155 protein-coding genes and 1 other annotated feature (1 of these 156 running past the window's edge) are annotated in these 166,940 nt (G+C 41.1%); of the genes, 49 read left to right on the top strand and 106 right to left on the bottom strand.

The genetic code is table 11. From position 1 onward, the window contains the following. Positions 1–310, top strand: a 310-nt coding sequence (locus EBQ12_RS07520) for a transposase (RefSeq protein ID WP_164511639.1), incomplete at its 5' end; no start/stop codon positions are given. Positions 311–441: 131 nt separating this feature from the next. On the opposite strand, the gene hisIE is transcribed toward EBQ12_RS07520, so the two are convergent. The 8 genes from hisIE to EBQ12_RS07480 are packed head-to-tail and all read right to left on the bottom strand — an operon-like array spanning position 442 to position 6,877. Next, positions 442–1,071 carry a bifunctional phosphoribosyl-AMP cyclohydrolase/phosphoribosyl-ATP diphosphatase HisIE gene (gene hisIE, locus EBQ12_RS07515; protein ID WP_125589560.1) on the bottom strand — a complete coding sequence of 210 codons (630 nt, stop codon included), beginning with the start codon at positions 1,069–1,071 and terminating at the stop codon, positions 442–444. Beyond that, positions 1,068–1,826 carry an imidazole glycerol phosphate synthase subunit HisF gene (hisF, locus tag EBQ12_RS07510; protein WP_035389615.1) on the bottom strand — a complete coding sequence of 253 codons (759 nt, stop codon included), beginning with the start codon at positions 1,824–1,826 and terminating at the stop codon, positions 1,068–1,070. Before hisF ends, hisIE begins: the two co-directional genes overlap by 4 nt. Then, positions 1,823–2,560 carry a 1-(5-phosphoribosyl)-5-[(5-phosphoribosylamino)methylideneamino]imidazole-4-carboxamide isomerase gene (gene hisA, locus EBQ12_RS07505; protein ID WP_039169085.1) on the bottom strand — a complete coding sequence of 246 codons (738 nt, stop codon included), beginning with the start codon at positions 2,558–2,560 and terminating at the stop codon, positions 1,823–1,825. The genes hisF and hisA overlap by 4 nt, the downstream gene beginning before the upstream one ends. Further along, the gene (gene hisH, locus EBQ12_RS07500) at positions 2,557–3,195 is read right to left on the bottom strand and encodes an imidazole glycerol phosphate synthase subunit HisH (RefSeq protein WP_125589558.1); all 639 of its coding nucleotides are present in this window, start codon (positions 3,193–3,195) and stop codon (positions 2,557–2,559) included. The genes hisA and hisH overlap by 4 nt, the downstream gene beginning before the upstream one ends. Then, positions 3,195–3,779 (bottom strand): imidazoleglycerol-phosphate dehydratase HisB, encoded by a 585-nt coding sequence (hisB, locus tag EBQ12_RS07495; RefSeq protein ID WP_073412797.1) that lies wholly within the window; start codon positions 3,777–3,779, stop codon positions 3,195–3,197. The genes hisH and hisB overlap by 1 nt, the downstream gene beginning before the upstream one ends. Next, the gene (gene hisD, locus EBQ12_RS07490) at positions 3,776–5,065 is read right to left on the bottom strand and encodes a histidinol dehydrogenase (RefSeq protein WP_125589556.1); all 1,290 of its coding nucleotides are present in this window, start codon (positions 5,063–5,065) and stop codon (positions 3,776–3,778) included. The genes hisB and hisD overlap by 4 nt, the downstream gene beginning before the upstream one ends. Beyond that, positions 5,062–5,709: an ATP phosphoribosyltransferase gene (gene hisG / locus EBQ12_RS07485; protein ID WP_007500071.1), complete on the bottom strand. Its 648-nt coding sequence runs from the start codon at positions 5,707–5,709 to the stop codon at positions 5,062–5,064. Before hisG ends, hisD begins: the two co-directional genes overlap by 4 nt. Further along, positions 5,702–6,877, bottom strand: coding sequence for an ATP phosphoribosyltransferase regulatory subunit (locus EBQ12_RS07480; RefSeq protein ID WP_017368113.1), 1,176 nt, complete (start codon positions 6,875–6,877; stop codon positions 5,702–5,704). Before EBQ12_RS07480 ends, hisG begins: the two co-directional genes overlap by 8 nt. A 233-nt stretch (positions 6,878–7,110) precedes the next feature. On the opposite strand from EBQ12_RS07480, the gene EBQ12_RS07475 reads away from it, so the two are divergent. Next, positions 7,111–7,902, top strand: coding sequence for a C39 family peptidase (locus tag EBQ12_RS07475; RefSeq protein WP_046344544.1), 792 nt, complete (start codon positions 7,111–7,113; stop codon positions 7,900–7,902). 31 nt (positions 7,903–7,933) lie between these two features. On the opposite strand, the gene EBQ12_RS07470 is transcribed toward EBQ12_RS07475, so the two are convergent. The 7 genes from EBQ12_RS07470 to hprK all read right to left on the bottom strand — a co-directional run bounded on the left by EBQ12_RS07470 (position 7,934) and on the right by hprK (position 13,057). After that, entirely contained in the window at positions 7,934–8,575 is a 642-nt protein-coding gene (locus tag EBQ12_RS07470) for an NAD(P)-dependent oxidoreductase (RefSeq protein WP_125589554.1), read from the bottom strand. 87 nt (positions 8,576–8,662) lie between these two features. Continuing rightward, positions 8,663–9,091, bottom strand: coding sequence for an Rrf2 family transcriptional regulator (locus tag EBQ12_RS07465; RefSeq protein WP_024719891.1), 429 nt, complete (start codon positions 9,089–9,091; stop codon positions 8,663–8,665). A 69-nt stretch (positions 9,092–9,160) separates the two neighbouring features. Continuing rightward, positions 9,161–9,679: an acyltransferase gene (locus tag EBQ12_RS07460; protein ID WP_035701530.1), complete on the bottom strand. Its 519-nt coding sequence runs from the start codon at positions 9,677–9,679 to the stop codon at positions 9,161–9,163. A 1-nt stretch (position 9,680) separates the two neighbouring features. Then, on the bottom strand, positions 9,681–10,331 hold the full coding sequence (gene ppaX / locus EBQ12_RS07455) for a pyrophosphatase PpaX (protein ID WP_125589552.1): 651 nt from the start codon (positions 10,329–10,331) through the stop codon (positions 9,681–9,683). Next, the gene (locus EBQ12_RS07450; protein WP_125589549.1) at positions 10,328–11,272 is read right to left on the bottom strand and encodes a nucleoside recognition domain-containing protein; all 945 of its coding nucleotides are present in this window, start codon (positions 11,270–11,272) and stop codon (positions 10,328–10,330) included. The genes ppaX and EBQ12_RS07450 overlap by 4 nt, the downstream gene beginning before the upstream one ends. 16 nt (positions 11,273–11,288) lie before the next feature. Next, positions 11,289–12,113, bottom strand: coding sequence for a prolipoprotein diacylglyceryl transferase (lgt, locus tag EBQ12_RS07445; protein ID WP_007500053.1), 825 nt, complete (start codon positions 12,111–12,113; stop codon positions 11,289–11,291). Positions 12,114–12,124: 11 nt separating this feature from the next. Next, positions 12,125–13,057: an HPr(Ser) kinase/phosphatase gene (gene hprK, locus EBQ12_RS07440; protein WP_125589547.1), complete on the bottom strand. Its 933-nt coding sequence runs from the start codon at positions 13,055–13,057 to the stop codon at positions 12,125–12,127. Positions 13,058–13,233: 176 nt separating this feature from the next. Between hprK and nagA the strand changes: the two genes are divergently transcribed. Genes nagA through EBQ12_RS07425 form a run of 3 tightly spaced genes read left to right on the top strand, consistent with a single transcriptional unit; the run spans position 13,234 to position 15,893 of the window. Further along, a complete protein-coding gene (nagA, locus tag EBQ12_RS07435; RefSeq protein ID WP_125589545.1) occupies positions 13,234–14,424 on the top strand; it encodes an N-acetylglucosamine-6-phosphate deacetylase in 1,191 nt (396 codons plus the stop codon). Further along, on the top strand, positions 14,424–15,149 hold the full coding sequence (gene nagB / locus EBQ12_RS07430) for a glucosamine-6-phosphate deaminase (RefSeq protein ID WP_008348174.1): 726 nt from the start codon (positions 14,424–14,426) through the stop codon (positions 15,147–15,149). Before nagA ends, nagB begins: the two co-directional genes overlap by 1 nt. 18 nt (positions 15,150–15,167) lie before the next feature. After that, positions 15,168–15,893, top strand: coding sequence for a GntR family transcriptional regulator (locus EBQ12_RS07425; RefSeq protein ID WP_125589543.1), 726 nt, complete (start codon positions 15,168–15,170; stop codon positions 15,891–15,893). 26 nt (positions 15,894–15,919) lie between these two features. On the opposite strand, the gene EBQ12_RS07420 is transcribed toward EBQ12_RS07425, so the two are convergent. The 5 genes from EBQ12_RS07420 to EBQ12_RS07400 all read right to left on the bottom strand — a co-directional run bounded on the left by EBQ12_RS07420 (position 15,920) and on the right by EBQ12_RS07400 (position 21,895). Next, complete coding sequence (locus EBQ12_RS07420) at positions 15,920–19,774, bottom strand: lamin tail domain-containing metallophosphoesterase family protein (protein WP_125589541.1); 3,855 nt, start codon at positions 19,772–19,774, stop codon at positions 15,920–15,922. A 94-nt stretch (positions 19,775–19,868) separates the two neighbouring features. Further along, positions 19,869–20,255 (bottom strand): phage holin family protein, encoded by a 387-nt coding sequence (locus tag EBQ12_RS07415; RefSeq protein ID WP_007500042.1) that lies wholly within the window; start codon positions 20,253–20,255, stop codon positions 19,869–19,871. Further along, a complete protein-coding gene (locus tag EBQ12_RS07410) occupies positions 20,256–20,450 on the bottom strand; it encodes a PspC domain-containing protein (protein WP_008348183.1) in 195 nt (64 codons plus the stop codon). A gap of 6 nt (positions 20,451–20,456) precedes the next feature. After that, the gene (locus EBQ12_RS07405) at positions 20,457–21,548 is read right to left on the bottom strand and encodes a DUF4097 family beta strand repeat-containing protein (protein WP_007500040.1); all 1,092 of its coding nucleotides are present in this window, start codon (positions 21,546–21,548) and stop codon (positions 20,457–20,459) included. A gap of 11 nt (positions 21,549–21,559) precedes the next feature. Further along, positions 21,560–21,895: a hypothetical protein gene (locus EBQ12_RS07400; protein WP_008348186.1), complete on the bottom strand. Its 336-nt coding sequence runs from the start codon at positions 21,893–21,895 to the stop codon at positions 21,560–21,562. A gap of 197 nt (positions 21,896–22,092) precedes the next feature. Between EBQ12_RS07400 and EBQ12_RS07395 the strand changes: the two genes are divergently transcribed. Continuing rightward, positions 22,093–22,323 (top strand): hypothetical protein, encoded by a 231-nt coding sequence (locus tag EBQ12_RS07395; RefSeq protein ID WP_008348188.1) that lies wholly within the window; start codon positions 22,093–22,095, stop codon positions 22,321–22,323. Positions 22,324–22,553: 230 nt separating this feature from the next. On the opposite strand, the gene uvrA is transcribed toward EBQ12_RS07395, so the two are convergent. From uvrA to EBQ12_RS07380, 3 genes are all read right to left on the bottom strand, one after another. Next, positions 22,554–25,430 carry an excinuclease ABC subunit UvrA gene (uvrA, locus tag EBQ12_RS07390; protein ID WP_125589539.1) on the bottom strand — a complete coding sequence of 959 codons (2,877 nt, stop codon included), beginning with the start codon at positions 25,428–25,430 and terminating at the stop codon, positions 22,554–22,556. 7 nt (positions 25,431–25,437) lie between these two features. Beyond that, complete coding sequence (gene uvrB / locus EBQ12_RS07385) at positions 25,438–27,423, bottom strand: excinuclease ABC subunit UvrB (RefSeq protein ID WP_017368122.1); 1,986 nt, start codon at positions 27,421–27,423, stop codon at positions 25,438–25,440. A gap of 290 nt (positions 27,424–27,713) precedes the next feature. Next, on the bottom strand, positions 27,714–27,959 hold the full coding sequence (locus EBQ12_RS07380; protein ID WP_008348197.1) for a CsbA family protein: 246 nt from the start codon (positions 27,957–27,959) through the stop codon (positions 27,714–27,716). A gap of 284 nt (positions 27,960–28,243) precedes the next feature. Here EBQ12_RS07380 and EBQ12_RS07375 point away from each other — a divergent pair, with 284 nt between their 5' ends. From EBQ12_RS07375 to EBQ12_RS07340, 8 genes are all read left to right on the top strand, one after another. After that, entirely contained in the window at positions 28,244–30,769 is a 2,526-nt protein-coding gene (locus tag EBQ12_RS07375; protein WP_125589537.1) for a PEP/pyruvate-binding domain-containing protein, read from the top strand. Between the two features lie 90 nt (positions 30,770–30,859). Further along, the gene (locus EBQ12_RS07370; protein WP_125589536.1) at positions 30,860–31,432 is read left to right on the top strand and encodes a TetR/AcrR family transcriptional regulator; all 573 of its coding nucleotides are present in this window, start codon (positions 30,860–30,862) and stop codon (positions 31,430–31,432) included. Between the two features lie 40 nt (positions 31,433–31,472). After that, positions 31,473–32,807, top strand: coding sequence for an MFS transporter (locus EBQ12_RS07365; protein WP_125589534.1), 1,335 nt, complete (start codon positions 31,473–31,475; stop codon positions 32,805–32,807). Between the two features lie 268 nt (positions 32,808–33,075). Next, on the top strand, positions 33,076–34,059 hold the full coding sequence (locus EBQ12_RS07360) for a YncE family protein (RefSeq protein WP_125589532.1): 984 nt from the start codon (positions 33,076–33,078) through the stop codon (positions 34,057–34,059). Beyond that, a complete protein-coding gene (locus tag EBQ12_RS07355; protein WP_125589530.1) occupies positions 34,056–34,742 on the top strand; it encodes a response regulator transcription factor in 687 nt (228 codons plus the stop codon). Before EBQ12_RS07360 ends, EBQ12_RS07355 begins: the two co-directional genes overlap by 4 nt. After that, the gene (locus EBQ12_RS07350; protein ID WP_125589528.1) at positions 34,739–36,157 is read left to right on the top strand and encodes a HAMP domain-containing sensor histidine kinase; all 1,419 of its coding nucleotides are present in this window, start codon (positions 34,739–34,741) and stop codon (positions 36,155–36,157) included. Before EBQ12_RS07355 ends, EBQ12_RS07350 begins: the two co-directional genes overlap by 4 nt. A 150-nt stretch (positions 36,158–36,307) precedes the next feature. Beyond that, a complete protein-coding gene (locus EBQ12_RS07345; RefSeq protein ID WP_125589526.1) occupies positions 36,308–38,431 on the top strand; it encodes an ArnT family glycosyltransferase in 2,124 nt (707 codons plus the stop codon). Between the two features lie 31 nt (positions 38,432–38,462). After that, positions 38,463–39,455 (top strand): glycosyltransferase family 2 protein, encoded by a 993-nt coding sequence (locus EBQ12_RS07340; protein WP_025208052.1) that lies wholly within the window; start codon positions 38,463–38,465, stop codon positions 39,453–39,455. A 48-nt stretch (positions 39,456–39,503) separates the two neighbouring features. On the opposite strand, the gene EBQ12_RS07335 is transcribed toward EBQ12_RS07340, so the two are convergent. Together EBQ12_RS07335 and EBQ12_RS07330 are read right to left on the bottom strand one after the other, a co-directional pair. Beyond that, positions 39,504–40,853, bottom strand: a complete 1,350-nt coding sequence (locus EBQ12_RS07335) for an amino acid permease (protein ID WP_008348215.1) — start codon at positions 40,851–40,853, stop codon at positions 39,504–39,506. Between the two features lie 75 nt (positions 40,854–40,928). Next, positions 40,929–41,153 (bottom strand) — a binding site (T-box leader). Positions 41,154–41,244: 91 nt separating this feature from the next. Next, entirely contained in the window at positions 41,245–41,919 is a 675-nt protein-coding gene (locus tag EBQ12_RS07330) for an NAD(P)H-dependent oxidoreductase (RefSeq protein WP_125589524.1), read from the bottom strand. A gap of 220 nt (positions 41,920–42,139) precedes the next feature. Between EBQ12_RS07330 and EBQ12_RS07325 the strand changes: the two genes are divergently transcribed. Next, positions 42,140–42,505 carry a winged helix-turn-helix transcriptional regulator gene (locus tag EBQ12_RS07325; protein WP_017357877.1) on the top strand — a complete coding sequence of 122 codons (366 nt, stop codon included), beginning with the start codon at positions 42,140–42,142 and terminating at the stop codon, positions 42,503–42,505. Between the two features lie 9 nt (positions 42,506–42,514). On the opposite strand, the gene EBQ12_RS07320 is transcribed toward EBQ12_RS07325, so the two are convergent. The 3 genes from EBQ12_RS07320 to ctpB form a co-directional block, all read right to left on the bottom strand. Then, on the bottom strand, positions 42,515–43,702 hold the full coding sequence (locus tag EBQ12_RS07320; RefSeq protein WP_041091483.1) for a PDZ domain-containing protein: 1,188 nt from the start codon (positions 43,700–43,702) through the stop codon (positions 42,515–42,517). Positions 43,703–43,771: 69 nt separating this feature from the next. Further along, positions 43,772–44,125, bottom strand: a complete 354-nt coding sequence (locus EBQ12_RS07315) for a swarming motility protein SwrAA (protein ID WP_007500014.1) — start codon at positions 44,123–44,125, stop codon at positions 43,772–43,774. Between the two features lie 344 nt (positions 44,126–44,469). Beyond that, complete coding sequence (gene ctpB, locus EBQ12_RS07310; RefSeq protein WP_072367409.1) at positions 44,470–45,918, bottom strand: carboxy-terminal processing protease CtpB; 1,449 nt, start codon at positions 45,916–45,918, stop codon at positions 44,470–44,472. Between the two features lie 153 nt (positions 45,919–46,071). On the opposite strand from ctpB, the gene EBQ12_RS07305 reads away from it, so the two are divergent. Continuing rightward, positions 46,072–46,812, top strand: coding sequence for a sulfite exporter TauE/SafE family protein (locus EBQ12_RS07305; protein WP_008348223.1), 741 nt, complete (start codon positions 46,072–46,074; stop codon positions 46,810–46,812). 48 nt (positions 46,813–46,860) lie between these two features. Here EBQ12_RS07305 and EBQ12_RS07300 read toward each other — a convergent pair whose 3' ends face one another. From EBQ12_RS07300 to EBQ12_RS07280, 5 genes are all read right to left on the bottom strand, one after another. Next, positions 46,861–48,123 (bottom strand): murein hydrolase activator EnvC family protein, encoded by a 1,263-nt coding sequence (locus tag EBQ12_RS07300; protein ID WP_125589522.1) that lies wholly within the window; start codon positions 48,121–48,123, stop codon positions 46,861–46,863. Positions 48,124–48,237: 114 nt separating this feature from the next. Next, complete coding sequence (ftsX, locus tag EBQ12_RS07295) at positions 48,238–49,128, bottom strand: permease-like cell division protein FtsX (RefSeq protein ID WP_024719915.1); 891 nt, start codon at positions 49,126–49,128, stop codon at positions 48,238–48,240. Next, positions 49,121–49,807 (bottom strand): cell division ATP-binding protein FtsE, encoded by a 687-nt coding sequence (gene ftsE, locus EBQ12_RS07290; RefSeq protein WP_008348229.1) that lies wholly within the window; start codon positions 49,805–49,807, stop codon positions 49,121–49,123. Before ftsE ends, ftsX begins: the two co-directional genes overlap by 8 nt. Positions 49,808–50,189: 382 nt before the next feature. Beyond that, positions 50,190–50,519 carry a cytochrome c551 gene (cccB, locus tag EBQ12_RS07285; protein ID WP_008348231.1) on the bottom strand — a complete coding sequence of 110 codons (330 nt, stop codon included), beginning with the start codon at positions 50,517–50,519 and terminating at the stop codon, positions 50,190–50,192. Between the two features lie 48 nt (positions 50,520–50,567). Then, positions 50,568–51,416, bottom strand: a complete 849-nt coding sequence (locus EBQ12_RS07280; protein ID WP_079919134.1) for a YitT family protein — start codon at positions 51,414–51,416, stop codon at positions 50,568–50,570. A 189-nt stretch (positions 51,417–51,605) separates the two neighbouring features. Here EBQ12_RS07280 and EBQ12_RS07275 point away from each other — a divergent pair, with 189 nt between their 5' ends. Beyond that, complete coding sequence (locus EBQ12_RS07275; protein WP_079919133.1) at positions 51,606–52,340, top strand: alpha/beta family hydrolase; 735 nt, start codon at positions 51,606–51,608, stop codon at positions 52,338–52,340. Between the two features lie 215 nt (positions 52,341–52,555). Here EBQ12_RS07275 and EBQ12_RS07270 read toward each other — a convergent pair whose 3' ends face one another. From EBQ12_RS07270 to degS, 24 genes are all read right to left on the bottom strand, one after another. After that, entirely contained in the window at positions 52,556–54,349 is a 1,794-nt protein-coding gene (locus EBQ12_RS07270) for a M3 family oligoendopeptidase (RefSeq protein WP_079920549.1), read from the bottom strand. A gap of 124 nt (positions 54,350–54,473) precedes the next feature. Beyond that, positions 54,474–55,575, bottom strand: a protein-coding gene (gene prfB / locus EBQ12_RS07265) for a peptide chain release factor 2 (protein WP_096881918.1) whose coding sequence is annotated in 2 segments (ribosomal slippage) — positions 54,474–55,502 and positions 55,504–55,575 — 1,101 coding nt in all. Because the reading frame shifts where the segments join, the coding sequence is not laid out codon by codon here. Between the two features lie 67 nt (positions 55,576–55,642). Continuing rightward, complete coding sequence (secA, locus tag EBQ12_RS07260) at positions 55,643–58,168, bottom strand: preprotein translocase subunit SecA (RefSeq protein WP_125589520.1); 2,526 nt, start codon at positions 58,166–58,168, stop codon at positions 55,643–55,645. Positions 58,169–58,366: 198 nt separating this feature from the next. After that, entirely contained in the window at positions 58,367–58,930 is a 564-nt protein-coding gene (gene hpf / locus EBQ12_RS07255; protein ID WP_007499992.1) for a ribosome hibernation-promoting factor, HPF/YfiA family, read from the bottom strand. Positions 58,931–59,119: 189 nt separating this feature from the next. Beyond that, positions 59,120–60,805 carry a methyl-accepting chemotaxis protein gene (locus tag EBQ12_RS07250; protein WP_125589518.1) on the bottom strand — a complete coding sequence of 562 codons (1,686 nt, stop codon included), beginning with the start codon at positions 60,803–60,805 and terminating at the stop codon, positions 59,120–59,122. Between the two features lie 33 nt (positions 60,806–60,838). Continuing rightward, positions 60,839–61,219: a DUF8042 domain-containing protein gene (locus EBQ12_RS07245; protein WP_008348244.1), complete on the bottom strand. Its 381-nt coding sequence runs from the start codon at positions 61,217–61,219 to the stop codon at positions 60,839–60,841. A 13-nt stretch (positions 61,220–61,232) separates the two neighbouring features. Next, complete coding sequence (gene fliT, locus EBQ12_RS07240) at positions 61,233–61,574, bottom strand: flagellar protein FliT (protein WP_008348246.1); 342 nt, start codon at positions 61,572–61,574, stop codon at positions 61,233–61,235. After that, positions 61,571–61,975 (bottom strand): flagellar export chaperone FliS, encoded by a 405-nt coding sequence (gene fliS, locus EBQ12_RS07235; protein WP_008348247.1) that lies wholly within the window; start codon positions 61,973–61,975, stop codon positions 61,571–61,573. Before fliS ends, fliT begins: the two co-directional genes overlap by 4 nt. Positions 61,976–61,992: 17 nt before the next feature. Further along, positions 61,993–63,519, bottom strand: a complete 1,527-nt coding sequence (locus EBQ12_RS07230; RefSeq protein WP_125589516.1) for a flagellar hook-associated protein 2 — start codon at positions 63,517–63,519, stop codon at positions 61,993–61,995. Between the two features lie 16 nt (positions 63,520–63,535). After that, positions 63,536–63,877, bottom strand: coding sequence for a flagellar protein FlaG (gene flaG / locus EBQ12_RS07225; RefSeq protein ID WP_007499987.1), 342 nt, complete (start codon positions 63,875–63,877; stop codon positions 63,536–63,538). 153 nt (positions 63,878–64,030) lie between these two features. Then, the gene (csrA, locus tag EBQ12_RS07220; RefSeq protein ID WP_008348252.1) at positions 64,031–64,255 is read right to left on the bottom strand and encodes a carbon storage regulator CsrA; all 225 of its coding nucleotides are present in this window, start codon (positions 64,253–64,255) and stop codon (positions 64,031–64,033) included. After that, positions 64,249–64,683 carry a flagellar assembly protein FliW gene (gene fliW / locus EBQ12_RS07215; protein ID WP_025208061.1) on the bottom strand — a complete coding sequence of 145 codons (435 nt, stop codon included), beginning with the start codon at positions 64,681–64,683 and terminating at the stop codon, positions 64,249–64,251. The genes csrA and fliW overlap by 7 nt, the downstream gene beginning before the upstream one ends. Positions 64,684–64,711: 28 nt before the next feature. After that, complete coding sequence (locus EBQ12_RS07210; protein WP_125589514.1) at positions 64,712–65,290, bottom strand: DUF6470 family protein; 579 nt, start codon at positions 65,288–65,290, stop codon at positions 64,712–64,714. A 46-nt stretch (positions 65,291–65,336) separates the two neighbouring features. After that, entirely contained in the window at positions 65,337–66,248 is a 912-nt protein-coding gene (gene flgL / locus EBQ12_RS07205; protein WP_039169789.1) for a flagellar hook-associated protein FlgL, read from the bottom strand. 8 nt (positions 66,249–66,256) lie between these two features. After that, positions 66,257–67,777 (bottom strand): flagellar hook-associated protein FlgK, encoded by a 1,521-nt coding sequence (gene flgK / locus EBQ12_RS07200; RefSeq protein WP_058336981.1) that lies wholly within the window; start codon positions 67,775–67,777, stop codon positions 66,257–66,259. A 15-nt stretch (positions 67,778–67,792) separates the two neighbouring features. After that, positions 67,793–68,275, bottom strand: a complete 483-nt coding sequence (locus EBQ12_RS07195; RefSeq protein ID WP_039169793.1) for a flagellar protein FlgN — start codon at positions 68,273–68,275, stop codon at positions 67,793–67,795. 18 nt (positions 68,276–68,293) lie between these two features. Continuing rightward, positions 68,294–68,557 carry a flagellar biosynthesis anti-sigma factor FlgM gene (gene flgM / locus EBQ12_RS07190; protein WP_003213252.1) on the bottom strand — a complete coding sequence of 88 codons (264 nt, stop codon included), beginning with the start codon at positions 68,555–68,557 and terminating at the stop codon, positions 68,294–68,296. Between the two features lie 79 nt (positions 68,558–68,636). Next, a complete protein-coding gene (locus EBQ12_RS07185; RefSeq protein ID WP_017357864.1) occupies positions 68,637–69,056 on the bottom strand; it encodes a TIGR03826 family flagellar region protein in 420 nt (139 codons plus the stop codon). 56 nt (positions 69,057–69,112) lie between these two features. After that, the gene (locus tag EBQ12_RS07180) at positions 69,113–69,799 is read right to left on the bottom strand and encodes a ComF family protein (protein WP_206428014.1); all 687 of its coding nucleotides are present in this window, start codon (positions 69,797–69,799) and stop codon (positions 69,113–69,115) included. Then, positions 69,796–70,089, bottom strand: a complete 294-nt coding sequence (gene comFB, locus EBQ12_RS07175; RefSeq protein ID WP_008348267.1) for a late competence protein ComFB — start codon at positions 70,087–70,089, stop codon at positions 69,796–69,798. Before comFB ends, EBQ12_RS07180 begins: the two co-directional genes overlap by 4 nt. Positions 70,090–70,153: 64 nt before the next feature. Beyond that, complete coding sequence (locus EBQ12_RS07170; protein ID WP_164511641.1) at positions 70,154–71,533, bottom strand: ATP-dependent helicase ComFA; 1,380 nt, start codon at positions 71,531–71,533, stop codon at positions 70,154–70,156. Positions 71,534–71,652: 119 nt separating this feature from the next. Then, positions 71,653–72,495, bottom strand: coding sequence for a DegV family protein (locus EBQ12_RS07165; protein ID WP_125589510.1), 843 nt, complete (start codon positions 72,493–72,495; stop codon positions 71,653–71,655). Between the two features lie 211 nt (positions 72,496–72,706). Beyond that, on the bottom strand, positions 72,707–73,396 hold the full coding sequence (gene degU / locus EBQ12_RS07160) for a two-component system response regulator DegU (RefSeq protein WP_125589508.1): 690 nt from the start codon (positions 73,394–73,396) through the stop codon (positions 72,707–72,709). A gap of 64 nt (positions 73,397–73,460) precedes the next feature. Further along, a complete protein-coding gene (gene degS / locus EBQ12_RS07155; RefSeq protein WP_024719243.1) occupies positions 73,461–74,636 on the bottom strand; it encodes a two-component sensor histidine kinase DegS in 1,176 nt (391 codons plus the stop codon). Between the two features lie 221 nt (positions 74,637–74,857). Here degS and EBQ12_RS07150 point away from each other — a divergent pair, with 221 nt between their 5' ends. After that, a complete protein-coding gene (locus EBQ12_RS07150) occupies positions 74,858–75,526 on the top strand; it encodes a YigZ family protein (RefSeq protein ID WP_017357860.1) in 669 nt (222 codons plus the stop codon). Then, positions 75,511–76,608, top strand: coding sequence for an LCP family protein (locus tag EBQ12_RS07145; RefSeq protein ID WP_007499958.1), 1,098 nt, complete (start codon positions 75,511–75,513; stop codon positions 76,606–76,608). The genes EBQ12_RS07150 and EBQ12_RS07145 overlap by 16 nt, the downstream gene beginning before the upstream one ends. Positions 76,609–76,646: 38 nt before the next feature. Here EBQ12_RS07145 and EBQ12_RS07140 read toward each other — a convergent pair whose 3' ends face one another. The 15 genes from EBQ12_RS07140 to EBQ12_RS07070 form a co-directional block, all read right to left on the bottom strand. After that, positions 76,647–77,714 (bottom strand): glycosyltransferase family 4 protein, encoded by a 1,068-nt coding sequence (locus EBQ12_RS07140; RefSeq protein WP_007499956.1) that lies wholly within the window; start codon positions 77,712–77,714, stop codon positions 76,647–76,649. A gap of 134 nt (positions 77,715–77,848) precedes the next feature. After that, on the bottom strand, positions 77,849–79,096 hold the full coding sequence (gene tuaH / locus EBQ12_RS07135) for a teichuronic acid biosynthesis protein TuaH (protein ID WP_125589506.1): 1,248 nt from the start codon (positions 79,094–79,096) through the stop codon (positions 77,849–77,851). After that, on the bottom strand, positions 79,065–79,820 hold the full coding sequence (gene tuaG, locus EBQ12_RS07130; protein ID WP_024719247.1) for a teichuronic acid biosynthesis protein TuaG: 756 nt from the start codon (positions 79,818–79,820) through the stop codon (positions 79,065–79,067). The genes tuaH and tuaG overlap by 32 nt, the downstream gene beginning before the upstream one ends. 24 nt (positions 79,821–79,844) lie before the next feature. Then, complete coding sequence (tuaF, locus tag EBQ12_RS07125) at positions 79,845–80,522, bottom strand: teichuronic acid biosynthesis protein TuaF (RefSeq protein WP_125589504.1); 678 nt, start codon at positions 80,520–80,522, stop codon at positions 79,845–79,847. A 61-nt stretch (positions 80,523–80,583) separates the two neighbouring features. After that, positions 80,584–82,050 carry a teichuronic acid biosynthesis protein TuaE gene (gene tuaE / locus EBQ12_RS07120; protein WP_125589502.1) on the bottom strand — a complete coding sequence of 489 codons (1,467 nt, stop codon included), beginning with the start codon at positions 82,048–82,050 and terminating at the stop codon, positions 80,584–80,586. A 39-nt stretch (positions 82,051–82,089) separates the two neighbouring features. Beyond that, positions 82,090–83,019 carry an NAD-dependent epimerase/dehydratase family protein gene (locus EBQ12_RS07115; RefSeq protein ID WP_125589500.1) on the bottom strand — a complete coding sequence of 310 codons (930 nt, stop codon included), beginning with the start codon at positions 83,017–83,019 and terminating at the stop codon, positions 82,090–82,092. Between the two features lie 14 nt (positions 83,020–83,033). Beyond that, a complete protein-coding gene (gene tuaD, locus EBQ12_RS07110; protein WP_008348289.1) occupies positions 83,034–84,371 on the bottom strand; it encodes a UDP-glucose 6-dehydrogenase TuaD in 1,338 nt (445 codons plus the stop codon). Between the two features lie 75 nt (positions 84,372–84,446). Continuing rightward, positions 84,447–85,631, bottom strand: coding sequence for a teichuronic acid biosynthesis protein TuaC (tuaC, locus tag EBQ12_RS07105; protein ID WP_125589498.1), 1,185 nt, complete (start codon positions 85,629–85,631; stop codon positions 84,447–84,449). Beyond that, entirely contained in the window at positions 85,628–87,079 is a 1,452-nt protein-coding gene (tuaB, locus tag EBQ12_RS07100; RefSeq protein ID WP_125589496.1) for a teichuronic acid biosynthesis protein TuaB, read from the bottom strand. The genes tuaC and tuaB overlap by 4 nt, the downstream gene beginning before the upstream one ends. Positions 87,080–87,097: 18 nt before the next feature. Next, on the bottom strand, positions 87,098–87,757 hold the full coding sequence (locus tag EBQ12_RS07095) for a sugar transferase (protein WP_008348294.1): 660 nt from the start codon (positions 87,755–87,757) through the stop codon (positions 87,098–87,100). Positions 87,758–87,956: 199 nt separating this feature from the next. Then, complete coding sequence (locus EBQ12_RS07090; protein WP_019743577.1) at positions 87,957–88,526, bottom strand: hypothetical protein; 570 nt, start codon at positions 88,524–88,526, stop codon at positions 87,957–87,959. Between the two features lie 144 nt (positions 88,527–88,670). Continuing rightward, positions 88,671–90,161, bottom strand: coding sequence for an N-acetylmuramoyl-L-alanine amidase (locus EBQ12_RS07085; protein ID WP_125589494.1), 1,491 nt, complete (start codon positions 90,159–90,161; stop codon positions 88,671–88,673). 140 nt (positions 90,162–90,301) lie between these two features. Then, on the bottom strand, positions 90,302–91,792 hold the full coding sequence (locus EBQ12_RS07080; RefSeq protein WP_024719256.1) for an N-acetylmuramoyl-L-alanine amidase: 1,491 nt from the start codon (positions 91,790–91,792) through the stop codon (positions 90,302–90,304). Between the two features lie 22 nt (positions 91,793–91,814). Then, on the bottom strand, positions 91,815–93,923 hold the full coding sequence (locus EBQ12_RS07075; RefSeq protein WP_125589492.1) for a SpoIID/LytB domain-containing protein: 2,109 nt from the start codon (positions 93,921–93,923) through the stop codon (positions 91,815–91,817). Between the two features lie 25 nt (positions 93,924–93,948). Further along, positions 93,949–94,272 carry a hypothetical protein gene (locus tag EBQ12_RS07070; RefSeq protein WP_024719258.1) on the bottom strand — a complete coding sequence of 108 codons (324 nt, stop codon included), beginning with the start codon at positions 94,270–94,272 and terminating at the stop codon, positions 93,949–93,951. Between the two features lie 182 nt (positions 94,273–94,454). Between EBQ12_RS07070 and tagU the strand changes: the two genes are divergently transcribed. Then, the gene (tagU, locus tag EBQ12_RS07065) at positions 94,455–95,375 is read left to right on the top strand and encodes a polyisoprenyl-teichoic acid--peptidoglycan teichoic acid transferase TagU (RefSeq protein ID WP_008348305.1); all 921 of its coding nucleotides are present in this window, start codon (positions 94,455–94,457) and stop codon (positions 95,373–95,375) included. A gap of 33 nt (positions 95,376–95,408) precedes the next feature. On the opposite strand, the gene wecB is transcribed toward tagU, so the two are convergent. Then, entirely contained in the window at positions 95,409–96,548 is a 1,140-nt protein-coding gene (wecB, locus tag EBQ12_RS07060; protein ID WP_125589490.1) for a non-hydrolyzing UDP-N-acetylglucosamine 2-epimerase, read from the bottom strand. 268 nt (positions 96,549–96,816) lie between these two features. On the opposite strand from wecB, the gene galU reads away from it, so the two are divergent. Continuing rightward, positions 96,817–97,698, top strand: a complete 882-nt coding sequence (gene galU / locus EBQ12_RS07055; RefSeq protein ID WP_008343198.1) for a UTP--glucose-1-phosphate uridylyltransferase GalU — start codon at positions 96,817–96,819, stop codon at positions 97,696–97,698. Positions 97,699–97,724: 26 nt separating this feature from the next. On the opposite strand, the gene tagH is transcribed toward galU, so the two are convergent. Then, positions 97,725–99,329: a teichoic acids export ABC transporter ATP-binding subunit TagH gene (gene tagH / locus EBQ12_RS07050; RefSeq protein ID WP_125589488.1), complete on the bottom strand. Its 1,605-nt coding sequence runs from the start codon at positions 99,327–99,329 to the stop codon at positions 97,725–97,727. 19 nt (positions 99,330–99,348) lie between these two features. Next, positions 99,349–100,176, bottom strand: coding sequence for an ABC transporter permease (locus EBQ12_RS07045; RefSeq protein WP_024719261.1), 828 nt, complete (start codon positions 100,174–100,176; stop codon positions 99,349–99,351). Between the two features lie 291 nt (positions 100,177–100,467). On the opposite strand from EBQ12_RS07045, the gene EBQ12_RS07040 reads away from it, so the two are divergent. Continuing rightward, on the top strand, positions 100,468–103,008 hold the full coding sequence (locus EBQ12_RS07040) for a glycosyltransferase (protein ID WP_034647589.1): 2,541 nt from the start codon (positions 100,468–100,470) through the stop codon (positions 103,006–103,008). A 109-nt stretch (positions 103,009–103,117) separates the two neighbouring features. Here EBQ12_RS07040 and EBQ12_RS07035 read toward each other — a convergent pair whose 3' ends face one another. From EBQ12_RS07035 to tagD, 3 genes are all read right to left on the bottom strand, one after another. Further along, positions 103,118–105,394: a CDP-glycerol glycerophosphotransferase family protein gene (locus EBQ12_RS07035; RefSeq protein ID WP_125589486.1), complete on the bottom strand. Its 2,277-nt coding sequence runs from the start codon at positions 105,392–105,394 to the stop codon at positions 103,118–103,120. A gap of 47 nt (positions 105,395–105,441) precedes the next feature. Continuing rightward, positions 105,442–106,911, bottom strand: a complete 1,470-nt coding sequence (locus EBQ12_RS07030) for an alpha-glucosyltransferase N-terminal domain-containing protein (RefSeq protein WP_125589476.1) — start codon at positions 106,909–106,911, stop codon at positions 105,442–105,444. Positions 106,912–107,006: 95 nt separating this feature from the next. Further along, a complete protein-coding gene (tagD, locus tag EBQ12_RS07025; RefSeq protein ID WP_008343212.1) occupies positions 107,007–107,396 on the bottom strand; it encodes a glycerol-3-phosphate cytidylyltransferase in 390 nt (129 codons plus the stop codon). 368 nt (positions 107,397–107,764) lie between these two features. Here tagD and EBQ12_RS07020 point away from each other — a divergent pair, with 368 nt between their 5' ends. Together EBQ12_RS07020 and EBQ12_RS07015 are read left to right on the top strand one after the other, a co-directional pair. Then, positions 107,765–108,535 carry a WecB/TagA/CpsF family glycosyltransferase gene (locus EBQ12_RS07020; protein ID WP_007499915.1) on the top strand — a complete coding sequence of 257 codons (771 nt, stop codon included), beginning with the start codon at positions 107,765–107,767 and terminating at the stop codon, positions 108,533–108,535. Positions 108,536–108,546: 11 nt separating this feature from the next. Continuing rightward, positions 108,547–109,734 carry a CDP-glycerol glycerophosphotransferase family protein gene (locus EBQ12_RS07015; protein WP_125589474.1) on the top strand — a complete coding sequence of 396 codons (1,188 nt, stop codon included), beginning with the start codon at positions 108,547–108,549 and terminating at the stop codon, positions 109,732–109,734. Between the two features lie 17 nt (positions 109,735–109,751). Here EBQ12_RS07015 and EBQ12_RS07010 read toward each other — a convergent pair whose 3' ends face one another. The 12 genes from EBQ12_RS07010 to EBQ12_RS06955 all read right to left on the bottom strand — a co-directional run bounded on the left by EBQ12_RS07010 (position 109,752) and on the right by EBQ12_RS06955 (position 124,198). Further along, positions 109,752–112,382 (bottom strand): glucosaminidase domain-containing protein, encoded by a 2,631-nt coding sequence (locus tag EBQ12_RS07010; RefSeq protein WP_125589472.1) that lies wholly within the window; start codon positions 112,380–112,382, stop codon positions 109,752–109,754. A 318-nt stretch (positions 112,383–112,700) separates the two neighbouring features. After that, positions 112,701–113,651, bottom strand: coding sequence for a mannose-6-phosphate isomerase, class I (manA, locus tag EBQ12_RS07005; protein ID WP_007499909.1), 951 nt, complete (start codon positions 113,649–113,651; stop codon positions 112,701–112,703). A 147-nt stretch (positions 113,652–113,798) separates the two neighbouring features. Next, positions 113,799–114,620, bottom strand: coding sequence for a carbohydrate ABC transporter permease (locus EBQ12_RS07000; protein ID WP_008343219.1), 822 nt, complete (start codon positions 114,618–114,620; stop codon positions 113,799–113,801). Further along, positions 114,617–115,588 (bottom strand): carbohydrate ABC transporter permease, encoded by a 972-nt coding sequence (locus tag EBQ12_RS06995; protein WP_024719268.1) that lies wholly within the window; start codon positions 115,586–115,588, stop codon positions 114,617–114,619. The genes EBQ12_RS07000 and EBQ12_RS06995 overlap by 4 nt, the downstream gene beginning before the upstream one ends. 57 nt (positions 115,589–115,645) lie before the next feature. Then, the gene (locus EBQ12_RS06990) at positions 115,646–116,914 is read right to left on the bottom strand and encodes an ABC transporter substrate-binding protein (RefSeq protein ID WP_125589470.1); all 1,269 of its coding nucleotides are present in this window, start codon (positions 116,912–116,914) and stop codon (positions 115,646–115,648) included. Between the two features lie 99 nt (positions 116,915–117,013). Next, complete coding sequence (locus EBQ12_RS06985; protein WP_125589468.1) at positions 117,014–118,435, bottom strand: response regulator transcription factor; 1,422 nt, start codon at positions 118,433–118,435, stop codon at positions 117,014–117,016. Then, on the bottom strand, positions 118,429–119,871 hold the full coding sequence (locus tag EBQ12_RS06980; protein WP_125589466.1) for a sensor histidine kinase: 1,443 nt from the start codon (positions 119,869–119,871) through the stop codon (positions 118,429–118,431). The genes EBQ12_RS06985 and EBQ12_RS06980 overlap by 7 nt, the downstream gene beginning before the upstream one ends. Then, positions 119,868–120,869, bottom strand: a complete 1,002-nt coding sequence (locus EBQ12_RS06975) for a sugar-binding protein (protein WP_072367381.1) — start codon at positions 120,867–120,869, stop codon at positions 119,868–119,870. Before EBQ12_RS06975 ends, EBQ12_RS06980 begins: the two co-directional genes overlap by 4 nt. A 70-nt stretch (positions 120,870–120,939) precedes the next feature. Next, entirely contained in the window at positions 120,940–121,395 is a 456-nt protein-coding gene (locus tag EBQ12_RS06970) for a GNAT family N-acetyltransferase (protein ID WP_125589464.1), read from the bottom strand. 109 nt (positions 121,396–121,504) lie between these two features. Continuing rightward, a complete protein-coding gene (locus tag EBQ12_RS06965; protein ID WP_096881944.1) occupies positions 121,505–122,113 on the bottom strand; it encodes a bifunctional 4-hydroxy-2-oxoglutarate aldolase/2-dehydro-3-deoxy-phosphogluconate aldolase in 609 nt (202 codons plus the stop codon). Further along, positions 122,085–123,101, bottom strand: a complete 1,017-nt coding sequence (locus EBQ12_RS06960; RefSeq protein WP_125589462.1) for a sugar kinase — start codon at positions 123,099–123,101, stop codon at positions 122,085–122,087. The genes EBQ12_RS06965 and EBQ12_RS06960 overlap by 29 nt, the downstream gene beginning before the upstream one ends. Positions 123,102–123,187: 86 nt before the next feature. Further along, entirely contained in the window at positions 123,188–124,198 is a 1,011-nt protein-coding gene (locus tag EBQ12_RS06955; RefSeq protein ID WP_125589459.1) for a LacI family DNA-binding transcriptional regulator, read from the bottom strand. 257 nt (positions 124,199–124,455) lie between these two features. Here EBQ12_RS06955 and kduI point away from each other — a divergent pair, with 257 nt between their 5' ends. The 5 genes from kduI (at position 124,456) to EBQ12_RS06930 (ending at position 129,878) form a co-directional block, all read left to right on the top strand. Further along, on the top strand, positions 124,456–125,283 hold the full coding sequence (kduI, locus tag EBQ12_RS06950) for a 5-dehydro-4-deoxy-D-glucuronate isomerase (RefSeq protein WP_017368169.1): 828 nt from the start codon (positions 124,456–124,458) through the stop codon (positions 125,281–125,283). Positions 125,284–125,287: 4 nt separating this feature from the next. Then, positions 125,288–126,061 (top strand): 2-dehydro-3-deoxy-D-gluconate 5-dehydrogenase KduD, encoded by a 774-nt coding sequence (gene kduD / locus EBQ12_RS06945; protein ID WP_125589457.1) that lies wholly within the window; start codon positions 125,288–125,290, stop codon positions 126,059–126,061. 104 nt (positions 126,062–126,165) lie between these two features. Then, complete coding sequence (locus EBQ12_RS06940) at positions 126,166–127,632, top strand: spore germination protein (protein WP_125589455.1); 1,467 nt, start codon at positions 126,166–126,168, stop codon at positions 127,630–127,632. A 3-nt stretch (positions 127,633–127,635) separates the two neighbouring features. Continuing rightward, positions 127,636–128,736 carry a GerAB/ArcD/ProY family transporter gene (locus tag EBQ12_RS06935; protein WP_072367375.1) on the top strand — a complete coding sequence of 367 codons (1,101 nt, stop codon included), beginning with the start codon at positions 127,636–127,638 and terminating at the stop codon, positions 128,734–128,736. Continuing rightward, positions 128,733–129,878 (top strand): Ger(x)C family spore germination protein, encoded by a 1,146-nt coding sequence (locus EBQ12_RS06930; RefSeq protein ID WP_125589453.1) that lies wholly within the window; start codon positions 128,733–128,735, stop codon positions 129,876–129,878. Before EBQ12_RS06935 ends, EBQ12_RS06930 begins: the two co-directional genes overlap by 4 nt. 204 nt (positions 129,879–130,082) lie before the next feature. Here the strand turns inward: EBQ12_RS06930 and EBQ12_RS06920 are convergent, their stop codons facing one another. Both EBQ12_RS06920 and EBQ12_RS06915 read right to left on the bottom strand, forming a co-directional pair. Beyond that, entirely contained in the window at positions 130,083–131,480 is a 1,398-nt protein-coding gene (locus EBQ12_RS06920) for a bifunctional glycosyltransferase family 2 protein/class I SAM-dependent methyltransferase (protein ID WP_125589449.1), read from the bottom strand. A 136-nt stretch (positions 131,481–131,616) separates the two neighbouring features. Then, entirely contained in the window at positions 131,617–132,981 is a 1,365-nt protein-coding gene (locus tag EBQ12_RS06915) for a sugar porter family MFS transporter (protein ID WP_089374136.1), read from the bottom strand. Between the two features lie 271 nt (positions 132,982–133,252). On the opposite strand from EBQ12_RS06915, the gene EBQ12_RS06910 reads away from it, so the two are divergent. Then, positions 133,253–134,218 (top strand): LCP family protein, encoded by a 966-nt coding sequence (locus EBQ12_RS06910; protein ID WP_035389731.1) that lies wholly within the window; start codon positions 133,253–133,255, stop codon positions 134,216–134,218. Positions 134,219–134,566: 348 nt separating this feature from the next. After that, complete coding sequence (locus EBQ12_RS06905) at positions 134,567–135,448, top strand: Cof-type HAD-IIB family hydrolase (RefSeq protein ID WP_181362752.1); 882 nt, start codon at positions 134,567–134,569, stop codon at positions 135,446–135,448. Positions 135,449–135,504: 56 nt separating this feature from the next. On the opposite strand, the gene EBQ12_RS06900 is transcribed toward EBQ12_RS06905, so the two are convergent. From EBQ12_RS06900 to pgsB, 5 genes are all read right to left on the bottom strand, one after another. Then, complete coding sequence (locus EBQ12_RS06900; protein ID WP_125589447.1) at positions 135,505–136,728, bottom strand: C40 family peptidase; 1,224 nt, start codon at positions 136,726–136,728, stop codon at positions 135,505–135,507. 106 nt (positions 136,729–136,834) lie between these two features. After that, entirely contained in the window at positions 136,835–137,005 is a 171-nt protein-coding gene (edmS, locus tag EBQ12_RS19330) for an extrachromosomal elements maintenance protein EdmS (protein ID WP_008343253.1), read from the bottom strand. Then, positions 137,002–138,168 carry a CapA family protein gene (locus EBQ12_RS06895; RefSeq protein WP_017360004.1) on the bottom strand — a complete coding sequence of 389 codons (1,167 nt, stop codon included), beginning with the start codon at positions 138,166–138,168 and terminating at the stop codon, positions 137,002–137,004. Before EBQ12_RS06895 ends, edmS begins: the two co-directional genes overlap by 4 nt. An 18-nt stretch (positions 138,169–138,186) precedes the next feature. Continuing rightward, entirely contained in the window at positions 138,187–138,636 is a 450-nt protein-coding gene (gene pgsC, locus EBQ12_RS06890) for a poly-gamma-glutamate biosynthesis protein PgsC (protein ID WP_007497520.1), read from the bottom strand. Positions 138,637–138,651: 15 nt separating this feature from the next. Further along, positions 138,652–139,833 (bottom strand): poly-gamma-glutamate synthase PgsB, encoded by a 1,182-nt coding sequence (gene pgsB, locus EBQ12_RS06885; protein WP_007497522.1) that lies wholly within the window; start codon positions 139,831–139,833, stop codon positions 138,652–138,654. A gap of 747 nt (positions 139,834–140,580) precedes the next feature. Between pgsB and EBQ12_RS06880 the strand changes: the two genes are divergently transcribed. The 9 genes from EBQ12_RS06880 to rbsB all read left to right on the top strand — a co-directional run bounded on the left by EBQ12_RS06880 (position 140,581) and on the right by rbsB (position 150,032). After that, entirely contained in the window at positions 140,581–142,062 is a 1,482-nt protein-coding gene (locus tag EBQ12_RS06880) for a spore germination protein (protein WP_125589445.1), read from the top strand. Beyond that, entirely contained in the window at positions 142,052–143,149 is a 1,098-nt protein-coding gene (locus EBQ12_RS06875) for a GerAB/ArcD/ProY family transporter (RefSeq protein WP_125589443.1), read from the top strand. Before EBQ12_RS06880 ends, EBQ12_RS06875 begins: the two co-directional genes overlap by 11 nt. Beyond that, positions 143,139–144,281 carry a Ger(x)C family spore germination protein gene (locus tag EBQ12_RS06870; RefSeq protein ID WP_017368178.1) on the top strand — a complete coding sequence of 381 codons (1,143 nt, stop codon included), beginning with the start codon at positions 143,139–143,141 and terminating at the stop codon, positions 144,279–144,281. Before EBQ12_RS06875 ends, EBQ12_RS06870 begins: the two co-directional genes overlap by 11 nt. Before the next feature lie 117 nt (positions 144,282–144,398). After that, the gene (locus EBQ12_RS06865) at positions 144,399–145,385 is read left to right on the top strand and encodes a LacI family DNA-binding transcriptional regulator (RefSeq protein ID WP_008343265.1); all 987 of its coding nucleotides are present in this window, start codon (positions 144,399–144,401) and stop codon (positions 145,383–145,385) included. Further along, positions 145,382–146,260 carry a ribokinase gene (gene rbsK, locus EBQ12_RS06860; RefSeq protein WP_125589441.1) on the top strand — a complete coding sequence of 293 codons (879 nt, stop codon included), beginning with the start codon at positions 145,382–145,384 and terminating at the stop codon, positions 146,258–146,260. The genes EBQ12_RS06865 and rbsK overlap by 4 nt, the downstream gene beginning before the upstream one ends. Beyond that, positions 146,257–146,649: a D-ribose pyranase gene (gene rbsD, locus EBQ12_RS06855; RefSeq protein WP_017360008.1), complete on the top strand. Its 393-nt coding sequence runs from the start codon at positions 146,257–146,259 to the stop codon at positions 146,647–146,649. The genes rbsK and rbsD overlap by 4 nt, the downstream gene beginning before the upstream one ends. A gap of 15 nt (positions 146,650–146,664) precedes the next feature. Beyond that, positions 146,665–148,146 (top strand): sugar ABC transporter ATP-binding protein, encoded by a 1,482-nt coding sequence (locus tag EBQ12_RS06850; protein ID WP_125589439.1) that lies wholly within the window; start codon positions 146,665–146,667, stop codon positions 148,144–148,146. 1 nt (position 148,147) lies between these two features. Next, entirely contained in the window at positions 148,148–149,101 is a 954-nt protein-coding gene (gene rbsC / locus EBQ12_RS06845; protein WP_007497532.1) for a ribose ABC transporter permease RbsC, read from the top strand. Between the two features lie 13 nt (positions 149,102–149,114). Then, a complete protein-coding gene (gene rbsB / locus EBQ12_RS06840) occupies positions 149,115–150,032 on the top strand; it encodes a ribose ABC transporter substrate-binding protein RbsB (RefSeq protein ID WP_125589437.1) in 918 nt (305 codons plus the stop codon). 232 nt (positions 150,033–150,264) lie between these two features. On the opposite strand, the gene EBQ12_RS06835 is transcribed toward rbsB, so the two are convergent. Together EBQ12_RS06835 and alsR are read right to left on the bottom strand one after the other, a co-directional pair. Next, positions 150,265–150,882 carry a flavin reductase family protein gene (locus tag EBQ12_RS06835; RefSeq protein WP_024718717.1) on the bottom strand — a complete coding sequence of 206 codons (618 nt, stop codon included), beginning with the start codon at positions 150,880–150,882 and terminating at the stop codon, positions 150,265–150,267. A 59-nt stretch (positions 150,883–150,941) separates the two neighbouring features. After that, positions 150,942–151,829 carry an acetoin biosynthesis transcriptional regulator AlsR gene (gene alsR / locus EBQ12_RS06830; RefSeq protein ID WP_045033949.1) on the bottom strand — a complete coding sequence of 296 codons (888 nt, stop codon included), beginning with the start codon at positions 151,827–151,829 and terminating at the stop codon, positions 150,942–150,944. Between the two features lie 150 nt (positions 151,830–151,979). Here alsR and alsS point away from each other — a divergent pair, with 150 nt between their 5' ends. The 5 genes from alsS to chrA all read left to right on the top strand — a co-directional run bounded on the left by alsS (position 151,980) and on the right by chrA (position 156,247). Then, positions 151,980–153,680: an acetolactate synthase AlsS gene (alsS, locus tag EBQ12_RS06825; RefSeq protein ID WP_039165330.1), complete on the top strand. Its 1,701-nt coding sequence runs from the start codon at positions 151,980–151,982 to the stop codon at positions 153,678–153,680. Between the two features lie 44 nt (positions 153,681–153,724). Next, positions 153,725–154,486 (top strand): acetolactate decarboxylase, encoded by a 762-nt coding sequence (gene budA, locus EBQ12_RS06820; protein WP_370529243.1) that lies wholly within the window; start codon positions 153,725–153,727, stop codon positions 154,484–154,486. A 153-nt stretch (positions 154,487–154,639) separates the two neighbouring features. Then, on the top strand, positions 154,640–155,116 hold the full coding sequence (chrS, locus tag EBQ12_RS06815) for a chromate efflux transcriptional regulator ChrS (RefSeq protein WP_017360010.1): 477 nt from the start codon (positions 154,640–154,642) through the stop codon (positions 155,114–155,116). A 37-nt stretch (positions 155,117–155,153) separates the two neighbouring features. Beyond that, positions 155,154–155,714, top strand: a complete 561-nt coding sequence (chrB, locus tag EBQ12_RS06810) for a chromate efflux transporter ChrB (RefSeq protein ID WP_430384045.1) — start codon at positions 155,154–155,156, stop codon at positions 155,712–155,714. After that, positions 155,714–156,247: a chromate efflux transporter ChrA gene (gene chrA, locus EBQ12_RS06805; protein ID WP_007497548.1), complete on the top strand. Its 534-nt coding sequence runs from the start codon at positions 155,714–155,716 to the stop codon at positions 156,245–156,247. Before chrB ends, chrA begins: the two co-directional genes overlap by 1 nt. 40 nt (positions 156,248–156,287) lie before the next feature. On the opposite strand, the gene EBQ12_RS06800 is transcribed toward chrA, so the two are convergent. After that, a complete protein-coding gene (locus tag EBQ12_RS06800) occupies positions 156,288–157,607 on the bottom strand; it encodes a UDP-glucose dehydrogenase family protein (RefSeq protein WP_125589433.1) in 1,320 nt (439 codons plus the stop codon). Between the two features lie 114 nt (positions 157,608–157,721). Further along, complete coding sequence (locus tag EBQ12_RS19325; protein ID WP_003214884.1) at positions 157,722–157,865, bottom strand: YwzD family small protein; 144 nt, start codon at positions 157,863–157,865, stop codon at positions 157,722–157,724. A 186-nt stretch (positions 157,866–158,051) separates the two neighbouring features. On the opposite strand from EBQ12_RS19325, the gene EBQ12_RS06795 reads away from it, so the two are divergent. Together EBQ12_RS06795 and EBQ12_RS06790 are read left to right on the top strand one after the other, a co-directional pair. Then, positions 158,052–159,659: an SWIM zinc finger family protein gene (locus EBQ12_RS06795; RefSeq protein WP_017368188.1), complete on the top strand. Its 1,608-nt coding sequence runs from the start codon at positions 158,052–158,054 to the stop codon at positions 159,657–159,659. Further along, positions 159,646–162,423: a DEAD/DEAH box helicase gene (locus tag EBQ12_RS06790; RefSeq protein WP_017360014.1), complete on the top strand. Its 2,778-nt coding sequence runs from the start codon at positions 159,646–159,648 to the stop codon at positions 162,421–162,423. The genes EBQ12_RS06795 and EBQ12_RS06790 overlap by 14 nt, the downstream gene beginning before the upstream one ends. 73 nt (positions 162,424–162,496) lie before the next feature. Here EBQ12_RS06790 and ytvA read toward each other — a convergent pair whose 3' ends face one another. From ytvA to EBQ12_RS06775, 3 genes are all read right to left on the bottom strand, one after another. Continuing rightward, positions 162,497–163,285, bottom strand: a complete 789-nt coding sequence (ytvA, locus tag EBQ12_RS06785) for a YtvA family blue-light photoreceptor (RefSeq protein ID WP_017360015.1) — start codon at positions 163,283–163,285, stop codon at positions 162,497–162,499. Positions 163,286–163,438: 153 nt separating this feature from the next. After that, a complete protein-coding gene (locus EBQ12_RS06780; protein ID WP_241215622.1) occupies positions 163,439–164,299 on the bottom strand; it encodes a Cof-type HAD-IIB family hydrolase in 861 nt (286 codons plus the stop codon). Between the two features lie 391 nt (positions 164,300–164,690). Continuing rightward, positions 164,691–165,047 carry a hypothetical protein gene (locus EBQ12_RS06775; protein WP_125589429.1) on the bottom strand — a complete coding sequence of 119 codons (357 nt, stop codon included), beginning with the start codon at positions 165,045–165,047 and terminating at the stop codon, positions 164,691–164,693. Positions 165,048–165,164: 117 nt separating this feature from the next. On the opposite strand from EBQ12_RS06775, the gene EBQ12_RS06770 reads away from it, so the two are divergent. Then, entirely contained in the window at positions 165,165–165,575 is a 411-nt protein-coding gene (locus EBQ12_RS06770) for a YwpF-like family protein (protein WP_003215215.1), read from the top strand. Between the two features lie 27 nt (positions 165,576–165,602). Here the strand turns inward: EBQ12_RS06770 and mscL are convergent, their stop codons facing one another. Both mscL and fabZ read right to left on the bottom strand, forming a co-directional pair. Continuing rightward, a complete protein-coding gene (gene mscL, locus EBQ12_RS06765) occupies positions 165,603–165,998 on the bottom strand; it encodes a large conductance mechanosensitive channel protein MscL (protein WP_008343317.1) in 396 nt (131 codons plus the stop codon). 126 nt (positions 165,999–166,124) lie between these two features. After that, the gene (fabZ, locus tag EBQ12_RS06760) at positions 166,125–166,559 is read right to left on the bottom strand and encodes a 3-hydroxyacyl-ACP dehydratase FabZ (protein WP_007497564.1); all 435 of its coding nucleotides are present in this window, start codon (positions 166,557–166,559) and stop codon (positions 166,125–166,127) included. Positions 166,560–166,778: 219 nt separating this feature from the next. Between fabZ and EBQ12_RS06755 the strand changes: the two genes are divergently transcribed. Further along, positions 166,779–166,940 carry the start of a tetratricopeptide repeat protein gene (locus tag EBQ12_RS06755; protein ID WP_045033942.1) on the top strand. Its footprint extends 894 nt past the window's final position, so only the first 162 of its 1,056 coding nucleotides appear in the window; its start codon is at positions 166,779–166,781; its stop codon lies off the right edge, out of view.

The following is a 166,940-nucleotide window of genomic DNA, read 5'->3' as shown; positions in this document are numbered from 1 at the left end:
TCCTAAAAAATGCACATCGTGTCCTTTCCTTGAAAACTGCACAAGATCTAAAAATCATCAAAAGGTCATCTCAAGACATGTGTGGGAGGAACATAAAGAAAAGATCAGGCAAAATCGTCTGTCTGCCACTGGAAAAGAGCTATATAAAAAAAGAAAAGAAAAAATAGAGCGAAGCTTTGCAGATTCAAAACAACTGCATGGGCTTCGCTACTGCCGGTTAAGGGGAAAACAAAATGTAAGTGAGCAAGTGCTTCTCACAGCTGCCTGCCAGAACATGAAGAAGATTGCCACACACCTAGCAAAGCTATAGGATAGGTGTGTGGGAGGCCTTTTTCATGTTTTTCCTTCAATCTCATCTATCATAATGATGGTGAAAATAAAAAAGATTGTAGAAAAACATGAGTTTCTCTACAATCTGAAGCTGGGGGTACCCCCAGCTTTTCATTCCCCTTGATGGCGCTTTTTCAATACCTTTAATACATCATCAAGAGGCAGCTGCTGTTCACGTAATAACACAAGAAGGTGATACAGGAGATCTGCTGTTTCCCATTTCAATTCTTCTTGATCACGGTTCTTCGCCGCAATGATCACTTCAGAAGCTTCTTCCCCTACCTTTTTCAGGATTTTGTCGACTCCTTTTTCAAAAAGATAGGTCGTATAAGCTCCTTCTGGCATTTCCATCTGCCGTTTCGCAATGACCTGTTCCAGTTCATTTAAAATGGCAAAGCGGTCTTGTTCTCCCCTTGGCTGTTTCACGCCATCTTCTGAAAAACAGCTATAGCTGCCTGTATGGCAGGCTGGGCCGCTTGGTGTCACTAGAACAAGCAGGGCATCTTGATCACAGTCATAGCGAATAGATGTAACACGCTGGGTGTGTCTAGATGTAGCTCCTTTGTGCCAAAGCTCATTTCTCGATCTGCTAAAAAACCATGTTTCCCCTGTCTCTAATGTTTTTTCATAGGATTCTTGATTCATATACGCCAAAGTAAGAACTTCCTTGCTTTGAGCATCCTGTACAATGGCAGGAATGAGACCTGCATCATTAAAGATTAATTCGTTTGCCTGTTTCATCTTACCTTCACCCCGTGTTCTCTCAAATATGTCTTCACCTCTTGAATAGAGGTTTCTTTATAATGGAAAATAGAGGCTGCGAGTGCGGCATCAGCTTCACCTTTTGTAAAAGCCTCCAGCATATGCTGCGCATTGCCAGCACCTCCTGAAGCAATAACTGGCACTGTGACTGCTTCTGATACAAGCCTCGTCAAACGATGCTCAAATCCCGTTTTCTCACCATCGGCATCCATGCTAGTCAGCAAGATCTCGCCTGCTCCTCTTCGCACGGCTTCTTTCGCCCAGTCACTCACTTCTAAATCCGTTTGACGGCGTCCTCCGTGCGTATAGACCATGTATGCTTGTTTCTCTTCATCGTATTTCGCGTCAATCGCAACAACTATGCACTGTGAACCAAAAAAGTCGGCTCCTTCTGTTATTAGCTCCGGTCTTAAAACAGCCGCTGTGTTCACAGACACCTTGTCTGCCCCCGCTCTTAATATACGCTTCATGTCATCAAGGTGGTTAATCCCGCCACCCACCGTGAATGGGATAGCGAGAGTGGATGCAACTTGTTTGACCACATCCACCATTGTTTTTCGGCCTTCATGAGAGGCAGATATATCAAGAAAGACGAGTTCATCCGCACCTTCCTCGTCATAGATCTGCGCTAATTCGACCGGATCACCAGCATCCTTCAACCCTAGAAATTGGATCCCTTTGACCACACGCCCTTCCTTTACATCAAGACATGGAATGATTCGTTTTGTCATCATATGCTGTCAAGCCCTTCAAACGCTTCTGCTAAAGTAAATTGCTTTGTGTACAGCGCCTTGCCAATGATTGCACCAGACACACCTGTCTGCTTTTGTGCTGATAGCTTTTGCAGATCACCTACTGCACTGACACCACCTGAGGCAATGACTTGTTTGCCAGTTGCTTCTGCTAATCGAACCGTACTTTCCACATTTGGACCAGACAGCATGCCATCCATTTGAATATCAGTGAAAATGAAGACCTCTGCGCCTTCCTTTGCCAGTTCCTTACCGAGTTCCTCCGCCTTCACTTCCGACGTTTCAAGCCACCCTTCAGTCGATACAAAACCGTTTCGTGCATCAATGCCAATGGCAATTTTCTCTCCATATTGCGCCAGCATTTTTTTCACAAAAATCGGGTTTGACACCGCTGAACTGCCAAGAATGACTCTCGATACGCCATTGTTTAGATAGAATGCAACATCTTCTTCTGTCCGAATGCCGCCGCCAATTTGGACATTCACATCTAATGAGGAAGCAATCGCCAGCACATGCTCGTGATTCACGCGTTTTCCTGCTTTTGCGCCATCTAAATCAACAAGATGTATCCATTTCGCTCCTTCATTTGCAAACCGTCTCGCCATGTCTAACGGTGAATCTCCATAAATGGTTTCTTGGTCATAGTCTCCTTGCACAAGTCGTACACATTTGCCATTTCTCATATCAATTGCTGGATATAATGTAAAATCACTCATTTGCTCACCCTCTGTTCGTTTGCTAATTGAATAAACTGTTTCAGCAGTGTCATTCCTGTTGTACTGCTTTTTTCAGGGTGAAACTGCGTTCCAAACACATTCCCCTTCCCAACAACGGCAGGTACTTGAACGCCATAGGGCGCACTTGCCAATAGATCTTCTGGATTCATGCCGCTCACATAATAAGAGTGAACAAAGTATGCAAATCCTTCCGGCACACCGTCAAATAATGGTGACGGCTGATGAAATGTGAGCTCATTCCAGCCCATATGAGGCACCTTCAGCCTTTGTCCATCCTGATCACGATCCTTCAAAAGAACGACACGTCCTTTTAAAAAGCCTAACCCTTTTGTTTTTCCTGCTTCTTCACTTTCTTCAAACAACAGCTGCATACCAAGGCAAATGCCAAATAACAGCTTTCCTTCCTGCACGACTTGGTGGATAAACGCCTCAAGTCCTGTCTGTCTTAACAGCTGCATCGCATCACGAAACGAACCGACTCCTGGCAAAATGTACGCATCTGCCTTTTTCAGCTCCTCTACTTCAGAAGACACGATATAAGACGCTCCTGCTCGTTCCAGTGCTTTTGATACGCTAAACAAATTTCCCATTCCATAGTCAATGACGCCAATCATTAGAGCATCCCCTTTGTCGACGGAATCCCTTTCACACGCGGATCAATGGTTGTTGCTTCATCTAAGGCGCGTGCCATCGCTTTAAAAATGGCTTCAATCATATGGTGGGTATTGGATCCGTAGTGAACGATCACATGAAGATTGATTCGTGCTTCAAGGGCAAATTTCCAAAGAAACTCATGAACCAGCTCCGTATCAAAGGTGCCGACCTTCTGACTCGGGAAATCAGCTCTCATTTCCAAATGAGGACGATTGCTTAAATCCACGACGACTTGGGCAAGTGTTTCATCCATTGGAACAAAACTAGAGCCGTAGCGCTTAATTCCTTTTTTATCCCCGAGCGCTTCTTTCAACATCTGCCCAAGCACAATGCCAATATCTTCTGTTGTGTGGTGATCATCGACATCTGTGTCTCCTTTTGCATCTACAGTTAAGTTAAAGTGTCCGTGCTTCGTGAATAAGTCGAGCATGTGCGTCATAAAAGGGACATCTGTCTGAATATCCGCTTTTCCTTCACCATCAATCTCTAGCGCTAACGAAATGTTCGTTTCATTTGTCTGTCTCGCTGTTTCCGCCTGTCTCATTTTGATTCCTCCCGCTTTCTCGCTTCAATCGATCTGGCATGTGCTTCAAGCCCTTCTAATCTTGCAAAAGCCGCAATGCTTTCCCTATGTGTTTCGAAGGCTTCTTTGCTATATGAAATGATACTCGTTTTCTTTTGGAAATCCGTGACACCAAGCGGACTGGAGAATCTTGCCGTCCCGTTTGTTGGCAACACATGGTTCGGTCCTGCGAAGTAATCCCCTACCGGCTCTGGGCTGTAACGCCCTAAGAAAATCGCTCCAGCATGCTTGATTTGACCAAGTAGTGATTCTGGATACGCCGTCAGCACTTCTAAATGCTCTGGGGCTAACTGGTTCACGATATCAACTGCACGATCCAAGGATTCTGTCACGTAAATATAACCATGGTCTTGAATAGATTGTGCTGCGATTGATTTCCTTGGCAAAGTGTCCAGCTGCGCTTGCACCTCTGCTTGCACTGCTTCAGCCAATCCTTTAGATGGTGTCACCAAAATACTAGATGCCAATGCATCATGCTCTGCCTGTGAAAGCAAATCAGCTGCCACCTCATGTGCGGTTGCCGTTTCATCTGCTAAGACAGCAATTTCACTTGGGCCCGCAATCATATCAATGTCTACTTGACCAAATACTTCCCGTTTGGCAAGTGCTACATAAATGTTTCCTGGACCGGTGATTTTATCAACAGGCTGGATACTGTCCGTTCCATACGCAAGAGCGGCTATAGCCTGAGCACCACCCATTTTGTACATTTCTGAAATGCCCAGCTCCTTCGCTGCTACTAGTACAGCGTCAGACAGACGACCGTCTTTTCCTGGCGGTGTCACAAGGACAATTCGCTCAACGCCGGCAACAAGTGCCGGGATCACATTCATTAAAACAGATGATGGATAGGCGGCTGTTCCGCCTGGGACATATACACCGACCGCATCGAGCGGCGTTACTTTCTGACCTAGCATTGAGCCGTCTTTTTGGTGATAAAACCAAGAGGAGGTTAGCTGACGCTCGTGGTATGTTCGAATATTCCGGATCGCCGTTTGGATGATTTGGATCATCTCCGGGTCCAAACGTTCGTAGGCTTTTGTCTTTTCATCCTCCGTCACAAGTGGCTGTTCAATAGAGACACCGTCAAATTGCTTCGTGAAAGACCGTACCGCTTCGTCACCATTTTTTCTCACTTCTTCGATTATTCGCTGAACAGCCAATCGCTGCTCTTCCGTTCCTGTATCTAGAGAACGCTTGAGTGAGAGAGTGTCTGTCTCACCTTCTTGTATGTAGGTGATGTTCATGATGTTTCCTCCCCTTCTCCTTCGATGATTCTTGCCAGACGCTGCGCCATTTCATCGATTACCGCATCCTTCATTCGATAGCTCACAGGATTGACAATAAAACGTGACGTAATGTCACAAATATGTTCCGTTTCGACAAGTCCATTTTCCTTAAGTGTTTGACCGGTGGAGACAATGTCAACAATTCGATCGGCAAGTCCGATGAGCGGTGCTAATTCAATGGAACCATTTAGCTTAATGATCTCCACCTGCTCACCTTGTTCCCTAAAATAAGAAGAAGCGACATTTGGGTACTTTGTGGCCACACGCGGTGCGACACCGCCCCAGCTGGCTCCCGGCAAGCCCGCTACAGCTAAATGACATTTGCTAATGTTTAAATCGAGCACTTCGTACACATCCCGTGCTTCTTCAAGCATGACGTCTTTCCCTGCAATGCCCACATCCGCTACACCGTGCTCTACATATGTCGTCACATCCATTGGCTTCGCTAAAATAAAGCGGAGATTTTCTTCCGGTACATCAATGATTAATTTTCTTGAATCTTCGAATTCCTCCGGCAGCTGATATCCAGCCTGTCTTAATAGCCCTGCTGCTTCTTCAAATATCCGCCCCTTTGGCATTGCCATTGTCAACACTTTACCCATTTTGCTCTTCCTTTCTAGCGCCGATAAAATAAGTCACTTGCTCAAATGCCTTGGTCATGGCATCGATATTTTCAATACCTGCTAAGTCTTGGAGAACAATCCTTTTGCCCTTTGTCCGCTCTTTTTCTGCAAAATCAAATGCTTCAAGCCGCTGTTCTTTACTAAAAATCACAGCCTCTTGGGGCTCATTTATTTCTTTTGCGTCGAGCGCCTCAAGAAGACGGTCTAATCGAAGTCCGAAGCCTGTAGCGGGTGCGGGTGCATCAAAGTGAGCAAGCAATTGATCATACCTTCCTCCACTTCCGATCACAGACCCAACATGATCTGCAAATACTTCAAACAAAATCCCAGTATAGTAGCTCATATGACTAACCATGCTTAAATCCAAACGGATATATTCTGTACAGCCGTAATCTTCAAGTGTCTCCCACAGCGCCTTTAACTCCGCAAGCACTTCTTTGCCCTCTTGTGACACCACAATTTCTTCAGCCTGCTGGGTCACTTCTTGACCGCCGCGCAGCTCTAAAAGCTGGAGCAGCCTTGTTTTATCGATGGATGAGAGCGGCAATTGTTTGACATGCTGCCTGTATCCCACATAATTCTTTTCATATAAAAATCGGCGCAATACGTTCGCCCGCTCTGTATTCCCTAGTACATCTAAAAACAAGGTCTCAGCCAAAGCCACATGCCCGATCGCAATTTTGAAGGATTGAAGTCCAGCATTTTTTAATGCAAACACGACAAGCGCTATGACTTCAGCATCTGCACTAATCGAACCATCACCGATCAATTCAATACCGACCTGCTCAAATTCAGAAGGTCTTCCGCCTTCTCTTTCCTGTGCTCGAAACACGTTGGCTGCATAACCGACTCGAAGCGGATACGCCTGTTCATGAAGCTTTGAAGCCGCCACTCTCGCAATTGGTCCCGTCATATCAGGTCTAAGCACAAGGGTTTGACCATTTTGATCAAGAAGCTTAAACAGCTGCGTATCTGTAATCGCCGATTGAACACCGACTGTATCGTAAAATTCAAGCGTTGGCGTTTCCATTAAACGATAACCCCAACCATTCATGACCTCTGTTAAAGAATGCCTAACTCTTTTCTTCGTCTCATACAATCCTGGTAATGAATCTCGCATACCATATGGTTTTTCAAACATGAACATGTTCTTCCGCACCTCCAACACATTAAAACAAAAAATTCCGAATCCTTTAGTTCGCTAATATGATAATATGCTAACAAAATAAAGTAATTAAATCAATCATTTTTATTTTCCCCTTTTTTTCCTTAATCATTTGTTCATATATTACATTAAAATGACACCTAATCCTTTTTGATCTCTTTGCTTTAGGAACATGCTATAATACTTTAAAATATTGAATAACACAGGAGATTACAGTGAAATTCATCCAGACATTAATCTTAACTTTGTTGTGCGCATGTCTTGTTTATTTCGGCTTTATTTACGTTTCACAATTCGACCAAGTCAAGAAAACAACGTCACCACAAGAAGCCAAAGAAAAAGAAAATGATACCGCACTAGCAGCAGAAGAAACACGTTCTACGAAAAAAACAGAAACGACACACTCTAGTTTAAAAGGAAATAAAAAAGCCATGGACGTCATCCTCTTTAATCAAATGGATGCACCAAAGCTTTATAACGGATGCGAAGTCACGAGCTTAGCCATGCTTCTTCATTACAGCGGCTATGAGCATATAACGAAAAACGCATTGGCAAACGAGATTAAGCGTGTCCCGCTCAATTATGAGAATGGCTTAAAAGGAGACCCTCATGACGGGTTTGTAGGCGATATGGAGAATGGGCCAGGTCTTGGTGTGTACCACGAACCCATTTATCAGCTTGCGAAAAAATATGTAGGTAATCAAGCCGTTGACTTAACCGGCAAGCCAGTCAAAAAGGCCATCTATCAATCACTTGAAAAAGGTTATCCTGTCTGGGTCATTACCACTTCGACCTTTGCCAAAACAGATAACATTGAAACATGGAATACACCAAATGGGAAAATAGATATCAGCTTTAATATGCACAGCGTCGTCATCACAGGCTATGACAAAGATCATGTCTACTTAAATAACCCTTACGGAGAGAAGAATCAAAAAGTAGATCGTGAACAGTTTGAGGATTCTTGGAAACAGATGGGCAGCCAGGCGATTATCATTAAAGCATAAAACCCCGCTAAATAGCGGGGTTTTTATTTTCTTATTCTGCTTCAGAAACCACAGTAAAACGTTCTCCAACATGAGCAGCTTGTTCTATCTCATCGACAAGTGCAACGGCGTAGTCAGCATAACTCACATAGCTGTCACCCTTCGAATTAACGATAAGATGGTCTTTGCCTTTCACATAAGCACCTGTCCGTTTGCCTGCTGGATCAAAGAATGCAGCTGGACTAAGAAATGTCCATTTTACTCCTTCGGTCTTTTGAAGATCTATTAAATTTTCTCCTTGGTGTGAAGCAGTAGCAAAGTATTCCTTTGGAAACTCCGGTGTGTCCATCAGTCTAGTTGTTTTGGCCTCATCTACAAATAAACTTCCAGCACCTCCCACAACGATTAAACGCGTTTCTGGTGTCTCTTTCAAGAGATGAATGAGTTTTTTCCCTGCTTCTACATGAAGGTGCTCTTGTCCTGCTGGCGCACCAAATGCGTTTACGATCACATCAAAATCTTTGACGTCTCCTGCCTCTAAGTGAAAAACATCCTTTTCTAAAACAGCTGCTGATGAATTGGTCACTTTTTGTGCATCTCGAACGATTGCCGTTACTTCGTGCCCTCTCGATTGAGCTTCTTTTAAAATGTGTTGTCCTGCTTTACCTGTTGCGCCAATGATTCCAATGTTCATGTAAATTCCTCCTACAATATATTGTTATTTTGATCACTTAAGATGTAACCATGATAGTTACAACAGAGGTAAAAAAAATTGAATAGATCATCCAATTTTTTTGATTAAAACCTGCGTTAGTTCACTTAATTTGATCTCAGCAAGCACTTGCTCCATCGCACTTTGAGCACGGCACAAAATTAATTCTAGTACAGCTTGAATATTTGCACCGATCGGACAGTCAGGATTTGGGCTTTCATGAATTTGAAACAACTCTCCCTCATCCACAACTTCAACCGCCTTATACACATCGAGCAGTGTCATGTCATCTTCACTGCGATTCAATTGAGAACCACCTTTGCCAAGACTCGTTGAGATTAGGCCTGCTTTTTTGAGCTTACTCATGATACGGCGAATCACCACTGGATTTGTATTGACACTTCCTGCGATATCCTCCGATGTCTGTAATGATCCTTTTTCAAGTGATAGCAAGGCCAGAATATGGACAGCGACAGTAAATCTGCTGCTGATTTTCATGTTTTCTCACCTCTGTTGTAATCATTATAGTTACACCATGTTAGAATGTCAACAAAAAAGTCTGCCGAGCTACTCAGCAGACGAAGATTGACGTGCTTCCATTTCCTCTTTCGTATAAATCATCCGCATTGGATTTCCTCCAACAAAGGAGCCTGCCGGAACATCTTTGTTCACAAGAGTTCCCGCCGATACAATCGCACCATCACCAATTGTCACTCCAGGTAGAATCGTTGAATTTGCTCCAATTAACACTTCATCACCAATATAGACTTCCCCAAGCCTATACTCTTTAATCAAATACTCATGGGACAGAATGGTTGTGTTATAGCCAATCACACTATTTCGACCGACAGTGATTTTCTCAGGAAACATGAGATCGACCATCACCATTAAAGCAAACGCCGTATCCTCCCCGACTTTCATTCGAAGGAAGGTGCGATAAATCCAATTTTTCATTCCCATAAAAGGCGTATAACGCGCCAGTTGAATAAAGATAAAATTTTTCACAACCTTGAGAAAGGGGACTGTCCGATAGACTTGTCTAAGCGAATTGACCCCTTTGACAGGATAACGATCTGTTTTTCTCAACTTAATCAGCTCCAACAATCGCCAAGAGATCACTCATTTTCTGCAGCATATAATCAGGGCGATGCTTTAACAGGGCTTCTTCTCCCTTAATAGACCAAGCAACACCTGCTGTTTTCGTCCCTGCCGCTTGACCAGATAAAATGTCGTGATAATTATCACCAACCATAATCGCCTCATGCGGATCACTGCCGAGCTTGGATAATGCCAGTTGAACTGGTTCTGGATGCGGCTTTTCATTTTGTACATCATCAAGTGTGACAATGACCTCAAAAAATGGCTCCAATCCAGTCAGCTTTAATCCCATTAAAACCGTATCACGGATTTTTGTTGTCACAATTCCGAGCTTAAACCCCTGATCCTGAAGAATTTTCAACGTGTCTAACACCGTCTCATACTCCGTCACAAGCAGATCATGCTGTTCATGATTAAACGTTCGATACATCTGGATCATATCATTTGTCAGATTCGGATCCATTGCAGAGAATGTATCAAATAATGATGGACCAATGAAATGAAGGATATCCTCACGGCTGTATTGACCAGGGTAATAATGATCAAGCGTATGATGAAATGAAGCAATAATTAATTCATTTGTATTGATTAATGTGCCATCTAAATCAAATAGCACTGTGTTAATAGTTGATTGGTTCATATAGCTTCCTTTCTAACAGCTGCATGTTCCCGCCTCCGCCAAATATAGCTGATGGCAGCTGTCAATAAAATAGCAGAAATAAGGCGAATAAGAAGAAGCGGCCATACTGGAATACCTAATGGAATGAAAATGAGTGTATCTTCGACCACCGCATGACACGCCACAAGGAAAATGAAAGCAAGCGTTAAATCCTTTTTGCTGACACCGTCCTCTTCCACTGCCTTCATCATGACGCCTGCCCCGTAGGCAAGACCAATGGTTAAACCTGCCACCATCGTCATAGACGTATTTTCTTTCATTCCAAGCATTCTCGTAAAAGGAGACAGCCACTTAGACAGCGTATGGAGCCACCCTAAGTCTCTCATGAATTGAATGATGATCATGAGAGGAATGACAATACAAGCCAGCTGCAGCACACCAAGAACAGCTTTCTGTAAAGCAAGAAGTACGATCATATACCAGCTAGAAGGCACATCAGCCGACTGAGCAGCTGTCAGCAAACCATATTGCGCCGGCTCCTCGCCTCCCTGCCAAACGAGGTGAATGACAATTGCTGACACGACGGCAAGACTGATTCTGACTAGCAAAATGACAGACACCCGCAGCCCAACCTTCGCCGCCACTGTTGATTCGATGATCAAGTTGTGACAAAAAGAGAGCATGACCGCTAAAATGAACACTTCCTTCACAGGCAGCTCTAATGTCAAAATGGCTGCAATACCCGCATACAAGTTCAGCATATTTCCTAAAACAAGCGGAATGGCCGCTTCCCCTGAAAGACCAAACAGACCCATAAATGGACGGATGAATTGTATCATCCAATCCATCACAGGTGTATGCTGCAAGATACTAACGAGAATGGTAACCGGAAAAATGACTTTTCCAAGTGTCCAAGTTGTCGATAACCCTGCTTTCAAGCCGTTTTTCCATGTCTCCCTCATCTTTTATCCCCCTTGCTTAATTTGATGAGTTGTTCTCTTTATACGGTATAGATGCATATCCTTTGATTCTTCTAAACACAATCAACAAGATAGCTACTGCAAATATAGCAATTGAAATCATCTGTGCAATTCGAAGATGCTCAGTCAGCATTAAGCTGTCTGTTCTCATTCCCTCAATGAAGAAACGGCCGATTGAATACCAGATTAAATAAGACAAGAACATTTCGCCTCGACGCAATGATGTTCTACGTAATAAGATTAATATCAAAACGCCAGCGATATTCCATAATGATTCATATAAGAACGTAGGGTGATAGTAGGTCCCGTCAATGTACATCTGATTAATAATAAACTCAGGCAGGTGCAAATTTTCTAAAAAGGCTCTTGAAACAGCCTCACCATGCGCTTCCTGATTAATAAAGTTCCCCCAGCGCCCGATGGCTTGCCCTAGTAAAATACTAGGCGCTGCGACATCGGCGATTTTCCAAAAGGACACCTTTCTCACTTTAGTAAAGACAATCGCTGTCAGCACCGCCCCTATCAGTCCACCATGTATGGCAATTCCGCCATTCCAAATCTTGATGATTTCATTTGGGTGCTGCTGATAATAATCCCATTCAAAGGATACATAATAAATTCGTGCACAAATAATGGCGATAGGAATGGCAAATAAGATGAGATCAATAAACATATCTTTATTGATGCCTCTTTTTTCACACTCCCTTAATGCGAGCCAGAGTCCAAGCAGCGCTCCGACCCCAATAATCACACCATACCAATGAACCGAAATAGGTCCGAGCTGAAAAGCAATCGGATCAATTGGTTGAATTGCTTCATTCATATAGACAGCTCCTATTCATCCTGGCCATTGTCTTCAATGACATCGGCAAGTTTACTTGTAAATTGTTCCGCTGCATTATGTCCCATTCGTTTCAATCTGAAATTCATTGCAGCTACCTCGATGATGACCGCTAAATTTCGTCCCGGACGTACAGGGATGGTCAGCTTTGGTACATCTGTATCGATGATCCGCATTTTTTCTTCCTCAAGTCCTAAACGGTCATACTGTTTGCCTTGTTCCCAAAGCTCAAGGTTCATAACAATCGTAATTCTCTTATAGCTTCTGACAGCGCCCGCTCCAAATAAGGTCATCACATTAATAATGCCTAGTCCACGGATTTCTAGAAGGTGCTCAATCAGCTCTGGTGCGCTTCCAACTAACGTATCCTGATCCTCTTGCCTAATTTCCACGCAATCGTCTGCAACCAGCCTGTGTCCTCTCTTCACTAATTCTAAAGCCGTTTCACTTTTACCTACGCCACTTTTTCCAATTAACAGCACACCTACACCATATACATCCACGAGTACGCCATGAATCGCAGTCGTTGGTGCAAGTTTGCTTTCTAAGAAGTTCGTTAATCGACTCGAAAGTCTTGTCGTCTTTAAGCTTGAGCGTAAAACCGGCACTCCATTTTCATTTGAAGCTTCGATCAATTCCTTTGGTACTACACGATCTCGTGACAAAATGATGGCAGGGGTAATATCTGTACAAAGAGACATCATTCTCTGCTTTCGTTCGCGTTCTGGGAGCTGTTCAAAAAAAGAAAGCTCTGTCTTCCCTAAAAGTTGAACTCTTTCTTTTGGGTAATATGTAAAATATCCAGCCATTTCAATACCTGGTCTGGAAAGATCACTGATTGTAATGGGACGATTAATCCCTTCCTCCCCACTTACCAGTTCAAGATGAAATTGTTCCATTATGTCCTTCGTACGAACTTTCGGCACGCTTCTTCCTCCTTTTATCGCAGGCGTTTCAGAAATACAGCTCTATTTTATCACTTTCAATGATGAACCCAAAATAGTATTTTATCCTGATCCTGTTTCACCACATTTACTGGTATAGACAACTATACTTAAAAAAGGTAAACTGAATCTAACGACGAGAATAAGGGGGCACAATCATGAGCAGTTCTTTATTGCTCTCCAATATTCATATTGTGACAAAGACAGAAATCATTGAAAACGGTTTTGTCGGTTTACGCGATGGCAAGATCGACTATATTTCAACATCACCGCCGACAGGAAATTATGAAAAAGTATATATTTCCCGGGAAAACTTTTATTTACTCCCCGGAATGATTGATATTCACATCCATGGGGGATATGGTGCAGATATGATGGATGCGACACCAGAAGCCATGAATACACTTGCTGATCACTTACCCGCAGAAGGAACGACAAGCTTTTTAGCAACAACCATTACACAAAATCACCAAGAGATTGAGCAAGCACTTAAAAATGTCGCACAGTGGAGACCCTATAATAAAAAGCAAGCTGGAAGTCATGCACAATGTTTAGGCATTCATCTAGAAGGTCCTTTTATTTCTAAAGATAAAGCTGGAGCGCAGCCAGCTCAATGGATTACACAAGCTAACCTTCCTCTTTTTGAGAAATGGCTGAGTGCATCAGATCAGCTGATTCGAATTGTCACTTTTGCTCCTGAGGAAGATACTGATTTTGCATTTCTTTCCCTGCTAAAAGAAAAAAATATCATTCCTTCTATTGGACATACAAATGCTCCTCATGACATGATTGAACTAGCAGCAAAGCACGGTGCGCGTCATGTCACGCATCTTTATAATGCGATGAGTTCATTTCAGCATCGTGAGCCAAATGTTGCAGGAGCTGCGCTTACAAACGAAAAGCTTTTGACTGAGCTAATTACAGATGGCATTCATTCACATCCTCTTTCCGTAAAGCTTGCGTATTTGGCTAAGGGAAGTGAACGTTTGATCATGATTACAGACTCAATGCGCGCAAAAGGACTTGGAGAGGGAACCTACGAATTTGGCGGACAGACTGTGACAGTCAGCGGTGAAAAAGCATTGCTGGCAGATGGAACACTTGCAGGATCGATTTTACAAATGAAAGATGGGGTCAAACGTATGAGACAGATCACACAATGTGGATGGATAGAAATTGCTCAAATGACCTCAACAAATGCAGCTACTCAGCTCGGGATCGATCATCAGCTCGGTTCGATCGAAGTTGGAAAACTAGCAGACTTGGTCATTTGGGATGAAGCTGGCGAACTCATGATGACGATCTGCCATGGACAAATCGTTTATGAAAAAAAGGAGGCCACACACTGATGAACATCATCGAATTTGCAGATAAAGATCAATTAGGGAAAGCAGCAGCTGCTTTCATTGCACGTACCATTGAATCAAAAACAGATGCGGTTCTCGGTCTGGCAACTGGCGGTACACCAATTGACACTTATAAAGAGTTAATTCAGTTGCATCAAACAGAACAATTGTCTTTCAAACAAGCAAGAACAGTGAATCTGGATGAGTACGTGGGAATTGATCCAAATCATGAAAATAGTTATATGACTTACATGAAGCGTCATTTATTCGACCATATTGATCTCCCATCAGATCAATATTTCCTCCCCAATGGTGCTGCTGCTCACTTGGAAGAAGAGTGCTTAAGGTATGATCAGCTCATTGAAGATTTAGGGGGTATTGATCTTCAGCTACTTGGTATCGGACAAAATGGACATATCGGGTTTAATGAACCTGGTACTCCTTTTGACTCAAAGACGCATGTCGTCCAATTAGATGAACACACTCGCCAAGCCAATGCAAGGTACTTTTCTTCTATAGATGAGGTACCTACACATGCCATTACAATGGGAATTGCAAGCATTCTTTCAAGTAAAAAAATTCTCCTTCTCGCATCAGGAAAATCAAAAGCGGACGTGATACAATATTTAGAACGAACTGAAATTCACCCAGACTTCCCTGCATCTGCTCTGAAACTTCATGAAGATGTGACGATTTTTATTGATCGAGAAGCTGGTTCACTACGCTAAACACGAGAGGATTTTCACATGTTTATTGATAAGCAGTCACCTATCCCCATGTACCATCAGATTATGGAGAACTTGAAAAAGCAGATTGAGGATGGAACGTTAGCACCTGATACACTCATTCCTTCTGAAAGAGAATATGCCGAACGCTTTGGTATTAGCCGAATGACTGTCAGACAAGCCTTATCGAACCTTGTGAACGAAGGATATTTATACCGGCAAAAAGGAAAAGGAACATTTGTTAGCCGAAAGAAATTTGAACAACCGCTTCAGGGCTTAACAAGCTTTACAGAAGATATGCGTCAACGTGGGCTTAAAGCTTCAAGTCAGTTGATTGATTTCAAAAAAGTCGCATGCCCAGAGCACTTGCTGCAATCATTACAGCTGTCGAACAGTGAAGATGTCTATGAATTAAAACGAATCCGCCTTGCAAACGATGAACCAATGGCTATTGAAACGAGTTATATTCCTGAAAAATTTGCTGGCGAGCTCACAAAGGAACATTTAACTGGATCTTTATATGAATATATAGAAGCGAACACAGGTCTAACCATCGCCCATGCCAAGCAGGAGCTTGAAGCCAATGTTGCATCAAAGGAAGAAGCTAACGTGCTGTCTATTTCATTAGGGGACCCTGTTCTCTCCATTGCAAGAACAACTTATTTTCAAAATGACATTCCATTCGAGTATGTCATGTCCATTTATAGAGGGGATCGATACAAGCTCACTCACACAATGGAAAGATAAAACTGTGCTCTTGAAAGCACAGTTTTTTATTTCCTAAGAAATGTTGATTGATCATCATTTTTTGTATGAATTTTCCATATAGGAGAAATCGCTTTCCCTTCGAAACGGTCTTTTGCGACAGTGTACCAATAATATTCTTGATTTGGCTTTAACCCTTTCCATTCAAAGGTTGCTTTTTTACCACTTTTCACACCTTTGACTTCTCCAAGAAGAACGTTTGTGTAGACATTCAATTCAAAATAATTGGTTTTAACGGATTTCATTTTTGGTGTTAAATCGACATCAATTGAAAATTCATCTTGATCTCCATACGTTTTTGGATCATAAAAATGTTCTTGATTCAAGTAGGGTGAGTATGTGGTGAAATGAAGTTTATTTTTTTCTTGATCTGCAGTGATCAGCCGCATAAAACCTTGACCGCCTTCAGGACCTGACTGGTAATCTGCAAGGATTTGATATACTTTTCTGTCCACTTTTCCATCATGATCATCGTCAATCTCATCTACTTTTCGACTGGCTCCGTGGTAGTGGCCACTAAATACTGCGACAATATTCGGGTGACGTTTTACCACTTGATGGAAGATCAAATCTCCAATTGGGCTTCGATTGCCGCTCACTAACAAATACTCATGGAAATTTAAAATGACAATTCGATCTGGATGTTCAGAAATGACTCGATTTAACCAGTCAATCTCATTTTGCTTGATCCCCCAGCCCATATACACCATCATATAATCATTGCCACCAGCAGAGATAAGATCATAATGACCTCGATTGTTTTGATAGGATTCACCGTAATACGGCTTGTCTTCAAAGCGTTTCGCTCCAAAATATCTCCCATATTCCCTATAATGGCCGTCTTTGTGCCTGACATCATGATTACCAGCTAATACACCGTAAGGAATATGATGCTTATCTAACACACGCATAAATGTATCGGCACGATTCCACTGCTTATCCTTTGAATCATCCACAATATCACCTGTATGGAACACATATTGAATATTTAATGGGTCCCTTTGATCTCTGATCCACTCGACCATTTTTTTGAAGATATGAGGATAACTTCTGGCATAATATTGAGTATCAGACATCCACACCATCTTATAAGGCTTTAACGTCTTACTGATCTCATCTTGTACAAGCAAATCAAACGTTTGATTTTTCATATACTGTCTGACTGACAGCAGCCCTTTCAGGTAAAATTCCTTTTCATCCTTGGCAAAGTGATGAGTGATTTTATCCCACTTTTCTTGCTGATGATTCCAAGCGTACATCGTTACCTTTCTCCCTGATAATGAGCTTCCTTTCCATACAGCCTCGACAACATCCTTTTCACGTACATCGTGATGAACCTTGATTTGAAAGCGATGATAAGGAAAATGCTGTAGATCTTTCGTTTCCACTGATTTACCATCAGCAAATGCAATGCGATTTCTTTCTCGATTAGAAAAAATCATTTCACCTGTTTCATTTAAATGTTTTGGCGGCTCTGTTTCCGCTGCATATTTGAAAATCTTCATGGACGGATGCAGCGATGTATATTGATAGGCACGGTAAAAGGAGTAATCTAACTGATCATTAGTAGGATCATTGGTTAGCACTGTTTGCTTAGATGATTCCTTTTTTGTCCTATCTGACACTCTCTCTGGCGTTTCAGGGTGTTCATGTACCGTCTTAAAAACCTTTCTCAAAGTTGATTTGTTTCCAGCGGCATCTTTTGCTTTTATCTTCAACGTGTGCTCCCCAGGTTCTAATTCGCTAGAGGACGTTTGATAAGGCAAAGAGATCGGTTTTCCATCTAAATATGCCTTCATCTCCGCTATATCACTCCAACGATCCGTCACCTTTGCCTTTAACGTAAAGACGCCTTTATATTGGTCATTTGCTTGTATATTACTCTTGATTTTCGGACCCGTGTTATCGACTTTCACACGTACAGATTGAGATTCGTCTGCGGTTTTAGCCTGAACAACATGTACTCCTTCTTTCAGCCTTCTTGTATCCCACTGAATATAGCTTGAAGCATATGCTTGCTTCGGGATTTGAAACTGAAATGCTCTTACCTTCTTAGCGCTGCCACCGTCACCCATTTTCCATTCCTCATGCTGGCTCGCATTTAGAGGCAGAATTTGAGTTCCATTCGATAAAATCATCTGGACATTTTTCAATTCAAAATCATCGTGATTTTCTCCAGGAAATCGGTCAAACGGCGATGACTTCGTCCCAGCATGGAATGATATTGTTTGTGGACCTGCCTTTTCTAAGTGTTTTTCTGGTATTGGTATCGTATAGGTGCGATACACTTTTGTCGAATCATCAAAAATGGAAAGTAAGTGCTTACCTATAGACACACCATTCTTAAAATATAAATTTGTCCCTTTGACATCAAATGCAAGATATGGATCTGCTTCAAGTGCAGGGAATACTTGTCGAATCGGTTTCCCATCTATCATTAATTGTATGCTTTTTTTCTGATCTGCTGTTGCTTTTAAGTGAAATACGCCAGAAACCGTATCTCCTTCTTCTACATTCAATCGAAGGCCGTGAGCTTTGCTTACTTGTTCCACATCAATTGTTTTTTTCATTGTCATTGCTTGATTTTCGCCGTCTGACGCTTCAATCTGATATTCCAATCGTTCTTTACCGATGAGCTCAGGTGAATAAATAATATGGTGAAACAGCCGATCATTATGATCCTTTTGAAGCAGCACCTCTTTAAAATCTTCATGACGATTGGTTCGATATCGCAATTTGACCGTTTTGACGGACTGATCATCCTGCACATCTGCTCTCATTTCAATGCCTTCAGTTGGTTTTATCGGTTGATTGTCTGTCATATCTTCAATCACAGGTTTATGAACATCTTGTGATATTTCTTTTTTTTCAGTTGGAACTTGTGCTTTTAACACTTTTCCGGGTGTCGGCTCTTCCTCCACTTTCGAGATCAGCTTCATTTGTGTCGTACCATCCATTGGATACTTGAACAGTAACGATCTGTGCTCGCTAAACAATGAAGGCTTTAAACGATAGGATGCCGACGATACCTCTTCTCCTATATTTGTTGTGATAGAAACAAGGCGGGATTTAGAATTGGACAATCCTTTACTCTCAATGATCGATAGATGCTCGCCCTCTTTTAAATGGCTTTTGTACATCGCATTAAAGTCCGCTACCGTTAAATGCTCCTGCCCTTTTTTTCTAAGCCAAAATACGTACGGTTTTCCAGGAGAAATGGTGATAGGACTTGTGTGGAATGAATATATATCATCCATCTCCACGCCTTGCGCTGGATTGCGATAGCGAAGCTGGTAATGTCGAAGTGAAATGGGTGCATGAGTTGTGTTATACACCTCGATGAATTCAAAAGCATCCTTGCCTTTGCGGTTTTTTGAATTCACGACGATTTCTGTCATCAATAGCTCAGGAATTTGTGAGAGATCCTCTTCAAATCCGTTTAAGTGAACTGCTTGTTCGGTTGTTTTGATGACAGACTTCTGCGTCAGGAATTCTGTATAGTAATGAACTGTTGAATTCCACAATTGATCTGTCGGGATTTTCGCTGTGAATTCTGGTTTCATCCCCGGCAATCGTTCCATTGGGATCAATCGATATCCTAGCTCATCACTCTGTTTATAGTACAAGTTTGCAGACAAAATTTGCTCTGACTGACTAATAGATGCCCGAAATTGAAGATCACGTTTTTTTCCTTGAACCGGACGGACATCTACTTGAAATTGATCAAAGATAAAAGGTGAAAAGGGCTTATTTCGTATGTTCACTTGTGTTTGTGTCAAAGATCCTGCTGAAGCAGGCTGACTGAAACAAAAAAGAATGCTCAAAAAAAGCAAAAGAATGATTTGTCTGCTCACATTCACCATCGTGCACCGCCTCCCTTCGGATATTGTGTCTCCTGAAGACGGTTTTTATGACAGATGGAACGGGGAAACGATATAAATTCACACAAAAAAACCGTTAGCTTTTTTTCGCTAACGGTTCCACGATTCCTTTCTGTATGAGCAGATGGAAAATGGATAAAATGACAGCCATCCAAATGGCCGTTCCAAACCCATCAATGTTAAAACTATCTCCCATAAAGCTTGAGGTCATCATCAGTGTGATGGCATTAATGACAAAGAGGAACAATCCTAGTGAAAGTACTGTCACTGGCAGCGTTAAAATGATCAAAAACGGCTTCACTAAAATATTGAGCAAGGACAAAATAATACTTGCTACAATCGCTGCGCCAAAGCCTTCAATATACACACTACCAAGGCCTGGCAGAATGCCTGAATCAAAATATCCAGCAATGACGATTAAAAGTAATGCATTGACGAAAATACTAACGATCCATCTAAGCATTTAGTTAGTGCCTTCTTCCGGAACAACAAAATACCAGATGAAGTAGATCAAGAATATCGGCATAAATGCTGTCATAAATCCGATGATCACCGTTAAAATACGAAGCAGGGATGCATCGACACTTAAGTATTCAGCAAGTCCACCGACAACACCCGCTATTTTTTTATCTGTCGCTGAACGATAAAGCTTCTTCATGTAGAATCACTCCTTGTCTGATTGGTGCTTTACTTGGATTGAGCCTGTTTTTGTTTCTGCAAAAATGGATATATTGTGCTCCGCCTGTTGATTGGCTTTGATCATTTTCTCTTTTTGCAGCGTTTCATTTTTCTCTTTAATCATATTTGCATCAAGCAGTTCATGAGAGATCGATCCGAGATTGCTTTTCAGCTCCGCAGTCACTGCACAAGCACGCGGAATCTGAACGTCCACACTGCCTGTTGTCGTTTTTGCATAGATCGAACGGCATTTCTCATCTGACAGCTGAACAGCAATGTTCCCATTGAAGCTCTGTGCATCAATTGATTCACTTTTCCCGCGCAGGTCAATGAGCCCATTAATGGTTTCTACTTCAATCATACCACACTCGTGATCAGCCAGTTTGATTTGTCCATTTGCTGTTTCAATCCCGACTTTTTCTGCTTGTAAAGAGGCAAAAGAGACGACGCCATTTGTTGTTTTTGCAGCCAGTTCTTTTGTCTTTAGTTTTTCCCCGCGAATCGGTCCATTAAACAGTTTGACTTTGATTTTATCGTATTGGATACGTGGTACATACAGGGTGACATTGACCTTCATGGTCTTCTTTTCAGTTCGGATAAAAAATTTGTCCCCTTCAAGCCCGCAATCCAGATGTTGAAGAAATTGCTGTCTGGCCTGCTCTCCATCCTCTGCACGGTAAATTTTCGCATGACACTCTGCCCGAACATCCCCATCATCCCAAGGCATCAAATTGAGACTGCCGTTTGCCAATTGAATATCTAAATGAGAAAGTGCCGCGTCTTTGAATTGAAAAATGTGTTCAACGTCGACGGACTGTCCAAAGTTCAAATCAAGATCTACATCTTTGACCTTTTTCACCGCCGAATCTAACCATCCAAACAGCTTTGCACCGAGGTTTTCAGTACCAGTTCCTTTATTCTCTGTGCCAGCTTTTTCTTCATGAAAGGTATGATCAGCCGTTGATTTTTCTAGTGAAATGGACTGATTTTCTTCTAATTTTTCAAGTAGCGTAATTGCTTCTTTTGCAGATAATGTCCCGTCTTCTACTAATTTTAAAATGCGTTCTTTTTCATTCATACAAAGCCCTCCTACGATTTGATGGATTGAAGCACTTTAATACCTTGAATGATATTCCAAATGACAGAGATCAAAAAGCCAATGGCGACTAAAAAGGACAAGATAAGTACGGTGAACACTGGAACGAGTGAGTCGCTTGCCTGTGTCGTCAATAAAAAGGGGATAGCTCCAAAAACCAGCAGCACACACGCTGCGACTGGCAAAACATGTGACCACAATGCACGCAGCGAATGCCGTTTCGTTTCCTTTTGATCCACTACAAAATATGCCACGATCGGTACAATAAACGGCATGAAAAATACACTAAAATAACAAATAGATGCAATGATCGACTGATCTCTGTTCATATATATTCGCTCCTTCATGATGAAAATTCCTTTCTAACTCATACGTTTATGGCGTATAAAAAGTTTCAAACTCATTCGATTTACATATGTCCTTAGACACAAATTATTTCTTTTTGCACCTAAGTGTAGATTCTTCATGGATTACCCTTTAAAATATGTTGAAAAGATGGTGATTATCATTATAGGGGGTAATTATTTTGACAGATCATCATAATGCTAACCACACGGCACAAACGCTTTTAGACCTTATACAGAAACAGAAAAGCATGAACAGCGATATGATCAAGGAGCTAGAGGCCATTCATCCGTCTCATCCGAAGTATGGTGATATCCGTTATTTAAAAGTACTGCTCGATAGTAGCAGCACTCATATTTTAAAGGATTTAACGCACCTCAGTAACTTAATGCCAAAGGAAGATGTGCAATAAAAGGAAAACCCCTCTTTCGGAGGGGTTTCAGATTGTTGACAAAGGGCTAAAATGAACTTGATTTTAGCCCTTTGTCTTCTTTTCAGCGTGATAGAAAACCTTTGCAGTCTAGGAAGGACGAGTACTGGCGCGGAGCGAATTTGACATTCGTGAGCACCGGCACGCAGGACTGACAAAGAATGCGAGGGTTTGGCTACACGCTGAAACCCCTCTTTCGGAGGGGTTTTTCTTTATGAGGATGTCACACTTTCTGTTTCTTTGACTAACTGTTTCATTCGCTCACGATCACGATCTAAAATCGGTTTTAAGTATCGACCGGTGTAAGAAGCTTCTTCTTTAGCAATGTGTTCAGGTGTTCCTGAAGCAATAATCGTTCCTCCACCAGCACCGCCTTCTGGTCCTAGATCAACAAGGTAATCGGCAGCCTTAATAATATCAAGGTTGTGCTCAATGACCAATACCGTATCCCCGTTTTCGACCAAGCGCTGGAGCACTTTTAACAACCTAGCAATATCATCCACATGAAGACCGGTTGTCGGTTCATCTAAAATATACAAGGATCTTCCGTTTGAACGGCGATGAAGCTCAGATGCCAATTTCACGCGCTGCGCCTCTCCACCAGACAATGTCGTGGCAGGTTGCCCAAGTGTAATGTATCCTAATCCAACATCAAAGATCGTTTGCAGCTTCCGCTTAATTTTCGGGATATTCTCGAAAAATTGAAGTGCGTCCTCTACCGTCATTTCAAGAACATCGGAAATATTTTTCCCTTTATACGTGACCTCTAGCGTCTCACGGTTATAACGTTTCCCGTGACACACTTCACAAGGCACGTATACATCAGGTAAAAAGTGCATTTCAATTTTAATAATGCCATCTCCACGACATGCTTCGCAGCGTCCACCTTTCACGTTAAAGCTGAATCGCCCTTTTTTATAGCCTCGTACCTTCGCTTCATTGGTTTGCGCAAACACATCCCGCACATCATCAAATACACCTGTATACGTAGCAGGGTTGGATCTTGGTGTACGGCCAATTGGAGATTGATCAATATCAATGACTTTGTCTAAGTGATCCATTCCTTTGATTTCTTTGTGCTGTCCTGGCTTCGCTTTTGCTCTGTGCAGTTTTTGGGCAAGGGATTTCAATAAAATTTCATTCACAAGTGTACTTTTCCCTGATCCTGACACACCCGTCACAGCGGTAAAGACACCTAAAGGAAACTTCGCATTCACGTTTTTAAGATTGTTTTCTTTTGCCCCTTTAATTTCAATGAATCGGCCGTCAGGCTTTCTTCTCTCAATCGGAAGCGGGATGAATTTCTCACCAGATAAATATTGTCCAGTCAACGATTTTGGGTCTTTCATGACTTCTTCTGGCGTTCCAGCTGAAATCACTTCTCCTCCATGAACCCCTGCACCTGGTCCAATATCAATGAGATAATCAGCGGCAAGCATCGTATCTTCATCATGTTCTACGACAATCAGTGTGTTTCCGATATCACGCATGTTTTTCAATGTCCCAATCAACCGGTCATTATCCCGTTGATGCAGACCAATCGATGGTTCATCTAAAATATAAAGAACGCCTGTCAGTCTTGATCCGATTTGTGTCGCCAAACGAATCCGCTGCGCCTCCCCGCCTGATAATGTGCCAGCAGACCGGCTTAATGTCAGATAATCTAATCCGACATTATTTAAGAAGGATAAGCGCTCTTTGATTTCACGTAAAATGAGCTGGGCAATCTGCAAATCTTTCTCAGACAACTCAATTTTCTCATAGAAATCAAGGGCATCAGATACAGACAAATCGGTCATTTCTCCGATATGTTTGCCATTGATGAGAACCGCAAGCGTTTCTTTTTTCAGGCGATATCCTTTACAGGTCGGGCATGGCTGATTGGCCATATATTTTTCCATTTGCTCCCGAATATAATCGGAGCTCGTTTCCTTGTAGCGTCGTTCAATGTTACGAAGCACACCTTCAAACTCGATTTCATTTTCACGGACCTGGCCAAAATCATTTTCATATTTAAAATAAATCAGCTCAGAGCCGCTACCATATAAAATTTTATCAAATAAATGCGGCGGGATATCTTTTACCGGAATATCCATGTCAATTCCATAATGTGTACATACCGCCTCAAGAAGCTGCGGGTAATATTGTGAGCTTTGAGGCTCCCATGGGGCAATGGCATGCTGACGTAAAGTCAAATCCTTATTCGGAATCACAAGCTCTGGATCTACTTCTAGTTTAGAACCAAGCCCATCACAGCTTGGACAGGCACCGAAAGGGCTATTAAACGAGAACATTCTTGGCTCAAGTTCCCCAATAGAGAATCCGCAGTGCGGACAAGCATGATGCTCACTAAATAACAGCTCCTCTTGTCCAATCACATCAATCATCACACGACCTTCACCAAGTCGGAGTGCCGTTTCAAGAGAATCAGACAACCGTGCAGCCACGCCTTCTTTCACGACAATTCGATCAATCACCACTTCAATGGAATGCTTTTTATTCTTTTCAAGCTCGATCTCTTCTGACAGGTCCTCCATCTCGCCATCAACTCTGACTCGAACGTAGCCCTGCTTCCGAATTTGATCAAGTACTTTCACGTGAGTTCCCTTACGTCCAGATACAACCGGAGCAAGCACTTGTAGTTTCGTTCGTTCTGGATACTCTAAAATGCGGTCTGTCATTTGCTCAATCGTCTGTGATGTAATTTCGATCCCATGAATAGGACAAATCGGTTTTCCGACTCGAGCATATAATAGACGCAAGTAATCATAAATTTCTGTAACAGTCCCAACGGTTGATCGAGGGTTCCTGCTTGTCGTTTTCTGGTCAATACTAATCGCTGGAGAAAGCCCTTCAATCGCATCTACATCTGGTTTGTCCATTTGACCGAGAAATTGACGTGCATAGGCTGACAGTGATTCAACATACCTACGCTGACCTTCTGCATAAATGGTATCGAAGGCAAGCGACGATTTTCCCGAACCAGATAAACCCGTAATGACCACTAGCTGATCGCGCGGGATATTGACATCAATATTTTTAAGGTTGTGGGCTCTTGCCCCTTTCACCTCTATTCGTTCCATAGCCATCAGGCATTCATCCTTCCGCTTTTAGCTCTAGCAATAGATCTCTTAATTCTGCTGCTTTTTCAAAATCAAGCGCTTTTGCTGCATCTTTCATTTCCATCTCGACGTTTTCGATCACTTTTTCTCGTTCTTTTTTGCTCATTTTTGACAACTTTGGTGCTGCTTTTGTTTCGTATTCTTCTGAATCCTCATGTACTTTTGTTGCCTTGATCACATCTCGAATCTTCTTATGGATCGTTTGCGGAGTGATACCAAATTTCTCATTATACGCTTCTTGCTGCTCACGTCTCCGCTTGGTTTCTTGTATGGCAATGTCCATTGATTTCGTCATATTGTCTGCATACATAATAACCCGGCCTTCTGCATTCCTTGCAGCACGGCCAATCGTCTGGATGAGGGATCTTTCTGAACGTAAAAAGCCTTCTTTATCCGCATCTAAAATCGCCACGAGCGACACCTCTGGAATATCCAAGCCTTCTCGAAGAAGGTTGATCCCTACAAGCACATCATATTTTCCGAGACGTAAATCACGAATAATCTCAATCCGTTCGAGTGTCTTAATTTCTGAGTGCAGATAATTGACCTTGATTCCGATTTCTTTCAGATAATCTGTCAGATCCTCAGACATTTTCTTCGTTAAAGTCGTCACAAGCACACGCTCATTTTTCTCAACCCTTGCATGAATTTCCCCAATTAAGTCATCGATTTGTCCTTCAATCGGACGAACTTCAATGATTGGATCAAGCAAACCGGTTGGACGAATAATTTGTTCCACGACCTCTGGCGTTTTATCAAGCTCGTATGGGCCCGGTGTTGCGGATACATGCACAATATGGTTAATGTGCTTTTCAAACTCATCAAATGTGAGTGGTCTATTATCAAGTGCTGACGGCAGACGGAATCCGTGATCAACAAGCACTTGTTTTCTTGCCTGGTCCCCATTGTACATGGCGCGAATTTGCGGGATGGTCACGTGTGACTCATCGACAACAATCATAAAATCATCCGGAAAATAATCAAGCAATGTGTAAGGTGTAGAACCAGGCGGACGTAAGGTGAGATGTCTTGAGTAGTTCTCAATCCCTGAACAAAAGCCCATCTCTCTCATCATCTCTAGGTCATACCTTGTCCGCTGCTCAAGACGCTGTGCTTCAAGCAATTTTCCGTTTTCACGAAGCTTTTCCAACTGTTCCTCAAGCTCTTTTTCAATATTAATAATCGCTTTTTCCATCTTTTCTTCTCTTGTGACGAAGTGAGATGCTGGGAAAATAGCAACGTGGTCACGATCACCGAGAATTTCTCCAGTGAGAGCATCTACTTCACGAATACGTTCAATTTCATCACCGAAAAACTCCACTCTGATACAATGCTCATCTCGTGAAGCAGGAAAAATTTCAACGACGTCTCCTCGAACTCTGAAGGTTCCGCGCTGAAAATCTATATCATTACGAGAATACTGAATATCCACAAGCTTACGCAGCAGCTGATTGCGTTCAATTTCCATTTCAGTTCGTAAAGACAGCACAAGCTCTCTGTATTCTTCAGGAGAACCTAAGCCATAAATACAGGACACACTGGCAATGATGATGACATCTCTCCGCTCAAATAATGAGGATGTGGCGGAGTGCCTTAGCTTATCGATCTCATCATTAATGCTGGCATCCTTTTCAATAAATGTATCAGTTTGAGGCACATACGCCTCAGGCTGGTAATAATCATAATAACTCACAAAATATTCAACAGCATTATTTGGAAAAAATTCCTTGAACTCGCTGTATAATTGTCCGGCAAGTGTCTTGTTATGCGCAATGACAAGTGTTGGTTTGTTCACTTCTTTGATCAGGTTGGATACAGTAAAGGTCTTTCCCGTACCTGTAGCACCTAACAGCGTTTGATGCTGTTTCCCCTGATGGATGCCCTCCACAAGCTTTTCAATGGCTTTTGGCTGATCTCCTTGGGGCTGATAGTTAGAAACTAATTCAAAGCGGTCACTCACATCAAAGCCTCCGTTTCGTTACGAAATCTATCTAATGAATATATTATCATAAAAGAACACAAAAATACGAACTAAAGTTCGTGTCTGACTTGATTTTTATTTCCAATACAACCATACCCTCTCTGCCGTGGCTCATAACCCTCTAAAGAAACCTTCCTTTCAGTATGGAACATTTTGGAGCGAGATATTCGATCAGCAGAAAAACCACAAAAAAGAAAGCTGCACTCACTAGAATCGTAAGCACAGCTCCTGCAATCAAAAACATTTTCTTTTCATCAAGAGGGATCACATCAATGATGTTTTTCAGCCTTCTCTCTTTTTTCGACTTCTTTCTTGGCCATAAACAATGCCCCGGCCACTAAAGAAATAATATCTAATCCTACGATAAAGTAGGTTTCTGTATAGCCTTTCATATACGAAGCAAATAAAAGCGCTGCTGTTAATGCAATGCCAACGTAATGATTATAAGTAACCTTTGAAAATAAAATAACGAGCAAGAAAGGAAAAACAAGTGCAAATATGGCTTTTGTAATCACAAAAACCCTCCCTCTACATGGTCTACTCCCTTGATTATAGTAAAGATTGGCATAATGAACAATTCACAGTTTTCAATTTCAGCTTTTTTCTTCTCGGTTGAAGACTTTTGATATAGATGAGGAGGAAAATTAGTGAAAACGTCCCCTTTCTAAAGATAGGTCTTTACGTCTTTGACAGTTACATCCAATAAATTCTATGATGAAAATGATAGTGCGCACTATCATTTTAAAAAACAAAAAGAGACAAATGAAACCATTGGCTATTTGGATAAGGGGGCATTCCCATGTATTCAGTATTATTTCATGCGGCTGAAGAATCCGCATCACTCGCAGGGGCAAAAGGCGTGAATTTAATTAAATTAAACAATCACGGACTGCCAGTTCCAGATGGATTTATTATTAAAACGAACAGCTTTGCAAGCTTTCTTTCATATCACAATTTCCACCCAACTGATCAAAACCTTGCCCGAAAAATCACAGAAGCTTCGTTTCCTTCACAAATGGAGACAGAATTACTTTCATCCTTTCAATCATTGTTGAAAACATATCCATCCGTTGCAGTGCGATCCTCTTCTGTTGCGGAAGATCTCGAAGGCGCCTCCTTTGCAGGTCAATACGAGACCTATTTAAATATCAAAACAAATGAAGAATTCTTGCAAGCCGTCAAAGAATGTTGGTCGTCTTACTTCGCAGCAAGAGTCACAGAATATAAGGAAGAGATGATTGAGAACGAGGAAGAGATGCCGCTCATGGCTGTTGTTGTACAAGGATTGATCCATTCTGACATCTCTGGTGTCATCTTTAGTGAGAATCCTGTATCAGGAAAAACAAACGAAGTCATGATGACTGCAAGCTATGGACTAGGAGAAGCCATCGTCTCCGGCCTTGTGACGCCAGATACATTTATTGTAAACAAAGAAACGTACTCTATTGAAAAATCACTAGGAACAAAAGAAGTGCAAATTGTTCCCTGTCAAGAGGGCGTCATTGAACAACCCGTAGGTGAGGAGATGGCTGGCCAATTTTGTCTTCGAGATGATCAATTGATCCAAATCACGAAAATGACAAAACAAGTAGAAGAACTGTATGGACATGGAGTAGATATCGAATTCGGCATGTCAAACGGTACTTTTTATTTACTTCAAGCAAGACCGATTACTGCTTCTTTTTCCAATACAGCAAATGGCTCCTCAGGTGCAGCCTTTCAAATGAAACCTGAAGAGCTACAAGACTTCTGGATCTCAATGGACGATCATATGCCTGGACCCACAAGTCCTCTTTTTTCAAGTTTGATCATACCTGCTTTAAAAAACGGGATGAAGAAAAACGGAGAGAAGTATCAAGTGCCAGACCTTAATATTAAAGATATCAAGCTTTATAGAGGACATCTGTATTCTTCACCGTCTATGCCAGAAGCGTCAGCTGAACCAGTTTTTGACGAGAGTCTATTCGAACTGTTTCCTCGTTTAAGCGAAAGAATGTATCGCATTTTAGAGCAAAACTTGTTCCCATTATACGAAAAGCTTGATCGGCAAATCACTCAATCGCTGACAATTGATGAAGCCATTAATGGCTTTCAAGAATTAAAGGAGATTTATCTAAGAGCGTATGACGACCATTTTGACATTGTCATACCTCAAGTCATTCTATCAGCGATCATTGAAGACATGCTTGTCTCATATACTGGCGATCAAACACAAGTCGTCCTGTTGCATGAAATGATGATAGGTGTGATGAACAAGTCTCTTGAAACAGATCAAAAGCTATTTCACTTGGCAAAAGACGTCCTTCAAGATTCGGAACTTCTTCAAGCATTTACAGATCATTCAACGAATGCTGAACTATTATATGCACTCAATCATACAGAAAAAGGGAAAAACTTCATTTCCAAAGTAGAAGATTTTCTCCAAGTCTATGGTTGGCGGTCTGTTAAAAGCCATGATTTCACAGAGGAAACATGGGTGGAAAATCCTGAATTTGTCTTGGACATCATTAGAAACAACATTCGGCACCAATCTGATTTTGATGAAGAATTTGCACAAGCCGTGATCAAAAGGCAAGAAACGTATGAACAGTTTATCAGTCAAGTGACAGATGAAGCGTTTAAAACAAAATTTGAAGAACTTTATCATTTTGCACTCCATGCAGCCAATATTCGAGATGATCATCACTTTTACATTGATGCCATGTTAGATGCAAAAGCGAGACTCTATCTCTTAAAAATTGGTGAACTTCTTGTTCAAAAAGGAGCGATCCCTCATCAAGAAGACCTTTGGTATCTTTACGATGATGAAGTACTCAATGCGCTCACAACTTCGACCACATACGATTCGATCATTCAGCAAAGAAAAATTGAAATGAAGGAAAATGAATCCATCCAACCACCAGCTTATACAGGAACGCCTTCTGAAGCTGAATTGCAGCAAGTAGAAAGAATGCTTGGTTCTCTAAGGGAAAATGCAAACAACACAGACGATGCAATCTATGGAATTGGTGCATCTAGCGGCATTACTTCTGGAAGAGTCAGAGTCATTACATCTGCTGATGAATTTTCACAATTTGAAAAAGATGACATTTTAGTTTGTAAAACAACGACACCTTTATGGACCAGCTTATTTAGAGACGCCAAAGCAGTCATCACCGATTCTGGCGGTATTTTGTCCCATTCCGCTATTATCGCTAGAGAATATATGATACCGGCTGTCTTAGGCACACGGATCGCAACTGAAAAACTAAAATCCGGCGACCTCGTGACAGTAGATGGAGCCAATGGGCGTATCCAGTTATTAAATCAGCATTCACGGGCATAGTCGTCACTGTTTGGATCATATTGGCGGTCACAGATTTTATCGGTATACTTACTTTGTTGCAAACACATTCATAACCTGAGGTGAGTATGCTTGTTAAAATCAACAAATCAACGGATCATTCGCGCAACAATGGAATTATTGTCTGAAAAGGGCTATCAAAAAACAACGACAAAAGAAATTGCGACAAAAGCGAATGTAAGTGAAGCGACAATTTTTCGTAACTTTAAAAACAAACGCGGCGTGATTGCTGCCATTATGAAAATGAAATCAACACCGACCAAAACCCTTGAAGCAGAATTTAAAGACGATTTATACACCGATTTAAAATTTCTCGGTAGCTATTTCCTTGAAGATTTGACTTCAAAAAAAGAATTTATCTATATCAGCATGAGAGAACCCGCTATGTTTAAAGATTTAACAGACCATGAAAAAATTTATCCTCAAGAATTGAGAGACATGCTGATTCATTATTTCAAAAAAATGGGCGCTCAGCATCGTGTATTAGAAGGAAAAGAAGACATCTATGCAGATATATTTATTAGCACGTATTTTGGCTTTTTCATTCAACAGCTAGAGCAAGACATTCAGCTTGTTTTAACACAAAAAGAAGACTTTATTGAGACATGCACACACATTTTCATGAGAGGAATTTCCCCCACTTAATTGGGTGAAATTCTTCTTTTTTACAAAGGTGGTAAACACATTGAATCTTAAAAAAGAGAACTTGATCATTTATTCTTTGCTGCTTGGAGCTATTTTAGTTCCAGTCAATTCAACCATGATCGCAGTCGCTCTATCATCTATATCAACTTATTACGATCAATCCATATCAAACATTACTTGGGTGGTCACGATTTATCTAATTGTCATGGCAGTCACTCAACCTATTGCGGGTAAGCTGGGAGATATATACGGCCACCGCAACATGTATTTAGCTGGTGTGATACTCTTTTTGATTGGCTCCATTGGATGTGCTTTCGCACCTAATCTTGCTTTTCTTATTAGCTTCCGATCAATTCAAGCGGCAGGCGGAGCTATATTAACGCCGAACAGCATTGCTTTAATTCGAGCAACAGTATCACATGAAAAGCTTTCTAAAACTATGGGATTTTTCGGTTTTGGAGCGGGAATTGGTGCCGCACTTGGACCTTTTATTGGCTCTATTCTCATTCAGAACTTTGACTGGCATTCCATTTTCCTAGTGAATATACCATTTTTGATTCTCACACTTGTGACAGGCGTTTTTATGATTCCGAAGATGAAACATACGCGTTTACAAGCCAATGTAGATATCATCGGTTCGTTATACTTAACAATCGGGATCGCCACACTCATTTTGTTTACTAAAAGCCAAGTATTAAACGAATACATGATCTATGGCGTTCTAGCGGTCATTTCCATTCCTTTATTTTTCAAACACGTACGGAAAGTTACAAATCCCATCATTGATTTGACATTATTTAAAAACAGTACCTTTACGAACGCTAACCTTTCTATCATGCTTAGTAATTTTGTGATGTACGCGATTCTTCTCATTATGCCGCTGTTTATGGAGCAAAAACTCGCGCTTTCTCATACACAAAGCGGGATTTTCCTTTCGATCTTTTCACTCTGTATGTCGATTAGTGGATTACTCGGGGCAAAGCTCCATCCAATAAAAGGTGCCAAAAAAATGATTCGATTTTCATTTCTCTGTCTTACTTTATCCGGTGTTATGCTGATCACACTAAGCAGCTACCCAAATTTACCACTCCTTATCATCACATTAGTCGCTGGGGGGATCTCATCAGGTATTGGCATGACTAGCATGCAGATGGCTTCTTTAACATCTGTTGATCAGAGTTTATCCGGCTCTGCATCTGGGATTTTTTCTACCTTTAGATATTTCGGAAGTATCATTTCATCTACTTTAATTGGTATATTAAGTGGTTTTCAATCTTTATTTATCGTATTAATGGGCGCAGGTATTCTTGGTTTCCTCCTCTCTCATCGTCTAAAAACGAAACCCACTTCTCATTCATCTGAACACTCTGCTTAATGACTCCCTTCGCTCTATTTAGGGCGGGGGAGCTATGATTATTTGTTACTGTAACCAATTATGAATACAATGATCAAACTGTGAAAATGATCTTTTACTCATGAAAAAATGTCATATGAATAAACGAAAAAGAAATTTCAGCTTTCATTTGCCTCTACTTCCCCACATAAAAACTTCTTTTCATTTCTTCCAGCATTCATAACTTCGATTTTTTTTCACAATTTTTGTGTTATGCTTTTTGAAAATAGAGCACCAAAGGAGCAGAAGGATGAAACGAGTGAAATATTTTTTAATATGCTTGTCAGCTCTACTATTTTTCCTAGCAGGCTGCGGAAAAGACCAGCAATTTACGCCCCCTGGCAGCTCTCAATCAATTGCTGTCATTTCTCAACTAAAAAAAGCCTCCTTTTCAATCGTTGATTTACAAAAAAATAAAATTGTCTCTTCCGTTGATTTAAAACATCCTCTCACTGATCTTGTTCACATCAACAAAGACGTGATCATTGCATCAAGTAAGGAAGGACAATCTCTTATAGAAATCAATTTAAAAAAAGGAACAGCAACGGACTATATGGATGTGAATAAAGGTCTGACTTCACTTGCGTATGATGCGGATACCAACACTTTACTTGTGACCGATTCAGAGAAAAATGTCGTTTATTTTATCGATACAGTGCACAAGAAAATAAAAGCAACTGTGAAGACCGGGACATTACCCTCTTCTATGGCGTTGTCTTCTTCAGGAACGTTGTTTGTTTTAAATGCAGAAAGTCATTCTGTTTCAGTCATTGATATTGAAAAGAAAAAAAAGATACGAACGATTTCCGTCCTAGAACGGCCATCTGGTATTCATTTTGATGGGCATTCCATTTGGGTTGGAGGACACGGTAAACCGGGCACATTAAATAAGAGCATTTTTGCTTACGACCCTAAAACAGGTAAAAAACAGCGAGAAATCAAACTAGGTGTTATGCCAGTCGCATTTTTTTCAGAAAAAAACTCTTCTACTTTATATGTATTATGTCATGGAGACCACACACTATATAAAGTAAATACCGAGAAAAACAAACTGCTTTCCTCTGTTGAGACCGGTCAAAATCCGAATTATATCACTGCTGATTCCTCATCTATATATGTCAGTAACTTAGATGACAATTCAGTATCCGTCATCGACAAACATACATTTATGTTGAAGAACCGACTGAACATCCCAGCAGGACCTTATGCTATCATGTTGGAGGAAAAGAAATGAAAGAACAGATGAATATTTTAATAGTAGATGATGAATTAGATATGCTTGAGTTAATCGGATCCTTTTTGCAGAGACAAGGCTTTCACGTGATAACTGCAAATAATGGCACGGACGCCTTACATCAGCTTGAAAAAGAGGCCATTGACCTTGTTGTATTGGATATTATGATGCCAGATATGGATGGATTCGAAGTCTGCCAGCGCATTAGGCAAACCTCTCAAATCCCCATTTTATTTTTAACAGCTAGAAGTTATGAAGAGGATCGCATTAAGGGGCTGGAAATTGGAGCAGACGACTACATCATGAAGCCTTTTAGTCTACGTGAGCTTGCAGCTAGAATTGAAACGACATTAAGACGAATTAGAGGTCTTTCTTTAAAGCGCAGTCGAATCATAATTGGTGACTTGGAGATTGATCAAGATGGCAGACAAGTCTATCTCAAGCAAGAGCCAATCAATTTAACAAGAAGAGAATTTGATTTACTTATGTTTCTTCTGCTCAATCAAAGCCAAGTCTTTTCCCGTGAACAGCTCTATCAAAAATTGTGGGAATCTCACTCACCTAGTGGCTCTTTAAGAACAGTCGATACACATATTAAAACACTAAGACTGAAATTAAAGGAAGCGGAACGGTATATTAAGACCGTTTGGGGTGTCGGCTATAAGTTTGAGGAGGACAAATGAAGCCATTATCTATTAAAAGGAAAGTGCTTTTCTTAATCCTTTCCGTTATAGGCATCGTTGCTGCCTCAGCTCTTGCCCTGACTTATTACTTATACCAGCACTTATATATAGATAAACAGATTGACTCTTTAAGTTTACAAGGAAAGAAGCTGGCAGAAATCTATCACAAACACGGGAAAGACACATATTTTACTGACAGAATGAAGTGGGCAAATGACTCAAGTCAGGCAAGTGTTATTTTTACTGATGATCCTATGGAGCTTTCAAGCGGTATTCCTTTTGATACGAATACAAACGATAACCTCATTACGTTTAAAGAACGCCAAAAACTTCTTCAGGGGGAAACAGTTGTGTTAATTAGAGAACACCCCCAGTTTCATCAAGATATTCTCGGGATTGCCATCCCTGTGTTCTCAAACAAAAATGATTTATCAGGAACCATTTTCCTCTCTATGCCTTTATCTGATGTGTATGAACCGTTTGTTCAAATTCGATTAACGCTTGGCATCTCTATTTTAATTATCCTGCTTTTGATTTTCTTTATTGGATATAAAAGTTCTAATAAAGTCGTAAGGACGATCAATCAAATGAAAGAAATTGCAATGGAAATGGAATCTGGTGATTTTTCAAAACGCATGGCTGTGACCAAAAAAGGGGATGAGTTAAATCAGCTGAGCCGTTCCTTTAATAAACTGTCCTCTACGTTAGAAAAAGTTGAACAGCATCGCAGAGAGTTCCTTGCTAATGTCTCCCACGAACTGAGAACGCCTTTAAGTTATATGAAAGGCTATGCTGAAGGAATTGAAGAAGGCATTATTGATCAAAAGAAAGGCATGCAGATTATTCAAGACGAATCCACACGATTAAGCCGGCTCGTACATGACCTTCTTGATCTCGCACAGTTAGAGGGGGAATCTTACCCACTAACGATGGAGCCGATCGTCTTTGCGCAGCTTATTCATGATGTTCTTGATCAAATGACATTCATTGCTAGTCAAAAGAAAATCTCGTTCATCCGAGAACTCGAAGAGGATTGTATTATTTATGGTGATAGCGATCGACTTGAGCAAGTCGTTCGTAATTTATTGGACAATGCCATCCATTACACGCCTTCAGGAAAATCGATTTCGATTGAATTATTCGTTCACCAACAAACTGCTGAATTGAGAATTACAGATGAAGGCAGCGGAATTCCAAAAGGAGATCTCCCTCATGTCTCTGAGCGTTTTTATCGAGTGAATAAAGCCCGCACAAGAAAAGATGGCGGCTCTGGTCTTGGACTAGCCATTGTTTATCAAATTATAAAAAAACATCGTGGCACGTTCGTTCTTCAATCTGAACAAGGCTTAGGTACGTCCGCTATTATACAATTACCAAGTGCAGAGACCACTGAAACTCCGCCTGTCTCCTCATAAAATAAGATGACATCTTTTAAACAAAACAGCTCTTTTCTAGAGCTGTTTTTATTCAACAGAAAAATAAAGAATTGGCCTTTTTTTATTAACAATTTATTCATATTTGCTTGTTACACTTTTTTCAAGTTAAGAAAAAGGAGTGACAAGCTTTTGATTAGACGCTTTCAGAAATTTGATCTTTATTTATTTTTCATATTGATTTTATCTGCCATTTTAAACATTTATAACATTTGGAACGACGATACGGTGAACGCTTATTATACAGCGGCGGTCACAAGTATGATGCAAAGCTGGCATAATTTCTTCTTTGCTTCGTTCGATCCCTCAGGTTATGTCACGGTGGATAAACCACCGCTCGCCTTCTGGCTGCAAACGATCAGTGCCAAAATTTTTGGCTTGCATGGCTGGAGTGTGATCTTACCCCAAGCTTTAGCTGGCATTGGATCTGTTTATTTAATCTACCGCCTAGTCAAACCTACATTTGGCCTGGCTGCTGCAAGAGTGTCAGCGCTCATTATGGCGTGTACACCAATCGCAGTTGCTGTATCTCGTACAAATAACATTGACAGCTTACTCGTCTTTATTCTTTTACTCGCAACAGCCATGATGTTCAAGGCTGTGAAACAGCAGAAAGTGCTTTGGGCGATTGCTTCTTTTGCAATGATCGGTGTCGGTTTTAATACAAAAATGCTGCAAGCGTATATGATTGTACCGGCTCTCGTCCTGTTTTACATCATCGCCTATCGAACGACATGGAAGAAAAAGTTGTTATCGCTGATGATTTCGATGATTGTTCTTTTAGGTGTATCTGCTTCATGGTCTATAGCGGTTGATCTCACTTCCAAAGACAACCGTCCTTATATGGGATCAAGTCAATCGAATTCAGCACTAGAATTAGCCTTTGGTTACAATGGTCTTCAGCGGTTGACTGGTCAACAGTCTGGCGGAGGAGGCGGCACAAATCAGGGCGAGGGACAGCCACCTTCACAGCAGGGTGATCAGCAAAATGACAATAATTCATCCACCATGCCTCAGCCGCCATCAAATGGAACTCAAAACAACTCAGACAATTCAAACCAATCATCCAGTCAGGAACAGCCTTCAATGCAAGGACCACCAAGCAGTGCAAACGGCTCAACACCACCTGATATGCCTTCAGGCGGTAATGGTGATGGACCGCAAAATGGCGGGGGCGGAAAAATGGGAAGTGGTTCTGGCATGTTTGGAACAGGAACAAAAGGGCCATTACGTCTGTTCCAATCTGAACTGTCCGATCAAATCAGCTGGCTGCTTCCATTTGCGCTCTTCGGTGCGATTGGTATCTTCTTCTCGACAGCCTTTGAAAGAAGACGTCTCAATACAAAACAAAAGGAAACACTATTTTGGCTAGCTTGGCTTATACCTGTTGCTGCATTCTTCAGTGTAGCTGGATTCTTCCATCACTATTATTTAATCATGCTGGCACCGCCAATTGCTGTATTAGCAGGAGCAGGATGGGTTTCTATGACTCAATTGTTCCAAACAGGAACTGGCTTTAAAAAATGGTTGCTTCCAATTGCGATATTCGTCACAACCGCATTTGAAATCTTTATCCTATCCACTTTTACAAGCACGATTGGACTTGGACTAAGCATCGCAGTCGGTATCATTGGTGTTGGAACGATCCTTTCTCTGCTCTTGATAAAAGGGAAAGAAAAACTAAAACAATTCATGTCTCTCATTGCCATCCTTGGGATGCTGATCGCACCACTATACTGGGCAAGCACACCTCTTCTTTACGGAGGAAACAGTATGCTGCCAGAGGCTGGTCCTCAGCTTGCAACTTCAAGTGGCAGCATGAGTTCACAAGTCAATGAAAAGCTGATCAGCTATCTTGAGAAAAACAATACGGGAGAAGAATTCCTATTCGGGACAACAGATGCAACCACTGCTTCGCCTTACATTATTAAAACAGGAAAAGCTGTTATGGCATTAGGTGGATTTAGTGGATCTGATAACATTCTCACGCTTAATGAATTCAAACAGCTCGTTAAAGACGGCAAAATCAAATACTTCTATCTTTCTGGTATGAGAGGCGGCAGCTCTGACATTCTCACTTGGATTCAAAAAAATGGCAAAGAAGTATCTACTTCTAAATGGCAGAACAGCTCTACATCCAAAACGAACCAGCAAACAGACAGCTCTGACAGCCAACAATCAAAACAAAATGATCAGTCAAATGGACGAATGGGCGGAATGGAGAGCGGTACTCTTTATGAACTATCCGTTGATTAATTCATCTATTAAAAGGGAGGAACGATGACTGATGGAAAAGAACATACAATACTCTGTTGTAGTCCCAGTGTATAATGAAGAACTTGTGATCCATGAATCGTATCAGCGCCTCAAGACCGTCATGGATTCGACGGGAGAAGCATATGAGCTTCTCTTCGTCAATGACGGCAGTATGGATCGAACAGCTGAACTGATTAAAGGGTACTGCCAGACTGATCCGCATGTGAGACTTATTGATTTTTCTCGTAACTTTGGGCATCAAATTGCCATTACAGCGGGAATGGATTATGCAAAGGGAGAAGCTGTCGTAGTGATTGATGCGGATTTACAAGATCCACCTGAATTGATTTTAGACATGATTGAAAAATGGAAGGAAGGCTATGAGGTCGTATACGCGGTCCGCACGCAACGAAAAGGCGAAACAGCTTTCAAAAAGTACACGGCTTCCCTTTTCTACCGAGTTCTACGTCAAATCACCGAAGTAGATATTCCTATTGACACCGGCGACTTTAGATTGATGGATCGTAAAGTGTGTCATGAAATGAAAAAAATACGCGAGAAAAACCCATTTGTCCGGGGATTAGTGAGCTGGGTTGGCTTCAAACAGATTGCGGTAGAATATGTTCGGGATGAGCGGTTGGCAGGAGAAACAAAGTACCCTCTCAAAAAAATGCTCAAGCTCTCGATGGATGGGATCACATCTTTTTCTTACAAACCTTTAAAGCTAGCCAGCGTAGCAGGTATTGCCCTTTCAGCTATTGGCTTCATTTCGATGTTTCTAGTTTTATATTTAAAGCTTTTTACTAACAGCACCATCACCGGCTGGAGTTCATTAATTGTCATTCAGCTATTCTTTAGCGGGATCATCCTCTTTATGTTAGGCATGATCGGGGAGTATATCGGCCGAATCTACGATGAAGCCAAGGACCGGCCGCTTTATATCGTCAGGGAGAGCTATGGCCTTCAGGCAAAGCCCCATCCCGTTCAATCCCCTGTCCACTTCAAGCAATATAAACAGCATTAAAAAAAGCGTGCGAGACCCTTCAGAAGGTCCTGCACGCTTTTTAATAAATTAGACGGCTGTTTCAAACCGTTTTCTGTTAATAAAGAAAGAAAGTGTAATGATTAAATAAATGCCCATGGTGACCAGCGTTTGAACAATTGGTGTATTGAATACAACGCCGACAAAAATGGCCATGATCGCAATAACGGAAAACCACGTTGTGAAAGGATACAGTTTCACGCGATATCCGCCTGGCTGTGCGACGCTTCGAGATTTCAAATGACCGACGGCAATGATAAACCAGATGAATAGAACTGTGTAACTTAAAGAACCCATTAAGTAATTAAACGTTTGACTTCCTACAAAAAGAGAAATCAATACAGCTGCATACAAGGTAGATGTACATACAAGGATGGCTCGAACAGGTACCTGCTGTTTTGACAGCTTGGAGAATCCTTTCCATACACGGCCATCCATTGCCTGTGTATAAAGCACCCGTGATGAAGCATACAATCCAGAGTTCATAGAAGACAAAATCGCTAGTAAGATAATACCATTCATGATGTCACTAGCATACGGTACTCCGATTGTTGCAAACACTGTCACAAATGGACTTACTTGCTCATTGTTTACTTGATTCCAAGGGATTAAGCTGACAATGATAAAGAACGGCAGTACATAAAAACCGATGATGCGTACAAACGTACTTTGAATGGCCTTTGGGATGACTTTTTCAGGGTTTTTTGTTTCTGCTAACGTGACCCCAATCATCTCCGTCCCACCATATGAATACACGACAACCAGCATTGCTGCAATTAATCCGCCAGTACCATTTGGGAAAAATCCACCGTGATCCGTTAAGTTAGACAGTCCAGGTGCTGCATGCTGTCCGAATGAGACAAATAGCATGGTAAATCCAATGATAATAAATAAGATGATGACAGCAATTTTAATAGAAGCTAACCAATACTCCGTTTCAGCAAACATTTTGACTGAGCAAACATTAATGATTGTGACCACAAGTGAAATGATTAACACAAGCATCCAGATTGGTACTTGTGGGAACCAGTACTGAATAAAGATGGCCGACACAATCGCTTCTGCTGCAATGTTCAGCACCCACATCTTCCAATAGATCCAGTCTAAGAAATAGGCCGGATACTTTCCTAACACAGGTTCAATCAAGTCACGGAATGTTCTTGCTCCAGGTCGTGCAACGGTCATTTCGGCAAGTCCTTGCATAATAAATAATAAAATAAGACCACCAATCATGTATGCCAAAATGACAGCAGGACCCGCAATATCAATGGCAGAACTGCTTCCTTTAAACAGACCAGCACCGATGGCACCGCCAAGCGCAAGCATCATAATATGCCTTGATGTCATTGTTCGTTTTAACTGCACATGTTCCTTTTCCATTTTCTATAGCTCCTTTAAATTTGAATCTTCAGACAAATATGAGATAAAAGCATATAAAAAGGCCAGCCATCTCCTGGAAGAGACGACTGACCTTGCAACCGCGTTACCACTCTTATTGATTCAGCCACGGCTGAATCCAACTTAAAACCCGATAACGGAGGTCACACGTAAAGACTTACTATTCATTCAGTCTTACCGCTCTTTGAGCGAGTTCAATGATTCGTTTTACTGCGTTGCACCGACCCGCAGCTCTCTTAAAAAACGGATGTTCATTTACTATTCTCAAGTCAAAGCGTTTATAGTCAAATTTGTATATTCGTCAAAGATTTTATTTTTTAAATATACTGACTAACCACGCAATTGTCAACAGCCTTTTTCAGACAAACAGCGATTAACGAATCCAAACAGCTACTTCATCCATCGGGCGACGTGTTTTGCCGCGTTTTGGCTCAGTGACACGATAACCAAAGGCTGCCATGACAGAGATGTCGTATTGACCATCCTCCAGCAACCCTTCTTCTTCTAAGATACGATGGATGTGTTCGTAGCTAAATCCTTCAACTGGGCATGAATCAATGCCGATCTGTGCCGCAGCTGTCATCATGTTACCTAAGGCAATATACGTTTGTTTTGAAGCCCAATCAAATAATGTACGGTCATTTTCTAGCAGATGAAGATCGTTCTCTTGGAATTCTCTGTAGCGCCCCTTGACCATTTCAAACGTTTCGTCTGTCATTCCTTTGATTTGCTTGTTGATGTATTCTGCATATGCTGAATCATAGCGGGCATCTGTTCTTGCCAAGATGATCACAAAATGGCTGGCAGTTGGAAGCTGCTTTTGCGCCCCCCATGTATACTCTTTTAATTTTTCTCTAAATGCTTCATTTTGAATAACGAGGAACTTCCAAGGCTCAAACCCTACAGAGCTTGGAGAAAGTCTTCCTGTTTCTAAAATAAATGCAAAATCATCCTCTGGAATCTTTTTCGCTGGGTCAAACTCTTTTGTCGCATGACGGAATTCATACGCCTCAATGATTTCTTTTTTTAATAGCTCTTTGTCTCGCATATTATTCATCCTTTCTAATGAACAGGTGTGTTCCCACAATCCAATTTCTTTCCATTCCCTAATAGAAATTGTTATGATAGGAAAACAAACAACCCGAATGTGTGATGTCTATCTCTATGGTAAAAGAAAAGCTTCCATTGATTCAAGTACGCACATTTTTGTTCGTTAGGTACAAACATGTTCGTTTATGACCATTTTCGTTTAAGAAAGGAATGTTGAGATGAGTGCACCATCCAATCCAGTCAGTATTGTGAATCATGGCTGTCCCGTGTCTATCACTACAAATGTCATCGGAGGGAAATGGAAAGGCGTCATCCTTTATCATTTGACTTGCGGTCCAAAGCGTTACAACGAAATACGCCGGCTTCTGCCAAGAATTTCGCAGCGTGTCCTGACGTTGCAATTACGAGAACTTGAACAAGACGGGATTGTTCACCGTGAAGTCTATGAGGAAGTCCCTCCTCGTGTCGAGTATTCACTGACTTCTCTTGGAAATACGTTAAAACCCATTATCTTTGCCATGCGTGAATGGGGCGAATCCTATGGGAGAGAAACGCGCCCAAAAGAAAAAAGCTGCCATCTTTAGCAGCTTTTTTTAAGATGAAATCGCCGTTGGCTCTTGCTGTGGATCGTCCTTCACAAACAGGATACCAAGCTGGTGATGCTCCCCTTCGTAAGAGGCGCGTTTCTCAAATCTTGTCTGACCATTGAGACCAATGATCTCAAGCTTTGTCAGAGCACGATTGGTTTGTAGTGCTTCATAAAATTCTGAAACGGTTTTGATCTCGATTCCATTGACCTTTGTAATCATTTCTCCGATCTCAAGCTTTAAATCAGCCGCAGGGGTATTCGGAATGATACCAAGCACCATAAGCCCTTGATTCCGCTTAGAGAAAAAGAATGGTGCAGCGTTGTCATTCACCCTCTGCTTCCATGATAAAAAGGCTCTTCCTGCAATCGCTAGAACAACAGCTCCCCACGCAATCGGCTCAAACCAAATACTTGCCGCACCTACTACAGCTACAGCTAGACCGAGCATCATAATACGGCGTGACGTAATTTGAATACTCACAATTGGCAGCGATCCTTGAATACGCTGGCCAAAGCCGATGATGTAAGGAATCACAATAAATGAAAAGCTTTGATCGTGCACTTGAAGCACAGGCCACCATGGCAGAGAAGAAGTCCATTCACCTGCCGGCATCAGCAAAACAAGTGGTAGCAGCCACAGACGGTTCGCTCGCTGCTGGCCGATCAAAAGTCCTCTCGCACTCATCACCATTGCAGGCGATGTACGTAAATGCGCCGTTCGATAGGCTAAGATGCCTTCGGTCATTAACAGTAGCCCTAACAGGATCACAACGGCTGATGCATTCATCATTGAAAGCTGCGGCAGCCAAGAATGGCTCACTTGAACAGACATCAGTCCAAATGCCGCAATAAAACTGAAACCGAGTGTGTATGCAGACGAAAGCGCACTCGCCTTAAAGAATAAAGAGAAAACGATGGTCATCGCTGCAATCAGCACGATGAATCCAGGCGGAAGGGAAATCCCTAAGCCTACAGATATGATCGATAGACAAATTCCTGGAACCCATCCCTTTGAATATGTAAATTTCAGTTCATCGTAAACATCTTCTATTCTTGTTTGAAACGCTTTTCTCTCCCGCTTTACGCGGATGTAGCCATATAATAGGCTGATTAATATCATAAAATAAAAAAGAGGATGGATTAAAAACAGACCGACCGCTTTTAATCCGGCTCCCATCCACTCCGAGCTCATTATCGTTTCACCGCCCAAGTCAAGCATTTTCTCTTATTCTATCAAATAAATCGATGCTTGACATCAGGTTTATTTCTCCTGATTCATCCAAAGTGTGACATTCGACAGTGAAAAATCTTTTAAATAGTGATTCACATCTACATCTAGTATGCCGCCGAGAAGCTGCATGGACCTCTTGATGTCGGTTAAGTTTATACCAAGTCTCTTATGATTATCCATTAAATAATTGAAGTATATCTCAGCACAGTCTTCATCGATCTCGTCGACTGATTCTACCGTTGTGTAATTGACCAAGTACCTGCTTAACAGCATGAGTAGACTTAATGCCTTTGTAGCCGAAAACGTCACATCTTTCGTACGACTCTTAAGCTCCTCTACCAACTCGTAATATTTTTTCTCTCTCACAATACTTGCCCTTTTCAATTGTGTACCCCCATTTACTAGTTCTTTTAAGAAAAGCGCAAACCTCGGTACAGCTCAATGCTTAAGCTGAATATCCGCAAAAAATAAAATATTTAAAATGAGTGCTACTTTTTATTGTAAGAATTATTTATGTAACATACAACTTTCAAAAGTTTCATTTTCATGACATGTTTAAATCAACAGAAAGTCTCTTATATAAATATGTTATCGGGTAAATTCGAAGGAATGTTATGTTTTTTGTAAAATAAATGAATATATTTCTCGATATAATATATTTTTAAGAATAAATTATTACATGTTCGTAACACTTATGAACCAAAAAAAAGAGGCATTTATTCGCCTCTTTATTTTTTGAGATATAGTGCTTTTAGTGCAGTTTGCAGCTGAAGATCATTCTTTTCATAAGATTTCACTTCATCTACCATCTTGTTCATCATTTTCGCTGTCTTTAAATCAATCACACCTGATTTTTCGAGATTGTATGTGCTTTGAAATGCGAGTACAGCCTTTTTCGTTTCTTCGTCAAAATATCCATCTACTCTGCCAGGGTCAAATGATAACCCTTTTAACAATGTCTGTGCTTGTCTGACTTCTTCATTGTTCATATCAAGCTGAAGCGGTTCTTTCAGCTGGAGCGGGCCAACGGTGAAGTAATCTGGTTGATGAATCGCAATGGTCGGCACAACGCCTTTTTTGTGAATCCAATTCCCTTTCGGTGTCAGCCACTTATACAGCGTTAATTTAATGTTACTTCCATCTCCCATTGGTACCGCCTGCTGCACAGTCCCTTTACCAAAGGAAACGTCACCTACCACTTCATACTTCCCTGCTTCTTTCATGGCACCAGCCAGAATTTCAGAAGCAGATGCACTTCCTTTATCAATTAAGACATTGATTGGGTATGGTTTTTGTTCTTTTCGTTTTGAAAAATATCGTTTTCGATCGCCATTCCGTTCTGCAATTTGAATATATGGCTGATCCTTTGTGATAAAATGTTTTAAAATGTCTTCCACACTTTGTAGATAGCCGCCAGGATTTCCTCTCACGTCCAGCACAAGGCCTTCCATGCCCTTTTTCTCGAGCTTATTCAAGCTTGCCGTGAAATCCTTCGCCGTATCTTCAGAGAAGCTAGAGATCGCAATATAGCCTGTTTTATGACCATTGACCTCTTTCATTGAAGCCGTTACGGTTTCAAGCGGGATTTCTTCTCGTTTGATATGGAATGTTAGCTCTTTTTCAATTCCATTTCGTCTGATTTTCAAGGCGACAGACGTTCCTTTTTTTCCTCTTATTTTCAGTACAGCATCGTTTAGGCTTTTTTCTTTCATCGACTCACCGTCAATGCTGATGATTTCATCTTTCGGTTTCAGACCCGCCTTTGCCGCAGGGGATTTTTTAAAGGCAGAGACAATGATAATCTTTCCTTCATCCATTCCAACTTCTGCCCCAATTCCTTCAAATGAGGAATCAAGTGAATCCGAAAATTGCTTTGCGGTTTGCTTGTCCATGTATACTGAATACGGATCATTTAAGGTTGAAAGCATTCCTTGAATGGCACCTTCAAGCAGCTTTTGACGATCCACTTCCTCTACATATTCATTCGAAATGAGGTCATAGGCTTTCTCAATTTTCTCCATTCCGTTTTCCTTCGCTCGATCACTTGATTGAGCTTGTCCAGCCACTGCAGCAGCCGCTTTCGGTGACTCCGCCTGAGTCGCCTCTTTATGCGTCACAACCCCTGCACTGATGATGAGAATGACACTTGCCATGATGGATGCGATTTGTTTTTTCATATTTGGCCTCCTTCTTCAACTCTTCCTGATGACCTGAGTTATTATATGCCAGAAGAAGGGATTTCATGTAAAGACATTCTCCTAAGGAGGCTTGACTAATCATTTCATTAGGTGTAATTTTTATTTTGTTACGATCGAGAAGGAGTCTTCGCTATGTATATTATATTGACAATGCTTTTATTAGGAATTTTACTAGGGTTTGTAGGAGCTGGCGGGGCTGGTTTTGTCATCGCATTGCTGACGTTAATCTTTGATGTACCAATCCATACTGCACTTGGAACATCTTTAGCTGCTATGGCATTTACGACTTTATCTGGTGCATACAGCCACTACCGAGAAGGAAATATCCAGCTCAAATCAGGTTTGATTGTCGGTGCACTAGCTTGTATTGCTTCATTTGCCGGAGCAAAAGTGGCTCCTTTTATTCCAGAGGATAGCCTGCACTATTTAACAGCTGGTATGCTCTTTTTATCTGCTGTTTTTATGATGATCAAATTGTTTGTCCTAAAAGAAGATGCTGAACAGCAGCCGCTTTCTTCACGCCAATTGCTGATCAGGGGCATTATATTAGGCCTTGTATCAGGGATGCTTTCAGGGATGTTCGGTATCGGATCAGCACCATTTATTCAAGTGGGGCTTTTGATTTTGCTGAAGCTGTCTATTAGACAAGCTGTTGGCACAACGATGCTAGTGATTATTCCAATCTCTATTGGCGGTGGAATTGGTTATATTTCAGAAGGCTATGTTGACTTTATCCTGCTCGTTCAGATCTTAATCGGTACCGTATTAGGGGCTTTTATTGGGGCAAAATTTACACGCCTTGCGCCAAAACTGTTATTAAAATCCGCTGTGCTTTTAACACCTATTATTGCCGGATTACTGCTGTTATTTTAATTTCATCTACATGAAAAAAGCCGATAACATGCTGTTATCGGCTTTTTGTCAGCGGATATATTGCGCTGGATTGACTGCATTTGATTTCGCGCCATTCCATAATCCTTTATGAATTTCAAAATGAAGATGCTGGCCATAAGACTGACCTGTGTTGCCCATATATCCAAGGAATTGACCTTGCTCGACTCTTTGACCTGTTGACACACTTCTTGTTGAAAGATGAGCGTATACCGTTTGATACGTTTGGCCATTGATGTTATGTGTAATGAACACCACGTTCCCATAACTCGACGAGTAGCTTGAGTTCGTGACTGTTCCAGATGCGGCTGCAACGACAGATACAGTGCCTTTTGCAGCGATATCTAATCCGTAATGCTGTCCGCCAGAACGTCCGCCAAAGCCTGATGAGAAACGGCCTGCAGCTGGTTTAATGAAACCTGAGCTACTTGTTGGTGTATCTGACACTTGATCAGATCCTCCACTTGGTGCAGGTGCATTTTTTTCAGCAGCTGCTTGTTCTGCTTTCTTCGCTTCTTCTTTTTGACGGCGTGCCTCTTCAGACTTTACCGCCGCTTTTTGATTCGCTAAAATTTCTTGTTCATTTTCAAGCTTTCCTAGTTCATCATGTGCATGTTCTTTTTCTTCCGTTACATGACCAAGGACTTTTCCTTTTTCTTTTTGCTGTTTAGATAGGTCCTTTTTCAACGTTTCAAGCTCTTTCAAAGATGTTTCAAGTCCACTTAGCTGTTTATTTAGCTCTGCTTCTTTTTGCTCTACTAGCTCCAAATCATTTTCGTGTTCTGTAATCATGTCTTTATCTGCTTCGACGATGGTTGTAACAGCTCCCACACGACTGACAAAATCACTAAAGCTACGAGCACCTAGCAGCACATCTAAATAGTTGATTGTACCGCCACTTTTTTGCATAGAACGAATTCGATCTTTGAAAATCGCTTTTCTCTTTTCAATTCGCTCGTTGATGACTTCAATCTCTTTTTTTAGTTTTTTGATCTCTTGTTTCGTCTGTTTGACCTCTTTTTCTTTTTCAGCGACTTTTTCAGTTGCGGCACTTACTTTTTGGTCAATTTTTTCAATTTCTTGCTTTAGCTTTGATTCTTTCTTTTCAAGCTTTGCCAGTTCTGATTTCTTTTTCTTCAAGGTTGATTCAGTCTTCGATGTTTTCTCTTCAATTTGTTGACGTTTTTGATCTAGGTCTTCGTATGCGAATGCACGATTTTCGTTCCCTGGAATGTATAGCCACGTTGTTCCAATAAACGCTGCCATTCCAGCCATTATCAGCTTTCTTTTCAAAACGATATTCCCCTCCCATGACAACTGTCGACATGAAGAGTCGACCGGATGAATTGGATCAACCGGTCACACCTTCTATAGAATCTTCGAGTGCTGCCATCAATATAAATAGATTTATACTTTCAAGAATTTACGGATGGACGTTAAACTTCCCCACACACCGATAATGGCACCGATCAATAGAAGGATCAGTGATACTTGATAGACAAACGGATTGTATGGAAGCATTGAAATAAATGAACCTTGTACCCTTGGCGCCACCCAGCCGACAGCATATTGATACGTGCCAAGCAATACAGCGATTGGTATAATCGAGCCAAATACACCAAGTAGTAATCCTTCGATGAAGAACGGCCAGCGGATAAACCAGTTCGTTGCACCTACTAGTTTCATAATCTCAATTTCTTTACGTCTAGCAAAAATCGTAATTTTGATCGTATTGGAAATCAAGAACATCGCTGTAAATAAAAGCCCAATAATAAGTGCGATGCCGACATTACGTGCCACTCCGACAACATTAAAGAGTCGGCTGACCTCTTCTTTTCCATAAGTGACTTTATACGTCCCTTTTAGGTTTTCTAATTTCTTCGCTACTTTTGGTGTATCGTGGGGATCTGTTGTTTTCACAATAAACGCATCATTTAATGGGTTTTCTTGATCAACCAGTCCCATAGATTGTCCATTTTCACCAAAGCTTTTAATCAGTGCTTTTAGTTCATCATCCTTGGATGAATATTTCACATCACTGATTTCAGGAATCTTCTCAATTTCTGCTTTTAATTCATCCTGCTGCTTTTGATTCGCAGTTAAATCGATGAGAACTTTTACTTCTACTTCTTTCTCAGCGTTCGATGCCATGTTATTCAAGTTGAGCATAATAACAAGAAAAACCCCAACTAAAATCAATGTGACAGTGACCGCACTAATTGATGCAAATGTCATCCACGTGTTTCTTCCAAGTGAACGGAAGCTCTCACGTAAATGCCGCGAGAGAGTTTTAATCATAAATTCCGTACTCCCCTCTTGCTTCGTCACGCACAATCATTCCATCTTCGATTGCGATGACGCGTTTCTTCATGCTGTTTACAATCTCTTTGTTGTGTGTCGCCATGACGACTGTTGTTCCGCGGTTATTAATCTCTTCCAGTGTCTTCATGATTTCCCATGAAGTATCTGGATCAAGGTTTCCTGTCGGTTCGTCTGCAATGACAACCTCAGGATGATTGACGATCGAACGAGCGATCGATACACGCTGCTGTTCACCGCCGGAAAGCTGATCTGGAAATTGACGAGCTTTGTGCTTTAATTGCACCAAATCAAGTACTTCAAGCACTTTTTTCTTAATAATACTTGGCTGTTCACCAATGACTTCAAGAGCAAATGCCACGTTCTCAAAGACCGTAAGACTTGGAAGCAGTTTGAAATCTTGGAATACTACGCCAATTTCTCTTCTCACATAAGGAATTTCTTTTTCCTTCATCGAGCCTAAATCTTTGTTATTAATTAAGATTTTCCCTTTTGTTGGCTTCTCTTCACGATACATCATTTTAATGAACGTGGATTTACCAGCACCACTGGGACCAACAACATACACAAACTCTCCTGGATGGATAGAGACATTGATTCCATTGATCGCCTTTACACCATTAGGATAGATCTTATAGACTTCCTTCATTTCAATCATGTAATCACCTAATCTTTTCTTATTCGCTGTCAAACAGCTTATCATGATGTTCTGACACTTCTCGTCAAAAAACGTTATGTATGGTCACGCACATACCCTTCGATACGCACAAGCAATTTATGTCCTTTTCATCCAAAAAGATGAAAAAATTGAATCGTCTAAATTTCAACAACTCCAATTATACGTCATGAATCGACGCAATGGTATTACATTTATATTTCAAAACTTATAAATAAAAGGTAAATAGAGCAACCAAAACCGAAAAACATGTCTTTTTACCCTTATTTTTTAAATAAAATTTAATATAATACGTTTTCATACTATCCAAAAGTCTTTTTCTACAAATAGAAAATAAAAAAACCTTGTCGATTAGACAAAGGTTTTATTTTTTCTCTGCAAGCCACTTGGCGACTTCTTTTGCTTGTTTTTCATCTACCATTCCGCTTGGCATAGATCCTTTACCGTTCTGGGCAATATCTGCAATTTGGCTTTCATTATATTTCTTCCCGACTTCTTTCAGGCTTGGGCCGCCTCCGCCAGATAAGTCTTTTCCATGACAGCCAATACAGTTTTGCTGATAAATCTCTTCACCACTGCTCACACTTGAAGCACTTTTACTGCCTTCTTTGTCACTGCTGCTTGAATTTCCTCCACAGGCCGCAAGTACAAAAAGCATAGCGACAAAAAGAAGCGTTAATCCGCTCTTTTTCATGTATTTCCCTCCCTTACAATCATTTGGTCAACGTTATTATATCCTTGTTTACGCCCTTTTAAAACCCTCACCCAGCACCTCTTTTGCATCCATGACGATGACAAACGCTGATGCATCGATCGCTTTTACCACTTGTTTCAACTTTGTGAATTGTGACTGCCCTACAACACACATTAAAATAGGCCGATCATGGTCGGTGTACCCACCTACTGCTGAAATCTTCGTTACACCACGATCAATTTGATCAAACACCGCCTGTCTGACCTCATCCTCATGACCCGTAATAATCATGGCCATCTTCGAGTGACTAAAGCCTGCCTGAACCACATCAATCGTCTTACTAGAAATGAACACTCCGATCACAGCGTACAGTCCTTCTTCAATCCCAAAAACAGTCATGGCCGCCAAAACAATCAAACCGTCCATCATCGCTAAACAAGTACCTAACGTCAGCCCTGTATATTTATTGATGATTTTGGCCGCAAGTGCCGTTCCTCCCGTTGAACCATTGCCGAGGAAAACGAGCCCAATTCCGATCCCAATCACTACACCGCCAAATATTGCGGCAAGCAGTGCTTCATGGGTGACAGGAGCAATGTGTCTTGTTAAGAACACCATTAAAGGTAAAAAAACAGAACCAACGAGCGTTTTTACCCCAAATGTTCCACCTAATAAATAAAAGCCTGCGATAAAGAGCGGAATATTGAGACCCCATTGTACATATGCAGCTTCAAAACCGAATGACTGCATAATGGTACTGATTCCACTCACCCCGCCAGCAGCAATCTGATTTGGTAATAATAACGTATTAAAGCCAATCGCCACGATGGCTGATCCTATTAAAATGAGTACATAATTTTTCACTTCAATCCAAAGTTGAGAATGTTCCTGCTTCATGTCTTTCTTCCTCCGTTACTTCTGAATGCACACCTATTTTAAGCCCTCTCATTCAGATTGTAAATAACAGCCAAATGCAGTGCTAATGGATTAATACTTTATCACACAGCCGGATCAGCGTACTTGCCGTTTGGCAGAAGAGTAAATGATGGTATATTTAATATGTACATGAGAAAGAAGGGACATACGATGAAGAAAATACTGAAGATCACCGGTATTACATTACTTGCACTCATCATCTTAGCTTTTGGTGCTTTCTATACATGGAGCCGCTTTACATATGGACCATCGGAAGCGTTAAAAAAGCAGATGAAGATTGAGCAGGTCGATCATAAAAATGGGGTATATTCATTTGAAGCATCAAAAAGCGATACTGGCATCATTCTATATCCTGGCGCAAAAGTTGAACCTCTTGCGTATGCCTATCTAGGGAATGCGCTGATGAAGAAAGGCTATTCGGTCTTTATCCCAGACATGCCATTTTCCTTCGCGATTTTTAATACGAAGAAGGCAGAGGATATCCTCAAAAGTCATCCGGCCATCAAGCATTGGTACATTGGCGGACATTCGCTAGGCGGAACAGCTGCCGCTATGTATGCAGTGAAAAATCAAAGCAAGCTGGACGGCCTCTTTTTCCTTGCCTCCTATCCTGCATCAGATGATTTGAAACAGGCTTCCTTGCAAGTATTATCTATATCAGGCGAAAAAGATGGTCTCGCAACACGAGAAAAAATCAAAAAATCGAAAAAGCAGCTGCCTTCTCAAACGGTGTATCATGAGATAAAAGGCGGTAATCATGCTCAATTTGGCATGTATGGCAAACAAAAAGGGGATCAGCCTGCAGACATTCCAGTCCTCACGCAACAAAAAGACATCGTTCAGACGATGCTGGAATGGGTAAAACCAGCAAAAAAGCTCCCTTAATGGGAGCTGCAAGATTTTTGACAAAGGGCTAAAATGAACTTGATTTTAGCCCTTTGTCTTCTTTTCAGCGTGATTGAAAACCTTTGCAGCCCTAGGAAGGACGAGCATCGGAGCGGAGCGAATTTGACATTCGTGAGCACCGAAGCGCAGGACTGACACAGAATGCGAGGGTTTGTCTACACGCTGAAGCTCCCGTAATGGGAGCTTTTCATTTTTTATGCCTTCGTCGCTTCTAAAAACTCTTCAGCATCTGCCACAGCCAGTGAAATGGCCTCTTCCCAAAATGCTTTTTGAGTCAGGTCGACACCTAGGTGCTTATATGCCAAATCTTCTACAGTCATTGACGCTGTATCTTTTAATAGCGCAATATATTTCTCTTCAAATGATGCCCCAGCCTGCAATGCTTTTGCATAAATACCTAACGAGAACATGTACCCGAAGGTGTAAGGGAAGTTATAAAACGGGACACCTGTAATATGGAAATGCAGTTTAGACGCCCAGAAATGCGGATGGTATTCATCTAAAGAGTCGCCAAAGGCTTCCTTCTGTGCTTCTACCATCAACTCATTCAAGCGGTCAGCTGGCACTTCTCCTTGTTTGCGCTCTTCATAAAAACGTTGTTCAAATAAGAAGCGTGATTGAATATTCATAAAGAATGCCACACTGCGCTGCAGCTTATCCTCTAGCAAACTGAGACGCTCTTCTTCATTGGCCGCCTCTTTTAATGAAGCATCTGCCACAATCATTTCAGCGAATGTCGACGCAGTTTCAGCTACATTCATCGCATATTTACGATTCAACATCCGAACATCCTGCATGACTTCCTGATGGAACGAATGACCAAGCTCATGTGCTAGTGTCGCTACATTGGATGGAGTCCCTGAGAAGGTCATAAAAATACGTGATTCTCCGCTATCAGGGAAATTCGTACAGAAACCGCCCACTCGTTTGTTTGGGCGATTCTCAGCTTCTACCCAGCGTTCATTAAAAGCTTTTTCAGTAAAAGCAGCAAGCTCTTTTCCAAACCCTGCGAAATGCTTGATAATAAAAGCGGCTGCGTCTTGATAAGAATAGGTCTTTGTCTCACTTCCAATAGGCGCCCCCACATCAAACCAGCTCAGTTTATCAACCCCAAGCATGTCAGCTTTACGTTGTAAATATTCAATGAATGGCTGTTTATGTTCATCAATAACAGACCACATTGTATCGAGCGTCTCTTGTTTCATCCGGCAAATATCAAGAGGCTCTTTTAATATATGATCCCATCCTCTGGCTTCATATACTTGTAGACGAAAACCAGCGAGATGATTGAGTGTGCTTGCAAACAAATGTTCATCCTGTGTCCATGCATGTTCTAAATTATGATACACGGCTTTTCTCACTTCACGGTCTGAATCATCCATCGCATTTTCTGCTTGGCCTACAGAGATCATTTGTGTTTCACCATTTTGCTCAAATGGAATGGTAATTTTGTTCACCAAGCTAGAATAAAGTTCATCCCACGCATGATACCCATCTACTGCTAGCTTTTGAATGAGTGTTTCCTGTTCAACAGGCAGTTGATCTTTCACATGTTCTCTTCGTTCATTTAATATGTAACTAACATCTGAAAAAGCGGCTGAATCCATTAATTCTTCCCACTGGCTAGTGGGAATCGCAGCAAGTGATTGATCAAACCCGGCTAGAATGGTTCCTAATTCAGCTTCCAGCTTGGCAATGGACCCCCGGAGGCTGCCCGCCTTCATATCCTTTGTATTTTGAGATTGTAGACAAGATACAAATGAACCTGCTTGTGCTAATTTTTTATATGTGATTTCATACGTTTCAAGGACAGCTGTTAACTTTTTTTCAATTTGTGTATCTTCTTTTGAAAAGGCATCTACCTTTTGTCGTAACTCATCTAATAGCTGCTGTATATGCTCTAAGTATGTGATAAATTCTGATGAAGAACTGCCTCCTTTAAAAAAGGCATCTAAATCCCACGTCTCTTGTAATGGTTTTAATCCCAAATTATTTCCCCCTTTAATTGCTAATTTCATCATACAAAGGATATAGAGTCAGTATGGCATATGTATTCCTTTATATTCATTATATTTTCTCACAATTAAAAAAACCCGGCAAGAAGCCGAGTTTTTATGATAATTTTGAACGTAAATACGCATCGATAAAGGAATCTAAATCTCCATCCATCACCGCTTGAACATTTCCCATCTCCGTGTTGGTACGATGGTCTTTTACAAGGGAATATGGGTGGAAGACATACGAGCGAATTTGGCTTCCCCAGCCAATTTCTTTCTGTTCTCCTCTGATTTCATCCAATTCCGCCTGTTGTTCTTCGATCCGTTTTTGATAAAGCTTAGATTTCAGCATTTTCATTGCACGTTCTCTGTTTTTGATTTGGGATCTTTCCGTTTGGCACGTCACGACGACATTTGTTGGGATGTGTGTGATACGAACCGCAGAGTCCGTCGTATTGACGTGCTGACCCCCTGCACCACTTGCACGATACGTATCCACCTTAATATCCTCTGTACGAATATCGATATCAATTTCTTCATTAAATTCTGGCATGACATCACAGGAAACGAAAGATGTGTGTCTACGGCCAGATGAATCAAATGGAGAAATACGGACTAAACGATGGACACCTTTTTCTGCTTTTAAGTAACCGTAAGCGTTATGTCCTTTAATCAGCAATGTCACAGACTTAATTCCCGCTTCATCCCCTGGAAGATAATCAAGGGTTTCAACCTTAAAGCCTCTGCGCTCTGCCCAGCGGGTATACATTCTGAGGAGCATCGATCCCCAGTCCTGTGATTCAGTACCACCTGCACCTGGGTGAAGCTCAAGAATGGCATTGTTTTTATCATAAGGTTCGCTTAAAAGAAGCTGTAGCTCAAATTCATTAAACTGCTTCGTTAAGTTCTTCAGCTCTTTTTCAAGCTCTGCATGAAGCTCCTCGTCATAATCTTCCTTTAATAAGTCATGTGTCATTTGTAGTTCTTCATGCGATTCACTGAGTTCATGATAGGAGTTCACAGAATCCTTTAGTGCATTGGCTTCATTGATTACCCCTTGAGCCTTTTGCTGATCGTTCCAAAAATCAGCCTCTGACATCGTCGCTTCAAGCTCTGCGATTTTGACTTCTTTTGTTTCTAGGTCAAAGAGACCCCCTAAAATCAGCTAGCCTGCTAGCCATATTTTCAAGCTCTTGTCTAATTTCTACTAATTCCATATCCTTCACCTCATAGATGTATGGGGGCTGACATGAATAGAAAGAGGTTTTCACCTCTTTCCATTACTTATTCTGTCTTCCCATGACAATTTTTATATTTCTTGCCGCTTCCGCAGTGACATGGTGAGTTTCTTCCGATATCCACCACTTTACGCACCGGCTTTTTCTTCACTGTTTTCTCCTCATCGCCTTCTTGAGGTTGATGAGCAGTTGTTTGTCCTTGAACGACTTCTTCACGTTCTAGGTTGTTTTGGATTTCTGATTTCAGCACATATTTAGCGACGTCATCTTCAATTGAAGCGACCATATGCTCAAACATCGCAAATCCTTCCATTTGATACTCACGAAGTGGATTGGTTTGTGCATATGCACGTAAATGGATTCCTTGACGCAGCTGATCCATTGCATCGATATGATCCATCCACTTCGAATCTACTGCACGAAGAACGATGACTTTTTCAAATTCACGCATTTGTTCATCGCCAAATGTCTCTTCTTTTGCATCATATTTCTCTTTAATCCGCTCCATGATGAATTCGGTGATCTCATCTGCTTCTTTACCGAAGATATCTTTGACCGAAATGGCACCTTCATCTAAATAGTTCATGTTGATTAATTCAACAAGACCATCTAGTTTCCATTCTTCTGGAAGTTCTTCTTTCGGCGTGTAAGATCCAACAGCCCGCTCAATAGACGATTGAATCATATTGATCACAATCGATTTCAAGTTATCAGAATCGATGACTTCAAAACGCTGTTTGTAAATGACTTCACGCTGTTGACGAAGAACATCATCATATTGCAGAAGCTGCTTACGGGAATCAAAGTTATTCCCCTCAACACGTTTTTGAGAAGATTCAACAGCTTTTGAGACCATTTTACTTTGAATTGGAGTAGAGTCATCCATGCCGAAGCGATCAAGCATCGCCATTGTCCGCTCTGCACCAAATCGGCGCATCAATTCATCTTCCATTGAGAGATAGAATTGAGTAATCCCTGGGTCTCCTTGACGACCAGAACGCCCACGGAGCTGATTATCAATACGGCGTGATTCATGACGCTCTGTCCCAATAACAGCAAGTCCGCCTAGTTCTTTCACACCTTCGCCAAGCTTGATGTCTGTTCCACGTCCCGCCATGTTTGTCGCAATTGTGACGGCACCTTTTTGTCCAGCTTCCTCAATAATTTGTGCTTCACGCTCATGGTTTTTCGCGTTTAACACTTGATGAGGGATGCCTTTATTTTTAAGCAGTTTTGAAATCAATTCAGATGTCTCAACCGCAACAGTTCCGACAAGGACCGGCTGTCCTGTCATATAACGCTGTGCGACGTCTTCAGCTACTGCTTTAAATTTGCCATCCATTGTGCGGTAAATTAAATCAGGTCTGTCATCACGCACAACCGGTTTATTGGTTGGGATTGTGACAACCTGCATATTGTAAATGTTACGGAATTCCTCTTCTTCCGTTTTCGCTGTACCTGTCATACCAGATAGCTTTTCATACATACGGAAGTAGTTCTGGAACGTAATGGTTGCAAGTGTCATGCTTTCATTCTGCACTTCAAGACCTTCTTTTGCTTCAATGGCTTGATGCAGACCTTCACTATAGCGACGTCCTTTCATTAAACGTCCTGTGAAGGAGTCAACGATGACGACTTGACCATCTTCCACAACATAATCAACGTCTTTTTGCATCGCAACATGTGCCTTAAGAGCCTGCGCGATATGGTGGTTAAGAGCAACATGTTTGACATCAAACAAGTTCTCGATGCCAAATGCTTTTTCCGCCTTCGTCATTCCGCTTTCAGTCAGCTGTACACTTTTTGTTTTAATATCATAAGTGAAATCGTCTTCTATTTTTAACGTACGAACAAAGGCATTTGCTTGTACGTAAAGTTTCGTCGATTTTGCAGCTTGTCCAGAAATAATAAGAGGTGTTCTCGCTTCATCAATTAAGATGGAGTCAACTTCATCGATGACGGCATAATGAAGTGGTCTTTGAACCATTTGCTCTTTATACAGCACCATGTTATCTCGTAAATAATCAAAGCCAAGCTCATTGTTTGTTGAATACGTGATATCAGCAGCGTACGCTTCTCTTTTTTCATCTTTGTCTAAACTGTTTAAGTTCAAGCCAACCGTTAATCCAAGAAATTCGAAAATCTTGCCCATTTCCTCTGCATCACGGCTTGCCAAATATTCGTTGACTGTCACAATGTGGACGCCTTTTCCAGAAAGAGCATTCAAATAAACAGGCATCGTTGATGTCAACGTTTTACCTTCACCTGTTTTCATCTCAGAGATATTCCCTTCATGTAGGGCAATCCCCCCCATGAGCTGCACCTTAAATGGGAACATTCCTGTCACGCGGCGGGAAGCCTCACGAACCGTTGCAAATGCTTCAACCAAAAGGTCGTCTACAGATTGTCCTTTTTCAAGTTTTTCTTTAAATTCGATCGTTTTATTTCGTAAAGCCTCGTCAGATAATTTCTCAAAATCTTGAGCGAGAGCTTCGATTTCATTTGCCTTTTTTTCATATCGGCTGATCGTACGTTTCGTAGGATCAAACACTTTGTTTAAGATTCCAAGCATATAATAACGCTCCTCTATTTCATGCAATTTTTCGGCATGTCCAAAAGTTTGACAGGTCCATATTTACCTGCATTTATCATACCATACCTTCCTTGATTTCCAAAGAATTTGCAATGATTTAGCACAAAAAACCCGCCCCTAATGAAGGGAGCGGGTTTACTTTTTTTAGGTCATTTTCGGATCAAAAGGAACGAATGATTAAGCGTTCGGCTCAATGAGTCCGTATTTACCGTCATTTCGGCGGTATACCACATTGGTCAAATTTGTCTCAGCATTTGTGAAGACAAAGAAACTGTGACCTAACATGTTCATTTGGAGAATGGCCTCTTCGCTATCCATTGGTTTTAGATTGAAGCGTTTTTGTCTGACGATTTCTGTTTCATCAATTTCTTCGTCATCTTGAACTGCTACTTCGGAAGCACCGTTTCCTCCAGCAAATAAATGCTTTTTCGCACCTTGCTCACGGAATTTACGGTTCACTTTCGTTTTATGTTTTCTAATTTGACGTTCTAATTTACTGGTTGCTAGGTCTACTGCATTGTACATATCCTCATTATGCACCTCTGCTCGAAGTGCTAGATCAGTCATTGGAATGGTAACCTCAACTTTAGATTCTTGATCGTTGTAAAATTTCAAGTTCACGTTGACTGAAGCATCAACATCTGACTCAAAATAACGCTCCAACTTTCCAATTTTTTTCTCGACATGATCTCTTAGTGCAGGTGTTACTTCGATGTTTTCTCCTCGGACATTGTAATTCATGTAAAGAACGCCTCCTTTAAAATTAAGGATATGTAAACTTATTTCTACTTTTCCCTCCTTTTCTCCTGCTCAAACGTAAAAAAAATGTGAATTTTTATTGAAATTTGTCGAATCCTGCGGTGCTTCAGCTTTTACTTGATAGGTGATGAATATATATTCGATTGATTCTTGAAAAAGACCATGGCGCTGTTAAATCTTGAAAGATGAAATAGATGTTTTCAGTGATTGAGACAAAGATTTTAAATCTTCCGCAGCTGCTTTCATTTCCTCATTCGCCGCTAGTGATTCTTCAACAGCCGCCGACATGTACTCTGTTTCCTCAGAATTTCGCTTGGCTCCTTCTTCTATCACACCAACTGTTTGAGAAATTTCTTCTGTACTAGCTGAGATTTGCTCTGTCGTGGCAGAAAGCTCCTCTGCTTTCATCGAGATATCACGGATGGATTCCAGAATTTCTTGAAAACTCTGTTCAGACAATTGCGATACTTTCACACCTTCTGCTACATCTCGTTCCACTTTCGTCATAGATTGAGACGACCTTTCAGTATCTTTGTTCACGTTGGCGAGTAACTGACTAATTTGATCAGTCAGCTGACTTGATTCTTCTGCCAGCTTTCTGACTTCATCTGCAACAACCGCAAAACCTCTTCCATGTTCCCCAGCCCTTGCTGCTTCAATGGCTGCGTTTAAAGCAAGTAAATTTGTCTGATCTGCAATGGCATGAATATTCCCCAGCAGGTCTTGAATGCCGGTAAACTGTACTTGTACATTGGCCATTGTAGAATGATGTTCATTCACAGATTCCTTAATAGAACTCATTTGTTTCACAAATTGTTGAATGAGGGATGCGCCCTCTTCAGCCTTTTCAGTCACTGAAATTGAGTGACCCGAAACATCAGACGTATGTTCAGCCGCATTATGCATACCAGTCGAGACTTCTTGAATCGCCGAAGCTACTTTTCCTACTGCATCCGATTGTTCACGTGAAGCTTCACTGACCTGTTCAATCGAGCTAGACGTCTGTTCACTAGCCGATATGGTTTGACTGATGGTTTCTTCAAATTGAGTAGCTGAATCGGCTAATTGCCTTGATCCATTTTGCACCTGTAGGATGAGCTGACGCAAATGAGCGGTCATTTGGTTAAAAGCCGTACCGAGCTGGCCAATTTCATTTTTAGAGGTTACTTCAATCTCTTCAAGTGTGAGGTCACCATCTGCCATTCTTCTTGCTGCATGTGTGACAGAGACAATCGGTTTTGTCATACGATGAACAAACCTTGTGCCAATGACTAAAAAGCCGACTATAATCGCTGCGCTAACGAGAATGAGCGTCAGCAATAATTGGTTACTTTCTTCATTGAGCTGACTGATTTTTTGATCACGCTGTTTCAATTGTGTTTGAGCAAATTCTTTTGTAAAGGTATGTATTTCTTGTTCGATAGGTTGTAATTCTTGACTGAGGCGGGTGTTGAATTCTTTTTGATTTTGCATATTCAATGAATTAAATAATCGATTTGTTGAGGTGTAGTAAAGATAATTTTTTTCGGAAATTTGATCTAACAGATTTTTTGCTTGTTTAACGGTGCTCATTTTTGATGCTTCAGTTGTTTTCTTATTGATTTCTTCATATGTTTGCTCAATCTTCTGTAAATTTTCAGCATCTTGAACAACCACGTACGTTTTAATTTGTGCTTCCTGTTTTTGTAGCAGTGTCTCTAATTCCAGTGAGGTCTGGTACAGCTTTACTTCTTTGGTGAGGAGTGCTTTATACGATTGATCTGTTTTGTAATAGATAAAGCTAGAAAATCCTAAAATACTGACAAACAATACACATATGACAATAAGCCCAAATAAAAATTGATTTTTTAGTCTCATAAATTCCTCCGAATGGTCTGAATTAAACAAAAATTAATGAATGACATACGGCCTCATACAGGCATGTATTTCATCCATCCACTTTCTATATTCAGGTATAAAATATGATGTAAGGAATGACTGGAAGTGATTTGAAGGGAATGTATAGAAAGCTAGTATATCGAAACTTAAAAAAATTTGGTCAAACGATCGAATCGTCTTGGCAAAGTGCTCATTTTCAATAATTGAAAGCAGAAGCGGGTGTGTTGTCTCTAAATGAAAGAAGGCATGGATCAGATCATTAAAGATCCGATCCCCTTCTGTTTTAGCGAAATCCTTCTCAATTTCATCTAAATATTTTAGACTCTCTTCTATCGTATATAGAAGGTCATAATATGTGGTTAATAAAATATAGTCATCTGAACGATACGCCACAGGTCTCACCTATTTATTTCCGTTTATCGTAGTATACGCCGTCACTTGTCATGGGCTGATACGGATTTTGATAATTCAGCTGTTTTGTTTTCTTACGTTGAATGGCTTGAATATCCGCCTTGATCCCATTTTGAATCTCCGTTAATTGCTTGGCCATCAGTTGATCTGTTTGAATGATTTCTTTGATTTTCTCTTTTTCTTGAACGGAAAGCTCATGTTGAATATCTCTCATTAGTTCGTCTCTCTCAACTAAAAAAGCATCAAAGTCTTCAACGAGTGTTTCGCTTTGCGGATTGGCCTCTATTTCCGCTGCCATTTTTAACGTTTGGTCGTGCAGTTGGTCCACAATACTCATAGAGATCCCCCAATAGAGTGGTGACGCCCTTTTCGATCGGTTTGAATGACTTCCTTCCAAGCATCTCGGAAATCAGTCACATATTGCTCTACTTCATTCAGGATCTCTTCGTCATTTTGCAGATTGGCTTCAATCAGTCTTCGATAGATGTAGTCATACATACTTGCCATGCTCTTTGATACATCATACGTACGATTTAAGGTGACATTTAATTCTTGGATGATGTTTTGAGCCTTTTTCAGGTTCAAGTTTCTCATTTCAGCATCTTCTTTTTGAATGCCATGCTTTGCTAGTCTAATAAACTTTAAGCATCCTTCATAAAGCATAAGCGTTAACTCGGCCGGTGTTGCGGTCTCAATAGAATTTTTCTGATAGGCGGCATAAGGGTTCTGAATTGCCATATGTTATAAACCTCCAATTATTGTCCAAGCAGTTGAGAAAGATAGCCAGATTGGTTGTTTAGCTTTTGAATCGCACTATCCATGGCGTTAAACTTTTTGTAGTAACGAGCTTCCACTAATTTTAAACGATCTTGGAATGTATCCATTCGTTTTGTCAAAGAATCTAAATCCTTACCAAGTCCATATTCTTTTAGCTCCATTGATGTACTACCAGCTTTTGTTTGAATACTCTTCGTGAAGGCTGATAAGGAATTTTTGACGCGATAGATGATTCCTTGTTCTTTATATTGCTGCTGTGCTTTGTCTTTGTCTTTAGAATCAACATTTAAAGAACCAGAGATAAACATTTGCCTTACCTTGTCTGGGTCTTCTTCAATGGCTTTTTTTAATTTCTCTACTCCATTAATATTAATTAATTCAAGCTTCCCGCCATCTTTATACGAGGATGAAGTAGAAATACCGATTTGTGTCAGGTGAATTTTATTCCCATCACTTGTCGTAATATCAGCATAAAAATCACTTCTTATTTTAGAGGCACCAGCTCGTAAAATAGAATCACTTCTCAGTAAGCCAGACTTAGCGGTTGTTTCCCATAACTCAATTTCTTTTTCAGACATGGCTTTTTTCTCTTCAGCCGTTAATGGTTGATAGTCTCTATTTCGCTTTTCATTCACTTTACCATTGACCAATTCAACGAGTTCGTTGTATTTATCAACAAATTGTTTAATTTTATCAAAGATGGCATCGACATCTGTTGAAACGTTCAAGCTGACAGGCTTATCTGTTGTTCCTTTCAGCTCATATGTGATACCAGCCTGCGTGAAGGTATTATTGTTATTTTCCATTTTGAGACCATTAATTTCGTATTGCGCTTTCTGCCCTTGAGTAGTCGCAACTAATTTATTATCTCCATCCACTTGGAAGCCTAATTGCGTTAAAAATGAAGCGGAATTGCCATCCGCTGCCTTAATACTGACACCTTCACCAGTCGTACGCGAAGTCAGAGCGATCGTATCTACGTAGTTGGTTCCATCAAAGATCTGGCCTTTATAAGCCGTGACACCAAGTTGAGAGCTGTTCAATTTTGTCACGATTGTATCAAGAGTATCTGTATCAGTTGTTTTAATGGTCACTGTTTTAGGTGTTGTAGAATCTGGTGTCGTCACCTCAAACGTAAACGTACCGTTTGAAGCAGTAAATCCAGATGGACTAGAAGATTTGAATACGGATGCTGTCGCTAGTTGGGTCACATTAATTGAGCCAGAGGCAGCATTTGTTGAGCCAGTTGCTGTGACAGCAGATTCATTGGAGCTTGTGACCTTTTTTGCGCCATATGTAGTTGGACGCGTTAAATTTAAACTATTGATTAAATCATCTAATTCTTTGACCTTTGAATTGACCTCGCGATAGCTGTCTCTTTGCCATTCAAGTGTTTGTTTCTGGCGTGTCATTTTATCAAGCGGTGCTTGCTCAGTTTTCATTAGCTTTGAGACGATTTCATCAATATCAAATACATTTGAAAATCCAGTAATTCGATTAACCATGGTTTATGTTCTCCCTTCACATTCTTTTATCGACAAATAAACCGACAATCTCTGTCATTGCCGCATAGAAATCAAGCCATTCTTTGGAAGGAATCTCTCTAATGACTTCTTCGGTTTGGTTATCTACGACTTTGACATAATATTCATTGAGTTTTTCATGTAATTCAAATTGAAGATGAAATTGAGTAGGTTCAATCAGCTTATTTGCTCCTTGAAGCGTTTTTTCAATTTCTTCTTTTGAAACGACTTTTCCATTTGCTTGTAAATCAGTGTTTGCATTGTCATTTTGATGATTCGTAACACGGGTTTGAAATGCATCAATCAGTGGCTCTAGCGAAGTCAACTTACCAACAGACATAGTTATTCAGCTCCTGTGCTTTAATCTATCTTTTATATCGGCTTTGAATTATTAAATTAAATATAGATGTACCGATTTGTTAAAGTTTCATATAGATGGTGTACTTCTACGGTTTCACACGGAGGAGGATAGACAAATAGGATAAAAAAATCCTCACTTTTTTTGTGAGGATAATTGAGAAAGTAGATCAAAGGACAAGCTAGCAGCACGGCTGTTTTCTTCTTGAATAGACAGGTATACTTCCTTCCTGTGAATATCAATATGCTTAGGAGCCTCAATTCCGACTTTTACTTGGTCGCCTTCAATCGCAATAATTTTAACTTCAATATCGTCGCCTATTTGAATCGATTGATTTAATTTACGAGATAGAACTAACATGAGGAAGCCACCTCTAACAAATGTTTTGTATGATAGGCTGAATCATGCAAAATGACCTGCTTGGCTTTCATGTTTTTCCGATTCACAATAATAGGCGCTCTTAAATTGGCTGTCGTTTTTTCAATAGAAGATCCCATTGTTAAAATAACCATGACTTCCACATCATTGGCATCTTCTACCCCAAGAATGTCTACAACCGATTCTTCTAAGTCAAATTCATATTGATTGAAGAACAAAAATGGGCTGCTGACAATAAAGCCTAGTTCTGCATTTTTCAAAGATTGAAGAACTAAAAATGGGGATTCTTCTGATAAAGGTAAAATGACAAATTGTTTTTGATCCAGAAATCCTGGTATCCCATTAGAGAAGTGAATGATTTGCTCCTCTTTAATCGTCACTTCGCCATGGTATTTTGTTTGAATGATCATAATTCACGACCTTTTTCATTTTTCTTAACTATACCTTATCACCATTTTGACCTGTTTCGTCAACTTCTATTTTTAATTCTGGGTATTGTAACATATCAATATGAACTTTACCTGGCTGGTAGTTAACAATTGGTTTATGAGGTGTTGCCTCTATAATAGCTTTTTGCGGCTCCACATCAATTTTAAGTTCAGATGGCTGATAGTGAATTTTCACACTAAAAAATGAAGGAATCACACCGATGTTGAATTGTTTTGCTGGAGGACTGCCGTTGATTTTCGCAAACTCAGCAATCGCATTCCCACCATTCTCGATCTTGATGAGTTCACTTCCTTCTTCCGCTCTACGTCCCATTCCTTCTCCAATCGCACGTTTCCCCTCAGCAGCCCATTCCTCTGAACGCCTAAAAATCGACTTAATATCCATATCGGCAAATGCCTCGGTTTGATCTATGGTTAGTTTCGACGGTGTCCTTGTGATATTCATGACAGCTCTTGGCTGCCGAATCTCAAGCTCAGCTCTTGGCTGCTCTACTTCTTGCTTGGAAGGGGTTGTCGACATTTGCAGCTTTGCATAAGTTTGCTCCATTAACAATCTAGGGATTTGCATAGGTTCACCTCCATGATGCAAAAAAGCACCCAACGGATGCTTTTTCTTATCTTAAGAAATCGACAAGGGATGGCTGAATCACTTTAGCTGTCGTCGCTAAAGCAGCTCTATTCACAGTCTCTTGTTGAAGAAGATCAAGAATGGCTTTTTCACTTTCTACATCTTCGGCATCTGATTTAGCCTTTTTCAGCACTTCAAATTGCGAAGTCAAACGGCTCCCGACTAAGTCAACACGATTCGATCGCGCACCAAGATCTGAACGCTCAGCACTCATCACTTCTTTAAACTGATCGATATCCCCTAATGCATCGTCAGAATTCGCAAACGTTCCATTTTTAAATGAGTTTTCTAAGTCAGTCAGCATTTCAATGACATTTTGACCACTGGCAGATTGTCCACCAAAAGCTGAAAGAGGATTTGAATTCACATTTAATGTGATTCCATCAGAAATGTTCGATTGAACCACGTTTGCATCTGTATAGTTTTCAAAGTTAAATGTAAACGTACCATCTGCATTCTCTACAACTGGTTTAACATTGGTATTCGTCCCATTAAAAACAAACTTACCTAACATCTGCGTGTTCATTGCATCAATGATTTGATTCTTCATCTGACCAATTTCCACTCCGATAGCAGCTAAATCTTCTGGCTGTTTTGTTCCATTGGCCGCATCGAGTACTTTATCTCGTATATTTGACATGATATCAATTATTTCAGTGACACTTGTTTCAGATGTATCAATCCAGTTTCGTGCCTCATTTAAATTAGTTTGGTATTGCTCATTTCGAAACATGGCTGTACTATATTGAAGACTTTTCACTGCTGCAACAGGATCATCAGACGTTTTTGTGAAACGTTTTCCAGACTGTGCCTGCTCATTAATTTTAGAGAGTTTTTCATAACTTTTACTAATATTTCGAAGTGAATTTTGAGAAATCATACTTTGCGTGACTCGCATCAGTTACCCTACCTTCCTACGACTCCCATGCCGTTTATTATTTTATCTAATACTTCGTCTTGCATCGTCATAATTCTTGCTGCTGCATTATATGCATGCTGAAATTGAATCATGTTCGTCATTTCTTCATCTATAGATACAGCACTAGTTGACATCCTGCGTTCATTGGCTGAATTCACAAGAGCTGCTGAACTGCTTTCAAGGGTCATGTTCTTTTTAGCTTGTATCCCCATTTCGGCAATGACATTCTGATAGTAATCCTGAATCGTTGTGGTATTTCCGCCGATTGGTAGCTTTAAGTTTTGAATATTAGCTAATTTCGTAGCATTCGAACCATCACCTTGCGTTTGATTAAGAGATGCAGCAATGTTATCTGTCGATGCTAAAATCACGTCACTCACTTTGATACGGGCTGCCAAGCCTTTATTCAAATCATTGTTATTCTCAATATCGAAAAAGTCTTGTCCACTTGTGCCATTTAACGTGTATCCTTGCTTATGGACGTCGTTAAAAGCATCCATAAATACTTTTGCTACTTCATCCAGCTCAGCAAGCATATCCGGGTACATGCCTTTTTCATCTCCATTAGACATGTAGCCATACGCCTCAACAAGTGCTTTTACTTTACCATTCACTTGTAATTGATCAGCTGCGATGGTTGTCGTTCCAAATTGGAGTGAGTTAACAAGTCCCGTCGTATTATCATAGGAAAGTTGCAATTCAGATTTTTCATTGGTAATGCCATTTAAAATTGTTCCAGCAGATTGTCCATTTGCACCGATAATATCGATGTTAACGGTTCCTTCAGCAATTTCCAGAGCATTTCCTCCAGAAGGGTTGTAGCTCACTTTAATATCAACAAGTGAGGAAAGCTGGTCTATAAGAGCGTCTCGCGTATCATAAAGATCATTGGGAAGATAACCATTTGGCTCAACTGTTGCAATCTGTTTATTCACTTCATCAATTTGAGTTAATAGGGTGTTCACATTTTTTGCCGTTGAATCGAGTTCAGTTTTTAAATTCTTTTGTATCGTTGTTAAAGAAGAATTTAGCAGGCGGAATTGATCTACTAAAGCCTGAGCACTTGTCTTAACAACTGTACGTGCTGAAGCAGTATCAGCATTTTTCGATTCTGATAAGACTTGTAATGATTTCCAGAGATTATCAAAGGCTCTATTCAAGCCTTCATCTGTCAAATCATTCATCACTCCTTCCATTTGTGAAAGAGCATCAGACTTCGTCGCATAATAAGACAAGTTATTGTTATGATCTCTATACTGAAGATCTAAAAAGCTGTCTCGAATTCTTTCAACAGTTCCAACTTGGACACCTGTCCCCATTTGGCCGTATGTCTTGCCATCATAAACAGAAATCACTGGGTAAGGATTCTCTGCTTTAAAGGTAACTCTCTGTCTTGAGTAGCCATCAGTATTTGCATTGGATACGTTGTTTGATGTGACATAAAGCCCTGCACGCTGGGCTGTGATTCCTCGTTTTGCCGTTTCTAGTCCCATGAATGTAGAACCCATAGATATCCTCCTTGTTTACGCCTTTGAATCAAACAAAGCCCTATGCTGTTTAGGCTTTGAACTCTCAAGACCATTTTGTCCGTAATTCATATTTTCTTTGTTAGGATTCACAAGATCGAATGTCAGTGAAATAAATTGAAGTGACTGCTGAATAAGCTGTTTGTTCAGTTCGTTTACATCTTTCAGTTCCACCATGATGTCATTCAGCTTCTCATATAACGAAATAAGCTCTTCTTGATCCGTTCCTGTAGCTTTTTCGATGCATGCGGTGATTGTCGGCGATTGATCATTTTGTAAAAATTGAACTGCTGCTTCAATCCGCTTTTCTTCTAATTGTGAAATGGCCTGAATATATTTTTGCTCAAGGTTCAGAACCTCTGAAAGAGCATCGATCTCATTATTTTTCAGCATTTCTGTTTTATTCTTAGACAGCTTTAGAAGCTGTTCATGTAATCCGTAGAGACGGTGCAGTTCTTCAATCATTATTTTTACTGACATTCACGCTACTCCCTTTTGTTATTGTTGTTTATAAAAATTCAACATTTTATCTGCAATGCCTTTTGTATCTACTTGATATGTTCCGGCTTCAATGCTTTTTTTAATTTGGTCTATTTTATCTTGACGTTCTTTCATGATATTCGGCACCTTTTGCATTTCGATTGCCTTTTTAGAAATTTCGACTTTGTCAGTTGATTTTGCTTGATTCGATTGCAACGTTTGTTTCTCATATGTTTTCTTGTAAGGATTTACTGGTTGTGTTCCATATCGATTAATTTTCACGGGATTCCTCTCGCTTTCCGTTACAGTCTGTCTTGATTCTATCCATTTTATCGACCAAACTGCAACTTAGTTTAGGGAATCAGTCGTTTTTAGGATTAATGGCATAATAGGTGTCTTTTTTCCTAGATTCAATCTCCCTTTTACGCTCTTCTTCTTGGTCCATTTGGCTGATTTGTGTCTTTATATCCTTTTCACAATGGCTACACAGCTTGTTTTTCCTGATCGGTTGGCCGCATCTTTCACAAGGATAATTGATATTCGGGAATTGACTAATTTGAAGTCTTTTCAAACGGATAAATTTCAGAATTAATTCTTCATCAACTTCTGTTGCGTCTACTATTTCAGCAATGGTTGATTGTCTATTACTTTGCTTACGCAAGAATTTATAAACGATATCAAAAGAACGTTCTTCTTCTTCAAAGCATTTGTTACAAACCGTTTGGATGGTGGTTTTTAAAAATAACTGATTACATTGTGGACAGTTTGCCAATTGATTCATAACCAAAACCCCTTACGTTATTTTCTTTTCTTAATATCGGTTGATTGTCATGATTTTTAACTACGAATCAACGTAAAAGAGGAAACACTTTTGGCGCCTGCGTCTTTTAAAATTTTTGCTGCATGATAGACTGTCGCCCCAGTTGTATAAATATCATCGATTAATATGATATCCTTTAGAACGATCGGGTTTGACTGCCTTAATTGGAACAAATTCTGTTGATGTAAACGTTCATTTTTTCTTTTCTTAGACTGCTTACTTTGATGTACTTTTATAAGTGGCTCCAATATAGGTCCGCCAATCATGGAAGCAAGCATCATTGACTGATTAAACCCTCTTTCCTTTAATCTCTCTTTACTCAAAGGAATTGGGACAAGGACCGGTTCTTTGATTGAAAAAGAACGTTTAAACGCTGACTGTACATCTTTTTTAAATAGATCAGCTAAAGCCGTATCACCTCGAAATTTAAATCGAGCTAGAATATCTTTCATAAAGTCGTTGTAAGCATAAACAGACCGATTCATTACAAGAATCTCAGCAAAATCCCGTCGTTTATTCCACCTTGAACAATCCTGACACAATTGATCATTTGATTGCGCTCTTCCGCATTTGGGACAAGTAGGACCTTGAATCTTCATCAGGTGGTTCTTACATGCTACACATAAACGATCTTCATTTAATAGTAGGAATGATTTCCATGTAAAAGCAGCCACAAAATGGCTCTCACAAATTGGACAAATCAACGCTTTTCTTTGTTCAACGGCAAATGATTTTCGCACCTTGGATATGTAGTGACCGTTGAAGCAGCTTCTGTCAGAATGACGAGCATCGCCGTATTTTTCTGTTTATCCACCATCTCGGATTTACTATAGGATATTTTATCGATATCTGTTATATATTGCGGTTTCACTTGATTTAGAGAAATGGCTAATACATCTTCTATACATTTTTCACAATGACAAATCATGTTTAATTGGTTGAGATATTGATAGAGAATTTCTTTAAGTAGTATTTCTTTTGCGTTGAGTAGCATATTTTGTCTCTCCTGCCATTTGTGTTTTGTGAATATAATGTACCATGATTTAGTTGAACCCACACTATTTTTCAGAAAACTCTTTTTCAGCTGTATTATTCATTTTTACGATATGTTTCTTTGCTTGTTTCATACTTCTCGTTAAACCAAAATGAAAAAAGTACACGTCTCCGTTAAAAAAATCTGGATGTCTCCCTGCTCTACCAGAAATTTGGACAAGTGCACTTTCTGTAAAAATAGGAGATTCCGCACCTAATACGCCCACTTGAACATCTTGAATGGTAACGCCTCTTTCTAGAATAGTTGTTGTAACCAATACATCGTATCTATGATCTCTGAAATGCTGGACTTTTTGCTTCCTTTCTTGATCATCCGCAGAAACACCCTGTACATTTACATCTTGAACTTGAAGAATATGAGTTACCTTCTTCATAGTAGAAATAGAAGGAACAAATAGTAACACTCTTTTTTTCTTTGTGATATGTTCATGCAGCCAGTTCATTATAGATGCTGGAAGCCGATTTCTTTTTAATCTCTTTTTCCAATCTCCAACCCATTGAAATGTTGGGACAGGCAACGGTTTTTGGTGGAAGCGCAGAGGAATTTTGATCGCTTCTAATTGTCTACGAGCAACATCCTTTTGCATTTTTTTAGATGGTGTGGCACTTAAGTAAATTCTAACTCCTGTTTTTTTCATTGATTTTAAAACAGCAAACTGAAGCCGTTCATCCATTGAATAAGGAAAAGCATCGACTTCGTCTACAATGAGGACATCAAAGGCGTTTTTATATCTCATTAGCTGATGGGTTGTAGCGATCATAAGCGGTGCCATTTGAAATCTTTGAGAACTCCCGCCATAAAGTGCAGCTATATTCAGTCCTTGAAATGCCTTTCTCATTCGAGGTTCGAGCTCAAGTACAACATCGGTTCTAGGCGTCGCAATACAAACACTCATTCCGTTATTTAGCGCATATTTTATTCCATGAAAAAGCACCTCCGTTTTCCCCGCACCACAAACAGCCCAAACGAGCAGATCAAATTTGTTTTGGATTGCTTCTACTAGCCTATCGGACGCTCTCTTTTGCCCTTTAGAAAGCTCTCCCTGCCATGTTAATTCAACTTGTCTTGTTTCTTTCTTTTGTGGACCCGTCCATTCATAGAGAAAGCCACATTCACTTACTTTTCCCAGCATGATGCAGGATCTACAGTATACACAGTCTTTTTTACATGTTTCACACGGAGAGAGGGCAAAGTAGCGCTTGTTTGATACACCGCACCGGCAGCAGATCAAACCACTCGCCACCCTATCGACAGCAGGTGTTCTATGGATAAATCCTTGATTCTCCAGCCACTCCAATTCGGACTGTGTACATTGACATTCAACAGGAAGAAGGTGCCTTGATTGTAGCTTGTGACTGAGTTCCATTGCTTTTTCCAGATTCAATTTCACGCACTACCTTTCCATTCATGTTGACCCATTATGTACAAAGAGAAGGCCTTTCGTCTAATTGTAAAAATAGAAAAACAAATCCCCTTTTCCATGAGAAAAGGGGATTTTGATATCTACCTAATGATCCAGCCAAGTGCTAAAGAGCCTTCGCCTAGATGAGTGCCAATCACAGCACCAAAGTAGCTTTTATAAAATTCAACATGAGGATACTTTTCTAATAAGTGCGCAATTAATTCATCTGCTTCTTCTTCTCTATTACCATGTATCAGAGTTGCTCTCATTGGAACACCACGTGATGCATCTTCATCAAATAATTCAAAAATACGTGAAATGGCTTTTTTGCGTGTACGAATCTTCTCAAAAGGGACAATTAGCTTGTTGTCAAAATGCAAGATAGGCTTTACCTTTAAGAGGCTTCCAATAAAAGCCTGAGCACCATTTAATCTGCCGCCACGTTGTAAATGAGTTAAATCGTCTACCATAAAATAAGCTCTTTGATTTTCTTTTAGATAATTGAGATGGGAAATCACTTCTTCTGGAGAAGCACCACCTTGGATTTTTTCAACAGCTTCTAACACATAAAAACCTTGCGCCATACAGCTAGTCTCTGTATCAAACGGATAAATGTCGATTCCGTCAACTAGTTCATTCGCTGAGGCCGCACTATTGTATGTTCCACTAATTCCGCTTGACAGATGTATACTAATCACAGCATCATATGTTTCACTAAGTTTTTCATATAATTCTATAAGTTCACCGAAAGCAGGCTGAGAGGTTGTTGGAAGATCTTTATGTTTCTTGACTTCTTCATAATATGTCTTCCAATCCATTTCTACTTCTTCACGGTATGATTCAGTACCAAAGATGACATTCAGAGGGATCATATGAATATGATGTTTATCACGTAGTTCTTGTGGTATATAAGCAGTACTGTCTGTTACAACGGCTATTTTCATTCTTAAATACCTTCCTTATCCGTTAAGTTGCTTTTTAAAAAAGAATGATCATTGTTTTTCACTAGATTTATAATACTAATCAAAAAAGCTTGCCTAATCAATAGGCAAGCCCGCTATATCCGAAAAAGACTCCTTACCTGCCTATCATTGCTCTCTAACTTGAATGTGAGAGAACTAAAAACAGGCGAAAAAGGAGTACTTGTTCGGAACATTATCTCATTTCTACCCAGCCGTTTTTAATTGTTACAACAACAGCTTGAGTACGGTCATTTACATTCATTTTTTGCAAGATGTTACTCACGTGGTTTTTGACTGTTTTCTCACTAATAAAGAGCGACTCACCAATACCTCTGTTGCTCTTTCCGTCAGCTAACATTTGAAGAACTTCACATTCACGTCTTGTTAAGATATGAAGTGGTCTGCGAATTTCAGGATATACCTCGTGCTGTGGATGTGCTGAAACGCCGCTTGTTGCTAAGCGTCGGAATTCATTTACTAAGTTATGAGTGACTTTCGGATGTAAATAAGAGCCTCCGTCAGCTACTACTTTTACTGCTTCAATGAGGGTATCTGCATCCATTTCTTTTAACAAGTAGCCTCTTGCTCCTGTTTTTAATGCATGTGTCACATAGTTTTCATCGTCATGAATAGATAGGATAATGACTTTTGATTCGGGATAAAGCTCTACTAGCTGTTTTGTAGCCTCCACACCATTTACATTCGGCATATTAATGTCCATAATGACAACATCCGGATGATAGTGTTCTACGATACGTGCAGCTTCGTCACCGTCGTCTCCTTCTGCAACTACTTCAAAAGTAGGTTCAAAATCTAAAATCCGTTTGACACCTTCACGGAATAATTGGTGGTCATCGATAATTACAATATTTACTTTAGTCACAAGCTACGCCTCCCCATGTTTATTGTTCTACACCTGAACTTTATGGTCAATATGTCTTTTGTCTCTATTTTACAATTTTATTTTGTAATGTTAACGGTACTCTAATCATGATGAATGTCCCTAGACCTATTTTTGAGTCTATGGTCATTTTACCTTCTAGTAAGTCTACGCGCTCTTTCATACCAAGTAACCCAAAGGATTTGTTTTTATTTGTTTTCACATCTTTCATATCAAAGCCTTTTCCATCGTCTTTGATAATTAACGTGACAAAGTCTTTCGTCACTTCAACCTTCACAGAGATTTCTTCAGCTTCAGAATGCTTTAAAGAATTTGTGACAGCTTCTTGAGCTAGTCTAAACAGTGCCACTTCGAATTGAGAAGCAATTCTTTCATTTTCTGTATCCCCTAGGCATTGGAACGTGATCTTGGTTTTTCCATCATACTCTTCGATTGTGTTTAAATATTTTCTTAGCGTCGGAATGAGACCCAAATCATCTAAAGCCATTGGTCTTAAATCATAAATGATTCTTCTCACTTCGTACAGAGCATTTCGCACATTCTGTCTGAGACTTCTAATTTCTTTAAAGCCTTCTTCTGTCCCACGATCTCTGAAAATCCGTTCAATTAATTCAGAGCGCATCATCACGTTTGCCAGCATCTGTGCCGGACCGTCATGAATTTCACGGGATACCCTTTTACGTTCTTCTTCTTGAGCTTCAATAATTCTAAGTCCAAAATCTTGTTTTGCTTGAGCATCTTCAAGTAACACGCCAACTTGGCGTAAGTCCTGATTGAGATAGTTGAGAACCACTGTGATCTGGCTCACAAGCGTTTCAGAGCGTTCAATGACGTCTTGCAGGCTTAACAATCGTCTTTCGAGGTCATCTCTTCTTTCCCTCAGCTGTTTTTCGCGCTGCTGGATCATGGTCAATTCTACTTGCAGGTTATGTGCTTTTTCATAGGCTTCTCGTATTTCTTCTTCGCTGAATTTGTTGAAGTTTCTGCTGACCTCAGATAATCGATTTCTAGCATGTCTCGTATGTACTTCTAGTTTATCCCCAAAATCAATTACTTCGTTGACTTGCTGTTTAATTTGCTTGAGCTCTTCTACTAGGCTTTCATATTGTTGACGGGACTGTTCGCCGATTCTAAATACTTCGTCCTTACTGCCATCAACTGTACTTAGCATTTTCATGATGATTGAATCCAATAACTTCGGATCCATTTTAGGTGTTGTCATGGCTTTTCCCTCCCGTAACAGTGATGTCATCTTTTTTTATTATAAATGTCATTGATCTGCATTTTATGTCGAATTATAATGAAAGAATGCGTATAAATCATGAAATTTTTATGACGACCCTTTTTCCGCTCCTATCATCATAACAAAATACGCTGTAAAATTCTAAAACCAATGCAAATTTTCTCTAGCCTTACAATTTGCTTGTCAGGAGGGTATGTCTTTTGCTGAACCGCTATCTCACAGTAAAAAGCCGTGGCGAGCATGAGATCGTCATTGAAAAATCACGTTTTATTTGTCATATACAACGTGCTGTCTCAGAAGAAGAAGCACAAGCCTTTATACAATCCATAAAAAAACAACATTGGAACGCCACTCATAATTGTTCCGCCTATTTGATCGGTGAACATGATCTGATTCAAAAAGCAAATGATGATGGTGAACCAAGCGGTACGGCAGGGGTACCCATGCTTGAAGTGCTAAAAAAACGCAAGCTGAAAGATACAGTAGTTGTCGTCACTCGTTATTTCGGCGGTATTAAGCTAGGTGCCGGTGGATTAATTCGTGCGTACGGAAAATCTGTGTCTGAAGCAATCAATCATGTTGGTATGGTAGAACGCTGTTTAATGCGTACGATGCACACAACAATAGATTATACATGGCTTGGAAAGGTAGAGAATGAGCTTAGAGCCTCATCTTTTCAGCTAAAAGACATCCATTATGCAGAAGATGTGATTTTTGAAACGTATGTAGAAGAAACACAAACAGAGCAGTTCATTGAATGGATGACTGAGTTAACTAATGGAAAGAGTGTTACTAAAGAAGGCGAATTGATTTATTTAGAAAAGGACGTTGGTCCGATAAAGGAGACAGATGAATGGCACAACGAGTAAAAGTGCGTGTACGAAAGAAAAAGAGTAAGAAGAAAAAGATTTTCAAACGGATTCTGGTCTTATTTTTGCTTCTCTTCATCTGCATGGGCGGATTTGCAGTTTATAAGATTGTGAATACACTCCAGGCTGCTGACAAAACTTATGATGAATTAGAGCGTGGGGAGAAATCGAAACTCCGTGATGCTGTCATTGATATAAAGAAAAAACCTTTCTCTGTCCTATTTGTTGGTATAGAGGATTACGCCACAAATGGTGATCACGGCCGTTCAGATTCACTCATCGTCGCAACGATTAATCCTCAGGATAAAACGATGAAAATGGTCAGTATCCCCCGTGACACACGAGTACAGCTTGCTAGTGACACAACGGGAAATAAAGTAAAGATCAATGCGGCATTTGCTAAAGGCGGTAAAGACGAAACGATTGAAACTGTCGAACAATTCTTGCATATCCCAATTGACAAATATGCAACAGTGGACTTTGACGGTTTTAAGGATGTCATTGATGAAGTTGGGGGAATCGATATTGACGTTCCATTTGACTTCAATGAAAAAAGTGACGTCAAAAAATCGAAAAAGATTTACTTTAAAAAAGGAAATATGCATTTAAACGGGGAAGAGGCTCTTGCTTATGCGCGAATGAGAAAACAAGATCCACGTGGTGATTTTGGGCGTAACGATCGTCAGAAACAAATCTTACGTGCCATGATTGATCAAATGGCGAAACCTCATAATATTGCAAACGTGGATAATATTGCAAAAGAAGTAAGTGATCATATAACAACCAACTTCCGCATCACAGAAGGACTTGCTCTACAGCAAATTTACAGTGGTTTTAAAGGAGACGATACTGAAACACTATCTATTAAAGGATCAGACCTTTATTTGGGGCCAAATCGAACGTACTTCTTTGAGCCAGATCAAACCAACTTGGCTGAGGTGCAAAATGAGTTAAGGACGCATTTAAAGCTTCCTGCTGAGTCATCGTCCTCAACTGAAACAAATACACAAACCGATTCATCTTCTGATGCAACAGGGTCAGCCGATACACAGGCCCCTTCGACCAGCACATCAGGACAATAATAGGAAAACAGCCCGTTCCTTGGAAGCGGGCTGTTTTTTTATTGTCTTTTGACCATTCGTTTGTAGAATTTCGTAAATGGTTTAAACTCTTCGTTCACCAAACCAGTGACTTCAGCGATAACTTGCATAAACATGACCAGTAAAAAGATGATGATCAATGACAGCCAAATGGTGGCACTTGTCAGCAAAATCGCGCTTAAGCTGAAGACTAAGCCAATCATGTAAATCACAATCACTGCCATTCGATGTGATAAGCCAAAGGCCATCAGTCGATGATGGATGTGTGATTTGTCAGGTGCTGAGATAGGCTGTTTATTCAATATTCGTCTGATGATCGCAAAGGTCGTATCAAAGATAGGCACACCTAAAATAATTACAGGGACAACAACACTAAACAAAGTAACACTTTTGTACAATCCTAAAAGTGACAGGACCGAGATCATATAGCCTAAAAATAACGAACCTGTATCACCCATAAATATTTTTGCTGGATGGAAGTTATAAAAAAGAAAACCGATGGTACTGCCAATGACGACAAGAGATAACGAAAGAATCAGGATCTTGTCCGCAGAAAATGCCATGACGGCAATCGTGGTTAAACCGATAACCGAAATTCCGGCAGCCAGTCCATCTAATCCATCAATTAAATTGATCGCATTTGTAATCCCAACAATCCATAGTACAGTCAGGGGATACGCCATCCATCCTAACTCCAGTCGATCTGTTAAGAAAGGAACAGAGAAAAAGTCCATTTTTAAGCCCGTGCTCACGATTAAGCAAGCAACGAGAACTTGCACAAGAAATTTAAATTTTGCACTTAAATTATATTTATCATCAAATATACCTAAAATGACGATGAGTACAGCGCCAACTGATATAGCTGTAATTTTATTATGTAGAAACAGCCCGCCTGCTAGTGCTCCAGCCGCTACCCCAATAAAAATCGCCAAACCGCCCATTCGAGGCATTACTCTATCATGAACTTTTCGTTTATTCGGCTGGTCCACTGCACCAATCTTAATTGCAAACTTTTTGACGATTGGTGTCACAATTAAAACTGTAGCCAGAGAGACAAAAAACGCTAATAAGGCGCGTTCGTAATCCATAGGTCAGTCTCCTTCTAAATTGAAATCTGTATTTTGTATATTGGCCGCTCTTTCCATTATACAATTGAATATAGGATGATCACAAGCTCCCCCTAAGAAGAAGAAACAAATAAAAACGCACAATCCTGAATGAATTATGCGTTTTCTTTAATATTCGTTAATTCCACCATGTTTGTGAACAGTGCGTGCCAATCTTTTTTCTTTGCCCGGCTTTGTCTTAGATGTCTGTATGTCATGTCATCTTTTTTACTGATCACTTTCTGGCAGGCTTCGACGAAGAGAGCTGGATCTTCGCCCTCTACATATTCATACACATCATTCTCTTTTAGTCTTTCCGTTGATGGAAGATTTAAACCAACAACAGGGATTCCGGCAGCTAAAAATTCATACAGCTTGAGCGGAAAAACCGCTTGATTGTAAGGAGACTGTTTGTATGGCATCATCCCTACATCAATTAATTTCATATAAGCAGGCACTTCTTCTGGTGCGACTGCTCCAGTCCATAGGACATTGGGCAGTTTGAGTGCATGCTGAAAAGATGGATCTCCATTCGTTCCATCCGGACCGACAAATAAAAATGTCCAATCTGGCTGCATGCGAGCAGCTTGAGCGATCATGTCAAAATCGAGCTTCGGCTTGATCCCACCTATAAAGCCAAGAACCGTTCCCTCTCTTCCCTCTAGCACGTCTTCCCTGCTAGGGAGGTTGCTTTTTGCAAACACATCATACTCGACGCCATTTTCCACTGTAAAGACATCTTTCGGTTCACCCATGAGCCTTTTTTTGATTTGATCATGTAAGTATTGTGAAGAGCATGTAATGCTGTGCGCATATTTAATAATGCGGTTTTCTGCTTTTACAATGACTCGCTGTCTCACATAAGAGAGAATGTTGTTTTTTCCGCTGATGGGCTCTCCCCACAGGTCACTGCAATCATACACAATATGTTTCCATTCAAATAAAGAAGATAAGAGCGGAAATCCCGGAAACGTATACCATAAACAGACGGCTATGCCCTGCTTTTCTTCTTGACGCAAATGCTCAAGAAGAGGAGATAATTTATGAAAATAAAACATATCTTGATAGCGGCCAAAGCGAAAAAACTTGCTCTTGAGCACATCAGGAATGGTCATTTGCTTCATTCGATCCGTTATAGGCTGAAAGGGAGCTGAATGACGAGTGGCAGATGGGCATACCCAGATGACCTCTTTCGTTTCTGGATCAGATGCAAGAAATTCCGCCAGTCGATGCCGTCTGTACCTTAGGCCATCGTGTCCCCATTCTCCCGTTGCGACAATCACATGTATGATCGACTCTGCTTTCACCTTTATCACCTTTTTTCCCTTCTGTTTATAAGCGCTTTTTGACAGCATTTGTGGCATAGTGCATAAAACACCAAGATGCTTTCACAAAATGAAGCTGCTCAATTTCTCTGTAGACAAACCATGTTTTTTTCGCTGCTTTCCACTTGTTACTAGAAATCGAGTTTCCCACGATGCGATATTCACTGAGCGGCTCACTCATTCCATAGGCAGTAAATCCTTTTTTTAAAATAGAGAGCCATGTGGCTAAGTCCTGCCTTGTTCGAATGTTTGGCATTTCCACGTGTCCTACTTGTTGAAGATCGAGCATCACCGTCAAACAGCCGATAATCGTATTTTTTAAAGCTTCATTGTAGTTCAACTGAGCCGGCGCTGTGACGGTTTTTTGTAACGGCTCTCCATTTTCTGAAATGATGTCATATGCCGTGAAAGTAAAGGCATGATCATTATCTAACATAAACTTGACCTGCTTTTCGAGCTTTGTCTGTTTCCACATATCATCGCTATCTAAAAAAGCGATAAAGCGGCCTTTCGCCTGTTTGATGGCTGTGTTTCTAGCAATAGCGGCTCCTCCGTTTTCCTCTAAATAAATGACGTTGATTCTGTCGTCCGTCTGACTTAATTCCCCTAACAACTTCCTTGTGCCATCTGTTGAGCAATCATCTGCAATGATCAGCTCCCAGTTGGAATAGGTTTGGGCAAGGACGGAATGAACTGTATCCGTTAAATAACGTTCCGCATTATACGCCGGTGTAATAATTGATACTAACGGTTGATTGTTCACCTAAGACTCATCTCCAGTTCATCATTAAGATTCTTTGAACACTTCAGGTAACACCACAAACATAAGCGAGATGCTAAGGCCAATGACAAGTCCAAGCAGTGCTCGTTTTTTCGCTGACATGCCTTTGCCTGCTTCATCAAGCACTTGGGCAGGATCGACAATCTTTGCCTGCTTCATCCCGAGCTTTGTCGATTCCAATTCATATAAAAATCGTTCTTTATCGACCTTGGAGTCATTGCTGACAGATTCATCTTCAAGAGCGGATAGTCTCCTTTCAATGACTTGCTGTCTTTTCGTAAATAAGGCTTTGTCCTGCTTTAAAAATGTATCTGACACTTGTTTCACTACCGCCAAAGCTCGAGCTTGATCAGCATCTGTAAACGACAACTGCAATTGTGTATCGGACTGGTTCGTGAGAATCAAACGATTTTTCACATCCTGCCTTTCTTCTTCCTTTACATCACGGAGTGCTTGATTCAGAAATGCATCACTTTTTAATAGAGATGTCACTTCTGCCATATTGTTATACACACCGTCGTCATATTTCCCAAGCGTCAAGGTCACAGCAGCTGTGTAACTAGACTGTTCTACTGTCCCCTTGGCAAAAAAGAAACCAAAAGCAGTTAGTACGACAGGCAGCAGCACAAGCCAGACGATATATTTTTTCATTCGCTTCCCTATTCTTAACATAAAACCAGACATGCTCATTCTCCCAACATTGACGTATTTGCTTTTTCACTAGTGTAGCCATACAAACTCAGCATCACACGTTTGCCCACGGCTTGAAGCGCTGTTTATTTTTCATGATATTGACCGCTGCGATCACCAGCCCTAGAAACACCCAGTGGAAATATAAATTCGAGACCGAACTCGGACTGATACTTGAGACGAGAAAGCTCAGCATGGCAGCAAATAGACCTTCAATGATCATCTTGGCTGATCTCGTGTCAGCCAATTGGTATTGTTTGTACAATGAAAACATGAGATAGGCATACACTGAGATATAACCTAGCATGACGGCAAACCCAAAATTCGTCATCACCTCTAGCAGCCAATTGTGAACTTCCACGACCTGATCTGTATCAAAGATAGAAAAGTGAGCTAAGTAATAAGACACATTGCCCGCTCCGACTCCGAAACCGTATGAATTTGCAAAGAAATGCCAGGCGTTTTTGATTAAATTCGCCCGGGCAATGTTGGACGGAAGTGGTTCGCTGAAAGAATGAGCGACCTGAGAAGCGAGAAACAAGTCATAAAAGACAGAATAGATTTTGGCTGAAAAAATGGCGATACAGATGATAACAAGCCCGCCTGCTGCCATGATAGACCACTTTTTTAAAAAGCGAGGCATCAGCAGCCATACATAGATTGCCGCTCCGGCTAATATGCCAAGCAAGCTGGCGCGCGATTCTGTTAACAAAATGAGATACAGCGCTAAGATGGCTCCTAGTAATCCGAACGCTTTGATATAACCATTTTTCATTTGGCGCATACACGCCACATATAAGAAAAAGCTAATAGATAAAAACGTCGCAAAGTCATTTTGATTAAAGAAGACAGCTGTAGGATAGTGCTGTTTGTACGCTGGTCCAAGATACAATGAGGTATTCGGTAAATGGTTCAAGGTCAAGTGATTATAGAACCCGATTCCCATCACAAATACGGTCATGACTAGCCAAATACTATAAAAAGTCACGATCTGATCCATTCGCTGAATGTACATGACCACAAGAAAGACAAAACCCATTCCCATCGCAAGAAGAGACATATATTTCAGGCCGTCTGTGACCGAATGAGCCCAAAGCAGTGAGATGAGTCCGTAAAGAAACCATGCAGCGAAAAAACCAAGAATGCCTTTAACGCGAATTTGCTGCCACTGGGATATGTACGTTCCTTTGTCTCTCATCCGCCATATGAATAAAGCAAAGACAGCCAAGAGCATGATGCGGTAGAGAAAGAGACTAAAGAATCCGGCACTGATAGTGAAAAAAGCGTTATTGAGAAATGTTAATGCAATCAAAAGGTAAATGGCTGACATGAATATGTGCTCACCATTCATATAGAGCTTCATACATATAGCAGCCGCTATGAGCACCACAATCAAAACCGGAATGACCACCATCTTCTTTAACCCGATAGGCTGCGTGGATGCCATTTGTACAAGCCCGATACCTGCTGCTAATAAAATACATCCGATTATGATTTGCCATGCTGTTTGTTTCACACTCATACCCTTGTTCCTCCTAAGCAACCCATCCGATTTGAGGGATTAAGCCTTTACTTCCTGTTCATAGTAGGAAATGGTACGAGCCAAACCTTCTTGTAAACTCACAACAGGCTCCCATGCTAAGACTTGTTTCGTTTCCTCATTTTCCAATGTACTATGCACAATATCTCCTGCACGCTGAGGCTTATAAATCGGTTCAAGATCTGAACTCGTGACTCGCTTCATCGTTTGAAACAGCTCATTCACCGTGATGGAATAACCACTTGAGATATTTAAACAAACGTTTGATTGAGCTGTTAAAGCTGCAACATTCGCTGCGGCTAGATCGCCTACATAGATGAAATCTCTTGTTTGTTCCCCGTTTCCGAAGATGAAAGGCGCCTCATTTTTCGCAAACTTATCAGAGAAAATAGAGACAACACCGCCTTCACCAAGTGCATCTTGGCGCGGACCATATACATTGCTGTACCGCATGATACAATAGTCCACATCATAGAGTGATTTTGCCATCTGTAAGTATCGTTCAACTGTCAGTTTCGACAAGCCATAAGGTGAACCAGGCTGCAGTGGATGAGCTGTGTCGACCGGCAGATAGACTGGGTCTCCATAGACTGCTGCCGATGAGGCAAACACCACTTTCTCAACCCCGGCTTCAGCCGCTGCTTTGATCACATGCAGCGAACCTTTAATATTGACCTCTTCGTCATAGACGAAATGTTGAACCGAAACGGCTACACTCACTTGCGCTGCAAGATGAATGATATAATCTGGTGCAATGTGTTTGATCAAATCGATCGTTTCTGATTTTGTGACATCTGCTTCAATGCATTGTACGGAAAGGTGAGCGATATTTTCCTTCGATCCAGTTGAAAAGTTATCAAGAACGATGGGCTCATAACCTTTCTCTAATAAAGCCTCTACCGTATGAGATCCTATAAATCCACTTCCCCCAGTTACCAATACTTTCTTCATCCAAGTTCCCCCTATTATTGTGCCTTCGATACCAATTCTGTTTCCCATACGCCTGGGCGGCCAATGGACTGGTAAATAAATCCTCTCTCTTTCATTTCTGCTGGATCAAACAAATTCCTTCCATCAATTAAAATGGGAGAACGAAGCAGCTGCTTAATCTGATCCTTATCCATCTTCTGTACGTCATCCCATTCCGTTAAGATGAGACAAGCATCTGTATCTTTCACTGTTTCATAGAGATCATTGCTGAAGACCGCCTGCGGGCCAAGCTCTCTTTCTGCTTCTACATAAGCAATTGGATCATAGGCTTTGACAAAAGCTCCGAGCTCTCTCAGCATTGGAATAATATCTAGTGCTGGGGCTGAACGCATATCGTTTGTATTTGGTTTAAATGCGAGCCCTAAAACGGAAATCGTTTTTCCTTTAATATCACCGAACACACTCATCAGTTTGCTGACAAGATGGGCTCTTTGGTGGTTGTTTGTTTCAATGACAGATTCGATCAGCTTGAACCGGTAGCCAGCTGTTTCGGCAATTTTGAGAAGAGCCATCGTATCTTTTGGGAAACAAGAACCACCAAATCCAATGCCTGCTTTTAAAAATTTATGCCCGATCCGGCTGTCTAACCCAACGCCTTCGCTGACTTTTTCCACATCAGCACCAACTCTCTCGCAAATGTTCGCAATGTCATTGATGAATGAGATTTTTGTGGCGAGCATGGCATTTGCCGCATACTTAATCATTTCTGCACTTTCTAGATTGGTCTCAACCACTTCTGTTTGAAACGGATCATGCAATTTTTTAATGATCGTGGATGCATGTGAGCTTGTAGAGCCAATCACCGCTCTCTCCATATTCATCGTATCTTGAATAGCTGAACCTTCCCGCAGAAACTCTGGATTGGAGACGACATCAAATGGATATTTACTGCGTGAAGCCTTTTGAACAATGGCTTGAACAAGACGGCCTGTTCCAACCGGTACTGTGCTCTTATTCACGATGATTTTGTAGCCATTCAGGTGTTCCCCAACCGTTTGAGCCACAGCTTTCACGAATGTTAAATCCGCTTCCCCCTGAGGTGTCATTGGTGTTCCTACCGCAATATAAATAATCTCTGATTCTCGAATTGCAGCGGGAATATTGGTTGTAAAACACAATCTTCCTTCTTCTGTATTCTTCTCAATCAATTCCTTTAAGCCCGGTTCATAAATTGGAACGAGACCGCTTTTTAAGCTGTTGATTTTTGATTCGTCGATGTCACAACAAATGACGCGATTTCCGATATCAGCAAAACAAGTACCCGATACTAACCCGACATATCCTGTTCCAATCACAGCAATTTTCTTCAACATGTTTCATCCTCTCAGTAAAAGCATATTGGTCGTTCCAAACTGTTTATCTATCAGTCTTTGCACATTTCATCCTGTTTAAACGGTGGAAGTTGATTGATTCAGCACCTTTTCATATTGCTGAATCAGAAGCGTAGCATTATGTGATGATGAATAATCTGTATGGACGATGTGGTGAAGATCGTTCTTCACTTGCTCGTTCCATCTGTTTTCATAAAGATAAGCGTGAATCGCTTCTTTTAGCTGACTCGTTGAACGCGGTTCAATGAGCAGATGTTGATAGGTAGAAAATAGTGATGGGAGACCACCAACCCGTGTTGCGATGACAGGCATTTTTAAAGCGAGCGCCTCAAGGACGACAGTCGGCATTCCTTCACTGTAGGATGGAAGGGCAAACAGGTCAGCTGCCATTAAATAATGTTTGACTTGTTCATTCGGCACCTGACCCGGGAGTATAATGGATTCTCCCGCCCGTTCGGCCAGCTCCTTTGCGAGGGGTCCTTTTCCGACAAAGACGGCTTTTACACCCTCCATCCCGCTGACAGCTTCCGCTAATTCAAGCAAACCTTTCTCTTTGACTAAACGGCCGACAAAAACGACGAGCTTGTCGTGAAGCGGTAAACCAATCTGCTTTCTGATGGCTGTTTGATCCCCCAGTGTTCTAGAAAATGACTTGAGCGGAATTCCAAGCGGGAGGCATTGTGCATCCACCTCTGTCATGTCATGTGTTTTCTTTGCCAGCTCTTCACTCACTGTGAGAACAGCAGACGCCTGTTTTACTGCTCCTTTAAAGGCGGCAAGCGCCCCTTGGCTATAGGTTGGATAGACGTTCACATCACTGCCGTGTAAGGTCAGAAGATAAGGGATGTTTGCTTCCTTTTTGATCACAGCTGCTGCGCCGCCAGACGGCATAGCAAAGTGCGCATGGATGAAATCCGGTGACAGTTCATAACGCTCCATTGTGCGCAGGACAGAAGCTGCGATTCGTTTACTCGGCTGAGCCCATTTTAGCTGTCCAGGCAGCGCTGTATAGGGCGGTCTGTAAACCGGCACGCCGCACCTCACTTCCTGCTGGGGAAGATCTTTTCTCTGACGATAGGAAGCTTTAAGCATCCGTAAGATGGGCGGATTGACAGGAGTAGGACAAATCACGCTCACTTCTACGCCCTGTTTGACCAGCTCCTGCACTTGCGTTTCATGGAAGACGCCTTCACTTGGATGTTTTTCACTAGGATATACACTTGTCAGCCATAGCACCTTCATGACGAACGACCTCTTCTCCATAATTTCCCTGCCATCTGCGGATACATTTTGACAAGCAGCAAGCTATATAAAGCCGCACTTAAACCAATCGTCAGTAGTAATTGAAGCAGTATATCCGCTGATGTCAGCTTCATCCCTTGATGAACAGTCACTGCGCAGGCGGCCATTAACAGCGTCATGACAGCAGGCTTTACGAGTGATTTTACATACACCTTCATATCTAGCTGAATGACATAAGCCATCAGCCACCTGCCCACAATGAAGTTCAGCAGGCTGACCCCTGAGTAGACCCAAGCTACAGTCAATAGACTGCCGGTATGGACTCCTGCATATAAGGCGCATCCATATACGATGAGCATGCCTGTATCCCAATAAAAAGCTAAGTCAGCTCTCCCTTTTGCAAGAAGGATGGAACCATTTGGATTCATCAGCACACGGAGTAGACCGACAATGCACAAAATATTCAAAACCGGGACCGCCACTAGCCATTTCTCTCCAAACACCACTTCTATAAAGCTATCTGATACGGCAGCAAGACCAATGAGTAGTGGAAAACTAATGAGCGCAAGCATATTCGTCATGCTGAGGAAGCCCTCACGCAGCCTAGAGTGATCACGCTGACTTTTTGCGAAAACTGGGAAAGCCACTCTCGTCACAATCGGGTTAATTTTCAGCACCGGGATTGTGACGATTTGATAAGCCAGGCTATAAATCCCTAATGCCTCTGCTCCAAGAAATCGTCCTATTAAAATCATGTCGATGTTTGAGCCTGCCCGATTGACGAGTCTTGACGCAAGCTGGAAAGCCCCGAAGGAGAAAAACTCTTTCACTTCCCCTAATGCGAAAACGGGTGCTGGGCGCCACTTCTTCCAATAAGCCGCTGCATACATGAGACCTTTTCCTGATTGAAGCAGCACTTGAGAGACCACATAGGCCACAATTGGATTGATAAAAAAGGCTAGGATAAGTAGAACAATCAGCGAAATAATCGTCGCTATCGTCTCAATCGTACTTAAGGTTTTAAAGGCTAAATCTTTCTGCATCATGTATTGGTATTGCTGACCAATTGGTGCAATGAGAAACATGATTGATAATAACTTGAGCAAGCCTTCCAGCTCAGGTCTGGCATAAAAGGCGGCAATCAAGGGACTTGCGAGGATCAATACACAAAACAAGAGAATTCCCGTCAGCAAGTTGATCCAATATAATGTAGATAATTGACGTTCCGTCGTTTGTTCCTTTTGAATGATCGCAGCACCGATGCCTAGATCAAGTAAAATCTGTGTAAATATTGTGACAGTTGTGATCATGCCAACGAGTCCAAATTCTTTCAGTGACATTACGTTTCCTAAAAAGGCGAACTGTGCAATTTGGATGATGGTAATGATCAATGCGGACAAGCTTGTCCATTTTGCTCCGCCCAGCAGGCGATTTTTCATACTTGCCATTTCTCTTCCCTACTTTACTTATCTGGCTCCGTCACCAGTCACGATGACTTTTAACGTTTTTACCATAATCTTCGTGTCGAGAGAAAATGTCAAGTTTTGAATATACTGTAAGTCGTGTGATAATTTTTCACTTGGACTCATTTCATATCCCCCATTTACTTGAGCAAGACCAGTCAGCCCCGGCTTCACTGTCAGTCTTTTTGTAAAGCCTGGAATCGTCCGATTAAATTCGGCAGTAAACATTGGTCTTTCAGGACGTGGACCTACAATACTCATTTCTCCTTTTAACACGTTGATAAATTGCGGCAGTTCATCAATTCTTGTTTTTCTGATGAATGCCCCCACTTTGGTGATACGAGGGTCATTTTTTTGCGCCCATTTTGCTCCTCCGCTTTCTGCGTTGGTTCTCATCGATCTGAGCTTCCATAATTTAAAGTAGACACCGTCTTTTCCGACCCTTTCCTGCATATAAAAGGCTGGCCCTGGTGTTTCTAGCTTAATTAAAAGGGCAAACAGTAAAATGATTGGCGTACTCAACATCAATCCGATGAACGAGAACACAACATCTATGAAACGTTTTGCAAATAAATATCGAACCATATGTTCTGTTAAAGCAAAAGAGTGATTTCGTCTCACTTCATATTCTCTGTAAAGGTTCATCGCTTTCTCTGCGCTCACTGACCTGCACCTCACCATTCAAAGTAGTTGTTGTGTAAAGAGATGTTCTATGAAAGTCAGTTTAGCAGAGCAACATTAAGCAAATGTAAATGGGCTGTTAAGTCTTGTAAAAGTGTGTTAAGAATGTGCCCTTATATCAAGTTATGCCCTTTTAAACGTAAAAAAGACCCGCATTTCTGCGGGTCTACGTGTCTTTTTTTTATTTTGCCTTTACGGATTCGATCGTCTTCAGTCTAAGCGTTCCGTTTGCATCTTTTGTATAAGTTACTTTCACTTTTGATTCTTCTTTTAGGCTGTTCACTTGTTTAGAAAATGTATTTCCGAATTGAATGGCTACTTCTTTTCCATCAATGTTGACAGCAATTGTATGTCCATCAGCCAAACCGACATATGTGCCTTCTTTGGTGACTTCATTTTTCTTCGTTGTAGATTCTTTTTTTGTTTTAGATTCAGCTTTTGACTGATCGTTTGTCGTTTCTTCTTTTGTGATTTCCTTACTTGAGCTTTCTTTTGCATCTTCATCAGATTGACCTGCTTGGTCTTCTGTTTGAGCAGCTGTTTCTTTGCTTTCATCATCTGCTTTTTCACTTGCAGACTTGTCTTCCGTCTTTTCATCTGTTGCATTTTCTTTCTTTTGATCTGCTGCTTCAGTTGTTTCTTTTTTGCTGTTATCCGTATTGTTATCGTTTGACTGATTTGATGTGCCGCATGCTGTGAGCATTACACCTAGAAGTAAGACTAAAAACGGCATTGTGATTAATTTTTTCAAGATCGTCACCTCTTCATGATTTGTCGATTTGCTGTCATTGGAAGGCAAATACGTGAAAAATCCACCCTCTATGTTTCGATTATAACAAAAATAACCTGAAATGAAATGTATTTTTAACTTGACATATCATTCATCCGATCTATTTTATTCAAAATATTGAGATACACCTGCTGCGATTCCTGAAGCCAGCCGCTCCTTGGCAGTCGATGATTTTAATATACTGGCATCAATCGGACTGGTTACGAACCCCGTTTCAAGCAAGATGCTGGGCATTTTTGAATACTTGATCACGTAGAACCCTGCTGTCTTCACACCGCGATCTCTTGTGCCAAGGGCTTTCACCATCTGGGGATGTACCTTTTGTGCCAGCTTTAAACTATTGGCCGAAGCATACGTCGCATCATAATACGTTTCTGTTCCATTTGCACCGCTATGATCATTTGCATTGGCATGGATGCTGATGAACACATCCGCACCAGCCTGTGATCCTTTGCTTACACGTGTTTGCAAGGAATCAAATGTATCAGATGTTCTAGACATGACCGTCAACGCACCCGCTTGTTTGAGCCTTGCTTGCAGTTTTAACGCGACATCCAGATTAACATTTTTTTCAAACAGCCCATTTCCTACCGCTCCAGCATCCTGTGCACCATGACCTGGATCAATAAAGATGGTTTCACCTAACACATGATTTTTCAGCTGTGTGATCACACTGGTTCGTATGGTTGATGTTCCGCCCAACACTGTAAATGTTGAAATCTTTTTAGTCCCAATGACACGACGAATCGCATCTGGCACTGATTGAGCGTCTGTAAGAAGAAGGGTTTGCCCTTGCTTGGCTGCCGTACTTGCCGCAGCTGCCGCATCGGCATATGCATAGCCGTTACTCATATACGTTTGGGTTGTCTTCATCGGGTATGTGTTCGCAATTCGGGCTGCCACTTCATACCGATTGGCTCCGCTGATTCTCACGGGTGATGGCAGCTTTTGATAGGCTGCTTGATTGACACTTGTTTCCCCGCCAATCACAATCGTCCGTTTCACCGCTTTGCTTTTTAATAGATTGGCTGTTTCCTGCCGCAGCCCTTTTGCATCGGTTAATAAAATAGGAAAGCCCTGTTTTGCAGCATATGGAGCAATCGCCACAGCATCTGCATAAGCAGAACCATTCACAATCACAGCTGTATCAACACTCTTCATTTGCTTAGCAACGTTTGCCGCCAATTCATATCGATCCTTTCCTTGTATTCGCGATACGGATAGATTCATTGCTTTTAGCTGCGCTACGACTTTTTGAGAAATGCTTGCGGTTCCGCCAAGAATGATGACACGCTTCGTTCTCAACTGCTGAAGACCTAACTTAGTTGCACCTGATAGACTGCTAGTATTCGTTAACAGCACTGGCGCTCCTTGCTGAAAGGCATACGGCACAGCACTTAGCGCATCAGCATAAGCTTCACCGCCTACTAAAACAACTGTAGGTGCTGTCGACCAGCCTCGTTTTGCAGCGTTAACTGCCACCTCATATCGATTACTTCCCTCAATCTTCGATACATTGTGCTGCGCAAATGCTGATGGTGCATATAAACATAGTGAAACCACAATTAAAACAAAACATTTGATATAAGAACGCATGAAGTCAACCTCCTTGGTTTTGAACCCTTCATCATGGAACCCAGGAAACACTTCATGTACTTTTGAAAAAAGGCTGCCGAGAGTCGTTTCTCGAGCAGCCTAAGAGGTGTATCTTCGGCACCCCTCATCTGTATGTTTTCTTATCTAAAATAGCCTGAAACACCGCTTGAAATACCTGACGCCAATCGATCTTTATAAGTAGCGGATTTCAAAATATTTGAATCAACTGGACTGGAAACAAAACCAGTTTCTAAGAGAACACTTGGCATCTTAGAATATTTAATGACGTAGAAGGCAGCTGTCTTCACGCCACGGTCTCTTGTGCCTAATGCACTGACCATTTTAGGCTGAATATTTTGCGCGAGCTTCAAGCTGTTTGTTGCCGCATATGTTTTGTCATAATACGTTTCAGTTCCATTTGCACTGCTGTTATCATTTGAGTTCGCATGGACACTGATGAAGATATCTGCATTTGCTGACGCACCTTTGCTCACCCGTGTTTGAAGACTATCGAATGTGTCTGATGTTCTTGACATCGTCACAAGTGCACCTGCGTTGTTTAACTTTGTATTTAGACGTTTGGCTACATCTAAGTTTAAGTTCTTCTCATATAATCCGTAGCCTACCGCTCCTGAATCATGAGCGCCATGACCTGGGTCAATGAATACTTTTTTGCCAACGACAGGGTTTTTCAATTGATTCACAACAGTTGGTGTCACTGTATTTGTACTACCAACGACGGTAAATTTGGTGATTTTTTTGCTGCTAATCGTCGCTCTTGTTACCTTTGGCAGCGTCTTTTCATTCGTTAGGAGCAATGCTTTGTTTTGCTTTGCTGCAATTCCTGCCGCAGAAGATGAAGTGGCATAGCCAAACCCTCTTCCTACATAGGTATTATTTGTGCTCATATTGTATTTTTTCACAATATTCGCAGCCACGTCATAACGAGTAGAGCCTTTGATTCGCGTTGGAGATTTTAATTGATTATAAGCTGCTTTTGTGACGTAATTCTCTCCGCCTACGACAATGGTTTGTTTCACATTGCTTGCTTTTGCAACAGAAGCGATTTCAGAACGAAGGCCCTTTTTATCTGTATATAGAATTGGGAACCCTTTTTGTGCCGCTACAGGTGCAATGGCAATTCCATGTGCATAGAATGACCCTTCAACCACAACGACGCCAGCTGGCGTTTTCATTTTTTTCGCGATATTTGCCGATAGCTCATATCGGTTTTTTCCTGAAATACGTTGTGTAGAGATGCCCATTTTCTTTACTTGATTGACCACGTTGTTTGACACACTTGATGTGCTGCCTAAAACAATAACTGTCTTCGTTTTTAAAGCCGTTAAGGCTTTTTTTGTATCTCCAGAAAGGCTTGTACTATTTGTGTAAAGAACTGGTCCATTTTTTTGATGTGCCAGTGGAATTCCTGCTGTTGCATCTGCATATGCAGTTTTCCCCACTAAAACAACTGTACTTGCTGTTCCCCATCCTTTTTTCGCTACGTTTGCTGCTACAGCATACCGGCTCCCACCATCAATTCGGGAGACCGAGTTATCTGCTGAAGCTGTTGGAACAATAACGAAAATGGCGATGAGGCTGAGGATGGCTGTTTTAATCATTGAGCGCATCTTCTAAGTCCTCCTTTTATTCTTAATAGTTTGTTAGTTTTGTACCTGGATAGTAGAACGAAAGTATGGAAGAATACGAGTTTCCAGATTCAGCTCTAGCTTTGGCGCCGTATTGACTCATACCAATGCCGTGACCATAGCCTTTTCCTGAAATCGTGAAATCATTTGTATTATTCTTTACTGACGCAAACGTACTTTTCACCTTTGTTGCGCCCATGACTGTTCTAAACTCTGTCATTTTCATACTTGCCGTTGTACTTTTGTTCACTGTATACGTACCTGTTTTGTTTTTCAGATGGTAATTCAGCTTGATTGAAACGGTCTTCGCACGCTGACCTTTTGTTTTTCCTGAGAATGTCAGGCTTGAAATAGATGCAATTCTCATGTCAGATGCAGCTGTTTCTTTATTTTTCAACAGCCATGATTTTAGACCAGCAAGGTCGGCAGCATTGGCTTCTTTTGCCTTAGACCACTCAGAAGCTGCTGTACTTGCAGTCAACGTAGTACCTAATTGCTTTTTAGACAACTTCAGTGTCCACGCATTGACAGGATCTTTTGTGTCTTTTTTGGCGACTAAGTATGGCAGTGCATTCCCCCACACTTCTTCACTCGCCTCAGTGTATCCGCCATTACTAGAATAATAGGTGGCTGAAATAAGTTGATTGTTGTATTTCAGAACCTTGCCTTTTGTGGCATCCACAGCTTTTGTCGAATTTGTGTACCAGTTATATCCTCCATATACTTGGAAGGCTGTTGTATCAGGTACGACTTTTCCAATACTTTTCACTGAATACGTTCTAGCGGCAACAGCTTGTGCTTTTAATGCCTCAACATGCCAGCTCGCAGGCATTTCGTTTGGCACAACACCTTTTAGATAGTCTTCAAATGGAATATTTTCATTAGTCGGCCTGATATATCCTGATTCAATGGCAAAGTTGACGTTACCTAAGTAAGGCTTCCCTGCGATTTGAAGGACATTTTTGGTTGAATATTTCTCAGGAACAACTCTTAATGTGTTATACGTCTTAATGCCTTTTAATGAAATTTTTCCGTTAGAAATATTCAATTGGTAGTTTTGATTTTTTTTCAGATAGACTTGTTTGGCTAAAGAATTTTTTAAACTATCTGTAATCGCACTTGTGCTACCAGCAAGATGGTAAGCATATGTACCTTTTTCTTTCAGCAATGCTTTTAATGACGCTGTGACAGAATCCGGCTTCACATACACAACGGTACTGTTAGATTTTGCAGCCAATTGCGACAAAGGCATTGCATAAATATAGCTAGAGGCTTTTGCCAAGTACACTTTATCTGCATTAATGTTTAATTTTTTAATGATATTCACAGATAATTCGTAGCGATTGGCACCGCTGATTCGTGTCACCTGTGAGGTTTTCTTGATTTGATTTTCTACTTTTTGTCCCGTACTTTTTGTACTGCCGATGATAATGACTTTACTTGGCATTTTATATGACGGAATGGAATCTTTTTTTGTTAATAGGATTGGGTATCCTTTTCTCGATGCATAGGATGCAATTGCAATCCCATTCATGAATGAGTTCCCGCCGACAACAATTGCTTGCTTATAATTACCCATCTCTTTGGCGATTTTTTGGGAAATTTCAAATTTGTCTTTCCCACTAATGCGTCTCACTTTTCCATACTTTTTGATTGATTTCTCAGCAGCTGTTGAAATACTTTTTGTATTCCCGACAATTAAGATGTTATCAGGATTCATTTTTTTTAACTGATTTTCGGTTGTCTTCGTTAGCTTTTCAATGTTCGTGTACAAAATTGGCGCGCCTAATTTGTATGCTAACGGCGATACAGAAATGGCATGATCAAATGCATCTCGGCTCACAATCACAACAGTTGAAGGATTTTTCCAGCCTGCAGAAGCGATACTATTGGCTACTTCGTAACGATTTTTGCCGTCATATCTTTTCGTCACAGCGACATTTGATCCTGACAGCTTGTATTCCCCAGTTGTTGAAATATCCATGCTTGTTTTGTTTCCTATATAATTAGACAATTTCACTGAAATTGTCGAGCTGGCCATGGCAGACTGAAAAGGTGCAATTAGTAGTGTCATTGTCATGAGAACGATAAGTGTAATGCCTGTTTTCTTCAATTTTGTTCATCCCGCCCATCTTTTTTTACTTCTGTTTTTCAATCTTCTGAATTTCTTTTTGTCCATTGTCATTGATAAAGTAAGAGATTTCTACTTTGTCACCTGGTTTAAATTCATTTAATACATCTTTAAAATTATCCGTAAATTCATAGCTTAAGGTCGTATTCACTTTTTTTACTTCGACTGTATGTGCATCAGCCATTCCAATAAATTCAGCTTTTTCTTCCAGCACCTGAGGAGTTGAACTGCTTGTCTTGTTTTCTCCTGAGGATTGCTCAGCCGTTCCACATGCTGTGAGCACGATACCTAGTAGTAGTATTAAGAACGGTAAAACGACGATTTTCTTCATTTTTTTCACCTCATGTCTTTGTATCGTCTTATAACTTAATATTTTAAGGTAAATTTAAGGTTTTTTGAAACCTTTTTTTTGTTACAACGTCTATATCTAGGTTCAGAGTAAAAAAATAACTTGTTTATCAAGATTCGTAAACCTATAATCATGGAAGAATGATAGAAAAGGTGAGGGACATTATGAGAGCTGAGAGAAAAAGAAAGAAAAAGAAGGTTCTTTGGATTGTTTTATCGATTATTGGCTTATTCGTATTAGCCACTGGCGGATACGCGTATCATCTTTGGAATACAGCCGCATCAACTGTCGCAGGCATTCAAGAGAACTTAAAGAAGTCAGATAAGCGTGACAAAGATGTCGATTTAAGTAAAAAAGACCCGATCTCCATTTTAGTCATGGGTGTCGATGAAAGAAAGAATGACCGAGGCCGTGCAGATACATTAATATACATGACTGTGAATCCGAAAACGAAAACAACTGAGATGGTGAGTATCCCCCGTGATACGTATACAAAAATTGTCGGAAAAGGCACAATGGATAAAATCAACCACTCCTACGCTTTCGGCGGTACACAAATGGCGGCAGATACAGTAGAGGAACTGCTTGATGTACCTGTGGATTACTTTGTGAAAGTAAATATGGAAAGTTTTAAAGACATTGTCGATACACTTGGCGGCATTACGGTGAACAGTACGTTTGCTTTCAGCTATGATGGCCATTCATTTGGTACAGGAGAGATTAACCTGAACGGTGATCAAGCCCTTGCCTATACAAGAATGAGAAAGCAAGATCCTAAAGGTGACTTCGGCCGTCAGCAAAGACAGCGACAAGTCATTGAAGGCATCATTGCAAAAGGGGCTAACATTTCCTCTATTACGAAATTCGGTGATATGTTTAAAGTCGTTGAAAATAACATGAAAACGAATATGTCCTTTGACGACATGTGGACGATGATGAATGATTATCGTGATGCAAGACAAAATGTGAAACAGCACGAGCTGAAAGGTACAGGCGCACGAATCAATAATATTTATTACTATCAGCTTGATGACAGCAGTTTAGCGAAAGTGAAGAAGGAATTGAAGGATAGTTTGGAGCAGTAAAAAAGAAGACTACAGGAATGTAGTCTTCTTTTTTTATGATTGGAATGGGGCTGGTTTTTCATCACTTAAACCAAAACGATGAAGGAGTTCTTGGACAATTCGTTTCGACGCTTGTCCATCACCATATGGGTTAGAAGCCTTCGACATGTTATCGTACTCTTGCTGGTCTTCTAACAGCTCTTTTGCCATCTGATAAATGGTTTCCTCATCCGTTCCTGCAAGCTTAAGCGTACCAGCTTTCACGCCTTCAGGACGTTCTGTTGTATCACGCAGCACTAATACTGGCTTTCCTAAAGAGGGAGCTTCCTCCTGCACACCGCCAGAATCCGTTAAAATAAAGTGCGACGCAGCAGCAAAGTTATGGAAATCAACTACTTCAAGCGGCTCAATTAAGTGCACACGATCAAGATCACTGAATTCCGTCTGAGCAGCATCACGAACAGCAGGATTTAGATGGACAGGGTATACGACTTGAACATCTTTAAATTCTTCGACAACACGGCGAATCGCTCTAAACATGTTCTTCATCGGCTGACCAAGATTTTCTCTGCGATGAGCCGTTAATAAAATCATTTTATCTGAACCGATCTTCTCTAAAATTGGGTGTTGATAGTGTTCTGTGACTGTTGTTTGCAGTGCGTCAATGGCCGTATTCCCTGTCACACAGATGGTCTCTTCTTTTTTATTTTCTACTAAAAGATTCTGCTTCGCCTCAGCAGTAGGAGCAAAATGAATGTCAGCAATAGTGCCTGTCATTTGGCGGTTCAATTCCTCAGGGAACGGTGAGTATTTATTGTGAGTTCTTAAGCCAGCTTCGACGTGGCCGACAGAAATTTGGTGATAGAACGCAGCCAAACTTCCTGCAAATGTTGTCGTTGTGTCGCCATGAACAAGCACAATATCAGGTTTTTCTTCTTGGAATAATTGATCTAGTTTCAACAATGCATTTGATGTAATTTCAGATAATGTTTGGCGCTGCTTCATGATGTTTAGATCATGGTCTGGCGTAATAGAAAACGCCTCAAGAACTTGATCTAGCATTTCTCTATGCTGAGCTGTTACAGTGACAATTGAATTTATTTGTGGATGTTTATTAAGTTCAAGGACAAGTGGAGCCATTTTGATTGCTTCAGGTCTAGTACCGAAAATAGTCATTACATTTAGTTTTTTCACTTGTTTATGCCTCTTTCCTAGTATAATACTTTCAATTATACACAATTTGGAGGATAAATTTAATGATATAAAAAAGAAATTTACATTGAATTAACGTTATCATTCACCCTCCTTTACATTTAACATATAAAATGTAAACTATCTAAAAATCATTTTTAGTGAAATCATTTGTCTTTCCTATGATTTGTAAGTTACACTTTATAAAGACGACCAAGAACTAACATTGATTATTAAATCGGTTATCTATGTAAGGAAGGTGCAAAGTTCATTGAAAAAAGTACGTAAAGCCATTATACCAGCTGCAGGTCTCGGGACACGTTTCCTCCCTGCCACAAAGGCTATGCCTAAAGAAATGCTACCAATCGTTGATAAACCAACCATTCAATATATTATTGAAGAAGCTGTTGAGTCAGGAATTGAAGACATTATTATTGTCACTGGAAAAGGGAAAAGAGCCATTGAGGATCATTTTGATTTTGCGCCAGAGCTGGAGCGTAACCTTGAAGAAAAAGGAAAAAGTGAACTTTTAGAAAAAGTGAGAAAATCCTCTAATATTGCTGATATTCATTACATCCGCCAAAAGGAACCTAAAGGACTCGGACATGCCGTTTGGTGCGCGCGCAACTTTATCGGTGATGAACCTTTTGCTGTTTTATTAGGTGATGATATTGTCCAAGCCGAAACACCTGGACTTCGCCAGCTAATGGATGAATATGAAAAAACCCTTTCATCCGTGATCGGCGTTCAGCAAGTCGCAGACAGCGATACGCATCGCTACGGGATCATTGATCCTCTTACCCAAGAAGGCCGCCGCTATCAAGTGAAAAACTTTGTTGAAAAGCCGCCGCAAGGAACCGCACCATCCAATTTAGCTATTTTAGGGCGCTACATTTTCACGCCAGAGATTTTTATGTACCTTGATCAACAGGAAATTGGTGCAGGTGGAGAAATTCAGCTGACAGACGCCATCCAAAAGCTTAATGACATCCAGCGTGTATTTGCCTATGATTTTGAAGGAAAACGATATGATGTCGGAGAGAAGCAAGGGTTCATCGAAACAACGCTAGAGTTTGCCCTACAAGATGAAGAGCTAAAGAAAAAACTCATTCCATTTATGAAACAGCTACTTGAAAAAGAAGAAGTGAATTAAAAAAAGCTGCCGGCATCGGCAGCTTTTTATTTGCTCGCTGAAACAGTCAGCGTATGCTGTTCATTATCGATAACAAATAGATGATTTTCGCCTTTTACTGCGAATTTCGTTTGTTTTTCATTCATCCAGACATTTTGTTCTGTCAGCCCAAGTGTTGAAGGAGAGATGGGCATGATCTCGTGGAACACCATCGTATTTGCCTGGCCATTTTGAATCACATAATCGGTTTTCTCAGTGGTCAGGCGCTCAATAATATCGCCTTGCTCACTTTTGATCGAGCTAAGTGTTTGCATTCTTTGCTTCAGCACAGACTCTTCTTTTCCAAGGAAAGAAAGTAAGTACTCATACGAACCCGCAGATGCGGGTGATACGTAGGAATTGAACTGTGCTGGTCCGATGGATAATGGTTTCAATTCATCTGCGTTTTGTAGCGCATCAGGTTGCACATAATATGTCTCTGATGCTATTTTGATTTGAACGGCTTTTTTATTTTTAGCCACAGCCTTTACTTCTTGTCCAAACGATAATGTGATGTCTGCCTTTTTTTTCATGGCCCTGTCTGTATAAACCGTCATTGGATCTTCCTTAACTATGGCCTGTTGATCAATCTTTTTCATATCATCAGAGGCACCTTTCGTCTCATGGTTCGTTGACTGGGGCGCCTCTGTTTTACCTGAGGGAATTGCACCAAATGTCGCCAGTGTACGCAGCGGACGATCCGAAAACATAGAAAGGGCAAGTAAGATGGTTAAAACAGCTATTATGGTGACTTGAAACGCCGGTCCGAAAAAGGAACGTCGTTTTCCAGTGTCATTATACCTCGTGACCTTCTCTGTCGTTTGTAGGCCTTTTCGACCTTCCTTCTGTTCTGATTGATATTTTTGTTTCTCTTTCTTGGAAAGCTTGTTAAACCAATCAACAAACTCCTTATACTCTTTCACAACCTTTTTCGTATCATCAAACATACGAAGTTCACCATAATGCATCCAAGCCACCCGATCACAGATTTTTTGGATTTGACTAATGGAGTGACTGACAAAAAAGATCGTCTTTCCTTGTTCTTTGAATTCGGTGATACGATCCACACATTTTTGATAGAAGGTTTGGTCTCCTACAGACAGTGCCTCATCAATAATGAGGATATCTGGATCAATATGTGCTGATATGGCAAAGCCAAGACGGGATTTCATTCCGCTTGAATAGCTCTTTACAGGCTGATCAATAAAGTCTCCAATATCCGCAAACTCTACGATTTTTTCATAAAGATCATCAATTTCTTTATTTGTCAGGCCCATCATTAAGCATTTTAAACGAATGTTGTCTTTACCGCTCAACTGATTGTTCAGCCCTGCCGCAATGGCAATTAACGAAGGCTGACCGTCCATATCAATCTCACCGCTTGTCGGTGGAATGATTTTCGCTAGAAGGTTCGACATCGTGGATTTCCCAGACCCGTTGATCCCTACAAAACCAATCGTCTCTCCCTCATAGACATCAAAAGACACATCACGAACGGCAAAGAAACCTTTTTCATTTTTATTAGGTAAAAACAGCCCTTTGATCTTGTCCGACTGTTTTTTATATAAGATGTATTGCTTGGATACGTTTCGAAACGAAACCTTTAGTTTCATCGTATAATCTCCTTACTTTTTAAAGAAAATCGACAAATTTATCCCTAAATTTCATATGCAGCAATGAACCGACTGTTAAAAGAAGCAGCGTAATCAGCCAGAAATAAAGTGTATATTTGACATCATGGAAGAACCATTCTCCCTTTAACAAACTATTTCTGAAACCATCAATAATGTAGAAAAGAGGATTCAGTCTTAAAATATCTCCTATCCATGCTTTGTCTCCAGTGAGCTTCTCTGAGATATTCCAAAAAATTGGTAACAAAAAGAAAAGTAAACGTGTCACTGATTGTAAAAGAAATTGATAGTCTCTTACGAGTACACTAATTGTTGAGTTAAACAAACTAAACGAAAACATAAATGCGATCATACATGTAAGGTAGTAAATATATTGTAGCCAATGCGCGTCAGGATATATGCCATAAGAAATAAGCACAATGAGATAGACACCCATCATGACAAAATAGCTGAATAAGTTGGACATAATGACCACAGACGGTAGCGCACTAATCGGAAAATTCATCTTCGATACCATATTAATGCGTTTAAACACACTGTTTGATCCATCAAGAATGGTTGGACTAATGAAGAACCAAGGGATTAAACCGGCAAGCATCCAGATGATAAATGGAACCTCCATGTCTCCAATGGCAATTGGCTGTCCTCCGCGAATACCCATACCAAAAACAAACCAATAAGCTAGCATCTGCATTAATGGATTTAAAAACTGCCACAAAACACCTAAATAATTCATCTGATATTTTGATTTTGTTTCATAAACAGCAAGTCGTATAATCAGCGGAAGTGAGCTGATTTGCTCTCTTAATATTGTAAACAATGCGTTCATTCTAATCTTCCTTAGATATTAGTTTTGGGATTGCCTCTTTAAAAAAATCACCGCTCATAATTGTAACAGATGTTGAGAAATATTTCACTTTTCAAATCGAATGAGTATATTAACTAGTAGGGAAATTCGATCAAAACAAACGCTGGTATATTCAGCTATTCTAGGTTACTAATTACCTTATTATATCATTGCTTTATAATTGCCATTAGAATATAATTATCAGGATAATTGCATTTCCAAAATAAATATCATTTTCCTATTATATATATTACATGAAGGGGCTTAACATTAATGAGAATCAAGCAATTCAAAAAAATTGTTACAAGAAAGATTAAATTTATTTTAAATCCACTAATTGAATTTTCCAGAGATTCACGACTTCGAATTAGAAGTAAATATACCTCCTATTTAGAGAAAAATCCGGTTAGAAGTAATTACATTCTATATGAAGCTTATCATGGAAAAAGTATTTCTGGAAATTGTTATGCAATTTTTCTAGGATTGATGAAAGATAGTACTTTTAAAGATTTACATCACGTTTGGGTCATTAATGATTTTAATGATCCAATGATTACAGAATTAAAGCAGAAAACTTCTAATATTTCCTTTGTTAAAGTTGATAGTGACGAATATCTAAAATATTTAGCAACTTCTAAATATTTAGTTAATGATACGTCATTTCCTTTTTATTTTATTAAAAGAGAAGAGCAAGTTTATATCAATACTTGGCATGGAACTCCTTTAAAAACTTTAGGGAAGGATATTAATAAAAGATCAATGTCTGGTCATAAAAATATCCAAAGAAATTTGCTTCATTGTGATTACCTTATTAGCCCGAATACTTTTACGTATGAAAAGTTGCTAAAATCAAATGATGTTTTTGGGATATTTGCCGGGAAAATTGCAAATATCGGTTATCCTAGAGTAGATTTAACATTAAACACTAGCAGTGAAAGTGTGAAAGAAAGATTAGACCTACCTTTTAATAAAAAAATTGTACTTTATGCTCCAACATGGAGAGGAACAATAGGTGCCGAAGAGGATACTTGCTATACATTGCATAGTGAAGTTGTGAAAATTCAGCAGGCACTTGGTGATAATTACTTAGTACTTTTAAAATCTCATTACTTTTCTTATAAATTTTTTAAACAGAGTGGTCTTGAACATCTTTGTGTTCCAAACTGGATTGATACAAATGAACTTTTATCAGCTATAGACATTTTGATTACAGATTATTCAAGTATCTTTTTCGATTTCCTACCTTTAAAAAGACCTGTCTTTTTCTATATGCCTGACTTAAGTGAATATGAAGCAGAGAGAGGTTTTTATTTAGATATAACAAAACTTCCAGGACCTATCTGTGAAAGTATAGTTGATTTAATTGACAGCTTAGGCCAACTAAACAGTTTAAATAACTTCAATAAACAGTTTGAAAGTCAATACAAAGAGTTTTTAGATGAATACTGCTCTTATGATGACGGAAATGCTACTGATCGACTCATTGACATAATATTTAAAGGGAAAAATCAAGATGAATTAATCAAGGTTGAAAGCAATAAACAAAAATTACTTTTTTATTGTGGGGGTTTCTACAATAATGGTATAACCGTTTCAGCGACTAATTTATTTGATCAGATTGATTACAACAAATATGAAGTTGTCGTCATTGATAACTCAAATTATCATAAGGATAAATGGATGAACATACAAAAGCTTCATCCTAATGTTCATATTATTTATAGACCAGGTTTTGTTAATAGAACATTAGTAGAAACATATAAACAGAATCTCATTTTCCGCCGTGGCATATACAATAACAAAATGTTAAAATACACTCCAGTAAACTCATATAAAAGAGAATTAAAGAGAATTATTGGTAATACGAAGTTTGATGTAGGAATAGATTTTGGAGGATATAACAAATTTTGGACTCTCCTTTTCGCATTCGGAGATTTTAAAGTCAAAAGTATTTTCCTGCATGCTGACATGATGAAAGAGTATAACAAGAAAGTGAACCACAAATATAAACATCGTGGTAACCTAAAAGTAATTTTCTCACTGTACAAGTTCTTCGATAGAATTGTTTCAGTTGCCGAATCGACTAACATAGAAAATCACTTGAATTTAAGCCCTTTTGTTCCTAATGCTTTAGAGAAAATGGTTTTTGTTAATAATGTAATCTCGCCTAACAAAGTACTTCAAATGAAAGAAAATAAAGAGATTATAGAATTTAATAATGAGAGATATTTAATTACTCATCAAAATGATAAAAACGAATCCATCGCTCTTAATTTATCTGGGATACCACTTCCTAATAAGGATTATATCAACTTTATAACTATTGGAAGATTATCCCCTGAAAAAGGACAAAAGAAATTAATATCTGCATTTTCACAATTACACAAACAATATCCAAAAGCTGTATTGTATATTGTAGGTGAAGGGCCTTTAAAAAGAGAGTTAAAGGATCACACAAAAAAATTACATCTAGAACATTGCGTGTTTTTTGTTGGACAACTCGAAAATCCATTTTCTTTACTAGATGAATGTGATTGTTTTGTCTTATCTTCAGATTATGAAGGGCAAGGCTTGGTTCTCATGGAAGCAATGATTCTAAAAAAACCAATTATAGCTACCGATGTAACTGGAGTACATTCCGTCTTAGAGGGTGGATACGGATTATTAGTTGATAATAATGAAACTGCTCTATTTAATGGTATGTCTGATTTTATCCAGAATAGTATGGAACAAAAATCCTTTGATTATGAAAAGTATAATAGCGAGGCGCTAGACCTCTTCTACAAAAATGTCTGTACAAAAACTACTAATTAACCACTTATATACAGAATAAAATTATATGTATTTAAAAACACCTTTGGATAATGGTCAAGTATTGAACTTGATACCTTCCAAAGGTGTTTTTCCATCTATAAGAAAACAATTAAAAGCGTTGCGAATTAAAAACTACTTCAACCACCCGCTTCGATGACTCCCCGCTCTCTAAGTAACAGAATTTTTCATAAAACGGTGCAAATGATTCTGGTAGTGTAAAGGTCGGCTGTTCTGTTTCTCTTACCCATTCAATCACGCGTGATGTTTCTTTTACAAGTGGCCCTGGTGCTTCTTGTTCAAAGTCAAAATAGAAGCCTCTCAGTTTGTCACGATATGTTTCGATGTCTGGTACATAGAACAGCATCGGACGTTTAAGGTTTGCATAATCAAAGAACACGGAAGAGTAATCTGTAATGAGTAGGTCAGAAATCATATAAAGGTCTCGAATGTCTTCGTAATGAGACAAGTCATAGGCAAAGCCTTCATATGGTCCGAGATCAAAGTTTTCCGCTACTAAATAGTGCATACGAAGGATGATGATATATTCTTCTCCGATTGATGCTCGTAGCTCATGCAGATCAAGGTCTAAATCAAATTTGTACTGCCCTTTTTTATAAAATTGATCGTCTCTCCATGTCGGTGCATATAAAATCAATTTTTTATCAAGCGGCAGGTTCATTTTTTGTTTGAGCGCTCTCATTGTTTCTTCATTGTTTTGATTGTGAAGGAAATCATTTCTCGGATATCCTGACTCAATCATGGTCTTTTGGAATTGGAACGCACGGGTAAAGATTTCGGTCGAGTATGCATTAGGAGAAATCAGATAATCCCAATTCGATGCTTCTTTCGTGAAATTCCTTTTGTACTTCTTCGTGTTTGTTCCAGGCATATGCACTTCGTCCATGTCCATTGCCAGTCGTTTTAATGGCGTACCGTGCCACGTTTGCAAGTATGTGGTGTGTTCTGGCTTTGGAATCCATAGTGGCAAACGGCTGTTTACGACCCAATACTCGGCTCTTGCCATTGCAAAAATCCATTTCAATGACAGACGATTGATATAGTAGATGCCCTTTTCTTTAAATGGTGCTTCATGACCTTTTTTAACACTCCAGATCAGTTTATATTCAGGGTGATTTTCTTTCATATATTCATAAATAGCACGCGGGTTACAGCTGAATTGTTTCCCATTAAAGCTCTCAAAAATAACGGTTTTCTTTTTGGCGGACAGTTTACTCGCCAGTGTAAAGGTCGTTTGGAAAGTACTTGTCACAAGGCGATTGCGAACTTTTTTAATCTTACCCACTTGCTTCTTGAATTTCTTCCACTTGCTTTTTACGTAGTACTTAGCACGTGTCTTCATGGTGTAATCATTAATTCGGATGCCTAAAGTTTGTCTTTTTTTCTTTCTGTACACTTCATATCGAATCGGTACATCGTTTCTTTTATGAATTTGAACAAGTCCCTTGAGTTTGTTTGAACGATCTCCAAGCACTAAAGAAGTTGTTGTTAACGTTTCTTCCACTCCGTTAACATCGCAAATAAACTCAAAATAGAAGCGATAGACAAACCGTTTGTTTAAGGAATAAGTTAACTCCTCTAAAGGAACTTCTGCTGAAAATTGATACAGTTGTGGTGTTTTATGGTCGTCACGATATTGAATGACTTCATCTTTTTTATGTGTCATCTTGACAGGAAAACGATGCTCAACTGGTTCCTCACCATTTTTCTTCAATAGAAGCTTTACTTCTTTGATCTGATAAGGATGCTCTGCACTTAGAACGCCTGCATACCCAGATAAGGATAGCGTGCATTCTTTGTTGAGCTCGATGTGATGGAATTTCACAACTTTGAGCTCCCGTTTGATTTTCAATGAAGCATTGCCTTTGTCTGTACGATATGGAATAACATACAACAGCGCTTCTTTATTTTCTAAAAATGTCAGCTCTGGCGTTTCAATTTCCATTTTCAAACGACGTTTATAATATGGTGTTTTTTCTTCTATTTCGGAAGTCGCGCTGGTATCCGCTTCTTTTGCGTCTTCATCCTCTTCTTCCGAATCAGAATCATAGGCTGAGTCTTCGAGCTCGTCTTCGTCCTCTTCTTTGTTTGCGCTCAGATAGTCCGTGACATATAAGTTGTATGTCTGGCCTTGCTCTAACGCAAGCGGAAGCGATGCTTCACTCAGTACCAATTTGAATAGATTCTCTTCTTGATGAACAAGCGGGAGGAATAGTTCTTGTTTTGAGACCCTTTCCCTCATAAACAGATAAAACTCTCTATCTGCTAATGGCATGTCATCGTAGATGCGAACGAGCATTTCCAATTTTTCATGATGATTTTTTAAACCTTCAACGACACTCTTCTTATGGATTCCCTCTTCAATCATTAATCGTTAATCTCCTCTGTTCAAAAATCTTACCGTTATTTGTATCATTATTTTACTTTCCAAGAATAGTTCCCCTGTTTCGTTTGATACGACCAACCATCAATTGAAGATGGTTTATTGGTAAGGAGCTCTCCCTCTACTTCTAGACGTTGCAAAACTTCTTGAAGTTCTTCTGTTTTAAAGCGGATGTAAAAATCCACAAATTTTGTTTGGTTGGTTTCGATGTTTTTCTTTGTTTGAAAATGACCAATTGGGAAACTGACTTGATCATTCTCATCAATTGTTTGAGAAATGATTTCAGCTCCATTCACTCGATCATATCCTGCAAAATCAATTTCCACATGATCCGCTTGGCTCATTTCGTCTGTCATCTTAAGCTGAAGATGAAGAACATGGTGTTCAGAGCTAAGATCATGCAGCACCCATTTCGTGCGATCCACGATCTTTCTCAGCTCATCTTTACGTATACGGTTTTCCAGCATCTGATGAAGTACTGTTTTCCAAGCTGACATTTCATCAGAAGGCACATGGTAGAAATAAGTTTGTTCTCCTAAAACCTTCTCAACATCTTCTTTATGCTTAGTATCGCCAAAGAAGACGGCATCCACTTGCTGTTTTCTTATTTGTTTGAATAATTCTCCATATTGAGAATTGATATGGTGCGGATTTTCCTCATAATGGGCTTCATGCACAAAAGCAGCATAATAAGTTGATTCCGGTTGATCTATTTTAAACAAATGGCGGTCCTGGTCCCGGTCCTCTGTGACCATCAGTTTTAACCGGTCATTTTGTAATTGAATGCTGGATAGCCATTGTTGTTTTATATCCGTCTTCTTTGTAAATGTTTGAATTCCTGTTTTTTTATACCAATTAATGTGACGGACTGGATTCTTTTTTGCATCACCAGGGTAGATGAACTCCATATAAATACTGCCATCGTCATTGATCAATTCCTCCAAGTATAGTGCACCTGTATGGGGAACAAAACTTTGTACTCTGCATAAAACGCCATGAAAATTATATTCTTCCCTTTTCACCAATTGCTTCTCTTCATTATATTGTTCAATATAACAAATGGGAGAAGAAGACCGTTTATATCTCGTCACCTGAATGGTCGATGTATCTGCTGGAATTACTGCTTCATTGATCGAATGCGATGATTCACCGACAATAAATTCCGAGTAACGTCTTTTACTTCCGCTTTCCGGTAGAATATAGTGTTCATACACATTCAAGATGTCAACCTCAGGAGAAAAAATCTCTTCCATGTGGTGAATACGTTCCTTCACATTTACATCATAATTCAAAGTTAAAATTGCAGTACGTTTATGTTGATCAACTAATGGTTTTATTCTTGCCTTTAAAGACTTCGTTAAGCTCTCATCCTGTTTTGGTACATCGCCCATAATAACGTAGTAGTCCATATCAGGCATGTCGTCCACTGATGCCATTGTTTCATGTTGTTCAGGTTGATCCAATGTATCTTCAACTTTTTTCTTCATCCAATTTTGAAACAAAGGAAGCTCTCCTTCATAATATTGTTGACTTACTCATTGTATTTTACATGAAAAAGTACTTCTTACCAAAAGATAAGAAGTACTTTTTTCATCTATTAAAGTCCAGCAATTTCTTCCTTAATTTGAGTTGTCGAGATACCTTCTGTTCTCTTCAAGTAAACGACTTCGCAATGCTCTTTCAAGAAATCGAATTTACCTTCCCAGTCATCTCCCATGACAAAGACATCAATGTCATGTTCTTGTACATCGCGGACTTTTTGATCCCAGCTGTTTTCTGGAATAACTTCGTCTACATAACGAATAGTTTCAAGAATCAGCTTTCTATGCTCGTAGCTATGATAAGCTTTTTTTGATTTTTGTAAATTAAACTCGTCTGTAGAGATGGCCACCACTAAGTAATCTCCGAGCTGCTTTGCACGCTCTAGCAGCTTAATGTGCCCCCAGTGTAATAAATCAAATGTACCGTAAGTAATAACTTTCTTCATTGCAAACATGAACTCCTTTCTTTCATCCTTATTCGTCTGCTTCAAGCAGTAATGTTATCCGTAATCCTATTATCATCGATCATTTTTTCGCTCTTCGGAACTTCATTATATCACAACGCCTATGAAAGGTTAAGAAAATGTAAAGACAAACTATTTCCAATTTATTGGGTGCAGGAGGAGAAGACCGAGAAATCAATATTTCACAAAGGATCGTCCATATGAATTAATGAAAATGTCACGAAATTTAAAGGATTGTAAAGTTATTGTTAATATTTCATGGAGCAACTGTGATAAAATGATGAGTAGGCGAAGAATGAATTTACAATGAACGTTTCATAGATAACAAAATGAAAAAGGAGGTCTGAACAATGCAAACAGAAGTGGTCTCTAACCTTTCTTATGTTAATGGTGACTTAGATGAATTTATTAGCTATATCAACCAGCATCATATTTCCCAGAGAAGAGGCGCCATGATTGCGACAGTGAATCCAGAGATCGGCTATGCTGTCATGAAGGATGATGCATATCATCAAGTGGTTTCTTCCGCGGATTATGTACTGCCGGATGGTGTAGGTGTTGTGTTGATGTCACGCATGACGCAAAGTCCATTGAAATCAAGAATTGCAGGTTTTGATGTGTTCATGTCTATGCTTGATCTCGCAAACAAGCAATCTAAAAGTATTTTTTTATATGGGGCGAAAGAAGAAGTGCTCGAGGCTGTCAAACAGCGAATTGATACGGAATATCCGAATGTGGTGATCGCAGGCAGCTGTGATGGTTATCAAGCAGATAAACGGTTTGTGGCAAAACAAATTGCTCGTTCAAAAGCAGATATGGTGTTTGTTGCTTTAGGTTATCCAAACCAAGAGAACTTTATTTATGAATACCGTCATTTGTTCCCGCAAGCTGTTTGCATCGGTTTAGGTGGAAGCTTTGATGTATTTAGCGGTACGGTGAAGCGTGCACCACGCTGGATGATTAAAACAAATACGGAATGGCTGTACAGACTCATTGTCAATCCGTGGAGATGGAAACGAATGCTGAATATCCCAAAGTACGCTTTTGCCGTATTAAAAGAAAACAAAGGGAAAAAGCGCTACTATCCTGAGCAAGTAAAAGATCAGACGAAGCAGCTGTGAGAGACTGATACATGATGAATATACGCTCAATGATCATCTCATGCTATGCAGCTTTTGTTTCTTTTGCTGGATGGCTCATGAGCGGCGTGAAACCTCGTGACAATCAGGTGACGCTGCTTGTTTCATTCCAAGAGAATGCAGCTGCTCTCATCGATACTTATCAACAACAGGCGAATATGACAATGAAGCTCACTGTCCTCTATACGAAGCATGCTTCTGTGATAGAAAAGGACGTGCCTCATGTGTCATTTCGCTATTTTCATGAAAAAAATCCCATCCATCTCATTCAATGTATCTATACGATGCTAAAAAGCAAAGTCGTCGTCACAGATAATTATTTTCTGATGACAAGTGTGCTAAGAAATAGACCTTCTACCACTTGTATTCAAGTGTGGCACGCCAATGGTGCTTTAAAAAAGTTCGGTCTTGAAGATGCTTCAAATCATCACCGTAGTTCTCGTGATCTGCAGCGTTTCAAGCGGGTCTATGCGTCTTTCGATTATATCGTTACTGGCTCAGATCACATGCGCGAGATTTTCAAAACTTCATTTGGCGTCAACGACGATCGTTTTTTGCCAACAGGTGTACCCTTCACAGATGCGTACTATGATGAGCGCCCTATTTCCTTTCAGACGGATATTTTTCCAAAAGGCAAAAAAGTGCTGCTGTATGCGCCGACCTACCGGGACTTTGCAATGGACGGTCTTGTCTTACCTTTTTCTAAAGAACAATTGCAGAGTGAGCTGAAGGGCGACTATATTCTGCTCGTCAAACTTCACCCTGCGGTGAAACATTTAGCCAAAGCAGAAACAGATGGTGAGTGGATCTTTGATGTATCCGATCAGCCGCTCTTTCCATTGCTCTCTGTATGCGATGTCCTGATTACAGATTATTCGTCCATTGTGTTTGAATATGCGCTGCTCCGAAAGCCTGTTTTGTTCTTCACTTACGATCTAGAGACTTATCGCACAAAACGCGGCTTAGTCGAACGTTATGAAGACATCATTCCAGGAAAGGCTTGCGTCACTCAAGATATGCTCTTAACGGAGCTTAAGCAGCTAAACGAATCAGCCAATCAAGACTTATTGAAAACCTTTGCTGAGGAGTGGAACCAATATTCAAAAGGAGAATCAAGTCAGCAGCTTCTTTCCTTTATTGAACATCAGCTCTTACACAAAAAACGTCCGGCTTCTCATTAAGAAGCACGGACGTTTTTTTATTTGTTATACACGGGGATATCATAATACAGCGTATAGTTATCAAGTAAGTTATACAAACTATACATACGAGTGACCTGTTTAGAAGCCCAGCCAATATCTGTTGCATATTGGTGAGTGGCTGTCGCAGACCAGCGCATTTTGTAAATGGTATCTTGTTTGTATGTGGCATTATTGATGTAGCTGTTGCCAATGAATTTTGCCCCGCCAATAATGGCTGCCTCTGGTGTGAACCATTGCTGTTCATACGCATATTTTGCTCCGAGATAATTCGGATTGCTGTCATATGCGCCTATACCATACATGTTATATACTTTTTTCCCATTAAACATCGTACCATTCGCTAAAATGGAATTTCCGTTACCTGTTTCAAGCAGTGCATGAGAAATGAGATAAATTTCGTTAATATGATACGTTTTCGCTGCTGTGATAAAGGCTTGTCCTTTTCCGGCAAGAATGCCTTTCCCTGCTAAAATCTTCGTATTCACTTCAGTCGGGTTGAGATTTGCAGCTTCAGAGAGTTTGAGAAATTGAAAATAAGATTGAGTGCCCTCTGTGATATTCGCTGGGTCTACATATTTTAATACTTCTGCTGAACTCGCATTTCTCCAGCCGAGGCTGATCTTGATCCAGTTGCCTTCTTTTCCAAGTTGTTTCACTTTTGTCCCTTTGTTCAGCTGTGCGACGATGTTGCTTGCCGAACTTGAATCAGGTGTAGAACGTACATTTAACCCGTCTGTATTCACTATGGACGTCGCTGCGTCTACATATGTCGCATAGACATATGCTGCACCATCTGTCTGCGGCGACACCTTCATTTGTTTGTTTACCATCTCATTGACTGTGAGGTTATAATTCGTCTGCATCACCATTGGACCGTTTTTGATTTTTGTCGCTGTGGCTGTCCAGCCGTATTGGCTTTTCACAAAAGCAATGGCCGCATTCGCATTTGGTAACCCTGTAAACTGCTGTGTGATGTTGATTTTATATATCGGTTTTGTCGTTGTTGTATAAGCAGCTGGTTCATTTCGTTTTTTGAAGAATGTCATGCCTTGATCTCTTAAGGCAGCAGTCGAAATGACCCCTGTTTTGATTTGATATTGACCATAATCAGTTGCTCCCGTTTTTTGAGCGGCTGCTTTCATTTTTTGTTTCGTTAAATAACTTAAGGCTTGATTCAGCTTTGTCTGATTCACAGTTGCCTCTGTCGTAATACGGTATTGCTTAACAGCTTCTGTTAATGTTTTTGTACTGCTGGCAACTCCATTTTTTTTCATGATCTCTTGTGCCTGCTTCACTTTGCTTTGATCATATACAGGAGTTGTCATTAGGCTGTATGCTTTACTGACGGCTTGCCCCTTGCCTGTTGTGATGCTGCTTGTCACCTTTTGTGTTTTTAAGTATGCAGCACCTTTATTTACTTTTGTCTGATCCGTTGCTTGATTCACAACAAGTCGATACGTGCTGTCAGATGCTTTGCCTGTTTTTTTCGTTGTGGCGGATACTTTTTTCTTTTGGAAAAATGCCGTTGCTTTTTTCGCTTGATCATCGCCCAAAAGATTCCCAGTCACTACTTGATATGGCTGTGTAGAGGAGATCTTTTTAGATGTATAGCGCCATTTCTTTTTCTTGAAAAAAGCAACTGTTTTTGCGTAAGTTGTGTCATTTAATTGATTGAGCTTTACGATATAATTTTTCGTTTTCCCTACTCGCTGCACAGTACCTGACGCACCAGCTTGTTTTTTGATCTGAGCCGCCGCTGAGGCTGCTTGCTTATTGTCTTTGAAATAGCCTGATTCCATGGTATATACATTTTTAACAGCTCCAGCCTTCTGAATCTTTCCGCTAATTTTCGCTTCTTTTTGCAGCTGGGTCAGAAGGGTTTGCGCTTTAGACTGATTCGTTTGTGCAGCAGATGTGACGATGTAATACGGTTTGCCTGCTGCTACCGTTTGGAGTACTGCTTTTAAACCAGATTCCTTTTGAAAACCTTGCAGGATGGTATTTGCCTTACTCTGTCCAACCATATTGCCTGAGATCAGCTGATACACGGTGCCAGCTTTGTTTTCGGTTTGATATGTACTAGTGACTCCGGCCTGTTTTTGTAGTTCGGTTTGAATATTTTTGACTTTCGTTTCAGAATCAATGGCTCCTGATATGACCTGATATGATGGTCTGCTTTGATTGATAGCTTCATACGTGCTATTGAGTCCTGATGTTTTCGTCAGCTCGAGCGTCAGTTTTTTCGCCTGACTTTCATCGTTGATTGGATCAGATACGATTTTCTGTAAAGGAAGGCGGTCACCTACTGGAGACACCGTACTGCTCATGCCTAACTCTTTTTTTAATGCAGCGGCACTTGCACTCGCTGCTGCTTGTGAGTCATATCCTGAGGCAGTTAGCTGATAGGTCGATGTATTTCCTGACGTTTGATAAGTGGCTGTCCACTTCTTATCCTTTTTCAACGTGTCAACCGCTTTTTTCACTTCTGCTTCTGTTGTAAATACTTTTGAGGTGCTAATCGTATAAATGGATTGATCGACATAGGAGGCTGCTTGCGCTTCTTTGCCTGTGTGTAATGTCATACCAAAGGCAGCTGCGAGTAACATAATCTTGATGGTTTTTTTCACGGTCCCTGTCCCTCTCTTAACTTTGCATAATAGTCTACTAATCTCTTTATCGACAAAAACAAGTCTCTTTCAAGTCCTTTATGCAATAGAAAAAAAGAGGACTCCCGAAGTCCTCTCAAAATTGACAAAGGGGTAAAATGACTTTATTTTACCCCTTTGTCTTCTTTTCAGCGTGATAGAAAACCTTTGCAGCTCTAGGAAGGACGAGTACTGGCGCGGAGCGAATTTGACATTCGTGAGCACCGGCACGCAGGACTGACACCGAATGCGAGGGTTTGTCTACATGCTGAGAGGGCTCCCTCGAAGTCCTCTTTACCTTTATATATGTGACACAATCAGTTCACAAGATCCTTCAATGGTGAAGTTCCCTGTTTCAGCAGGCAGGATAAAATGGGCTCCTTTTGGTAGCGGATATGTATGTCCATTATGCTCTAAGGACCCTTCCCCATTAATAACGCTGCACAGCAAAAACGGATAATCTTGCGATAGCTCTACTTTTTGATCAATTTCCCATTTATACACAGAAAAATATTCTGCTTCTACAAATGTTCTAATGGTCACCCCTGGACGAGTTTCTACTGATTCATCAGCATAACCGTCTACATGAGGAACCGTTGTGACATCAATGGCCTGCGTGAAGTGAAGTTCACGTTCATGGCCATTTTGGTCTTTTCGTTCATAATCATACACCCGATAGGTCGTATCTGAACTTTGCTGCGTTTCGAGAACCAGTGTGCCTTCACAAAGCGCATGAATGGTACCGCTTGGCACATAATAAAAATCGCCCGGCTTAATTTTCACTCGACGCAAAAGGCCTTCCCAATCTCCGCTGTTCATCATGGTCACAAGCTCAGTTCTCGTCCGTGCATTATGACCGTAGATCATTTCTGCGCCTTCTTTGCAGTCAATGATATACCAGCACTCTGTTTTCCCAAGCTCGCCATTTTCATGTCTTTCCGCATAATCATCATCTGGATGAACTTGAACGGATAAGTCTTGGTTTGCATCTAAAATTTTTGTTAAGAGCGGGAAGCGATCGCCTTCTATTCCCCCAAACAATTCTCTGTGATTGTCCCATAGTTCGATCAGCGTTTTCCCTTTATATGGACCATCTTGCACGACACTTGGTCCGTTTGGATGAGCAGAAATTGCCCAGCATTCTCCCGTTTGATCAGAAGGAATATCATAGCCAAATTGATCCCTTAAGGCTGTACCTCCCCATATTCTCTCCTTCAATTCAGGCAGTAAAAAAATTGGTGACTGCTTCATTCAGGATGACTCCTCCCTTTGCTACCCTTTGATAATCCTTGACTAGCATGATGAAAACTAGCAAGTCTCAACTTTTATTATGACGCTATCTAAAGAGAAGTCAATCCTTTCAGTACACCGAATGAAAACGATAACAAGAAAATCAATTTACCCTTTGACTGAGCCTGCAAGAAGCCCTTTCACAAAGTATTTTCCGAGTAGAATATAGACCAAAAGTGTCGGCAGCGCAGCCAAGATGGCCCCTGCCATTTGAACATTCCATTGCACAATTTGACTGCCTGATAAATTTTGCAACGCAACCATGACCGGCTGATTCTCTGCCGTGGTCATAGTAACCGCAAATAGAAACTCATTCCACACATTTGTGAACTGCCAAATGGCAACCACGACAAACCCTGTGATGGAAAGCGGCAGAATCATATGTCTGAAGATCCCGATAAATCCGGCCCCATCCATCTTCGCTGATTCAATCATTTCATCAGGAATGCTCACATAAAAATTGCGGAACATGAGTGTTGTGATTGGCAGGCCATATACGACATGGACAAGTACAAGTCCCGGAATGGAGTTATACAAGCCGATTTCACGTAAAAATTGAATGAGTGGAATGAGGATACTTTGGTATGGAATAAACATACCGAACAGCATGAAGGTAAACACCACTTCTGATCCTTTAAAGCGCCATTTAGACAGCACATAGCCATTCATCGCACCTAATACAGCTGACAATAAGGTAGCAGGAATGACTAGATAAAGAGAGTTCATTAAATTGGGTGATAACTTTTCAAAAGCGATTTTGTAGCTTGAGAAATCAAGTGTAGATGGAAGCGACCACATTCGCTCAAGGGTAACTTCACCTAATGGTTTTAAGCTTGTGACGAGCATGACATAAACAGGCATGAGAAAAAACAAACTGCACAGTATTAATAAAGCATAAAGAACTGGACGGACAAATCCTCTTGCGGTCATGATGAAGCCCCCTTCCGGCTAGACAGGAGATACGGCACGATAAAGACTGCAACAGAAATCAGCATAACGATCGCAATGGCGGCACCACCTGCATAATGGTTTCCTCTAAAGGTCATTTCAAACATATAAACACCTGGCACATCGGTGACAAAGTTTGCACCTGGTCCTGTCATCGAGTAAATCAAATCGAAGATCTTTAAAGAAATATGTGCCATGATAATGACGACACTCGCTGTGATTGGTTTTAACAGCGGGAAAATGATTTTCCAGTAGATTTGCCACTCGGTTGCGCCATCCATTCTAGCAGCCTCTCTCACTTCCTCTGGAATACCTCTAAGACCAGCCAAATACATCGCAAGTGAGAACCCTGTCATCTGCCACACAGCAGCGATGACAACTGCAATCATTGCTGCCGGTACACCAAACTCAATTTTCCCCCAGACAAATCCAGCTAAAATGTTCGTATCTGTGTACCACTTGGGCTGGATGCCGAGTGTTTTTAAAAACAGATTCACCCCAGTTGATGGATTTAGGATCCATTGCCACACAACACCTGTGACAACAAAGGAAAGGGCCATCGGAAAGAAAAAGAGATTCCGAAAAAGTGATTCCCCCTTGATCTTCTGGTCTAGTAAAATGGCCAGTACAAGCCCAGAAGCAATGACTGCTCCAATAAAGAATAATGTAAAAAAGACCGTGTTCCGAAGATCTGACTGAAAGCGAAAATCTTGAAACAGCATGACATAATTTTTCATACCTGCGAAAGAAAAATCAGGAACAAGCGAGGTCCAGTTCGATAATGAAACATATCCTGTCCAGCCAATAAATCCGTAAACAAAAATGAATAATAAAACAGCTGACGGTGCTAAAAACAGCAGGGCAAGCAGCTGGTCTCCATTCCATTTTTTCCGAACACGTTTCACTTTTGCTGCTGGTGTTTTTGTGATCGGCGATGTGTCCATGCGCATGAAGCTACACTCCTTTTTTAAAAAAGAGGCGGCCGTTAGGCACCGCCTCTTTCATCTTTATTTCATTGAATCTTTTAAAGAAGAAACGAACTGGCTGCTGTCTTTTTGTGTCACGAAAATATTGACGGCTTGGTTCGCCTTCGTGACAAAACCTTCTTCAGCAGCTGAGCCATGCGCAAGAGACGGTGCCAGCTTTGACTCTTTAAACGCCTTCATTGCCGATTTTCCGTATTCATCATATTTTGATACATCTGCATCCACACGAGCCGGAATTGACCCTTTCAGCGGATTAAACGCATCCTGTCCTTCCACAGATCCTAAGACAGATAAGAATTTTTTCACGTTTTCTGGCTGTTTGACACCCTTCGGTAGTCCGAATGTATCCGTGATGACCATAAAGCTGCCCTCCGTACCAGGAGTTGTCACGTATCCAAAGTCTTTATTCACCTTCAAATCTAGATCATTCACAAAATATCCTTTTGCCCAATCGCCCATGACATTCATTGCAGCTTCCCCTTTTGCCACGAGTTGTGAGGCATCCTGCCAGTTACGCGAGCTATGATCGTCGTTGACGTACTCGAGCATACGTCCAAAGATGTCTGCCGCTTCCTTCACTTTTGCATCATCCATTTTTAAGTCGCCCGCCCAAAGTTTTTGATAGTCATCTGCACCTAATACACCTAGAAGAACGCTCTCAAACAAATGAGTCGCTGCCCAAGGTTCTTTATCCCCAAGCGCAAGAGGAGTAATCCCTTTTTTCTTTAAGGCATCGGCTGTTTTGAAAAATTCATCAAACGTCGTTGGCGGCTCTAAGCCCTGATCTTCAAATACTTTTTTGTTATACCAAAGCACATTGCCTCTGTGAATATTCACTGGAACGGAATAGATTTTCCCGTCTTTGCTCACAAGGTCAATCAGTGATTCTGGAAATTTATCCTTCCAGCCTTCTTTTTCATATAGATCATCCAGCGGCTCCATTTTACCTGCGGCTACCCAGCTCTCATTCAGCTCTGCTCCCCCGTGTACTTGGAAAGTAGCTGGCGGATCATCTCCTTGCATCCGGCTTGTTAGAACAGCCTTTGCATTCGTACCAGCGCCACCAGCGACAGCTGCATTTTCAATTGGAATGTCTTTATTTTTCTCTTCAAACAATTGAATGAGTGCCTTCAGTCCGTCTTCCTCACCTGCACCAGTCCACCAAGAGAAAATTTCTAGTTTCTCCGCTCCGCCCTCTTTTTTTGCATCTGAGTTCGTCGATGAACTGCAAGCAGAGACGACCAGCATACAGAGTGCCAATAAAGTAAAGCCTAATTTAAACTTCATCATGGATCCCCCATCCCCATTTTGTAAGCGTTATCAAAATAAGTATACTGGCAGATCCTTGCCTTTTTTCAGGCAAACTTCTTCACTTTTTTATGAAATTCTTCATTTTTTTACGACCTGTTTTCGATATTCCTTCGGTGAACAGCCAACCATTTTTTTAAACACACGACTGACGTAATTCGGATCAGTATATCCTGCTTGATAGGTGATTTCTTTTAAACTAAGCGAACTCTCTTTCAGTAGCTTCTTCATTTTATCCATCCTACAGGTCGTCACATATTCTTTAAACGTCAGACCTGTCTCATCCTTAAAGCGTTTGGTGAAATACGTCGGGCTTAAGTCAACATAGGCGGCCGTTTGCTCCAGCGTGATATGTTCGCAAAAATGTGTTTGAATGTATCGTTTCGACCGTTCTATATCATTCACCGTCTGGGTTCTTGCTTCATACAGATCAAATAAATGTTCACAGCATTGGCGGCATTCTGTTTCTGTAGTGATAGCTAGAATCGGCACATCTGCACGTAGTCGTGATTTGAGTAAAATGAGCAGCTCTTTCACATGAGAAATGGTTGCCCCTTCTAATTGGAAGGCATCATAGTAAGCAAGAGCATCATCTCTTCTCCCTTCTTCTAGTGCCAGCATCATGTCATCGGCAAGCTCAGGCAAGTTGATCAATACGTAAGATTGTCTATCTGTATAGTAAAAGCCATAACGAACCGCACCGTCATCTTTTTTTCGCTGATAATAGGAAAGCTTCGCTTCTGCCGCACTTTTCTGAAGTTGAAGTGGATTTGAGACAAGATGACCCATGCCAACAATGACAGGGGAATGCTGCTCGCTTGTCATAGCAGCGCGAATCGCTTGCAGTACATTCGCCTTTAGATGACCAGGTGATTGACAGCTGTAAATCAAGCATGTAAACAGCTCACCGCTCACTTTGATAGGCACTGCTTGAAAAAGAGCAGACTCCTGCAAATGATTCAGGAGTTGATCCCCGCCTGTCCGCTGAACAGCGATCACTAGACCTGTTTGAAAATCCTGAAACAGCCGCTCAAACGCTGTGGAGGAATAAGATTGACCGTTCAACACATGAGCTTCCAGCCATTTTGACTGCTGATTGACTTTCTCCGCCTGCCGCAGGGAGACCTCCTGCTGAATTTCTGCCGCAACAGAACGAATCGCTGTAATGGTTTCGTCTTTATCAGCTGGTTTGACAAGGTATTGTTTGACCCCTTCCTGCATGGCTTGCTTGGCATAATCAAATGTATCGTAGGCTGTCAGCATAATAAATTTAGTATGAGGACAGCTTGCTTTGATCTGTTTGATCGCTGTGAGTCCATCCATGCCTGGCATCTGAATATCCATGAGCACAAGGTCAATTGACTTAGACTGCGCCAATTCCACCGCCTTTTTTCCATTCGCAGCTTCCCCTGCAATATGACAGTCTGGCAGCCATTCGGTCATGAACTTACGCATCGCCATTCGTTCAATTTTTTCATCATCCACAATCAGCACGTTCAGCATGCTCGTTCCTCCTTGATTGGTATTGTCAATTGAATGGTGGTCCCTTCGTTTGGCTTTGAATCAATTTGAAGGGCATCCTGCACTCCGTAAAACAAACGCAGCCTCGACATCACATTTCGAAGACCAATTCCTGTCGAGTGACCTTTACTACGTGTGTCTGAATGATCTTCTTCCTCTTGCGATAGCAATCTCTTTTTCTCTTGATCACTGATGCCAAGTCCATTATCCCGAATCCGAATCATGACAAAGCCACCATCTCGATCAATAGAGAGCTCTACAAGCCCCCCTTCCTCTTTTGGTTCTACCCCATGAATAAAGGCATTTTCGACAAGCGGCTGCAATGTAAGGCTCGGAATGTGAACAGATAGACACGACTCATCTATGGTCGTTTTGCATGTAATACGATCGGAAAATCTTGCTTCTTGTATATGAAAATATTCTTTTACCACTTTCACTTCTTGTTCTAACGTAACAGATGCGCTGAGAGGAGATAGCGAATACCGCATCAGCGTAGAAACGGATTGTATCAATCTCGATGTCGCATCAGCTGATTCTAAGTACGCCATACGTGAAACGATGTTTAAAGTATTAAATAAAAAATGTGGATTCATTTGGTTTTGTAGTGTTTTCAGCTTCATGTCTTTAATTTTCTGATCTAAAGCAGCCTTTTGTTTCATCTCTTCAATCATGACCTTCATCTCTCGCCGCATTCGCTCAAAGGCATGATTTAACACAGAGATTTCGTCCTTTGATGACACATGCAAATTCGGACCGTCAAAATTTCCTTCTGATACTTCTTTAGCACTTCGAGACAGATGAACGATCGGTCTTGAAATTCCACCCGCAATGATATAGGCCATCCATAAAGCGATGCCTATCGATAATGTAAACAGACATAGAGTAAAAAGCGCATACGTTTGATGTCTTTTTTGAAGGGATTGGTAGAGTACTTGATACTCAGATAATTCATCATCCAAAAGAGTCATTGTCTGCTCTTGGATATAAGAGGACACGGTTCTTACTTCTTTCACACTTGCAGCATATTCTTTGATTTTCCCTTCTTTGACATGATTCATTGTCGCATCACTTTCGTTTATGAGCGTCCGCATCATATATCGATATTTTTCAATGGAGGGGATGGCGGCATGAAGCCCTGCATCTTTGAGCAATGCTTGATCATATGATGTCATTTTCTGTTTTGATTCAGCATACCCCTTGGCAAACGCCTGATCCTTTTCGATGGCAAAGGCGTTGACCTTTTCATACATCGTTTTTGCCTCTGTCGAAATATCATTCAGCAGGAGAAAGGAACGAAAGCTCTTGCTATATTCTGATGTGATTTTTGAACTGCTCCAATACACAAAAAAAGCGGCCACATTACCAAGGAGCACAAGAATTAAAAATGCCAATAATAATTTACTTCGTATTTTTCTCATGGCTGAACCCCCTGTGGTCTTTCCGTTTGATGAAGGGGCAGGTCTCCTCGCCGAATCACACTCGTCCCTGTGTACTGAAGCGGTTCTTGTTTATCCCCTTGTTGCAAACGAACAAGAGATTCAACCGCTTGATAGCCCATTTCATAAGGGTGCTGTACAACCACTGCATCAATTTTCCCATCATCCAGCGCTTGAATCGTATCAGGCAGAGTATCAAATGCGAGCACATAAACATCTTTAGACGAATGATATTGCTCTGTTGCTTGAATAATGCCAACTCCGTCTAATGCACTTGTTCCATAAAATGCGGTGAGCTGCGTATGATCATTTAACAATTTATACGCAGCACCGGAAGCACCTGATTTCGTAATCGCCGACTCTTCTATTCCAGCAATATGAATGCGTTTCTCACCAGAAACGGCATCTCGAAACCCCTTCACGCGAAGCTTCTGGTGAATCGCATCAAGCCGTCCCGTCACAATGCCCACATACTGTTCGCCTTTTGTATCGGCGATGAGTGCCTGTCCGGCGATAAAGCCAGAATAATAGTTATCTGTTCCGACATACACTTGACGCTTACTCCCCTCTGCATCGGTATCGACTGTGACGACATCTATACCTTTCTCTCTTGCTTTTTGAAAGAGCGGTTTGTATCTTTTTGCATCAAGCCCTTGCGTCATAATGCCATCCACATGACCAGCAATCGCCATATCAATGGTTTTTAGGTGATCATCCAAATCAGCCTGCTTTGGACCTAGGTATTCAAGATACACCCGATGAACTTCCGCCGCATCAGCAGCTCCCTTTTGCACCAATTGCCAATATTCATTATCAAGTTCCTCCGGTACAAGAACAAAGTGATATTGATAAGTTGATACCGTCTCATCGGAAGCGCTTTCTATTTTAACTAAATCTTGACCTAATACAGATAAAAAAAGAACAGATACGACACAAAATGTGAGAAATGCGCCCATTCCGAACAACTTCGACCATTTCATTCACATTCTCCTCCTTCCATTGTTGCCGCATAAAAAAAGAGCTGCTTATAAAAGCATACTCTCTCGACCTCTATAATTCCTTTGTCATAAATAAACTGTTCGGATCTTCTTGGTATGAACCAAAAGGCGGACAATATTGAAATCCAAAACTTTCATATAAATTTCTTGCCGGTTCAAAGAAAGCAATCGCACCTGTTTCAAGGCTGACTCTTTTATACCCCCGCCGCTTCGCCTCTTGGAGAAGGTGGGTCAACAGATGCTTCGCCACGCCTTTTCGCATATGGGCTGCTGCCGTTCTCATCGATTTGAGTTCACCATGTTCACTTGATAGCTCCTTGATGGCTCCGCAGCCAAGAAGCACCTCTCCATCCCTTGCACTCCATACTGTGACATCATGTTTTTTCAGATCGTCTAACGGAAGGGCATGAATGCTTTCTGGCGGTGAATGTTTTTTCATCTCTTCTAAATGAGCTTTAATCAATTGTTCAATTTGACCATCTTTTAGTTCATCTTCTTGAATGTACATATCGACCTCTCCTTTATGCTCATTTTATGTGAAAAGAAGCGCCTTCCCATCTTTTATGTTAGATAAACGAACAAACAACCGGCAGTCATCAGCCGGTTGTTTATGTGAACTACATGATGGTGGAAGAAAGAACAGCCTGTAATTCTTCTGCTGTACTGCTTTCAAGCTGGCTGCCGACACCTACTGCCACGGCTCCTGCTTCAAGCCACTTTGGCACATCGACTGGATGAATGCCTCCTGTTGGGATGAACTCAATCTCTGGAAACGGACCTTGCAAATTTTTCATATAGGACAAACCGAAGGAGCCGCTCGGAAAAAGCTTTAACACGCTGTATCCATTTGCTTTTGCCTGCATAATTTCACTCGGGGTCAAAACACCTGGCACGTAGAGTGTATCGTGAAAAGATAGGTGCTCTCCGATAGTAGGAAGATATCCAGGGCTAACGATGAATTGAGAGCCGGCTTCAATGGCTGATTGTGCCTGCTCAAGCGTTGTAATCGTTCCGGCTCCGACAATCAAGTCGTGGTCATGCTGGTAAGATGCAATGATCCGCTCTGCATTGGGCGTGGTATATGTCACTTCGATGGCCCGCACCCCTTTTTTCTTTAAACGACCAATCATCTCTATCCCGTCTGCTTCACTACCTGCTCTGACCACCGCAATGAGTTTACAAGCTGCGAGCTTCTCTTTAACGCTCATACTTGCTGACTTTCCCATACCTCTCATCTCCCTTCATATCGTGTCGCCTTTGATATCGTTTGGCTTCTTTTATAAATGCCTGAAGCTCTTTTCGAGTCGGCAGGCCCTCGTGATCTCCTGGGGACATGACTGCAAGTGCTCCAATGGCATTGCCTCTTGCAACCGATTTTTCATATGATAATCCGTCCAGCAGACCGCTCATCACTCCCACTGCAAATCCATCACCAGCTCCGACTGTATCCACGACATGAGACACATGGAAACCATCCACTACACCTTGGCCGGATGCACTTTTGAAATAGGCTCCTTCCGCTCCCAGTTTAATGACCACAAGCTTGACACCTTTTTGTAAATAAACATCCGCAATCGCTTCCGGCTCATGACATCCTGTGAGTCTTTGACCTTCTGCAAGCCCTGGAAAAAACCAATCTACTTGAGCAGCCATCTGGTTCACCGTATGAATCATGTCTTCTTCCTCTTCCCATAGTTGAAGTCTCAGGTTCGGGTCAAAGGAAATGGTTTTTCCTGCTTCTTTCATTTCTTTAAGGGCATGAAAAGAAAACGCTCTCATTTCACTAGACACAGCAGGCGGGATTCCGGTCATATGAAGATGTCCTGCCTTCTGAAAATAAGTGGACGGGAAATCGCTTGGGTTCAATGTGCTCGCAGCAGAGCCTTTTCGGTAGTACGTCACATCAGGGTCTCCATCGATGACTTTTGATTTCAGCAATATCCCTGTTTTGGCTCCATCATTTGAACGAAGTACTGCCTTCGTATCGACCCCTTCTTTTTGAAGCTCTTCTAAAATAAATGTACCAAGTGAGTCCGCCCCGACCTTGCTCATCCAGCCTACGCTAAAGCCTAATCTTGCCAAGCCGACCGCAACATTACTCTCTGCACCAGCAAGTGCTTTTTGAAACGTATGCACTTGGTGAAGCTCGCCAATTTCTTTTGCATAAAACATCGCCATTGATTCCCCAAATGTGATCACATCCAATGCTTTCACTCATTTCTCCCCTTTCTTGGTACCGGTTTCAAAATAGTTGAAAAAGAGAGAGCATGCACGTATGTATACTCTTCTCTGCCTGACGTTTATAAAGATTTTCTCACAATGATTTCTCCATCAAGTTGAATGGTCTGGGGTGCACTCTTATCCCCTTCAAGACGCGTCTTGATTTTTTGCATCGCCGCTTTCCCCATCTCATGAGATGGCTGCGCCACCGTAGTGATGCCTGGCCCGATCAGCTTATACCATTCTGTATCATCAAATCCGGCAATGCCTATCTCTTCAGGAATCTTCACCCCAAGATCGACGAGTTCACTGATGAGTTTCAGCATGAGTAATCCATTGCCTGCTAAAATCGCTTTTTTCTGATGGTTTGATTGTAAAAAACGACAAATCTCATCTCGCATTTGTTCCTTTTGCTTCAAATTGATTTCTGCAATCATAGGTGTCTTATGTTGACTCATGGCCGTCTGTTCATAGGCTTCTTTTCGTTCTTCACGAGGACTAATCCCATCGACAGGCTCAGTAAAGAAAGCGATATGTTCGTAGCCTTTTTCATACATCTGATGAAGTAGACGAGCCGTGATGTCACGGTTATTCGTTGTGACGGTATCGACCTTGAGTTCAGGTAACTTACGGTCAACAAGAACAATCGGTACACCGTTTTGCTTAAAGTCTTGCAAAATGTCATTGTTTTGACCGGTCGTATTGATGATTAGCCCTTCAATATAATGAGCATGCAGCTTCAGTAGCATTTCTCGTTCTTTTTCTGGACGATTATCTGTGTTGCACACCATGATGCTGTATCCATATTCATCACAAATCTCTTCCACACCACGAAGTGTCGCAACAGAGAACGGGTTCGTAATATCAGCCACAATAAAACCAATGACCTTGCTCTTTCTTACTTTCAATCCTTGGGCAAGCTGACTCGGACGGTAATGGAGCTCCTCAATGGCTTTTTTAATCTTTTTTACCTTTTCAGGGGAAATTTCATTTGTTCTGCCATTGATGTATCTGGATACCGTTGATTTTGAGACACCTGCATATGCTGCAACTTCGTTAATGGTGACTTTCGTTTGCTTTTTCTCTTTCATACAAAAAACTCCCAAGATCGATCTTCTTATTCATTTCGAAACCGATTTCAAATAAACTTAAAAAAAGCATACCACAAGTTTAGCTGTATCAGAAGATTTTTTTCATAAAAATGAAGAAAAAAAGCTTTTATTCAATTAAAGAAAGCGATTTCAAATTAACGGTTGACGCCGCTCTCTTTTTCCTCTAGAATTTTCCTTGAAACCGATACCAAATAAGACAATCATATGTTTCAGATGGAAAGGGAGGCTTATCTCAAATGGAAAATCGTTATGCTGTACATCCTGAGCAGGTCAAACGTTTTACAACAGAGGAACTTCGTCGTCATTTTCATATTCCGACACTCTTTGTCAGTGGTGAATTGAAGCTATATTATTCGCATGAGGACCGTGTGGTGATTGGCGGTGTTATGCCGACATCAGAACCGATCAAGCTAGATGCCGGCGACTTTTTACGTACAGAATATTTTCTTGAAAGACGGGAAATTGGCATTGTAAATGTCGGCGGCCAAGGTACGGTTACAGTCGATGGTGAGTCATTTGTGCTGGAGCATAAAGATTTCTTATATATCGGACTTGGACACGAACATGTACAGTTTGCTAGTTCATCAGGTGAGCAGGCCAAATTTTATCTTGTGTCAGCCACCGCTCATAGAGCATATCCGACACAAAAGGCTGCGATCGCTGAATTAACACCGAATCATTTAGGGGAAGCATCCGCCTCAAACGTACGGAATCTGTATCAGGTCATTCATGCAGATGGCATCCAAAGCTGCCAGCTTATGATGGGCATCACTCAGCTTGAAACCAATAACACATGGAACACGATGCCTGCTCATATACATGACCGGCGGATGGAAGTGTACTTATATCTTGATATAGAGGAAGACGCACGTGTCTTTCATTTTATGGGGGAGCCATCTGAAACGAGACATCTCGTTGTAGCAAATGAAGAAGCCGTCATCTCACCTGCCTGGTCCATTCATTCAGGCTCAGGTACCGCAAATTATTCATTTATTTGGGCAATGGCGGGAGAAAACTATACGTTTAAAGATATGGACTTTGTCCCGATGGACCAGCTGAGGTAATGAGATGACGACGACATCATATGTAGCGTCCCTCTTTTCCCTCGAAGGCAAAACAGCTCTTGTCACAGGTCCTGGAACTGGTATTGGGCAAGGTATTGCCGTAGCGCTTGCCCGTTCAGGTGCAGATATCATCGGCACCTACCACCATACGCCGCTTGATGAAACAAAAGAACTTGTCGAACAGACCGGCAGATCATTTCATGCGATTCAAGTAGACTTTTCAGATCCAAAGTCCGCAAAGCGGGATGTTGATGCCCTTTTAAAGCAGTATTCAATTGATATTTTGATCAATAATGCTGGGACCATTAAAAGAGAAGAGGCCGCTCAATATTCAGAAGAAAATTGGCATACTGTGATGGATGTGAATATCAACAGTCTCTTTTTCCTCACGCAAAAGGTCGGACAGCAGATGCTGAATAAAGGGCAAGGGAAAATTGTCAATATCGCTTCCCTTCTATCATTTCAAGGCGGTGTCTTTGTTCCCGCTTATACAGCAAGTAAGCATGCTGTCGCAGGTTTGACGAAAGCTTTTGCAAATGAATGGGCAAGTCAGCATATTCAGGTCAATGCGATCGCGCCTGGTTATATTGCAACCAATAACACGCAAGCCATTCGTGACGATGCGAACCGGAATGAAGAGATTCTGAAACGAATCCCCGCTGGACGCTGGGGACGGCCTGAAGATCTAGCAGGTGCTGCCGTCTTTCTCAGCTCCCCTGCCTCCGATTATATGAACGGTCATATTTTAGCCGTAGATGGCGGCTGGCTGGCGAGATAAACATGTGAAGGGAATTCCTATTTTAGGGGATTCTCTTTTTTCTATTTGCATAATTCTTCTCCTTCCGAGTCACTCTATAAAAAAAGACATGAGGGTGAGGTATTATGAAAAGTCGTATTGAACAAGATATAGAGTCCGTCATTCAGCGTGTCAAAAGCTTTGCCGGCAAAAGTGATGATATCGTGTTCCACTCTTTTTCATTTGGTCCTTCCGCTGTCTCTGCATGTCTCGTGTACGTTGAAGGACTCACAGAATTTGAGATGCTTTCCAAACAAATTATTTCACCTATGCAAAAGGAACTGACCATCACCGAGGTCGACCACACCACACTTTCTTCCCTTTCTAAAACGTTCTTTGGTATTCAAAATGATGTGCTGGAAGATATGAACCTTGCCACCCAGCAGTTATACAGCGGCAGGGCTATTTTATTTGTGGATAGGGCCACTCAAGCGCTTGCGCTCCATACGAATCTTTTTCAATTTAGAGAAGTAGAGGAGCCGCAATCAGAAGTCCTTGTAAGAGGACCCCGGATTGGATTTATTGAAAATCTTGAAAAAAACACGGCATTGCTTCGTGAACGGGCAAACGATCCGAATCTTGTCATTCAAAAGGTGAACATAGGTACTCGTAACAAGAAATCTGCTGCTCTTGTGTATGTTCGTGATATCGCAGACCCCAAACTAGTAGATGATGTATTCTCTCGTATGAAGCAAATCAAAATGGATGATATTCCTGAGAGCGGCTACATAGAACAGCTGATTGAAGACAGTCATATCTCTATTTTCCCGCAGATTCAAAATACAGAACGTCCTGATCGGGTGATTGCCTCTGTGCTCGAAGGAAAGGTGTCTATTTTGCTCGATGGGACGCCGTTTGCCCTCATTATGCCGATGACACTCACTGCCTTGATGCAATCACCGGAGGATTATTATCAAAGATGGACAAGTGCGACTCTTTTGCGTTTGCTCCGTTATATTGCCGTGCTTTTGACGATCTTTTTACCGGGACTCTATATCGCCCTTGTTTCCTATCATCCTGGTTTATTACCAACACGAATGGCACTGACCATCGCAGGCAGCCGGCAAAATGTGCCCTTTCCTCCTGTAGTGGAAGCCATTTTGATGTCGTTTACGATTGAACTGCTGCGGGAAGCTGGACTTCGTCTTCCTAGGGCGATCGGGCAGACGATTGGACTGATTGGCGGCGTCATTATTGGACAGGCGGCTGTCCAAGCCAATATCGTCAGTGCCTTAATGGTCATTATTGTGTCTCTGACGGCACTAGCCGATTTCACTGCTCCATCATATGATTTCAGCTTCCCCTTACGCATTCTGCGGTTTATGGCGATCTTCAGTTCAGCCATGTTTGGATTATACGGCCTCATCATGTGTTATTTATTTGTACTTTGTCACTTGATGCAGCTAAAGACCTTTGGTTTTGACTATTTCACACCTGTTTTGTCTTCACCGTTTTCAGATTTAAAAGATACGTACGTTCGTTTACCAATAGGGCTATTTAAATCAAGACCGAAAACAGCCAAGACAAAAAATCTCAAAAGACAAGGAGAGTAAACGATGTACAGAGCTGAGAAGCTATCATTGTTACAAGTCACCATTCTGTGCAGTTCTACAATGATAGGCGCTGGAATTTTAACCATTCCTCGCAGTTCTGCCAATTCAGGATTCCCTGATGGCTGGATCATTGTATTAATACAGGGAGTCATCTTTGCTTTCGTTGCTTTTTTGCTAGGTTGGATTGCGGAGAAGAATGCACCGGATACCATTTTTGAATCGAATACAAAAGGAGCCGGTGCATTCTTTGGCACGATCTTTAACCTAATGCTGATCGGTTATTTACTAGCCATTGTTGGCTTTGAGGCGCGTGTACTTGGGGAAGTGGTTCAATTTTTCCTGCTGCAATCGACCCCGATGACCGTGATTGTGATGATTTTTTTACTGGTGGCCACCTATCATTTAAAAAGTGGCATTTTTCCGGTAGTGAAAATGGTGACATATATTTATCCGATGACCATGATCATTTATATTGGGCTCATGCTGTTTAGTTTGAAAATATTTGATTTTGATTACTTACGCCCAGTAATGGCTCATGGGTTTAAAGATTTTAGTAATTTGTTCTCTCAAACATTTATTCAATTTACAGGCTTTGAAGTCATTTTGTTTGTCGTACCGCTTATCTATAAAGACAAATGGTCAAAAGCGAAATGGGCCGCAGCGATCGGTGTAGGGATCACCACACTTATTTACTCCCTCACGCTCTTTATTGTGATTGGTTCCATGACGGTTGGAGAAACGAAATCACTCACCTGGCCCACTGTCTCCCTCATTCAAGCGCTAGAACTAGAAGGGGTCTTCATTGAACGCTTTGATATTTTCTTACTGACGATCTGGACGTGCCAGCAGTTTATTTGTATGCTTGGCTTTTTCCAATTTGCTATTAAAGGCTGTCAAACGGTGTTTAAGACAACCAATTTAACGAGACTGCTATGGTTGCTGTTTTTGCTGACCTCAGCTCTCTCTCTTTTTCCGAGAAATATCAATGAAGTCTTTTACTACTCGACTTTACTCGGCTATGCATTATTCGCTGTTTTGGCGATTCCTTTTATAACAGCTATTCTGCTCATGATACGTAAAAAATGGGGAGGTCGATCTGCATGAAAGGGAGGCGTTTATTGCTCATCTTTTTGTCTTTCTGTCTTTTGCTTTTATCGACAGGTTGCTGGGACTTAAAGGATATTGAGAAATTATCGTTTGTGCGCGGTGTTGGCATTGACGAGGAAGATGATAACGGAGTCAAACTCACCTATCAAAACCTTGTCCCTAAAATGGGCGGAACACAAGAAGCAGATTCCCCTGGCTATGTGAATGTCGTCTCAAAGGGGAAAAATGTACTGGAAGCAGTCAGCAATGTCGCTTTGAAGGACCCGCCGATTTACAGTGATCACCTTAAAATCTTTTTGTTTGGCAAAGATCAAGCTGAACATCATGATATTCAAGGGACACTCAACCACTTTATACGAGATGATGAGGTTCGAAGAAGCAGCTACCTCTTAGTGTCACGCCATGAGGCTTCAAAAGTCATCAATCAAAAATTAAAATCACAACAGAGGGTTCCAGTCGAGCATATTTTTGAAACATCAAAAAACCGGAGCTTTAACGGGAAGATTTTACTGCCAACACGTATTGGCCGAGCGTCGGATTACTTTCAGATGGGTACAAGCTTTCTTGTCCAAAGTGTGGATGTCGTAAACGGAGAACTCACCTATGATGGTGCAGGCATTATCCATGGGAAAACGCGAAAGCTGATAGGATTCATACCAGCAAAGGATGTCCAATCTTTAAACTGGGTCATGAATCGCATCTCAGGCGGAGTCGTACCCGCCACCTACAAAGGCTTTCCGATTACGTATGAAATCAAGAAAGCAAAGTCCAAGATTGAACCCTATCTGAAGAACGGAAAGATTTCCTTTAAAATTAGTGTACAAACAAACGGGAAACTATCAGAAGATCAATATCCCCCTGAAAACTCATACGATGAGCAATACATCAAACGATTTGAGCGCATTTTTGAACGCAAAATCAAAGAGCGCATTCAAAAAGCTGTCAATCACATGCAAAAAGATGTGGGCGTTGACCCGATCTTTTTAAACCGGCAGGTGCGCATCAAGTATCCAGACTTTTGGGATCAGCACCGCAACGAATGGGATACACTATTTCAAGAAGTAGACATTGCATATGACGTAAAAGTGAGCATTTTGAACTTTGGTGCAGAAGGCGCAACGAAAAGCTTTAAATGGTAGCGCAAGAGGCGGATGACCGCCTTAGATGGTTGACAAAGGGCTAAAATGAACTTTGTTTTAGCCCTTTGTCTTCTTTTCAGCATGATAGAAAACCTTTGCAGTCTAGGAAGGACGAGTACCGGAGCAGAGCGAATGAAGGATTCGCGAGCACCGGCGCAGAGGACTGACAAAGAATGCGAGGGTTTGCCTACACGCTGAGGCGGATTACCCGGAGGAGGGATCGCCTTTTTTACGTGCAACGATCAAAAGCTGATAGAGCGTCACTTGATCAGATAATGCTTTTGTTTGAAAGCCAAGTGACTCTCCTACTCTCGCCACTTCGTCAAAAAACAATTGAACGTTTTGATCAATTGGCACATTGATGGGCTGTTCAATCACGCGATGAAACAAATGGTCTGGAAAGAGCGCCCGCATTGTATTTGGTGTGAAAAATCTCATATGTGTTCGATCTAAAATCCCCACATCTTGATACGTAAAATCACCTGCCATTAAAGGCAGCAGTACTTCCGCATGCATCATATTAGGTAAGCAGCAAATGATCACGCCACCTGGTTTTAAAGACGCATGCGCTTGAGCAATCATCTGCCATGGATCTGACACATGCTCTAACACATCAGAAAAGATCACAGCATCAAAAAAAGCTTCTTTCTCTGACCAAGGATACGCCTCCGCTTTTGTCTCAATCACTTCTTTGTAATACGCCTTTGCCATCTCTGCTTTTAATGCATCCGCCTCTACTCCGTACATGTCAACGGACTGCCGGTTGATCAGTTCAAGCCCTGTCGCCCCAGCACCGCAGCCAACATCCAGCACACATCCGGCATCCTCAGGGAGCAGTGCTGCAAAATATGGATGGGGCGTTATCAGATTTAAATCAATGCCCCATTTATCTAAAAAACGAAGCCTGTTCTCCGCAAACAACGTAGAGATGTTCGTTTCTTCATTGGCATTGAAGGTAGCATGACCATGATGATGCACAAAAGAATCATGGACGATTTGCAGCTGGTACCCCTTCAGCAATGAGCGCAGACAAAGGTCATCATCCTCAAATGATCCATATACAAACCTCTCATCAAATAACCCTACATCCTCGATCAGCTCTCTTTTGACCAGCAAACAAAAACCAACAAGTCTGTGCACATATGTTCTTTGACCTTTTCTCGAAGCCGTATATGCCTTTGCAAAGGCAGGAAGCTCCTTCACATCTGTGTAAGATGGCTGAACGAGCTGAGGACCACTTACATAATTGGAGACAGGCCCTACCATGCCAATACACTCTGATGCAAAAAGGGCTTCTCTTAAAGGCAAAAGCCAGTTTTCGGTCACAATCGTGTCGTTATTTAAAAAAAGAAGACTATCTCCTGTTGCTTTTTTCGCCCCTTGGTTACAGCCCTTGGCAAAACCTTGATTCTTCTCGTTGTCAATCAACACGACATCTTCCAGTTGTCTCACATATTCCTTTGTTCCGTCTGATGAAGCATTATCCACGATAATGAGTTCATATTCATCACGCCGAGTATGCTTCTTGATACTGTCGATACATTTTTTCGTTAGGTGCAGTTCATTGTACGTCAGCATCACAATGCTCGTTTTTCCTTTCATCTCATTTCCACCTTTCGCCCGCCTGTTCCATATGTATGTCATAGGCAGCACGTTCAGAAGATGAGTGATTGTCCTTTCTTGATTAAACGTTTGTTTAACAAAGGAAGACCAGCTGCATGAGGCAGCTGGTCTTTTTTCATACCGTTTCCCCTTCGTCATTCACGACGGCACGGTTTCTCTTTTTTAAATCTTCTTCAATCTCTTCAAGACTTTTCCCTTTCGTTTCTGTGACTAAATATTTCACAAATAAGAAGGCACCTATGCCGATGGCTGCATAAATAAGGAAAAGGTTACTGATGCCAATTGCACTTAATAAGGTTGGGAATGTGAGCGAGATGATCAAATTCCCTGTATGCAGTAGGAAGGTCGATACCCCCGTACCGATTCCCCGGACATGTACTGGGAACAGCTCCGGCAGCATCACCCATACGACCGGGCCCCAGCTGACAGCAAAAATGACGATGAAAAGTCCTAAACATATAATTGTCGTCCACCCTGCAGCTGTTGATCCCTCGAAAAAACGATTGACCACTGCTAGAACAATCAAACTAAGAACCATCCCTACATTTCCAAATAGGAGTAACGCTTTCCGCCCGACACGATCAATGATTTTAATCGCAACAAACGTCATGACAACATTGACTGCACCAATTCCTACAGTTCCTAAAATGGCTGCTGAATCGCCAAAGCCGACACTTGTGAATGTTTTTGGTGCATAATAAATAATCGTATTTGTCCCAATAAACTGCTGTAAAAAGGCTAGACCGACACCAGCAATTAAAGCGGGGCGCACCCATGGTTCGAGTAATTCCTTAAGACCGCCTTTTTCTTCACTTTCTGCTTTTTGAATATCCGCAATTTCGTCTTCAACTTCTTGCTTGCTTTGTCTAAGTTTTGACAATATTTCTTTCGCCCGGTCCGCCTGTCCTTGGACAAACAGCCAGCGAGGACTTTCTGGCATAAACAAAATACCACATAACAAGAGCACAGAAGGAACAACGGCAATTCCAAGCATCAGACGCCATGCCTCTGCATCTGCTAAAACGTAGTTCACAATATAGGCAAGAAGAATACCAAATGTGATCATGAGTTGGTTTAATGAGGAAAGTGCCCCTCTTGATTCCTTTGGCGCAAGTTCAGATAAATACAATGGAACAATCGTCGTCGAGCATCCGACAGCAAGTCCTAGCACGATTCGAAATAAGACCATGACCTCCGTATTCGGTGCAAGGGCTGTTCCAAATCCGCCGATAATAAATAAAATGGCTGCGGCGATTATCGCTTTTTTCCGTCCGAATTGATCTGTCAGTTTTCCAGAAAGAGAAGACCCAAGCATCGCCCCGATTAAAATCGAGCTGACCACAAGTCCCTCTGTAAATGCATTTAAACCTAAATCCTCTTTCATAAATAAGATAGCGCCAGAAATGACACCTGTATCGTAACCATATAAGGCGCCGCCAAGTGCGCCGAAGAAATAAAGCCACCCATTCCGATTTTTCATGATCATAACCCCTCTTTTATCTATGTAATGACTGGATGTTTCTCTATGAAAAATCATTTTCCTCACTTCCTGTCATTTCAAACATTTCGATGTTTTATGACAAATATATTTCATTTGCGTATCATTGAAACTTTTTTAGATAAGGAAACGTCAATTAAGCGTTAGTGAAAAAAATGTCGCACTATATCCCGTTTTAAGGTATATTTGTTTTAGTTTGTAAGCATGAAGAAGGACATCTTTACTATAAAATCATAGCGAGGGTTTAAAATATATGGATCAAACAAGAAGTAAACGCAAAGGCAAAAAGCGTTTAAAACCATGGGTGAAAGTCACTCTTTTTATTTTTGGTATTCTTTTACTGACAACCGCTTCTGTCACCGGCTATGCCTACTATAAAGTGACAACAGCTGCGAAAAAAGCACAAGTCTCTCTAGACCGCGGTGCACAATCTGTCAAACGGATTGAAGCATTTGATCCTGGGAAAGACAGCTTTTCTGTCTTGCTGCTTGGCATTGACAGCAGACCAGGCGAAACCGTCAAACAAGCACGAAGCGATGCAATGGTATTAGCGACAGTGAATCGTACGAATAAAACCGTGAAATTATTAAGTATTCCAAGGGACTCATATGTTAATATTCCAGGTCATGGTTATGACAAAATTACACATGCACACGCATTTGGTGATGCAGACCTCACGGTGAGTACAGTTGAGAATTTACTAGATATCCCTGTCGACTTTGTGATTGAAAGTAATTTCAAAGCGTTTAAGGAAATTGTGAACGAATTAAACGGTGTTTCCGTTAACATTAAAGATGAATATGTTGTGAAACAGATTCTTAAAGATACAAAGGGCAAAGTTCAGCTGCAAACGGGTACTCACACACTAGATGGTAATCAAGCTCTCGCTTATGTGAGAACAAGAAAAGCAGACAGTGATCTCATGCGCGGACAGCGTCAAATGGAAGTTTTAAAAGCCATTTTCGATAAATCAAAATCAGTAACGTCTATTCCGTCTTATGACAATATCATAGATACTCTAGGTGATAACGTCTCAACTAACCTGTCAATGAAAGAACTAGTTGGTCTTTTCCCACTACTCACTTCATTGAAATCTGTTGATACGATTCAACTAAAAGGATCTGATTACCAGCCAAATGGCGTTTATTATTACCAATTGGATCAAAACCAACTGAACGAAGTCAAAACAGAATTGAAGAAACAGCTTGAATTATCATAAAAACAGAAAGCGTCCTTTTGGGCGCTTTTTATGTGTTGAAAAAGGTGTTTGCCCTTTTTCTTCTTTTCAGCGTGATAGAAAACCTTTGCAGTCTAGGAAGGACGAGCACAGGAGCAGAGCGAATTTGACATTCGTAAGCACCGGAGCGCAGGACTGACAAAGAATGCGAGGGTTTGTCTACACGCTAAAAGCGTCCTTTTGGGCGCTTTTTCTTATATCCTTGATCAATTGACCATTTTTGTTTAGCCTTAAAGAGAGGAATCCACGATCCGACTCTTTCATGAGAATGAAGGAAATCGTACATACTTTGAAGAGGCTATTGCATGAATGAAGGAGGATATAACAGCAATGAAAAAAATGATTGCGATTGATTTAGACGGTACACTCTTAAATACGAAAAGTGAAATATCCGCTCAAAACCGGCAGGCATTGATTCGTGCGAAGGAAGCTGGATATATTGTGACCATTTGTACAGGGCGCGCGACTTTTGATGTAAAAGAGCTTCTCGAGGATTTGGATATTCCCATCATTGCGGCAAACGGAGGAACTGTCCATACAGAAGGGTACAAGCTCTTCAGCAGAATCACCCTTGATCAAGAAGCTGGTAGACGTGCCGCAAAGGAATTAGTGGAACGGAATATTTATTTCGAGGTCTATACAGACGATGCCCTCCTTTCCCCATTTGATGGAAAAGATAAGCTCAAAGCTGAATTTGATATGATCAAAAGCGCCAATCCTAACGAGGATGTAGCTGATTTATGGGAAGGGGCGATGACTCAATTTAAACAGTTTGGCATCAAACCTGTCGATGACATCCGTCAAATTTTCGAGTCGAATGAACCAACCTATAAATTACTATGCTTCTCATTTGATATGAATAAGCTGCAAGAAGCACGAGATCTTCTTTCTAAGATGCCTGAGCTCTCCTTGACCTCATCTGGAGAACATATCATTGAGGTACTGCCAAAAGAGTCAGGCAAAGGACATGCCCTCAAGAAACTTGCAGCCCATTATGGCGTAGACCGATCCAATATTTATGCGATCGGTGACAGCCCTAATGATCTATCCATGTTCGATGAAGCAGGACACAGGATAGCGATGGGGAATGCGGTGGATGTCATTAAAGAAAAAAGCACCTATATCACAAAAGGCAACCATGAAGATGGCGTCGCCTATTTTATTGATCTGCTTTTGCAGAATCAATTTCAAGAAAAAAAGACGCTTGTCTGATCAGCGCCTAGTGAGAAGTCGAGAAGTCCGATCTGAGCATTGATCGGGCTTTTTCTTTATTTTTTAATTCTAACAGCCGTCTCATATTTATCCTTCCAATACGTACTTGTTTTCATATTGGTAATGACAACGCCATTTGAAACCGTCACATGAATGACTTGATTTGAACCAGCATAAATGGCTGGCATCAACGAAGTCCCTTTAAAAAAGACAAGATCTCCTGGCTTTAGTTCCGATCGTTTCACAGGTGTACCTGCTTTAACTTGTCCCGGCGCATAGCGAGGCATCTCCATTCCAAGCACTTCTTGATAGATATACTGCGTGAATCCTGCTGTATCAAAGCCTTGCTTTGGGCTCGCACCACCTTTTACATAAGGTACTTCTCCAATATACGTAGCGGCTTTTGATACGACTGGGTCTTCTTTCGCTAGTTTCAGCTCAGTTAATCGTTTCGCACCTGTCCATTTCTCACGCCAATACGATTCAGACAAATAAGAAATCGTCACACTTTCCGAACGGCTCGCATGAATAAAGCGGTCTCCTCCGATGTACATGCCTACATGTGAAATTCCTTTTTTATACGTGTTGCTAAAAAAAACAAAGTCTCCAGGGCGAATATCGTCTCGTGCTACTTTCTCTCCAACCATCCATTGCTGCTCAGCACTTCTTGGTAAATAAATCCCAAGTGATTTTTCAAATAAATATTGTAAAAAACCTGAACAATCGAATCCTACTTTTGGATCTGATGCCCCGAATACATAAGGGATTCCTAAATATTTCATCGCATCTTTCACCAGTTGATCATCCGACATCTCTTGGGAGACAGGCAGCCGTTTGACCGCATAGAACCGATCGGTCCAATATTTACTTTTGCTGACATCTGTTTTCACCACCCCTTGACTGAGTGTGATGTGGATCACTTGATCATTTCCAGCGTACAAAGCAACGTGTGTCGGGATGTCTTTTGTTTCTTCAAGACTGCGAAAATAGACAAGGTCTCCGGGCTTCGCTTTTTCCCATGATACGTTTTCACCGATTTGGTATTGATCGATCACCTTTCGCGGCAAATCAAATGCACCTGTTGTTTTGTATACATATTGTATAAAGCCAGAAGCATCAAAGCCCGTTTTCGGATCGATTCCTCCTTTATAATAAGGCGTGCCTATCAGCGTTTCCGCTTGTTTTAAAGGAGATGTTGTTTGAGCAGACACCTCTGTTTGGGACATAAACATGAGTCCTACAATGGCACATCCTCCAAGCAGTATTCCTTTCCATTTCATCCTCTCTTCCCCCTTTCTTTTATAGTTTCGACATGACCCCTTTCATTTTACACCTTTTTCCGTCAAAAAAGAGCACGCCTCGCGTGCTCTTTTCATCATCATTTCTTTATTTACTCGCTTCCGCTTTTGACTGCTTTTGCTGTTCAATTTTCTGCATTTCAACCGAGATCTTTTGTTTCTCATGATCTGTGAGGCTGTCACTAAATTTAAAAGCAGACATAAAGACAAAGACTAAAATTAACGCAACAAACGGCCAGCTTGCTTTAAGGAATTTCATTTTTTATCCTTCCCCTCGTTTTCTTTTAATGTTTGAACTTTATCAGAATGATCGACTTCAAAGAAAATATGTCCGTCTTTTTCTTTCCAATCCGCATTCGTGCCATTTGTCAGCATACGGATAATCGATTTTGATTCAAGAGATCCTGCTTTGACTGGAGCAGGTGTCGCTTCTTTGATGTACATTGGAACCACTTCAAATGTCGCTTTTCCATCTTCATTCAGATGATACTGAACAATGGCAGAATCACGTGTTCTTGACCAGCCTTGGTCAAAAATAAAGTTCCCCAAGCTATAGAAAATCGCTGTTCCGTTATAGACTTCCATCGGCTCAAGAACGTGCGGGTGTGCACCGATAATGATATCAGCACCAGCCTTTGACATCGCTCTTGCCAGCTCTCTTTGTCTGTCGTTTACTTCATTGTTATATTCCTGTCCCCAGTGCGCATGAACAACAACGATATCTGCCTTTTCAGCAGCTTGTGAAATCATCGGAATAAAGATAGATGGATCAGCTGGTAGAATACCTGCCTTGCGATTTGTTGCTTTAAAATCTTTTCCATAGACATCTGTAAAACCAAGGGTAGCGATTTTAACGCCATTCACTTCTTTGTATGAAATGTTCTGCTTCGCATCATTGACGTTGCGCCCTGCCCCTGTATAATCCATGTCAGCTTTTTCAAAGGCATCAATCGTGTTATTTAAGCCTTTTTCACCGTAGTCTGCTGCATGGTTATTCGCAAAGTTTAGTACAGAGAAATTCAAATCCTTTAACGCTTGTACAGAATCTTCATCTGTTTTCAAATGAATATTCTTTTGTGCTGCCTGTTCCTTATCTGAAGCCACTGGATGCTCAAAATTCCCAGTTACATAATCTGATACATCAAAATACGGCTTCGCATAGCGGAACAGGTGCTGCTTTCCATAACGGTCTGTTACTTTCTCTACATTTCTTCCAAACATAATATCTCCGACAAACGAAGCGGTCAGGATGTTTTCTGGATTCTTTTCTACAGTTGGTACTTGTGCTTTCCCGATAAATGTAAATAGAAATGTACAAGCAATGACAATCGGTAAAGCAATCAGTACGTGTTTATTCGTCTTTTTCTTTTGGTTCTTTGTGATTTTCAGCAGCTTTTCCTGAAAGCTCAATTTTTTATTCATCATTGGACACACCTTATCTTAAAATAGATAGTAAACATACATGATGGCAAATGTTGCACCACTTAGAAGTAATGTGCTTCCAAGGGTAATCGTAAGACCTTGCTTTTGAATCGTATTCGCAATCAATCCAGGCACGATGATTCCGATTCCGCGGAATTCTGCTATTTCAAAAGGAACTACTGGATAGAAGAAATCAAATATGAGCTTTAAGGCAATTCCTGTAATCAGCATCGCCGCAAACTTTCTGCGTCCGTACAAAATCATAAATTTCGATAGACCAAAACGAACGATCACATATGTCAACAAGCTGACAGATAAAACAACTAAAATGAAGACTGGCTGGTTAAAGACGAGCGCCAGATAACCTGGAACAACCAACCCAGCTGGTACGATTCCTGTTTTTTCTGCAAAGATTAAACTGAGTAGAACACCTAAAATTAACGAGATATAAAGATCTGATCCGAACATTTTCTATATTTCCTCCTAGCTGACAAGCTGCTTAATTTTGTATTCTTGAATTTTTTCGATTAAAGGTTCAGCGGCGCCGTGAATATTGCCGACTCCATAAACCACTCGATTATGAAGCTTTTTCTCAAGCATGTTCATAATTTGTTCTGTAGATTGATATTCAAGGTTGTGTAAGTGGTCAGCCGGAATTTTTCCATCCTCAAATGCCTTCACAATTGGATCTGTCGTTTCACCAATTAAGACAAGATCACTTGCTTCAATATAAGGAAGTACATCCTCCGCAAACTGGATCGTTCTATCTACGCGATCCGCACGACAGTTCATGATAATAATCGGTTCATCTGTTGGATACCCAATTTCCTTCACACGCTTCCAAATGTTCAATGTAGATGCTGCGTCATTAGCCGCAAATCCATTTACAAAATGTCCAGGTGTTTTTGCGTCCATTAATGGAAGAATTCTCATCGCTCCTGGATCAGGCGGCGCATTTAACATGCCTCTGAATGCCGTATCTTCATCAATTCCCAATGCTTGTGCGACACCAAGTGCAAGTGAAGCATTATCCGGGAACACCATGTACTCAAATTTCCGTAAATACTCATCGGTAATCTTGGAATTATCTGCAACAATCACTTCAGTATTGCGTTTTTTCGCAATCTCTTTAAAGAAATCTGTATATTCACTATCCGTAATAACCAAGTGCCCATTGTAAGGAATTGTCGCTGTAAAGGCTTCAGCTATTTCATCAAGAGTTGGCCCCATCACATCCATATGATCTTCAAGAACGTTTACGATCACACCAATATTCGCTTGAAGCAGCTCTTCCTGAAAGATAATTTGGTAATCTGGATTCACCGCCATACATTCACTGACGATGGCATTTGCTCCTCTTTCAACGGTTTCTCTCATAACTTCTTTCTGCTCTCCGATATTTGGTCCTTGCGGTTTCCTTTTAATCGGTTTCTCTTCTGGCGTATCCCAATAAATCATTCTTGCATCCGTTCCTGTTGTTTTGCCGACAGTTTTATAACCTGCCTCCATTAAGATACCGGTTGTCAATCTTGTAACGGTAGACTTTCCGCGTATACCATTAATATTGACGCGTACCGGCAGGGCATCGATATTTTTCTGATGACGCTTCTTTTCAATAAAGCCAATCCCTAACATGATGACACAGGCTATAACGATTAACCACATCGCTTATCTACATCTCCTTTTTTTATGAGTGTGATATGTAAATTCAATCAACAGTATATAGGTTCAGCATAAAATCACAATCGGTATTATGTAACATAATCTTTCACTTCCTCGTATGCCAAATTCCTCTAAACAGAAGGCGTAATTGCCTATCTCACGCTCAAATGAAAAGGCCAAAAGACGGACAAAATGACGACTGAATTTCTGCTTCAAACAAGAGAAAGCGTTACCATCAAACAGTGAAAAATCTTTTGTCCTTTTCTCCCTAAATTTTTCGACAATTATTAAGATGTATTTTGAATCAATGTTTTAAAGTCCTTTCATCTCTATGAAATCAGTCATATCAATGCTTTAAATGAATAGTGCGTGTTTTAGAATATTTTATATTTTTAAATGAACAGGTTAGAAAGTCATCCTCATTGGTCAGAACGCTATGTGTTGACCTATGACAAAGGTCACCTGTCAAAAAATCAAGTCATCTGCTTATTTCCAGGTCACAAAAAAATGGGATAAGATGTCAAATATTAATCATTTTGTTATAGCCTATCTTTACGATATTCACTCCTTATGACCTAAACAATGAAACATTATTCATTTCTTTTTATCAAGATTCATCATTTCTTAACATTTTTAATGTGATTTTAGTTGAAAGTTGTCGGTGCGTGTCATGCTTTCCCCAAAGATGACGCATAAAATCATCTTCTCGGCTTACACTATGGTTAAAAAATCTGTGAGAGGAGGCTAAAGATGCCAAATACGAATGAGCAAACACGCTTACACTTTTTATCAGGCGGTTTTGAGGAAAAGATTCGGATTCTGAACAAAGCATTTCAACAAAGCGCTGATTTTGAATACCGGGAATTGATGGTGAATGAAACGAAATCAGTGCTGTTTTTTATTAAAACTAGAGTCGATGAAAGCAAATTAAACGACTTCATTATCGGCAACTTGCTCGGTCCTCCTGGAGAGCAGAACTATACAAAATCACTTAGTACACTCGAAACAGGAGACTTGACGCTGATTGTCGACAGTATTATTGCTGGGAGTATTGCCTTCCTTGATGAAAAATCTGCACAGATTAAAATATTTGCTGTTGGGCAGCCGCCGCTGCGTTCCATTTCTGAACCTTCTTCTGAAAGTATTATTGCAGGCGCACATGATGGGTTTGTTGAGAGTTTAGATACCAATTTATATTTGCTGCGTTCACACTTAAATGATCGAAAACTTGCAATCCAGTATCATAAGGTCGGTACAAAATCTGAAACAAAGGTTGCGACGGTTTACATTTCTGATATTGCCAATCAAGAAAAGATAGATGAGGTTAACAAACGAATTTCTTCTATTAAAGTAGACACGCTGCTTAGCCCCGGTTCTATTGTAGAGGCGATTGAAGATGATTCGTATTCCATCTTCCCGCAGCTTATTGACACTGAACGACCTGACAAAGTGAGATCCGCCATTCTTGAAGGAAGAATTGTCGTCTTGATGGACGGCAGCCCAATGGCTATCATTCTGCCTATTACGTTCTTTAGTTTCTTTCAATCACCAGATGACTACAATAGCCGCTGGATTCCGGCTACATTCATTCGTATTCTTCGCTATGTTGCCTGTATCATCGCAGTGATTTTGCCTTCTTTTTATATTGCAGTCATCGGCTTTCATTATGAGGTAGTCCCGGATGAATTAGCGATTACGATGAAAAATTCCATTATCGGCATTCCTTTTCCGCCGTTAATTGAAGCAATGCTGATGGAGATTACGATTGAGCTCATACGAGAAGCAGGGGTGCGTCTACCAAAGCCAATTGGTCAGACGATTGGGATTGTAGGCGGTTTGGTGATTGGAGATGCTGTGGTAAAAGCTGGACTCATTTCGAATGTCCTTGTCATTGTTGTTGCCGTGACAGCTGTTGCATCCTTTGTCCTCCCATCCTTTGAAATGACGTCCACCATTCGTATGCTTCGTTTTCCCCTCATGTTTATGGCATCGATGTTTGGGTTTATTGGCATTTCATTCGGCCTGTCGATCGTATTGATGAATTTATGCCGCCTCGAATCACTAGGTGTCCCTTACTTATCACCAGTGGCTCCATTTAACTGGCAGGACTTAAAAGATACCGTGATTCGATTACCGATGTGGATGTACAAAAAGCGCCCTGCTTACTTAAATCCAAAAAAGAAAGAGCAAATTGAAAATTTGAGAGGATGGACAAATAAAGATGAAAAATAAAATATCTCCACCTCAAGCTGTCTTTTTTGTCATTCAATCTCAAATTGGTGTCGGTATTTTAGCTCTCCCCCATTTGCTGATGAAAGACATGGGACACGATGGATGGATGGCGATTATCTTAGCCTGTTTTTTCATTCAAATCATTAACACCATTTTTATTTACATCATTCAGAAGTATCCTGATACATCATTTTTCCAAGCCTTAATTGAAGTGTTCGGAAAATGGATCGGCCGGACTTTGGTGGCACTATATACGTTATACTTCGCCTCCGTCTGCATTGTTGTTTTATCCATTTTCACAAGAATTCTTGGCATTTGGGTACTGCCGCTCACACCAAATTGGGTCATTAATCTATTACTGATGATCTCCATCATTTACATTGCAAAGGAGCAAATTACGGCCATTGTCAGGTTTAACTTCGTTTTGACACCCTTTTTGCTCATGCTATCTCTCATCATGCTCTATTCATTAAAAGGAACCAATATCGATTACCTCCTGCCTTTTTTTCAAACTGATTTTTCTCAATTTCAGCTCGGATTAAAGGATGTTGTACTCTCAATGAACGGGTTCGAGATGATCCTCATTATCTCTCCATTGATGAAAGGAACCATTAAGGAACGATATAAAGTCATGACCATTGCCAATATATGCACGACGCTTTACTACCTATTTATTACATTGATTTGTTTTATGTTCTTCAGTCCGATTGAGCTCAATATCATTCCCAACCCAGTTCTTTATCTACTAAAAACCATTTCGTTCGGTGTGATTGAACGGACGGATTTAATTTTCCTTAGTTTCTGGGTATTTGTCATTTTAGCTACACTCAGTAATTACCTTTACTTTTGTGCGAATGGCGTGGCAAGTATTCTTAAGAAAAAAGAACACAAAAAATATGTCTTATATTTTGCCATTTTGATTTATGCGGCTAGCTGTTATCTTGCAACCGATAATTTTAGAATTCAGCGTTTTAATGATTTTACCACCATCGCTCAATATTCATTTATTTACACACTCCCAATCTTTATGGCCATTATCATCTTTATCAAACATCGCAAAGGGAAGGTGAAATCACATGCGTCATAAGTACATACTGACGTTGCTCATGTGTGTTTCTCTCATATTCATGCCTGGCTGCTGGGATCAAAATTTATTAAAGAACATCTCTCTTGTGTTAACCTCCGCTGTTGATCAGGGAGAGGATGAAAATGCAAGATACTCGATTACTTATCGAAAGGTGCAGCAGTCTCAAAGTATGGAACAAGGAAATACAGGTAGCTTTTTAACCACTCTTCTCACAACTGAAGCCCCTACTTTAAGAAAAGCGAGAACCAACTTCAGCCGGATAGTGGATCAAAAAATAGACATGTCGAAAATGCGGGTGATGCTGATCGGTGATGAATTTGCCCAAAATCGTCTTCTTCCCTACTTAGATATGTTTTATCGTGATCCAAAAAGTCCCCTCCTCGCAAATCTTGCCGTTGTTCAAGGGGGGACCTGTGAAGAAGTGATTAACTCGCTGCTGAAGGAAAAACTCATCGTGAGTGACTATTTAAATAACTTGATCACAACCGCATCACGCTCCTCCCAAGTAGCACCTAAAAACATTCAAAGTATTCGATCTAAAATGCTTCAAACTGGAGAGGACTTCACACTACCGTTAATCTATTTTGATCAATCGAAGAAATTAATTAGTGTAAAAGGGGTTGCTCTATTTGATAATGAGAAGAAGAAAGGCGAGTTGTACGGTCAAGACGCGATCTTGCTCACCGTCATGGACGGAAAAATGGGCAAGTATGCCAACTTCACAAAAAAAGTGAGAAGCGACATGAAGTCAAAAGAAAACAATTACATTACGATTCAAGTCACTGATGTAAAGAGAGACATCGAGATTCTAAATCCTGATCATCGAAACTTAACATACTCACTCAAATTTGAATTTAATACTTCTGTCATTGAGTACCCAAAAGATAACCTTGATACTGACAAAAAAATTGAAATCCTCAACAAAAGACTTTCAACCATCTTGACAAAAGAAGCAGAAAAAATTGTTGCTACATTACAAGAAGCAAATTCTGACGTCTTAAGCCTCGGCAGAAAATACCGGGTCAGACATTATGATGAGTATATGAAAATGAATTGGGTCACCGATTATCCAAAAGTGAAAATCATCCCAAAAATCAAAGTGAACATTACCCAAACAGGCATTATTAGTTAAGAAAAGGAAGACGACCTCTTTCTTTTCTTTTTTTATTTTTTTAAGATTGTTTTTTCAATGCTTTCGTGATAATCTATCTATGTAAACGGTTACACATCAAAGAAGGGAGGCACTCCATTGGCTACAATTAAAGATGTTGCAAAAGCTGCTCAAGTGTCTGTTGCGACTGTTTCACGCGTGCTTAACGATACTGGATACGTCCATATTGATACGAAAACCCGTGTGACACAAGCGATGCAGGAGCTAAACTACTTCCCCAATGAAGTGGCACGATCCCTTTTTAAAAGAGAATCAAGATTAGTTGGTCTCATCTTACCTGATATCACAAACCCCTTCTTCCCTCAGCTAGCTAGAGGCGTTGAGGATGAGATTCATGCAAACGGTTTTCGCTTATTATTCGGAAACAGTGATGAAGATCGGGAGAAGGAAATGGCCTATTTACAAACCTTTAAGCAAAACCAGGTGGTCGGTGTCATCGCTGTCACAAACGAACCTGAATCGGATTTGTACAATGATGATGAACTGCCTGTTGTCTTCTTAGATCGTACCGTTCCAAATGCGCCTTCTGTGTTTGCAGATGCTACGGCAGGCGGGAAAATGGCTGCAATGGAATTAATCAAACGCGGCAGTCAGCAGATCACATTGCTAAAAGGGCCCGCTCATCTTCAAACGGCGCGGCAAAGATTCAAAGGCGCACTTGATGTTCTGACTGAAGAAGGTGCTAACTTTCATGTGATGTCTAACGCTTCTTTTTCTTTTCAGGAAGCCCGAAAAAGCGCCAAGGCTCTTTTCAAGCTGTACCCTGAAACAGATGGCATCATTGCCAGCAATGACATCGTCGCAGCAGCCGTCGTACACGAAGCGCTTCGTATTGGAAAAGCCATTCCAGAAGACGTCCAAATCATTGGATTTGATGATATTCCGCAAAGCGAACTGCTCTTCCCTTCTTTATCAACGATCCGGCAGCCTGCCTATGATATGGGGAAAGAAGCCGCAAAGCTGATCATTAAAGCCATTCAGAAACAGCCAATAGATCAAGCAGTTATTCAAATGCCCGTCTCTTTTATTGAACGAGAGACCACAAGAAAGGTGGATTCACAATGAGTCAAATAGTTGTCGTAGGAAGTTGTTCCATGGATTTAGTTGTTACATCGAATAAACGTCCTAGTGCCGGAGAAACCGTCCTAGGCGAATCATTTAAAACGGTCCCTGGGGGAAAAGGAGCCAATCAAGCAGTAGCAAGCGCAAGGCTCGGTGCAGATGTATATATGATCGGCCGAGTTGGGGATGACGCATATGGTCAGGACATTATGAGCAATTTGCAAGCACAAGGTGTTCGCACCACCTATATGAAACCGGTTACCGAAATGGAAAGCGGAACAGCTCATATCATTTTAGCTGAAGGGGATAACAGCATTGTTGTCGTCAAAGGAGCAAACAATGAGGTAACACCTCATTATGTAAAAGGTGCTCTTTCTTCTATTGAAAATATCGGAATCGTCCTCATCCAGCAGGAAATTCCTGAAGAAACAGTCGAAGCCGTCTGCGCCATTTGCAGCGAAAAAGGGATCCCAGTCATCTTAAATCCCGCACCAGCTCGCAAAGTCTCTCAGCAAATATTAGATCAAGCTGCCTATATCACGCCAAACGAACACGAAGCAGCTCTTATGTTTGATGGACTCACCATAGCAGAGGCTTTGCGCCAATATCCAAACAAATTACTCATTACAGAAGGAAAAAGTGGTGTTCGATACTTTGACGGATCAAAAGAAGTGTTGGTACCGGGCTATCCTGTGAAAGCCGTCGACACTACAGGCGCTGGTGATACTTTTAACGGCGCTCTAGCTGTAGCACTAACAGAAGGAAAATCCCTATACGACGCACTTGCCTTTGCCAACTTAGCCGCATCTATCTCAGTCACAAAATTTGGTGCTCAAGGCGGCATGCCAGCAAGAGAAGAATTGGAGAATAAGAAATGAAGAAAAATGGTATTTTAAATAGTCATATCGCCAAGGTGCTTGCTGACCTCGGTCATACAGATACAATTGTCATTGCAGACTGCGGCCTGCCCATTCCAGAAGGCCCGGTCAAGATCGACCTTGCATTATCCATCGGCACACCATCCTTTCAGGAGGTTACTTCCCTTCTTCTTGAGGAAATGGCCGTTGAACACATCACGATCGCCAGTGAAATCAAAGAAGCCAATGAGAGAGATCATTTATTTCTAAAGAAAGCGTTCTCACATCCGTTAGATGAAGTCGATCACGAGACATTTAAAGACATGACCAAACAGGCAAAAGCAGTGATTCGAACGGGTGAAGCCACCCCATACGCAAACTGCATTCTTCATGCCGGTGTCATCTTTTAAAAGGAGGAGCCACTTATGAACATTGAAATGCATAACATCCATAAGGCCTTTGGAAAAAACACCGTTCTCGCCGGGGTCTCCTTTGACCTCGTCACAGGTGAAGTCCATGCACTAATGGGTGAAAACGGGGCAGGAAAATCAACGTTAATGAATCTGCTGACAGGACTCTATTCCCTGGATCAAGGAACGATTCAAATCGACGGAAAAGAAACCGCTTTCAAGAATCCGAAAGAAGCCGAGCAGAACGGGATTGCCTTCATTCATCAGGAGCTGAATATATGGCCTGATATGACGGTACTCGAGAATTTATTTATCGGGAAAGAAATCTATACAAAACTTGGTCTCCTAGACACCAAGAAAATGAAAGCCCTCGCTCAAGCGCAGCTCGACCGATTGTCTGTCAACCTCTCGCTTGATCAAGAGGCAGGAAGCTGTTCTGTCGGACAAAAGCAGATGATTGAGATTGCGAAAGCGTTAATGACCGATGCAAAGGTCATTATTATGGATGAACCAACAGCTGCTCTCACAGACCGTGAGATTGAAAAGCTATTTCAGGTCATTGAATCACTCAAAAAAGAAGGCGTTTCCATCGTCTACATTTCTCACCGTATGGAAGAAATCTTCGCCATTTGTGACCGAATTACCATCATGCGTGACGGAAAAACGGTCGATACGAAAGCGATACCGGACACGAATTTCCATGAAGTCGTCAAAAAAATGGTCGGCCGCGAATTAACCGATCGTTACCCTGAACGCACACCTTCTACTGGTGATACCGTCCTAGAAGTGAAGCAAGCAACGAGGAAAGGCCGCTTTCAAGATGTCAGTTTTTCCGTCAAAGCTGGAGAAATTGTCGGTGTTGCAGGCTTAATGGGTGCTGGCCGGACGGAAATGATGCGGGCGCTCTTTGGACTCGATCCCCTGGATCAAGGAGAAATTTGGGTTCATGGGAAAAAGGCTGTCATTAAAAAACCAAGTGATGCAGTTAAACTTGGCATCGGTTTTATCACGGAGGATCGTAAAGATGAAGGACTGATGCTAGATGCATCCATCCGGGAAAACATCGGCTTGCCTAACTTAGACAGCTTCTCTCCAAAGGGGCTGATCGATAAGAAAAACGAGCAGGACTTTGTTGACCTGCTCATCAAACGACTCACGATCAAAACCGCTTCATCTGAAATTTCTGCACGCAGCCTGTCCGGTGGAAATCAGCAAAAGGTCGTCATCGCCAAATGGATCGGCATTCAGCCGAAGGTGCTGATTTTAGATGAACCGACAAGAGGCGTCGACGTCGGGGCGAAACGAGAAATTTATCAGCTCATGAACGAGCTGACGGATCGAGGCGTTGCCATTTTGATGGTCTCCTCTGAGCTCCCAGAAGTTCTTGGGATGAGCGATCGAGTGCTTGTTATCCATGAAGGAACTATCAGCGGAGAATTAAGTAAAACAGAAGCTACACAAGAACGAATTATGACACTAGCTACAGGAGGGAAGTAACATGAAACCACTTACTTCAAATGGACGATTTGACAACATCATGCAAAAGCTTGGGCCATTCTTAGGACTCATCATCCTTGTTGCCATTGTTTCTATTTTAAATCCGGCCTTTTTAGAACCATTAAACATTTTAAACTTACTCAGACAAATCTCCATTAACGCCCTCATTGCCTTTGGCATGACGTTTGTTATTTTAACCGGAGGAATTGATTTGTCTGTCGGTGCCATTCTAGCGCTGTCTAGTGCTCTGACTGCCGGCTTTATTGTATCTGGTTTGGACCCGATTCTTGCCATCATCGTTGGATGTATCATCGGTGCCATCCTTGGAATGATCAACGGTCTTTTAATCACAAAAGGAAAAATGGCTCCTTTTATCGCAACACTTGCGACGATGACGATTTTCAGAGGATTGACGCTTGTTTATACAGACGGAAACCCAATTACTGGGCTCGGCTCTAACTATGCATTTCAGCTATTTGGCCGTGGATATTTCTTAGGCATTCCTGTTCCAGCGATCACCATGCTTCTCACCTTTATCGTTCTTTGGGTCTTGCTTCATAAAACACCTTTTGGCAGAAGAACGTATGCCATTGGCGGAAATGAAAAAGCAGCCCTCATCTCAGGTATTAAAGTACCACGCGTCAAAATCATGATTTACTCCTTAGCCGGCTTTATGTCTGCTTTAGCAGGTGCGATCTTAACATCTCGTCTCAACTCAGCCCAACCAACAGCTGGTACGTCGTATGAACTTGATGCAATTGCTGCCGTTGTACTTGGCGGGACAAGCCTGTCCGGCGGAAGAGGGCGAATTGTCGGCACACTCATCGGTGTACTCATTATTGGGGTCTTGAACAATGGTATGAACTTACTTGGTGTTTCATCATTCTATCAGTCTGTTGTGAAAGGGATTGTCATCTTGATTGCAGTCCTACTCGACAGAAAGAAATCTGCTTAAGGAGGCAGCTGCTATGAAAAAATATGTAATCCTGATCGTGACTCTCTCACTATTCATGCTTTCTGCCTGCTCGCTTGAACCGCCAGAGTGGGCCAAATCAACAAAGGATGGCAAGAAAAAAGACATTAAAATCGGACTGTCGATCTCGACTTTAAATAACCCATTCTTCGTTTCTCTTAAAAACGGTGTGACAAAAGAAGCGAAAAAGCTTGGCATCGAAGTTGTCATTGCCGATGCACAAAATGATTCAGCCAAACAAACAAGTGATGTAGAAGATTTAATTCAACAAGGGGTCGATGCATTACTCATTAACCCAGCCGATTCCTCTGCCATATCAACGGCTGTCGAATCTGCGAATGCTTCAGACATACCGGTCATCACATTAGACCGCTCGGCAGAAAGCGGAAAGGTTGAAGCGCTTGTTGCTTCTGATAACATCAAAGGCGGCGAAATGGCAGCTAACTTTATTATCGACAAAGTCGGTAAAGGAGCAAAAGTGGCTGAACTAGAAGGTGTACCAGGTGCTTCTGCGACACGTGAACGAGGAAAAGGTTTCCATCAAATTGCAGACAAAAAGTTAGATGTCACAGCAAAACAAGCCGCTGACTTCGACCGGACAAAAGGGCTCAACGTGATGGAAAACCTTCTTCAAGGAAACCCTGACATCAAAGCCGTTTTTGCCCACAATGATGAAATGGCACTTGGCGTACTAGAGGCCATCCAAAGCTCTGGAAAAGACATTCTTGTCGTCGGTTTCGACGGTAATGAAGATGCACTCAACTCGATCAAAGCAGGAAAACTATCTGCAACAGTCGCGCAGCAGCCAGAGCTGATCGGTCAACTGGCAGTCGGCGCTGCTGACGATGTATTAAAAGGGAAAAAGGTAGAGAAAAATATCGCCGCTCCATTGAAACTAGAACAAAAGAAATAAACACTAAACCCCCGATAGCCTCGGGGGTTTTAGATTATAGACAAAGGCTGAAATGAACTTTATTTTAGCCTTTGTCTTCTTTTCAGCGTGATAGAAAACCTTTGCAGTCTAGGAAGGGCGAGCACCGGAGCAGAGCGAATTGACATTCGTGAGCACCGAAGCGCAGGACTGACAAAGAATGCGAGGGTTTGTCTACACGCTGGACCACCGATAGCCTCGGGGGTTTTAGATGTTATTCCGGCCTCTTCAGTACAAATGGCGTGCCTAAATGGGCATAATCATTACCTGCTAGGCGCGCAACTGGCTTTAATTCATTCGTAAAAATATATCCTTTTTCCGCATCATAGACGGATTCATCTAAATGCGCACACACCACCCGGCCAATGATATGATCGACTGTGATCTCCCCTTCATCATTTTGAAAGGTCAGATGTTTTTCCAGCTGACATTCAAAGCGAATGCGTGCTTCCTTGATTCCTGGCACTGACACCACGCTGCTCTTCACTTGATGAAGACCGGTACGAGTCAGCTCACTCTCTTCCTCTGGCAAAGTAGCAGCTGTTTCATTAATATCTTCAATCATCGCTTCATCACTCACATGGACAACAAATTCTTCCCTGTCGATGATATGTTTTGCTGTATCTTTCATCTCTCCTTGACGACGTCCAATAGAAACAGCGATCAGCGGAGGATGGCCACTGATGACATTAAAGAAACTAAATGGTGCAGCATTGACGACTTCTTCTTTAGAAAGGCTTGTAATAAATGCAATGGGTCTTGGAACGACGGAACCAGATAATACTTTATATGCTTCTTTTCGTGACAACTGATCCATTTGTAATGTAATCACTTCAGACATGCCTCCTCTTGTATGTAACGACATCATACCATACCCAGTTCTCTCTTCCCTTATTCCGGCTCACCGCGATGGAGAATATGATGGACAAGATGAAACAATGCCGGATTATGATTTTCTCGTCTATAAGAAATGGTCCATTCCGCCAATAGCTCCTCACCTTCAATTGACCGATACACCACATCTAAATTAAATAAACGCCGGGCCGATGTTGGAATGATAGCAATTCCGATTCCCGCTGTGACAAGCCCAATGACCATTTGATATTCTGCTGCTTCCTGCACGATATTGGGTGAAAATCCGTACTTTTCACAAAGTAGGACAAAATGCTGATAAAGGGACGGCCATGATTCCTTTGATAAAGAAATAATCGGCTCATCACGAATATCTTCAATCGTGACCGCTTCTTTTTCCGCCAGCGGATGGTTTTTCGGAATCGCAAAAATACATTCACTTTGCTTCATTAAACGACTGACCAATTCTTCTTGCGGTGATGTAGGATGCAAAAAACCAATATCAATCTCACCATTCAAAAGCGCCTCAAGCTGCTGCGGGACAGAGAGCTGTTGCAGCTCAATACTGACAGAGGGGTACCGCTCTCTGAATTCACGGACAACTGGCGGCAGAATATCATATGTCGCTGTACCAACGAAACCGATGATAATCTTCCCAAGCTCCCCTCTTGCCGTATGCCGGGCATGATCAACGGCTTTATCAAGCTGATGCAGCACCCCCCGGACCTCATGTAAAAAAACCTTTCCAGCAGCTGTTAACTCCACCACCCTTTTAGACCGGTGAAACAAAGGAAATCCCAATTCTTCCTCAAACTGCTTAATTTGCTGACTAAGTGGAGGCTGTGTCATGTTCAATCGTGCGGCCGCTCTGCCGAAATGCAGCTCCTCCGCGACTGTGACAAAATACTGCAAATGTCTCAGTTCCATCCTTTCACTCCTCAAACACTTATTCGTGAAACATATTAAAACTACGTTAAACATATATTGGAAAATTTATTTTGTGAAATGTATAGTAAATCATATCATGAAAATATATTTTCATAAAAAATTTTACTTGCCGAAAGGAGTGCGGGGTAAATGAATTCTCAAACACAACCCCTAACAAAACGAGGAGCAGAGTTGATTGTCGATACGCTCATTGCCCAAGGTGTGACCCATGTTTTTGCGATTCCAGGTGCAAAAATTGATGCAGTATTTGATGTATTAAAAGACAGAGGTCCAGAGCTTGTGCTATGCAGACATGAACAAAATGCGGCATTCATGGCAGCAGCTGTCGGTCGTTTAACTGGCAAACCAGGCGTTTGTCTCGTTACATCAGGTCCTGGCGCATCCAATTTAGCGACAGGTCTATTAACTGCCAATACAGAAGGTGACCCTGTTGTTGCAATCGCTGGAAACGTCATCCGTGCGGATCGGCTCAAACGAACACATCAATCACTCGACAATGCGGCATTATTCAAACCAGTGACAAAATATAGCGTTGAAGTACAAGACGTAAACAATATACCAGAAGCCTTAACAAATGCTTTTCGCGCGGCACAAAGAGGTCAAGCTGGGGCAGCATTTATCAGCTTTCCACAAGATGTCGTGACCGAACACACCACACAAACACCAGTGTCTGCTCACCCTTCTCCAGAACTAGGTCCTGCACCGGATGCTCTCATCAGTTCGGCCATCGCCAAAATTCAAAATGCGCACTTACCTGTTGCAATTGTGGGAATGAAAGCTAGCCGTCCTGCTGCGGCAAATGCGACAAGAACATTATTAAAAACACTTGGTATCCCATTTGTCGAAACGTACCAAGGAGCCGGTGTTCTCTCAAGAGAGCTTGAGGCTCAATATGTGGGCAGAATCGGCTTATTCCGTAATCAGCCAGGCGACCTTCTCATTGAGAAAGCGGATGTGATTTTAACTATTGGCTTTGATCCAATCGAATACGATCCGAAGCATTGGAATTTGAAACCGCAGCAGCGTCAAATCATCCATGTGGATGACATGCAGGCAGATATTGACCATTTCTATGAACCGACGCTTGAGCTTGTGGGCAATATATCTGAAACGGTGCAACATCTAGCCCACGACAGCGTTCCACTTTCATTATGCAAAAAGAACGTAGATCTCGTCACAGAATTACAAGAGCTGTTAAGTGATATCGAAAAAACACCAGAAAGAGAAAGTCATTTATCACACCCGCTGGATGTCATTCATACGTTGAGACGTATCATCCCAGATGACACGAAAGTGACATGTGATATCGGATCGCACGCTATTTGGATGTCTCGCCACTTCCGTGTTTATGAACCGAACACGTTCCTAGTAAGTAACGGAATGCAAACACTTGGCGTGGCATTACCGTGGGCGATTGCAGCCTCCATATTGAATCCAGATGAAAAGATCATTTCAGTCTCAGGTGATGGCGGTTTTCTCTTCTCCGCCATGGAATTAGAAACAGCCGTGCGCATGAAAACAAATCTCGTTCATCTCGTTTGGAACGACAGCACATACGATATGGTGGCATTCCAGCAGGAAATGAAGTATGACCGTACGTCTTGTGTTGAGTTCGGTCAGATCGACTTAGTGAAATATGCAGAAAGCTTTGGAGCAACTGGATTACGTGTCAACTCACCTGAAGAGCTTTCAACTGTCCTTCAAAAGGGTATAAACATAGAAGGACCCGTTATTATTGATATTCCGATAGACTATCAAGACAACCCAGACCTCGCCAGTCAAAAATGGCCAGAAGTCTTTCGTGAAAAACACACAACGAACGTCAGATAAGACTTCGATACATTACGTTAAAGGAGTGAGCGGACATGGGTATGATGCACCCAATGAATCAACAAAACAACACAATACCGCAGGACAAAAAGCAAGAGGTCTATCAAGTATCAACCATGACCTCCTTGCTGGAAGCCGTATACGATGGAGATTTCTCCCTATCACATATTCCCGAGCATGGTGATTTTGGCATTGGCACATTCAATCAATTAGATGGGGAACTAATCGGCTTTGATGGCGCTTTTTATCGACTGCGCTCTGATGGAACAGCCACACCAGTAACCGATCAAGATTATTCACCATTCTGCTCTCTAGCATTCTTTGAAACGGACATCGTTCATCGAATTGATGCACCGATGACGTCCAAAGAGCTAGAGGAAGAAATCGACCGAATCTTACCGAGCAAGAATGTCTTTTATGCAATCCGCATCGATGGGTCATTCAAAAAGGTTCAAACCCGTACGGTTGAAAAACAGGAAAAACCTTATGTTCCGATGGTAGAGGCAGTCAAGTCACAGCCTATTTTCGATTTTGAAAATATTCGCGGAACGATTGCAGGCTTCCGTACACCACAGTATGCACATGGCATTGCGGTAAGTGGATATCATCTCCACTTTATTGATGATGATCGAAGCGTAGGCGGGCATGTATTTGATTACACTGTGGATCAAGTGACCATCCGAATTTCCCAAAAACGTCACATGAATTTACACCTTCCAAATACGCAGGAGTTCTTCCAAGCAGACATTGATCGTGCTGACCTTGCACAGCAAATTGCCAGTGCGGAAAGCAGCCCAGAAAAATAAAATGAACACACCCCGGTGATACCGGGGTGTTTTTTTATACAAAAAGATATATTACCTTCTTTTATTATTTCATTTCGTTACTCAATTAAAAATCAAACATTCTATTCGTAATAAAATATGATAGAATATCAACAGAAGAAAGGTGGTTATACGGTGGCACATGAATATCGCATTCCAAACTTAACATTAGATGAAAGAGATAAACAAATTCTTTCCTTATTACACGAGGACGGGCGTATGTCCTACACGGATCTAGGGAAACAAGTCGGCCTTTCCCGTGTTGCTGTACAAGCCCGTATTCAGCAGCTCATTGAAGCAGGTGTCATTGAACGATTCACCGCTGTCATTAATCCAGCAAAGATCGGCATTCATGTCTCTGTCTTTTTTAACGTAGAGGTTGAGCCGAAATGTTTAGAAACAGTCGCCCTTCAGCTTGAGCAGGAAACAGCCGTCACAAGCCTTTATCATATGACAGGACCAAGCAAGCTGCATATGCATGGCATTTTTCAAAATGAACAGGAAATGGAGACGTTCCTGACAAAGAAGCTGTACCCGCTTGAAGGCGTCGTCAGTGTGGACTGTCAAATGCTCATTAAACGATACAAAAGCCGAATGGGCATGAAATTGTAGATAGGAGTTGAAACACTTGCAATCATATCTTGAACTCATGATCGCCATGGTGCGAACCGGTATTCTGGGATTTGGCGGAGGACCTTCTGTGATCCCGCTCATTCGCCATGAAGCGGTCGTCAAATACAAATGGATCAATGATGACGAATTTGGAGAAACACTCGCCATCGCCAACGCATTACCCGGACCGATTGCTACGAAAATGTCGGCATACCTCGGCTATCGATTAAAAGGTGTATCTGGCGCCATTGTTGCAACAGCTGCACATATTTTACCGACATGTCTCGCTATGGTGGCACTTGTTACACTTGTCAGCGTCTTAAGCTCTTCAGTCATCATTCAAAATATGATCGGTGCTGTGACACCAGTGATTGCCGTTCTGTTAGGAATGATGGCATATGAATTTGGACAAAGAGCGTTGAAGGGCTTCGGCATGATCTTCGGAATCGCCCTATTCCTTTTGGCATTTGTCGGTCTTCAAGTACTCTCGATTCATCCAGGAATCATTGTCATCATCTTTTTATGTTATGGTGCCTTTCATTTCAAACTGAAAGATCGCTGGACTCGAACAAATAAAGAGAAAGGAGTGTCTTCGTGATGCTGATTCTCTTTTTATTCTGGGCATTCTTCTTATCCAATCTGTTAGGGTATGGCGGAGGACCTGCCTCCATTCCGCTCAATTATGAAGAAATCGTCAATCATTTTCATTGGATGACGAACGAAGGGTTCTCCAATATGCTCGCATTAGCCAACGCACTTCCAGGTCCAATCGCTACGAAAATTGCGGCTTATGTAGGCTATGATGTCATGGGATGGCCAGGCTTTATCGTTGCACTGCTTGCGACGGTCCTGCCGTCTGCGATCGGATTGATCTTACTGCTAAAACTCATTGACCGTTTTCGCCAATCTTCTGTCGTCAAAGGCATGACCCTATCTGTACAGCCTGTCATTGCCATGATGATGCTTTTATTAACATGGGAAATTGGCGGAGATGCCGTGAAAGCCATTGGCTGGACGCAATCACTTGCCATTGCTGCCATTTCATTTTTCTTTATGACCAAATTCAAATTGCACCCTGCCTTTCTGATTGTGGCTGCATTTTTATATGGCGGATTTATTCTTCCTCATTAACGAAAAAAACCGATAATCTCACTGTTATCGGTTTTTTCATTTACATATAAATAGGAGAGACAGGCCTACGCCCAATAGAATGATACTCGACCCCAGCTACTTCTGCCGCTTCAAGCGTATGACAATTCCGGCCATCAAAAATGATCGGCTGCCTCATGAAATCTTTATAAGCTGAAAGTGGAAATGACTGAATATCCGCCCACTCAGTTAATATACAGACAGCATCAGCATCCTTGATCGCCTCTTCAATTGTTTGAGCAAAAAGGACTTGATCAGGCAGTTCTTGAGCTGCATTGCGAGCGGCAGCAGGATCATAGGCTACGATCTCCGCTCCTAATTGATGGAGCTGATGAGCGATCGGGATTGACGGCGCCTCTCTCATATCATCTGTATTCGGCTTAAAGGAAAGGCCAAGGAGAGCCATTCTCTTCCCTTCCAAGTTTTCTCCAATCCGCTCCTTCACACTTCGAATAAAACTTGCTCGCTGCTCATTGTTGACTTTGATGACAGCCTTCAATAGCTCAAAATCATGGGACACATGCCCTGCAATTTGGACAAGGGCATTTGTATCCTTCGGAAAACAGGAACCTCCGTAACCAATGCCTGCCCTAAGAAACGAAGCACCAATCCGCTGATCGAGTCCCATCCCTTCTGCAACTCTCTCAACATCAGCTCCTGTTTTTCCACAAATCGAAGCAATTTCATTCATGAAGCTGATTTTTGTGGCAAGAAATGCATTTGATGCGTATTTGATCATCTCTGCGCTTTTCCGATCTGTTCTCACGAATGGAATGTGGAAATCCGCATACATAGACTCTAGCTGATCTAATCCGTTCTTTGTTTCGGCTCCAATCACCAGCCGATCCGCTCGCAACGTATCTGAGATGGCAGAGCCTTCTCGTAAAAATTCTGGATTCGATGCGATAGATAATGGCTCCTTACGACCTAACACGTGATGAATCAAATGATCAATTTGATCGCCCGTTCCGACAGGCACTGTACTTTTCACGACAAGCACTGCGCCTGGCTTTGCTTGTAAGCCCATCTCCTTTGCCGCTTGAAAGACATACTGCAAATCAGCTTGACCGTCTGCCTGCTGCGGGGTACCGACAGCAATCATTAACACGTCAGCCTGCGAATAGGCTGACGCTCCATTCATATGAAAACGAATGCGTCCTTGCTCCATATTCCGTTTGAGCAGTTCTTTTAATCCCGGCTCGTACATCGGAGGATTCCCTTGCTTCAGCTGCATGACCTTCCGCCGGTCAATATCCATACATGTCACATCATGTCCCGCCTCTGCTAAACACACCCCTGTGACAAGCCCTACATATCCACAGCCTGCAATCGCAACCTTCATGACACATCAGCTCCCCATACTCCTTATGCTTGTAATGTCATCGTATGCCGGGAATTTTCGTTCCATTCATAAAAGCATACAAAAACCCCCTGCTGAGAGAGCAGGGGGCTACTTTTATGAAACAAGGCCATTTCGAATATGAGCAATCAGATTTTCAAGCATTTCTTTTGTTGTGACATCATTGGAATTTTCACCAATATCATGAGCGTACATCAAAATCTTTAAAAACTCTTCTTGATTTAAACCCTTATTATCCATGTCTGTATCCTTTCGATTCCACTAATTTCATTATTATATGCTGTATGGTTGGTTTATGCAATACTCTAATACATCATTCGACAGCTTTTGAAATTTATGACCATTTTCATGAAAAACTTTTTTATAAATCACCATTGAGCTATAATAAAAGAATTGGAATCTTTTACTTGGTTAGGAGCGGATCAAATGCTTCAGCACAACATCAACGAAGAAGAAATCAAACAAACAGCCGAACAGATCAAAGAACTTCTTCCTGCAACAGATGAAAACAAGCAACTCATCAAAAAAGCATTGATTACTTATAGACAGGACAGCGTATATCGGCTCAAGCAAGAGTCTGATACCGAATGGTCAGCTTATGTACATGATGTCGTGGCAGCAAGAGTCCACCTTCATGTGCTGTTTCCAGTGAGAAGCAGCTGCTCATGTCCAGCTGATGGACTATGTAAACACATCCTCGCTGTCTTCTTTTCGCTATACGCTCAAGTAGAGAGTGTGACCGGCTTTACAGAAAATTGGTCAGAGAAGGATGAATTACAGCGCAGCAAAGAACTCATTCGTCAGCACTTCCAAGTGAAGCGCCCAGATGAACAATCACTTCAGAGCTGGCTGAATTTTTTCCAGGAGGAATTTCACCTCTGGCTGAAACGGACACCGAAGCACCAGCAAACACCACAGCATTTGTATTACGGCTATTTATCGATCCTGAAAAAACACGCACCCACTTCACCTGAATTCAAGAGTTTGTACGCGATTCATACGTCCATCGATGTGTGGTTAAGGCTCCATGAGCTAATCGATCTCGGCCGTCTTGATGCCGAAAAAGACTTTTATTCGATGAATCCATATGTAGAACAGCTCATGAACACCATTTTTGATTCAGTGGATCATTTGAGGACATACGCCCTTTCCTTTTCCCTCGATCCGTTTCTTGAAAACACACCAACTGCCGTTCGGACACTTCTTCAAATCAGCGGACCTTTCCAGCATGAACGAGTTGCGGTCTTTATGGAAATGTGGGGAACTATATTAAATAGAGGGAAATGGGTCAAAAAAGAAACAGAATTACTCAAGAGCGCCCAACAGCAGGAGCAAACGGTTGAGCGCACCATTGGGCTGATGCATATGGATTATTTGCTAAAAGAAGACGAAAGACTCTTCCAGCAATTAAAATTGCTCAATGCAGATATGCTGCCAAATGTGCTCAATTGGCTAAAGGATCTCACAAACCGCAAGGACTGGAAGCGTCTCAAACTTTGGTATCAAGAGATCACATATGTATTAGAAGAATATTGCCAGCTTGACCTATCTTATAGAGAACTGCGTGGAGCCGTCAGCGATTTCTTCTTTTATTTAGACGCATACTTTAAACAGACGAAAGATCATTTCTTGTATGAACGCTATCTCCAAATCTGTATGCCTTATGCATTTACTGAATATAGTCAGCTCTTATATGCACAACAACGCTATGCAGAATGGATTGAAATACACAGCCTCGTTGGTTTCTCTATCAGTGAGTTGGAGAAAGAATTAATAAAACAGATTGCAAAGGAAGAGCCTGAAGCACTCATTCCTTCGTACCACCGGGAAATCTCACTGCTTCTCGATCAAAAGAATCGAAGTGCTTACCGGGAATCTGTGAAAATGCTCAAAAAACTGCGTACGCTTTATCATAAAACGAAAAAAAACGCAGTGTGGGAAAGATATGTACAGCAGCTGCAAGATTCAACAAAACGGCTGCGTGCGTTCCAAGAGGAAATGAAGAAAGGAAAATTAATTGATGACACGCCATAAACAAATTGTCATTCATGCAGAACAAACCGAAGATTTCTCTTTCACCATTTCAGCGCAAGCAGAGGACGGACAGCCTGTACCGCTAAATGAAATGAAGAGGCAGCTTTTCCAATGGCACGAATCATCTTTTTACGGAACATTCTTAGAAGATGTGAGCTTTATTGGCACACCTGCCTTCCTGTTAAGTCCTTGGATGACCGTTGAATTGCTAGGGAAGAATTCATTCAATACTTTCAGCCATGTGACGTTAACGGATGAAACAGAGCCGCTTATGAAAACAGCCTCAACCATTTACGAATTCATCGAGGATGAAGATTTTGTCCCAGATTTCGAGGCATGGACAAAAGGGATGCTTCGCTTTAAAGACAAAGAAGGCCTGTTAGATGGCTACACAGCTGATTGGTTCTCCTTTGCCGTACAGGATTACATTCAATATGATGATGCCTTGCAGCACAAATGGAACCGAATGACTGCACAATCGCCTGCTCTTTCCTCCTTCCAAGGACATTTTTTAGATGAACAGGATTTCTTGGAAACGATCGGCTGGATTGATGATGAGACGCCTTTCACTGTCGGCTTGCGTTTAAATGAGCCTGATTTCGACGGAGATGATTGGAAAATTGAATTGTTTTTGCGTGATAAGAAAAACAGTGATCTGCATTTCTTTGAAGGCATCCGTTCTTTAAAAAAATCATGGCGTCCGTTTCAAGAAAAAATCACCAGAGAGCTAGAGCGGTTCGGTCAGATTGTCCCTTGGCTCTCATTTACATCTGGTACCACCCTCATGTCAGAAGAAGAAGCGTGGCTCTTCCTATCTGAAGCGAGTGAAACACTTGTGAACATGGGGATTGAGATCCTGCTTCCATCATGGTGGCAAATCGTCAAAGAAAGCACCATGATGCTAAAAGCACGGATTTCCTCCACACCACGAGGCGAATCGCACGTTGGAATGGATGCCCTTATGGACTTTAATTGGCGCTTTGCCACAAATGGGATTGAGCTGACAGAAGATGAGTTCAACGAGCTTGTTCAAAGTAAACGTCGTCTTGTCAACATTCGTGGACAATGGATTAAAATTGATCCGACCTTTATCCAGCAAATGAAGAAATGGATGGAGCGCGCTGAGAACGAAGGACTTCATATGTCGGATATTTTATCACGTGAACTCGCAGACCAAGAAGCCTCTTCTGAGTCGATTCCTGAGCTGCTAGACAGTTCAGCCTTTGCCCATATTCAATTTGAACTTTCGTCTCAATTACGAGGGCTTGTTCATCAGTTAAATGATACACAAGAACTGCCATCCTATGAGATGAGTGAGTCCTTTAAGGGCACACTGCGCCCGTATCAGCAACACGGTGTCAACTGGCTTCTGTTCTTAAGGTCTCATGGATTCGGGGCTTGTTTAGCAGATGATATGGGGCTTGGAAAAACGATTCAAATGATCGCTTATTTCACCTATTTGAAGGAGCATCAACAAGACGCTGCTCCATCTCTCATCATTGCACCGACTTCCGTATTAGGGAACTGGCAAAGAGAGCTTGAAACATTCGCACCACATTTGAATGTCGCTCTGCATTATGGACCGTCACGTCCACAAGGTGAGAACTTTACAAAAGCGTACGAATCAACAGATATCGTCCTCACTTCGTATGGTCTCTCACATTCTGACCGTGATGAATTAACAGCAGCCAAATGGAATACCATTTGCTTAGACGAAGCCCAGAACATTAAAAATGCCCATACGAAACAATCGAGAGCCATTAGGCAATTAAAAGGACAGCACCACATTGCCCTCAGCGGGACACCGATGGAGAACCGCTTGACAGAGCTTTGGTCTATTTTCGACTTCGTGAACAAAGGATATCTCGGCAGCCTGACCAGTTTTCATAAAAAGTTCGTCCTTCCGATTGAAAAAGACCGTGAAGAAAAAAGAATCCAACAGCTGCAGCAGCTGATCAAGCCATTCTTATTAAGACGAACAAAACAAGATGAAGAAGTCGCACTCAATCTGCCAGAGAAACTAGAAGAAAAAGAATTCATCCCGTTATCTGCAGAGCAGGCATCTTTATATGAACAGCTGGTCAAAGATACATTCGAACATATGGCCTCATTAACAGGGATGCAGCGGAAAGCCATCATTTTAAGTATGCTTGGCAGACTCAAACAAATTTGCGATCATCCTGCTCTTTATTTAAAAGAGAGCGGGACAGATGTGAAATTGTTGAAACGTTCATTAAAAATGGATAAATTAGCAGAGCTGTTAAAAGCCATACACGAACAAGGAGAAAGCTGTCTCATTTTTACGCAGTATATTGAAATGGGCAACATGATCAAACAGCTGGCTGAAAAGATGTTTGGAGAACCAGTTCAATTTTTAAATGGGAGCTTATCAAAACATGATCGGGACAAAATGGTGGAACGCTTCCAGAAAAAAGAGTTCAACATCTTAATTCTTTCTTTAAAAGCAGGAGGAACCGGACTAAACTTAACCGCCGCCAATCATGTCATTCACTACGATAGATGGTGGAATCCTGCTGTAGAAAACCAAGCAACAGACCGTGCTTACCGCATCGGGCAAAAGCGGTTTGTTCACGTCCATAAGATGATCACAACCGGCACGATAGAGGAAAAAATTGATCAAATGCTCGAAACAAAACAAACGTTAAATGATCAAATTATCCAAAGTGAAAGCTGGATTACAGAGCTGTCAACGAACGAACTAGAAGATTTATTCACGTTAAGTGCAGCCGCTCAATCATCTTAATGACAGCAAAAAGAGGACTTTTCTCAGGGCGTGATGAAAAGTCCTCTTTTTTTAATCTCATATAAAGGAATGCTTAAATTTGTAGCTTTTTCAATGCAGATTTCACATTCATATACGTATTCAACTCACGGAAGTCCTCTCTCATTTCTCCCATTTTCATCGCAAGATTTGGTTTAATACCTGTCACGATCAGTTCAGTGCCAGTCATTAAAATCAAATCGTTCAGCTTAAAGATCGCATCCGCCACAAATGAATCCACCTCTAATAAACCAGACAGATCCACAATGAAGTAATCGTCTTTGGATTGAGAGATATAAGTGGAGACCGTTGAGATGATTTTATCAAATCTTGGCGCTGTTAACGTACCAATGATCGGCAGTACAGAAATACCATCCTTCACCGGAACAATCGGGACAGAAATATTCAATACTTCATCAATAGATTGCTCAAGAAGCTCTTGCTGTTCCTTCTCTTTCGTAACATCCTTTTGCAGACCGACGAAATAAAGGCGTTTCCCTTCATTTTCATCAATCCATAGAGGCGCCACACTTAACTCGTTCCAAAACATTTGACCAGATTTTTTATAGTTTTTCAACTGTACAGTGACAGCCTCTTTGTTTTCAATGGCTGCCCTAATTTGTTTGAGAGCAATCTGTTCAGTTTCATCTCCTTGAAGGAAACGACAGTTCTTTCCTAATACTTCGGTTTCTTGATAGCCTGTCATATCTAAAAAGCCCTTGTTCACATATATTAAAGGATTATCAGGTAAAGACGGGTCCGTCACCGTCAGGCCAACCTGAGTATAGTCTAAGGCTTCCTTGATTAAATGCAGATTGTCGGACTTATAAGATTCCAGCGCCATTCGTTTACTCTCCTTAACTTCCTTACAAGCGGGTTATATTCATAATTAAATTATATGATGTTCCATAGCAGGTGTAAATAGAAGTAGTTCTGAATTCCTCTTTTGTAGAATGCGCTTCATCCTATGTCATTTATACAAATACATACGATTCAATTATTTCAAAAGATGTTGAATCATATGTGCCACACCATGTTCATCATTTGTTAACGTGACGTGATCAGCTAATTCTTTTATATCCTTTCTCGCATTCCCCATTGCAATTCCAACCCCAGCTGCCCGAATCATCGATTCATCATTTAAACTGTCTCCTACAGCCGCTGTTTGGCTTAATGGAATACCGAGCTTTTCCGCCAGCCTGGTTAACGCCTGCCCTTTCGACGCTTCCTTTGCACCAATTTCAAAGTTATGATCAGCCGAACTGACCAATGTTAATTCAGAATCATGTCCAAACGCATCCCATCCGGCTTTCAATCTGTCTTGAAAAAATGAGAAACCTAAGATGTTATAAAATGAAAGCTTCTGATCCTCACGAAACAATTCTTGATATGTATCAATATAAGCAAAACCTGACTGGCTGTATTGAACTTCAGCCGCTTGCTCAAGAACACGCTGATCCGTTTCTGGATTTGCACTCTTTAAGCGGTCCATTTCTATCGCCAGAAGCTCTCTGCCGCGGTTTGGTGTGTAAATGGCTTCATTCGTAAACACTTCATAGTAATAATCACGCTCCTCAAGCCATGATAAGATGTGTTTTGCTTTTTCTTCTTCTAGAACAGCCGAATGATATACCTGACCTTTGGGATCATGAATCACAGCTCCATTTGCACTGATGACCCACGTATTCATCCCAAGCTGATCAAAAATAGATTTCACATCAAAATACGCTCTTCCTGTTGAAACGACAACCTCAATCCCACTCGCCGCTGCTTCCTTTAACGCCTGCTCGTTTTCCTGACTCACTTTGTGCTCACTGTTCAATAAAGTTCCGTCTAAATCCGTTGCGATTAATTGAATGTTTGTCATCGGTCTCTCCTTTTTTGCCTGCATTTTCAGTTGACCTTCCGTTTATCAAATCCATCATCATTATGAAATGAGTATCCACTATTTGCAAGGGATGATCGGCTTATCAATGAATATAAGAGTACCCGGTCACGCTACATGACCGGATACGCATAAGGGGATTCACAGGGGACACATGACTGATACAAAGAAACCTTGGTTCTACTATTACGCAGTGAATATGTGTACAAGACAAAGTCTATCAGCTATAGCTAGAGGGGGGCCGCGAGATGATAGACCTTTGCCTTTTGCCTCCTTTCCTTTCAGCTAACCCTAGTCTACTGAGAAATAGCACAAGAGACAAAAAACGAAAATGACAAAATCGTTCTTCAAATTCTTTATTTCCTCAATCATTTTTACTTTTTACCGCTTGCGTATAAAACATCATCTTATTTTGTTTGACGAAATACTTATTTTTAATAAATTGATAAAAAACATCTGAATGAATCCAATTACTAGAAGGCATGTGAATATAGTCAGACCCGTCCCACGCGAACCAATAAAAACAAAGCCTTCCATCATGAATTGACAATTGAAATTCAAAACAGTCCATTTGATCGTCTGTCACGTATTGAAAAGTGAGGGACTCCCCTTCTTCCATATACACATCACAAAATGAGAGAATATCTCCCCATGTATAGACCCTCACATTGCTTTCCTTTTCCTCACCAATCTGTATGTTTCGAAGTTGATAGGACTCCATAAAACATCTCCTTTCACTTATATGCAGCTAGTTCTGAGTAGGCAGCGGTTTCATTTATACAGATGTTGTATGCTATAATGATACTTACGAATAATGAACGCTTGTGAGGTGATAAATATGAAAACCTTTAGGCTGATTGATTTAAAAATCGAACTTGATCCAAAGCAAGATAAAATGTCCAGCATTCCCCTTCGTGACGGCTTAATCATTAATAAAGAAGATGGCGAAAATCACTGGATGATCGAGGCACTGATTCCAAAGAAGCATAGACAAGTGTTTGAAGTGCTCTTTCAGCAGCATACAGAAGTAAAGATTCTCGTGACGATTACAAAAGAAAACAACCGCCCTGTTCATCTATCGGTCCAAGTCAAAAACATCGTTGCCTTAGAAGAAAACATATCTGTATTACTCGACGGTAAAATGATCACAAATCGTTACAGAACAGAAACCGAAGAAGTATTAAAAGACCTCGTCAAAGAGGGGCTATCAGGAGAAAAACTGCTGGATGCTTTTAAACAGAACACATAAAAAAGAGCGGGATGAGCCGCTCTTTTTCTATTGCACATCTTTCGATTGGCTTTGTTTTTTCAATAAATCTCTAATTTCGGTTAACAACACTTCCGTTTGATCTGGCGTTTCAACCACTTCCTCTTCCTCTACCTTTTTCCGTTTTAATTTATTTAAATAACGAATAAAGATAAAAATGGAAAAGGAGATAATCAAGAAGTCGACCACTGTTTGAATGAAACTTCCATACAAAATTTGAGCAGAACCGATTTTAATAGACAATCCACTAAAATCATGCCCCCCAACAATAATACCAACAAGCGGCATAATTAAATCATTCACAAGAGAAGTGACAATTTTGCCAAATGCTCCCCCGATGATGACACCGACAGCAAGGTCAATCACATTCCCCTTGACGGCAAACTCTCTAAATTCTTTCAGCATTCTTTATCACCTTCATCTTTTTTTGTCTAATATGACGTTTTTTTGTCAAAAAAGCAAGTCCTTATCCGCTCTGGCTGAATGTTTCCATATAAAAAACGGTTCATACAAGATGAACCGTCAGACACATTACGATACTTTCGGACCGATAGAAAATGTCAGTTCTGCTTCACATGCCACTTCGCCATCTACTGTTGCAACTGCTTTTCCTTTGGCAACTGGACCGCGAAGACGTGTGACTTCAACCTCTAAACGTAGCTGATCGCCTGGCTTGACCTGTCTTTTGAATCGGCAGCTGTCAATCCCTGCAAACAAACCAATTTTCCCTTTGTTCTCTTCTTTACCTAACATGATGACCCCAAAAACTTGAGCAAGCGCTTCTACAATAAGCACACCCGGCATGACGGGGTATCCTGGGAAATGGCCATTAAAAAATTCTTCATTTACTGTGACATTTTTGATTCCAACCGCTCTTTTCTCACCATCAACTTCTAAAATACGGTCAACCAATAAAAATGGATAACGGTGTGGAATAATGTCTTGAATTTGCTGAGCATCAAGCATGTCTTGATCTCTCCTTCTTTTCTATATCGCTAATCTTCATTTGATTCCTATTGAAGTATATTATGAATGCAGTCATTTTTCAATGTTCAGCCAACATTTATGGTAAAAAATAGAATCTATCATTACCTATTGTCATGAAATATAATCCACTCTACACTCATCGTTTTTTCACAAATATGGTAATATATATTACATCATTGATTGAATAAGAGGGTAAAAATGAATTTTATAAGCGATAAATCCATTAAAAAACTTCTCCATTCGTGGTATACAATGCTAAAACATCGACATTTTTCGAAGGCTGAAGAGATCAAAACGTCCTTAACCAAATATAAACGTAGATTGTCAAAGAAACAGGAGCTTCATTTACATTATCAGCTT

The organism is Bacillus sp. 2B09 (genome assembly GCF_003946835.1).
GTDB classification, from domain to species: domain Bacteria; phylum Bacillota; class Bacilli; order Bacillales; family Bacillaceae; genus Bacillus; species Bacillus altitudinis.
This window is presented reverse-complemented; position numbering and strand designations above follow the sequence as displayed.

Coding starts and splice junctions, on each gene's coding strand:
- kduD (WP_125589457.1), top strand. CDS start 125,288: ATGACGACGACATCATATGTAGCGTCCCTCTTTTCCCTCGAAGGCAAA.
- ppaX (WP_125589552.1), bottom strand. CDS start 10,331: ATGAACCAATCAACTATTAACACAGTGCTATTTGATTTAGATGGCACA.
- flaG (WP_007499987.1), bottom strand. CDS start 63,877: ATGTCTGTTGGTAAGTTGACTTCGCTAGAGCCACTGATTGATGCATTT.
- EBQ12_RS06775 (WP_125589429.1), bottom strand. CDS start 165,047: ATGGAGTCCTATCAACTTCGAAACATACAGATTGGTGAGGAAAAGGAA.
- EBQ12_RS07425 (WP_125589543.1), top strand. CDS start 15,168: ATGTTTATTGATAAGCAGTCACCTATCCCCATGTACCATCAGATTATG.
- EBQ12_RS06850 (WP_125589439.1), top strand. CDS start 146,665: ATGAACATTGAAATGCATAACATCCATAAGGCCTTTGGAAAAAACACC.
- EBQ12_RS06915 (WP_089374136.1), bottom strand. CDS start 132,981: ATGAAAAATCGGAATGGGTGGCTTTATTTCTTCGGCGCACTTGGCGGC.
- tuaF (WP_125589504.1), bottom strand. CDS start 80,522: ATGTCTGGTTTTATGTTAAGAATAGGGAAGCGAATGAAAAAATATATC.
- EBQ12_RS07250 (WP_125589518.1), bottom strand. CDS start 60,805: ATGAGACTAAAAAATCAATTTTTATTTGGGCTTATTGTCATATGTGTA.
- flgK (WP_058336981.1), bottom strand. CDS start 67,777: ATGGGTTCTACATTCATGGGACTAGAAACGGCAAAACGAGGAATCACA.
- EBQ12_RS07415 (WP_007500042.1), bottom strand. CDS start 20,255: ATGCTTAGATGGATCGTTAGTATTTTCGTCAATGCATTACTTTTAATC.
- ytvA (WP_017360015.1), bottom strand. CDS start 163,285: ATGGCGCTGGAATCTTATAAGTCCGACAATCTGCATTTAATCAAGGAA.
- EBQ12_RS06795 (WP_017368188.1), top strand. CDS start 158,052: ATGCTTCAGCACAACATCAACGAAGAAGAAATCAAACAAACAGCCGAA.
- tagD (WP_008343212.1), bottom strand. CDS start 107,396: ATGAAGAAAGTTATTACTTACGGTACATTTGATTTATTACACTGGGGG.
- EBQ12_RS06900 (WP_125589447.1), bottom strand. CDS start 136,728: ATGAAATGGAAAGGAATACTGCTTGGAGGATGTGCCATTGTAGGACTC.
- EBQ12_RS06800 (WP_125589433.1), bottom strand. CDS start 157,607: ATGAAGGTTGCGATTGCAGGCTGTGGATATGTAGGGCTTGTCACAGGG.
- EBQ12_RS07465 (WP_024719891.1), bottom strand. CDS start 9,091: ATGAAAATCAGCAGCAGATTTACTGTCGCTGTCCATATTCTGGCCTTG.
- nagB (WP_008348174.1), top strand. CDS start 14,424: ATGAACATCATCGAATTTGCAGATAAAGATCAATTAGGGAAAGCAGCA.
- rbsC (WP_007497532.1), top strand. CDS start 148,148: ATGAAACCACTTACTTCAAATGGACGATTTGACAACATCATGCAAAAG.
- tuaE (WP_125589502.1), bottom strand. CDS start 82,050: ATGAGTGTGAAACAAACAGCATGGCAAATCATAATCGGATGTATTTTA.
- EBQ12_RS07405 (WP_007500040.1), bottom strand. CDS start 21,548: ATGAATGAAAAAGAACGCATTTTAAAATTAGTAGAAGACGGGACATTA.
- hisH (WP_125589558.1), bottom strand. CDS start 3,195: ATGATTGGCGTCATTGACTATGGAATGGGAAATTTGTTTAGCGTATCA.
- nagA (WP_125589545.1), top strand. CDS start 13,234: ATGAGCAGTTCTTTATTGCTCTCCAATATTCATATTGTGACAAAGACA.
- hisB (WP_073412797.1), bottom strand. CDS start 3,779: ATGAGACAGGCGGAAACAGCGAGACAGACAAATGAAACGAACATTTCG.
- EBQ12_RS07470 (WP_125589554.1), bottom strand. CDS start 8,575: ATGAACATTGGAATCATTGGCGCAACAGGTAAAGCAGGACAACACATT.
- budA (WP_370529243.1), top strand. CDS start 153,725: ATGCACCCAATGAATCAACAAAACAACACAATACCGCAGGACAAAAAG.
- EBQ12_RS06910 (WP_035389731.1), top strand. CDS start 133,253: ATGGATCAAACAAGAAGTAAACGCAAAGGCAAAAAGCGTTTAAAACCA.
- fliS (WP_008348247.1), bottom strand. CDS start 61,975: ATGGCAATTCAGAACCCTTATGCCGCCTATCAGAAAAATTCTATTGAG.
- degS (WP_024719243.1), bottom strand. CDS start 74,636: ATGACAACACCTAAAATGGATCCGAAGTTATTGGATTCAATCATCATG.
- EBQ12_RS07210 (WP_125589514.1), bottom strand. CDS start 65,290: ATGCAAATCCCTAGATTGTTAATGGAGCAAACTTATGCAAAGCTGCAA.
- EBQ12_RS06895 (WP_017360004.1), bottom strand. CDS start 138,168: ATGAATAAAAAATTGAGCTTTCAGGAAAAGCTGCTGAAAATCACAAAG.
- EBQ12_RS07375 (WP_125589537.1), top strand. CDS start 28,244: ATGTATTCAGTATTATTTCATGCGGCTGAAGAATCCGCATCACTCGCA.
- EBQ12_RS19325 (WP_003214884.1), bottom strand. CDS start 157,865: ATGGATAATAAGGGTTTAAATCAAGAAGAGTTTTTAAAGATTTTGATG.
- EBQ12_RS06940 (WP_125589455.1), top strand. CDS start 126,166: ATGAAAAGTCGTATTGAACAAGATATAGAGTCCGTCATTCAGCGTGTC.
- EBQ12_RS07480 (WP_017368113.1), bottom strand. CDS start 6,877: ATGTTCATGTTTGAAAAACCATATGGTATGCGAGATTCATTACCAGGA.
- lgt (WP_007500053.1), bottom strand. CDS start 12,113: ATGAATGAAGCAATTCAACCAATTGATCCGATTGCTTTTCAGCTCGGA.
- EBQ12_RS06990 (WP_125589470.1), bottom strand. CDS start 116,914: ATGATGAAGTTTAAATTAGGCTTTACTTTATTGGCACTCTGTATGCTG.
- chrA (WP_007497548.1), top strand. CDS start 155,714: ATGCTGATTCTCTTTTTATTCTGGGCATTCTTCTTATCCAATCTGTTA.
- EBQ12_RS07325 (WP_017357877.1), top strand. CDS start 42,140: ATGAGTGCACCATCCAATCCAGTCAGTATTGTGAATCATGGCTGTCCC.
- tuaB (WP_125589496.1), bottom strand. CDS start 87,079: ATGGCAAGTATGAAAAATCGCCTGCTGGGCGGAGCAAAATGGACAAGC.
- EBQ12_RS07020 (WP_007499915.1), top strand. CDS start 107,765: ATGCAAACAGAAGTGGTCTCTAACCTTTCTTATGTTAATGGTGACTTA.
- EBQ12_RS06770 (WP_003215215.1), top strand. CDS start 165,165: ATGAAAACCTTTAGGCTGATTGATTTAAAAATCGAACTTGATCCAAAG.
- fabZ (WP_007497564.1), bottom strand. CDS start 166,559: ATGCTTGATGCTCAGCAAATTCAAGACATTATTCCACACCGTTATCCA.
- fliW (WP_025208061.1), bottom strand. CDS start 64,683: ATGATCATTCAAACAAAATACCATGGCGAAGTGACGATTAAAGAGGAG.
- EBQ12_RS07015 (WP_125589474.1), top strand. CDS start 108,547: ATGATGAATATACGCTCAATGATCATCTCATGCTATGCAGCTTTTGTT.
- EBQ12_RS06970 (WP_125589464.1), bottom strand. CDS start 121,395: ATGTACATTCAAGAAGATGAACTAAAAGATGGTCAAATTGAACAATTG.
- chrB (WP_430384045.1), top strand. CDS start 155,154: ATGATCGCCATGGTGCGAACCGGTATTCTGGGATTTGGCGGAGGACCT.
- EBQ12_RS07350 (WP_125589528.1), top strand. CDS start 34,739: ATGAAGCCATTATCTATTAAAAGGAAAGTGCTTTTCTTAATCCTTTCC.
- hisG (WP_007500071.1), bottom strand. CDS start 5,709: ATGGGTAAAGTGTTGACAATGGCAATGCCAAAGGGGCGGATATTTGAA.
- EBQ12_RS06935 (WP_072367375.1), top strand. CDS start 127,636: ATGTACAGAGCTGAGAAGCTATCATTGTTACAAGTCACCATTCTGTGC.
- tagH (WP_125589488.1), bottom strand. CDS start 99,329: ATGAAACTAAAGGTTTCGTTTCGAAACGTATCCAAGCAATACATCTTA.
- uvrA (WP_125589539.1), bottom strand. CDS start 25,430: ATGGCTATGGAACGAATAGAGGTGAAAGGGGCAAGAGCCCACAACCTT.
- rbsB (WP_125589437.1), top strand. CDS start 149,115: ATGAAAAAATATGTAATCCTGATCGTGACTCTCTCACTATTCATGCTT.
- alsS (WP_039165330.1), top strand. CDS start 151,980: ATGAATTCTCAAACACAACCCCTAACAAAACGAGGAGCAGAGTTGATT.
- EBQ12_RS07085 (WP_125589494.1), bottom strand. CDS start 90,161: ATGCGTTCTTATATCAAATGTTTTGTTTTAATTGTGGTTTCACTATGT.
- EBQ12_RS06965 (WP_096881944.1), bottom strand. CDS start 122,113: ATGGGAAAGTCAGCAAGTATGAGCGTTAAAGAGAAGCTCGCAGCTTGT.
- tuaD (WP_008348289.1), bottom strand. CDS start 84,371: ATGTTGAAGAAAATTGCTGTGATTGGAACAGGATATGTCGGGTTAGTA.
- EBQ12_RS07360 (WP_125589532.1), top strand. CDS start 33,076: ATGAAACGAGTGAAATATTTTTTAATATGCTTGTCAGCTCTACTATTT.
- tagU (WP_008348305.1), top strand. CDS start 94,455: ATGAGAGCTGAGAGAAAAAGAAAGAAAAAGAAGGTTCTTTGGATTGTT.
- cccB (WP_008348231.1), bottom strand. CDS start 50,519: ATGAAAAAGAGCGGATTAACGCTTCTTTTTGTCGCTATGCTTTTTGTA.
- EBQ12_RS06975 (WP_072367381.1), bottom strand. CDS start 120,869: ATGAAATGGTCGAAGTTGTTCGGAATGGGCGCATTTCTCACATTTTGT.
- EBQ12_RS07355 (WP_125589530.1), top strand. CDS start 34,056: ATGAAAGAACAGATGAATATTTTAATAGTAGATGATGAATTAGATATG.
- EBQ12_RS07165 (WP_125589510.1), bottom strand. CDS start 72,495: ATGAAAATAGCCGTTGTAACAGACAGTACTGCTTATATACCACAAGAA.
- EBQ12_RS06870 (WP_017368178.1), top strand. CDS start 143,139: ATGCGTCATAAGTACATACTGACGTTGCTCATGTGTGTTTCTCTCATA.
- EBQ12_RS07035 (WP_125589486.1), bottom strand. CDS start 105,394: ATGATTGAAGAGGGAATCCATAAGAAGAGTGTCGTTGAAGGTTTAAAA.
- EBQ12_RS06905 (WP_181362752.1), top strand. CDS start 134,567: ATGAAAAAAATGATTGCGATTGATTTAGACGGTACACTCTTAAATACG.
- EBQ12_RS07145 (WP_007499958.1), top strand. CDS start 75,511: ATGGCACAACGAGTAAAAGTGCGTGTACGAAAGAAAAAGAGTAAGAAG.
- EBQ12_RS06980 (WP_125589466.1), bottom strand. CDS start 119,871: ATGAGAAAAATACGAAGTAAATTATTATTGGCATTTTTAATTCTTGTG.
- EBQ12_RS07335 (WP_008348215.1), bottom strand. CDS start 40,853: ATGGAAAAGGAACATGTGCAGTTAAAACGAACAATGACATCAAGGCAT.
- EBQ12_RS07320 (WP_041091483.1), bottom strand. CDS start 43,702: ATGAGCTCGGAGTGGATGGGAGCCGGATTAAAAGCGGTCGGTCTGTTT.
- EBQ12_RS06995 (WP_024719268.1), bottom strand. CDS start 115,588: ATGCGCATGGACACATCGCCGATCACAAAAACACCAGCAGCAAAAGTG.
- alsR (WP_045033949.1), bottom strand. CDS start 151,829: ATGGAACTGAGACATTTGCAGTATTTTGTCACAGTCGCGGAGGAGCTG.
- EBQ12_RS07305 (WP_008348223.1), top strand. CDS start 46,072: ATGTATATTATATTGACAATGCTTTTATTAGGAATTTTACTAGGGTTT.
- ctpB (WP_072367409.1), bottom strand. CDS start 45,918: ATGAAAAAACAAATCGCATCCATCATGGCAAGTGTCATTCTCATCATC.
- manA (WP_007499909.1), bottom strand. CDS start 113,651: ATGAAGCAGTCACCAATTTTTTTACTGCCTGAATTGAAGGAGAGAATA.
- EBQ12_RS07195 (WP_039169793.1), bottom strand. CDS start 68,275: ATGTCAGTAAAAATAATGATTGAAGAACTGCACCGTCTCTACGGATTA.
- EBQ12_RS06920 (WP_125589449.1), bottom strand. CDS start 131,480: ATGAAAGGAAAAACGAGCATTGTGATGCTGACGTACAATGAACTGCAC.
- pgsB (WP_007497522.1), bottom strand. CDS start 139,833: ATGTGGTTAATCGTTATAGCCTGTGTCATCATGTTAGGGATTGGCTTT.
- secA (WP_125589520.1), bottom strand. CDS start 58,168: ATGCTTGGAATCTTAAACAAAGTGTTTGATCCTACGAAACGTACGATC.
- ftsE (WP_008348229.1), bottom strand. CDS start 49,807: ATGATTGAAATGAAGGAAGTCTATAAGATCTATCCTAATGGTGTAAAG.
- EBQ12_RS07140 (WP_007499956.1), bottom strand. CDS start 77,714: ATGGATTACGAACGCGCCTTATTAGCGTTTTTTGTCTCTCTGGCTACA.
- mscL (WP_008343317.1), bottom strand. CDS start 165,998: ATGCTGAAAGAATTTAGAGAGTTTGCCGTCAAGGGGAATGTGATTGAC.
- hisD (WP_125589556.1), bottom strand. CDS start 5,065: ATGAACATCACCTACATACAAGAAGGTGAGACAGACACTCTCTCACTC.
- hisF (WP_035389615.1), bottom strand. CDS start 1,826: ATGATGACAAAACGAATCATTCCATGTCTTGATGTAAAGGAAGGGCGT.
- ftsX (WP_024719915.1), bottom strand. CDS start 49,128: ATGATTAAAACTCTCTCGCGGCATTTACGTGAGAGCTTCCGTTCACTT.
- EBQ12_RS07070 (WP_024719258.1), bottom strand. CDS start 94,272: ATGAAGAAAATCGTCGTTTTACCGTTCTTAATACTACTACTAGGTATC.
- EBQ12_RS07410 (WP_008348183.1), bottom strand. CDS start 20,450: ATGAAGAAGCTTTATCGTTCAGCGACAGATAAAAAAATAGCGGGTGTT.
- EBQ12_RS06880 (WP_125589445.1), top strand. CDS start 140,581: ATGCCAAATACGAATGAGCAAACACGCTTACACTTTTTATCAGGCGGT.
- kduI (WP_017368169.1), top strand. CDS start 124,456: ATGGAAAATCGTTATGCTGTACATCCTGAGCAGGTCAAACGTTTTACA.
- tuaH (WP_125589506.1), bottom strand. CDS start 79,096: ATGCCACAAATGCTGTCAAAAAGCGCTTATAAACAGAAGGGAAAAAAG.
- EBQ12_RS07280 (WP_079919134.1), bottom strand. CDS start 51,416: ATGAAGCAGGAACATTCTCAACTTTGGATTGAAGTGAAAAATTATGTA.
- comFB (WP_008348267.1), bottom strand. CDS start 70,089: ATGCTACTCAACGCAAAAGAAATACTACTTAAAGAAATTCTCTATCAA.
- fliT (WP_008348246.1), bottom strand. CDS start 61,574: ATGAGTATTGTGGACCAACTGCACGACCAAACGTTAAAAATGGCAGCG.
- EBQ12_RS07230 (WP_125589516.1), bottom strand. CDS start 63,519: ATGGTTAATCGAATTACTGGATTTTCAAATGTATTTGATATTGATGAA.
- EBQ12_RS07000 (WP_008343219.1), bottom strand. CDS start 114,620: ATGACCGCAAGAGGATTTGTCCGTCCAGTTCTTTATGCTTTATTAATA.
- hisA (WP_039169085.1), bottom strand. CDS start 2,560: ATGAGTGATTTTACATTATATCCAGCAATTGATATGAGAAATGGCAAA.
- EBQ12_RS07420 (WP_125589541.1), bottom strand. CDS start 19,774: ATGGTGAATGTGAGCAGACAAATCATTCTTTTGCTTTTTTTGAGCATT.
- rbsK (WP_125589441.1), top strand. CDS start 145,382: ATGAGTCAAATAGTTGTCGTAGGAAGTTGTTCCATGGATTTAGTTGTT.
- EBQ12_RS06955 (WP_125589459.1), bottom strand. CDS start 124,198: ATGAAAGAGAAAAAGCAAACGAAAGTCACCATTAACGAAGTTGCAGCA.
- EBQ12_RS07330 (WP_125589524.1), bottom strand. CDS start 41,919: ATGCGAGACAAAGAGCTATTAAAAAAAGAAATCATTGAGGCGTATGAA.
- hisIE (WP_125589560.1), bottom strand. CDS start 1,071: ATGAAACAGGCAAACGAATTAATCTTTAATGATGCAGGTCTCATTCCT.
- pgsC (WP_007497520.1), bottom strand. CDS start 138,636: ATGTTCGGATCAGATCTTTATATCTCGTTAATTTTAGGTGTTCTACTC.
- flgL (WP_039169789.1), bottom strand. CDS start 66,248: ATGCGAGTCACGCAAAGTATGATTTCTCAAAATTCACTTCGAAATATT.
- EBQ12_RS06875 (WP_125589443.1), top strand. CDS start 142,052: ATGAAAAATAAAATATCTCCACCTCAAGCTGTCTTTTTTGTCATTCAA.
- edmS (WP_008343253.1), bottom strand. CDS start 137,005: ATGAAATTCCTTAAAGCAAGCTGGCCGTTTGTTGCGTTAATTTTAGTC.
- csrA (WP_008348252.1), bottom strand. CDS start 64,255: ATGTTAGTTCTATCTCGTAAATTAAATCAATCGATTCAAATAGGCGAC.
- EBQ12_RS07340 (WP_025208052.1), top strand. CDS start 38,463: ATGGAAAAGAACATACAATACTCTGTTGTAGTCCCAGTGTATAATGAA.
- rbsD (WP_017360008.1), top strand. CDS start 146,257: ATGAAGAAAAATGGTATTTTAAATAGTCATATCGCCAAGGTGCTTGCT.
- EBQ12_RS06930 (WP_125589453.1), top strand. CDS start 128,733: ATGAAAGGGAGGCGTTTATTGCTCATCTTTTTGTCTTTCTGTCTTTTG.
- EBQ12_RS06790 (WP_017360014.1), top strand. CDS start 159,646: ATGACACGCCATAAACAAATTGTCATTCATGCAGAACAAACCGAAGAT.
- EBQ12_RS07275 (WP_079919133.1), top strand. CDS start 51,606: ATGAAGAAAATACTGAAGATCACCGGTATTACATTACTTGCACTCATC.
- EBQ12_RS07400 (WP_008348186.1), bottom strand. CDS start 21,895: ATGAACAGAGATCAGTCGATCATTGCATCTATTTGTTATTTTAGTGTA.
- EBQ12_RS07045 (WP_024719261.1), bottom strand. CDS start 100,176: ATGAACGCATTGTTTACAATATTAAGAGAGCAAATCAGCTCACTTCCG.
- EBQ12_RS07040 (WP_034647589.1), top strand. CDS start 100,468: ATGAGAATCAAGCAATTCAAAAAAATTGTTACAAGAAAGATTAAATTT.
- EBQ12_RS06985 (WP_125589468.1), bottom strand. CDS start 118,435: ATGCTGAACGTGCTGATTGTGGATGATGAAAAAATTGAACGAATGGCG.
- EBQ12_RS07450 (WP_125589549.1), bottom strand. CDS start 11,272: ATGAGGGAGACATGGAAAAACGGCTTGAAAGCAGGGTTATCGACAACT.
- EBQ12_RS07080 (WP_024719256.1), bottom strand. CDS start 91,792: ATGCGCTCAATGATTAAAACAGCCATCCTCAGCCTCATCGCCATTTTC.
- hpf (WP_007499992.1), bottom strand. CDS start 58,930: ATGAATTACAATGTCCGAGGAGAAAACATCGAAGTAACACCTGCACTA.
- tuaC (WP_125589498.1), bottom strand. CDS start 85,631: ATGAAGGTGCTATGGCTGACAAGTGTATATCCTAGTGAAAAACATCCA.
- EBQ12_RS07115 (WP_125589500.1), bottom strand. CDS start 83,019: ATGAAGAAAGTATTGGTAACTGGGGGAAGTGGATTTATAGGATCTCAT.
- EBQ12_RS07185 (WP_017357864.1), bottom strand. CDS start 69,056: ATGAATCAATTGGCAAACTGTCCACAATGTAATCAGTTATTTTTAAAA.